The following is a 230,686-nucleotide window of genomic DNA, read 5'->3' on the forward strand; positions in this document are numbered from 1 at the left end:
TGATGCCACGGTCGTTGGGGGCGTAGCACCTGGGAACCGGATCGCCGGTGGACTCGGCGAGCACCATGGCGCGGTGCGCGTCTTCGTCGGCCTGGTCGAAGCGGCCCGCCACCGTGTGTACATGAGTGAGCATGATGTGGGCGCGGCCCTCGGCCCAGGTGTCGCCCACGGTCACCGCCGCCCGGCAGACGGCAGTGGCGGCCCGCTCGTAGCGCAGCGAGTGGGTACCGGAGTCGGCCAGGTCCTTGGCCGCGATCAGCAGGTCGGTCGCGCGGCGTAGCGTGTCGCCGCCGACCGACTGCTCCACACAGGACAGCAGGCAGTCGGCCTCGGCGAACAGCCAGTCCAGCGCCGTGGCACGGCTGTCGAAAGCCAGTCCGGTGTACTCGGTGGCGGCCAGGTGTTCCACAGTGCGGTCGCCGGGACGCTCCAGCGCGAACACACCCGCCGCCGTGGCCAGATAGAAGTCCAGCAGCCGGGACCGTGCGGCGGCCCGGTTGGAGGCGGGGTCCTCGTCGCGTTCGGCGCAGGTGCGCGCGTAGAGGCGGACCAGGTCGTGGTAGCGGTAGCGGCCGGGGGCGGCCGATTCCAGCAGGGAGGTGTCGACCAGGGACTCCAGCAGGTCCTCGGTCTCCTCCGGGGTGCGCTCCAGCATGGCGGCCGCGGCCTGCACGGAGATGTCGGGGCCGTCGGCCAGGCCCAGCAGGCGGAAGGCGCGGGCCTGTTCCGCCTCCAGTTGGCCGTAGCCCAGTTCGAAGGTGGCCTTGACCGCCTGGTCGCCGGCCTGGAGCTCGTCCAGCCGGCGGCGTTCGTCGGCGAGCCGGCAGGCCAGGAAGGAGACCGTCCAGGTGCGGCGGGCGGCCAGGCGGGAGGCGGCGATGCGGATGGCCAGGGGCAGGAAGCCGCAGGCCGCGACGACGTCCATGACGGCCTCGCGCTCGGCGCTCACCCGTTCGGCGCCGACGATCCTGGTGAACAGGGTCATGGCCTCCTCGGGGCTCATGACGTCCAGGTCCACCAGGTGGGCGCCGGCCAGGTCCACCATCCGCACCCGGCTGGTGATCAGCGCGGCGCAGCCCTCGGTGCCGGGCAGCAGAGGGCGCACCTGGGCGGCGTCGCGGGCGTTGTCCAGCAGGGTCAGGATGCGGCGGCCGGCCAGCGTCGAGCGGTAGAGCGAGGCCCGTTCCTCCACCCCGTCGGGGATCGCGGAGTCCTGGATGCCCAGGGCCCGCAGGAACGCGCCCAGGACCGCCTCCGGTTCGGCCGGGGCCGGTCCCGCCCCCTGGAGGTCGATGTAGAGCTGTCCGTCGGGGAAGCGGTCGCGGGCGGCGTGGGCGATGTGCACGGCCAGGGTGGTCTTGCCCACTCCGCCGATGCCCGCGACCGCCGACACCGCCATGACCCGGCTCTCGGCGGCGACGAGCTGGTCGCCCAGCTCCGCCACGAAAGCCGTCCGACCGGTGAAGTCCGGCACGGTCGCCGGGAGTTGCGCGGGCCGTACGAAGGTCGCCGTGCCCGGTGGGGCGGCCTCCTCGACGGGCTGCGCCAGTTCCTCGTCGGCCCGCAGGATGCGCTGCTGGAGTTCGGCCAGTTCCGGGCGGGGGTCCACGCCCAGTTCCTCGGCGAGCAGTCGCCGGGTGTCGGCGTAGACGGCCAGGGCCTCGGCCTGGCGGCCGCTGCGGTACAGCGCCAGCATCAGCAGTTCGCGCAGCCGCTCGCGCAGCGGGTGCTCGGCGGTCAGGGCGGTCAGCTCGCTGACCGCCTCGGCGTGGGAGCCGAGCTGGAGGTCGAGGTCGAGGCGGTGCTCCAGCAGGGACAGCCGCCACTCCTCCAGCCGGGTCCGCTGGTTCTCCGCGTACGGCCCGGGGACGTGGGCCAGGGGCTCGCCGTCCCACTGCGCCAGCGCCGCGGCGTACAGCTCGCGCGCCCGGTGGCGGTCTCCTCCGGAGACCGCCTTCTCCGCCTCCAGGGCGTGGGCGGCGGCCGTGTCCGCGTCGATCCCGGTGTCGGGGCCCAGCCGGATCGCGTAGCCGCCGGACTCGCTGATCAGGGCCTCGGCGCCGAGCACCTTGCGCAGCCGGGAGGCGTAGGTGCGCAGCGCGGCCAGGGCGCGCTGCGGCGGCTCCTCGCCCCACAGCGCGTCCACCAGTTCCTGCGCGGTGGCCGTCTGCCCGCGGCGCAGCAGCAGGGCGGCGAGCAGGGCGCGCTGCTGGGGCGAGCCGACGCCGACCGGCTCGCCGTCCCGCCAGGCACGTACCGGTCCGAGCACGGCGAAACGCAGCCGGTGACGACCGTTGTCCGGCTGCTGCAGTCGTTCGCGCCCGGTGTGCCCCTCGCCGTCCATGGTGCCCCCTGCGAAGTGTGACGACCCGCAGCGCACAGTGTGCCTTGTCAAGGGTCGGTACGTCAGCCGTGCCCCTGTCTCTCCTCACAGTCACCGCAAACCCGCGACGGAACCGACAGTTGATGGACCGGCAGATGGCGAGATGTCCGGTGGTGAAGCAACAGGACTGTTTATCAAGGGAGTTGCCGGTAATGCCACTTCGCCTTCTCAGCGCGCCTCCAGCCACAGCGGATTGGTCATCGCAGCCATCGGCCCCGGCAGCCCTCCGCCGCCTCCCTGGGCGGGGTGGCGCACCTCGGCGCGTACGTACGCGGCCAGTGAGGCGGTGGTGTGCCAGAGAACCGTGCCCGAGCCCGAGGCGGGCAGACGCTCCGAGCGCATCTCGCCCTGGTCGGTCAGCAGCCGCACCGTGCCGTCCGGCACCCCCGACACCTCCAGCCGCACCGCCACCGCGGCGTCCGGCGCGACGCGCAGCCGCTCGCCGATCCCGGCGTGCTCGCCGCGCGGGCCCGTGGCGGACAACTCCAGACCGATCCCCGAGGACTCCGCCAGCCAGCTCCGGCCCGCCCGTATGCCCTCCAGCACGGCCGCGCGCGACAGGTCCTCGGCGCGGACGACCGTCTGCGGCAGGCCGACGGCCTGCGGCTCGCGGTGGGCGTCGCTGTTGCCCATCGCCGGTATCCACCGCCGGCGCCCTTCCCCGCCTTCCCGGCGGCAGGACTCCAGCAGCATGTTGTCCCAGGCGGCCAGGGCCGCTTCGTCGTCGGCCGTCCACGGCCCGTTCCAGACCTCCACCGCGTCCGCGCCCGCGTAGCCGAACTTCCACTGGCAGCCCACGAAGGGGCAGTTGGGGTGCGCCGGGACGACCAGCCCGCCCGCCCGGTGGATCCTGCGCACGTACCGCTCGTACGCGTCGTCGCGGGCCCGGTAGCGCCAGTCGACGAAGGTGCCCGGATCGACGCCGAGCGCCAGGTAGTGGCCGTTGCGGGTGGTCACCTCCTCGCCGCACAGGATCAGCAGGTCATCCCCCCACAGACCCTCCCAGGCGCCGTGCCCGGAGGTGGTGTTGTGCTCGGTGGTGGCGATGAAGTCCAGCCCGGCGGCCCGCGCCGCCGCCGCGACCTCGGCCGGGGTGCGCCGCCCGTCGGAGTGCACGGTGTGCAGATGGCAGTCGCCCCGGTACCAGGCGCGCCCCCGCCCCCTCGCGCGCTCCGGCGGATACGCGGGCCTGAGGGGGCGCCCCTGCTCCCCGTACCGCAGGGTGACGGTGACCTCGTACTCCATGCCCTGCGGGGCGACGGTGTACGGCCCCAGGACCACATGCCAGGTGCCCGGCCGCACCGGGCCGGCCAGATATCCCGGTGTCGCCCGCTCGGCGCTGATGGCGAACTCCGTGCGGAAGCCGCCCGACCAGCCCCGGAAGCCGCGCCCGCCCGCGGCCGTGCCGCGCTCGTCGAAGATGCCGATGTCCAGGGCGTTGCCCGGCGTGCCGGAGGGCACGGCCGGCTTGTCGTAGGAGTACGAGACGGCCAGCTCCCGCACCCCGCGCGGCACCTCCACGGGCAGGTGGACGAAGTCCGGTGCGCCGTTGGGCAGGTGGCCGCGGACCGTTCTGCTCTCCTCGCCGCCCCCGCTCCTCTCCGCCCGCTCCTCCGCGTGCGCGAAGCTCACGCCCTGGAGCGTGAGCGCGCTCGCCGCCCCCGCGGCGGCGGACAGCCTCAGTACGTCGCGCCGGTCCATGACGGCCCCCGTCCTGTCGCCTCCGATGTGGTGCCGGTCACTTTTCCATGAGCGGGTGACGGACGGGAGAAGACCTGTGGATAACCCGGCCGACACCGTGTGACGGCGGGCCGCGGCGGCGGGGCCGGCGGCGGGAGGGATGTGTGAGGGACATCCCTTCCCCGCCTCCCGGCCGGTGCCGGGGGCGCTCGTATGCTCGCTTCCATGACTTCGTCGAGCGGGCAGGCAGCACCCACCGCCAACGCCATGCGGCGCGCCCTGCGGCGGGCCCGTGACGGGGTCGCGCTGGACGCGGCCGAGGCCGCCGTGCTGCTCCAGGCGCGCGGGGAGGACCTGGCCGACCTGACGGCGTCCGCCGCCCGGGTACGGGACGCGGGCCTGGAGGCGGCCGGCCGTCCCGGGGTGATCACCTACTCGCGCAAGGTCTTCATCCCGCTCACCCGGCTGTGCCGGGACCGCTGCCACTACTGCACCTTCGTCACCGTGCCGGGGAAGCTGCGCCGCGAGGGGCACGACGCGTACCTCTCCCCGGACGAGGTGCTGGACATCGCCCGCCGGGGAGCGGCGATGGGCTGCAAGGAGGCGCTGTTCACCCTCGGCGACCGGCCCGAGGACCGCTGGCTCGAGGCCCGCCAGTGGCTGGACGCGCACGGCTACGACGACACCCTCGCCTATGTGCGCGCCATGGCGATCCGGGTGCTGGAGGAGACCGGCCTGCTGCCGCACCTCAACCCCGGGGTGCTGACGTGGACGGACTTCCAGCGCCTCAAGCCCGTCGCCCCGTCCATGGGCATGATGCTGGAGACCACATCCACCCGGCTGTGGTCCGAGCCCGGCGGCCCCCACCACGGCTCGCCCGACAAGGAGCCGGCCGTCCGGCTGCGGGTGCTGGAGGACGCGGGGCGCTCGTCCGTCCCCTTCACCACCGGCATCCTCATCGGCATCGGCGAGACGTACGCCGAGCGCGCCGAGTCGCTGTTCGCCGTCCGCCGCGTCCAGCGGGCGTACCAGGGCGTCCAGGAAGTCATCGTGCAGAACTTCCGTGCCAAGCCCGGCACCGCCATGCGCGGCATGCCCGACGCCGAACTGGAGGAACTGGCCGCAGCCGTGGCCGTGGCACGCCACGTCCTCGGTCCCGCCGCCCGCATCCAGGCCCCGCCGAACCTCGTCGACGCCGAGTACGCGCTGCTGATCGGCGCCGGGATCGACGACTGGGGCGGCGTCTCCCCGCTCACCCCCGACCACGTCAACCCCGAACGCCCCTGGCCCCAGATCGACGAACTCGCCGGGCACACCCGCGCAGCCGGCTTCGAACTGCGCGAACGCCTCACCGTCTACCCGGAGTTCGTCCGCCGCGGCGAGCCCTGGCTCGACCCCAGGCTGCTGCCCCACGTGACCGCCCTGGCCGACCCGGACACGGGCCTGGCCCGCGAGGACGCCGTCGTCACCGGCCGCCCCTGGCAGGAGCCCGACGAGGCGTTCACCGCCGTCTCCGCCGGCCGCACCGACCTGCACCGCACCATCGACACCACCGGCCGCACCGCCGACCGCCGCGCGGACTTCGACGAGGTCTACGGCGACTGGGAGGCGCTGCGCGAGAGCGCCGCGCCCGGCATGGCGCCGGAGCGGATCGACGCCGACGTGCGCGCCGCCCTGGCCACCGCCGCCGACGACCCCACCCGCCTCACCGACGACCAGGCCCTCGCGCTGCTCCACGCCGACGGGCCGGCCCTGGACGCGGTGTGCCGCATCGCGGACGACGTGCGCCGCGACACCGTCGGCGACGACGTGACGTACATCGTCACGCGCAACGTCAACTTCACCAACGTCTGCTACACCGGCTGCCGCTTCTGCGCCTTCGCCCAGCGCCGCACCGACGCCGACGCCTACACCCTCTCCCTGGACCAGATCGCCGACCGGGCGGCGCAGGCGTGGGAGGTCGGCGCGGTCGAGGTCTGCATGCAGGGCGGCATCCACCCGGACCTGCCCGGCACCGCGTACTTCGACATCGTGCGGGCGGTCAGGGAGCGCGTACCGGGCATCCACGTGCACGCCTTCTCGCCCATGGAGGTCGTCAACGGCGCCACCCGCACCGGCATGCCGATCCGGGACTGGCTGGCGGCGGCGAAGGAGGCCGGGCTCGGCTCCGTCCCCGGCACGGCCGCGGAGATCCTGGACGACGAGGTGCGCTGGATCCTCACCAAGGGCAAGCTGCCGGCCGCCACCTGGGTCGAGGTGGTCACCACCGCGCACGAGCTGGGCCTGCCGTCGTCCTCGACGATGATGTACGGGCACGTGGACCGGCCCCGGCACTGGCTGGGCCACCTGCGTCTGCTGGCGGAGGTCCAGCAGCGCACCGGCGGCTTCACCGAGTTCGTCACGCTGCCGTTCGTCCACACCAACGCCCCGGTCTACCTGGCCGGGATCGCCCGTCCCGGGCCGACGGTCCGCGACAACCGCGCGGTGACGGCCATGGCCCGCCTGCTGCTGCACCCGCACATCACCAACATCCAGACCAGCTGGGTCAAGCTGGGCGCCGAGGGCGCGGCCGAGATGCTGCGCTCGGGCGCCAACGACCTGGGCGGCACGCTGATGGAGGAGACCATCTCCCGGATGGCCGGCTCCTCCTACGGTTCGTACAAATCCGTCCGGGAGCTGGTTGCCATCGCCGAGGCCGCCGGACGCCCGGCCCGCCCCCGCACCACGACCTACGGCGAGGTCCCCGAGGAGCGCGTACGGGCCGCCGAGGCGTCCGGCGGGCGCCTCCCGGAGCTGCTGCCGGTACTGGAGGACTGAGCCCGCCCGGGGACCGGTCTCCACGGGCCCGGACGGGCGCGGGGCGACTTCCGGCCGTCTTCCCGGGATCTCCGGCCCCCGTCCACCTCCGTGCCGCCTCCGCCTCCCCGGGGTCGATTACAGTGCGGTTCGAAACCGGCGGGCCGGGCGGTGGGGTCGGCACGGAAGGCGCGGGAGCCGGCGGGAACGGGACACGGGAACGGACGCGAGCGGACGAGAGCCGAGGGGCGAACGGGAGGGACGGCACGGTGACCGCGACACCTGGCGGTGGCATCTGGGGCCGCACCGAGCAGCAGGACTTCCGCAGCCGGGTGCGCGGCTGCCTGCTCGGCGGCGCGATCGGCGACGCGCTCGGCGCGGGCGTCGAGTTCGACTCGCTCGACGCCATCCGGGCCGCCCACGGCCCCCAGGGAGTGACGGACTACGTGCCCGCCTACGGGCGGCGCGGCGCCGTCACCGACGACACGCAGATGACCCTGTTCACCGTCGACGGCCTCATCCGCGCCCATGTCCGGCGCGACACCGGGGCCTGGCACCCGCCGACCGACGTGCACGCCGCCTATCTGCGCTGGGCCGCCACCCAGCGCGACTGGGGGCCCGACGAGCGCCGCACCGAGGACGGCTGGCTGGCCCGCCAGGAGTGGCTGTACTCACAGCGCGCGCCCGGCCGCGCCTGTCTGACCGGGCTCGCCGACAGCCGGATGGGCACGCTCGACGCCCCCAAGAACCCCGACTCCAAGGGCTGCGGCACCGTCATGCGATCCGCGCCCTTCGGACTGCTCGTCGGCTGGGAGCCGCAGCTCGTCTTCCAGCTCGCCGCCGAGTGCGCCGCCCAGACCCACGGCCACCCCACCGGGTATCTGGCGGCGGGGGCCTTCGCCGTCATCGTCCACGCCGTCGCCCGGGGCGAGAGCCTGGACGCCGCGGTGCAGCGGTCCCTGGCCCACCTGGCGGCCCACCCCGGCCACGAGGAGACCACGGACGCCCTCAAGCACGCGCTCGGAGCCGTGCGCCAGGGGCTGCCGACCGCGGAGCGCGTGGAGTCGCTGGGGGAGGGCTGGACGGCGGAGGAGGCGCTGGCGATGGGCGTGTACTGCGCGCTGGTGGCCGAGGACGTGCGCCACGGCCTGCTGCTGGCGGTCAACCACGGCGGCGACTCCGACTCCACCGGATCGGTCTGCGGCAACCTGCTGGGCGTGATGCACGGGGAGACCGCCCTGCCGCCGAACTGGGTCGCCGAACTGGAGGGCCGCGCCACCATCCTGGAGCTGGCCGACGACTTCGCCATGGAGATGACCCAGGGGCCCGCCCTCCACAGTCCCGCCACTCCGGCCGGCTCGCCGGGCTGGCTGACCCGCTACCCGCGCACCTGACGGGGCCGGGCCCCGCGTACGGAACCGGGCCCGCTCACGAGGGCTTACGGGGGCTCACGGAGGCTTACGGGGCCCGGAAGCGCCGAACCCCCTCGGCCGGGACGGCGAACCAGTCGAGAGGGCTTCGGCCGCGGTGCCGCTCGGCACCGCGAGACGCCGCGAGTCACCGCGGGACACGGCGCCACCGTGGTCCGGTGCGCGGCGTGCGGTGCGTGGTGTCGCGGCGTGCGGGAGCGGTCAGCGCCGGGCGAGCGCGCCCCGGCCGAGGGCTCCCACGAACGCCGTCCACGAGCCGGGGACGAAGTCCAGCGACGGCCCCTGCGGGACCTTGGAGTCGCGCACGGCGACCGCCTGCGGCTCGGCGGACCGCACCTCCACGCACGCCCCGTTCCCGGCGGAGTGGCTGGACTTGGTCCACCTGTCGGTCATGCCCTGTCGGATTGCCATGTCTTCTCCGTTTTCTCCCAGACGGTGAAAATCGCCGGTTGGGCCCGGCGTGCGGCAGACGGTACCCCTGAACAGGGGCCGCCAATAACGCCGTTCACTCGACCGGATGGCATATTCCAGACAGCTCTTCACATCGACACGCCGCCAGGTGTAGCTTGCTGCGCCGCCGTTCGCCACCGCGTGCCGCTTGCCGCGTGCCGCGTGTGCGCCACCGGCGCCGGTCTCAGCCCCGGGTGTACTCCTTGGCGATGTCCTCGACGAACTCCCGTGTCTGCTCGACGTTGAGGGCCTGCGCCCGCAGGTGCTCGTACATCACGCTGTAGCTGTGCACGTCGCCGGCCTTCTCCAGGTAGAGGTCGCTGGTGACGCCCTCCAGATAGACCACCGTCGAGTCCGCCGCGTCCGGGAACTCCAGGATGGCGTACTGGCCGTTGAGCCCGGGGTGCGCGCCCATGGCGAAGGGCAGCACCTGCACCGTCACATGGGGCAGCCGGGAGAGTTCGAGCAGGTGCTCCAACTGGTCCCGCATGATCTGCCTCCCGCCCACCGTCCGGCGCAGCGCGGCCTCGTCGATCACCGCCCACAGGCGCAGCGGACTCTTCCGGTCGTGGATGCGCTCCTGCCGGCGCAGCCGCACCTTCACGCGCTTCTCCACGTCCTCCGCCGACGCCTCGGGCAGCGCGCCCGCGACGACGGCCTCCGCGTACTGGGGGGTCTGCAGCAGCCCCGGCATGACCTGCGGCTCGTACACGCGCAGGGACGCCGCGTCCGTCTCCAGGCCGATGTACACGCTGTACGGGATGTCGCCGAACGCGTGCCACCAGCCCTGCTGTCTGGACTCCTTGGCCATCTGCATCAGCGAGTCGACTATCCGCGGGTCGTCGACCTCGTAGACCCCGCACAGATCGCGGACGTCGCGCTGGCTGATGCTGCGGCGGCCGTTCTCCAGCCGGCTGATCTTGGACTGGGAGACCAGCAGCCGGTCGGCGACCTCCTCGGCCGTCATGCCCCTCTGCTCACGGAGCCGGCGCAGCTCCTGGCCCAGCCGGCGCCGCCTGACGGTGGGATTGACACTGGATGCCACGGTGCGCACACCTCCGCTTACGCCAATAAGACCGCTCCTGGAGCAGATTGCCACCAACGGCCGTGTTCGCGCTGGAAAACCGCCACACAGGGTGCACGCACGCACGCGCGGGGTGGCGGCCCGTGCTCCGTGGTCGGAGTACGGACCGCCACCCCGCGCTTCGCGGCTGACGGAACGGATTCGGCCGAATCGGGAGATCCGCCGGGTGTCCGCCGGTGGGGGTGCGGCGGGGTCAGTGGGCGCCCGCGCGGGCCATCCCGCCCCGCCGTGCCTGCCCGGTGAGCGGCTGCGGCGCGGCGGCCCGTGCCGCCGTCCGGCCGCCGCCCGGTCCGCCCGGCCCGCCCGCACCCCTGCCGGGGGCGGCGCGCCGGGGCTGCGCGGCCACGCCGTTCTGCACGTCCATCACGGCGTGCGCGACGAGACCGCCCATCGGGTCGTGCCTGATCAGATCCCTCAGCCGGGAGCGGGATGACCGCCCCTCGTTGCCGGGGTAGAGGTGCTTGCCGAGGCCGACCGCGTGGGCCAGCGCGGCGAGTGCGGCGGTCCGCGGGTCCGGCGGTACGCCGGTGCGGATCGCGTTGTCGAGCCGGGCCCTGATCTCCCGGCTCACCGCCGTGTCCGTCGCCTGGTAGCGAGTCGTCGGCAGCACCCCGCACATCTGGCTGGATACGGCATGAACCATGCCGCAGCGCTCCAGGTGTGTGAGATAGGTTTGGCGCAGCCCGAGTCTGGGCCCGCCGATCCAGTGGACCGCGCGGACGGGGCTGCCGCGCCTGCGCAGCAGCTCCAGCGCGGAGTCCAGGGTTGGATCTCCGGTCGGCCGTGGCAGCACCACGGCTATGCGATCCCCGTCAGGGGCTATCCGTCCTGCGAGAGCCAGCTCCACGAGCTGGGCCCCGGCCAGGCCGAGGTCGAGCGACTGCGGCTGCGCCGTGGTACCCGTGGCCGGGTCCAGGGCCAGCAGCAGAAGCTCCTCCGGAATTGTTCTGCGGCTCCTGCCCATCCATGCCTCCCCGCGTGGATGCATGACAGGGTGACCCCTCTCACAGAGGTCTGTCGAGAGTGCCTGGGCGCTTTGTCATGGAACCAGTAGGTATGTCGTTACCGTCTGGCAATTTAGCGGGCCCTCGCGGCCGCGAAACAGGGCCGGAGTGCCGGGCGAGGACCGGCGTTCAGGACACTGTTTACTGATACGACGAGTGGTGAGCACCAAGCGGGAGGCATAGGTGGCGGGCAAGTCCCCCGACAGTTCGGAACGGCAGACTTCGTTGGGGGAGACGACCGGAGAGGCCGGAACGGTTCCCGATCAGACGCGCGATCCCCGTGTGGCGCTGTACGAGGCGCCCCGGGACGAGGCGACGGCCGGCGGCGGGAAGCCCTCGCCGAACGGTGACGGCCCGGCGGCAACGGCCGGGAAGACGGCCGGCGGGGCGGCCGGAGAGGCCGAAACCGCCGAGGAGGCGGCCGGCGGCGCCGAGGAGGCGGGCGGCGGCGCCGAGCCCGCCGGGGGCACCGGGACCGGGAACGCCGAGGACGGTGCCGAGGCCGAGGACGGTGCCGAGGCCGAGGCCGAGGAACCGGAGGAGGCCGGGAAACCGGGGACCACCGACGGGGACGAGCCCGCCGGCGGGGACTCCGGGGAGCCCGGGGCCGAGCCGGTGGACCGGGCGACGGCGGTCTTCCGCGTCCCCGAGGACAAGGCCGGGAGCGAGACCGAAGCCGGCGAGGACGGCGAGGAGGGCGGAGCCGGTAAGACCGGTGAGGACGGCGGGACCGAAGCGGAGTCCGGCGGAAGCGGGCCCTCCCAGGACACCGGCGCCGACACCGACACCGATGCCGGTGCCGGTACCGGTGCCGATGGCGTCGACGGCACCGGTGACGCCGAGCCCGACGGGGATGGCGCCACCGCGGTGGCGGAGGAGCCCGGGGCCGAGCCGGTGGACCGGGTGACGGCGGTCTTCCGTGCTCCCGGGAGCACGGCCGAGGCCGACAGGACCGACGGGGACGACAGGACCGACGGGGACGGTGAGGACGCGGGGACCGGACGGCCGGTCGACCAGCCCACCGCGATGTTCCGGGTACGTCCGGGGAGCACCCCGGGGGAACCGGGTTCGAAGGACCGGGAGAAGACCGGAGCCCCGGAGAAGACCGGAGCCCCGGAGAAGACCGGAGCCCCGGAGAAGACCGGAGCCCCGGAGAAGACCGGAGCCCCGGAGAAGGCCGGGGAGCCGGAGGAGAGCGAGGTCGAGCGGACGAGCCGCTTCGTGCCGCTGCGGTCCGCCGACGCTCCCCGTGTGCCCCCGGCCGTGGTGCCGCCCGAGCAGCCGCCGCACACGCCGGGCCCCGAGCTGCCGGAGGCCGAGCGGACGAAGCAGCAGCCGCTGCCGCCGCACAAGCCGCTGGAACTGCTGGCCGAGCTGACGAACAAGCCCGCCCCGCCCGAGACCCCGCTGCGGGTCGCCCTGCGGCGGATCAAGATCTGGTCGCCGCTGGTCCTGCTGCTGGTGATCGTTCTGGCGGTCGCGCAGCTCATGCGTCCGCTGCCCGCCCCCGAGCTGGTGCTCACCGCCTCCGCCACCCACACCTTCGAGGGCGACAGGCCCGCCCTGGACTGGCCGTCCGAGGGCCAGGCCGTACTGGAGGTGGAGGGGCTCGGGTCCCTCGGCTCGTACGGCGAGGAGGAACCGGTGCCGATAGCGAGCGTGGCGAAGGTGATGACCGCCTACGTCATCCTGCGCGACCATCCGCTCAAGGCGGGCGAGGAGGGCCCGAAGATACCGGTCGACGCGCAGGCCGAGAAGGACGCGGGTCTCAGTGCCCAGGGCGAGTCGACCGTCGAGGTCGAGGAGGGCGAGGAGATAACCCTCAACGAGGCCCTCCACGCCCTGATGATCGCTTCCGCCAACAATGTGGCGCGGTTGCTGGCCCGCTGGGACTCGGGCGGTTCGGAGAAGGCGTTCGTGGAGAAGATGAACGCCGCCGCCGAGGAGCTCGGGATGGAGAACACCACCTACACCGACGCCAGCGGGCTGCGCAAGGACACCGTCAGCACGGCCGCCGACCAGGTGAAACTCGGCAAGAAGGTGATGGACTACGAGGCGTTCCGGGAGATCGTCAAGAAGCCCTCGTACGAGGACCGCAACGGCGTCTCCCACCGCAACTGGAACGGACTCGTCCCTTACAACAACTCGGTCGGCATCAAGACCGGTACGACCACCGCCGCCGGCGGCAACCTGCTGTTCGCGGGGGAGAAGGAGGTCGGCGGCACCACGCAGCTGATCGTCGGCGCGATGATGGGGCAGCACAAGCCGCCGATCATCGACACGGTGATCGCCGAGAGCCGCGATCTGCTGGTCTCCGCGCAGGAGGTCCTGAAGTCGGAGAAGATCGTGGCCAAGGGCGACGTGGTGGGTTACGTGGACGACGGACTCGGCGGCCGCACGCCGCTGGTCGCGACCGAGGACGTCTCGGCGGTCGGCTGGTCCGGTCTGAAGGTGGAGCTGGCGCTGACCGACGGCGGCAAGGGCGTGCCGCACACGGCGGCCCCCGGTGAAACCGTCGGCACCCTCACCGTCGGCAGCGGGCCGGGGCAGGTGAAGGTCCCGGTGGCCGTCCAGGACGAACTGGCCGAACCGGGCGCGGGGAAGCGGCTCACCCGCATCCTGTGACGTACGGGCCGCGGGGCCCGTACGCGGCGCGGTACGGACGGCAGGCGCCGTCCGTACCGCGCCCCGCGCGTTTGCGGCGGCCGCGGGCCGTCCGGGTCCGCCGTTACGCAGACGTGTCCACCGGGCGGCACATGGCCGGGCCCGCGGCGGTAATCAGTAGGGCCATGGCGAAGACGTGGTGGGCCGTCGCGCGGGGCGTGGCCAAGGAGTTCCTCGACGACGAGATCCCGGACCGGGCGGCGACCCTCACGTACTACGGCGTGCTGTCGATCTTCCCGGCCCTGCTGTTGCTCGTCTCGCTGCTCGGCGCGGTCGGCGAGACGGCGACGGAGTACATCCTGGAGAACCTCCAGCGGCTCGCTCCCGGCCCGGCCCGCGAGATCCTGAGCGAGACGGTGGGCGAGATCCAGCGCAGCAGCGGTGGCGGCTTCCTGGCGGCCGTCAGCCTGCTGGGCGCGGTGTGGGCCTCCTCCGGCTACGTCGCGGCGTTCATCCGCGCGGCCAACCGCGTCCTGGACATCCCCGAGGGCCGCCCGGTGTGGAAGCTCACGCCGCTGCGGATCGGCGTGACGCTCGTCCTGATGGTGCTGCTCGCGGTGAGCGCGGTGATCGTGGTCTTCACCGGCGGGCTGGCCGAGCAGGCCGGGAAGGCCGTCGGTATGGGCGAGCAGGCGCTGCTGGTGTGGTCGGTCGCCAAGTGGCCGGTGCTGGTGATGCTGGTGGCGGCGATGATCAGCATTCTGTACTGGTCGGCTCCCAACGCCCGGCTGCGGGGCCTGCGCATGGCGCCGGGCAGCGTGGTGGCCGTGCTGCTGTGGCTGGCCGTCTCGGCGGGCTTCGCGCTCTACACGGCGAACTTCGGCTCGTACAACAAGACGTACGGCACCCTCGCCGGCGTCGTGGTCTTCCTGGTCTGGCTGTGGCTGTCGAACCTGGCCATCCTGCTCGGCCTGGAGCTGGACGCCGAACTGGCCCGCCGGCGGGCTTACGCGGACGGGCTGCCGAAGGGGGAGGAGCCGTACGTGGAGCCGCGCGACACCGCCAAGTGGCCGCGTTCGCTGCGGCTGCGGCTCAGGCGGCGCAGGATGGAGCGGCGCGGGAGCGGGCCGCGTGGGAGCGAGCCGCGCGGAGGGGACGCGCCCGCCCGCACCGGTCCGGACCGGGAGCCGAGCCCGGACCGGGACCGGGACCGGCCCCCGGGCCCGGACGCCTCATGCGGCCATTCGCTCGACAAGGCGGCGGACTGAGGCCGGCGTCCGCGGGTCGTGGCGCAGCGGGTACCGCCGCCGCTGCACCTGCCGCCGCCGCAGCACCACGGCGGCCACGACGAGGGCGAGCACGGCCCCGCCCGCCGCGGCCAGCGGCACGGCGTTGCGCCGGCCCGCCCGTACGGCGCCCGCCGCCTTGCGCTGGGCCAGGGCCTTGACGTCGGCCCTGGCCGCCAGTTCCTCGATGGTGTCGCCGAGCTCCCGGCGCGTGCGGTCGATCCGCTCGCGCAGCTCGGCGGGGGTCTCCGGGTCGGAGGGGATGCCCGGGGTATTCGGGAACTCCGTCTGCCTGGTGTCCCTCGAAACGCTCATCGCCGTACCCTTCCCCTGATCTCGTCCAGGTCGTCGTGCACGCCCCGCAGCGCCCGCTCGGGCTTGGCGGGCGCCGCCCTGCGCATCTGCTGCCGCCCGAGGGCCGCCAGCACCCCGGCGACGAGGAACAGCAGTGCCATGATCACCAGGGCGGACAGCCAGACCGGCCACACCACGGACAGACCGGCGATCGCGGCCGTCACACCGGCGCCCACCGCGTAGAGCGCGACCACCCCGGCGCCGCCGAGCATGCCGCCGCCCATCCCGGCCCGCTTGCCCTTCTCGGCCATCTCCATCTTGGCGAGCTGCAGCTCCTCCTTCATGAGCTGCGACATCTGCGCGGTGGCCCGTGCCACCAGTTCGCCGACGGAGTGCTCCTCCCCGGGCCCGTGCCCGTGTTTGTGTCCGTCCATCCGCTGCATCGTGCTCATCGTCGCGCTCCCCTCATGGGTCAGCACTCCGAGTACCTCCGCTCACCGCCCGCTAACCCGGTCTCACCCGTTCGTCAGCGGGCGGAGGGCGGACGCTACAGCCGCTTGGCGCTGCGCAGCGCCTTGGCGTAGTAGCCGTTGCCGTCGAGCCGGGAGGTGCCGCCCTTGTCGCCGATGGTCGGCCCGTTGACCTCCTCCCTGCTGGAGATGAAGATCTTGTGGCCGTCGGTGTCGTGCCCGAGGTAGATGCCGACGTGGTCCAGGCGCTCCTTGGTGCGGGCGTCCAGCCAGAAGAACACCAGATCGCCCGGCTGGAGGACGTCGATGGAGGCCGGCCTGCTGTACTGCGGCGCCTTCCCGGTGAGGGGGATGACGTCCGTGCCCAGGTCGGAGCGGGCCATGCCGTTGGCGGTGCGGGGCAGGCCGTCGCCCTTGGCGTCGAGGGCGCGCAGGGGGTAGCGGGCGCGGTACCCGAAGACGGTGCGGATGAAGCCGGAGCAGTCCATCGCCCGGTACCGGGCGGTCTCCGGCTGGATCGTGGTGCCGTCCCGGAAGGTGTAGGGGATACCGAGGTAGTCGTAGAAGTCGGACTGCTCCAGCCGGTAGTCGGCGCCCTCCGCGCCATCGGGGTTGATCGGGCCGAAGTCGGCGTCGCCCGCGTAGGGGACGCCCTCGTCGTCCTTCTTCACCGGGGCCTGGTCGACGTACTGGAAGGCCATCGCGAAGAGGTCGTCCTCCTCGCTGCCGAAGTACTCCCCGAACCAGTCCTTGAACCACTTCTCCTTCTCGGCGCCCTTCTTCCAGTGCTCCGGCATCAGCCTCACCCAGTTCTCGGTGACGACCCGGGAGGTGGTGTTGGCGGGCTCGGTGAAGGTGCGGCTGGGACCGGTGAGGGTGGCGGTGCGGGAACCGTCGGTGAAGGTGGCCAGCACCTGCCCGCTCTCGTCCCGCAGGACCGAGCGGTCGGGGTTCTTCAGCCGCTCCCAGGTCTGCCGGCCGGTCTGCTGGGCGGCGCCCGACTTCACCAGGGGGGTGTCGGTGACGGCCTGGACGGCCGGGGCCTTGGCCTGCTCCTCCTTGCGGAGTTCCACGGTCAGGTACGCGCTGCCCGCCAGCAGGGCGAGGATCGTCGTGGCGTGCAGGACGGGACGGGACCCGCGCTTGGTCTTGGCACTCATCAGGTCAACTCCGGTCGGGGGTCAGACGGACGGCATGACGCCGAGCAGGATTCCTGCGGTGAGGACGACGTAGGTGGCCAGGGTCACCGTGCCGGTGGACAGGACGGTGGCCCCCTTCGGCTGGCGTACCAGCTGATAGGCGATCAGGCCGGGCACGATGAAACCGAGCGTCTGGTTGCTGTACATCAGCGGGAACTGCTGCTGCAGCACGATGACCAGGGTCGCCTGGAGGGTCACGCCGGTCAGGACGACGGCGGAGAACAGCCGCTTGCCGTAGAGGATCACCACGCGCTGCATGAGCAGGGTGGAGACGTAGGTCAGGACTGTGACGCCGACGACCATCGCCGCGCGCTGGAGGTCCTCCACCAGGGTCAGGGCGAGCCAGCCGGGGGTGATCATCCCGCCCGGGGAGAGGTTGGTCGTCAGGTAGCAGACCAGCGAGAACAGCAGGCCCAGGGCGATGCCGATCGCGGCGATCTCGGGGGTGAGGACGGCGGGGATCAACGGGACTCTCCAGGACTGTGCTGTTCTTCGGGGTGGGGGGTCTGCCGGGTGTGCGACGGACGCTCGAACCAGGAACTCTGCTGCTGCGGCACGTACGGGACGGCCCCGGGCACCGGAGCCGGACCGGTGTCCCGCGGCCGGTCCGGTTCGGGCTCCGGTACGGGTTCGGGAGCCGGTTCGGGCGCCGGCGCGGCTTCGGGTCCGGGTTCGGGCGCGGGGGAGGCGGGCCGCTCGATGACGCGGAGCTGCTGCGTCTGCTCCGCCCGCTGGTACCGGGCCTCGTACGCGTCCGGGTAGGCCAGGTACGGGTCGAGGTGGGGCGCGTACGGCTCCGGGGCGTGCGGCGCCGCGTCGTCCGGGCCGCTGTCCGGCTCCTCGTCGGGCGGCAGCTCGGCGAGGTGCTCCAGCAGTACCTCACCCTGCCCGTGGATGTTGCCGATGGCGACCAGCGACGAGTCCGCGCCCAGATGCCCGAGCAGCTCGGCCATGAACTCCTCGGGGTCGCGGCGGTCGCCGCCCAGGTCCACCGCACGGGGCCGCCACTCGGCGGGGATCGCGTCCAGGGCGCTCTTGGTGGGGTTTCCGATCAGGAACACCTTCTCCGGCTCCAGGTCCGGGATCAGGTTGCCCATCTGGCCGTTGCGCTCCACCCGGTCGGGACGGCAGTTGATCACCACGTTCAGGGGCCGGTGGATCGCACCCAGGTCGAGCAGCTGGTTGATGTTCATCAGCGTGGACTCGGGGTCGTTCGCCGCGAAGACGTTGGCGAACCGCAGCCGCCCGCCGTCGGGGATGCGGTACCGCTCGACGGAGAGCACGCCCGGGTCCGGCGGCGCGTCGTACATGCCCTGGAGCGCGGTCTGCCTGTCCACGCCGAGGAGTTCGGCCACGGCCAGGGCGATGGCCACGTTCTCCTTGAAGGTGAACCAGCTGAAGCCGCGCAGCTCCTCGTCCGTGACGGTCTCGGGGTCGGCGTAGACCAGTTTGCAGTCCCGCGCGTCCGCCTCCTCCTGGAGGATGGCGAAGCGCTCCTTCTCGGCGGTCACGCAGACGCCGCCCTCGGGCATGGAGCGCGACAGCGATCGCGCCACGTCGTCGAGGGTCGGCCCCATCTCGGCGAGGTGGTCCTCGCGCACGTTGCACAGCACGCCGATGGTGGAGCGGATCAGCTTCGACTGGTTGATCTCCTGCAGAGCCGGCATGACGGCCATGCACTCGATCACCAGGGCGTCCGGGTCGTAGGCGGCGGCCCGCCGGACGATGCCGATCTGCTCCACCACGTTGGCGATGCCGAACTTGCGGTAGACCGGCTCCTCGGTGGCGTCCGGGTGGATGAACCGGGCCGCGGTGCCGGTGGTCTTGGCGACGGTGGTGAGCCCGCCGCCGCGCAGCGCGCCCGCGCACAGCCGGGTGATGGAGCTCTTGCCGCGGATGCCGTTGACCAGCACCCGGGTGGGGATGTGCTCCAGGTTGGCGAAGTGCCGCCGCTGTTCGACGATGCCCGCCACCAGCAGGACGGCACCGCACGTCACCAGGACGGCGTAGAGGAAGAGCACGGGTGATCAGTTCCTTCCCACCGGGCTCGGCGCGGCCGCGCCGTCCCGTCTGCGCTGCTCCTGCAGGGTCTGCCGGATCAGCTCCAGGCTGCGTACGACGGCGCCGACCTCGTCGTGGTGGCGCGGATAGAGGACGGTGCGGTGGTCCCCGTCGGCCAGGGCCTCCGCCTGGCGGGCCAGTTCGCGCAGCGGGCGCCCCACCACGATGTGGAGCCAGCCCAGGCAGGCGGCGGCCGCGGTCAGGCCGAGCAGGCCTGCCAGGACGGTGCGGTTCTGGAAGGTGTACTCGGGGATGTCCAGCCCGGCGGCCGACTGCCAGCTCACCACCGTCCAGCCGAGCGGCTTGGCCGCGCCCCCGCCGACGAACGGGGCCGCGGCGGCCATCTGGGTGCCGTCCTCGTCCCGGTACAGGACGCTGCTGGGGCGCGGGCTCATGCCCACCTGCTGGTTGGTGCCCTCCACGAGGGCGTCCAGCCGCTGGGACGGGAGCCGCTGGAAGGCCCGGTAGCCGGTGTTCCCGCCGATCACCCGGCGCTCGGCGTCCACCACCCGGACCTCGCCCAGACCGGGCCGCTTGAGCAGTGAGTTGAGGAAGTCGATCCGGAACTCGCCCACCACGGCGGCGCCCTCGCGGCCGGGCACCTCGGCGTAGCCGGTGACGACGGGCTCCTTGCCGCCCTCGCCGAGCACGGTGATCGCCTCGGCGGCGGGTCCCTCGCCGGCCGGGTGCCGGGGCTCCTCGCCGGCGCGGGCGAGGATCCGCCCGTCGGCGTCGAGGACGTACAGCGACCGGTAGCGCAGGTGCTCCCTGGAGGTCCGCTCCAGAACCTCCGTCATGTCCTCGGCCGCCGTGCGGTCGCCGATCAGGGAGGCCACCGACACCAGGTCGGCGTGACCCTCGTTGAGGGCGCGCCGGACCCGGTCGGTCAGGGTGTCGGTGCGCTCCCGCTGGTCGTTGACGAGCTGCTGGGGGATGACGGCGGCGGAGTCGGCCCGGTTGAGCAGCAGGACCATCGGGGCGGACCACAGCAGCAGCAGGACCGCGCAGACCGACAGCAGGGCGCGGATGCCGAACCGCCCGGCGGCGCGGCCCGGCGGGGGCGCGGAGTCCGAGCCCCCGTGGCCTCCGTTCAGCAACTGGAGCCGCAGCCGCTCCAGGGCGCGGCCGATCCGGGCGGTCTCCCCGAACCTGGGCACGGTCACCGGCCGGTGCACGTCCCCGCGGGTGAGCCGGCGGCTCTCCAGGAAGAGCCGGAGCAGGGGCCGCTGCACGGCTCCCAGCAGCAGTGCCACCGCCAGGGCCCCGATGACCAGCAGTGCGCCCGCGGCGATCAGCCCGAAGACCGTGTCGACGGTGCGCGTGGGGTCCTCGGCGACGCCGACCATGGAGACCACGGTCAGGCCGAGCCCGGTGGCGATGGTGCTCTCGCCGGGCCGGGGGGCGGTGAGAGTGGCGTAGCCGGCCACGAAGCGCTCACCCAGGTACCGGTCGCCGGTCATGCTCCCGCTGACGCCGAGGAAGCCGCCGGCGCCGGGTTCCTTGGTCTTCAGGGGGTGCCGGTCGGCCTTCTCGGCGGCGGCCTTAGAGAACGCCGCGAGCTGCTTCCTGGAGTGCTTGACCTCCTCGCGCTGGAGGTCGGTGAGGACCTGCTCCGGCTCGGGGATGCCGTCGCTGCTGAGGATCGCGCCCGTCGAGTCGAGGACGGCGATGGCGCGGAACTTGCCGAGGCTGATGCCGGGGAACTTCAGGCTGCTGGAGGCGATCAGCAGCTGCTGGGGCTGCCCTTCCCAGGACAGCAGGGTCAGGGAGAGCAGCCTGGTCTCGCCGTTCTCCAGCCGGACCATGCGGGGGGCCAGGCCGTTCTCCTCGGCGAGCTTCCCGCGGTCGATCGCGGTGAGCGGCAGGGTCTCGCCACGGGCGGCCAGCAGCTTGCCCGACTCGATCTCGATGATCGCCGTACCGCGCCACTTCTGGTAGACGCTGCCGATCTTGTCGAGGACGGCGTCGGGTGTGACCGGCTCGCCGGCGTTGAAGAGGGCGGCCGCCCGGTTGAGGTCCGTGACGCTCTCGTCCAGGGAGGCGCGCAGTGCGATGGCGCCGTCTTCGGCGAAGTGCTGCTGGGACGTCAGCACGGCCTCGGAGACGGTGTCCTGCCCCACCCGGCCGAGGCTGACGGCGGTGACTCCGGCCACGGAGAGCAGCAGGGCCGCAAGGATCGCGATGGGCGGCCGTATACCGCCGAGCAGTGACATATCAGCTCTTCGGCGGACCTTTTGCCGCCGCTTCGACTGCGAAGCGGCCACGACGGGCGCTCCTCTCCTGGGGATTAAGGGGATGGGTGTGCCACGCCGAAAGAGAGCGTCGTGATGCACCGACCGCATACGACTCACGTGCCAGCCGTAAGGTTGTACGAGTTTTGGAAGTGTGATCCACCCGCCTCGGGTGGCGGCGCGGGGAGTCGGTCAGTCCGGAAGGCCCCGCAGGGGCCGGAGACCGTCCTCGGCGGCGCCCCGGTTGAGCATGGTGCCCTTGGTGCGTTCGAAGGCGAGCCGGTAGCGGGAGCGCTGCTGGCCGGTCAGCCCGTCCCCGTCCCGCAGGGCCGCGGCCACGTCCACCAGGCGGTGGTCGGAGACCTGTTCCTCCCCCTCGGCTCCCCCGGCCCCCTCGGCCGCGGCGCCGGAGTCCTCCTCCGCGTCCGGCGGGATGTCCACGAGGGTGGGAACGTAGCGGGCCGCCACGTCCCACTCCTCACCCCGCTGCGTGAACTCGAACCAGCCGATGACGCCCTCCTCGGTGAGGCCGGTCGGGACGTCGTGCCGGGCGAGCTGGTTGCCGAGTCCGTAGGCGATCCAGGTGCCGTTCACCTTCTCCATCGGCTGGACGACGTGCGCGTGGTGGCCGATCACCAGGTCGATGCCGGTCTCCTCGGCGATCCGGCGGCCCAGCTTCAGCTGCGAGGTGCTGGGGTCGGGCTGGTGCTCGCGTCCCCAGTGGATGCTGAGGATCACCACGTCGGCCCCCGCCGAGCGGGCCGCGCGCTCCGCGGCGGCGATCCCCTTGAAGGAGGTCTGGTTGGTGATCCAGGGCATGTCCTTCGGTATCTCCCGGCCGTTGAAGCCGAACGCGAACGACAGCTGGGCCACCTTGACGCCCTTGACGTCGACGATCAGCGGCTTCTCGGCCTCCTCGCGGCTGCGGGCCGAACCGGTGTGTCTCACCCCGGCCGCGTCGAGGGCGTCCAGGGTCCGCTTCACGCCCGCCGGGCCGTGGTCGAGGGTGTGGTTCGAGGCGGTCGAGCAGGTGTCGTAACCCACCTCGCGGATCGCCGTGGTGATCTGAGGGGGGACGAGGAAGTCCGGGTAGCTCTGGAAGGGTCCCTTCGGCGTGCCCACGACCGGCTCCATGTGGCAGATCGCCAGGTCGGCCTTGCTGATCACCGGTTTGATCCCCGCCATGACCGGGTCGAAGTCCAGGCCCGCCACGCCCTTGCCCGTCGCCTTGGCGTCCTCGGCGGCCTGGTCCACGAGCTGGGTGTGGATCAGGATGTCCCCGGCGGCGGCGACGCTGAACGACCGGCCTCCCGCCGCCGGCTTGCCGTCGTCCTCCCCGTCGGCGCCGCACGCGGTGAGGGCGCTCGCGGCGAGTGCGAGGAGGAGGGGGAGGTGGTGGGCGCGCGGGCGGCCGGGGCGTCGTATCACGCCGGTATTTTTATCTCACGATGAACGCCTTTTCCGCCAAGAAGATAACGATCCTGACAACCGTGCTGGTCATGGCCGTGTTGGCGGGAGGCGTGACGATCGCCACGCTGGCGCGGCAGCCGCATGCTCCGGCCGTACCGGAGGGCCGGGAGACCCGGGTCGACCTGGAGCGGCGCGTCACCTCGTTCACCGCCGCGTTCGGCCCGCACGGCGGTTACCGGCCACCGGCGCGCGACGAGCGGAGAGCGGTGGCCGACGGCGTCGGGCTGCTCCTGGACGGGCGGCGGGAGGAGGCCGTACGGCGGCTGTCGTCCGTCGGCTACGGCCTGCTCACCCTGACCGACCGGGTCACCGGCAGGAGGTTCGCCGAGGTCGCCGAGGCCGGCGGCGGTACCGGCCGGGGATGGGGCCGGGTCTACCTCGACCTGGACAGCCCGCCCCGCTGGTCCGTCCAGGTCCCCCACCCCGTTGCCGACCGGGACACCGAGAGGTTCGGGGTCGCCGTTCTGCGCGGAACACCCGGAGGCGTCCTGGTCCTAGCGGGCGCGCACCGCAGGGCGGGCCGGGGGAACGAGGCGGACGTCGCCCACCGCAGCGACACCGTCTTCCACGTGGTCTGCGGCGAACTGGTCGAGCGGGGCATGCCCGCCGTCCAGGCCCACGGCTTCGCCGACGACTCCGCGCCGGGGTACGACGCGATCGTCTCGACCGGCAGGGGCGAGGACGGGCGCGACGAGGCCCGCGAGCTGACCCGCGTGCTGCGGGACGGAGGGTTCGAGGTGTGCCGGGCCTGGGCCCGCCGGTGCCCGCTGGAGGGACGCACCAACCGCCAGGGGCGGCGGGCCGCCGTCGAGGAGGTCCCCTTCCTGCACCTGGAGCTCAGCCGGAGCGTCCGCGATGACGAGGAGCTCAGGACGCGTACGGCCGAGGCCGTGGCGGCGACGGCGGCCGGCTGGAGGTGACGGCGGGTCCCGCAGAAGGGCCTCGGCGCTTCGGCGGCGAAGACGTCCTCCGGGCGGTGGAGCAGGGCGCGGCCCTGCCGCCCGGCCGGCCGCCGGTGAGCACCGCCGCCCCGGCGGCGGTGGACGGGGGCACGGAAAGGAACGGACCGGACACGTGGAGTCGCTACGCTCGTAGCGCATGGCACCTGACGGCCCAGGGGCCGAACCGCCCCCGTACGGAACGGAGTTCGCCCATGGCCCAGATCCCCCGACCCGCCCGCGCGGCGGACCGGTCCCACGCCGTGGTGATCGGCGCCGGCCTCGCGGGGCTGACGGCGGCCCGCGCGCTCGCCGACGCCTACGACCGGGTGACGGTGCTCGACCGGGACACGCTTCCCGCCGACCCGGCCCCCCGCCGCGGCGTACCGCAGAGCCGGCAGCTCCACGTACTGCTCGCCCGCGGCGCGCAGGCGCTGGAGGAGCTGTTCCCCGGATTCCTGGAGGAGCTGCTCGCGGCGGGGGCCACCCGCGCGGACACCCAGGGCGAGGCCCACTGGTACCTCGACGGCCACCTCCTGCGTCCGGCGCCCTCCGGGGTCATCTCGTACGGCGCGAGCCGGCCGCAGGTGGAGCACCACGTGCGCGCGCGTGTCGAGGCGCTCCCCGGCGTCGTGGTCAGGGAGCGGGTGGAGGTGCTGGGCCCGGTCACCACGCCCGACCGCGGCCGGGCCACCGGAGTCCGGGTGCGCCAGCGCGCCGACGGGGCGGGGGAGGAGACGGTGCCCGCCGATCTGGTCGTCGACGCCTCGGGCCGGGGCTCGCGGGCCCCGGCCTGGCTGGAGGAGCTGGGATACCCCCGGCCGCGGCAGACGCGGGTACGCGCCGACGTCGTCTACGTCACCCGCCACTTCCGGCGCGAGCCCCACCACCTCGGCGGCCGGAGCGGCGTCGCGCTGGTGCCCTTCCCCGGACTGCCGCGCGGCGGGGCCATCGTCTCGGAGCGGGAGGACCGGTTCGCGGTCGTCCTCTTCGGTCTGCTGGGCGAGGAACCGCCGGCCGACGAGGCGGGCATGCTGGCCTACGCCGAGACCCTGCCCGGACCGGACGTGGCCGAGGTGCTGCGCACGGCCGAGCCGCTGAACGAGCCGGTGAGGATGCGCTATCCGGCCAGCGCGCGCCACCACTACGAGAAGCTGGACCGCCACCTCGGCGGCTTCCTCGTCACCGGCGACGCCCTGTGCAGCTTCAACCCGACCTACGGGCAGGGCATGACGGCGGCGGCCCAGCAGGCGATCGTGCTGCGCTCGCTCCTCGCCCGGGACCGGGACCGGGACGCCGGCGGCCTGCCCCGGCGCTTCTTCCGCGCCGCCGCCAGGGTCGTCGACACCCCGTGGCTGCTGGCGGCCGGCGGCGACCTGCGCTTTCCCGAGGCGGAGGGGAGGCGCGGCCCGGCCGACGGGCTGCTGGACCGGTACCTCACCCGCTACCGCGCGGCGGCCTCCGTCGACCCCGTACTGGGCCGGACGTTCCTGGCGGTGGCCCACATGCTCCAGCCGCCCGCCCGGCTGATGTCCCCCGGCCACGTGCTCCGCGTGCTGCGCGCGTCGGGGAGGGCCGGCGGGCCGGTGCGCACGGAGTCGTAAAGAAGTCGTGTACGCGACAAGAAAGGCGTGCACGGGTCTTGCCCGGATCCGGTGACCGGTCAGTAACCTGCGATCCCCCCCCACGGCGCAACCGCTCCTCATCCCCCGTCCCCCCGCACCCACTCGAGGTCGAAGTGAAGAAGAAGTCACTGGCCGTCGCGGCAACCGCGGCATCCGTGCTCGCGCTCACCCTCCAGGCCCCGGCCGCGGCGGCCGCGGTGTCCCCCTCCGCCTACGGCCCCGGCAGCAACCCGATCCTCTTCGTCCACGGCTGGAACAGCAGCGGATCCACGTGGAACACCATGGCCGAACGCTTCCGCGCCGACGGCTGGCCCGCCGGCCACCTGAGGCAGTGGAGCTACAACACCAGTCAGTCCAACGCCACCACCGCGCAGCAGCTCGCCACCGAGGTGGACCGGCTGCTCGCCGCCACCGGGGCGAGCAAGGTCGACGTGATCACCCACTCCATGGGCGGCCTCTCCTCGCGCTACTACGCCAAGAACCTCGGCGGCGCGGCGAAGATCGACGCCTGGGTCTCCCTCGGCGGCCCCAACCACGGCACCGACACGGCCAACTGGTGCTTCCAGACCTCCTGCTCCGAGATGCGCATCGGGTCGGCCTTCCTGAACTCCCTCAACTCAGGTGACGAAACGCCCGGTTCGGCGCGCTACTCCACCTGGTGGTCGCCCTGCGACACCGTCATCAACCCCGACAGCAGCGTCGCCCTGTCGGGTGCGGTCAACACCAGGACCGCCTGCCTGTCGCACTCCGGACTCCTGAGCGACGCCACGGTCTACGGCCAGGTCCGGGACACGGTCGACAGCTGACCCCGTCCGGACGTCCCCGGCCCGTCCGGCCGGGGACGTCTCCGTGGCGGCCCGGCCGCTGTACGGTGCCCGCCATGCCCCTCCCGCCGGACCCCGTACCGCCCCGTCCCCCGTCACCGCCGGCGCCCTCTTCGCGTACACCGTCCAACCGGCCCTACGCAGGCCGCCGTTGACGGACGAGGCTTCCTTCGCCGGGGAGAGCCGCAGAACCGGCGGACCGGCGAACGCCGTCCGCACCGACCGCGCGACGGGCCCCGGGGGTTGCCGCAGGTGCCGGAGGCGAGCGGCGCGCTGCTGACCGCCGTGGTGCGCACCACGCCCTCGCAGGACCGGACGTACCCACCGACCCCTGGCCCGTCCTGCTGTGGTGCACCGGGCGCGCGGACCCGCCCGGGTACCGCGGCCCCCGGAGCGGAGGGTGGTACCACGGTCACGCGTCCGCGATCCTGTACCCCCGTCCTTCGACGGGAGCCGATGCGGAAACCGAAGGCCGTCATCGCAGCAGGCCGGCCGGTGGTGTTACAAATCCCTGGGGGCCTTGGCGCCGTACGGTGCCAAGGCCCCCGGACGCATTCCCCGATCAGAGGTGCAGATGACCGCGGACACACCGCTCGGCCGAATCGATGACGACGACTACCCCGCCTACACCATGGGGCGAGCAGCGGAGATGCTCGGCACCACGCCCGCCTTCCTGCGGGCCCTCGGTGAAGCCCGGCTGATCACGCCCCTGCGTTCCGAGGGCGGCCACCGCCGCTACTCCCGCTACCAGCTGCGCATCGCCGCCCGCGCCCGTGAACTGGTCGACCAGGGCACCCCCATCGAGGCGGCCTGCCGCATCGTCATCCTGGAGGACCAGCTGGAAGAGGCCAGGCGCATCAACGACGAACTGCGACGCGGGGACGCCGGGGCCGGTCACGAAGCGGACGCCTGATCCGTCGAACACGGAGTCGCCGGCGACCGGCCCCGACCCGGCGCCCTCCACCGGCGTCCGCCGACCGCGGGCATGGCCCCGGGCCGCCGGTGCCGCATCGCGTGCTCGGCCCCGGCCACGGTGGCCGGCGGGGTCAGGGGGCCTGTGAGACCAGTGGGTTCGACGGGGCCGGCGGCGAGGCGAAGGACCCGCCGTCCGAGACATCGCGCAGACGAATCCGGTCCGTGTACCCGGAGCCGTTCCGCACAGCGGTGAGCCGGGCCCGGGTGACCAGGCCGGTGCGCCTGCCGTCCCCGTCGCAGACGACGAGGTGACCCGTGCGGGCGGCGGCCATGACGGACAGCGCCACCTCGACGGTCATGTCGTCCCAGACCTGGGGCCCGGCCGTGTCCATGGCCTCGGCAGCCGTCCTGTGCGCGGATTCGGTGCTCGTCGCCGAACGGGAATGGATCCGGACCGGTGTCAAAAGGTGCCTCCTGGAGACGGGGGAGAGATCGGGGTCGGCCTTCTGGCCGGGGCGGTTCTAGGCGGCCGTGCCGGAGGCGGGCCGCCGCGCGGGCGCGCGCCGGGCCGCCGGGACCGGGCGGCGCCGGCCGCGCGAGGCACCGCCGCGTCCGGGGCGTTCGGCCGCCGGCGCGGTGACGACGACCGGGATGCCGGAGGGGGCCTGGGCACCGGTGATGCGGTGCAGCGCCTCCGCCCCGGCACGGACCTGGGCGGTCTGCGGGGCGATGCCGGCCGTTGCCATGAGACGGGTCACGGCGCGGCGCTGGTCCGGGGTGACCAGGGTGACGACGCTGCCGGACTCGCCCGCGCGGGCCGTGCGGCCACCGCGGTGGAGGTAGTCCTTGTGGTCGTTCGGAGGATCGACGTTGACGACGAGGTCGATGCCGTCGACGTGGATGCCGCGGGCGGCGACGTTGGTCGCCACCAGCACGCTGACGTGTCCGTTCTTGAACTGCGTCAGCGTACGGGTGCGCTGCGGCTGCGACTTGCCCCCGTGCAGGGCGGCGGCCCGCACCCCGCTGTTCAGAAGGTGCCCGGTGAGGCGGTCGACGGCGTGCTTGGTGTCCAGGAACATGATCACACGGCCGTCGCGCGCGGCGATCTCGGTGATGGCCGCGCTCTTGTCGGCGCCGTGGACGTGGAGCACGTGGTGCTCCATCGTCGTGACCGCGCCGGCCGACGGGTCGACGGAGTGCACGACGGGGTCGCTCAGATAGCGGCGTACGAGCAGATCGACGTTGCGGTCGAGGGTGGCGGAGAACAGCATCCGCTGGCCGTCGGGGCGCACCTGGTCGAGCAGCTCGGTGACCTGCGGCATGAAGCCCATGTCGGCCATCTGGTCCGCCTCGTCGAGGACGGTGACGGCGACCTGGTCCAGCCGGCAGTCGCCGCGTCCGACGAGGTCCTTGAGGCGTCCGGGGGTGGCGACGACGACCTCGACGCCGCCGCGCAGCGCGCCGGCCTGTCTGCCGATCGGCATTCCTCCCACGACCGTGGCCAGTCGCAGCCTCACCGAACGGGCGTACGGCGTGAGCGCGTCGGTGACCTGCTGGGCCAGCTCACGCGTCGGTACCAGGATCAGCCCCAGCGGCTGCCGGGCCTCGGCGCGCCGTCCGGCCGTACGGGCCAGGAGGGCCAGCCCGAAGGCGAGGGTCTTGCCGGAACCGGTGCGCCCCCGGCCCAGGACGTCGCGGCCGGCCAGGGAGTTCGGCAGCGTCGCGGCCTGGATCGGAAACGGTACGGTCACGCCCTGCGAACCGAGCGCGGCCAGCAGCCCCGCGGGCATGTCGAGCTCGGCGAAGTCCGCCGCGGCGGGCAGTGCCGGGGTGACCGTCTCAGGGAGGGCGAACTCGCCCTGGAGCGCGGCGGGGCGGCGGCCGTGGCCGCTGGAACGGACCGGCCCACCGGAGCGGCTCGGAGACGACGAGCCGAACCGGCCGCCGTCCCTCCGCGGGGCGGCACCGCCGCTCCGAGCGCGGGCGAAGCGGTCGTTCGTGCGTGTGCGGTTCATGCGGAACCTTCCTCGACACGGCGCATGTCAGGGAATTCTCGCTGCGGTGAACGGCATGGAGAATCGCAAGAGCAGGCCGAATGGAAACAGAATTTGATTATGCGCTGCGGTGTGCTCGAAAGGGCGTGCGCCGGCTCTTTCGAAAGGCATCCGGTGGCGTGTACCCACCGGTTCTCCGCAGTCGCACCGAAGGCGAGGAGCTGCGGAGAGCGCGTACAGCCGGGGCCCGCACCCCGAAGGATGCGGGCCCCGGCTGCGATGCGCGCGTCGGCGTCAGGCGATGACGATGTTCTCGGCCGTCGGGCCCTTCTGCCCCTGCGCGATGTCGAAGCTCACCTTCTGGCCTTCGAGCAGCTCACGGAAGCCCTGGGCGGAGATGTTCGAGTAGTGGGCGAACACGTCCGCGCCGCCGCCGTCCTGCTGGATGAAGCCGAAGCCCTTTTCCGCGTTGAACCACTTGACGGTGCCAGTAGTCATGTCTTTTCTCCTTCGGGGCAGTGAGTCGGCGGCCGCACTGCGCAGACGCCGTGTCGCCGCGATGATCACCCCGCCCGGAAAAAGACCGGAGCCAAAAAGCACTTCCAGTGACGCAGAAGCCGACTGGGAGGGCCTGGAACTCGGGAACCACAACTGCAACTGGAATCGACAGTAGCACGTTGCGGCGGTCCGTGCGGGTTGAGCTATTTCTTTCTGCTCGTTGCCGCAGGGAAACTGGCCGCGCGTTTCGCGGAAATCTCATGCGGCGGGAACAGATATGGTCGTGAAATCCAAGCGCGGCTGTACCCGGCTGTACCCGGCGGTGCCGCCGGGTACAGCCGGGTACAGCAGTTCCGCTCGCCATGGGGCGGGGAAGGTGCGCGGCAGCGCGTTGACGGGTGCGGCGGTGCGCGGCCGGCTCGTCCTCCGCGGGCGTCTCATGGCAGCTCCCCGCCCTCTGAGCGCACGGCACGTGTGCCACATGTGTGCCGCGAACTCGGAGGCCCTTCCGTCGGCTGGACGGAAGGGCCTCTGACCTGGTGCCGCTCTGTGCCCCCGGCAGGATTCGAACCTGCGACACCCGCTTTAGGAGAGCGGTGCTCTATCCCCTGAGCTACGAAGGCGGACGCAGGACAGGTTAGCGGATGAGTGCGGGGCGTGCCGAACGTGTTGGGCGGAAGTCAGTACGTCAGGCCGTGTCCGAAGGGGTAGAGGGTGCCGGTGGAGCCGAGGTCCGGGACGGCGACCGGGAGCCTGCCGGCGGGGGAGAGGTCGCCGTAGACGGCGCGGACGGCGGCCCGGAGGGAGGGGGCGCCGTAGGAGTAGGTGGCCAGGTAGGCCGGGACGCCGGGGAAGCGGCGGATGTCGTACGGGTTGCGGACGGCGACGGCGACGACCGGCGTGCCGGTGTCCATCAGGGCCTGGACCAGCCTCGCCTGGGCGGCGCCCTTCTCGGAGCCCGCCGCGGCCGCGTTGACGGAGACGATCACCAGGCCGTGGCCCGCCGCCGCTTCGGCCGCCTTCGTGATGCGGTCCGCGGAGGGGATCGCGCCCGTCTCCAGCACGGTGGCGCTCTGGCCGGGCCGCTCGGCGACGGCGTCGGCGAGGGACCGGGTGGTGCCCACCCCCCAGCCGGTCACCAGGACAGAGCGGGCGCCGGAGGAGAGGGGCAGGAGGGAGCCCTCGTTCCTGACCAGGGTGACCGTGCGGTCGGTGATGGCCTGGGCATCGGTCCTGTGGCGCTCGGCGCCGACGGTGCGTACGGCGCGCTGCTCGTCCACGTACGGGTACCGGAAGAGGTCCCGGCGGAGCTTGTGCGCCAGGATCCGCTCGACCGAGGCGTCCAGACGGGAGACGGGGATCTCCCCGCTGCGCACGGCCTCCAGGACGGCGCTGTAGGCGGTGTCCAGCTTCGGCGCCAGGACGAGCTGGTCGCAGCCGGCCCTGAGGGCCTGGACCGGTGCCACGTCCGGCGGGAACTGGCCCGAGGCGCCCTGCATGTCCAGGGCGTCGGTGACGATCAGGCCCTCGAAACCCAGCTCCTCGCGCAGCAGCCCGGTGATGATCGGCTGCGACATGGTGGCCGGGACGCCCGACGGGTCCAGGGCGGGGACGACGATGTGGGCCGTCATGATCGTGTCGACCCCGCGCGCGATGGCGGCCCGGAAGGGCGGCAGGTCGATGCTCTCCAGTTCCTCGCGGGTGTGGTCGATCCGCGGGAGGCCGGTGTGGCTGTCGGTGTCGGTGTCGCCGTGCCCGGGGAAGTGCTTGGCGGCCGAGGCGACCCGGCCGCGGTGGTAGCCGCTCACGGAGGCGTCGACCAGGGAGGCGCACAGGGCGGGGTCGGAGCCGAAGGAGCGGACGCCGATGACCGGGTTCTCGGGGTTGACGTTGACGTCGGCGACCGGGGCGTAGTTCTGGTTGACGCCCATCGCCGCCAGCTCCAGGCCGATGATCTCGGCCGAGCGCCGGGTGTCGGCGGCGGACCGGCCCGCCGCCAGCGCCATGTTCCCGGGCAGGAGGGTGGCGGGGTCGGTGAGGCGGTAGACGACGCTGCCGCCCTCCTGGTCGATGGAGACCAGCAGCGGCACGCGGGCGCCCGCACGGCCCGCGGCCCGCTGGAGGCCGTTGGACAGACGGGCGGTCTGGAGCGGGTCGCGGACGTTGTCGGGGCCGCGGCGGGCGTCGAAGTAGATGACCCCGCCCGGCCGGTACTTGGCGATGACCTCGGCGGGGGTGTCCACGCCGTACAGGGTGCGGTTGCCCGCGGAGACCGTGTCGGCGGCCTGCCCGTAGACCTCGACGACGAAGAGCTGCCCGACCTTGTCCTCCAGGGACATGCGGCGGACCAGGGCCCGGGCCCGGGCACGCGCGCGGTCGGTGCCGGCGGCCGACCCCGCGGCCGCCCCGGTGTCCGCGTTCGCCGGGGAGGAAAGGGCGGCGGAGGCGGTCAGCGCCGCGGTGACACCGAACAGGCCGGTGGCGAGGGCTTGTCTGCGGCTGGGAGTCGCGGGCTGCTGCATCGGGTCTCTCCTCACATGGGCGGACGGAGCGGGTGGGGCCGGTGGTGCGCGTGCGGAAGGGACGGCATGTGGGGGGCGGATGCCGGAGCCGTGGCGGCCACATCGTTCCAGCGCGTCGGGCCCGCGGCCAGAGGGGTGCGGGACTGTCAGTGGTCGGGCCATTGGCGGAGGTACGTGGGAGGCGCGGAAGGAGGGCCCGGGACGGACGGTCCGGGGACTGAGCCGGGAGGGTGGAGTCGGGAGGGCGGTTTCGGGCGGGGCGGTTCGGGCGGGCTCACTGGGATTGTGGCCGTGGCGGCCGGGGCCGGGCGCGGCGACGCGCGGCGGGGGCGCGGCACGGTGGTCCCGGAGGGTGACGCGGGACGCGTCCGCCGCGGCCGGGACCGCGGGTGCGCGCCGGACGCCTCGGCGGCGCCTCAGCGGCCCAGCGGCTTCTCGTACCAGGCCACGTCCCAGTACCGGCCGAACTTCCGGCCGACCTCGCCGTACGTGCCGATGTGGCGGAAGCCGAGGCGGACGTGGAGGCGTACGGAGGGCTCGTTGGGCTGGGCTATGCCCGCGTAGGCGCGGTGGACGTCCTCGCCGCCGAGGGCGTCGAAGAGGTGCTCGTACAGCAGGGTGCCGACACCCCGCCCGCACGCGTCGGGGGCCAGGTAGACGCTGACCTCGACCGAGGTGGAGTAGGCGGGCTTGGGGCGGAACGGACTGCTGGTGGCGTAGCCCAGGACGCGGTTCGATTCGGCGCCGAGGGCAACCAGAAGACGGTGGGGGCCGTCCTTGGGGTGGGAGAGCAGCCAGGGACGCCTGGCATCGACGGTGAGGGGTTCGACGTCGAATGTGACGGGGGTCTCGCGGACGTAGTGGTTGTAGATGTCCGTCAGATCCGGAAGATCGCCTTCCTCGCCCGCTCTGACCTGGACTTCTCCGCGCTCCGTCATGGCCGGCCCTCTCTGTGTGGCGGCGCAGAATACCGCAAGATCCGGAAAAACGATGCGCGCCGTGGGAATTCTGTCCGGATTGAAGTCGTTGATTCCATCGGAACGGGCACCCGAACCAGGAGACGCCGGGTGGCTGGACCGCCACCGACCAGTTGTAGACCACGACTCGCAAGGGAGTACGCATGGCAACCCGTGCCGTCGCCCGTCGTCAGGCCGATCCCAACGGCGCTGACGAGGCACGACCTGTACGTACCTCGTCGGCAGGGGATGTAGCGGACCGGGACCTGGTCGGCATGTACCTCGACGAGATCGCCCGCACCCCGCTGCTGGACGCGGCGAAGGAGGTCGAGCTCTCGCTCGCCATCGAGGCGGGCGTGTACGCCCGGCAGATCCTCGACGGCGAGGTCGAGCCCGTCTCGGAGGACTCGCCGGGCGCGACCGCGACCCGCGAGGAACTGGAGGCCGTGGCCGCCGAAGGCGAGCGCGCCAAGGACGTCTTCATCCGCTCCAACCTGCGCCTGGTCGTCGCCGTCGCGCGGCGCTACCCCCGCAGCGGTCTGCCGCTGCTGGACCTGATCCAGGAGGGGAACGCGGGCCTGGTGCGGGCGGTGGAGAAGTTCGACTACCGCAAGGGCTTCAAGTTCTCCACGTACGCGACGTGGTGGATCCGGCAGGCCATCACGCGGTCGATCGCCGACCAGTCGCGCACCATCCGCCTCCCCGTCCACCTGGTCGAGGAACTGGGCCGGATCCGGCGTGTGCAGCGGGAGTTCAACCGCGAGCACGGCCGCGACCCCGAGCCCGCCGAGATCGCCGAGGAGCTGGGCTCCACGGCCGAGCGCATCACGGACGTGCTGGACTGGGCGCGCGACCCGGTCAGCCTGAACATGTCCGTGGACGACGAGGGTGAGACGCAGTTCGGCGATCTGCTGGAGGACACCTCCGCGACCTCTCCCGAGGACTCCGTGCTCGTGATGCTGCGGCGCGAGGAACTGGAGGACATGATCGGTCGGCTCGACGACCGGACCGCCTCCATCATCCGGGCGCGCTACGGCATCGAGGACGGGCGCGAGCGCACGCTGACCGAGGTCGGCAAGCAGCACGGCCTGACGAGGGAACGCATCCGCCAGATCGAGAAGCACGCCCTGCTCGAACTGAAGAAGATGGCCCATGACACGGGCTTCGACGCTGCGGCGTGACGGCGTCCGGCGCGGTGGAGTGCACCGCGCCGCGACGGAGCACAACCGAAGACGACCCCTGGACAGGGACCCCGGCGCACTCCCCCCCAGCGCCGGGGTCCCGCTGTGTCCGGAGCCCGCTGTGTCCGGAGCCCGGCGTGGTGGGGCGGTGGCGGTGGGGCGGCGTGGCGAGGCGACGCCGGGGAACGGAGCCGTACCGGTTCAGGGGCGGCGGTAGAGGTCGCGGTACGCCGGGAACACCCCGCCCGGGCCGTCCACGCCCTCCGCGGCCCGTACCGCTTTGACCACCGCCCGGGTCAGAGTGTCGGCCCCGGCCGCCAGCACGTCGTTGACCTCCTCCGCCTCCAGCCGGCGTGCCCCGGTGGACAGGGCGAAGACGGTGTCCCCGTCGGTGAGCAGATGAACCGGGCGGACCGCGCGGGCCAGCCCGTCGTGGGAGGTGCCCGCCAGCTTCTGCGCCTGGGCGGGGGTGAGCTGCGCGTCGGTGGCCACCACGGCCAGCGTGGTGTTGAGCGGCGGCCGTACGGAGGCGGCCGAACGGCGCTCCGACTCCTGCTGGGCGGCGGCCAGGGACCGCAGCGCCTCGGCGTGCTCGGCTTCGGAGGGGAAGACCGGGCGCTTGCCGTACAGCTCGCCGTAGAGCACTCCGGTGGCCGGGTCCAGAGTCGAGCCCACCGCGTTGACCACGGCCAGCGCACCCACCGTGGTGCCCGAGGGCAGGACCGTGCTCGCGGTGCCCACTCCGCCCTTGAGCCCGCCCGCCACAGCCCCCGCACCGGCTCCGACGTTGCCCTGGGGGACCGGCTCGCCGACGCTCGTACGGGCGGCCGCCCCGGCCGCCTCCCGGCCGAGCGCCGCGTCGGGACGGGCCCGCCAGGAGCCGCCCCGGCCCAGGTCGAAGAGACATGCGGCCGGAACCACGGGTACCACCTGGTCCGGCTCCGGGCCCACGGGGAAGCCCCTGCCGCGCTCCTCCAGCCAGGCCGTCACCCCGCAGGCGGCGTCCAGCCCGAAGGCACTGCCCCCGGTCAGCACCACGGCGTCGACGCGCTCCACCAGGTTGCGCGGGTCCAGGGCGTCGGTCTCCCGGGTGCCGGGCCCGCCGCCCCGCACGTCCACGGCGGCGGTCGCCCCGCCCTCCGGGGCGAGGACCACGGTCGTGCCCGTCAGCCAGCCGTCGCCGATCCGCTGTGCGTGGCCGACCCGCAGGCCCTGGACATCCGTCAGTGCGTCGTTGACCCTCGAGGCGTTCATGAGGCCATGATCCTCCTCACTGGCACGGGCCGGGACCGCCGTACTCTGGAGGGATGAGCACCCCCGCCACCCCCGGCCACGGCGCCGCGCCCCGCGACCCGGCCTCCGCGCTGGACTTCTCCGACCCGCTGAGCCGGCCCTCGGCCGACGACACCGACCGCGGCTGGGGCGAGCGCCCGGAGGCGGGCGGCGACGGCGGTGCTGCCGATCTGGCCCGCTTCCTGGACGAGAAGCCACCGCACCATCTGTGAGGCGATCCGGGGAACGCCCGGGTCAGGCCTTCCCGGAGGGGCCCCCGGACGTATCCCCGGACGCACCGGACGGCCCCTCGGTGCCCGGCCGGACGACGCCGCCCCCGGAGGCGCTGCGCTGTGCCGCCAGAAGGGCGGCGTCCGGGCCGCCGTTGCCGTCGCGCTGGGCCAGCAGCGCGTCGCGGATCTCGGTGAGCAGCTCCACCTCGGTCTTCTGGGCCGGAGTCGCGGCCGCTTCCGCGGCCTCCTCGGCGCTCAGCGCGTCCAGCCGCTCCTTGAACTTGTTCATCGGCACGATCATCAGGAAGTAGACGACCGCGGCGGTGATCAGGAAGGTCAGGGCGGCGCTCAGCACCGAGCCCCACTTGATCGCGATACCGCTGACGGCCGCACCGGTCGCCGCATCGAACTCGCACGGGCTCTGGATGCAGGACTGGTAGCGGTCGAGGTCCTTGGGACCGATGGAGCCCACCACCGGGTTGATGACACCCTCCACCACCGAGTTCACGATCTTGGTGAAGGCCGCCCCGATGACGACGGCAACGGCCAGGTCGACCACGTTGCCCCGCATCAGGAATGACCTGAACCCGGCCAGGACGCCCTGCTTCTCGCTCAACGGACTGCCTCTCCTCCGCGCACGTGCTCCGGCCTCCGCCGGGTGAACGCAGCACACGCTGCACGAAATCCGCGCGGACTGTCCAGTCCGGTCCCCGGCGGGCGGTGGTCAGCACAGTGTCACCGCCAGACGGGAGTGCGCCGCCGCTCCGGCGAGCCGGGCGGCCGTCGGCCGGGGCACCGAGAGCACCACCAGCGCCCCCTCCCGGCCGCCGGAGCCCGCCTCCGTGCCGGAGGCGGGCTCCGGCACGGCCGCCACCGGCACGTTCCGGGCGATGGTCCGCGCGCGATCCACCGGGCCGGCGCCCGGGGCGGCGGCGGGTGTGGCCAGCACGTCCACCCTGTCCCCGGGGCGCAGCAGTCGTACCGCCTCCGCGTCGGGGATCCGCACCGGGGCGTCCACCGTCGTGCCGTCCTCCCCGCCGTCCGGGGACGCGGGCGGGGCCGGACCCGCCGGTGCTTCTCCGGCCGCGGGCCGGGCCGCCGGGAGTGCGCGGTGCCCGTCTCCATCCGCGTCCCCGCCCGCGTCCCCGGGCGCTCCCCACAGGGCCGCGCCCGCGGAGACGACGGCCAGCAGCAGCGCCACCGCCCGGAACCACCGGCCCGCCGCGCGGAGGGGGCCGAGGGGGCCCCGCCCGGCGCGCACCGGCTCGAACTCCGGCACGGGGCCGGCGGCCGGAGGGCATGAGGGCGGAGGAAGGGGGTGGGGCGTGGAGGGGGAGGGGGAGGGGGACGGAGGGGGCGCGGACTGGAGGGACGAAGAGGACATCGGGGTCACCGCCTTGTGCTGGGAGCACCCCGACGATGTCCGGTCCCGCGGGAATCCGCCGGGCCCTGTGGACCACCCACCGGTTGTGGACAACTCGCTCACCCACACGAGGCACAGGAACCGCACGAGCCGCACCCGTTCCCTGCGTCGCTCCGTGCCGTCCCCACCGCCCGCCGCTCCCGCGGCGCCACCGGCCGGCTCCTGGAGAACCCCCTAGGGAAGCTCGATCCCCAGGTCCAGCCCGTCCAGCGCCGTCGCGCAGGCGCAGTCCCGCTCCGCCGGCAGCCCGGCCACCGTGTCGAAGAGCACTTCGCGCAGCCTTCCGACGTTCTGCGCGAAGACCTGGAGCACCTCCTCGTGCGAGACGCCCTCGCCGGTCCCGGCGCCGGCGTCCAGGTCGGTGACCAGCGCCATCGAGGAGTAGCACAGGCCCAGTTCGCGGGCGAGGACCGCCTCGGGGTGCCCGGTCATCCCGACGACCGACCAGCCCTGCGCCGCGTGCCAGCGCGACTCCGCGCGGGTCGAGAAGCGCGGCCCCTCGATCACCACCATGGTGCCGCCGTCCACCGGCTCCCAGCCGCGCCCGCGCGCGGCCGCGACGGCCGCCGCCCGGCCCGTCTCGCAGTAGGGGTCGGCGAAGGACAGGTGCACCACGTTCGGCACCGAGCCGTCGGGCAGCGCCTCGCCGTCGTAGTAGGTCTGGACGCGCGACTTGGTGCGGTCCACGAGCTGGTCCGGCACCAACAGCGTGCCGGGCCCGTACTCGGGCCGCAGACCGCCCACCGCGCACGGCCCCAGCACCCGCCGTACGCCGACCGAGCGCAGGGCCCACAGGTTGGCCCGGTAGTTGATGCGGTGCGGGGGCAGATGGTGCTTGCGGCCGTGCCGGGGCAGGAAGGCCACCCGGCGCCCGGCGATCTCGCCGATGAAGAGGGAGTCGCTGGGCTCGCCGTACGGCGTGTCCACCGCGACCTCCAACACGTCGTCCAGGAACGAGTAGAACCCGGATCCGCCGATGACGCCTGTCTCCGCCTGTGCGCTCATGGCCGAACACACTAGCCCCCGACGCCGCGGCCCCGTCGCGGTGCGCACCGCGACGGGGCCGGGAAAGGCGGGTTCCGGCTCCGGGCCGGAGGGCGGGACCGGGTCAGGCCGCCGAGGAGCCGGCCTTGGACGACGAGCCGCCGGACGAGCCCGAGCTCTTCTCGGAGGAAGAGGAGGCCGACGAAGACGACGACGCCGCAGACGAAGACGACGAAGACGGGCTGCCGGACGAGGAGCCGCGGCTGTCGTTCCGGTAGAAGCCGGAGCCCTTGAAGACGATGCCGACCGCGGAGAACACCTTCTTCAGGCGGCCCTTGCAGCTCGGGCACTCGGTGAGTGCGTCGTCGGTGAACTTCTGAACCGCTTCCAGGCCCTCGCCGCACTCGGTGCACTGGTACTGATAGGTCGGCACTTGCTCCTCCTGGCACTCTTCCCTGTGGAGTGCTAACGACGCACCATGGTGCAGTATTCCGGCGGCTTAGTCCACCGGGAGCGGCGGACGGTGACCCTCGCCACGCCCCGGGGCCCCTTCCCCGTCCTCCCTCCGGCGCCCTCCGTCACCCGGTTCGCGGGCCCTTCCCGTCGCCCGGTCGCCGGTCGCCCGGCCGCCCGTCGCCGGCCTTCCCGTCGTCCGTCTGCCCGTCCCCCTCCTGTCCGCCGTCCGGCTTCAGCCATCCGCGCAGTGCCGCCACCGTCACCAGCGCCAGCGCCGTGGCGGCCAGCGGCACCGTGAATCCGGCGCTCGCCCCGAAGCCGTCCGTCAACTGCCCGGCGGCCGACGCGGCGACGGCCTGCCCCAGCGCCACCGCACCGGCCATCCAGGTGAACGCCTCGGTGCGCACACCCGCCGGAACCAGCCGCTCCACCAGGGTGAAGCCGGTGATCAGACTCGGCGCGATGCCCATGCCGGTCAGCAGCCCGAGGACGGCCAGCAGCGGGACCACGTCCACCGCCCACAGGGGCGCGGTGGTCAGCGTCAGCAGCGCGTACGCCGCCAGCAGTCGGCGCTGCGGGGCCGAGCGCCAGGTCAGGGCGCCGAAGACGAGACCGGCGAGCATGTTGCCCGCGGCGAAGATCCCGTACAGCACGCCGTTGAGGCCCGGCCGTCCGATGGAGTCGGTGAAGGCGGCCATCGACACCTGCATCCCGCCGAAGACCGCGCCGATGCCCAGGAAGGCGACGATCAGCACCCGTACGCCCGGCACCGACAGCGCCGAGGCGTGCGGCGCGCCGTCCGCTCCCCGGGCGCGGCGGTGGGCGGGGGGCGCGGTACGGCGCTGGGCCGCGAAGAGCAGTCCGCCGACGATGGTCAGGGCCGCCTCGGCGGCCAGTCCGGCGGCCGGGTGCACCCCGGTGCACAGGGCGGTGGCCAGGACCGGGCCGATGACGAAGGTGAGCTCGTCGGTGACCGACTCGAACGCCGCCGCCGTCGACAGCAGCCGGGCCCCGCCCGGCCCGCCCGGCGGGCCCGATCCGTCCGGTGAGCCCGGCCCGCCCCTGAGCAGGTGCGCCCAGCGGGCCCGCACCATCGGGCCGACCTGCGGCACCGAGGCGCCGGCCGGCACGGCCGCCAGCAGCAGTGCCCACAGCGGCGCCCGGGACAGTGCCAGGGCCGCCAGTACGCCCACGGCCGCGGCGTGCAGCAGCACCCCGGGCACCAGGACCGCGCGCTGGCCGAAGCGGTCGGCGAGCCGGCCGCTGCGGGGTGCGAACAGGGCCATCGACACGCCGGTCACGGCGGAGACGGCGCCCGCCGTGCCGAACGATCCGGTGGTGTCCTCGACCAGCAGCACGATGCCGAGCGTCAGCATCGCGAAGGGCTGGCGGGCCAGGAAGCCGGGCAGCAGGAACGTCCACGCACCGGGCGTGCGCAGCAGGTCCCGGTAGCCGGGCTTCCGGTTCGTGACGGGAGTGACCGCGGTGGCCACGGCCGTACCTTTCTGCCGCCTGGTAGCGCGCCGCGGGCCGTACGGCGCGCGGTGTCGCGGTACGGCGGGGGCACGCCGAAGGCCGTCCTCTCGCACGGACCGCGGCGTGTGGTCGGCCGGGCGGCCGTGCCGGCCCTGCATCAGGCGGGGTCGAAACTCCGGTAGCTCCGAAAGTCGGACAAACGTACGGCCTCAGGGTAGCCGATCACCCCGCAGACCCGGCCGCGCCCCGCCCGTGCCTCCCCGCCCTCGTTCCGCCGCCCCTCACCGCCCCGCCCGTGCCCCCGTTCCCGCCCTCCTCAGTCCTCCCGCAGCGCCGAGCTGCCCGCCGTCCCCAGCCAGCCCGCCAGCTTGCCGCCCCGGCCCACGGCCATCAGCCGCCGCTCGGCGGCGTCCCGCACCGCGTCGGTGGCGACCACCAGCAGTTCGTCGCCGTGCCGCAGGACGGTCGACGGCGAGGGCACGAAACTGCTGCCCTCCCGCACGACCAGGGTGACCGCCGCGCCTTTCGGCAGCCGCAGCTCGGCCACCTCCACGCCCTGCATGCGCGAGCCGTCGGGGATGGAGACCGCGATCAGATGCCCGCGCAGCCGCTCCAGCGGGGCCGACTCGATGTCAAGGTCCTGGGTGCCGTCGGTCTTGTCCAGCCCGAGCCGGCGGGCGACCCAGGGCAGGGTCGGCCCCTGGAGCAGGGTGAAGACCACGACCAGCACGAAGACGATGTTGAAGATCCGCCGGCTGTCCTCCACCTGGTCGACCATGGGGATCGTCGCCAGGATGATCGGCACCGCGCCGCGCAGCCCCGCCCACGACATCAGCGTCTGCTCCCGCCACGGGAGCCGGAAGGGCAGGGTGCACAGCACCACGGACACCGGCCGCGCCACCAGCGTCAGCGCCAGTCCGACCGCCAGCGCGGCCCAGAAGTCGCGCAGCAGCTCCGAGGGGGTCGCCAGCAGACCGAGCAGCACGAACAGGCCGATCTGCGCGATCCACGCCATGCCGTCGGCGAACCCCCGGGTGGCCGGGCGGTGCGGCAGCCTGGAGTTGCCGAGGACGACCGCGCTGACGTAGACCGCCAGGAACCCGCTGCCCTGCGCCAGTGCGCCCCCGGCGTACGCCAGCACGCACAGCGCCATCACCGCGATCGGGTACAGGCCGGATGCGGGCAGCGCGACCTGCCGCAGTCCGTACTCGCCCAGCTTGCCGACGGCCAGTCCCACCGCGAGCCCGATGGCCAGCTGCAGCGCGATCTGCCCGATCAGGACGTACCACGACTCCATCGGGCCGGCCGAGGCGAAGGCGACGACCAGGATCACCACCGGCGCGTCGTTGAACCCGGACTCCGCCTCCAGCATCCCCGTCAGGCGGGGCGGCAGCGGCATCTTGCGCAGCACGGAGAAGACCGCCGCGGCGTCCGTCGAGGAGACGACCGCCCCCATGATCAGCGCCGGCCGCCAGTCCAGCCCCACCAGGTAGTGGGCCCCCGCGGCGGTGACGCCCACGCTGATCGCGACGCCCGCGGTCGCCAGTACGGCCGCGGCGGGCATCGCCGGGCGGATCTGGCGCCACTTGGTGCCCAGACCGCCCTCGGCGAGGATCACCACGAGCGCCGCGTAGCCCAGCACCTGGGTCAGTTCGGCGTTGTCGAACTCGACCCCGAGCCCGTCCTGCCCGATGACGAGTCCGATGCCGAGGTAGATCAGGAGGCTGGGGAGCCCCGTGCGGGAGGAGAGCCGGACGGCCGCGACTGCGACGAGCAGCACGAGCGCGGAGACCAGCATGAGTTCGTTGAGGCGGTCGACAGTCAGAAGCCGGTCCTTCCGTGGGCATGCGGAGACGGCGGCCGGGACCCGGCCGCCGGGAAGTCATTTCATTGCCTAACAATTTACCATCGCTTGAACCTTCGGCTCCCGATGCGCAGACTCCCTGCCGACCGGTGACCCGGCTCGTCCTATGGTTGCTCCAGCACCTCTGGTCCCACCCTGCCCTCGAAGGACAGCGATGCCCGCCAAGAAGACCCCGCGACGCGCCCGCCTTCTCGTGATCGCAGTCGTGCTGCTGCTCGTGGCGGGCGTCGGCTACGGCGCCTACTGGAGCGTCGGCACCGTCCGCGCGTCCTTCCCCCAGACGACCGGCTCGGTACAGCTCGACGGCCTCTCCGCCCCGGTCACCGTCAAACGCGACGAGTACGGCATACCCCAGCTCTACGCCGACAGCGCCGAGGACCTCTTCCGCGCCCAGGGCTACGTCCACGCCCAGGACCGCTTCTGGGAGATGGACGTACGGCGGCACCTGACGGCCGGCCGGCTGTCGGAGATGTTCGGCGAGAGCCAGGTCGAGACCGACGCCTTCCTGCGCACCCTGGGCTGGCGGAAGGTGGCGCAGGAGGAGTACGACACCAAGCTGTCGGAGACGACCAAGAAGTACCTGCTGGCCTACGCCGAGGGCGTCAACGCCTACCTGGGCGGCCGCAGCGGCGCGGAACTCTCCCTGGAGTACGCGGCCCTCGGATTCGTCAGCGACTACAAGCCGCACAAGTGGTCGCCGGTGGACTCCGTCGCCTGGCTCAAGGCCATGGCCTGGGACCTGCGCGGCAACATGCAGGACGAGATAGACCGGGCCCTGCTCTCCAGCCGCCTGACGAACAAGCAGATCGAGGCGCTCTACCCGGACTACCCCTACGACCGGAACAAGCCGATCGTCCGGGACGGCGCCGTCAGCGCCCTCGACGGCGCCTACGACCCGAAGGGCACCGCTCCGCAGGACGGGGGCACCGCGCAGAACGGCGCCGCGGATCCCGGCACCGCGGACCCGGGCACCCCGGATCCCGGCACAGCCGTCCCCGGCGGGGCCGCCTCCCCCGACGGCGCCGCCCAGGACGCCCCGGCGGACCAGACCGGTCAGGGCGTGCAGACCCAACTCGCGGCCCTGGCCGCCTCCCTCGACTCCATCCCGGCCCTCCTCGGCCCCAGCGGCGACGGCATCGGCTCCAACTCCTGGGTCGTCTCCGGCGAGTACACGACCACCGGCAAGCCGCTGCTCGCCAACGACCCGCACCTGGCCCCGCAGCTCCCCTCCCTCTGGTACCAGATGGGCCTGCACTGCAACTCGGTCGGCGAGGCCTGCCCCTTCGACGTCGCGGGCTTCACCTTCTCCGGCATGCCCGGCGTGATAATCGGCCACAACCAGGACATCTCCTGGGGCTTCACCAACCTCGGCGCCGACGTCACCGACCTGTACCTGGAGAAGATCGAGAACGGGACGTACCTCTACGACGGCAAGAAGATCCCGTACGACACCCGCGAGGAGGTCATCAAGGTCGCGGGCGGCGAGGACCGCAGGATCACCGTCCGCTCCACCCACCACGGCCCCCTCGTCTCCGACCGCAGCGGCGAGCTGGCCGGCGTCGGCGACCACGCCCCCGTCGGCGACGTCGCCCCCGACCGCGGCAAGGGCTACGCCGTCGCGCTGCGCTGGACGGCTCTGGAGCCCTCCAGAACGATGGACGCGGTCTTCGAGCTGAACGCCGCCGGCGACTTCGAGGGGTTCCGCAAGGCGGCCCGGAAGTTCGCCGTCCCCTCCCAGAACCTGGTCTACGCCGACACCGAGGGCAACATCGGCTACCAGGCGCCCGGCCGCATCCCGGTCCGCGCCGAGGGCCACGACGGCCGCTACCCGGCGCCCGGCTGGGACTCGGACTACGAGTGGAAGAGCTACATACCGCAGGAGGCCCTGCCCTGGGAGTACAACCCGGAGCGCGGCTACATCGTCACCGCCAACCAGGCCGTGATCGACGCCGGGAAGTACCCCTACCCGCTCACCGAGGACTGGGGCTACGGCGCGCGCAGCCAGCGGATCGACGACCTCATCCAGTCCAAGATCAAGGACGGCGGCAAGGTCTCCACGGACGACATGCGCACCATGCAGCTGGACAACAGCAGCGAGATAGCCAAGATCCTGGTGCCCTACCTGCTGAAGATCGACGTCAAGGACCCCTACGTCCGCCAGGCGCAGGAACTCCTGGAGGGCTGGGACTACACCCAGGACGCCGACTCCGCGCCCGCCGCCTACTTCAACGGCGTGTGGCGCAACCTCCTCAAGCTCGGCTTCGGCAACAAGCTCCCCAAGGAGGTCCGCGTCAAGGGCGAGTGCCTGCGGGTCCGCCCGGCCGACGAGTCCGGGCCCATCGAGGACCTGAGCGGCAACCCGCGCACCGTCCGCGAGTGCGGCACCCGCGCCCCGGAGTCCGCGCAGCCCGACGGCGGCGACCGCTGGTACGAGGTCGTGCGCACGCTGCTGGACGAGCCCGACAGCGGCTGGTGGACCCCCGGCAGCCGCTTCGAGGAGGGCGAGGGCGACCGCGACGCGCTGCTGGCCCGCGCCATGAAGGACGCCCGCTGGGAGCTGACCACCAAGCTCGGCAAGGACATCGAGACCTGGAGCTGGGGCCGTCTGCACCGGCTGATGCTCCAGAACCAGACCCTGGGCACCGAGGGTCCCGGCTTCGTCCAGCACCTGCTCAACCGCGGCCCCTGGGACCTCGGCGGCGGCGAGGCGGCGGTCAACGCCACCGGCTGGAACGCGGCGGGCGGCTACGAGGTGGTCTGGGTGCCGTCGATGCGGATGGTGGTCAACCTGGCCGACCTCGACGAGTCGAGCTGGATCAACCTCGCCGGCGCCTCCGGTCACGCCTACCACTCCAACTACGTGGACCAGACGGACATCTGGGCCGAGGGCGGGCAACTGGACTGGGCGTTCAGCCCGGACGCCGTCGAGGACGCCACCGAGGACACCATGGCCCTCACTCCGTGACCCCGCGGCGCCGTGACCGCGGCGCCGCCACCAGCGGCCCGGCCGGCCGAGCCCACCGCCCGGACCCCGCCGCGAGCCCCGCGCCCGCCGGTCTCACGCCGTGAAGCGGTGCACCCCCTCGGGGGTCACCGCGGCGTGCACCGGACGGTCGTGGGGCTCCGCCGGCACCCGGCGCAGGTACTCGCCCGAGTGCAGCAGCACCACCAGCGCCGGGGCGGCCCCGGACGCCTCGATCCGGGCCAGCACCCGGTCGTAGCTGCCCCCGCCGCGCCCCAGGCGCATCCCGCGCCGGTCCACCGCCAGGCCCGGCAGCAGCACGACCTCGGCCCCGGTCACGGCCTGCGGCCCGAGCCGCGGACCGGTGGGCTCCAGCAGCCCCCGGCGGGCGGGGGAGAGGAACTCGGCGCCCTCGTACGCGGCCCAGTCCAGGTCGTCGTCCGGCAGCAGCACCGGAAGCAGCACGCGTACGCCGCGCCAGTGCAGTTCGTCCACCAGCGCGCGGGTGTCGGGCTCGCGCCCCACCGAGACGTACGCGGCGACGGTGCGCGCCCCGGCCAGTTCGGGCAGTTCCAGGGCGTGCCGGGCGAGCGCACCGGCGACCCGGTGGACGCCGTCCTCCGGCAGATGGGCCCGCGCCGCCAGAAGGGCGCGCCGCAGTGCCCGCTTCTCGGCGGCCACCGTCCCCGGCGCCGTTTCCGCCGCCGTCCCCGGTGCCGCCCGCGTACCCCGGTGTGCTCCGGTGGTTCCGTCGTCCTTCACGCCGTGTTCATCTCCCCGGCTCGATTACGCCAGTCCCTCGCCATGGCAGGCGCATTATCATCCTGATGGCGCGCCAGCGCGGCCCCAAGCGCCGGGACGACTCCCCGTGAACCGCAACGGACCAGTCAGACGTGCGCTTTACGTCACAAACCAACGGCTATGGTGCAGACATGACTACCTCGCGTACACGGCGGATCACCAAGGCCGTCATCCCGGCCGCCGGGCTCGGCACCCGCTTCCTTCCGGCGACGAAGGCCACCCCGAAGGAGATGCTGCCGGTCGTCGACAAGCCCGCGATCCAGTACGTGGTGGAGGAGGCCGTCACCGCCGGCCTCCCCGACGTCCTGATGGTCACCGGCCGCAACAAGCGCCCGCTGGAGGACCACTTCGACCGCAACTACGAGCTGGAGGAGGTGCTGCGCAGCAAGGGCGACGAGACCAAGCTCACCCGCGTCCAGGAGTCCACCGACCTGGCCACCATCCACTACGTGCGCCAGGGCGACCCCAGGGGCCTGGGCCACGCGGTGCTGTGCGCCGCCCCGCACGTCGGCGACCAGCCCTTCGCCGTCCTCCTCGGCGACGACCTCATCGACGCGCGCGACCCGCTGCTGTCGAGGATGATCGAGGTCCAGGAGACCTACGGCGGCAGCGTCGTGGCGCTGCTGGAGGTCGACCCGGACAGCATCCACCTCTACGGCTGCGCCGTCGCCGAGCCCACCGGCGACGACGACGTCGTGCGCGTGTCGGACCTGGTGGAGAAGCCGTCCTCCGAGGACGCCCCCAGCAACCTGGCCGTCATCGGCCGCTACGTCCTGGACCCGGCCGTCTTCGAGGTGCTGCGCAAGACTGAGCCCGGCCGCGGCGGCGAGATCCAGCTCACCGACGCCCTCCAGACCCTCGCCGCCGACCCGTCCATCGGAGGCCCGGTCCACGGTGTGGTATTCAAGGGCCGCCGCTACGACACCGGCGACCGCGGGGACTACCTCCGCGCCATCGTCAGGCTGGCGAGCGAGCGCGAGGACCTGGGCCCGGACTTCCGCGCCTGGCTGCGAGACTTCGTCAAAGAGGAGCTGTAGGCACTTGAGCCGTACCTGGTCCGTCGACGAGCACCTGGCCGACGTCCTGCGGTCGGTGGGCCCGCTGGAGCCCATCGAGCTGCACCTGCTCGACGCCCAGGGCTGCGTGCTCACCGAGGACGTCCTGGTGCCCGTCTCCCTGCCGCCCTTCGACAACAGCTCCATGGACGGCTACGCGGTGCGCGTCGCCGACGTGGAGAAGGCGAGCGAGGACGACCCGGCGGTGCTGGAGGTCGTCGGCGACGTCGTGGCGGGCGCCGGCCGGCTGCCCGAGGTCGGCCCCGGCCGGGCCGCCCGCGTGATGACCGGCGCACCGCTGCCGCCCGGCGCCGAGGCCGTCGTCCCCGTGGAGTGGACCGACGGCGGCACCGGCGGCGGCCGGGCCGACGCCATGGCCGCCCACAGCGCCGACCCGTCCGGCGCGGCCGGCGAGGTCCGCGTCCACCGCCCGGTGACGGCGCGGCAGTACGTGCGGGGCAAGGGCGGCGACGTACGCGCCGGCTCCGTGGCCCTGGAGGCAGGCACCGTCCTGGGCCCGGCGCAGATCGGCCTGCTGGCCGCCGTCGGCTGCGGCACCGTCACCGTACGGCCGCGCCCGCGCGTGGTGGTGCTCTCCACCGGCAGCGAACTGGTCCGCCCCGGCGCGCCGTTGGGACCCGGCCAGATCCACGACTCCAACAGCTTCGCCCTGACCGCCGCCGCCCGCGACGCCGGCGCCATCGCCTACCGCGTCGGCGCGGTCGCCGACGACGCCGCCACCCTGCGCACCGTCATCGAGGACCAGCTCGCCCGGGCCGACGCCATCGTCACCAGCGGCGGCGTAAGCGTCGGCGCGTACGACGTGGTCAAGGAGGCGCTCACCGGCCTGGAGGGCACCGTGCTGGGCGGCGCCGAGCCGCAGGGCGACGGGGGCGCCGAGGAGGACGGGGACGGTGAGGGCGGCGGGGACGCCGAGGAGTCCGGGGCCCCCGAGGGCGCCACCGGCACCGACGGCACGCCGCGGGCCCCCGGCGCGCACCGCGCGGGCCGGCCCCCCGCCCGCGTGGAGTTCCGCCGCCTGGCCATGCAGCCCGGCAAGCCGCAGGGCTTCGGCCTGGTCGGCCCCGACCGGATCCCGCTGTTCGCCCTCCCCGGCAACCCGGTCAGCTCCTACGTCTCCTTCGAACTGTTCGTCCGCCCCGCCCTGCGCGCCCTGATGGGTCTGGAACCCGTCACCCGGCGCACGGTCACCGCCCGCCTGGAGTGCGAGGAGCCGATCGCCTCTCCGGAGGGCAAGCGCCAGTTCCTGCGCGGCCGGTACCGGCCCCCGGCCGCCGGGGAGGAACACGGCACGGTCCGCCCGGTGGGCGGCCCCGGTTCCCATCTGCTGGGCTCCCTGGCCCGCGCCGACGCGCTGGTCGTCGTACCCGAGCGGACCACGGAGGTCGCCCGGGGCGACGAACTGGAGGTCGTGCTCCTGGACTGAGGCGGCGGTGCCCGCGCCGCGGCGGGTACCGTTGTCGTCCGGAGCGGACCGACGCGGGAGAGCGATGAGCAGCGCGCGACAGGGGAGTCCAACGGACGGGGCCGCCGGCCTCACCCACATCGACGAGGCGGGCGCGGCCCGGATGGTCGACGTCTCGGCCAAGGACGTCACCGCCCGCACGGCGCGCGCCACCGGCCGCGTACGCGTCTCCCCCAGGGTGGTGGAACTGCTGCGCGGCGAGGGCGTGCCCAAGGGCGACGCGCTCTCGGTCGCCCGTATCGCCGGGATCATGGGCGCCAAGCGCACCCCCGACCTCGTACCGCTGTGCCACCCGCTGGCGCTGTCCGGGGTGAAGGTCGACCTCGCCGTCGCCGACGACGCGGTGGAGATCGCGGCCACGGTGCGCACCACCGACCGCACGGGTGTGGAGATGGAGGCGCTGACGGCCGTGTCGGTCGCGGCGCTGACGGTCGTCGACATGGTCAAGGCCGTCGACAAGGGGGCCGTCATCACGGACGTGCGGGTGGAGGAGAAGACCGGGGGAGCCTCCGGGGACTGGAGCCGCGGCCGATGACCGAGTCCGCACCCGCTTCCGGGCCCGTGCCCGTGGGCCGCCGAGCCCTGGCCGTCACCGTCTCCAACCGCGCCGCCGCGGGCGTCTACTCCGACACCACCGGCCCGCTGCTGGCCGAGGCCCTGCGCGCGCTGGGCTTCGCCACCGACGGCCCGCGGGTCGTCCCCGACGGCGAGCCCGTCCAGGACGTACTGCGCGAGGCCGTGGCCGACGGCTACGCCGTGGTGCTCACCACCGGCGGCACCGGCATCTCGCCCACCGACCGCACCCCGGAGATGACCCGGGCCGTGCTCGACCACGAGGTCCCCGGCATCCCCGAGGCCATCCGCGCCGCCGGGAGGCCCAAGGTGCCCACCGCAGCCCTCTCGCGCGGCGTCGCGGGCGTCGCCGGCCGCACCCTGATCGTCAACCTCCCCGGCTCCACCGGAGGCGTACGCGACGGCCTGGCCGTCCTGGAGCCCCTACTGCCGCACGCCGTGGACCAGATCCACGGCGGCGACCACCCCAGGAAGGACGCACCCCACTGAACGCACCCTGGCCGGTCGAGCTGACGGACGGTGACATCACCCTCCGCCCCATAAGGCTGCGCGACCACCGCGTCTGGCGCGAGGTGAACCAGCGCAACCGCGACTGGCTGCGCCCCTGGGAGGCCACCGTCCCGCCCGCCCTGCCCGGCCGCCTGCCGCCGCGCCGCCCGACGTACCGGCAGATGGTCCGGCACCTGCGGACGGAGGCGCAGGCGGGCCGGATGCTGCCCTTCGTGATCGAGTACCGCGGGCGGCTGGTCGGCCAGCTCACCGTCGCGGGCATCACCTGGGGCTCGATGTGCTCGGGCCACATCGGTTACTGGGTGGACCGGGAAGTGGCCGGACGCGGTGTGGTGCCGACTTCCGTCGCGCTCGCCGTGGACCACTGCTTCCGCACCGTCGGACTGCACCGTATCGAGGTCTGCATCCGCCCGGAGAACGGGCCGAGCCGGCGGGTGGTGGAGAAACTCGGATTCCGCGAGGAAGGACTGCGGCCGCGTTATCTGCACATCGACGGAGCCTGGCGCGACCACCTGGTCTACGCGCTGACCACGGAGGACGTCCCCGAGGGCCTGCTGAACCGCTGGCACCGGCGCTCTCTTCCCGGAGCCTCGCAGAAATAAAATAAACGTTCGATATTGCCTGAGGGTAAGACACCCTACAGTCATCGGACGGACACATTCGCGGAGGCAGGCCGCCGTAATCACGAAAAACGGTTGAGATATCAGCCGGATCGTGCGACACACCGCGCCAATTGGCGTATCACCTTCGCGAAACCCCTCTACCGTGTGGTGGGTGAGCAGCAGCGGCCTCATCTACGCAGTCATCGTCGGGGCCTGGGCCGCCTACCTGGTGCCGATGTGGCTCCGCCGGCAGGACGAACTCAACGAGGCTCGTCCGACGGAGCGCTTCGGCACCGCCATCCGGCTGCTGTCCGGCCGGGCGGGCATGGAGCGCCGGTACGCCAGGAACCTCAAGGAGGGGTCCGGGGACGGCGGCCCCGCCGACGGTGACGACCAGGGTGCCCCGGGCGTCGACGTCCGGGCCCTCGCCGACCCCGTGACCGAGCACATCACGGTCCCCGGCCCCGCGACGGTCGCGCGCGCCGAGGCCCCCACCGAGGTGCGCCGCCCCCGGCAGGACCGGCCGGGCCGGCCTGTCCAGGCGAACCAGCCGAACCAGTCGGGCCAGGGGCAGAAGGGCCGGGCCAAACTCCTCGCCCGCCGCCGGCGCACCACGATGGTGCTCTTCCTCGCCTTCACCCTCGGCGCGATCGTCGCGGCGGTCGGCGGCATCGCGTTCCTGTGGGCCCCGGCCATCCCGGCCGGGCTGCTGAGCGCCTACATCGCCCATATGCGCGCCCAGGAGAGGCGCCGCTTCGAGTTCGTGATGGACCGGCGCCACGCCGAGGCCGCCGCCCGCCACCTGCGCGAGCGCCGTGCGGAGCGGGCCGCCGACCGTGCGGAGCGGGCCGACCGCGCCGCCGGCGGCCGCACCGCCACCGGCCGGGGCGCCTCCGGCCGTACCCGGGAACCGGCCCCCGAGCCCGCCTCCGACCCCGAGGCGGACGAGCGGCGAGCCCTGGTGGAGCAGACCGACCACGCCGAGTGGGTGGACGCCCAGCGCCGCGAGCGCACCCCCGCACCGGTGGAGAGCGGCTGGGAGCCCACCCCCGTACCGCTGCCCACGTACGTCAACGCCCCCGTCGCCCCGCGCACCGCCCGGAGCGTGGACCTGGAGGCCCCGGACGCCTGGAGCTCCGCCCGCTCCACCACGGCCTCCTCCGAGCCCGTCCGGCCCTCCGCCCCGTCCTCCTCGCACTCGTCCTCGCCGCGCCACCGCACCCCGCTCTTCGACCAGTACGCGGACGAGGACCGCCCCCGCGCGGCCAACGAGTGACCCGGCCCGCCCCGGGTGCCCCCGGCTGCCCGCCCGCCGTGACCAGCGCGGTAACGGATTTCCGCGCACGGGCATGGGGATGCTAGGGTTTCACCCGTTGCAAGGGCCTGTAGCGCAGTCCGGTAGCGCACCTCGTTCGCATCGAGGGGGTCAGGGGTTCAAATCCCCTCAGGTCCACACCGCAGCACGAAGCCCCTCCCGGGAACCGGGAGGGGCTTCTTCGTTCTCCGCGTTCACCGCCCGCAGGGTTGGGTGTTCGAGCCGCGATGACGGCTCCGGGTCCTCGGTGTTCCCGCCCGACGGCAGCGTGGGGGTGTCCGCGCGCCTCTGCGTCACGGAGTCCCCGGAAGGCGGGGCCGCGGCGCGGCGACCCGGGGCCGGGTCGTGTCAGGCGCAGTTCGGGCCGCAGCCGCACCCGTCCGCGTCGGCCGGGCCGGGGGCCGCCGCGGTGGGGAGGGAGGGGGCGCAGCAGTTCTCGCCCCGCCAGGCCTCGCGGCCCTCCTTGACCGCGACGGCGACGATGACCAGGGCGGCGACGGGGTCGGCCCAGGACCAGCCGAGGGCTGCGTTGAGGAGCAGGCCCACCAGCAGGACGGCCGAGAGGTAGGTGCACAGCAGGGTCTGTTTGGAGTCGGCCACCGCGGAGGCCGAGCCGAGTTCGCGTCCGGCCTTGCGCTGGGCGAAGGAGAGGAACGGCATGATCGCCAGGGACAGGGCGGCCAGCACCACTCCGGGTACGGAGGGTTCGGCCTCACCGGCGCCGGTGAGCGCCCGGACCGCGTCGACGGTGACGTAGGCGGCGAGCGCGAAGAAGGAGACCGCGATGATGCGCAGGGTCCTCTTCTCCCTGGCTTCGCGCACCCGGTGGTCGCGGGCGGAGAACTGCCAGGCGACCGCCGCGGCGGAGGAGACCTCGACGGCGGAGTCCAGGCCGAAGCCGATCAGCGCGGCGGAGGAGGCCAGCGTCCCGGCCGTGATCGCGACGATCGCCTCGACGACGTTGTACGCGATGGTCACGGCGACCAGGAGCCGTATGCGACGGGCGAGGGCGTCGCGCCGGGGGGAAGGCCCCAGGGATACGGCGGTCATCGGCAGCACCCCTCCTCGTCGGCCTCGGCGCAGGTGCGGTCGCTCTCCACCGCCACCACCGCGGTGCGCAGGTCGTCCAGCGCGTGACCGAGGCGCTCGTCGGCCAGCTCGTAGCGGGTGCGGCGTCCGTCCGGCACGGTCACGACCAGGCCGCAGTCGCGCAGGCACGCCAGGTGGTTCGACAGCCGGGTGCGGGAGATCCCGAGGGAGTCGGCGAGGTCGGAGGGGTAGGCCGGGGCTTGCCGCAGGGCGAGCAGGAGCCGGCAGCGGATTGGGTCGGCGAGCGCGCGGCCGAACCGGGCCAGCACCTCGATGTCGGAGGCGACGGTCAACACGCCATGACAGTACACGGAACCTTGAATTCAGTGAAGCGTGAACCCTCGGCCGGGGTGAGGTGCCGCCCGGCCGAACAGGCTCCGGTGTCCCGTCCGGCGTCCGGCGCCTCAGGTGTCCCAGCGGACGAGGGAGAGTTGCGGGCCGCCGGCGAGGTAGCTGCGGAGGGCGCCTGCGGTGGAGGGGACGAAGTTCCCGGGGATGGCGTCGGTGGGGGTCCAGCGGACCTGGGAATGCTTGTCCGGTTCGCGGTTCTCGGGCTCGCCGGACCACTCGTGGACGGCGAAGACGACGGTGAGGTAGCCGTTCGGGGACTCGGCGCCCCAGGCCCCGTGGACGACGTGGGCCAGGCGCAGGTGCTCGGCCTTCACGATCAGGCCGGTCTCCTCGCGGAGTTCGCGTACGGCGGTCCCGGTGACGGGTTCGCCGGGGTCGCTCTTGCCGGTGGGCAGGTCCCACATCCCCCGCGCGAACCTGGCCCGCGGGCCGCGCTGGAGGAGGACGACGCGGTCGGCGGCCCGGTCGTGGACGATGACGGCCGCGGCCAGCAGGGTCATCGATTCGAGCGCGGGCGGGGAAGCGGTGCGGGTCTCGTGCTCGGGCTGTGCCACGGTCGTCCCTTCGGCGGTCGGGCTCCCGAGCATGTCAGGCCGGACGGCCCGGCGGCCGGGATTCCGCCGGGGCGGTCAGCAGGTCGAGGGCGTCTCGCAGGCCGCGGGGGCGGGCGACGCCCGGAAGGCGCAGCCCCCGCCAGCCCGGCCCGGCGACCAGTACGGCGGGACGCACCCGGGCGCCGCGCACGCCCCAGGCGGTGGCGCGCACCCGGCGCACCAGGGCGGGATCGGCCGTACGGCGGGTCTGGGACCACAGGACGACGGCGGACGGCCCGGTGCGGCGTACGGCCTCCTCCATCGCCCCGGCCGGGACGGAGGCGCCGAACATCCGGACGGCGACGCCGTGTTCGGCCAGTGCGGCGGCCAGGACCTCCAGCGGGAGGGTGTGGGTCTCGTCGGGCGCGCAGGCCAGCAGCACCGGGGCGGAGTGCCCGGGGGGCGCGGGGCGCGGCCGGGCCGCCACACGGCGCAGGGCCGAGGAGATGTGCCAGGACAGCAGGTGCTCCACCTCCACGTAGCGCTCACCGGAGGTGACCCACTTGCGGCCCGCCGCCCGCAGGGTGGGCATGATCACCTCCTCCCAGGCGCCGGCCACACCGTGCGCGGCGATCGCCCGGTCCAGCAGGTCGTCGAGGGCGGGGGCGTCCAGGCGTACGGCCGCGCGGGCCAGGCCCCGGCACTCCCGGCTCACGCCGCCGCCCACGGGGAGGGTGTTGCCGCCCCCCGCGCGGGCCGGTGCGGAGGGTGGTCCGGCGGATTCGTCGGTTTCGGCGGGGGGTGCGGCTTCGGCGGACGGCGCGGGTTCGTCGGATGGTGCGGGTTCCGCCGGAACGGGCCGCGCGGACGCGGGGGAGGAGGGCCCGGGCGAGGCGGCGGTGCGCGCCCGGCGGGCGGCCTCCGCCGGGGGCACGCCGGAGGCGGTCAGACGGCACATGGCCTCCAGCACCGCGATGTCCCGCGGCGACCACCGCCGGTGACGGCCGTCCTCCCGGACGCTCGGCCCCAGCCCGTACCGCCGGTCCCACGAGCGCAGGGTGGTGGGCGCGACGCCCAGCCGCCGGGCGACGGCGCCGGTGCTGAGTCCCGCCTGCCCGGGCGTGGGTTCCGGAGGGTCCGCCATGCGTCCAGAGTAGTCGATGCAGAAACGATGCAACTTGCCGTCACCCGTCATGCGCTCCACCGTGGCACTACCGAAGCGCACCCCGCGCCCGGTGGGAGGAGCGAAGCCATGACGCCTGCGACGGTCCAGGTGGCGGCCCCTCGTCCGGAGACGTTCGCGCAGCCGCGTCGGCCGGCCCCCGCCGGTGCGGCAGCGGCCGAGGAGGAGGTGGCCCGGGCGCTGGTGCGCGGCGAGGAGTGGGCGCTGGCCCGAACTCTTCGAACGCTGGGGCACGCTCGTCCACACCCTGTCCGCCCGCGTCCTGGGCGACACCCAGGACGCGGAGGACGTCACCCAGCAGGTCTTCCTGGCCGCCTGGAGCGGCCGGGGCACCTACCGGCCCGAGCGCGGCTCGCTGCCGGGCTGGCTCGTCGGCATCACCCGCCGGGTGACGGCCGACGCGCTGGCCGTCCGCGCCCGGCGCCGCGAGCCGGCCGCGGCGGGCTCCACGTTCCCACCCGCCGCGGCCGGACCCCAGCCGGACGAGGTCCTGGACCGCCTCCTGGTCGCCCGTGCGCTGGCCGGACTGCCCGCCGTCCAGCGCCGGGTGCTCTTCCTGGCCTTCTACGAGGACCTCACCCACACCGAGATAGCCCGCCGCACCGGCCTGCCCCTGGGCACGGTCAAGGCGCACGCCCGCAGGGGGCTGCTGCGGCTGCGCCGGCGGATGGAGGCCCTCCGGTACGCCCCGTGACCCTCCGTGAACTCCCGCGAGGAGGCGGTGAACCGTGAGAATCCGCGGCGAACTGCCCATGGACCACCGGCCGGCCGGTGTCCACCGCTACGGCGCGGCCGTCAGCGGCGTCGTCCTGCCGGCCTTCGGAATCCTCGGATCCGCCAACCGGCTCGACTTCTTCGGCACCACCGGCTCCGAGTCGGCGGGACTGTCCGGCAACGGCCTGCCGAGCCCGGTCTCCGTGACCGCCGGGGCACTCCTGGTGACCGGAGCGGTCGCCGGCGGCGACTTCGCCTCCACGCCCAACATGGCGGTCGGCGCGCTGTTCGTCCTCAGCGGCTTCGTCAGCCCGGCCCTGCTGGAGACGCCGGCCGACATCCTGGCGTTCCGCATGCCCGGCGCCGTCTTCGGCTTCCTCATGGGCCTGGCGATCCTCGCATTCGGGATGTGCGGGCGGATAAGTGGCGGGCTGCCACACGACAACCCATACTGGCTCAGGCGCCACCCCGAACAGGCCGCCGCCGAGGAGGAGCGCAGGCACCGCCCGGCAGCGGCGGGGATCGGCGCGGCGGGCCGCACTCCCGAGGCTCTCGGAGCGCGGGGGAACGGCCCGAACCGGCCCGCTCTGAACCGTGACAGCAACCGTGGAAGCGCCCGCGGAAGGGCGTAGCGGCAAGCCGACCGACCCCCCCCACAGCAGGCGACGGGGAATCAATCCGCGAAATCCGCCGCCAACCGCATCCGAAAGGGCCGGCCGTCCGGAAGAGAGGGTGAAGTCCCGCATCCGAGCGGGGCTCCCACGAAGGGAAATCCCGATGATGAACTCGTGCAGCAGGAAGATCGTCTCCGTCACCGCCGGTGCGTGCGCGCTGTCCCTGGCCGTGGCCGTACCCGCCTCCGCGGACGCCCACGAGCAGGGCGGGAAGGCATCGGTCTCGGTGTTCCACGGCGTTCCCGGCCTCACCGTGGACGTCTACGCCAACGGAAACGAACTGCTCCCCGACTTCGAGCCCGGCACCCTGACCGAGCCTCAGTCCCTGGACCCGGGCACCTACGACATCGAGGTCTTCGCGGACGGCGAGGGTCCCGACGGCGATCCCGCCATCCAGAAGAGCGTCGAGGTACCGGCCGGCGCGAACGCCACGCTCGCCGCGCACCTGAACGCGGAAGGCGCCCCCGTGCTCACCGCCTTCGTCAACGACACCTCCAAGGTCCCGGCCGGGCAGTCCCGGCTGACCGTCCGCCACGTGGCCGCCGCTCCCGCCGTGGACGTCCGCGCGGGCGGGGAACCGGTCATCGAGGGCCTGACCAACCCCAACGAGAAGTCGCTGGAGGTGCCCGCCGGCACGGTCAGCGCCGACGTGGTCCTCGCCGGCACCGAGACGGTGGCCATCGGCCCCGCCGACCTGGAGCTGGCCGAGGGCGCCAACACCGTCGTCTACGCCTGGGGCAGCGCCGAGGACGGGAACCTCGCGCTGAAGACGCAGACGATCAGCGGCATGGCCTCCGCGCCGGGCGGCGTGGACGCCGGTGAGAGCGGCGCGATGGCCGCGGACAACGAGTCCGCCACCGCCTGGCTCGCCTGGGGCACCGCGGGCGCCGTCGCGGTCGCCGGCCTGCTGGCCGCCCGTCGCCGCTACGCCCGGGACGACTGACGGCCATGCGTGCCCCCATCAGGGGCGGGCGGCCCACCGCGGCGGCCGTCACGGCCGCCGCGGTGGTCGCCGCCGTCCTGGCGGCGCTGCTGGCCTGGTCCCTGCGGCCGTCCGGGGCCGCGGAGCCGCAGGGCTTCGGCGAACGGCCGCGGGACCAGGAGCCCGCGGCCGGTGCGCAGTTCGAGGTCCACGACAGCGAGGCGGACGGCGCGGGGAAGGCGTCCGCGGCTCCCGCGCCCGAGCCGACGGCGCTGAGCATCCCCCGGCTCTCCCTGGACGCCCGCGTCCGGGGCGTCGGGGTCGAGGACGACGGCACGGTGGAGGTCCCCGGGAACGCCGGGCAGGCCGGCTGGTACCGCTACGGCCCGGCGCCGGGCGCCCCGGCCGGATCCGCCGTCATCGTCGGCCACGTCGACGACCGCACCGGCGATCTGGGCGCCTTCGCCAAGCTGTACGGCGTCCGCGAGGGCGACGACGTCACCGTCGAGCGGGAGGACGCCCCGCCGCTGCGGTACGAGGTGACGGCCAGTGAGGTGGTCGGCAAGGACGCGCTCCCGGAGGAGGTGTTCCGGCGTGACGGCCGCCCGGTGCTGACCCTGGTCACCTGCGCGCCCCCGTACGACCCCGGACGCGGCGGCTACCAGAGGAACCTGCTGGTCTACGCCGTCCCGGCCGGGAGCTGAGGCCGGGGGCCGGGACTGGGGCCGGGACCGGGGACCGAGGCGGGACCGAGACCGTGCGGGGCGGCGGGCGCGGTACGGTCCGCCGGGAGGGTCGCGGCGGAAGGCGGCGAGGCAGCAGGGCGAGAGGGCGAGGAGGACGGCGTGGACCACTGCGACCCCGTGCTGCTGGCCGCACTCGCCTTCCGCGAGGCCTCCGAGCAGGAGAGCCGTGCCGCCGAACGCCATCTGGGGCACTGCGCCGCCTGCCGCGAGGAGCTGAGGGCCCTGCGGGAACTGGCGGACACCGCCCGCCGCGCCGCCCCCGCCGACCGCGTGCCCGTACGGCCGCCCCCGCGCGTGTGGGAGGCCATCGCGGCCGAACTCGCCGCCGAGCGGCGGGACGGCGGGCGCGACGGCAGGGGGAACGGCACGGGGAGCGGCGGGGGAGGCCGCCCGCGGTGACGCCGGTCAGCCGGCGGGGATCAGCGTGAGGTAGGCCATCCCCAGCACACCCCGGTAGTGCAGCCAGGCGGACCGGTGCCTCTCCACCCGCTCCCCGACCCCGGCGGCCGACGGGTGGTCGCCGTGGCTCGCCAGCCACTCCTCTGCGTCGGCCAGGTAACCCGACTCGAACTCCTCCCACTCGTCCTCGTTCGCCGTCTCGATCCACTCGACCCGGAACCCGGCGCCCACGGCGGCGTCCAACAGGCCCGCCAGGGAGAGGTGGTCCGAGGCGGAGGCCCCCGGCCACATGCCCGAGAGCTCCGCGGCGGTGGGGGTGCGCTGCCAGAAGCCCTCGCCCAGCAGGACGCGCCCGCCCGGGGAGACCAGCCCGCGAAGCCCCGCGAGAGCGGGGACGGTGTGGTGGGGCGGCTCGGCCGAGGTGAGGGCGTGGCTCGCCCCGAGGCACAGGACGAGGTCGGCGGGGCCGCGCGCGCTGTGCTCGGCGGACTCCCGGACGAACTCCACCCGGTCGGCCAGGCCGCGCGCCCTCGCGCTCCGGCGGCCGCGCTCCAGGTCCTCGGCGCAGACGTCCAGGCCCGTGCCCGTGGCGCCGGGCACTGCTTCGAGTACGCGCAGCGTCATCTCGCCCCAGCCGCACCCGATGTCCAGGACGGTGGCGGGGCGGTTGCGGGCGAGGCGTCCCGCGATGCGGTCCGCCCGCGACCCGGAGAGGGGCCCGTGGAAGGTGAGACGGGTCAGGCGGGGCGGTGCGTCGGCGTCGGTCACGCCGGGAACGCTAGCGACGCGGACGGCGGCGGGACAGCGAATATCCGGAAGGCGCCGGACACCCGGGAAGGCGGGGACGGTGGCGTGCGGCGGCGAGGGGGCGGCGCCCCGGCCGTACACGCGCCCCGCCCCGCCCCACCCCGGCCCCCGCCCCGCCCCGCCCGCCCGTCAGCCGGCCGGTACGCCGACCGGGCCGTCGGCGGGTAGGCGCTCCACGACGCCGGCGAGCGCCTCGGCGTCGGCCGCGTCGAGCCCGACGCCGAAGACGTCCCCCAGCACCTCGGGCACCTCGCGCGGCTTCAACTCCCGCGTCCGGCGCGAGCCGTCCGCGCGGGCGGTGGTCACCCAGGTCGCGCCGTACAGCGCCTGGCGGACGTCCGGGCCGGTGCGCTGGACGACCGGGCGCCGGACGAACGGCGAGCGGGGATGGGTGGAGACGTAGTGGTTGCCCACCACCCAGTCGATCGCGTACTGCGGGTTAAGGGTGAAGGCGTGCAGGTCGGACCAGTCCTCCCCGGCCCCGCGCCGCTCGTGGAGCGTCCACTCCTCGGCCTCCGCGGTCACGCCCAGGGGCGTGGCGGTGCGCTCCAGCCGGAACTCCCAGCCGCCGGCGGAGGTCCGTGCGCCGTCGGCCAGTTCGAGCGGTTCCAGCGGGCTGCCGCCGAAACCGACGTCGCAGATCCACACCCGCCCGGTCTCCGCGGTCTCGGCCGTCTCCACGCGCAGGACGGCATGGGTGGCGGGGCGTACGCGGCCCGAGCCCATGCCCACGCGGGAGGACAGGCCGCCGACGCCGAAGCCCAGCCGCTCCAGGGCGGCGGCGAAGAGCCGGGCGTGCTCGAAGCAGTAGCCGCCGCGCGCCCGGCGCACGATCTTGTCCTGGAGGGCGGGCAGGTCGAGCGGGACCGGCCGGCCCAGGACGATCTCCAGGTTCTCGAAGGGGACGCCCAGCACGTGCGCGCGGTGCAGGGCGCGCAGGGTCGCCTCGGTCGGGGAGCGGTCCCCGGTGTGGCCGATCCGGGCCAGGTAGGCATCCAGGTCCAGCTCCGCGCCGTCCCAGCCCCGGTCCGCGCCGGGTCCGCCCGTGCTCTCCGCGTCCGCCATGGCCGTACGTCCTCCCCGTCGGTGTTCCGTCCGTGCCGGCCGGTGGGAACCGGCCGGTGGAAACGAACCTAGAACCTCAAGCGGGCTTGAGGTCAAGTGGCGGCAGGGGACGGCGGCCCGGCGGCTCAGCGCAGCGGCTTGGCGTAGCAGCGGCTGTTGGGCTCGTGGCGGTAGACCCCGAACTTCTCGGTGGGCGAGTAGCCGCTCGACTCGTACAGCGCCATCGCCTCCGGCTGCTTGGTACCGGTCTCCAGCACCATCCGCAGCCGTCCCGCCTGCCGCGCGTCCTCCTCCAGCAGGGCCAGGATGCGGCGGGACAGGCCCTGGCGCCGCGCCTCGCGGATCACGAACATCCGCTTGAGCTCGGCGTCGCCGTCGCGGTAGTTCTCCCCGTTCTCGTCCATCGCCCGCCAGCCGCCGGTGGCGACGGGCCGGTCCCGCTCGTCGTACGCGATCAGGAACAGACCGCTGGGCGGCGAGAACATCCCGGGGGCCAGCGGTGTGACGTCGCCCTCACCGCCGTAGCGCTCGGCGTACTCCAACTGCACCAGATCGGTGAGCTTCGCGGCGTCGGGATGGTCGTAGGGGACGGGCGTGATGCGCATGCCCGCATCGTAAGGTGCCGGGGTGCTGACGATTTCGACGGTCAATGTGAACGGGCTGCGCGCAGCCGCGAAGAAGGGCTACACCCAGTGGCTGGCCGCCACCGACGCGGATGTGGTCTGCCTGCAGGAGGTGCGCGCCGAGCCGGGCCAACTCCCCGGCGAGGTACGCGATCCGGAGGGCTGGCACGCGGTGTACGCCCCCGCCGCGGCCAAGGGGCGCGCGGGCGTGGCGGTGCTCACCCGGCGTGCGCCGGAGGAGGTGCGGGTGGGGTTCGGGGTGAGCGAGTTCACGGACTCCGGCCGCTATCTGGAGGTGGACCTGCCGGGCCTGACCGTCGCCAGCCTCTACCTGCCCTCGGGCGAGGCCGGCACCGAGCGGCAGGAGGAGAAGGAGCGCTTCATGGAAGCCTTCCTGCCCTACCTCGCCGCACTGCGCGAGCGCGCCGCCGCGGCCGGCCGCGAGGTCCTGGTCTGCGGCGACTGGAACATCGCCCACCGGGAGGCCGACCTGAAGAACTGGAAGGCCAACGGGAAGAACTCCGGCTTCCTGCCCGAGGAGCGCGCCTGGCTCGGCCGGGTCTTCGACGAGGCCGGCTACGCCGACGTCGTCCGCCGCCTCCACCCCGACCAGGACGGGCCGTACAGCTGGTGGTCCTACCGGGGCCGCGCCTTCGACAACGACGCGGGATGGAGGATCGACTACCACGTCGCCACCGAGCCGCTGGCGCAGCGGGCGGTGAAGGCGTACGTGGAGCGCGCGGCCGACCACGCGGGCCGGTGGAGCGACCACGCGCCGGTGACGGTCGTCTACGCGCCCTGACGGCCCGGGACGCCGTCCCCGTCCCCTCCGCCGCCCTCGCCGCTCCCGCCCGGCAGGAGCGTGGTGGCCAGACGGCGGGCCTCCGCCAGGAGGGGGCCCAGCACCGCCAGCCCCTCGGGGACCGCGGCGGCGTTCCGGGGGAGCTCGGCGCGGAGCCGGTCCTGCTCGGCGCGGACCTCCCCGACGGCCTCGCGCAGTTCGCGGCGGGCGGTCCCCGGGTCGTCGCCGGTGACCGTGCGCCCGTAGGCGTCCAGGGCGGCGGCCACCTGCCGGAGGAAACCGGCGTACGGGCGGGTGACCTCGTGGCCGGGGCGGGGCACCTCGTCGCTCTCGTCGGCCGCCTCCAGCAGGGTCCTGGTCAGGGCGACCAGGCGCTCGGCGACGTCCTCGAGCGTGGGCAGCGTCTCCTCGTACACCGCCGCCAGCCGCGCCGCCTCGGCGCGGCGGCGGCTCTCGGGGTTGAGGCGGAGGCTCTCGCGGCTCCAGCCGATCGAGGACTCCACGCCGCGGATCAGCCGGGGGAGGCGGCAGGCCCGGTCGTACCAGGTGCGGATGCGGTCGTACTCCCAGGGCTCGTCCAGGCCCTCCGCGACCTCGGTCACGATCTCCCGCGCCTCGCGGACGGCGGAGTCCACCGCGTCGCGCGCGCTGCGCAGATGGACGGGCGGCAGGACCAGCGCGTTGACGCCGACGCCGACGGCGGTGCCGAGGAGGGCGGCCAGGACGCGGGAGAGGGCCGAGTCGAGCGTGGCCTCGCCGGGGACGAGGGTGAACAGGGCGGCCGTGGAGGCGTAGATGCCCTGGGTGCCGAAGCGGGGCCAGTTGCCCAGCAGGGTGGTGACGGGCAGGACGAGGACCATCACCAGCACCGGATGGCCGAGGGGGATGACCAGGGCCGCGGCGAGCACCGTGCCGACGGTGATCGCCATCGTCTGCTGGAGCCCCTGCCACACCGAGCGGTAGACGGTCGACTGCACCAGGACCACCGCCACCCAGGGCGCCATCAGGGCGAAGGCGTCGGGCAGCAGCCAGGCGGCGGCCAGCCAGGCCAGGACGGCGGCGAGCGCGGCCTTGAGGGACTGGACGACCGCGTCGCGCTCCCGGCCCGGCCCCTGCAGGGCACGGCGCAGGGAGCGGGCGCCCCAGGCGGCCTCGGCCCGCACCGCGCGCACGGTACGGGTCGTGGGGGAGGGGCGGTCGGACTGCGTCGTGGAGGCGGACTGTGCTTGCACCATCGAGGTACGGGTTGCCGTGCGGGCGGCGGCCATACATGCATGCACGGCGCTTCGCGGGGACGGCGCCGTGAACGGGCCGCGGGCCGGCCGCCGGCCGGCCCGGTCAGCCGCCGCGGCCCTGCGGCTCCCCGTCCTCCGGCCCTCCGGGTCCCCCGTCCGGTCCCCGCCGCTCCTGCCGTCCCGCCCCCGTCTCCCCCTCCGGGCCGTCCGGACGCGACCAGCTCTCCAGTTCCGCGCGGACGCGGCGGTCCATGGCCAGTGCCAGCTCGACGTCGACCACCTGCTTGGCCAGCGGGCGCAGCCGGTCCATCACCTCGGACAGGCGCCGCAGATCCTCCGGGGAGAGTTCGCGGACGTCGGTGAACAGGCGGGCGCGGACGAGGTTGGTGAACAGGTCGGCGACGGCGTCGGCGTGCTCGCGCACCACGCGGCCGGCCTCCAGCACGGCCTCCAGCGGGATGCCCTCGCCCACCAGGGCGGTGGACGCGTCGAGCAGGCGGCGGCTTACGTGGACGACCTCGTCGCCGTCGACGGCGACGTAGCCCAGCTCCAGGGCGGCGGCGAGGTTCTCGGAGGTGACCTCGCCGGGGAAGTGCGCGGCCAGGTCCTCGGGGGTGAGGCGGACGGGGGTCTCCTCCGACCAGGGCGAGACCAGGGTGCTCTCCAGGCCGAGCAGTTCGGCCGCGCCGCCCGCGTCCCGGCCCTTCTCGAAGGCGTCGATCAGGTCGGCGATCCCGCCGAGGGTGTGGCCGCGGGCCAGCAGCGCGGAGATCGTCCGCAGCCGGTTGAGGTGGTGCTCGTTGTACCAGGCGATACGGCCCTCGCGGCGCGGCGGCGGGAGGAGTCTGCGCTCGCGGTAGAACCGCAGGGTGCGCACGGTGATGCCGGCGGCCCTGGCGAGTTCGGCCGTGCGGTACTCGGCGGGCGGGGCCGTGCCGTCTCCTTCCGGTCCGGCCTGTGCGTGTGCCGCGCCGTCCGCCCGTCCGCTGTCCGCCGATGATCTGTCCGCCACACCGGAGAGCCTATGCGGCAGCGGTGGCCGGATGTCCGAACCAGGGGTGCAACCGGCGGTAACTTTCCTTCGCCGCACCCCTACCCATCGGTATGTTCCTGCTCTACCCTCCAACCATGCCAGTGATTACTGGCGTGTTTCATGTGTGAGGAAACACCGGAGTCGGGAGGCGGCATGGCCGGACACGAACACGTACGGGTGGCGGTGATCGGATCGGGGTTCGGCGGCCTGGGCGCCGCCGTACGACTGCGCCGCGCGGGCGTCACGGACTTCGTCGTACTGGAGCGCCGCGACTCCGTGGGCGGCACCTGGCGCGACAACAGCTACCCCGGGTGCGCCTGCGACGTGCCCTCCCACCTCTACTCGTTCTCGTTCGCGCCCAACCCCGACTGGCCGCGGAACTTCTCCGGGCAGGAGCACATCCGCGCCTACCTGGAGAAGGTCGCCGACACCTTCGGGCTGCGCCCGCACATCCGCTTCGGCTCGGAGGTGCTGAGCGCCCGCTGGGACACCGAGGCGCTGCACTGGGAGATCGAGACCGGCCGCGGGACCCTGACCGCCGACATGCTCGTCTCGGCCACCGGTCCCCTCTCCGACCCCAAGATCCCCGACATCCCCGGCCTGGACGGCTTCACCGGCAAGGTCTTCCACTCCGCCCGGTGGGACCACGACTACGACCTGCGCGGCAAGCGCGTCGCCGTGATCGGCACCGGCGCGTCCGCCATCCAGATCGTCCCCTCGATCCAGCCGCTGGTGGACAGGCTCACCCTCTTCCAGCGCACCCCGCCGTGGGTCATGCCGCGCATGGACCGCGAGATCAGCAGGGCCGAGCGCTGGCTGCACACCAAGGTGCCCCCCACGCGCGCGCTGCGCCGCCGGATGCTCTGGCTGATCAGGGAGCTCCAGGTCGGCGCCTTCACCAAGCACCCCGCGCAGCTCGGCCTGGTGGAGAAGCTGGCCAGGCACCACATGACCAAGGTCGTCAAGGACCCGGTGCTGCGCGCCAAGCTCACCCCCGGCTACCGCATCGGCTGCAAGCGCATCCTGCTGTCCAACACCTACTACCCGGCGCTGGTCGAGCCCAATGTGGACGTGGTCGCCTCCGGTCTGAGGGAGGTGCGCGGCAACACCCTGGTGGCCGCCGACGGCACCGAGGCCGAGGTGGACGCGGTCGTCTTCGGCACCGGCTTCCACGTCACCGACATGCCGATCGCTCGGCGCATCACCGGCGCGGACGGCATCACACTGGCCGAGGCGTGGAAGGACGGCATGGAGGCGCTGCGCGGCTCCACGGCCGCGGGCTTCCCCAACTTCATGACCGTCATCGGTCCCAACACCGGCCTCGGCAACAGCTCGATGATCCTCATCATCGAGGCGCAGCTGAACTACATGGTCGACTACCTCAGGCAGTTGGGGACGCTCACCGCCGGATCGGCCGGCCGGGCCGCGCTCGACGCCCGCCCCGAGGCGGTGCGCTCGTGGACCGACCACGTCCAGCGGCGGATGGCGCGCACCGTGTGGAACACCGGCGGCTGCGACAGCTGGTACCTGGACGCGAACGGCCGCAACACCACCGTGTGGCCGGGCACGACCGGCGAGTTCGCGAAGGTGACCAGGCGCGTGGACCTGGCCGAGTACGAGGTGCTGCGGGCCCCGGCCCGCGCCGGACAGCGGAAGGCGGAGGCGACCCGATGAGCCGTGGACCCCGTACGGCGGGCGGCGCGTACGCCCCGCCCGCCCCGCGCCGCGAACTGACCGTCACCTCCGCCGACGGCTCCCGGCTGCACGTCGAGGAGCACGGGCGCGAGGACGGGCCCACGGTCGTCCTGGTGCACGGCTGGACCTGCTCGACCGCCTTCTGGGGCCCCGTGGTCCGGCGGCTGGCCGACGAGCACCGGGTGTTCGTCTACGACCAGCGCGGCCACGGCCGCTCCCCGGCCGCCGGCCCCGGCGGCCACAGCACCGACGCCCTCGCCGACGACCTGTGCGCCGTCCTGGACGCCGCCGGGTCCCGGGCGGTCGTCGCCGGGCACTCCATGGGCGGCATGACGGTCATGGCCGCCGCCGGGCGCCCGCAGGTGCGCGAGCGCGTCGCCGCCGCGCTGCTGTGCAACACCGGCAGTTCCCGGCTGCTGCACGAGTCCACCGTCGCGCCGCTGAGAGCGGGCAGGCTGCGCTACCGGATCCAGAAGGCGGTCCTCGGCTCCAGCCTGCCGCTGGGGCCGGTGACGCCGCTGGGCATGCGCGTCCTGCGGTACGCCACGATGGGACCCGGCGCGACGAAGGAGCAGATGGAGGCGTGCGCCCGGATCGTGCACGCCTGCCCGCGCGCCGTACGCGCCTCCTGGGCCCGGAAGGTCCTGGCCGTGCTGGACCTGGACGCCAAGCTCGCCTCCCTGGACCTGCCCGTCGGCGTCATCGCCGGCGAGAAGGACCGGCTCACCCCGCCGGTGCTCTCCCGCCGCCTCGCCGAGGCGCTGCCGAACTGCACCGGCCTGACCGAACTGCCCGGCCTGGGGCACATGACGCCCCTGGAGGACCCCGACGCCGTCGCCGGCGAAGTGGCCGCACTGGTGCGCGACCACCTGGCGGGCGGCGTACGGCGGGAAGCCGCACAGCGGAGGACACCGCCGGCCGGGGCGCCGGCCGGGAAGGAGAGCGCGTAATGGCACGCAGGGACCTCCGGGGCCAGGTAGCGGTGGTGACGGGCGCGGCCCGGGGCGTGGGCGAACTCCTCGCCCGCAGGCTGGCGGCGCGCGGCGCACGGCTCGCGCTGGTCGGGCTGGAGCCGGACGAGCTGAAGAAGGTCGCCGAGTCGCTGCCGACGGACTCCGCGCACTGGCACGCCGACGTCACCGACCACGCGGCCATGTCCCGCGCGGCCCGCGAGGTGCGCGAGCGCTTCGGCGCGGTGGACATCGTCGTCGCCAACGCCGGGGTGGCCACCGGCGGCCCCTTCACCGACTCCGACGAGACCGCCTGGCGCCGGGTCGTCGAGGTCAACCTGCTGGGCAGCGCCACCACCGCCCGCGCCTTCCTGCCCGCCCTGATCGAGTCGCGCGGCTACCTGCTCCAGATCGCCTCGCTCGCCGCGATCACCCCGGCCCCGATGATGACGGCCTACTGCACGTCCAAGTCGGGTGTGGAGGCCTTCGCCCACAGCCTGCGCGCGGAGGTCGGCCACCAGGGCGTGCGCGTCGGCGTCGGCTACCTGAGCTGGACCGACACCGACATGGTGCGCGGCGCCGACCAGGACGAGGTGCTGCGCGACCTGCGGGCCCGGCTGCCCTGGCCGAGCAACAAGACGTACCCGCTGGGTCCGGCCGTGGACCGGATCGTCGCGGGCATCGAGCGGCGCTCGTTCCACGTCTACGGGCAGTGGTGGCTGCGCGGCATGCAGTCGGTCCGCGGCTACCTGCCGGGGATCATCGGCCGGGTCGGGCAGCGCGAGATGAGGCACTTCGCCCCCCGTCTGGCCGCCTCCGGCGGCCCCCGCGGACTGGTCGGCGCGGGCGGCGCGGCGGACGAGAAGGAGCGCACCGAGGGCTGAGCGGGCCCTCCCCGCCCGGGGTCCGGCGCGGTGGCACGGCCACCGCGCCGGACCCCGTCTCACGTGCCCGCCGGGCCCCCGGCGTCGCGGACGCCCTCGTACGCGCCGAACACGTGCACCACGAGCCCGGTCTCGCCGGGGGCGGCCGGCACGTGCAGGGTCTCGTAGTCCAGGGTGAGCAGCCCGGCCGTCGGGTGCCGCAGCCGTTTGCGCCCGGCCGCGCACATCACGACCTCGCCGGTGGCCCAGATCCGCCGGAAGTCGGCGCTGCGGGCGGACAGTCCGGCCAGGAGCGCGGCGAGTTCCCCGTCGTCGGGGTAGCGGCCCGTGGCGACCCGCAACTGGCCCACGGCCTCCGCCGCCCTGTCCTCCCAGTCGGGGAAGACGGTCCGGGAGGCGGGGTCGAGGAAGAGGTACCGGGCCTGGTTCCGGTCGCGGCGGCCGGGGTCGTCCAGGCCGCCGATCAGTTCGGCGCCCAGCTCGTTCCAGGCCACCACGTCGGTGCGGTGGTTCGTCACGAAGGCCGGCAGGCGGCCCATGGAGTCCAGGATCCGACGCAGCAGCGGGCTGACCCTGGCCCTGGGCGCGGGGCCGCGCCCGGCGCCGACCAGGGTGTCGAGGTGTCTGCGCTCGGCCGTGTCCAGGCCCAGCGCCCCGGCGAGCGCGTCGAGCACCTCGGGGGACGGCCGGGTGGCCCGGCCCTGTTCGAGGCGCACGTAGTAGTCCACGCTGATCCCGGCGAGCCGGGCCAGCTCCTCACGGCGCAGCCCGCGCACCCGCCGCCGGCGGCCGCCGGGGAGGCCCACCTGCTCCGGTGTGACGCGCCCCCGGCGGGCGCGCAGGAAGGAGCCGAGCGCCCGCCGGGCGTCGCCTATCCCGTCGATTCCGCCGATCCCGCCTGTTCCGCCGACGTCTTCGGTCCTGCCGGTCCCGTCGATGAGGTTCCCGCCGTCCATGCGGCCCAGTATGGGTGGCCCTCGCGGTACCAGGACCGCCGTTCCGCCGGTCGAACCGGGTACTGGCCGCCCGGACGCGCCCGGGGGAACGTGGCGGCATGACCCAAGCCGTACCGAAGCAGTCCAGGAAGATCCTCGTCGTCAGCGCCCACCCCGACCCCCGCTCGCTCACCGCGTCCCTGACCGCCTTCGCGGCCGGGCACCTGCGCGAGGCGGGGCACGAGGTGCGGGTGTCCGACCTCCACGCGATGAAGTGGAAGGCGGTGGTGGACGCCGACGACTTCCCCGACCGCCCCGCGGACCGGCGGCTGGACCTGCTGACCGCCGCGGAGGAGGCCGTCCGGACGGGGCGGCTGTCGCCGGACGTCGCCGCGGAGCAGGAGAAGGTGCGCTGGTCGGACGCGGTGGTCCTGCAGTTCCCGCTGTGGTGGTTCTCGGTGCCGGCGATCCTGAAGGGCTGGATGGACCGGGTGTTCGTCCGCGGGTTCGCCCACGGCCCGGGACTCCCACCGCCCTACGGCGAGGGGGCTCTGGCGGGGCGGCGGGCGCTGATGTCGGTGACGGCCGGCGCCCGGGAGCCGTCCTTCTCCGACCGGGGCGTCCACGGGAGGCTGGCGGACCTCCTCCACCCGTTCCAGCACGGCCTGTTCTGGTTCACCGGCATCGCGCCGCTCGAACCCTTCGCGGTGTACGACGCGAACGTCCTGCCCGGGGACCGGTTCGAGGCGGCGAAGCGGGAGTACGGGCGGCGGCTCGACCAGCTCTTCACCGACGAGCCGGTCCCGTACCGGTCGCTCACCGGCGGAGACTACGACCACGACATGCGGCTGCTGCCGGGCGCGGAGGCGCCGGGGACGAGCGGCCTGGACCTGCACGTCCGTCCGCGCGGCTGAACGTCCGGGTCCGGCGGGCACCCGCCCGCCGGACCCGGACGCGAACGGCTGTCCGCGTGACTAGGCGTTCGGCCTGTCCTCCTCGTCCCACTCCGCAGGGCTGTCCTCGTGGGGGTGGAGCTTCCAGTCCTCCTGCTCGCGATCGCGGGTCTCCGGCCGCCGGGAGCGGTCACCGCCCTCGCGGGAGCCGCCCCCCTCGCGGGAGCCGCCCCCCTCGCGGGAGCCGCCCCGCGCCGTCTGGCGCCGGTCCCTGATCTCGTCGAAGTCGTCCGAGTGCTTGTCCGACTTGCCCATGCGCACTCCCGGAAGTCGTCGGGACGATCGGGTCACCACCAGGCTGGCACGCCCGCGGGCACCCCGCACATCGAGCGGTTCACGGCCGCGGCGGAAGCGGGGGACGGCTGCGGTCGGGGACGTCGTCATAGCCGGGCGGGGCGGCGGCCGGGTGGCGTTCCAGCAGGTCCAGCGCGGTGCGCACCGCCGTCTCCAGCATCGGGTGGTGGTCCTCGGCCCAGTCCGTCGGGGTGCGCAGCACCTCGATGTCGGGCTCCACGCCGTGGTTCTCCACCGACCACTTGTACTCGTCGAACCACGCCGCGTTCATCGGCACCGTGATGACCGTGCCGTCGCCGAGCCGGTGGCGCCCGGTCATGCCGACCACCCCGCCCCAGGTGCGGGCGCCGACCACCGGGCCGATGCCCAGCAGCCGGAACGCGGCCGTGATCATGTCCCCGTCGGAGGCGGTGGCCTCGTCGGCCAGGGCCACTATCGGGCCGCGCGGGGCGTTGGACGCGTAGCTGACCGGCCGGGCGTGGCGCACCAGATCCCAGCCGAGGATGGTACGGGTCAGCGCCTCGACGACCAGTTCGCTGATGTGGCCGCCCGCGTTGCCGCGCACGTCCACGATCAGCGCGGGCCGGGAGACCTCCATGCGCAGATCGCGGTTGAACTGCGCCCAGCCGGAACCGCCCATGTCGGGGATGTGCAGATAGCCGCACCGGCCGTCGCTGAGCCTGCGCACCACCGCGCGCCGCCGGCTCACCCAGTCCTGGTAGCGCAGCGGGCGCTCGTCGATGAGGGGGACGACGGCGACGCGGCGGGGGCGGTGCGGGACGGCGTCCGGGCCGTCGCCGGGCTCGGTGGTGAGGAAGGCCAGCTCGACGGTGGTGCCGCCGGCCGCCGCCAGCAGCGGGAACGGTCCGGCGTCCGGGTCCACCGGGCGGCCGTCGACATGGGTGAGCACCGAGCCCTCGCGGATGCCGGAACCGGCCAGCGGTGAGCGGGCCCGGGAGTCGGAGGAGTCGCCGGGCAGGATGCGCTCCACCCGCCAGCGGCCCTCTCCGTCGAGGGCGAAGTCGGCGCCCAGCAGCCCGATCGGCCGCTGGTAGTGGGCCGGGCCCTCGTTGCGCCGGGCCGGGGAGACGTAGGCGTGGGAGGTGCCCAGCTCGCCCACCGTCTCGCGCAGCAGGTCGGCGAACTCGTCCGGGGAGGCCACCCGTTCGACCAGCGGGCGGTACTGGTCCAGGATCGCGTCCCAGTCCACGCCGGACATGCCCGGGTCCCAGAAGTACGACCGCATGATCCGGCCCGCCTCGTCGAACGCCTGCCGCCACTCGGCGCGCGGATCGGCGTCGTGCAGGATGCGGCGCAGGTCGAGGTGGGTGGTGGAGTCGGCGTCGGCGTGCTCGTTTGCGGGGACGGCCCGCAGGTCGCCGTCGTCGTTGACCACCAGGCGGGTGCCGTCGCCGCTGACCGCGAACCAGTCGATGTCGCTGGTCAGTTCGGTGCGCTTGGCCTTGACCAGGTCGAAGTGCTCCAGGGTGGGGCGGCCGGAGGTGTCGGCCGGGTTGGCGAAGGTCTCGCCCAGCGCCCCGGAGATCGGCCAGCGCAGCCAGACCAGTCCGCCGCCGCTGACCGGATGGAGCGAGGAGTACTTCGAGGCCGCCACGGGGAAGGGCGTGACGCGGCTGGCCAGCCCCTCGGCCTCCACCAGCACCGTCCCCTCCTCCCCGGCCGCCTCGCCGAGGGCGTCCGGGTCCAGGCCGCCGGCCGCCGGGCGGCCCTCGGGGGAGAGGGCGAACGGCGAGGGCGTGGCCGACGACAGCGGCACCAGGTACGGGCGGCAGCCCAGCGGGAAGGACAGGTCGCCGGTGTGCACGTCGTACACAGGGTCGAAACCGCGCCAGGAGAGGAAGGCGAGATAGCGGCCGTCGCGGGTGAAGACGGGCTGCTCGTCCTCGAAGCGGCCCTCGGTGACGTCCAGGATGGTGCGGTCGGACAGGCGGGCGATCCGGATGCGGGTGAGCGCGCCGTCGGTGCCGGGGTGGGCCCAGGCCAGCCACTGGGAGTCGGGGGAGAAGGCGAGGTGGCGGACGGGGCCGTTGACGGAGCGGACCAGCTCGGCGACACCGGCGGCCGCGCCCCCGGCGCCACCGCTCCCGGCGTCCCCGCCCCCGCCCCCGCTCCCGTCCCCGGCGTCCACCAGCAGCAGCCGCCCGTCGTGCGAGGCGACGGCCAGGGTGGCGCCGTCCGGCGAGGCGACCAGCTCGTGCACCCGCCCCAGCCGTCCCGCGGCGAGCCGCGCCGGCTCGCGGGCGCCGGTGGCCCGCGGCAGGTCGGAGACCTCCACGGCGTCCTCGCCCTCGGCGTCGGTGACGTAGGCGATCCGGCCGGTCGAGCCGAGCATCTCCGGCAGCCGCACCCGCACCCCCGGGGTGTCGGCGATCACCCGTGCCGGGCCGTCGCGGTGGGTGAGCCAGTACAGGCTGCCGCGCACCCCCACCGCGCTGGCGCGCCCGGTGGTGTCCACGGCCAGGGAGTTCACATGGCCCGCGGCCGAGACCTGGTAGACGCGGCGCCCGGCGCGCGGCCCCGCCAGCCGCACCGGCAGCCGGCGCGGCTTCGCGCGCGGCGAGAAGTCGTCCACCAGCCACAGCTCGCCCGCGCACTGGTACACCACGCGCTCGCCGTCGGTGGAGGCGTGGCGGGCGTAGAAGTCGGCGTGGTCGGTGTGGCGGCGCAGGTCGGTGCCGTCGGGCAGGCAGGAGTAGAGGTTGCCCACCCCCTCGTGGTCGGAGAGGAAAGCGATCCGGCCGCCGACGATCATCGGGCAGTCCAGATGCCCGTACAGCTCCGGGACCAGACGCTCGCCCTCCAGCCACAGCCGTCCCATCGCGCCGCCGCGGTATCGCTTCCAGGAGGCCGGCTCGTGGGGCGGGGTGCCGGTCAGCAGCAGGGTGCGCCGCTCGCCGCCGAGATCGGCGACGGCGAGGTTCGACACCGGGCCCCAGGGCAGCTTCTCGCCCGGACCGCCGCCGGGCGGCAGCCGGTAGGCCCAGGCGAAGTGCGAGAACGGCTGGCCGTGCGAGGCCACGGCCAGGATGTCCCCCTCGGGCGTCCAGCCGCAGACCTGGGTGTCCACCGCGCCCCAGTACGTCAGTTGCCGCGACGGCCCGCCGTCGACCGGCGTCAGGTGCACCTCGGGGTCCAGGCTGCGCCAGTTCGTGTACGCGATGTGGCTGCCGTCGGGGGAGAAGCGCGGGTGCCCGATGCGGGTGCGGTCCACCGTCAGGCGCCAGGCGCGCGGTGGTTCGTCGGCCCCGGGCGCGAGCGGGGCGATCCACAGATCGTCCTCGGCGGTGAAGCAGAGCAGGTCGCCGCTGAGGTGCGGAAACCTGAGGTACGCCCCGGAGGGGTCCGGGGAGGGGGGAACGGAGGTGTCTGGGGATCCGGAGGTCGCGGTCATCCCTCCCATGGTCGGCAGCCGGGCGGCGGGCGGCAACTCCTGGGAGCGGCGCGGCGGTCGGCGCTGCGGATCTCACCCGCGGGAGCGGACTGCGCCGCGCGGCGGCGGGGCCGGGAGACGGCGCCGGCGGGCATGCGCGCGGGCGGGCGGTTCGGTCCCTGCCGCGTCCGCGGGGGTCTTCCGGAGGGGCTTGCGGGTTCTGCCGCGGGACCCTGCGGGCCGTGCGCGGCTCCTGCGCGGTCTGCTGTGTCCTGCGGTTGTGTCCTGCGGTCCTGCCGCGTCCTGCGGCTTGCGTTCCGGCCGTTTCCCGGCGCCTGCTTGCCGAAGCGCCGGACGCGCGGCCGCCGCCTCAGCCCAGCAGGGAGGTCAGCCCGCGGTCCAGGTCCAGCTCCAGGTGCTCGGAGCCGCCGGGCACCATGCCGTACGTGCCGTGCAGGAAGCGCAGCAGACCGGTGGTGTCGAACTCGATCACCGCGACCCCCTCCGGAGCGCGCAGCTCGATGACCGTCCGCTCGGGTCCGGACGGCCGGATGTGCACGTCCCCGAGACCGACCGCGGCCCGCAGCCCCTCCTCCAGCAGTTCGCGGGAGAACACCCAGACGACCTCCTGCCCGTCCAGGGAGACGTCGGAGGGGAACACCAGACTGACGGCGAAGGGGTCGTGGCGGTCGTAGCGCAGCCCGACGGTCACCTCCCGGGTGACCGAGGGGACGGTGATCAGACGTGCCTGGACGCTGTGGTCGACGACTGCGCGCATGGGGTGCTCCTTTTCCGGGGGGCCTTTTCTCCTACGACCCCGTCAGAGCGTTTTCATGACGGCATACCGCAGGTAATGGGTGTGGGTTCTGCAACAGTTCCGTGAAGGTCCGACATTGATGGCGTCTTCCCTCGGACCGGGCAAGTATCCCGATCCACCGGCAACCGGACGGGTTGGAAACGCTGGGTCTTCGCAACCGTCGCACTCGGTGACGCCTGCCCGTCGCGCCCCTCGGTACCCACCCGCCGGCGACAGAGGCGCTCTTGCGAAGAGGTTGCAACTACTCCTTACCGTCGGGGTGTGGAGCCGCCCCGGCTCTCCGCGCCCTCCGGCCGCGGTGCGGCGGGACCGCGGCGGGACCGCGGCGGCCGTGGAAGCCCGAGAAGCGGAGTCCTGCCATGCACGTGCCCGACGGATTTCTCAACGCCCCGGTCTCGGTGGCCACCGGTGCCGTCGCCGCGGCCGCCGTTGCGGTCAGCCTGCGCGGCGCGCGCCGCGAACTGGCGGGCACCGCCGCGTACCACGGAGCGGAGCGCACCGCGCCGCTGGCCGGCCTCGTGGCGGCCTTCGTCTTCGCCGTGCAGATGCTCAACTTCCCCGTGGGCGCGGGCACCAGCGGCCATCTGATGGGCGGGGCGCTGGCGGCGATACTCGTCGGCCCCTGCACCGGGGTGCTCGCCCTCTCCGTCGTCCTGCTGATGCAGGCACTGCTCTTCGCCGACGGCGGTCTCACCGCACTGGGCACCAACATCACCCTGATCGGCATCGTCACCGTCGTCGTCTCCTACGCCGTCTTCCGCGCCCTGGTACGGGTCCTGCCGCGCCGCCGCGGCTCGGTCACCGCCGCCGCCTTCGTCTCCGCCCTGCTCTCCGTACCGGCCGCCGCCGCCGTCTTCACCGGCCTGTACGCACTCGGCGGCACCGCCGAGGTCCCCCTGGGCAAGGTCCTCACCGCGATGCTCGGCGTCCACACCCTGATCGGCGTCGGCGAGGCGCTCATCACCACCGCCACCGTCGGCGCCGTCCTGGCCGTACGCCCGGACCTGGTGTACGCCGCCCGCTCCCTCGCCCGCCCCCTCGTCCTGCGCAGCGGCCCGGTCGCCACCCCCGGCTCGGGCCCCGCCCCGCGAGCCACCGCCGTCACCCCCACCGACTCCGCATCCACCGACTCCGCCACCGCCGGGCCCGCCCCGGCCCCCGCGCCCGCCGCGCGCCCCGCCTCCACCCGGAAGGTCTGGGCGGGCGGACTGGCCGCCACCCTCCTGTGCGCCGGCGTCGTCAGCTTCTACGCCTCCGCCGCCCCCGACGGCCTGGAGAAGGTCGCCGGCGAGTACGGCATCTCCTCCCAGGAGGAGCACGGGCTGGCCGGCTCCCCGCTCGCCGACTACGGCGTGGCGTCCATCGCCGACGAGCGCCTCTCCGGCGGGCTCGCCGGGCTCATCGGCGTCGGCACGACGCTGGCCGCGGGCGCAGGGGTCCTCGTCGCCGTACGCCGCCGCGGAAACGCCGGAGCGGCCGGCGCACCGGCCGGGGAAGGGAGCGACGGCCGCGCGGAGGACGGTGCCGGCCGCACCCCCGCCGGAAACGCCTGAGATGGGCTCCGGACACGCCCACCGGCTCTACCGCCACGGGCGCTCGCCCGTGCACCGCCTCCCCGCCCACCCCAAGATCGCGGCCGTTCTCGCCTTCGTCCTCGTCGTCGTCGCCACCCCGCGCGAGGCGATGTGGGCCTTCGGCGCCTACGCGCTGCTGCTGGCCGCCGTCGCAGCGCTCTCCCGCGTCCCCGCCCGCCACCTGCTGACGCGCATGCTGATCGAGGTGCCCTTCGTCGCCTTCGCGGTGCTGATGCCCTTCGTCGCGGAGGGCCCGCGCGTGGAGGCGCTGGGCATGCCGCTGAGCGAGCCCGGCCTGTGGGGCGCCTGGAACGTCCTGGCCAAGGGCACCCTCGGTGTCGCCGCCTCCGTCCTGCTGGCCTCCACCACCGAACTGCGCGAGATCCTCCTGGGCCTCCAGCGGCTGCGCATGCCCCCGCTGCTGGTGCAGATCGCCTCCTTCATGCTCCGCTACGGGGACGTGATCACCGACGAGATGCGCCGTATGCGCCTGGCCCGCGTCTCCCGCGGCTTCACCGCCCGCGGCGTGCGGCAGTGGGGCGTGCTCGCCAAGACCGCCGGGGCGCTGTTCATCCGCGCCTACGAGCGCGGCGAGCGCGTCCACCTGGCCATGCTCAGCCGCGGCTACACCGGCACCATGCCCACCGCCGACGAGACGGCCGCCACCCGCGCCCAGTGGTCGTCCGCCGCCGCCCTCCCGCTCGCCGCGCTCGCGGTCTGCCTGATGGGATGGTGGACACCATGACAGCAGCCGACGACCCGCGGGACGAGCCCGCCGCGCCCCCCTCCCTGGAGGTCCGCGGCCTCGCCTACGCCTACCCCGACGGCCACCAGGCCCTCTTCGGCGTCGACCTCACGGTGGCGCGCGGCGAGCGCGTCGCGCTGCTCGGGCCGAACGGCGCCGGCAAGACCACCCTCGTGCTCCACCTCAACGGCATCCTCACCGGCGGCGCGGGAAGCGTCACCGTGGCCGGACTGCGCGTGGACCCGGCGGACAGGGGCGCCCTGGCCGAGATCCGCCGCCGCGTCGGCATCGTCTTCCAGGACCCGGACGACCAGCTGTTCATGCCCACCGTCCGCGAGGACGTCGCCTTCGGCCCCGCCAACGCCGGGCTGCGCGGCGCCGAACTGGCGGCCCGGGTGCACGAGGCGCTGGCCCTGGTGGGGATGGAGGAGTACGCCGACCGCCCCCCGCACCACCTCTCCTTCGGCCAGCGGCGCCGGGTGGCGGTGGCCACCGTGCTGGCCATGCGGCCGGAGATCCTCGTCCTGGACGAGCCGTCCTCCAACCTCGACCCCGCCTCCCGCCGCGAACTGGCCGACATCCTGCGGTCGCTGGACGTCACCGTGCTCATGGTCACCCACGACCTGCCCTACGCCCTGGAGCTGTGCCCCCGCTCGGTCGTCCTCGGCGAAGGCGTCATCGCCGCCGACGGCCCCACCCGGGACCTGCTGTGCGACGAGGCGCTGATGCGCGCCCACCGCCTGGAGCTGCCCTTCGGATTCGACCCCCGGTCGGTGACGCTGCCGCACGCGTAGCACCATGTACGCGGCACACATCGGTGCACACATCGGCACACGCATCACCTTTCGACCGGCGGGAGCACGAAGACAGTGGTGGACGTCCAGGGCACGGTGGCGGACGGCTACGAGCCGGTCCGTGACGCCTTCCGCGCCAACCTGACCGAACGCGGCGACCGGGGCGCGGCCGTGGCCGTCTACCGGGACGGGCACAAGGTCGTCGACCTGTGGGGCGGCCTGGCCGACCCCCACGGGCGGGAGCCCTGGGCCGAGGACACCGCCCAGGTCGTCCGCTCGGTCACCAAGGGCCCGGCCGCCGCCGTGCCGCACCTGCTGCACCAGCGCGGACGCCTGGACCTGGACGCGCCGGTGGGCACCTACTGGCCGGAGTTCAAGGCCGCGGGCAAGGAACGCGTACCGGTGCGCCACCTGCTCACCCACCGCGCCGGGCTGCCCGCCCTGGACACCCCGCTGACCCCGCGGCAGGCGCTCGACGGCGTCTCCGGCCCGTGCGCCGTCGCGGCGCAGGCGCCCGCCTGGGAGCCGGGCACCGCGCACGGCTACCACGCGCAGACCTACAGCTGGCTGCTGGGCGAGCTGGTGCTGCGGGTCACCGGGCGGAGCCTGGGCCGCTGGTTCGCCGAGGAGATAGCCGCACCGCTCGGCCTCGACCTGTGGATCGGACTGCCCGCGGACCAGGCGCACCGGGTGGGCCGGATCGCAGAGGTGGACGCCCCGCCCGCGCCCGCCTCCGCCGGGCTGCGGGTGCGCCCCAAGCGCGAGGTCGCCGACGCCTGGCGCGATCCGCGCTCCCTCACCCGCCGGGCCTTCGGCGCCATCGACCCGCAGCCCGACGAGAACGACCCCGCCTACCCGGCCGCCGAGCTCGCCGCCTCCTCCGGCGTGGCCACCGCCCGCTCCCTGGCCCGCTTCTACGCGGCGCTCATCGGCGACCTCGGCGACGGCACCCGCCGGCTGTACGCCCCCGCCACCCTCACCCAGGCGCGTACCGAGGAGTCGGCCGGACCCGACCGCGTCCTGCTGGTCGCCACCCGCTTCGGCCTGGGCTACATGCTGCACGGGCCGTCCTCGCCGATGCTGGGCCCCGGCTCCTTCGGCCACCCCGGACGCGGCGGCTCGCTGGCCTTCGCCGACCCCGAGACGGGACTGGCCTTCGCCTACGTCACCAACTCCCTCCAGAAGTCGGTCACCTCCGACCCGCGCGCCCAGGCCCTCGTACGCGCGCTGAGGAAAGCGGCGGCGGACGGGGACAGATGACCGGCCCGGGATCTACGCTGGCCCGATGCAGCGGGTCGAGGGACGTCTGACGGGTTACGCGGCGCTGGTCACGGGCGCGGGGCGGGGCATCGGCGCGGCGGTCTGCCGGCGGCTGGCCGCCGAGGGCGCCCGGGTGCTGGTCACCGACATCGACGGCGAGAGCGCCGAGCGCACGGCCCGGGAGGTGGCCGAGGCGGGCGGGCAGGCCTGCCACACCGTCTGCGACGTGGGCGACGACGACTCGGTGCGGGCGGCCGTCGGACATGCCGTGGAGCGGTTCGGCGGCCTGGACGTCCTGGTCAGCAACGCCTACGGCATCCACGCCGAGCCCCCGCTCTTCGAGGACCTCTCGGAGGCGGAGTGGCAGCGCGGTCTGGACCTCACCCTCACCGGCGCCTTCCGCTGCGCCCGCGCCGCCCTGCCCCATCTGGCCGCGGCCCCGGACCGGCGCGGGGCCGTCGTCTGCGTCGGCTCCGTCAACGGCGAGCGCGACTTCGGCGGGCACGCCTACAGCGCCGCCAAGGCGGGGCTGGCCTCACTGACCCGCACCCTGGCCGGGCACGCCGCCCCGCGGGGGGTGCGGGTCAACCTGGTCGCGCCGGGGACGGTGGCCACCCAGGCGTGGGAGGGGCGCGACGGGCTGCTGGAGCGCGCGGCCCGCGAGTATCCGCTGGGCCGGGTGGGCCGCCCCGAGGACATCGCGGCGGCCGTCGCCTTCCTCGCGTCGGCCGACGCTTCCTGGATCACCGGTCTGACCCTTCCCGTGGACGGCGGGCTGCTGATCTCCAACCTCGGGCTGCGCCGCGCGCTCAACGGGGAGGAGGAGTCCGGCTGACCGGACGCTCCCCGCGGTCCGGAAACACCGGTGTCCCGGCCGTGTTGACGCAGCGGAGGCGTTGCGGTGTTCAGCCCGCCGGGCGGACCACCGTGGCGCCCGGCGCCGGGCTCGTGGCGGTGTGGGCGGTGCGGCAGACGCCCGAGGCGCGCAGCGCGAAGGCGACGTCCGACGCCGCCGCGGCGTCCTCGGCCAGGAAGGCGCAGGTCGGACCGGAGCCGGAGACCAGCGCGGCCAGCGCGCCCGCCTCCGTGCCCACCGACAGGGTGTCGTCCAGGGACGGCAGCAGGGAGACGGCTGCGGGCTGGAGGTCGTTGGACAGGTGCTCGGCGAGCAGGGCGGCGTCCCCGGCGCGCAGCGCGGCCAGCAGCGCGGGGGACGCCTCGGGCGCGGGCACGGCGTCGGCGCCCGCGCCGCCGCCGCGCGCCTCGCGCAGCCGGTCGCACTCGCGGTAGACGGCCGGGGTGGACAGCCCGCCGGCGGCGACGGCGAACACCCAGTGGAAGGCGCCGCCCACCTCCAGCGGCGTCAGCAGCTCGCCCCGGCCCCGGCCCAGCGCCGCACCGCCGACCAGCGAGAAGGGCACATCGGAGCCCAACTCCGCGCAGATCTCCAGCATTTCCTCGCGCGAGGCGCCCGTGCCCCACAGCGCGTCGCAGGCCAGCAGCGCGCCCGCCGCGTCCGCGCTGCCGCCGGCCATGCCGCCGGCGACGGGGATCTCCTTGTTGATGTGCAGATGGACGTCCGGCACGATGCCGTACCGCGCGGCGAGCGCGTCGGCGGCGCGGACGGCCAGGTTGGTGCGGTCCAGCGGCACCTGGTCGGTGTCGGGCCCGGAGCAGGTGACGCGCGGGCCCTCGCCGGGTGCGGTGGCGGTGGCGGTGACCTCGTCGTACAGGCCGACGGCGAGGAAGACGTTGGCCAGGTCGTGGAAGCCGTCCGGCCGCAGCCCGCCCACCGCGAGCTGCACGTTGACCTTGGCCGGTACGCGTACGGTGACCGGCGCGGCGGTACGGGCGGTGCCCGTGCCGGCCGTCTCTGCGGTGCTCATGCGCTGGTGGTGCCCTTCCGCTCCGCGATGGCCGCGAAGTCCTCGATCGTCAACGACTCCCCCCGGGCGCGGGGGTCGACCCCCGCGGCCGTCAGCGCCGCCTCGGCCGCCGCGGCCGAACCCGCCCAGCCCGCCAGCGCCGCCCGCAGCGTCTTGCGGCGCTGGGCGAAGGCGGCGTCCACCACGGCGAAGACCTCCCGCCGGGTGGCGCCGGTGCGCGGCGGGTCGCGCCGGACCAGCGACACCAGCCCGGAGTCCACGTTGGGCGCGGGCCAGAAGACGTTGCGCCCGATGGCCCCGGCCCGCCGCACCTCCGCGTACCAGGCGGCCTTCACCGACGGCACCCCGTAGACCTTCGAGCCCGGTTCGGCCGCGAGCCGGTCGGCGACCTCGGCCTGGACCATCACCAGGCCGTGCTCGATGGACGGGAACGTCGCCAGCATGTGCAGCAGGACGGGCACGGCGACGTTGTAGGGAAGGTTGGCGACCAGCGCGGTGGGCTCCGGGCCCGGCAGCTCCGCGATGCGCATCGCGTCGTGGTGGACGAGCGTGAAGCGGTCGGCCCGGCCGGGCAGCCGGGCGGCGACGGTCGCGGGCAGCGCCGCCGCCAGCACGTCGTCGATCTCCACCGCCGTCACCCAGGCGGCCTCCTGGAGCAGCGCCAGCGTCAGCGACCCCAGCCCCGGGCCGACCTCGACCACCACGTCCTTCGGGCCCACCCGCGCGGTCCGCACGATCCGGCGGACGGTGTTGGCGTCGATGACGAAGTTCTGGCCGCGCTGCTTGGTGGGGCGCACCCCCAGCGCGGCGGCCAGCTCGCGGACGTCGGCGGGGCCGAGGAGGACGTCGGCGCCGGAACCGGTGTCGGCGCCGGGGGACGGGGGAGGGGAGGGGGCTGAGCTCACCGGTGCAGTTTACGGCCGCACACCGGCCAGGGACTCGCGCCCTTCTGCACGTACAGCTTCTTCGCCCGGTAGGTCTGCTCGGCCGGGGGAGCGTCCTGCGGACGGCCCTTCCCGCCCAGGCCGCGCCAGGTGCGGGTGTCGAACTGGTAGAGCCCGCCGTGGCCGCCGGGGCCCACCGCGTCCGGCCGGCCGCCGGACTCGCAGCGGGCCAGGGCCCCCCAGTCCAGGCCGTCGGCGCCGCGCACCGAGGAGGGCGGCTCGGCGGTGCCCACGCGCACGATCCGCGGCCTGGGCGCGCGCACCACCACCGTCCCGGTGTGCCGGGGCCGCTGCCGCACCCCGTTGACCGTGCGCACCTCGTAGGTGAGCCGGCGCAGCCCCGGCACGCCCGTCTGCTCCACCACCTCGGTGCCGCGGAACAGAGTCGGGTCCCCTCGCCGCTCGGTGGTGTACGGGACGGGCTCGTCGCGCACCTGCTCGGTCTCGGTGATGCGCAGCACGGTGACGGCCTGGCCGTCGCGCGGGAAGGAGTCCAGGGCCACCGAGGCGCGGTCCGCGCCGCGCAGTTCGACGCCCGCGTCGGCCAGCGCCCCGCGCACGGTCGCGGCGCTGGTGCGCACGGTGTGCTCGCGGCCGTCGGCGAGGACGGTCACGCTCCGCTCGGTCCACACGGTCAGCGCCAGGCCGCCGCGCCCGATGCGCCGGTCACGGGGCACCGACACGCGCGCCCCCTCCGGGCGCACCCCGAGCCCGCGCAGCGCCGCCTCCACGGTGGCGGCCGTGGTCCACACCCGCCGGGGACGCCCGTCGAGGGTGAGGGTCAGCGGGCGGCCGTAGCGGACGGTGACGCTGTCACCGTGGGAGAGGGGCTCGCCGGGGGCGGGCGAGACGGCGTCGTGCGCGCCGACGGACACGCCCTCGTCGGCCAGGAGTTCGGAGACGTCGTCGGCGAAGGTGTGGAGGGTGCGCGGCCCGTCCTCGCCCTCCACCGACAGGCTGACGGCCTTGTCGTCCACGACGAAGGCGCAGGTGCCGCCCGCCAGGAAGGCGACGACGAGGGCCTGCGGCAGCAGGCGGCGCAGGGCCTCGGGGCGCTGGGCGGCCTTCCGCTCCCGCGCGGCCCGCCGGGCGGCGGCCCGGCCGCCGGTGGGGCCGCCGGCCGCCTCGCGTGCGGTGTCGCACGCGGTATCGCCGCCTGGGCCGCCGGCGGACTGCCGGGGCAGCCACAGGGCGGGGTCGGCCGGTGCTGCGGGGGCGGGGCCGAAGGCTCCGGGGTGTCCGGGGAACTCCCGGTGTGCGGGGGCCTCCGGGAGCGGTGGAGCCTCGGGCGGCCCGTACGCGCCGTGCTCCCCGTACGCGCCGTACCCGTCGTACGTGCCGTACCCGTCGTACGGCGCGCCGTGGAACTCGTACGAGGGCCGGTAGGTGTCGTACGGGTCCCGCTCGTGCTCCGGCCCGCCGTGCCCCTGGGCGTGGTACTCCCACGGGCTCCACGGCTCCCACGGCCGGTGCGGCGGCGGCGCGGAGGGGTACGCGTACTCGTACTGCTGGATCCCCTGCGGATGGCTCACGACGTACTCCCAAGCGGTCCTGGTGGCGGGCCGGGACCCTAGCGGAGCATCGGTCACTCTCCCAAGTCGTACGACTACCCGAAGTTGCGAAAAGCGGGCCGCCGCGCCGCGCGCGCCCACCGCCGCGCGCCCGTCAGTAGCCGAACGCGCGGGCCGTGTTGGCCGCGACGTGCTCCGCGAGCGTGTCCTCGTCCAGCCCCTTCACCTCGGCCATCGCGCGCAGCGTGTACGGGATCATGTACGGCGCGTTGGGGCGCCCGCGGTAGGGGGCCGGAGTCAGGAACGGCGCGTCGGTCTCCACCAGCAGCAGCTCCGGCGGGGCGGCGGCCAGCGCCTCGCGCAGCGGCCGCGCGTTCTTGAAGGTGACGTTGCCGGCGAAGGACATGAACCAGCCCTTCGCGGCGCACACCTCGGCCATCGCGGCGTCGCCGGAGAAGCAGTGGAAGACCGTCCGCTCGGGGGCGCCCTCCTCCTCCAGGACGCGCAGCACGTCCTCGTGGGCGTCCCGGTCGTGGATCACCAGGGCCTTGTCCAGCCGCTTGGCCATCTCGATGTGGCGGCGGAAGGAGTACCGCTGGGCCTCCCGCCCCTCCTCGCCCGTCCGGAAGTGGTCCAGGCCGGTCTCTCCGACGGCCAGCACCTCCGGCCGCGCGGCCAGCCCGTCGATCTCCTCCAGGGCGGCGTCCAGCGCCTCGCGCCCCCCGCCCGTCTCCAGCCGCGGCGCCTCGTTGGGGTGCAGGGCGACGGCGGCCCACACCGCGTCGTGCTCGGCGGCCACCCGCGCCGACCAGCGGGAGCGCTCCAGGTCGCAGCCGACCTGCACCAGGGTCGTCACGCCCACCTCGGCGGCCGCCGCGACGGTCCGGCCGACCGTGGCGTCCTGCATGTCGATGTGGGTGTGCGAGTCGGCGACCGGCACGTTCAGCGGTACTGGCGGCGGCGCGGGCTCCACGGCCCCGCCGGCCTGCTTCGCGGGCCTCGCGGCCTTCGCGGACTTCTCCATGCCCGCGATCCTAGGCCGCCCGCCGGCCCGGGCCGTCGGCCGCCCGTGCGGCGGGGTCCGGCGGCCCGCGCGGGCGTCACTCCTGCGGCAGGGCGTGCTCCGTCGTGTACACCTGCCCCGCCCGTATGATCCGCACCACGTGCGATTCGCAGTTCGGGCAGACCGGGCGCGTCAGCGGCGACGGCACCCGCCCGCCGTCCACCGGATCGTGGTAGGTGACGAAGGGCCGTCCGTCGAGGTCGGTGTGGTGCCGTATCTCGTACGCGCGTTCCCAGCCGTGGCCGCAGTGCATACAGGCGAAGGAGTACTCCTCGTGGCCGGTCGTGTCCCTGGGGTCCATGGGAACCTCCTCCCGGTTCTCCTTCCTACCAGTGGACTCCTTCCCGGCCCGGAATGCACGGGCAGGCCCGCCGCTTTCCGCCCGGGGGCCGCGCCGGCGCCCTCCGAGCCCCGGGCCCCGCCCGCCGTCCGGCCCTCTCAGGCCGTCTCCGCGTTCTTCGCCGCGACCACCGCGTCGAACACCTCCCGCTTGGGCAGCCCCGCCTCGCGCGCCACCTCCGCGATGGCCTCCTTGCGGCGCTCGCCGGCGGCCTCGCGCACCGCCACCCGGCGCACCAGCTCGGCGGCGTCCACCGTGCCGGGCGCCTCGGCGGGCGCGCCCTCGACGACGACGGTGATCTCGCCCCGCACGCCCTCCTCGGCCCAGGCGGCCAGTTCGCCCAGCGTGCCGCGCCGCACCTCCTCGTAGGTCTTGGTCAGCTCCCGGCACACCGCGGCCCGGCGGTCGGCGCCGAAGGCCTGGGCCATGGCGGCCAGCGCGGCGGCCAGCCGGTGCGGGGCCTCGAAGTAGACCAGCGTGCGGCGCTCCCCGGCCGCCTCGCGAAGCCGCGCCAGCCGCTCGCCCGTCTTGCGCGGCAGGAAGCCCTCGAAGCAGAACCGGTCCACCGGCAGTCCCGACAGCGCCAGCGCGGTGAGCACGGCGGACGGCCCGGGCACGGCCGTGACCCTGATCCCGCGTTCGACGGCGGCGGCCACCAGCCGGTAGCCGGGATCGGAGACCGACGGCATCCCCGCGTCCGTGACCAGCAGCACCCGGGAGCCCTCCGACAGCGCGTCGGCCAGCTCCGGCGTCCGCGCGGCCTCGTTGCCCTCGAAGTACGACACCACCCGGCCGGAGATCCGCACCCCCAGCGCCTGGGTGAGGCGCCGCAGCCGCCGGGTGTCCTCGGCGGCGACGATGTCGGCCCCCTCCAGCTCGGCCGCGAGCCGGGGCGGTGCGTCGGCGGTGTCGCCGATGGGTGTGCCTGCCAGTACGAGTGTTCCGCTCACCCCGCCATCCTCGCAGCTCCGGCGGGGACCGGGGACGGCGCGGCGCCGCCCGGCCACCGGTGCGCGGCGCCGCGCCGGAGGGCCGTTCCCTACGATGGCCCGCGTGACCAGTGACACCGCGACTCAGGCCCGGCACGGGGAGCCCGTCGGGGAGCAGACCCCGTCGTGGCGCGGGCGGCTGCGGCGCTACGGATACGCACCGCCGCCCCGGGCGGGTGCGCGGGAGCGGCTGGTGCCGCCGTACCCGGAGCCCGGCCGCGGCCGGGTGTGGGGACTGTTCGGACTGGACGGGGACGACGCGCGGCTGCTGGGCCGCTGGACGGCGTGGGGCGGCCCGGTCCTCGTCGCGCTCCTCGCCGGCCTCCTGCGCTTCTGGAACCTCGGCTCGCCGCACGCGGTGATATTCGACGAGACGTACTACGCCAAGGACGCCTGGGCGCTGTACCGGCTCGGCTACGAGGGCACCTGGCCCGACGGCGCCAACGACACCATCCTCGACAACCCCGCGGCGGCCCCGCTCAGTGAGGCCGCCTCGTACGTGGTGCACCCGCCCGTGGGCAAGTGGATCATCGCCCTGGGCGAGGCGGCGTTCGGTCTCACGCCGTTCGGCTGGCGCTTCATGGTGGCGGTGCTCGGCACGCTGTCGGTGCTGATGGTCTGCCGCATCGGACGCCGGCTGTTCCGCTCCACGGCCCTGGGCTGCCTGGCGGGCCTCCTGCTGGCCGTGGACGGGCTGCACCTGGTGATGAGCCGCACCGCGCTGCTCGACCTGGTGCTGATGTTCTTCGTGCTGGCGGCCTTCGGCTGCCTGCTGATCGACCGCGACCACGCCCGCGCCCGGCTGGCCGCGGCCCTGCCGCCGGACGGGCGGCCCGACGCGGGCGTCGGCGACCGGCTGGGCCTGGGCGCGCGCCCCTGGCGCCTGGCCGCCGGGCTCTGCCTGGGGCTGGCCTGCGCCACCAAGTGGAGCGGCCTGTACGTCCTGATCGCCTTCGGGATCCTGACGGTCCTGTGGGACGCGGCCTCCCGGCGCACCGCCGGGGCCCGGCGCCCCCGCCTGTCGATGCTGCGCCGGGACGCCGCCCCGGCCTTCCTCTCCGTGGTGCCGGTCGCCGTCGCCGCCTACGTGGCCTCCTGGGCCGGCTGGTTCGCGAGCCGGGACGGCTACTTCCGCACCTGGGCGGAGGGCCGCCGGGGACTGTCGCCGGAGTCGCTGCCCATCCCCTTCACGGGGCTGGAACTGTCCCTGCCCCAGTTCGACATGACCTGGGTCCCGGCCCCGCTGCGCAGCCTGTGGCACTACGAGAGCGAGGTCTACAGCTTCCACGTGGGGCTGACCTCCGAGCACACCTACCAGTCCCACCCCTGGAGCTGGCTGGTGGCCGCCCGCCCGGTGTCGTACTTCTACGAGTCCTCCGACAGGGGCGAGAACGGCTGCACGGCGGAGGGCGGCTGCGCCCGCGAGGTGCTCGCCCTGGGCACTCCGCTGCTGTGGTGGGCGGCCTGCTTCGCGCTGCTGTACTGCCTGTACCGCTGGGCGCTGCGGCGCGACTGGCGCGCGGGCGCGATCCTGTGCGGGGTGGCGGCGGGCTGGCTGCCGTGGTTCCTGTACCAGGAGCGCACGATCTTCTACTTCTACGCGGTCGTCTTCGTGCCGTTCCTGTGCCTGGCGCTGGCGATGGCGATCGGGGCGGTCCTCGGGCCGCCCGGCTGCGCCGAGCGGCGGCGGGCGGTGGGCGCGGTGGGCGCGGGTGTGCTCGTGCTGCTGATCGTGTGGAACTTCGTCTACTTCCACCCGCTCTACACCGGGGTGCAGATCCCCAAGGACGCCTGGCAGTCCCGCATGTGGCTGGACACCTGGATCTGATCCCGGCCTTCCGGGGGGCGCGGGCCCCGCGGATCCCGGGAAAAGCGGCGCCGCCCGCCGGTGAGACCGGCGGGCGGCGTTCTGAGACGTTCCGACGCGAGGCGCCGGTCGCTTCAGTGCTTCTTGTTGTAGTTCTTGTTGTCGAGCTCCTGCTCGCCCTCCTGCTTCTGGCCCTGCTTGGTCTCCTGGCCCTGGCCCTGACCCTGGGCCTGCTCCTGCTTCGGAGCGACGTAGATGTCGGACTCCTTCTCGACCTTCACGATCTTCTTGACGTGGACCTCCTCCTTGGAGTTCCGCGAGCAGTCGAGGTTGTTGATGTCGCTCGACAGGATCGGGATGTTGATGACCTCGAGGTTCGGGCAGGGCAGGATCTGCGCGTTGTTCTCGAACTTGGCCTCACCGGCGTGGGCGCTGGCGGCCCCACCCGCGAGGGCCATGGCGGCGGCGAAAGAAACGACGAGCGTCTTCTTCAGCATCATGCTGTCTTGTCTCCTTGACGAGAGAAGGAAGGTTCCGATGTCCCCGGCCGCCGCCGAGCGGCCGGATAACCGGTTTCCGGATTGCGGCCGGAGTTCGGCCGGCTCACCGGAAAGGCGGGAGTTGCCCCCACGTCGGCGACATTAACCCACCGAATCCCCGACTGCGCGCTTCTGCGTTTCTGCGTGTCCTGCGGAAAGCGGCGCCGGATCGTCGCCGATCGGCTTACTACCTGGGCTTATGCGCCGCCACTGCGCCAAGCGGGTGTTGTTTCGCGCTATATACCGTGAGCGTGTCATGGAAAGGCGAAAGGCCGCCCCGGTGCGCCGGGGCGGCCTTTCGGAGTGCTGTACCGGTGGTCCGGCCGGCTCCTCAGTGCTTGAAGGACTCGTAGGAGGAGACCTTCTTCGACTCCACGTAGGTGACCGAGCAGTCGAGGTTGTTGATGTCCGCCGACGCGATCGGCACGTTCAGCAGCTCCAGGTTGACGCAGGGGAGGATCTGCGCGTTGTTCCGGAACTTCGGGCCGTCTCCGGCGTGGGAGACGCCGGTTCCGCCGATCACCAGGGCGGCGGCGGAAAGCGCGACGGCGGCGGTCCGCTTCATCTTCATGGCATGTACCTCCAATGTACGAAGCCGCTTCACGGGCTTGCGTGCGTAATGCTAGGAACTGGTGAGCCGAGTACACCGTAAGCCGTGCCGCGTGCCGCGCGACTCTTTTCTGCTCCATACGTGTCACGGGCCCGCGCCGCCGGCTGCGGCGCGGGCCCGTGACGGTAATTGCCGGAAGGAGGATCGGCCTTCTGCTTCGCAGTGACAACGACGGTGAGGGGCGATGGTTGTGCTTCCGGAAGAGTGAAAGAAGCGGTGCCGCGTGCATGAGTGGGTAATCGGAGCCTCTTTCCGTCATTCATCTTCTGAAAAACACACTAATCATTCCCGTGGTGGAGGGGAAAGCCGCGCGGCCGTTTCGCGGAGCCCCGCCGGGCTCCGGCCCGGCCGCCTGGCCCCGGTCCGCGCCGCCCGTGTGCTCTAGGGTTCTTCGCACAGGTCCCCGGCGGTGCCGGTCCGGGGCAGGGGTGGAGATTCGGGAGACTCATGCGTGACGGTCGGAAGGTGGCGGTGATCGGAGCGGTCTTCACCGCCGTGGTCGGAGCCGCCGGGTTCGGGGCGTACACCCTGATCGGCGACAGCGGCGCGGCCGGCGGCGAGGGCAGGCAGGACGTGGCCTTCTCCGACGGCCGGGCCGGTGAACCGGCGGTCGAGACGGGCCCGCCCTCACCGGAGGAGGTCCGCGAGACCGCCGGAAGGTTCCTGAGGGCGTGGCAGGAGGGGAAGGCCGACGAGGCCGCCGCGCTGACCGACGAAGAGGCCGCGGCCGCCGAGGCCCTGACCGGCTTCCGCAAGGACGTCCGGGCCTCGGGCGTGCGCCTGGAACCGGGCGCCGCCGCGGGCGCCGACGTCCCGTTCACGGTGACGGCCGAGGTGGAGTACGACAAGGAGGAGAAGCCCGCCACCTGGACGTACGAGTCGGAGCTGACGGTCGTACGGGACGACCGGAGCGGCGAGCCCGTCGTCGACTGGGAGGCGTCCGTCCTCCACCCCGCGCTCACCGGCGGCCAGAAGCTGGAGACCGCCGAGGCCGGGGCCCCGCCCATCAAGGCCCTGGACCGCAACGGCGCCGAGCTGACGGCCGAGGCGCACCCCGAACTGGCCGCGATCCTGGCCGACCTGCGCAAGCGCTTCGGCGACAGGACCGACGGGAAGCCCGGTTACGAGACCCGGATCGTCGACGCCGCCGGCAAGGAGGTCAAGACCCTCAAGCGGCTCAGCAAGGGCACCCCGGGCGAGCTGAGGACCACGCTGGACGCCAAGGTGCAGAAGGCCGCCGTCCAGGCCATCGCGGGCAAGCCCAAGGCATCGGTCGTCGCGCTGAAGGCCGGCACCGGCGAGATCCTGGCCGTCGCCAACACCCCGGCGGACGGCTTCAACACCGCCTTCAAGGGCTCCCTCGCCCCCGGCTCCACGATGAAGGTCGTCACCGCCTCGATGCTCATCGAGAAGGGCCTGGCCTCCAGCGCCGGGCAGCACCCCTGCCCGAAGTACTTCACGCACGGCGGCTGGAGGTTCCAGAACCTCGACAAGTTCGAGATCAACGGCGGCACCTTCGCCCAGTCGTTCGCCGCCTCCTGCAACACCGCCTTCATCAGCCAGGCCGGCGAGCTGTCGGACGACGACCTCACCAAGCACGCCCGCGACGTCTTCGGCATCGGGCTGAACTGGCAGGTCGGCACCGCCACCTTCGACGGCTCGGTGCCCGTGCAGTCCGACGCGCAGATGGCCGCCTCGCTGATCGGGCAGGGCGGGGTCCGGGCGAACCCGCTGGTCATGGCCTCGGTGTCGGCGACGGTGAAGAGCGGCGTCTTCCGCCAGCCGTACATCGTCTCGCCCGAGGTGGACGGCCGCACCCTGGCCAGGGCCCCGCGCACCCTCTCCCCGGCCGTCTCCCAGGAACTGCGCTCGCTGATGCGGCTGACGGCCACCAGCGGCTCGGCGGCCGAGGCGATGGCCGGCGCCACCGGCGACTTCGGGGCCAAGACGGGTTCGGCCGAGGTGGACGGCCAGAAGAAGCCCAACGCCTGGTTCACCGCCTACCGGGGCGACATCGCCGCGGCGGCGGTCGTCCCGGCCTCCGGCCACGGCGGCAAGAACGCGGGCCCGGTCGTCCGCCAGGTGCTCGACTCCGTCGGCTGACCCCGCCCCCCGGGGGCGGCCCCCGGACCCCGTACGGCCCGCGCGAGACGGCATCGCGCGGGCCGTACCCGCTGTGCGGAGGAGGCCGGCGCCGGCGCGGTGCGGCGAACGGGCGGAGCGAAGGCGTACGCGGGAGCGGGAGCGCCTCGGCCCGGCCGGGCGCGCCCCACCGGGATCGCGCTGCGTGAACTCTCTGTGACGAACATCTCCCCGTAGCCTTTGCGGAACGATACGGTACGGCCCCGAAACGTAAGACCGACGCCGCGAGAGAAGACGGCTTCGGAAGAAGGGGGGACCCGTGCCCACTGACTACGCGTGCCAGGCGGCGGCCGAGCAGGCCGCCCGCGGCATCGCGCCCGTACGGGCGCTTCTGCTGCCGGCCCAGCGATCCGCCCCGGCGCAGCAGGAGGAGGTCTCGGTCGTCATCCGGTCGTTCCTGGGGCCCGACGCGGCCGGCAGGCCGCCCGCGCCCGACAACTCCGCGCCGAGCGTCGAGCCCGTCAGCGCTCCCGTGGGCGCCGCGGTCCTGCTGAGCTTCCTCGACGGGCTGCGGGCGGACCTGAGCGGTGCGCTGGTCGACTGGTACTCCTCGATCCCCGCACAGCTCCCCGTGACGCTCGGCGCACCGGGCGCGGAGTCGCCGGGGCAGAGCCCGGCGCGGCTGCCCAACGGCTGGCAGTCCCTGGCCGACCTGCAGAGCAACGCCCAGGACGTGCTGACCGTCCTGGCGAGCCGGCCGCGCGACGGACAGCAGGTCGGCCCCGCCGAGCTGAGCTGGCGGCTGGCCCTGCTGGAGGACGTGTTCTCCGGGGCGCTGCGCCGGATGGGCATTCCGGACCAGCCGGCGGCGGACTGCGCCGCCGAGCTGACGGTCGCCACCGGCTCGCTGTTCGGCCTCAACCGGCCGACCCCGCGCTCGGCCCCGGCCCAGCACAGCCCGTCGTACTGAGCCGGAGGCCGGAAGGGCGGTCCCGGGCGCGGGCGGCGGGCCCTCGCCGACCCGGGCCGTGAGCGCCGCCGCCCGCGCCCGCCGGGGCGTCCGCGGTGGTGCGGGGCCCCTGGCGGACGGCGCGGTCGCCCGGGGCGGGCATGAGCGAGTGCGCCCGGACGGCGACTAGGCTGAGAGGCTGACCAGCCCACCCGAAGACCACACCAGCCCGGCGTGCCGGGCAGCGGGAGCCCCATGGCCACGAACCTCGTCAATCTGGAAGCCGTCGGCAAGGTGTACGGCACCCGTGCGCTGCTCGACGGCGTCTCCCTCGGCGTCAGCGAGGGAGACCGGATCGGCGTCGTCGGGCGCAACGGCGACGGCAAGACCACCCTCGTCCGCATCCTGGCGAAGCTGGAGCCCGCCGACGACGGCCGGGTCACCCACGCCGGCGGGCTGCGGCTGGGAGTGCTCACCCAGCACGACTCGCTCGACCCGGCCGCCACCGTCCGGCACGAGGTCATCGGCGACATGGCCGACCACGAGTGGGCCGGGAACGCCCGCGTCCGCGACATCCTCACCGGACTCTTCGGCGGCCTGGACCTGCCCGGTTTCCCGCAGGGCCTGGACACCGTCATCGGCCCGCTGTCCGGCGGCGAGCGGCGGCGCATCGCGCTGGCGAAGCTGCTCATCGCCGAGCAGGACCTGATCGTGCTGGACGAGCCCACCAACCACCTCGACGTCGAGGGCATCGCCTGGCTCGCCGGGCATCTGCGCGCCCGGCGCTCGGCGCTGGTCTGCGTCACCCACGACCGCTGGTTCCTGGACCAGGTGTGCACGCGGATGTGGGACGTGCAGCGCGGCACCGTCCACGAGTACGAGGGCGGCTACAGCGACTACGTCTTCGCCCGCGCCGAGCGCGAGCGCATCGCGGCCACCGAGGAGGCCAAGCGGCAGAACCTGGTCCGCAAGGAGCTGGCCTGGCTGCGGCGCGGCGCCCCCGCCCGCACCAGCAAGCCCCGCTTCCGGGTCGAGGCCGCCAACGAGCTGATCGCCGACGTGCCGCCGCCGCGCGACAGCGCCGAGCTGATGAAGTTCGCCAACTCCCGGCTGGGCAGGACCGTCATGGACCTGGAGGACGTGACCGTCCAGGCCGGGCCCAAGGTGCTGCTCAAGCACCTGACCTGGCAGCTCGGCCCCGGCGACCGGATCGGCCTGGCCGGTGTCAACGGCGCCGGCAAGACCTCGCTGCTGCGCGCGATGGCGGACGCGGCGTACAGCGGCGGCGAGAAGCAGCCGGCGGCCGGCCGGATCAAGGTGGGCAGGACGGTGCGGCTGGCCTACCTCTCCCAGGAGGTCGCCGAACTCGACCCCGCCTGGCGTGTGCTGGAGGCCGTGGAGCGGGTGCGCTCGCGCGTGGACCTGGGCAAGGGGCGCGAGATGAGCGCCTCCCAGCTGTGCGAGCGCTTCGGCTTCGGCAAGGAGAAGCAGTGGACGCCCGTCGGAGACCTCTCCGGCGGCGAGCGCCGCAGGCTCCAGCTGCTGCGGCTGCTGATGGACGAGCCGAACGTGCTGTTCCTGGACGAGCCGACCAACGACCTGGACATCGAGACCCTGACCCAGCTGGAGGACCTGCTCGACGGCTGGCCCGGCTCGCTGGTCGTCATCTCCCACGACCGCTACTTCATCGAGCGGACCACGGACCGGGTGTACGCGCTGCTGGGCGACGGCACGCTGCGGATGCTGCCGCGCGGACTGGACGAGTACCTGGAGCGCCGCGAGCGGCTGCGCCGGGCCACCACCGCGCCCGGCGCCCCGGCCCCGGGGACGGCCACCGCGGCCACCGCCCCGGCGGGGCAGGCCGGTTCCGCCGGTTCCGTCAAGCCCGCCGCTCTCTCGCGGGCGGCGCAGAAGGAGCTGCAGCGCATCGAGCGCAGGCTGGAGCGGATCGAGGAGCGCCAGGCGGCGCTGCACGCAGAGATGGCCGAGCACGCCACCGATTTCGGGAAGGTCGCCGGGCTCGACGCCGAATTGCGCGAACTGGCCGGTGAGCGCGACGAGTTGGAGACGCGCTGGCTGGAACTGGCCGAAGGGGACTGACCGGGGGGCGGCGGAGGCGGCGGGGAACGGCCGGAGGCGGCCGCGCCGGACGGGTAACGGCGAGGTCGCGGGCCGGTCTCACCTGGTGGCCCGGAACGGGAACCGGGGGCGGCTTTCCGGGTGTCCGGTGATAGAAAGAATTCTCTTCCGACCGTCGGCGCCAAGGGCCGACAACAGCCGAGAAGTGGCGGGCCATGTCCGATTCGCTCTGCCCCACGGGGGGCGAGGGGCTGGGCAGTCGGTCCGCGCGTGAATGAGGAAACCCATGTCGCAGCCGCCTCCGCCACCAAGTCAGCCGCCGTCCGGCGGTTTCGGTCCGCCCCCGGAGCAGCCGGACGATCGACCGGAGCAGCCGGAGCAGCCGGAGCAGCCGGAGCAGCCGGAGCGGTCGGAACAGCCGGAGCAGCCGGAGAAGGCCGAGCGGGAACAGCCTCCGCAGGTTCCGCTGTCCAAGTCGCCGCAGCCTCCGGCGGATCCGCCGGGGCAGCCGCCGCAGGCGCCCGCGGGCCCGCAGACGCCTCCGGGCCCGCCGTCGTACGGCTATCCGCAGCAGCCCGGCCAGCCCGGCCAGCCCGGCCAGCCCGGTCAGTTCGGTCAGTTCGGCGGGCCGGAACAGCCGGGCCGGCCGGGTCAGTTCGGCCAGGCGCCGCAGTTCCCGCCCGGCCAGCCCCAGGCGTACGGCTATCCGCAGCAGCCCGGCCAGATGCCCCAGGCTCCGTACGGCCAGGCCCCCGCGTACGGGCAGCCTCCGGCGTACGGCCAGCCCCAGGCGTACGGCTATCCGCAGCAGCCCGGATACGGCCAGTACCCGACGCAGCCCATGTACGGCGGCGGTGCGCAGCCGCCCGGCGGCGGCAACGGCGGCAGCAAGAACGCCAAGGTCCTGGCCGTCGTCGCCGCGGTCGTCGCGGTCCTGCTCGTCGCGGGCGGCGGTGTCTGGTTCCTGACCAAGGACGACGGCGGCACCGAGGCCAAGAAGGGCGACAAGGGCACCACCCAGGGCACCGACGGAGGCTCGGGCGGTTCCGGTGATTCCGGCGGTTCCGGTGGCTCCGGCGGCGAGAAGGGCCTGATCGACGCCGAGCTCGCCTGGACGGTCGACCCGCCCAAGGTGGACAAGCAGGACATCATCGCGGAAGCGCCCGGCACGTGGTTCGTCGGCGGGAACATCGTCAAGGCCACGACGAGTTCCACCACGGCCTACGACATGAAGACCGGCAAGGTGGCGTGGTCCATCGACATGCCCCGTCCGAAGGACTGCACCGCCGCCTTCGAGATGTCCGAGGACCGGACCGTGGTCCAGTACGGCCGGCGCTGCGAGTTCGTCATGGGCATCGACCTGGCCGCGGGCAAGAAGCTGTGGAACAAGGAGCTGCCGTCCAAGCGCGACAGTTCCTCGGAGTTCAGCTACACGGAGATGGCGGTCAGCGGCGACATCGCCGCGGCGGCCTGGATCGGCAACGCCGTCGGTTACGACCTGTCGACCGGCAAGGAGCTGTGGCAGCAGGAGGAGGGCTCCGACTGCAAGGACCGCGGCTACTCCGGAGGCGCCCAGCTCGTCGCCAAGCTGGAGTGCGGCTTCGGCGGCTCGCAGAAGGTCCAGGGAGTGGGCCCGGGCGGCAAGAAGAAGTGGGAGTGGGACGTTCCCGACGGCATCAAGGTCCTCAAGGTCCTGTCCACCGACCCCCTCGTCCTCGGGGTCAACGCCGGCGGCGAGTCCAGCATCGACATCACGGACGTGATGGTCCTCTCGGACAGCGGCAAGCTCCAGGACAAGATCTCCATCGACAAGGACCGCCACGAGCTGGGCTGCCGGGGCATCACGCTCAGCAACTGCCCCGGCACGGTGGTGGACGGCGAGACCATGTACATCTCCTCGAAGCCGCACCAGGGCGGCGACCACGGGCAGACCAGCGAGATCATCGCCTTCGACCTCACCACCGGGAAGTCGAAGTGGCTGGGGGAGCCGACCGCGGGCGGCCGGATCGTCCCGGTCACCGTGGAGGACGGCTCGCTGCTCGCCTACGAGCTCCCCGGCTACGACAAGCCGGGGCAGGTCGTCACGCTCGACCCGAAGACCGGCAAGCCGTCCCCGCGGATGAAGCTGCCGGAGAGCGGTGTGAAGCAGGAGTACGACATGGCCACCGGATCCGATGTGCACCCGTTCTGGAAGGACGGCCACTTCTTCCTGGTGAACCACAGGTTCTACGCCACCGCCGGCCTGAGCGACCTGGCGATAGCCGCCTACAACTGAGGTTCCGCGGCCGCCCCCGGCCTCCCGCGGCGGACCGCCGCCACCGCAGCGGCCCCGCGCCCCTCCACAGGAGGGGCGCGGGGCCGCTCGCTTGGGTCCGCGGGAGTTCCCGCCGGTTCTTGCCGGAAGGGACGCGGGATGCCGGGGGAGCGTGTAGCTTCCGGGGGCAAGACGGAGCCGGGCGGCTCGAAGTGCCGTACGGGGGCCCGGTCCGGCCCCGGGACGGGGCCGACGGAACGACAGGGGTGTGGATGACCGTGCGGCTCATGGTGGTCGACGACCACCGTCTGCACGCCGAGGCGCTCGCCTCGGCGCTGAGGTTGCGCGGGCACCGGGTGCTCGCCGCCGCCGCGCCGGCCGCGGGGGCGGCGGAGCTGGTGGTCAGCAGGGCCCCCGAGGTGTGCCTGTGGGGCACGGCGTCGCCCGCCGAGCCCGGAACGTTCGATCCCGTGGCGAGGATCAGGCGGGAACGGCCGCAGACCGCCGTGGTGGTGCTGGGCCCGGTGCCCAGTCCGCGGGGGATCGCGGCGGCGTTCGCGGCGGGGGCGTCCGGCTACATACGGCACGACGAGCGGATCGAGGGCGTCGAGCGCGGCATGGTCAGGGCGCGGGCCGGGGAGGCGGCGGTGGCGCCGCAGCTGCTGCGGGGCGCCTTCGCGGAACTGCTCAACCCGAGGACCGAGCCGGACGACGAGGGCGCCAGACTGCTGCGGATGCTCACCCCGCGCGAGGCCGAGGTGCTGGTGCGGGTGGCCGAGGGGGAGGACACCCGGACGATCGCGGTGGGCATGGGGATCGCGCCCAGCACGGCCCGCACCCATGTGCAGCGGGTGCTGATGAAGCTCGGGGTCGGTTCGCGGCTGGAGGCGGCGGCGCTGGCGGCCCGCACCGGGCTGCTGGACCGGGCGGCCGGGGCGCGGGACGGGGATCTGCGCAGGAGCACTGACAGAGGCACTGACAGAGGCACTGACAGGGATACGGACAGGGGTACGGACAGGGGCGTGGGGCCGGGCTGACGCGCCGGCCCCACGCCCCTGTCCGTACGGCGGGAGGCGCGTGTCACTCCCCGGCGGACGGTACGGCTCCCGGGCCGCCGTCGCCGGCCTCCCGCCGCGGCGGCGGCGGGACCGTGGGGCTCAGCCGCAGCCAGAGCAGGAACAGCAGCCCCAGCACCAGCATCGACAGCCCGGCCCAGAGGTTGATGTTGATGTCCTGGGCCTTGGCCAGGTCGGCGTCGGAGACGAAGATGCCCGCCGCGGTGACCAGGACGCCGTAGACCACGAAGAGCAGGCCGATGACACGGCGGATGTCGAACAGCCGGGCGGCGCTGGCCGAGCGCTCCTCCAGTTCGCGTTCCTCCTCCCGCCAGTCCGGCTCCGGGTCGCCCTTGCCGACGCCGGGGACACCGGGGTCGGCGGGGTCGGAGGGACCGCGGGAGCCCGAGGGGCCGCGGTACTCGTGGGCGCCGTGCGGACCGCCTGCGCCGTTGTTGCCGTTCTCGCCGTTGCCGTCGTTCGTCACGGTGGATCACATCCTTCGCTGTGCGGTGCGCGGGGCGCTCAGAAGGAGAAGGGGATGTAGCAGAGGGCGGCGAGGATGATCGCCCCCCAGCCCAGCAGCGCGGGCCTGCGGTACCAGGCCTCGTCGCCCGCGGCCGGGGGCTCGGCCAGACCGGGGGAGCGGGTGCCGTACACCAGGCCGGCCAGCCGCTCGACGGGCTTGGGCCTGGTCAGAGGGGTGAGGACCACGACGACGAGCGTGCCCACGACGAAGGCGACGATGGCGGAGACGAAGTTGGCGCCCTGGTCGGTGGGGATGTCGACCAGCCCGCCCCGGTAGAACCAGAAGTAGTTGACCATCGCCGCGACCGTGCCCGCCAGCAGCCCCCAGAAACCGGCCGCGGCCGTCATCCGCTTCCAGAACATGCCGATGATGAAGACGGTGAACAGCGGCACGTTGAAGAAGGAGAACAGCGTCTGCAGGTAGTTCATGATGTTGCTGAACGTCGCCGCGATGAACGCCGTCCCCATGCCCAGCAGCACGCCGATCGCGGTGACCACGCGCGCGGTGAGCACGTAGTACGAGTCCGGGCGGCCCTTGACCAGGTAGGGCCGCCAGATGTCGTTGGTGAAGACGGTGTTGAAGGCCGAGACGTTGGCGGCCATGCCGGCCATGAAGGCGGCGAGCAGACCGGTCACCGCGACGCCCAGCACGCCGTTGGGCAGCAGGTCCCGCATCAGCAGGGGGACCGCCTGGTTGTACTCCAGGCCGCTGCCCGGACCGATGTCCGGTGCCACCACCAGCGCGACCAGACCGGGGATGACGACGATCGCCGGGATGAAGATCTTGGGGAAGGCGGCGATCAGCGGGGTGCGCTGGGCGGCGGAGAGGTTCTTGGCGGACAGGGCGCGCTGGACCTCGGCGAAGTTGGTCGTCCAGTAGCCGAAGCTGAGGGCGAAGCCGAGGCCGAGCACGATGGTGAGCCAGTTGGCGCCCAGCGGGTTGTCCGAGCCGATGCCGGTCCCGCCCCAGGCGGAGACGAAGTTCTCGCCCTGCGAGGCGGTGAGCGAATCGCGCAGCCCGCTCCAGCCGCCCACCCGGGTCAGTGCGAGGACGGTCAGCGGGATCAGGCCGGCCAGGATCACGAAGAACTGCACGACCTCGTTGTAGATGGCCGAGGACAGACCGCCCAGGGTGATGTAGAGCAGTACGAACAGGCCCGAGACCACGATGGACACCCACTGCGGCCAGCCCAGCAGCGCCTCCAGCACGATGGCCAGCGCGTAGAGGTTGACACCCGCGATCAGCACCGAGGCCGCCGAGAACAGGATGCCGCTGAGCAGGTGGGACGAGGGCCCGAAGCGGTGCAGCAGGAACTCGGGGACCGAGCGCACCCGGGACCCGTAGTAGAAGGGCATCATCACCAGGCCGAGGAAGACCATGGCCGGGATGGCGCCCACCCAGTACCAGTGCACGGTGTAGACGCCGTACTGCGCGCCGTTGGCCGCCATGCCCAGGATCTCCAGGGCGCCGAGGTTCGCCGCGATGAAGGCGAGGCCGGTCACCCAGGCGGGCAGTGAGCGGCCGGAGAGGAAGAAGTCCAGGCTGGTCTTGATGCTGCGCCGGGCAGCGAACCCGACTCCCAGGATGACGAGGAAATAGACGGCCAGGATCGTGTAGTCCAGGGCGTTCGTGGGGAGCCGGAGATCCTGGGCCAATTGGTACGACGGCATGAGCAGGTCGCCTCCATGGCGTGACGGGGCCTTCTGTGGGGGTGGTCCCTTGACGTCAATGTTCACTCATGGTTTTTTATGTTCGATTATGTTTGGGTCGTAGTATAGGGAGACCCCAGGTGAAAAAGACCTCGACCCGCCTCGCCGACGGTCGCGAACTCGTGTACTACGACGTTCACGACGATCACGGCGCCGCGGAACGCGACGCGGTGGACCGGCGCCCCCTGGACGCCGTCGCCACGGCCTCGGAGATCCGGCACGACCCCCTGCTCGGCGAGTGGGTCGCGGTCACGGCGCACCGCCAGGCCCGCACGTACCACCCGCCGGCCGACGAGTGTCCGCTCTGCCCCTCCCGGGACGGGCGCATGACGGAGATCCCGGCCGAGGACTACGAGGTGGCCGTCTTCGAGAACCGCTTCCCCTCGCTGGCCGGCCCCCCGGGCCCGGCCGCCGCGGAGGACGCCGCCGGCCTCTTCCTGCGGGCCCCGGGCGCCGGGCGCTGCGAGGTGGTGTGCTTCACCTCCGACCACGAGGCGTCCTTCGCCGACCTCACCGAGGAGCGGGCCGCCCTGGTCCTGGACGCCTGGACCGACCGCACCGCCGAGTTGTCGGCGCTGCCGGGCGTGCGCCAGGTGTTCTGCTTCGAGAACCGGGGCCGGGAGATCGGCGTCACCCTCGGCCACCCCCACGGCCAGATCTACGCCTACCCCTTCGTCACCCCGCGCACCGGGCGGATGCTGCGCTCGGCCGCCGCCCACCGGGAACGCACCGGCGGCAACCTCTTCGACGACGTCGTGGCCGCCGAGCGCGCCGACGGGCGGCGCGTGGTGCTGGAGACCGGCCACTGGACCGCTTTCGTGCCGCACGCCGCGCGCTGGCCGTACGAGGTGCACCTGTACCCCAGGCGGCGGGTGCCGGACATGACGGAGCTCCGGGCGGACGCCCGGGCCGAGTTCCCCGGCGTCTACCTGGAGCTGCTGCGGCGCTTCGACCGGATCTTCGGCCCCGGCGAGCCGCCCACGCCGTACATCTCCGGCTGGCACCAGGCGCCGCTGGGCCCGGACGGGGGCAGGGACTGGGCCGGACGGGCGGACTTCGCCCTCCATCTGGAACTCTTCACGATCCGCCGCACGTCCGGGAAGCTGAAGTACCTGGCGGGCTCGGAGTCCGGCATGGGGGTCTTCGTCAACGACGTGCCGCCCGAGACGGCGGCGCAGCGACTGCGGGAGGTGGCGAGCCGGTGAGCGGCACGTATCTGGTGACCGGCGGGGCCGGCTACGTCGGGAGCGTCGTCGCGGCGCACCTGCTGGAGGCGGGACACCGGGTGACGGTGGTGGACGACCTGTCCACCGGCTTCCGCGCGGGCGTGCCGGCGGGAGCGGACTTCGTCCGGGGACGCATCCAGGACGCCGCCGACTGGCTGGACCCTTCCTACGACGCCGTGCTGCACTTCGCGGCCAGCTCCCAGGTCGGCGAGTCCGTCGCCCACCCCGAGAAGTACTGGCGCAACAACGTCGGCGGCACGATGGCGCTGCTGGACGCGATGCGCGGGGCCGGTGTGCGCACCCTGGTCTTCTCCTCCACCGCCGCCACCTACGGCGAGCCCGAGGAGGTCCCCATCCGCGAGGACGCCCCCACCGCCCCCACCAACCCCTACGGCGCCTCCAAGCTCGCCGTCGACCACATGATCGCCGGCGAGTGCGCGGCCCACGGCCTGGCCGCCGTCTCGCTGCGCTACTTCAACGTGGCCGGCGCGTACCGCAGCGCGCACGGCGCCCTCGGCGAGCGGCACGACCCCGAGTCGCACCTCATCCCGCTGGTGCTCCAGGTCGCGCTCGGGCAGCGGGAGGCGATCTCCGTCTACGGCGACGACTACCCCACCCCCGACGGCACCTGCGTACGCGACTACATCCACGTCGCCGACCTCGCCGAGGCCCATCTGCTGGCGCTGGACGCCGCGGAGCCCGGGGAGCACCTGGTGTGCAACCTGGGCAACGGCAGCGGCTTCTCCGTCCGCGAGGTGATCCGCACGGTCCGCGAGGTCACCGGCCACCCCGTGCCCGAGAGGACGGCGCCGCGCCGCGGAGGCGACCCGGCGTTCCTGGTCGCCTCGGCGGACCGGGCCAGGCAGCGGCTGGGCTGGCGGCCCTCGCGCACCGATCTGAAGGACATCGTCGCCGACGCCTGGGCCTTCGCCCGGGGCAGGGCGCTGGACTCCGCCGGCGGCGGCGAGGGGAGCGGAACGTGAACGGGCCCCTGGGCCCCGAGGCCGGGGCGGAGGCGGAGGCGCTGAACGCGGCGCAGACGGCGGAGGCGGCCGAAGGCTTCCGCGCGGTCCACGGCGGTGAGCCCACCGGGATCTGGGCCGCGCCGGGCCGCGTCAACCTCATCGGCGAGCACACCGACTACAACGACGGCTTCGTCATGCCGCTCGCCCTGCCGCACACCATCCGGGTGGCGGCGGCCCGCCGCGACGACGGAGTGCTGGGCCTCCACTCGGCCGACGTGTCGGGCGGCACGGTGCGCCTGCCGGCCGAGAAGCTCGCGCCCGGCACGGCCGACGGCTGGGCCGCGTACCCGGCCGGCGTGGTGTGGGCACTGCGCGAGGCCGGCCTGCTGTCCGGCCGGGAGGGAGGCGCCGACCTCTACATCCGCAGCGATGTGCCCACCGGCGCGGGCCTGTCCTCATCGGCCGCCCTGGAGGTCGCCACGGCGGTGGCCCTGAACGACCTGTACGGCCTGGGGCTGGCCCCCGAGCGGATCGCCCGGCTCTGCCAGCGGGCCGAGAACGAGTTCGTCGGCGTCCCCTGCGGGATCATGGACCAGATGGCGTCGGCCTGCTGCACGGCCGGGCACGCCCTCCACCTCGACACCCGGGACCTGGCCGCCCGCCAGGTCCCGTTCGACCTGGCCGCCGCGGGCCTGCGGCTGCTGGTGGTGGACACCCGCGTCAAGCACGCGCTGGGCGACGGCGAGTACGCCCGGCGCCGGGCGGGCTGCGAGGAGGCCGCGGCGGCCCTGGGGGTCGCGGCCCTGCGCGACGTCCCGTACGGGGAGCTGGACGCGGCGCTGGCCGGGCTGGCCGATCCGGCGCTGCGGCCGCTGGTGCGCCACGTGGTCACCGAGAACCGGCGGGTGGAGGAGGTCGTCGGCCTCCTCGACGCGGGCGACCCCCGCTCGATCGGCCCGGTCCTGACCGCCGGGCACGCCTCGCTGCGCGACGACTTCGCCGTCTCCTGCCCCGAGCTGGACCTGGTGGTGGAGACGGCGAACGCGGCGGGCGCGCTGGGCGCCCGGATGACCGGCGGCGGCTTCGGCGGCTCCGCGGTCGTCCTGGTGGAGGCGGCCGGGGCGGAGGAGGTCGGCGCGGAGGTCGCCGACGCCTTCGACGCCGCGGGCCACCCGGCCCCGCGGCTGTTCGAGGCGGTGCCCTCGGCGGGAGCACGCCGGCTGGAAGGCTGAGAGCGCCCGGCCGGCGGACCGGGTGCGCGCGGGCGGTGCGCGGGCGGTGCGCGGGCGGTGTGCGGGCGGTGTGCGGAGCGGTGACCGGTGCGGTGCGCGGCCCGGTGGATGGCGCGGTGATCGATGTGATGATCGCAATGTGTCGGAAGCGATCGGTCCGTGCCACGCCGGACACCGCCGACCGTGCACGTCCGGTCGCCGCGGACCGTGCCGGCGGTCGGTTTCCGCCAATCCGCCTCGGCGGCCCCACCCCGGCCGTACGCTGATGGACGGCACCGGCCGCCGGGGGCCGGTGCGCATCAGGGGGCGGCACACGCCGGATGCGGCGCACGGAGGCCGGGTACGAGCAGGGCACGGTGGCGGCCGTGCGGCCCGTCCGGTCCCCGCACCGGGCGCCGCGCCCGAACGCGGGTGGGCCTTTCGGCGGCAGGGGGTGTGCGTGCAACGTATCCGGGTTCTCGTGGTGGACGACCACCGCATATTCGCCGAGTCGCTCGCCGCGGCACTCGCAGTGGAGCAGGACGTGGAGGTGGCCGCGGCCGGCAGCGGCCCCGCGGCGCTGCGCGCCCTGGAACGGGCGGCGGCCGACGGCCGCCGCTTCGACGTCCTGCTGATCGACGCCGATCTGGGGGGCGCTCCCCCGGACGCCGGCGAGGCGCCGGTGCCGGACCCGGCCACCGCCGACGCGCCGGCCGCGGCCGGCGGCATCGCCCTGGTCTCGCGGGTGCACGGCGACCACCCCGAGGTCCGCACCGTGGTGCTCGCCGAGCGCGACGACCCGCGCCGCGCGGCGGCCGCGCTCCAGGCGGGGGCGTCGGGCTGGGTCGCCAAGGACTGCTCGCTCTCCCGGCTGCTCCAGGTGGTCCGGGGGGTGCTGCGCGGTGAGACGCACCTGCCGCCCGCCCTGCTGACCGGGGTGCTGCGCGAGCTGACCGCGACGCGCCGGCACCGCACCGAGAGCGAGCGGCTGGTGGAGTCGCTGACCCCGCGCGAGCACGAGGTGCTGCGCTGCATGGTGGCCGGGCTGGGCCGCAAGGCGGTCGCCGAGCGGCTCTACCTCTCCCCGCACACCGTCCGCACCCACATGCAGAACGTGCTGGGCAAGCTGGGGGTGCACTCCACGCTGGCCGCGGTCGCGCTGGCCCGCAAGGCGGGCGTCGGCCCGGTGGACCTGGAGCACGTGACGACGTAGTCCCGCCCGCGCCGGGTCCGTGGCGCGGATCCGTCAGGGGATGTTGTCGAACGGTGCGGTGAGCTGCCGCAGCAGTCCGGCCAGTTCGGCCCGCCGGCTGGAGGGGAGCTCGGCGAGGATGGCCCGCTCCTGCTCCAGCAGCCCGGCCAGGGCCCGGTCGGCCCGGTCGCGCCCGGCCTCCGTCAGCCGGACCAGTACGCCGCGCCGGTCGCTGGGGTCGGGCAGCCGCTCCACCAGCCCCTTCTTCGCCAGCCGGTCGATGCGGTTGGTCATGGTGCCGGAGGTGACCAGGGTCTGGGTCAGCAGCTGGCCGGGGGAGAGCTGGTACGGGGCGCCGGCGCGGCGCAGCGCGGTCAGCACGTCGAACTCCCAGGGCTCCAGCCCGTGCTCGGCGAAGGCGATGCGGCGGGCCCGGTCGAGGTGGCGGGCGAGCCTGCTGACCCGGCTGAGCACCTCCAGGGGCTCCACATCGAGATCGGGGCGCTCGCGGCGCCACGCTGCCACCAGTCGGTCGACCTCGTCCTCCATACGGACAGTGTAGTAGTTCTGTCGATGTGAAGTCTCTTGATGTCAAGAGAGCGGGAGGGGTCTCCCGGGGCGCACCGCCACCGCCCCGGCCGGGTTCAGCTGCGGCGGTGGCCTATCAGGCGCGGCTTGGGCTCCAGGCCGTCCAGTCCGTGCCAGGCGAGGTTCACCAGGTGGGCGGCCACCTCGGGCTTGTCGGGCTTGCGGGCGTTCAGCCACCACTGGCCGGTCAGGGCCACCATGCCCACCAGGGCCTGCGCGTACAGCGGCGCCAGCTTCGGGTCGAAGCCGCGCGCCTTGAACTCCAGGCCCAGGATGTCCTCCACCTGGGTGGCGATGTCGCTGATCAGCGAGGCGAAGTTGCCCGTCGACTGGGCCACCGGCGAGTCCCGCACCAGGATGCGGAACCCGTCGGTGTACTGCTCGATGTAGTCCAGCAGCGCGAACGCAGCCTGCTCCAGCAGCTCGCGCGGATGACCACCGGTCAGTGCCCCCGTCACCATGTCCAGCAGCCGCCGCATCTCCCGGTCGACCACGACCGCGTACAGCCCCTCCTTGCCGCCGAAGTGCTCGTAGACCACCGGCTTGGAGACCCCGGCCTTCGCCGCGATCTCCTCCACCGACGTGCCTTCGAAGCCGCGTTCGGCGAAGAGCGCGCGACCGATGTCCAGCAGTTGCTCGCGGCGCTCCTTCCCCGTCATCCGGCGGCGGGTCCGCCGGGTGGAGCCTGAGTGCCTGCCCTTGGTACTGCCGTCGTCGGTCGCCACTCCTCCATCATGCCGCTTCGGCGGCCTCCTCCCGGCGGCGGGCGTCGATCCGCTTCCTCGACGGCCAGCGCACGTCGTACGCCCAGCCGGCCTTCTCGAACCAGCGGATCAGCCGGGCGCTGGAGTCGATCTGCCCCTTCAGCACGCCGTGCCGGGCGCAGGTCGGATCCGCGTGGTGCAGGTTGTGCCAGGACTCCCCGCAGGAGAGCACCGCCAGCCACCACACGTTGCCCGAGCGGTCACGCGACTTGAACGGGCGCTTGCCCACCGCGTGGCAGATGGAGTTGATCGACCAGGTGACGTGGTGCAGCAGCGCCACCCGCACCAGGGAGCCCCAGAAGAAGGCGGTCAGCGCGCCCTGCCAGCTCATCGTGACCAGCCCGCCGATCACCGGCGGAATGGCCAGCGACACGACCGTCCACAGCACGAACTGGCGGGAGATGCGGCGGATCACCGGGTCCTTGACCAGATCCGGGGCGTACTTGTGCTGCGGCGTCTGCTCCTCGTCGAACATCCAGCCCACATGGGCCCACCACAGGCCCTTGAGCAGGGCGGGGACGGTATCGCCGTAGCGCCAGGGGGAGTGCGGGTCGCCCTCGGCGTCGGAGTACTTGTGGTGCTTGCGGTGGTCGGCGACCCACCGCACCAGCGGGCCCTCCACGGCCATCGACCCGGCGACGGCCAGCGCGACGCGCAGGGGCTTCTTCGCCTTGAAGGCGCCGTGGGTGAAGTAGCGGTGGAAGCCGATGGTGATGCCGTGGCAGCCCAGGAAGTACATGCCGACCAGCAGCCCGAGGTCCAGCCAGCTCACCCCCCAGCCCCAGGCGAGCGGAACCGCGGCCACCAGGGCGATGAAGGGGACGGTGATGAACAGCAGCAGGGTGATCTGCTCGACGGAACGGCGCTGCTCGCCGCCGAGCGTGGCCGAGGGGAGCGGTCCCCCGGACGCCGGGGCGGATTTCGTCGTGTCTTCGGAGTTCTCGGAGTTCGTGCGAAGCACGTCCGGACTGATCGTCATAAATTGCTCTCGTTTGAAGCTTGGGGGACGGGGTCGCGTTACTTACGGTTCCGTAACCTACGCAATCGTAAGTATGGCAGTCGTGAGTGTGGGGGCAAGAGGGCCGCATGGTGGACTGGATGATCCACGCGCTCCCGGAGCGGCCTATCCTGGGGGTCGTCGGACAACGCGGTCCGTGACCTGCCAGAAGCATCGCCGCAAGGAGCCGCACCTGTGAGCAGTGCCGACACCTCCCCGAACCCGGTTGGCAAGAACCCTTCCCCGGCCGCGGAGGTTTCCACGGCGGGCCGTCCGAGTACCCCGGACGCCCGGAATGAACCCAGCGCCCCGGAAGCCCCGCTGGAGGCCTCCGCCGAGGCCCGTGCCGAGACCAGCGCGGCCCTGCGGGCCGACATCCGCCGGCTGGGCGATCTCCTCGGCGAGACGCTCGTCCGCCAGGAGGGCGCCGAGCTGCTGGAGCTCGTCGAACGCGTACGCGCCCTGACCAGGACCGACGGCGAGGCCGCCGCCGCCCTGCTCAGCCGCACCGACCTCGCGACGGCCACCAAGCTCGTGAGGGCCTTCTCGACCTACTTCCACCTCGCCAACATCACCGAGCAGGTTCACCGCGGCCGCGAACTGCGCGCCAGGCGGGCCGCCGAGGGCGGGAACCTCGCCCGCACCGCGGACATGCTCAAGGACGCCGACCCCGCCCACCTGCGGGAGACCGCGGCGAACCTCGGCGTGCGCCCGGTCTTCACCGCCCACCCCACCGAGGCCGCCCGCCGGTCGGTGCTCACCAAGCTCCGCAAGGTCGCCGAGCTGCTGGAGAACACCGACCCCAACGAGCGCCGCCGCACCGACCTGCGGCTCGCCGAGAACATCGACCTGATCTGGCAGACCGACGAGCTGCGCGTGGCCCGCCCCGAGCCGGCCGACGAGGCGCGCAACGCCGTCTACTACCTCGACGAACTGCACCGCGACGCCGTCGGCGACGTCCTGGAGGACCTCGCCGCCGAGCTGGAGCGCGCCGGAGCCCCGCTCCCGCCTGCCTCCCGCCCGCTGACCTTCGGCACCTGGATCGGCGGCGACCGCGACGGCAACCCCAACGTCACCCCCGCCGTCACCTGGGAGGTGCTGCTGCTCCAGCACGAGCACGGCATCACCGACGCCCTGGAGCACATCGACGAGCTGCGCGCCGCCCTGTCCAACTCCATCCGCATCAGCGGCGCCACCGAGGAACTGCGGGACTCCCTGAAGCGCGACCTCGAACTCCTGCCGGAGATCAGCCCCCGCTACAAGCGGCTCAACGCCGAGGAGCCCTACCGGCTCAAGATCACCTGCATCCGGCAGAAGCTGCTCAACACCCGTGAGCGCCTGGCCGGGGACGACCCGCACGTGCCCGGCCGCGACTACCTGGGCACCGGCGAACTCCTGGCCGACCTGGAGCTGGTCCAGAACTCCCTGCGCGAGCACCGCGGCTCGCTGATCGCCGACGGCCAGCTGGAGCGCGTGATGCGCACCCTGGGCGCCTTCGGCCTCCAGCTGGCCACCATGGACGTGCGCGAGCACGCCGACGCGCACCACCACGCCCTCGGGCAGCTCTTCGACCGCCTCGGCGAGGAGTCCTGGCGCTACGCCGACATGCCGCGCGACTACCGGCGGCGGCTGCTCGCCAAGGAACTGCGCTCCCGCCGTCCGCTGGCCCCGCAGCCCGCGCCGCTGGACGCCGCCGGGGCCAAGACCTTCGGCGTCTTCGAGACCGTCCGCAAGGCGCTGGACACCTTCGGCCCCGAGGTCATCGAGTCCTACATCATCTCCATGTGCCAGGGCGCCGACGACGTCTTCGCCGTCGCCGTCCTCGCGCGCGAGGCGGGCCTGATCGACCTGCACGCCGGCTGGGCCCGCATCGGCGTCGTGCCGCTGCTGGAGACCACCGACGAGCTGCGCATCGCCGACGAGCTGCTGGACTCGATGCTCTCCGACCCCTCCTACCGGCGTCTGGTCGCCCTGCGCGGCGACGTCCAGGAGGTCATGCTCGGCTACTCCGACTCCTCCAAGTTCGGCGGCATCACCACCTCCCAGTGGGAGATCCACCGGGCCCAGCGGCGGCTGCGCGACGTCGCCCACCGCCACGGGGTGCGGCTGCGCCTGTTCCACGGCCGCGGCGGCACCGTCGGCCGCGGCGGCGGCCCCACCCACGACGCGATCCTCGCCCAGCCCTGGGGCACCCTGGAGGGCGAGATCAAGGTCACCGAGCAGGGCGAGGTCATCTCCGACAAGTACCTCATCCCCTCCCTGGCCCGGGAGAACCTGGAGCAGACGGTGGCCGCCACCCTCCAGGCGTCCGCCCTGCACACCGCGCCCCGCCAGTCCGACGAGGCGCTGGCCCGCTGGGACGCGGCGATGGACACCGTCTCCGAGGCCGCACACAGCGCCTACCGCGCGCTGGTGGAGAACCCGGACCTGCCCGCGTACTTCTTCGCCTCCACCCCCGTGGACCAGCTCGCCGACCTCTACCTCGGCTCCCGCCCCTCGCGCCGCCCCGACTCCGGCGCCGGCCTGGACGGACTGCGGGCGATCCCGTGGGTGTTCGGCTGGACGCAGTCGCGGCAGATCGTGCCCGGCTGGTTCGGCGTCGGAACCGGGCTGAAGGCCGCGCGCGAGGCCGGGCTCGACAGCGTGCTGGACGAGGCCTACGAGCGCTGGCACTTCTTCCGCAACTTCCTGTCCAACGTCGAGATGACGCTGGCCAAGACGGACCTGCGGACCGCCCGGCTCTACGTGGAGACGCTGGTGCCGCAGGAGCTGCGGCACATCTTCGCCACCATCGAGGCCGAGCACGAGCTGACGGTGCGCGAGGTGCTGCGGATCACCGGTGAGCGGGAACTGCTGGACGCGCAGCCGGTGCTCAAGCAGACCTTCGCCATCCGCGACGCCTACCTGGACCCGATCTCCTACCTCCAGGTCACGCTCCTGGCCCGGCAGCGCGAGGCCGCCGAGCGCGGCGAGGAGCCCGATCCGCTGCTGAGCCGCGCCCTGCTGCTGACGGTCAACGGCGTCGCCGCGGGCCTGCGCAACACCGGCTGACGCGTGCGCCGGCCCCGGCGGTTGCCCGCCGGGGCCGGCGCACGCGAGCGGACACGCGAACGGCGATGGGCCCCTCTCCCACCCGGGAGAGGGGCCCATCGCCTTGTCCGCGGCCGTGCGCTGTGCCCGTTGCGCCCGGTGCCGTGACCACGGCCCGGCACCGGGCCCTCGGGAATCAGCCCTGGGCGGCCTTGCGGCGGCGCATCACCAGGTACGAGCCCGCGCCCAGCAGCGCCGCGGCGGCCGCCGCGAGCGCGGCGACGGGGGCCTCGGAACCGGTCTCGGCCAGGTTGCCGCCGTCGCCCGTCGAAGCGCCCGGCTCCTCGCCGCCCGCGGCGCCCTCGGTGGCCTCACCGGTCGAGCCCTCGGTGGTGGAGCCTTCGCCGGTGGAACCCTCGGTGCCGCCGGTGGTCTCCTCGCCGCCCGCGGCGCCCTCGGTGGTCTCACCGGAGGTGCCTTCGGTGGTCTCGCCGTTGGTGCCCTCGGAGGTGCCCTCGGTGCTGCCGCCGGTGGTCTCCTCCGAGCCGCCGGTGGTGCCCTCGGTGGTCTCACCGGTGGAGCCGCCCGAGGTCTCGCCCGGGGTGTCGGGGTCCTCGCAGTCGGTCCAGAAGACCTTGTGCTTGGCCCGGCCGTTCTCGCCCTCGAAGTTCCACTCCAGCTTGTAGTGGCCGTTGGGGAGGGTCATGTCGTCGGTACGGCCGTGCCCGTCGCCGTCGAGGGTGATGCTGCCTTCCTCGGCGAGCTTCCTGCCGGTGGGCGGGTGCTGGTAGATCTTCCAGGTGACTTCCTGGACGGCGTCGAAGCCGAATGCGTCGAGGTAGAACTCGCAGACCTTCGGCTCGTTCTTGCGGAACTCCTCGCCGGTCTTGCTGTCGTGGATCTTCACGGTGCCGTTGTCACCGTTGCCGCCCTTGGTTGCGGGCGAGATGGCGTGCGAGGTGGGGGCCAGGAGCAGACAGGCCGCTGCGGCCGCCGTCACCACAGACGCCGAAGAGAGAATGCGCATGAAGTACCACCTTCGGTGGCGGGGGACATCTTGGACGTGTGGGGAATGAGGGGGGTGGGCGTAGCCTTTCCCGCCGTACGGAACCGGTCAAGCGCGATGCGCCACCTCTGATCCCATGTGTCACGCTTGTCCCGGAAGACCTCGTGTAACAATCAGGTCAATCTCAAGATCAAAAAGATTGAACCGGAGAGACACCGGAAGACGCTGCTCACAGCAGCGCGAACGCCGCCCCCATCAGCGCGAGCCCCGACAGCCCCGCCCCCCACGCGGTGCGCCGCATGCCCAGACCGCCCGCGATCACCGGCGAGGCCAGCACCAGCGCGCCCGCCAGCGGCAGCCACGCGTACAGCACACCGGCGGTACCGGTGCGCACCACCTCGGCCCCGCCCGGCCCGTCCGATCCCTCCCGGCCGGGCCACAGCGCCACCGGGAGCCGCTCACCGGCCTCGTACGACACCGGCGCCTCGACGGCGACCCCCGCCCGCGCGCCCCCGCCGCCGCCCTCCGGCGCGAACGGCCCCGTGCACGTCCACCCCTCGCACTCGGCGACGGTCATCGTGCCGCGCACCGCGCCGCGGTCGGCCACCGCCTGCCGCGTCCCGTCGAGGGAGATCCACACACCGGCCATCAGCAGCACCGCCGCGACCGCGCCCATCAGCGCCGCCCTCGCCAGCAGCAGCAGGCCGTACGCGCTCTCGCCGGCCCGGCGCACCCGGCTGCGCCCGGCGGAGGTGCCCAGGAACCCAGGAGACATGGCGGGATCCTGGGGCACCGGGAAGCGGACGGTCAACCTCCATGCGCCCCCCGGCGTGCGCCCCGGGACTCCACGGCTCGGGCGCGGCTCGGTGGGGCCCGGGCGCGGCTCAGGAGTTGTACGTGCCCTGCGCCCGCTCCAGGCCGTCCACCACCAGGCACTCCACGGCGTCCGCGGCCCGGTCCACGAAGTAGTCGAGCTCCTTGCGCTCGGTGGAGGAGAAGTCCTTCAGCACGAAGTCGGCCACCGGCATCCGGCCCGGCGGGCGGCCGATGCCGAAGCGCACCCGGTGGTAGCCGGGACCGAGTGACTTGGTGATCGACTTCAGCCCGTTGTGGCCGTTGTCGCCGCCGCCCTTCTTCAGCCGCAGCGTCCCGTAGTCGATGTCCAGCTCGTCGTGGATCACGACCAGACGCTCCGCGGGCACCTTGTAGAAGTCGCGCAGCGCGGTGACGGGGCCGCCCGAGAGGTTCATGTACGACATCGGCTTGGCCAGCACCACCCGGCGGCCACCGGCGCCCGGAGCGCCCAGCCGGCCCTCCAGCACCTGGGCCCGGGAGCGGTGCGTCCTGAACTTCCCCCCGATCCGCCCGGCCAGCAGGTCGGCGACCATGAACCCCACGTTGTGCCGGTTCGCCGCGTACTCCGGACCGGGGTTGCCCAGGCCCACCACCAGCCAGGGGGCGTCGGCGTCGCTCATCGTCGTCCTCTCCTACAGCGGACCTACAGGGGGAAGAACCACGGCCGCCGGCCCGCGCCCACGGCGCGGGCCGGCGGCCGGAGAAAGGGGGTGAGCCCGCAGGTCACTCCGCGGCGGTCTCGCCCTCGGCGGCCTCGCCCTCCGCGGGCGCCTCGGCCTGCGCGGCCAGCACGTTGAGGACGACGGTGTCCTCCTCGACGGCCAGCGAGGAGCCCTTGGGCAGCGGGATGTCCTTGGCAAGGACGGAGTCGCCGGCGGTCAGACCCTCGATGGAGACGGTCACGGCCTCCGGGATGTGGGTGGCCTCGGCCTCGACCGGCAGCGTGTTCAGCACGTGCTCCAGCAGGTTCGCACCCGGGGCCAGCTCGCCCTCGGTGTGGACCGGGATCTCCACGGTGACCTGCTCGCCGCGCTTGACGACCAGCAGGTCGATGTGGACCAGGAAGCCGCGGATGGCCTCGCGCTGCACGGCCTTGGGGATCACCAGCTCCTGGCGGCCCTCGACGTCCAGCGTGATCAGCACGTTCGAGGTCTTCAGGGCCATCATCAGGTCGTAGCCGGGAAGGGCCACGTGGACCGGCTCGGTGCCGTGCCCGTAGATGACACCGGGAACCTTGTTCTCGCGGCGGAGCCTGCGGGAGGCACCCTTGCCGAACTCCTTGCGGACCTCGGCGGAGATCTTGACGTCAGCCATGACGCACTCCTCGTCTCTCAAGTCGGTTCTGTGGCGGTTGCCAGAGCTACTCGGCCACGACTGACCTGCTGCGAAGAGCGCGTCGATAACGGATCACCGTGCCACCGCGGGCACGGCTCCCTCGCCGAGCAACTCCACGAGTCTACCGCCCCGCGAAAGCGGCAGCGGACACGGCGGGGGCGCCGCACCGGGCACGTACCCGGGTACGGCGCCCCCGCCGAACCGTTACGCCTGCTCGTCGAAGAGGCTCGTCACCGAGCCGTCCTCGAACACCTCGCGCACCGCGCGGGCGATCGTCGGCGCCATCGACAGCACCTTGATCTTGTCGACGTCCACCTCGCTCGGCGTCGGCAGGGTGTTGGTGAAGATGAACTCGCTCACCTTGGAGTTCTTCAGCCGGTCCGCCGCCGGGCCGGACAGCACACCGTGCGTGGCCGCCACGATCACGTCCTCGGCGCCGTTGGCGAACAGCGCGTCCGCCGCGGCGCAGATCGTGCCGCCGGTGTCGACCATGTCGTCCACCAGCACGCACACCCGGCCCCGCACGTCGCCGACGACCTCGTGGACGGTCACCTGGTTCGCCACGTCCGGGTCGCGGCGCTTGTGCACGATCGCCAGCGGCGCGCCCAGCCGGTCGCACCAGCGGTCGGCGACCCGCACCCGGCCCGCGTCCGGCGAGACCACCGTCAGCTTGGAGCGGTCCACCTTGCCGCCCACGTAGTCCGTCAGCACCGGAAGCGCGAACAGGTGGTCCACCGGACCGTCGAAGAAGCCCTGGATCTGGTCGGTGTGCAGATCGACGGTGAGGATCCGGTCCGCGCCGGCCGTCTTGAGCAGATCGGCGATCAGCCGCGCCGAGATCGGCTCACGGCCGCGGTGCTTCTTGTCCTGCCGCGCGTAGCCGTAGAACGGCACGATCACGGTGACGCTCCGGGCCGAGGCCCGCTTGAGCGCGTCCACCATGATCAGCTGCTCCATGATCCACTTGTTGATCGGAGCGGTGTGGCTCTGCATCAGGAAGCAGTCGGCACCACGGGCGGACTCCTGGAAGCGCACGTAGATCTCGCCGTTGGCGAAGTCGAACGCCTTCGTCGGGACCACGCTGACACCGAGATGCCCCGCGACCTCCTCCGCCAGACTGGGGTGGGCGCGGCCGGAGAAGAACATCATTTTCTTCTGGCCGGTCGTCTTGATCCCGGTCACAACACAATCTCCTTGCGAGCATCGATTCGTCGGGGCGCACCACGGTGTGCGCTTCTCACGGTACGCCCTGGTCGGGGCGCCTCTGCCGGGTCATCCCCCGGTCACGGGGCCGTCGCCGCTCTCCTCCGCGGCGGCCTGGGCCGCCCGCGCGGCCGCGCTCCCGGGGCGCTTACGGGCCACCCAGCCCGCGATGTTGCGCTGCTGGCCGCGCGCGACGGCCAGCGAACCGGGCGGCACATCCTTGGTGATCACGGACCCGGCGGCGGTGTACGCCCCGTCCCCGACCGTGACGGGAGCCACAAACATGTTGTCCGACCCCGTCCGGCAGTGCGAGCCGATCGTGGTGTGGTGCTTGTTCACCCCGTCGTAGTTCACGAACACGCTCGCGGCGCCGATGTTCGAGTGCTCGCCGATCGTGGCGTCGCCCACGTACGACAGATGCGGCACCTTCGTGCCCTCGCCCACCTCGGCGTTCTTCATCTCCACATACGTGCCGGCCTTCGACCCCGGTCCCAGCCGCGTCCCGGGCCGCAGGTACGCGTACGGGCCCACCGAAGCGCCGGGGCCGATCTCCGCCGAGTCCGTCACCGCGTTGGACACCACCGCGCCCTCGCCGACGACGGTGTCCGCCAGCCGGCAGTTCGGCCCGACCTCGCAGCCCGCGCCCAGACGCGTGGACCCCAGCAGCTGCGTACCCGGATGCACCAGCGCGTCCGGCTCGTACGTCACCGTCACGTCCAGCCACGTCGTCGCCGGGTCCACCACCGTCACCCCGGCCAGCATCGCCCGCCGGAGCAGCCGCTCGTTCAGCAGCCTGCGCGCCTCGGCGAGTTGCACCCGGTTGTTGATGCCGACGATCTCCCGGTGGTCGCCCGCCACACAGGCGCCCACCCGGTGCCCCTGGGCGCGCAGGATCCCCAGCACGTCGGTCAGGTACTCCTCGCCCTGGCTGTTGTCCGTGCCGATCCGGCCCAGCGCCTCGGCCAGCAGCCGCCCGTCGAACGCGAAGACCCCCGAGTTGATCTCCCGGACCGCCCGCTGCTCCTCGGTGGCGTCCTTGTGCTCCACGATCGCCGTCACCGCGCCGTCCTCGGAGCGCACGATCCGCCCGTAACCGGTCGCGTCCGGCACCTCGGCCGACAGCACCGTCACCGCGTTGCCCTGCTCGGCGTGCGACGCGACCAGGTCCGACAGCGTCTCGCCGGTCAGCAGCGGGGTGTCGCCGCAGGTGACCACCACCGTCCCCGCGGGCCGCACCCCGTCGGCCGCCAGCGCCTGGAGCGCCGTGCGCACCGCGTGCCCGGTGCCCCGCTGCTCGGCCTGCACCGCCGTGCGCACCTTCGCGTCCAGCGCCGCCAGATGCTCGGTGACCTGCTCGCGGCCGTGGCCGACGACCACCACCAGCTCCTCGGGATCCAGCTCACGGGAGGCCGCCACCACATGACCCACGAGCGACCGCCCGCAGATGTCGTGCAGGACCTTGGGCCTGGCGGACTTCATGCGGGTGCCCTCACCCGCTGCGAGGACGACGACGGCTGCCGGGCGGTTGGCGCTCACGGGTGTGCCCTTCGGCTTCGGGACGGAACTTCGGACGTCTTGTGGACGGATGGCGGGGCGGGCTGCCGGACCGACACGGAACCCACCCGGGGGACCACCCCCGCGCACCCGGCGGCCACCGCCGGTTCACGGGAGGGACCGCGGCGAAACCGCGCGGGAAGGTGTGGTGTCATCCGCAGGATACCGGGGGGACCCGGTCATTCCGCCGGTGCCCCCTGGCCCGGCACCGTCACGCCACCCGTACCGCCGGGGCCGTCCGTACCGCCGCGTCCGCTCGTTCCCTCGGCACCGCCCGCACCGCCCGCACCGCCCGCACCGCCCGCACCGCCTGTGCCGCCTGCGCCTTCCGGGACGTCCACACCGCCCGGACCACGCCCGGTGATCGCCGCCAGACTCGCGCGCACATGCGCCATGTGCTGCCGCACCGCCTCCCGCCGCTGCTCGTGCGCACGCACGATCCGCTCCGTCTCCCGCTCCAGGCGCTCCTGCCGCAGCCGCGCCCCCGCCAGCAGCTCCGCCGCCCGCTCCTCGGCCTCCGCCTGGAGCCGCCGCGCGTCCTCCTCCGCCCCGGCGGCCTCCCGCCGCGCCCGCTCCAGAACAGCCTCGCCCCGCGCGGACAGCTCGGCGACCCGCTCCGCCACCGCCGACTCGCGCCCGGCCAGCTCCGCCTCCCGCTCCTCGGCCTCCTCCGCCTGCTTCCTCTCCTGCGCCAGCAGCAGCGCCTCGCACCGCTCGGCCATCTCCCGCAGCTCGCGCTCGCCCGCGCCCCGCAGCTCGTCGGCCTCCGCGCGCGCCTGTGCCCGCAGCTCCCCGGCGCGCTCCCGCGCCCGCCCGAGCAGCGCCTCCGCCTCCGCGTCCGCCTCCGCCCGCGCCCGGACCGCACCGCCGTGCGCCGCCTCCCGCCGCGCCCGGCCCTCCTCCTGGGCCCGCTCCAGCACCCGGCGCGACTCCTCCCGCGCCCGCGCCCGCAACTCCCCGGCCTCGGCCTCCGCCTCGGACAGGATCAGCAGGGCCCGCTCACCCAGCGCCTCGAACGTCTGCGGAGGCAGCGCGGCGACCACCCCGCGCAGCCGGTCCGCCTCCGCCTCCAGCTCCCCGGCCAGCACCCCCAGCCGGGTCAGGCGCTCCCGCGCCTCCTCCAGATCCCCGTACAACCCGCTGGTGAAGCGGTCGACCTGCTCGGGCCGGTAACCGCGGCCCCGTACGACGGCGAAACCGTGAGGCGACCTGGACACAGACGACGCAGACATCGTGAACCCCAACCTCGACACAATCCGGCGGATATCCCACCCAGCATGCGCCATGGGACCCCGTGCGCCGCAACCGACACAAACCCCGCGAACACCCACGGAAGCGTGATCCTCCCGGCGCGCCCCCTCGGCCGGAGGAACAGCCGCGCCCGGCCCCGCTCGGCGGAGACCGGGCACGGACACACCGGGAACGGCCGGGCGCGACGGCTAGAGCAGCCCGTCCCACATCTGCTCGAGCAGCACCGACCACCAGTTCTCCGGGCCGGCCAGCGCCGCCGGATCCAGACACGCCAGCATCCCCTGGAAGTCCACCGTCCAGCGGCCCGCCTGCTCCGGCGTCAGCCCGTACCGCAGCCGCCACATCCGGCCCAGCAGCGCCAGACACCGCACGAACTCCGGCAGACCGCTGTTGACGAACTGCACCGCGGCCGGTCCGCCCCCCGCCGGAGCCTCCAGCGGCACCGCCACGATGTGCGCCGTGCCGTACTGCACGCACAGCTGGCGCCCGTAGTCGTTGCCCATCACCAGGTACGAGGCCGCGTCCGCCGCGGACAGCACCCCGCGCTCCTGCGCCAGCTCCGCCAGCGTCGGCACCGGACGCCCGGGCTGCGCCTGCGCCCAGAAGAACGGACCGAACTCCACCGGCAGACCCGCCCACATCAGCGTCTGCGCCACCACGTCCGGAACCCCCTGACGGGAGACCGCACGCTGGTCGAAACGGAACACCGCTTGCGGGCCGAACGCCTGCGCCAGCTCCTGCGCCACACCCTCCGGCCCGGCCGGCGGCGCAGGCTGGAGCAGGTGCGGCGGCGGCAGCGGCACCCGGACCGGCGCCGGACGCGCCGGGCCGTCGGCCACCTGGTGCAACTCGCCCTGGTGCTCTATCAGATGACGCACACCCTGCTGGCGGGAGGCCACATCGCGCCCGTACGGCGCGGTGTGGCTGATCCGCACCTGCGGCCAGGACTCCCGCACCATCCGCGCGCAGTAGCCACCGGGAACGTCGCAGCACTCCAGCTCCGTGTGCAGCTCCAGCACCTGCTGCGGCGGAACGTTCATCGCCCGCAGCTCGTGCAGGATCTGCCACTCCGGATGCGGAGTGCCCGGCGCCGAACGGCGGATCAGCTGCTGCTCGGAACCGTCCGGCGCGCGGTAGCGCAGCACCGCCATGTAACCGGGCCCGACCATCGGCACACCGGAGGGCTGCTGCGGATAGCCGTACGCCGGCGCACCGGGAGGAATCCCCGGTCCGCCCGGCACCCCGGGCGCACCCGGCGGGGTCCCGGGACCGCCGGAGCCCGCCAGCATCGTCGCCGCGTGGTGCACCCCGCCGCCCGGGACGCCCGGCGCAGGGGTGCCCGGAGCGCCCGGCGGCGGGGGAGTGCCGGCACCCCCCTGGGACGCCACCTCCTCCGCCGACACCAACTGCGTCGGCGCATAGGCCGCACCACCGGAGGAACCCCCCGGCGAAGCCGCCCCCGCACCCCCCGGACGAGCCCCGGGCACCCCCGGCGCACCGGGCGGCGGCGGCACGGACGACCCACCGCCGCGCTTCGCCGCACGGCCCGTGGCGACGTCCCCCGGCATCCCCGGTGCGCCGGGCGGCTGCGGAGCACCCGGCGGGGGCGGAGCGCCGGTGCCGCCCGCCGACGGATCGGCCAGCATCGTCGCCGCGTGGTGCACCCCGCCCGGCGGAGTCCGCGGCGGCACGTCCTGGTCCCGCCCCTGCGGCGGCCGGCCCGGGTCCTGCGCGGCGGCCTGCGGGTCCTGCGGACCGCCGACCGCCGGAGCCACCGCCGTCCTCGGCAGCGCACCGCTCTCCGGCAGCAGCGCCGTCCTCGCCTCCGCACTCGCCCCGGACGCCGGACCCGGCCCGCCGTCCTCGTCGTCACTCCCGCTGATCGGCGGCGCGAACACCGTCATCGGCGGCCGCACCGACGCCACATCGCCCCCGCTGCCGCTGGTGTCCGCCGCGTCCCACGGCGAACCGGAACCGGAAGCCGCCGCCGGAGGAGGCGCGGGAGCGGACGTGGACACCGGGGCGGACCCGGGCGCCGGCGACACCGAACCGCCCGACGAACGGCCCGAACCGTCCGACCCCCCCGGGCCGGAGGCCTCACGGCGGCCCGGGATCCCCAACTGGTCCGCCGCCTCCTGCAACCACTCCGGGGGCGTCAGCAGGAACGACGTCGCCTCCAGATCCACCCGCTGCGGCGGAGCCGCGGGCACCGGCGCGGCCGACGTCCCGTACTCCTCCTCGTACCGCCGGATCACCTCACCCACCGGCAAAGCCGGCCACAGCGTCGACTCGCCGCTGTCCCGCGCGATCACCAGCCGCTGCCGGCCACCGCCCGACGACGGACCGTCGGAGCCGGGGGCACCGCCCGGGCTCCCCGAGCCCAGGGGGCCCTCCGCCCACGCCACGAAACCCAGATCGAACTCCCGCACCCGCACCTCACGGTGCTGATACGCCGGAACGCCGCCGTTGATCCAGCGCTCCGCACGCTCCTGCGCCTGCGCGAACGTCACCATCGAGCCTCACCCCTCCACCGGAACGGCACGCGCGAACCCGCCGTCCACCATCAGGCCGGCCACGGTCTCCAACTCCGGCGGATTGCCCGCCAGCCGCAGCAGGAAGTCGTCGAAATCCGCACCGCACGGCAGCAGAAGCTCCGCCACCCGCTCCTGCACCGTCAACCCGTCCCGGTCCCGCGCGTCGTCGTACGCGCAGAACCACACCGACCCCGGCGCCTCACCGCGCACCTTCACCGCGACGATCCCGCCCTGCACGAAGGCCACGGCCAGGTAGTCCTTCGTCAGGTGGTCGCGCAGGCACTTGTTCACGTACACCAGATCGTTGACCGCCGCCTCCTCGCGCACCGTGAAGAACGGCTGATCCACCAGCAGCCCCGACTCCGCGTCCAGCGCCACCCCCGCCGGCGCGCAACCACCCGCCGCCTTCAGGAACGACCGGTACGCCTCCGGCAGCCGGTACCCCAGGGCCTCCTCCACATCCAGCACCTGCTCCTCGGACACCGCCACACCGTGCGGCACCTCGAAGTGCACCGGACGCGTCTCCTGCAACGGCCGCGTCCCCCGCTTCCCGTGATCCACCACAGCCGTCGCCAGACCACCGTGGTGCCGCAGCAGCGCCTTCACCTCCACCGGCACCAACTCCAGCCGGCGGCCGCCCGCCACGTGATGCCACGTCCAGCCGTGCGGAGTCGCCACCGGCGGCAACTCCGCCCACAACTCGTGACCCTCCGCGTGCAGCGCCGCGTTCGCCGACACGTAGTCCGTCAGCCGCAACTCGTCCGCACCGAAACCCTCCGGCGGCTCCGCGATCTCCACCGCCGCACGCGCGAACGGCGAGAAATCCGGATAACCCCGCTCGTCCACCCGCACACCGCCCGGATACCGGGCGGCCCGCACCGGATCCGGAAAACGCACGACCTGCCCGGCATAGGCCGCATTCGGCGGCGCGGACCCCTCCCCGGGAAGAGAACCGGGAGAAACCCCCGACCCAGGCCTACCTGTCGTCATGGCGGTGCCCCCTGCTGGCAACTGGCTCACGGGCGCCGATGGGCGCTGACGAGCACAGCCTATGCGCTACCCCCGCCACCGGTCCCGCCCCGCCCGAGCACCCCGCCACACCCACGGCGGCCACCCCGGCGATCAACACGCCACCCCGGCACGGCACACTCGCACCACGGCCCCACCGGGCCGGGACACGCCCCACGACATGCCCCGAAACCGACCCCGCTTTCCCAAAAGCCCGGGCGTTTGGCACTCTGAACCAACGCCATCGGGGGGATGCGCGGGGAGGAAACCCAACCATGCACGCCACACAACACAACACCGCCGAACACCCCGGAGACCCCCGCATCGGCTGGGGCGCACCCGACGACACCACCCCCGTCCCGCGCCACCGCCGCGACGGCATCATGCCCACCGTCGCCGCAGCCCTCTCCGTACGCGGCCGGACCCTCACCTGCACCGCCGGCAAGGCCGACGACCCCCCGGCCCTCCACCCCCTCGTCCAGGACTACCTCGACACCCTCACCACCCCGCAACGCGAACGCCACACCGGACGCTGCCCCGAAGCCGTCCTCATCTCCCGCCACCTCACCACCACCGAAGCCACCCGCGGCAAACGCGCCAGCCGCAAGCCCCTCAGCACCGGCGAAGCCCGCAAAGCCCTCAAGGGCGCCAAGATCACCACCCGCCGCATCCGCGAGGACGGCGACCCCGCGCACGGCACCTACGCACCCCCCTGCCGATCCTGCACAGCCCTCCTCGCACACTTCGGCGTACGCCCCGTCGACCCCGCAGGAGAACGGTGAACACCCCCATCCCGCACCCCCGCGACACCACCACCCGCTTCCCCGTCCCCGTCGACGCCGCCCTCCGCAACGCCGGCTGGACACCCGGACGCCACCACATCGCACAAGCCGAGATCTGGGCCGACACCCTCCGGGCACACCGCTCACCCACCGGACACCAGCACGCCGTCTTCCCCGCCGCCGTCGAAGCCTGGGCCGAATTCGGCGGACTCCACATCGTGGGCACCGAACCCGGCCGCCACATCGCCCCCACCGCCGTCCGCATCGACCCCCTGTACGGCCTCCACTGGCCCCGCACCCTCAACGACCTCGGACGCGCACTCGACACCGCCATCGCACCCCTCGGCGAAGAGGACAACGGCAACGCCCTGCTCGCCATCGACGAACAAGGCCGCGTCTACAGCATCGACCACACCGGCGACTGGTACCTCGGCCCCACCTTCGACGCCGCCCTCACCACCCTCGTCACCGGCACCAACCCCAAACGCCTCACCCGTGATCCGGAATGACCGCCGACACGCGGAAACCCCCCGCCTCCGTCGGCCCCGACACGAACCCCCCACCCAGCGCCGCCACCCGCTCACGCATCCCCACCAGGCCGTTGCCCCCACTGGGCAGCCCCGCCCCCCGCACACCCTCCGCCGGCGCCTCGTTCTCCACCAGCACCGCCACCTCACCCGCGCGACGCGCCAGCCGCACCCGCGTACGCGCACCGGCGGCATGCTTGTGCACGTTCGTCAACGCCTCCTGAACCACCCGGTACGCCGTCTGCTCCACCCGCCGCGCATACGAACGCACCTCCCCCTCCACCGACAGCTCCACCGGCATCCCCGCCGCCCGCGACTGCCCCACCAGCGCGTCCAGCTCACGCAGACACGGCCCACCGGACTCCTCCGAGCCCCCCGCCGGACCCGCCGGACCCCGCACCACGGCCGCCGCGGCCACCTCCGCGACCTCCGCCACCCGGGCCAGCGGACGCTCCGACTCCGCAGACCCCGCGGACTTCCCCTCATGCGCCCGCAGCACACCCAGCATCGTCCGCAACTCCGTCAGCGCCTGCCGCCCCATGTCCCCGATCAACGCCGCGTTCCGCGACGCCTTCTCCGGGTCCTTCCGCGCCACCGCCTGCAGCGCCGCCGCATGCACCACCATCAGACTCACCCGGTGCGCCACCACATCGTGCATCTCCCGCGCGATCCGCGTCCGCTCCTCGTTGCGCGCCCACTCCGCACGCTCCTCCGCACGATCCGCCAGCAGCGACAACTCGCGCTCCAGACCGTCCGCGCGCTCCCGCAGGCTCTCCACCAGCCGCCGCCGCGCCCCCGCGTACAACCCCAGCAGCACCGGCGGCGCCGTCACCCCCAGCGACATCAGCACCGACACCAGGGGGACGAACCACGCCGGCGGGTCATAGCCGTAGTCGTCCCGTCCCACGTTCCGCTGGAGCTCCATGGCCGAGACGACCAACGTCCCCAGCCCCTGCATACCGGCCAGCAGACCGATGATCCGCCGCGGCACCTCCGACGCCGCCAGCGTGTACAGCCCCACCGTCCCCAGCAGGAAGCCCATCTGCGCCGGCGTGACCGCGATCGCCACCAGCACCACCGCGATCGGCCACCGGCGCCGCAGCACCAGAGCCAACCCCGCCAGCGCACCCAGCGCCACCGACAACCCCACCGGAACGCCCGCGTCACGCGCGAACGGAACCCCCTGCGCCGCACACTCCGCACCCGACGCCAGTGCGAGCCCCACGTCCAGCACCGCACTCCGACGCCGTGTCCACCACAACGGCCCCCGAGGCGCATCACCCTGGTCACGGGCTCCGACGCTTTCCCCCGTCTCGGTCATACCGCCCAGCCTACGACCGCCCGCCAGCGGTTTTCGGGGCGGCTCCGCCCGCGGAAAACCGTGTGCGTGCCGGTATGCGCGGTGATGAAAAAGCCACTTTTCACCCGAACCGCTGAATCATCCGGATTTCCGAACCGTGCACGCCTTTACGGGGCCAGGCCGGCGTCACGGTTCGAGCCAGGACGACGTTGAAGAAACACAGCCCGAAGACTTCCCGCAAGAACGCGGGAGGGGAGCACCGGGGTGTCTGGCCGTTCGCGTCCGGCGCGGTGCCGGCCTTTACCGTCGCATCGAGGGCTGGTGGTACGGCATAGTGGTGGAGGCCAGTCGGCGGTCCGAGCGAGCGTCCGGTTTGGCCTGAGTTGCCATCCCCTGTGGTGTAATCGGCAGCACAGTGGTTTTTGGTGCCACTTGTCCAGGTTCGAGTCCTGGCGGGGGAGCTCAAAGCCCGAGCGAAGGGCCCCGACCCACCGGTCGGGGCCCTTCGCCGTATACGCGAGCGGCCCGTCGGCCCCGCGCCGGGTTGAGGTTGACGTAGGGGTAAAGGGCATCGTCGGGGCCGGTTCCCCTAGGGGGTGGCACCCCCTTCCTCCTACCCGCGGTTCGTCCCCTGGCAGGACGAGGGCGGGCGGATCGCTCCCTAGGCTGCTTGATGCAGGGGGTGCCGCACCGGTGGGGGTGGTGCTGGCCCCCGTACGGATACGGCACCGCGCACCATCGCGGCGCCCGCCCGTGCGCGGCAGGCTCTTCGCGTAATCCAGACCCAGATCCAGTCAGTTCAGTGCCGGCCGGCGCCGAGGGCTTCGGGGAGGCCCCGGCCCGGCGCGGTCGATGGCAGTCGATATAGGAGACATACCGTGACAACGGCTGTAGTGAATCCCAGGACCGGGGGCAGTGGAGGAAGTACGGCCGTTGCCGCGCGGGCGCGGCAGGTCGTCAAGGCGTACGGCGCCGGCGAGACGCGGGTGGTGGCGCTGGACCGGGTGGACGTGGACATCGCGCGGGGGGCGTTCACCGCGATCATGGGCCCGTCGGGCTCGGGCAAGTCGACGCTGATGCACTGCCTGGCGGGGCTGGACTCGGTGTCGTCGGGGCAGGTGTGGATCGGCGAGACCGAGATCACGGGCCTGAAGGAGAAGAAGCTCACCCGGCTGCGCCGGGACAAGATCGGTTTCATCTTCCAGGCGTTCAACCTGCTGCCCACCCTGACGGCGCTGGAGAACATCACGCTGCCCATGGACATCGCGGGCCGCAGGCCCGAGCGGGAGTGGCTGGACCGCGTGGTGGAGACGGTCGGCCTGTCGGGCCGGCTGAGGCACCGCCCCAACCAGCTCTCCGGCGGCCAGCAGCAGCGCGTGGCCGTCGCCCGCGCCCTGGCCGCCCGGCCGGAGATCATCTTCGGTGACGAGCCGACCGGCAACCTCGACTCGCGTGCGGGCGCGGAGGTGCTCGGCTTCCTGCGGCGTTCGGTGGACGAGCTGGGTCAGACGATCGTGATGGTGACGCACGACCCGGTGGCGGCGGGGTACGCGGATCGGGTGCTGTATCTGGCGGACGGGCGCATCGTGGACGAGATGCTGCGGCCGACGGCGGAGGCTGTGCTGGACCGGATGAAGGCGTTCGACACGTTCGGGCGGGTGTCATGACCGTTCTGAGGACTTCGCTGCGCAATTTCGTGGCGCACAAGGGCCGGATGCTGCTGAGCGGTGTCGCGGTGGTGCTGTCGGTGGCGTTCGTGTGCGGGACGCTGGTGTTCACGGACACGATGAACACGACGTTCGACCGGCTGTTCTCGCAGACGGCGGCGGACGTGACGGTCTCGGCGAAGGACGCGGAGAGCGACGGGCAGCCGGGTACGGGGCGGCCTGTGACGGTGCCGGGTTCGCTGCTGGAGGAGCTTGAGGGGGTCGAGGGGGTCTCCTCGGTCTCGGGCGGTGCGTACAGCACGAGTGTGACGGTGGTGAACGCCGACAACGAGAACATGGGGTCGTCGACGGGTGCGCCGACGATCGCGAGCAACTGGACCGAGATCGACGAGAAGTCGATGGAGGTCACCGAGGGCCGGCTGCCGCGTGGCGCGGGTGAGGTGATGGTTGACGCGGACACGGCCAAGAAGCACGGTCTGGAGCCGGGGGAGGAGCTGCGCACGATCTCGGCGCTGGGTGACTTCCGGGCGGAGATCGTGGGTGTGGCGGCGTTCAGGTCGACGAATCCGGGCGCGACGGTGGTGTACTTCGACACCGACACGGTGCAGGAGAGGCTGCTGGGGGACTCGGACGCCTACACGGACGTGTATGTGATGGCGGCCGGGGATGTGAGCGACGAGGAGCTGAAGGAGCGTGTCGTCGCGGCGCTGGGTTCGGGGGAGTACGAGGTCCGGACCCAGGAGGAGTACGCGGCGGAGGGCAAGGACGAGATCGGGTCCTTCCTCGATGTGATCAAGTACGCGCTGCTGGGTTTCGCGGGGATCGCGCTGCTGGTGGGTGTGTTCCTGATCGTGAACACGTTCTCGATGCTGGTGGCGCAGCGGACGCGTGAGATCGGCCTGATGCGGGCGATCGGTTCGAGCCGTCGGCAGGTGAACCGTTCGGTGCTGGTGGAGGCCGTGCTGCTGGGCGTGCTGGGCTCGGTGGTGGGCGTGGCCGCCGGTGTGGGCCTGGCCGTGGGGCTGATGGAGCTCATGGGCCTGGTGGGCATGAACCTGAGCACGGACGATCTGACGCTGCGGTGGGTCACGCCGGTGGTCGGTGTGGTGCTGGGTGTCGTGGTGACGGTGCTGGCGGCGTACCTTCCGGCGCGGCGCGCGGGCCGGGTGTCGCCGATGGCGGCGTTGCGGGACGACGGTCTGCCGGCGGCGGGGAGCCGGGTGGGCCGGGTCCGTTCGGGTGTGGGCCTGGTGCTGACGCTGGCCGGTGCGGGTGCGCTGGTGGTGGCGGCGGGGTCGGACGACGCGGCGGGCGGGTCGCTGTTCCTGGCCGCGGGCGTGGTGCTGACGCTGGTGGGTTTCGTGCTGGTCGGTCCGCTGCTGGCGGGCGGTGTGGTGCGGGTGCTGGGCGCGGTGGTGCTGCGGGTGTTCGGCCCGGTGGGGCGGATGGCGGAGCGGAACGCGCTGCGCAATCCGCGTCGTACGGGGGCGACGGGTGCGGCGCTGATGATCGGGCTGGCGCTGGTGGCGTCGTTGTCGGTGGTGGGCGCGTCGCTGGTGGCGTCGGCCGGCGACGAGCTGGACCGGTCGGTGGGCGCGGATTTCATCCTGCAGTCGAGCGCGGGGCAGCCGGTGGTGCCCGAGGCCGTGGAGCGGGTGCGCGGTACGGAGGGTGTGGAGCATGTCACCGAGTACCGGTGGCTGGAGGCGCGGCTGACGGGTCCGGACGGCGAGACGGTGAAGGAGTCGGTGACGGCTGCTTCCGCGACGTATGCCGAGGATCTGCGGGTGGAGACGGTGGCGGGTGAGCTGCCGGCGGCGTACGAGCGGGATTCGATGTCGGTGCCGGAGGACTTCGCGAAGGCGCACGGTGTGGAGGTCGGCGACCGGGTCGAGGTGGATTTCGCGGCCGGTGGTACGGCGGAGCTGACGGTGCGGGCGATCACGGCGGCGGACACGAGTGTGGACCGGGGCGCGATGTACCTGAGCACGGCGACGGCCGAGCGGTATGTGCCCGAGGACCGGATGCCGCTGAACATGATGCTGTTCGCGAAGGCGGAGGAGGGGCAGGAGGACGCGGCGTACGCGGCTCTGAAGAAGGAGCTGGAGCCGTTCCCGCAGTACGAGGTCCGTAACCAGGCGGACTACAAGGAGCTGCTGGAGGACCAGGTGGGGCAGTTGCTCAACATGGTCTACGGGCTGCTGGCGCTGGCGATCGTGGTGGCGGTGCTGGGTGTGGTGAACACGTTGGCGCTGTCGGTGGTGGAGCGGACGCGTGAGATCGGTCTGATGCGGGCGATCGGGCTGTCGCGGCGGCAGTTGCGGCGGATGATCCGGCTGGAGTCGGTGGTGATCGCGTTGTTCGGTGCGCTGCTGGGTCTGGGCCTGGGCCTGGGCTGGGGTGTGGCGGCGCAGCGGCTGCTGGCGCTGGAGGGGCTGAAGGTGCTCCAGGTGCCGTGGCCGACGATCGCGGGGGTGTTCGTGGGGGCCGCCGTGGTGGGTCTGGTGGCGGCTTTGGTGCCGGCGTTCCGGGCGGGCCGGATGAATGTGCTGAACGCGATCGCCACGGAGTAGCGGGCGGGCCCGGCGGGGCTCGTGGGGTCTGTGCTGCGGCCCGGTCGCGGTGGGTGCGGTGTGCGCCTGCCGGGGCCGGGCCGCGGTGCTGTGCGGGTGGCGGACCGGCGGTGGGCGGGTGGCCGACGGGCGGTGGACGGGTGGCGGACGGGTGGCGGAGGGGCGACGCGGGGGGCGCCGGCCGTCGTAGGCTGGGACCCCCGGCCCGCTCGGCGTGTCGGGTTGTTCGTGTTGTCCGGGGCGCCGGTGTGCGTGCCCTTGTTGTCCAGCCTCTGGGATGGAACGTCTCGATGAGTCTCACCGGTCTTCTTGATGCGGTCGTGGTGGATCCGGCGCTGGCGGAGGCGGTACGGGCCGCTGCCGACGGCCGTCGGCGCGAGGTGGATCTGGTGGGTCCGCCGGCTGCGCGGCCGTTCGCGGTGGCGGCGCTGGCGCGGTCGTCGGGGCGGCCGGTGCTGGCGGTGACGGCGACGGGGCGTGAGGCGGAGGACCTGGCGTCGGCGCTGCGGTCGCTGATGCCGCCCGGCCGGGAGGACGCGGTGGTGGAGTACCCGGCTTGGGAGACGCTGCCGCACGAGCGGCTCTCGCCCCGGTCGGACACGGTGGGACGCCGGCTGGCGGTGCTGCGCAGGCTGGCGCATCCGAGTGCGGACGATCCGGCGGCGGGGCCGGTGAGTGTGGTGGTGGCTCCGGTGCGGTCGGTGCTGCAGCCGCAGGTGAAGGGTCTGGGGGATCTGGAGCCGGTGGGCCTGCGCGCGGGGCAGCAGGTGGAACTGGACGCGGTGGTGGACGCGCTGGGGGCGGCGGCGTACACGCGGGTGGAGCTGGTGGAGAAGCGGGGGGAGTTCGCGGTCCGGGGCGGGATCCTGGACGTGTTCCCGCCGACGGAGGAACATCCGCTGCGGGTGGAGTTCTGGGGGGACGAGGTCGAGGAGATCCGTTACTTCAAGGTGGCCGACCAGCGGTCGCTGGAGGTGGCGGAGCACGGGTTGTGGGCGCCGCCGTGCCGCGAGCTGCTGCTGACGGAGCAGGTGCGGGCGCGGGCGGCGGAGCTGGCGCGGGCGCATCCGGAGCTGGGCGAGCTGCTGGGGAGGATCGCCGAGGGCATCGCGGTGGAGGGGATGGAGTCCCTGGCGCCGGTGCTGGTGGACGACATGGAGCTGCTGCTGGACGTGCTGCCGTCGGGGAGCATGGTGGTGGTGTGCGATCCGGAGCGGGTGCGTACGCGGGCGGCGGATCTGGTGGCGACCAGCCAGGAGTTCCTGCAGGCGTCGTGGGCGGCCTCCGCGGGCGGGGGAGAGGCGCCGATCGATGTGGGCGCGGCGTCGCTGTGGGGGATCGCGGACGTCCGGGAGCGGGCGCGTGAGCTGGGGATGCCGTGGTGGTCGGTGAGCCCGTTCGCCATGGGTTCGGCGGACGCGGCGGACGCGGGGCCGGGGGCCGACTCGCTGACGCTGGGGATGCGGGCTCCGGAGAGTTACCGGGGGGACACGGCGCGGGCGCTGGCGGACACCAAGGGGTGGCTGGCGGACGGCTGGCGGTGCGTGTTCCTGACGGAGGGGCACGGTCCGGCGGCGCGCACGGTGGAGGTGCTGGGGAGCGAGGGGATCGCGGCGCGGCTGGAGCCGGAGCTGGGGGAGATCTCCCCGTCGGTGGTGCACGTGTCGTGCGGGACGCTGGAGAACGGGTTCGTCGACCCGGGTCTGAGGCTGGCGGTGCTGACGGAGACGGATCTGTCGGGCCAGAAGTCGGCGAGCCGGGATCTGGGGCGGATGCCGGCGCGGCGGCGCAAGACGATCGATCCGCTGACCTTGCAGCCGGGTGACTACATCGTGCACGAGCAGCACGGTGTGGGCCGGTACGTGGAGATGGTGCAGCGCACGGTGCAGGGGGCGACGCGCGAGTACCTGCTGGTGGAGTACGCGCCGGCGAAGCGGGGGCAGCCGGGGGACCGGCTGTTCGTGCCGACGGACCAGCTGGAGCTGATCACCAAGTACGTGGGCGGTGAGCAGCCGTCGCTGCACCGGCTGGGGGGCGCGGACTGGACGAAGACGAAGGCGCGGGCGAAGAAGGCGGTCAAGGAGATCGCCGCGGACCTGATCAGGCTGTACTCGGCGCGGATGGCCGCTCCCGGGCACGCCTTCGGCGCGGACACCCCGTGGCAGCGGGAGCTGGAGGACGCGTTCCCGTACATGGAGACGCCCGATCAGCTGACGACGATCGCCGAGGTGAAGGAGGACATGGAGAAGTCGGTTCCGATGGACCGGCTGATCTGCGGCGACGTCGGTTACGGCAAGACGGAGATCGCGGTGCGGGCGGCGTTCAAGGCTGTGCAGGACGGCAAGCAGGTGGCCGTGCTGGTGCCGACGACTCTGCTGGTGCAGCAGCACTTCGGGACGTTCTCGGAGCGGTACGCGCAGTTCCCGGTGAAGGTGCGGGCGCTGTCGCGGTTCCAGTCGGACGCGGAGGCGAAGGCGGTTCTGGAGGGGCTGCGGGACGGTTCGGTGGACGTGGTGATCGGCACGCACCGGCTGTTCTCGTCGGAGACGAGGTTCAAGGACCTGGGCCTGGTGATCGTCGACGAGGAGCAGCGTTTCGGTGTGGAGCACAAGGAGCAGCTGAAGAAGCTGCGGGCGAACGTGGACGTGCTGACGATGTCGGCCACGCCGATCCCGCGGACGCTGGAGATGGCGGTCACCGGCATCCGGGAGATGTCGACGATCACCACGCCACCGGAGGAGCGGCATCCGGTGCTGACGTTCGTCGGCCCGTACGAGGAGCGGCAGATCGGTGCGGCGATCCGGCGTGAGCTGCTGCGCGAGGGCCAGGTGTTCTACATCCACAACCGGGTGGAGTCGATCGACCGGGCGGCGGCGCGGCTGCGGCAGATCGTTCCCGAGGCGCGGATCGCCACGGCGCACGGGCAGATGTCGGAGACGGCCCTGGAGCGGGTGGTGGTGGACTTCTGGGAGAAGAAGTTCGACGTGCTGGTCTCCACGACGATCGTGGAGTCGGGCATCGACATCTCCAACGCCAACACGCTGATCGTGGAGCGGGGCGACATGTTCGGCCTGTCCCAGCTGCACCAGTTGCGCGGCCGGGTGGGGCGCGGCCGGGAGCGGGGGTACGCGTACTTCCTGTATCCGCCGGAGAAGCCGCTGACGGAGACGGCGCACGAGCGGCTGGCGACGATCGCGCAGCACACGGAGATGGGCGCGGGCATGTACGTGGCGATGAAGGACCTGGAGATCCGCGGGGCGGGCAATCTGCTGGGCGGGGAGCAGTCGGGTCATATCGCGGGGGTCGGTTTCGACCTGTACGTGCGGATGGTGGGGGAGGCGGTGGCCGACTACCGGGCGGCGCTGGAGTCCGGCGGCTCCGGGGGCGTGGCGGAGGAGGCGCCGCTGGAGGTGCGGATCGAGCTTCCGGTGGACGCGCACGTGCCCCACGACTACGCGCCGGGGGAGCGGTTGCGGCTGCAGGCGTACCGGGCGATCGCGTCGGCGAACTCGGAGGAGGACATCGCCGCGGTGCGCGAGGAGCTGACCGACCGCTACGGTCCGCTGCCGGAACCGGTGGAGAACCTGCTGCTGGTGGCGGGGCTGCGGATGCTGGCGCGTTCCTTCGGGGTCGCCGACATCACGCTGCAGGGTTCGAACGTGCGGTTCGCGCCGGTGGAGCTGCGGGAGTCGCAGGAGCTGCGGCTGAAGCGGCTGTATCCGCGGTCGGTGGTGAAGGCGGCGGCCGGGCAGGTGCTGGTGCCGCGTCCGACGACGGCGCGGATCGGTGGGAAGCCGGTGGTGGGGCGCGAACTGCTGGCGTGGACCGGGGAGTTCCTGACCACGGTGCTGGGCTGATGCGAGGGCCGCTCCGGGAGCCGATCCGGAAGCCGGTCCTGGGAGCGTTCCCGTAGTCGGTGACCTGCGAGGACCGGCCCGGTTCGCCGGGCCGGCCGGAACGTAGGATCGGGTGCCATGGAGCAGCGAGTACTGGGCAGGACGGGCCGCGAGGTGTCCGTCGTGGGACTGGGCACCTGGCAGCTGGGTGCCGACTGGGGGCAGGTGCGCGAGGAGGACGCGCTGGCGGTGCTGGACGCCGCGGTGGAGTCCGGGGTGACGTTCCTCGACACCGCCGACGTGTACGGGGACGGCCGCAGCGAGCGGCTGATCGGCCGCTTCCTGGCGGAGCGGCCGGGCGCGGACGTGTTCGTGGCGACGAAGATGGGACGCCGGGTGGAGCAGCTGCCCGGCAACTACAACCTGGCCAACTTCCGGGCCTGGACGGACCGGTCCCGCACGAACCTGGGCGTGGAGACCCTGGACCTGGTCCAGCTGCACTGCCCGCCGTCCGAGGTGTACTCCTCCGACGAGGTGTTCGACGCGCTGGACACCCTGGTGGCGGAGAAGCGGATCGCGGCGTACGCGGTGAGCGTGGAGACGTGCGCGCAGGCGCTGGAGGCGATCGCGCGGCCGGGCACGGCGAGCGTGCAGATCATCTTGAACCCGTTCCGGCTCAAGCCGCTGGAGGAGGTCCTTCCGGCGGCGGCCGAGGCGGGGGTGGGCATCATCGCGCGGGTGCCGCTGGCGTCGGGCCTGCTGTCGGGCCGCTACACCCGCGAGACGGTGTTCTCGCCGGACGACCACCGCAGCTTCAACCGGCACGGCGAGGCGTTCGACCAGGGCGAGACGTTCTCGGGTGTGGATTACGAGACGGGCCTGGCGGCGGCGGCGGAGTTCGCCGAGCTGGCGCCGGAGGGGGTGACGCCGGCGCAGGCGGCGCTGCGGTGGGTGATCCAGCAGCCGGGGGTGACCTCGGTGATCCCCGGTGCGCGCAGTGTCGGGCAGGCGCGGGCGAACGCCGCGGCGGCGCAGCTGCCGCCGCTGCCTCAGCGGACGCTGGAGGCGATCGCGGCCCTGTACGACCGCAGGATCCGCGCGCAGGTGCACCACCGCTGGTAGGGGTGCCCGCGCGGCAGGCGGGCGGCGGGGCCGGTCGAAGTGGATGGCGACCGGCCCCGCCGTCTTCTCCCCTCCTTCTTCACGCCATCGGCACCTTCCCTCCCTTTCCGCGCCTTGTGTGCCCGGTTGCCCCGTATGGGGGAATGTCCGCCGCCGCCCTCGGGTAGCCGGAAGGACTCGTGAGGAACCGGCACGAGGGAGTCATCCAAGTGAGTCAGGCGAACGTCTTCGTCATCGGACTGGACGAGGAGAACATCAGGACGCTGCGCGCGGTGCCGCACGCGGTGGAGTACCGCTTCCACCCCCTGCTGAGCGTCGAGGAACTCCAGCACGGCGAGATCCCGGTGGCCGAGCTGCTGGAGAAGGCGCAGAAGCAGCTGGACGCGTTCGACGGCGGCATCGACGCCATCGTCGGCTACTGGGACTTCCCCGTCAGCACGCTGGTGCCGATCCTGGCCGAGCGCTACGGGACGCGCGCCACCAGCCTGGAGTCGGTGGTCAAGTGCGAGCACAAGTACTGGAGCCGGCTGGAGCAGCAGAAGGTCATCGACGAGCACCCGCGTTTCGCGCTGGTGGACCTGGAGGGCGAGCCCCGCCCGCCCGAGGGGCTGCGCTTCCCGATGTGGCTGAAACCGGTGAAGTCCTACTCCTCGGAGCTGGCCTTCGGGGTGAAGGACGAGGAGGAGTTCGCGGCGGCGGTGGCCGAGATCCGCGAGGGCATCACCCGCATCGGCCGGCCCTTCGAGTTCGTGATGCGGCGCCTCCAGCTGCCGCCGGAGGTGGCCGAGGCCGGCGGGCAGGCCTGCCTGGCCGAGGAGTCGCTCAAGGGCGTCCAGGCCGCCGTGGAGGGCTATGTGTACGACGGCGAGGTGACCGTCTACGGCGTGCTGGACTCGATCAACTACCCCGACACCCCCTGCTTCCTGCGCCACCAGTACCCCGCATCGCTGCCCGAGCCGGTGCAGCTGCGGCTGCGGGACGTCTCCCGGCGGGTGATCGAGCAGATCGGCATGGACTGGGCCACCTTCAGCATCGAGTACTTCTACGACGCGGCCACCGGCGGGATCAGCCTGCTGGAGATCAACCCGCGCCACTCGCAGTCCCACGCCGAGCTGTTCGAGTACGTCGACGGCGTACCCAACCACCACGCCATGCTCAGCCTGGCGATGGGGCGCGACCCCGGCCTGCCCTACCGCGAGGGCCCCTACGAGGTGGCGGCCAAGTGGTACCACCGCCAGTTCGCCGACGGGCTGGTGACGCGCGTGCCGACGGCCGAGGAGATCGAGCGCGTGGAGCGCGAGGTGCCCGGCGTGCGGGTCACCGTCAAGCCGCGGGAGGGGCAGCGGCTGTCGGACATGCCCGGCCAGGACAGCTACAGCTTCGAGCTGGCGCACATCTTCGTCGGTGCCGACAGCGAGGAGGAGATGCGGGCGAAGTACGACCGCTGCCTGGCGATGCTGCCGTTCGAGTTCGCCGAGGAGAGCGACCGGGAGAGCGGCCGGGGCGGCGACCGGGAGAACGACCGCGAGTCCGAGCAGGCCGCCTGAGCCGGGCGGGGAGAGGAGGTGGTCCGGCCGTGCGCCATGTGACCAGCCTGCCGTACGCGATCAGGGAAGAGGAGCACGTGTGGATCCCGGTCTCCGACGGGACCCGTCTGGCGGCCCGGATCTGGCGCCCGGTCTCCTCCGACGGGGAGCCGGTGCCCGCGGTGCTGGAGTACATCCCGTACCGCAGGCGCGATCTGACCTCGGTGCGCGACTCCGTCCACCACCCCTACATCGCGGGCCACGGCTACGCCTGCGTGCGGGTGGACATCCGCGGCACCGGCGAGTCCGAGGGGGTGCTGCGCGACGAGTACCTGGAGGTGGAGCAGACCGACGCCGAGGACGTGCTGGCCTGGCTCGCCGAGCAGCCCTGGTGCGACGGCCGCACCGGGATGATGGGCATCTCCTGGGGCGCCTTCGCCGCCCTCCAGGTCGCCGCCCGCCGCCCGCCGAGCCTGGGGGCGATCGTCATCTCCTCCTTCACCGACGACCGGTACGCCGACGACATGCACTACATGGGCGGCTGCCTGCTGTCGGACAACCTGGCCGAGGCGGGCACGATGTTCGCCTACGGCACCTGCCCGCCGGATCCGGCGCTGGTGGGCGAGCGGTGGCGCGGGATGTGGCTGGAGCGGCTGGAGAACACCCGGCCGTGGGCACTGGAGTGGCTGCGCCACCAGCGGCGCGACGACTACTGGCGGCACGCCTCGGTCTGCGAGGACTACTCGGCTGTGAACGTGCCGGTGCTGGCCTCCAGCGGCTGGGCGGACGGCTACTCCAACGCCGTCACACGCCTGCTGGAGAACCTGGACGTGCCCCGCAAGGGCCTGATCGGGCCGTGGTCGCACAAGTACCCCCACCTGGGGCAGCCCGGCCCGGCCATCGGCTACCTCCAGGAGGTGGTGCGCTGGTGGGACCACTGGCTCAAGGGCGCCGACAACGGGGTGATGGACGGGCCGATGCTGCACGCCTGGATGCAGGAGAGCGTGCCGCCGTCGACGTCGTACGAGGAGCGGCCCGGCCGCTGGGTCGGCGAGCCGTCCTGGCCGTCGCCGCACATCACCCCCACCGAGCTTCCGCTGGGCGCGCACCGCCTCCACCGGCCGGGGGAGAAGCCGCAGGAGACGGAGCTGACGGTGCAGTCGCCGCTGTCGGTGGGCCAGTTCGCCGGGAAGTGGGCCTCCTACAACGCGCCGCCGGACCTCCCCTACGACCAGCGCGAGGAGGACGGCGGTTCGATGGTCTTCGACACCGAGCCGCTGGCCGAGCGGGTGGAGATCCTGGGCGCGCCAAGCGTGGAGCTGGAGCTGTCGGTGAGCGAGCCGGTGGCGATGGTCGCCGCCCGCCTGTCCGACGTGGCCCCCGACGGCCGTGCCACCCGCGTCACCTACGGGCTGCTCAACCTCACCCGCCTGGACGGCCACGAGGCGGAGCCCGAGCCGCTTCGGCCCGGCCGCCGCTACCGGGCGACGGTGCAGCTCAACGGTGTGGCGCAGGTCTTCCCGCCGGGCCACCGCATCCGGCTGTCGCTGTCGACCTCGTACTGGCCGCTGGCCTGGCCGCCGCCGCGCCCGGCGCTGCTGAGCGTGTACGCGCCCGGCAGCTCCCTGAGGCTGCCGGTGCGCCCGGTCGCGGAGTCCGACGAGGTGGCCGGGGAGCCGTTCGGCGAGCCCGAGGGCGCCGAGCCGATCCGCACCCGCCAGATCGAGCCGCCCGAGCAGCGCTGGGAGGTCTCCCGGAACCTGGTGGACTACGGGTCGGCGCTGGAGATCGTCAAGGACGGCGGGACGGTCCACTTCGAGGACATCGACCTGGACGTGCACCGCCGTGCCTACGAGCGCTACGACTCGGTGGCCGACGACTTCACCTCGGTCCGCGGCGAGTCGGAGTGGACGATGGAGTTCTCGCGCGGCGACTGGAACGTGCGGACGGTGACCCGCACGGTGCTGAGCTGCACCGAGGAGGAGTTCGTGGTCGACGCCACCCTCGACGGGTACGAGGGGGAGCGCCGGGTGTTCTCCCGCACCTGGAACGAGACGCTGCCCCGCGACCACGTCTGAACGGCTCCCCCTCCTCCGGGCCGGGGCTCCTCCCGGGCCGGAGGCCGGCCGCGGCGCCGCCGCGGCCGGGGTGCGGCCGGGCATCGGAACGGTATCGGCCCCGCGAACACCGGACCGCACCGTCCGCAGCGGTGTATACCCTTCGCACCGAACGACGTCGCAACAGGGAGTCTGAGCGCTGATGTACGGCCCGGCCGCCACCCCGCCCCCAGCCCCGTCCCGCCGCGGGCCGGGATTCGGGGGCATCGCGCTGCGACTGTTCTTCGCGTCGTTCCCGGTGTGGTCGGTGGGGCTGCTGGCCTGGGTCCCGTCGCTGCGCTTCGCGGTCATCCGCAGGAGACCGCTGGACTGGGCCGTCTTCGCGGTGAGCGTGGTGCTGACCGTCGTCTACGTGGTGCTGCTGGTCAACGTCCCCGCGAGCGAGCCGGGCGAGGAGGGCATGGCCCAGTTCTGGGCGGGCCTGTACATAGTCCTGCTCATCGGCGGCTCCGTGGCCCACGCCGTCCTCGGCGACCGCTTCCTGCGCGACCCCGCACCGTACCGGGCGGCCGCACCCCTGCCGGGCGGCCCCCGCACCCCCCACCACCCCGCCCCGCCAACACCCGGGTTCCCCGGGCTCGCCGACGCGCCCACCGCCTACGGCCACCCCCGGCCCGGCCCGGCCGTCCCGCCGCCCGCCCGGCCCCCGGCGTACGGCCACCCCCAGCCCCGGCAGTCCCCGCCCGTACAGCCGCCGCAGTCGCCGCGCATGCGCCAGGTCGCCTCCGAACTGGACGAACTCGGCGAGCTGCTGCGCAAGCGCGACGGACACCGCGGGCACGGGGACCGGCAGGACGGCGGCGACGGGCGGCACGGCCGGTGAACGGACGCCTGATCTCCGGCCGTTACGAGCTGACCGAGCCGCTGGGCCGGGGCGCCATGGGGCAGGTCTGGGGCGGCCACGACCTCGGTCTGGGCGGCCGCCGGATCGCCGTGAAGCTGATGCACTCCGGGCAGGTCGCCTCCCTGTCCGGCGGTACGGACCCCGAGGAGCTTCGCGAGCGCTTCGAGCGCGAGTGCCGCGTCACCGCCCAGATCGACCACCCCGGCCTGGTCTCCGTCCACGACGCGGGCCGGGACGGCGACGAGCTGTACCTGGTGATGCAGCGGCTGGAGGGCAGCGACCTGCGCGACCACCTCGCCGAGCGGGAGCCCTACCCGCCGCAGTGGGCCGTGGCCGTCGTCGCCCAGATGTGCTCGGCCCTGGCGGCGGTGCACGCCGTCGGCATCGTCCACCGCGACCTCAAGCCCGGCAACGTCATCGTGCGGCCCGACGGCCGGGTGGTCATCCTCGACCTCGGCATCGCGGCCGTGCGGTCGGCCGGGGACACCACCCGGCTGACCCGCACCGGCTCCCTCATCGGCACCCCCGTCTACATGGCGCCCGAGCAGGCCATGGGCGGCAGCCCCGTCGGCCCCCGCGCCGACCTGTACGCGCTGGGTGTGCTGCTGTACGAACTCCTCACCGGTCAGGTCCCCTTCGACGCCCCGGAACCGACCGGGCTGCTGTACAAGAAGCTCCACCACACGCCCCCGCGGGTGCGCGAGCTGCGCCCGGAGGCGCCCGCCGAGCTGGACGCGCTGGTGTGGCGGCTGCTGGACAAGGAGCCCGCGGGGCGGCCCGAGGACGCCCACGAGGTGTACGCCGCCCTCGCGCCGCTGCTGCCCCGGCCCGGGCAGGGCGGCCCCGCCCTGCCGCTGGACCCCACCCGCCCGTTCCGCGAGCCCATGGCCCCCTGGCCGCCGCGCGGCCGGGCGCCGGGTGCGGCCACGGGTCCGGGCCCGGTGCCCACGGTGGTCGTGCAGTCCTCCGCGTTCCCGCCCGGCCGCGGTGCCGGGTCCCCGCCCGGCTTCGGTCCGCCCCCGCCGCCGGCCGATCTGAGCACCACCCTGGAGGAGGTCCGCACCCTGCTCTCCTCCGGCCACTACACGCGCGTCGCCGATCTCCTCGGCCACGCCCTCCCGGCCGCCGTCGCCGAGCACGGGGCGCACTCGCCCGTCGTCCGCACCCTGCGCAAGCAGTACGCGGCGGTGCTGCTGGACACCGGCCAGTACGCGCGGGCGCTGCCGGAGATCAGCCGGCTCGCCCAGGAGTACACCGCCGAACGCGGCCCGCACGACCCGGTGGTGGTCCAGCTTCGCCAGGACGAGGCGCTGTGCCTGGAGCGGCTCGGCCACTGACCGGCCGCTGACCTCGCTGACCGGGCACCGGCCGGGAGCCTGCCGGAACCGTCCCGGCGGCCCTCCCGCGGCCCTCCTGACGGCGCGTCGGACTGCTCTTCGGAAGGCCATCCACCGAGCGTACGTTCAGAGTTCACCCGGGCGTCCCCTCGGCGGCATCCGGCGTGACCGGCGTGTGGCTACCCTCGGCCTGCGGGGCCGGCAGCCGTGGACGGTGGGGGTCCGGCCCGCCGCCCTGTCCGCAGCGTCTGGAAACCACGTGCCGAAGCTCTCAGTGATCGTCCCCTTCCACAACGTCCAGGAGTACGCGCAGGACACCCTGCGCAGCCTCGCGGCCAACGCGCGGCCGGGGACGGAGTTCATCCTGGTCGACGACTGCTCCACGGACGCCACCGCGGAGATCCTCGACCGGGCCGTGACCGGTCTGCCGCGCGCCCGGCTGGTGCGGCACGAGGAGAACCGGGGGATCGCCCAGGCCCGCAACACCGGCATCGAGGCCGCCGAGGGCGAGTATCTGACCTTCCTCGACGGCGACGACTGGTACGCGCCCGGGTACCTGCGCGATCTGCTCCACGCCGTCGAGGAGCTGGACTGCGACTTCGTGCGCACCGACCACGTGCAGTCCACCGGCCGCGACCGGGTCGTCAAGCGGGCCCCGGCGCGGCGGCGGGACGCGGTGCTGAGCACGCGGGACGCCATCGCGCCGGCCGAGATGGAGACGATGGTGGACTACCCCTTCGTCTGGGCCGGGATCTACCGCCGCGGCCTGTTCGAGACCGGCGGCGACGGCCTGGGCATGCGCTTCACCACCCATCTGCGCACCGCCGAGGACCGCGTCTTCATGTGGCAGCTCCATCTGCGGGCGAAGACGTTCGCGACGGTCGGACTGCTCGGCGTCTTCTACCGGCGCGGGGTCACCACCTCGCTGACCCAGATCCGCGACGCCCGGCAACTGGACTTCATACCGGCCCACGACCTGATCCTGGCCGAGGTCGCCGCCGACCGCGAGGCCGATCGCTTCCTGCCCAAGATCGTGCGGACCTACTGCGCCATGATCGCCTTCCACGCGGCGAACGCCCAACGCTACGAGCCCGCGGCCGCGCGGCGGCTGAAGCACGAGTCGGCGGCGGCGCTGCGCCGGATGCCGGGCGAGGTGCTGGAGCGGACCCTGACGTCGATGGACCACGAGCGCGCCAGGACGCTGCGGCGGCTGCTGGGCGGCACGGCACGGAAGGCGGCCTGACATGGCTGGCACCACGGGGACCACAGGCACCACGGGAGCCATGGGGACCACCGGCACCACCGGCACCACCGGCATCGGGGACACCTCCGGGGGCGGCGCGCGCACCCGCGTCCAGGTCTTCGAGGTCTCCACCCTCTACGGCGCCGCCACGCTCGCCGCCGCCCTGGACGCGGGCCTGTTCGGGCCGCGGCACCGGACGCTGCGCGTCCTGCTGGTCTCCAACAACGCCGAGGTGCCCGAGACCGCCTCCCGGCTGGACGGCATGCGCGGCTGGCACCGGCTGACCGCCCGCTTCGACCGGGTGGTCGACTGGAACGACGCCATCCGCCCCCACCACCCCAGCACCTGGAGCCCGGCGGGCAACGACTGCCCGCTGTGGGAGCGGATGTTCCGCGCGAGCTGGGACCTGGGCGACGGGCCGATGGACCTCGTCGTGGAGTCCGTGCACGTCAGCCCGGCGAAGGCGCTGGCCGCGATCTTCGCGAGCGCCTCCGTCCACGTCTACGCCGACGGCCTGATGAGCTACGGCCCCACTCGCGAGAAGCTGCCGCAGACCCTGGCCTGCCGCATCCAGCGGCTGCTCCACCTCGATCTGGTGCCCGGCCTGACACCGCTGCTGCTGACCGAGTACGGGGTGCCGTCCGAGCTGGTGCCGAACGAGGTCTTCCGCTCCGTCCTGGACGAACTCGACGACGCCGCCGGGGACGACGGCCTGGACGCCGAACTCGACCCGGACGGCGAGGGCCTGCCCACCGCCGTACTGCTGGGCCAGTACCTGGCGGCGCTGGGCATCCTCACCGTGGACGAGGAGGAGGCGCTGCACGAGCGGATGCTGCGCGGCGCGGCCGCGGCCGGGCACCGCGCGGTCCTCTTCAAGCCCCACCCGACCGCGCCCGCCCGCTACTCCAGGGTGCTGGACAAGGCGGCCGCGGACACCGGCGTACGGCTGGTGGTGCCCGAGCGGCCGATGCTGGCCGAGACCGTCTTCCGGCGGTGCCGCCCGAAGCTGGTCGTGGGCTGCTTCTCCACCGCGCTGCTCACCGCCTCCGCCCTGTACGGCGTGCCCGTGGCCCGGGTGGGCACCGGGCCGCTGCTGGACCGGCTGACGCCGTACCAGAACAGCAACCGCGTCCCGCTGACCCTCGTCGACGCCCTCGTGCCCGACCTGGAGGGCGCGGGGGAGGGGCCGCGCGGCGAGGTGGTCACCGAGTCCGGGGAGGCGGTGCGGCGGGTCGAGCCGCTGGTGCGGGCCGTCGGGTACTGCATGCAGGCCGAGCGCTACCCCGCCCTGCGCGCCGAGGCCGAGGCGTGGCTGACCGCCCATCTGGACGACACCACGGCCCGCTACTTCAAGCGGCGCCGCCTGACCGCGCTCGGCCTGCCCGGCGGGCTCACACCCGGTCTGGTGCGCCGCCTGCCGGGCAGCGACCACGCGCTGCGCGCCGCGCGCCGGGTCAAGCGGGCGGCGGCCGCCCGCACCCGCGGGAAGTGAGCGGGCCCGGCACCCGGAGCACCCGGGCCGGGCCCGAACCGCACCCGAACAGGACCGTGGACCACGCGCTGTGAGCCGGCACGGGGCTGGGCCGGAACCCCGCCGGGGTTCCGGCCCAGCCCCGTGGACCCGTGCCGGCTAGCCCAGGTACCTGCGGAGCCCCAGCCGCCCCCACAGCAGGCTCGCGCCGAACGACACCGCGACCGTGGCGACCAGCAGCACCGCGAACAGCGGCCCCGCCACCGCACCCGGCACGTCCGCGGAGACCAGCGGCTCCACGATCGCCGAGATCACCATCACGTGCACCATGTAGGCGCCCAGCGCCGCCCCCGCCAGCTTCGACAGCAGCGGGACCCAGCGCTCCGGCACCCGCACCCGGGTCACCATGAGCAGCACGCAGCCGGTCATCACGGCGACCAGGAGGTGCGCGTTGGGGATCACGTAGTGGACGCGGGTGTGGTACCAGAGCACCCCGGCCGCCGTCAGCGCCATCGGCACCGCCCACACCCACCGGCGTCCCGCCAGGCGGCCCAGGGCCCCGGCCGGCAGGGCGAACAGCATCGCGCCGCCCAGCGCGTACGCCACCTGGTAGACGCCGAAGCCCCAGCCGAAGCGCGGCAGGTCCCAGCCGGTCCACCGCTCCAGGTCACCCATGAGGGAGGGCGCCGACGCGAGCACCAGCAGCACCGCGCCCAGGCCCCACGGCCGCTTCCCGGCCCGTACGAGCACCACGAAGGCCAGGGCGGCGATCAGCGGGATGTAGGCGTACATGAACCACAGGTGGTACGCGGGCCGCACCGACCCGAACACGGCCTCCAGCGCGAGCCGCGACACCGGCCCGTCGTTGGTGCCCCACGCCCGGCCCCACAGCAGGTAGAGGGCCGTCCAGACGAACAGCGGCACCGAGTTGCGCACGATCCGCTGCCACATGCGGCGGCCGTCGCGCGGCGGTGCGCCGACCAGTACCGCCCACCCGGCGATGGCGAAGTACATCGGCACCGCGAACGGGTTGAACGCCTCCACGATGTGCCCGGTCCAGTAGGCGCCGGGTCCGTTCGCCTCCTGCCGGTCGACCGCGGCGATGAACACGCCGCCGATGTGGCCCAGCATCACCGCGACCGAGCAGATCAGCCGCATCAGGTCGATGTCGTGCCGGTGCTCGCGGGGCGCGGGCGCGGGCGCCGGCGCGGAGACGGGGGCGGGGGCGGGAACGGAGGAGGACGGGCGGGCGGCGGGCGCCGGGACTCCGGGGAGGGGCGCGTCCCGCGCGAGGTCGCTCTGCCCGGAGCCCGCACCGGCGTCGGGGCCGCGCTCCGGGGTCTGCACGGCTGTTTCGTTGGACACGGAGGCCACTCTCGGGCACCCGGGTGTACGGAGTGGTAACGACGGGCGAACACTGCCGGAGCCGCCCCCCGCCCCGCCCCGGGCCGCACCCCGTCCCGCCGCCCGCCCCGGAGCCGGGTGGGCGGCGCATCCCCGCGGCCGTCGGTTCGTTTGCCGAAACAGTGCCGAAACGGTGGTGGGAGTCACGCCGACTGCCTAGCATCGATCATCGCCGGGACGGCATTGCACAGGTGTTCCCAGCACCGTCCACACCATCCGTTCCACAGCCGCACTCAGGAGGCTCAATGTTCCGCCGCAGGACCTCGCTCTCCCTCTCAGCCGCGGCGGCGGTGCTCGTCGCGGCGCCGCTGCTGACCGCGTGCGGCAGCGAAGCCCACCCGGGCGCGGCGGCCGTCGTCGGTGGTGAGCGGATCACGATGGGGCAGGTGCAGTCGCAGGTGCGGGCCGTACGGGCCGCGCAGAACGAGTCGGACCGCAGCGCCGAGCTGGTCAGGAACACCGAGCAGCTCACCCGCGGCACGGTCAGCTCCCTGGTCTTCGAGCGGGTGCTGGAGCGGGCCGCCGAGGACGCCGGGGTGACGGTCAACCGCGCTGAGATCCAGCGGGCGCGCGAGGAGGCCGAGCGCAACGTGGGCGGCCCCGAGGAGCTGGAGGCGATGATGCTCCAGCAGCGGGCCGTGGCACCCGACGAGATCGACCGGGCGGTGCGCTCCCAGCTGCTGGTCCAGAAGCTGGCGGAGAAGCTGGGCGCCAACCTCCAGACCCCGCAGGGGCAGCAGGAGATCACGCAGGCGCTGGCGGAGGCGTCCGAGGAGCTGGACGTGACCGTCAACCCGCGCTTCGGCGCCTGGGACGACAAGCAGATCACCCTGGCCGACACCAAGGAGCCGTGGATCAGGAACGTCTCCAGCCCGGATCCGCAGCAGCCCGCCTGACGGCCGGTCCCCGGCCCGGCCCGCCGGTCCTCGCCGACGATTCCGCCACTGTTCACCCGGAAGCCGACGCGGCGTCACACACGCCGCGCGGCGGTCGGGCACTGTTCGGCCTCCCGCCGCCGAACAGTGGAGAGACATGAGGACGAAGAGGCCCGGGGCCGCGCCGCGGGCGTGGCCGGGGATCCCGCGCCTGCGGCCGGGCGCCGCGCGCGAGACCGAGGCGCGCGCCGCGCTCACCGGATGCGTCCGCGCCTGCGCGGACCGGCTCGCCGAACTCACCGGGCCGTCCACCGGGCCGGGCGGACGGCCGGACGCGGGGCGCACCCGCCTGGTCGCCGCGCTCGGCGCCCTGATCGCCGCGCACACCGTCCGCGGCGCGGCCGCCGGGCGCTCCTCGGGCCCGGCCGTGGACAAGGAGTCCTTCGACGCCCTGCTGCGCGCCGGTGACGCGGCTCTCGACGCGGCGGGGTGCCCGGCGGGGGAGACGGCCGGGCGCGCCGCGGCGGACGCCCGCGACCTCCGGCTCGCCCTCCTCCTGGCCGACGCCGCCCTGACCGTCCGCCGCAACTCCAGGGCCGCCTGGCTGCTGCGCGCCCGCGCCCTGGAGGGGCTCGGACGCGGCGCCGAGGCCGCCGAGGCGTACGAGCGCCACCTGGCCCTGTCCGAGCCGGGCCCGGGCGCCCGGGCCGCCGCCGCCCGCCTGGCCGCGCTCACCGAGCGGCGGGAGTGCCTGGCCGGCGCCCTGCGGCTGTTCCCCGCCGACGACTGCCCCGAGGCCCGCGCCTTCGCCGAAGCGGCCGGAGGCGGCCTGCCCGCGTCCGAGGTCCGCGCCGCCTTCACCGCCTACATGGACCACCGCCTGCGCGAGCGAGGCGCGGCCGACCCCGCTGTACGGGACCTCGCCGCGCTGTACGCCGCTTACTGCCGGCTGGCCGAGCGGGACCGGATGCCCGATCCCCTCCTCGGCGGCGGCAGCGGCAGGGGCGGGAGCGGGGGCGACGGGGAGCCGCTCGCGGTCGGCGACCTGCGCAACGCCGTGGCGGGCCGGACGGTGTGCCTGGTGGCGAACACCCCGCGACTCGCCGACCACGTGCCGGACGCCGGGATCGACGCCTACGACCTCGTCGTCCGCTGCGACGCCTTCCCCCTGGACGTCCCCGGCGCGGGGGAGCGCACCGACATCCACGCCCTCTCCCACCGCACCACCGCGCGCCTGGACCACCGGGTCGGCATCCGGCTGGTGTTCGGCGATCCGGCCGACGAGTGGCTGCGCGCGGTACGGCGGCTGGTCCCCGGTGCGCAGCGCCGCGTCGGCGACGCCTCGCTCCGCCACCCGGTGACCGATCCGGCGCTGATCGGCGAGAGCGCCGCGGAACCCGGCCCGACCACCGCCTTCACGATGCTGCGGCTGCTGGACTTCCTGGGCGTCTGCCAGGCCGTGGACCTGATCGGCTTCGACCTGCCGGGCCCCGGCCGGCTGCGCCCCGCCGAACGCGCCTGGGTCGAGACCCGGGCCGAGGACAGCACCCCGACGAGGATCTCCCTGCGATGACCGCCTCTCCCGCGCCCCCGCCCGCCGCCGGCACCGAAGCAGGCGCCGCCACCGGCACCGCCGACGCCACCGACACCGCCGCCCTGACCGGCAGGCGCCGTATCGCCTTCGCCTGCCACGCCGACGAGGACACCCTCCCCGGCCTGCTGACCCTGCTGCGCAGCCTGGCGCTGACCAACCCCCGCGTCTGCGAGGACTTCCTCCTCCTCCACCCCGGACTGCCCGACTCCGCCCTGGACGCCGCCCGGCGCCTGCACCCCCGGATCGTCGCCCGCGGGACGCGGCGCGGGCGCTGGGAGGCACTGCGGGCGCACGAGTACGACACCGTGATCGTGCTGGGCCCGGACATGGTGGTGCTGGGGGACATCGGCCCCCTCCTGCGGCTGCGCCACGGCGTGGGCGCGGTCCCGCAGCTGCCCATGCCCTCCGGCGAGCCCCGCGTGCAGGCGGACGAGGGCCTGCTGGTCCTCCAGCGGGAGTGGCTCGCCGACTCCACCCGCGCCCGGCTGGCCGGCGACGGCGTACCCGGATGCGTCGTGCCCCTCGACGGCCGTCACGACCTCCCCGTCCGGCGCCTGCACGGCGGCCTGCCCGTCCCCGAGGGAACGGTGATCCTGCGGTTCGGCGGTGCGGAAGGCACCGGCACCGGGCACGGGGAGGAGCACGGCCCCGCCGAGCGCGCCCGCGCCCGCTACGAGATGGCCGACGACGACTTCCGCACCGCCTACTGCTCCCTCCCCGGCCCCAAGCACCCCGCTCTCCTCACCCATCTCGCCCGCCCCCTGCTGGAGCGCGGCGCCACCGTCGACCTGGCCCGCGCGCTCGCCCTCGTCCACACCGAGGAGGGCCGCTACCGCGAGGCCGTCGAGGTGCTGCTGTCGGTCACCCCCAGGGCCGACCAGCCGCGCTTCCACGAGACGCTGGGCAGCGCGCTGATGGCCGAGTCCCGCCACGCCGAGGCCGAGACCCATCTGCTGCTGGCCACCGCCTCGCCCGCGGTCGCTCCGAAGGCGTTCAGCCGGCTCGCGCGGCTGGCGTGGCTGCGCGGCGACGACGACGCGGCCCGTGCGTACGCCCGCGAGGGGCTCGACGCCGAGCCCGTCAACCGCACCTGCCGCGACCTGGCCCTGCTGCCGGGCGAGCCCGCCCCCGACGTCCCCGCCGACGGGCAGCTCGCGCACGTGGCGCTGTTCGCCTCCGGCCAGGAGAACGCGGGCGACAAGGTGCTCCCCGAGGCCGTACGGCTGTGCTTCGGCACCGACACCGGACCGCGCCGCTGGCTGCCGGTACCGGTACACCGCCTCTTCGACGAGGTGGCCCTGGAGCGCGTGAACGCCCGCCGCGCCCTGGTCGTCGGCGGCGGCGGACTCTTCCTCCCCGACACCTGGCCCAACGGCAACAGCGCCTGGCAGTGGAACGTCCCCGACGCGATGCTGGAGCGGATCACCGTGCCGCTGGCGGTCCTCGCGGTCGGCTACAACGTCTTCGACGGCCAGGCGTACCGCCGCACCCGGTTCACCGAGAGCCTGCGGACCCTGGTGGAGAAGTCGGCGTTCTTCGGCCTGCGCAACCACGGCTCGGTCGAACGCGTCCGGGCGCTGCTGCCCCCCTCCCTGCGCGAGAAGGTGCGCTACCAGCCGTGCCCCACCACCGTGCTGCGCAGGCTCTCGCCCGGCTGGACCGACCCCGTGCGGCGCGACGACACCGTGCTGATCAACTGCGCGTACGACCGCGCGGGCCTGCGCTTCGGCCACGACTACGGCCACTTCCTGGCCGAGACGGCCGCCGCGGTGCGCGAACTGGGCAAGCGCGCGGAGGTGCGGTACGCGCCCCACACGCCCGCCGATGAGCGGTTCGTGCACGACCTGCGCCGGGAGCACGGCATCGCGCTGCCCGTCGAGCCGCTCTACGACCTGCCCAACGCCGAGATCTACGAGCGATTCCGCCGCACCCGCCTGGTCATCGGGATGCGCGGGCACGCCGGGATGATCCCCTTCGGCTGCGGCACCCCGGTCCTCAGCCTGATCTCGCACCCCAAGCTGGCGTACTTCCTGGCCGACATCGACCGCCCCGAGTGGGGGCTGTCCGTGCACGACCGGGAACTGGGCGCGAAGCTGGCCGAGCGGGCCGCGGCGCTGCTGGACGACCACGACGCGGCGGTGGCCGACGTCCTGGGGCGGCAGCGGCTGCTGTGGGAGACCACCCGCGCCAACCTCGCCGAGCTGGAGCGGTGCCTGGGCGTCCCCGTGGAGGCCGCCGGTCTCACCGACCCCGGCCCGCCGGTCCCCGCACGGTGACCGGCGCCGATCGGTTACGTTCGGGGCGTGAACCCCTCCAGCGCCGCACCCGCCCCGGCCACCGGCCGCATCGTCCTGCTCACCACCAGCCACCGCGTCGCGCCCGGACTGCTGTCCTGGCCCGCCTGGCAGGCGCTGCGCACGGCCGACCGCGTCCTGTGCCCGGACCCCGGCCACCCGCAGCTGCCGTACGTCCGGGAGGCGGGCGTCGGGGTGGAGATCGCCCGGCCCACCGCCCGTGAGCTGGTGGACGCCTGCACGGGCGCGGACGGAGCCGACGGCGCCCGGGAGGCGGGCGCCGGCCGGACGGTTGTGGTCCTCGCCGGCGCCGAGGGCGAACCGCGCCTGACCGACGGGCTGGCCCGCCTGGCCGGCTCCGGCCGCGAGGCGATGCCCGAACTGGAGCTGCTGCCCGGCTCCTACGACCTGCCCGGCGCCCGCCTGCTGGACCTGGTGCAGGTCATGGACCGCATCCGCGCCGAGTGCCCCTGGAGCGGCACCCGCACCAGCGAGGACCTGGTGAAGTACGGCATCGAGGAGGCGTACGAGCTGGTCGAGGCCATCGAGGAGGGCGACCGCGAGGCCCTGCGCGAGGAGCTGGGCGACGTGCTGCTCCAGGTGGTCTTCCACGCCCGCATCGCCCAGGACGACCCCGACGAGCCGTTCTCCGTCGACGACGTGGCGGCCACGATCGTGGAGAAGCTGGTGCACCGCCACCCCCACGTCTTCGGCGACGAGACCGCGAGCACGCCGGAGGAGGTCAAGGCCCACTGGCTGCGCACCAAGGCGGTCGAGAAGCGGCGCGAGTCGGTCACCGAGGGCATCCCGCTGGGCCAGCCCGCCCTCGCCCTGGCCGCGAAGCTGGCGGGCCGGGCCCGCACCGCGGGCGTCGACGCCCTCCCGGCGGGCGAGGGCGTCGGTTACGAGCTGCTGGCCCTGGCCGCCAGGGCCGAGACCGAGGGCACCGACCCCGAGACGGCCCTGCGGGCGGCGGCCCGCACCTACCGGGACGCCATACGTGCGGCCGAGAGCGCCCTCAGGGCGGGCACAGCGGCCCCGGGCGCCGGAGACCGGCAGGAGTGACCCGGGCCGAGTGACCGGGCCGCACGGGGGTACGCGAAGGCCATGAACGGCATCTACGCAGCGGATCACATCCCACTGGCCGCTTCCGATCTGACGATCGGCATCGGCCCCCTCATCGCGGGAATCGTGGTGGCGACCCTGCTGGTCCTGGCCGTGGTGTACGGGCTGCGCCTGCTCAAGCGCGGCGACGAGGGGGTCTCCACCCCGACCGAATGCCCGGACGAGCCGATCGTCTACGAGGACGGCGTCCGCGACGACGAGGCGCTGCCCCGCGACGGCCGGCGCCGGCTCCCGCACGAGCTCCAGGAGCACGAGGACACCCACCCCGCCGACCCGAACAAGCGCCCCACCTGGAGTCCCGGCAGCAGCGGCGGCTTCGGCTCCGGCGGTCCCGGCCACACCTGATCCGGCCGCACCCGGTCCGGTCGGCGCCCGGCCCGGCCGGACCGTTGACGCGCGCCCGGAGGGCCGCCGGACTGTGCCCCCATGACCACCCCTGTGACGATCTTCGCGACGGCCCTGGAGCGCGGCGCGCGCCGCACCCGCCGTGCGGCGGCCCGGCTCGCCCGCCCCGACGGGCACGGCCGGGGCGCGCTGGTCGCCTTCGGCGCGCTCGCGGCGGCCGACCTGCTGGCCACCGCCCGGCGCCCGCGCGGCGCCGCCCGCGCGGGCAAGCCACTGCTGATGCCGGCGCTGGCCGCCCACGCACTGCGCCGCCGCGAGACGGCGGACGCCCCCGTGCCGGGGACCCTGCTGGCCGGGCTGGCCTGCGCCACGGCCGGTGACGCCGCGCTGCTCGCGGACGAGTACGAGCCGGCCTTCCTCCTGGGCATGGCCGCATTCCTGGGCACCCAGGTCAGCTACACGGCCGGTTACCTGCGCCAGGGTGCGCTGAAGGGGCTGCGCCGCCGCCCCTGGATCGCGGCCGCCGGCCTGGCCGGCTGGGCGGCGGCCAACGCCGCCGTCGCCCCGGGGCTGGACAAGCGGCTGCGCGCGCCGGTGGCGGGCTACAGCCTCGCCCTGACGGCCATGGCCGTCGCCGCCCTGGGCACCGGCGCCCGCGCGGGCACGGGCGCGCTGGCCTTCCTCGGCTCGGACCTGCTGATCGGCCTCCAGGCCGCCGGGCACGTCTTTCCCGGCCAGGAGGTGGCGATCATGGCGGGCTACCTCTTCGGCCAGTACCTGATCACCACCGGCTGGCCCGTCACGCCGGTGTGACCGGTGTGACCGTTGGGGAAGGCGGGGGAGCGCCGCCTTCCGCGTCCGGTGCGGCCGGTGCGTCCGACGTACCGCGCGTACCGCAGGGCCCCGGGCGGCCCGGTGCTCGTCCTCGGCGCCCCCGCCCGGTCGTCGTTCGTCACGGCGGTCCGGGCGGGCCGCCGCAGCCGCTCCCGGGACGTACGCGGCCCCTGCCGCCTCCCGGGAGGCGGCAGGGGCCGCGCCGTGCCCCGCGTGCCGTGCGCGTCCGGCTCAGCGCCGCTCCAGCTCGTCGCGGAAGTCCCGCTCGCACTGCTGCTCCTCGGCCGTGCTGTCGGCGTTCCGCAGGCACTCGTCCAGGTTGCCGAACTCCTCGGAGTTCAGGAACGACACCCCGGCGGCGATGACGGCGACGGACGCCACCAGTGCGATGGCGCCCGCGATGGCGCCGATCAGGGCCATCGCGCCGTTGGTCGCCTCGCCCTTCTTGACGCGGCGGTAGCCGATGACGCCCAGCACGATGGCCGCGATGCCCAGCAGCACACCGCCGATGAGGGTCCAGAACAGCAGCAGGCCGATCACGCCGACCACGAGGGCGGCGATGCCCAGCCCGTTGCGGGGCGGCCCCCCGGCCGGTCCCGGGGTGCCGGGGTAGCCCTGCGGTGAGGAGTACGAAGCCACTGCGGCGTCCTTTCGGTCGGGTGAGCGGAGGGGTGAACGGGCCGCTTCCGCGGTGGGCTCCCACTTCCTCCGCCCGCACGGGGCGCCGGTACGGGGACCCGCTCTCCCGCGCTCGATCGGGAACTTTTCAACAGGGTTGTGTGCAAAGCGCGTTGATCGAGGAACCGGCTTCCCGGCGGTGACTTCCGCAAACGGACCCCGGGCCGGGCCCGGCCCACGCCGCACCCCGCTCCCCTCCCCCTCCTCCCGGGGGCTCCTCCTTCCGCCGCTCACCGCCGGTCACGGAAGAACAGGATCAGCAGCACCGTGACCGCGCCGAGGACCAGCACGAGTACGAGCGTGGACGGCACGTCCGCGGGCGGCTGGTACCTGCCGGCGGCGGGGTGCGGCACCGGCCTCACCTCCTTCCACCCGTGGCGACGTACAGGACGACCGCGAGCGAGGCGAGGAAGACCGCCAGGACGGCCCACTCGCAGCCCCGGGGCACGTGGAGCGCCCCCGAGGTGATCGCGTACAGCAGCATCCCGTCCTCCCGCCTTCCGCTCGCCGGCCGCTTGTGGACGGAGTGCCCGCACGGGCGGTGCGCAGAGGGGCCGGTTCAGGACATTCACGCGCGGCGTCGGCGGCGCGCCGTGCGCGGGCGCGCGCACGGCCGAAACCCTCCTTCCGGAGCTCCGCGCTCAGCCACCGGCCGCCCGCAGCGGTGGAAAAACCGCTTCCGCCGGGCCGCAGGCGGGGACGATGACAGCGAGGGACCGGGTCGGAGGGGGAGGCGATGACGGCGACGGTGGGCGCACTGCTGCGGACCATGCTCGCGCTGGCCCTGCTGGGGGGCTTCTACGCGGTGTCGTGGGCGCTGGTGCTGGGTTACGCGGTCCTGTCGGCCGGTGTGCTGTGGGTGCTGCTGGTCGACGGCACCCGCATGACCTCGCCGGCACCGCTGTACGCCGTCGCCTTCGGTCTGCCGGCCGTGCTGGCGGTGCTGCGCGGGCTGTTCTCCGGCGGGCGGGCCCCGGCCGCCCGCGAGGGCCGGGCGGTCACCCGGCGGCAGGCCCCCGAGCTGTGGGAGACGGTCACCGGCCTGGCGCGCGCGGCCGGCGCGCCCGAGCCGACCGAGATCCGGCTGACGCTGGAGGCCAACGCCTCCGTCAGCGAGGACACCCGCTTCGGCGCCGGGGTGACCGCCCGGCGCATGGAGATCGGCGTACCGCTGCTGGCGGGGCTGAGCGGGGACGAGCTGCGGGCGGTCCTCTGCCACGAACTGGGCCACTACGCGCGCCGGGACACCCGGTTCGCGGCCACCGCCTACCGGGGCTCGGCCGCCCTGCGCACGGCGCGCACCGGCATCGCCGAGGCGGCGGGGGGCAACGCCTTGGTGGCGCTCTACTCGGGCTTCCAGGACCGGGCGCTGGCGGTGTACGCGTGGCTGTTCGACGCCGTCACCTTCGGCGTGCGGCGGCGCCAGGAGCTCCGGGCGGACGCGGCCGCCGCGGCCGTCGTGGGACGGGAGGCCACGGCGTCCGCCCTGACCGCCGTCCACGCCGTCGGCGCGGCCTGGGCCGACTACCGGACCCGGCTGCTGGACCCCATGGCCGGGCGCGGGCTGACGCCCGACGACCCGCTGCGCCCCTTCGCCGAGATGCTGGCCGACCCCGGCTACGCCCGGGCGCTCGGGGAGTGGCGGCGCAGGATGCCGGAGCCGCCCCGCTCCCGGCTGGACTCCCACCCGCCGCTGAGCCGCCGCCTGGCCGCCCTCGCCCACGACCGGGGCGCCCTCGCCCGCGGACGGGCCGCCCCGCCCGCTCCGGGGACGGGACGGGCGGCGGAGGCGTACGCCCGGCTCCCCGACGGGGTGTGGGGCTCCCTGCTGCGCCCGCTCCTGCCGCCGTCGGGGCCCCGCGGGCTAGGGCAGCCGTGGCGGGAGTGGCTGGACGACGCGGCCGAGGCGCAGATGGTGCAGGCCGTCGAGGACCTGCGCGGTCCCCTCGCCCGGCTCTCCCGGCCGGGCGTCCCGCCGGAGCCCACCGTCGACGCCGTCCTGGGGCTGCTGGAGGCCGGGCGCGGCGCCGAGCTGGCCGAGGCGCTGCACGACACGGGCTGGGGCACGGACCAGTGGGGCCTGCCGGGATCACCGGAGCAGGCGCTCGGGACCCTGGTGGGCCAGGGGCTGGTGGGCGCCGGGCGGGCGGGGTGGAGCCTGCGCTGGACGGCGCCCAGCGCCCTGGTCGTCTACGACGACGAGGCCCGGGAGGCGGTGGAGCTGGCGCGGTCGGCGGCGGCCGGCCCCGGCGCCGCCTCCCTGCTGCGCACCCGCCTCGTCCTGTGCGGCGTCAACACCGCGGCGCCGCTGGACCGCACCGGCCCGATGGCCCGCCCGCCCGGCGGGCCCGCCCCCGCCGGCGGAACCGGCGCCGGCGGAACCGGCGCCGGCGGGTCCGGCGGGCGGGGCGGCAGGCGGAACGGCAGGGCGGCGGGGCTGGCTGCCGCGGTGGCGGTCACGGCGGTGTTCACCTGGAACCTGGTCACCGGCGACGACGTGACGGAGCAGCCCTCCGGGCCCGGCACACCGGTCAACCCCCTCTCCCCGCCTTCCTCCCCGTACCCGCCGCAGCCGCCGCTCCCGACCGGTGTGCCGCCGGTCCCCGCGCCCCTTCCGACGGGGACGGCGGTGGAGTGCGGGCCGGGGGAGATCCGCCTGGCGGGCGACTGCGTGCCGATCGGCGACCTCGTCGCCACCCCGGTCCCCGCCGTCACACCGGATCCCGGCGCCGCACTCCGGTCGCCGCGGTGAGCGGGCCGCCGGGCTCGTACGGAAGGAGCCGGGGCCGGGGCCGGGACAGGGGCCGGAACCGGAGCCGCCCGGCCCGGCCGGGCGGCCGGTGGCGGCTCCCTAGCATGGGTGCCATGGTCAAGCGTCCGGCCGAGGCCGAGGAAACCCAGGGGACACCTGCACCGGGTCCGGCCCGGGCACCGTGGCTGGTCGTGCTCGCCGCGTGCGCGGGGCAGTTCCTCGTCGTGCTCGACGTCTCGGTCGTCAACGTGGCGCTGCCGTCCATGCGCACCGGGCTGCGGATGGACGCCGAGCAGCTCCAGTGGGTGGTCAACACCTACACGCTGACCTTCGCCGGGTTCATGCTGCTCGGCGGGCGGGCCGGCGACCTCTTCGGGCGCAAGCGCGTGTTCCTGGCCGGGCTCGGCCTGTTCACCGCCGCCAGCCTCGCCGGCGGTCTCGCGCAGGAGCCCTGGCAACTGCTGGCCGCGCGGGCCGTGCAGGGGACGGGGGCCGCCGTCCTCGCCCCGTCCACCCTGACCCTGCTCACCACCTCCGTCCCGGAGGGGCCGGCCCGCGCCCGGGCCATCGGCACCTGGACGGCGGTGGGTGCCGGGGGCGGCGCGGCGGGCGGGTTCGTCGGCGGTGTGCTCACCGAGGCGCTGTCCTGGCGCTGGGTGCTGCTGGTCAACGTGCCCATCGGCGTGCTCGTTCTGCTCGCGGTGGCGCTCCGGCTGTCGGCGGACCACCCGGCCGGAGGCGCCCGCCGCCTCGACGTGCCCGGCGCGGTGCTGGTCACCGGTGGTCTCGGCGCGGTGGCCTACGGCATCGTGCAGACGGAGGCGGCAGGCTGGGCGGAGCCGGTCACGCTCGTGCCCCTGCTGGGCGGCCTGGCGCTGCTGGGGGTGTTCGTCGCGGTCGAGTCCAGGTCCGGGGCGCCGCTGATGCCGCTGCGCCTGTTCCGGCTGCCGTCGGTGTCGGCCGCCAACGCCGCGATGTTCGTGTGCGGCGCGGCGCTGGTCTCCTCCTGGTACTTCATGTCGCTGTACATGCAGAACGTGCTGCTCTACACGCCCCTCCAGGCGGGCCTGGGGTTCCTGCCGCACTCGCTCGGCGTCGTCGCCGGATCCAAGCTCGCGCCCCGGCTGATGCACCGGATCGGGGCCCGTAACACCGCGCTGACGGGCGTGGCCCTGGCGGCGTGCGGCTTCCTGTGGTTCAGCTCGGTCATGGCCGCCGACGGCGGCTACGCGGCCACGGTGATGGGGCCGGGGATCACCACGATGCTCGGCACCGGGCTGCTGGCCACCCCGCTGGCCTCCCTGGCCACCTCCGGCGCCCCGCACCGGGACGCGGGCGTGGTCTCGGCGATGGTGAACACCTCCCGCACCATGGGCGGCTCCCTGGGGCTGGCGGTGCTCTCCACCGTCGCGGCCTCCCGGATCACCGGCGACGCCCCGGACGCCCTCGCCCCCGGTTACGCCCTGGCCTTCCGCACCGGCGCGGTGGTCCTGGGGTGCTGTCTGCTGCTGGTCGCGCTGACGCTGCCGGGGGAGGGCCGCCGCGTCCGGTGAGGCGGCGGGCGACCGGGCCCCCTCCGCCGGACGTACGGGGGCCGCGTTAGCGTCGGAGGCGTGGACCACGAGAACGCCGGCGCCGACCGCACCCCGCCCATGCCCGCCCTGTTCTCGCACGAGTTCGCCACCGACCCCTACCCCGCGTACGCCTGGCTGCGCGAGCACGCGCCCGTGCACCGCACCGTGCTGCCCAGCGGGGTGGAGGCGTGGCTGGTGACGCGGTACGCGGACGCGCGCGAGACGCTGGCCGACCCGCGGCTGAGCAAGAACCCCGTCCACCACAGCGAGGCCGCGCACGGCAAGGGGAAGGTGGGGATCCCGGGCGAGCGCAGCGCCAACCTGATGACGCACCTGCTCAACATCGACCCGCCCGACCACACCCGGCTGCGGCGGCTGGTGTCCAAGGCGTTCACCCCGCGCCGGGTGGCGGCCTTCGAACCGCGCGTACGGGAGCTGGCCGACCGGCTCATCGACGGCTTCGCGGAGCGCGGCGGCGCCGACCTCATCCACGAGTTCGCGTTCCCGCTGCCGATCTACGCCATCTGCGACATGCTCGGCGTCCCGGCCGAGGACCAGGACGACTTCCGCGACTGGGCGGGCATGATGCTGCGTCACGGCGGCGGCCCGCGCGGCGGGGTGGGCCGGGCGGTGAAGCGGATGCGCGCGTACCTGGCGGACCTGATCCACCGCAAGCGCGGCGACCTGGGCGACGACCTGATCTCCGGCCTGATCCGGGCGAGCGACCACGGTGAGCACCTGACGGAGAACGAGGCCGCGGCGATGGCGTTCATCCTGCTGTTCGCCGGTTTCGAGACCACCGTCAACCTCATCGGCAACGGCACCTACGCGCTGCTGCGCCATCCAGGGCAGCGGCGGCTGTTCCAGGAGGCGTCGGCGGCGGGCGACACCGGGCTGCTGCAGACGGCGGTGGAGGAACTGCTGCGCTACGACGGGCCGGTGGAGCTGGCGACCTGGCGGTTCGCCACCGAGCCGGTGGAGATCGGCGGACAGCGGATCGCCACCGGCGATCCGGTGCTGGTGGTGCTGGCCGCCGCCGACCGCGACCCGTCGAGGTTCGCCGACCCGGACACCCTGGACCTCACGCGCGGTGACAATCCTCACCTCGGATACGGCCACGGCATCCACTACTGCCTGGGGGCGCCGCTGGCGCGGCTGGAGGGGCGGGTCGCCCTCACGGCCCTGCTGGGACGCCTCCCCGACCTGCGGCTCGCGGCGGAACCTGCCGATTTGCGCTGGCGGGGCGGCCTCATCATGCGAGGGCTGCGCGAACTGCCGGTGGAGTTCGAGCCGGTGCGCGGGTGACGCACAGTCACGTACGTGATCCGTGCGTGATCTGCGAGACACTGACTTGTGATGATCGGCCCGGTGACGCTACGTTCAGCCGTCAACCGCTCAACCTTGCCGTCTGTCCACGCACGAGAGGCTCCGCACATGCTTTCCGGGAACGGTAGACACCGCCGCCCCCGCCAGGCTCCCGCCATCTTCGTCACGGCAGGAGTGACCGGCGCGGGGTTCGCCATCCCCCTGCTGGGGGCGGCGGGCGCGCAGGCGGCAGACCTCGACACCTGGGACCGGGTCGCGCAGTGCGAGAGCGGCGGCCTGTGGAGCGCCGACACCGGCAACGGCTACTACGGCGGCCTCCAGCTCACCCAGGAGATCTGGGAGCAGTACGGCGGTACGTCGTACGCCAAGCGCCCCGACCTCGCCAGCCGCAGCCAGCAGATCGCGGTGGCCGAGAAGATCCTCGCCGACCAGGGGCCGGAGGCCTGGCCCTCATGCGGCGTCAACGCCGGGCTGCGCCACGACACCACCGGCGAGGCCCCGGCCATCGACCCGGGCAACCTCCTGCCGGAGGAGGACGCGCGGGACGGCGGGAGCGGTGGGAACGGCGGGGGCCTCCTGGACGGCGTCCTGCCGGGCGGCGACGCGGCGGAGGAGGACTCCCCGGCCGCCGGCGGGGGCGGGTCCGGCGGCGCGGAGGACGGCGCCGAGGGCGAGCGGAAGGCCCCGAAGGACGGCGGTGCGGAGGACGGTGCCCAGGACGAGGGCGCGAAGGGCGGCGGCGCGGAGGACGGCGCCGAGGGCGACGGTGCGGAGGACGGCGCCCGCGCCGGGGCGGGGGAGGGCACCGGAAAGCACCGCGGCGAGCGCGACCCGCGCGAACTGGATCTGGAGCGCGGGGCGGAGAGCCGGGCGCCGGAGGGCCGGGAGACCGCCGGCGACGGACGCTCCGAGGAGGCCGCCGACCGCTCCGCCCGCGCCGAGCGCCCCGCGCTGGCGGGCACCGTGAGCGGCCTGGGCTCCCGCGGGAGGGACGAGGGCTATCTCGTGCGCCCCGGGGACTCGCTCGTGACGATCGCCCAGGAGCACGGCGTGCCGGGCGGCTGGAGCGGGCTGTACGAGAGCAACAAGGACGTCGTGGGCGAGGATCCGGACCTGATCCTGCCGGGGCAGGAGCTCTCTCTCGGATGAGTGCGGACGGCCCTGCGGGATGACCCTCCCGGGCGACTGCGGCGTGTCGTTCCTGTCCGGCCTAATGCTCCTCATCTGACCTGCGGGTTCCATCCGTGCGGGCGTCAGAAAGGGTGAATCGCCGGTTTCTGACATGCTTTGAGACGGATGTACCGGTGTGCTTACCGTCGTGTCGCTCGCACCGCGAGTGCCACCGACCGCAGCGCCGAATCCTGCCGGCGGCCGGTGGGCAGTCGTCGCGTCAGCGCCGATGGCAGGAGCGGGGGAACCAGGTAGGCGCCGCCCAGGACCGCAGGGTCCGAAGCGGCTTGGGGTGAAGTCGCCCGGGGCTCCGCGCCCCGGACGGCCGGGCTTGCTCACTGCCCGAACCCGACAGCTCACCTCGCAGGCGTCGGTGAGATAAGGGACGTCCATGCTGTTCACCGGCAAGGGGCACGACAGCCGCACCGCCAGAGCCGTCCGCGCGGCCGCGCTGACGGGCGCCGCGGGCGCCGCCATCGCCGTTCCGGTGGCGGGCGCGCCGGGCGCCTCGGCCGCCTCCGTCGACACCTGGGAGCGGGTGGCCCAGTGCGAGTCCGGCGGCGACTGGTCCATCAACACCGGCAACGGCTACTACGGCGGGCTGCAGTTCTCCCAGTCCAGCTGGGAGGCCGCCGGCGGCACCCGGTACGCGCCGCGCGCCGACCTGGCCACCAGGGAGCAGCAGATCGCCGTGGCCGAGCGGCTGCTGGCCATGCAGGGGCCGCGCGCCTGGGCCTGCGCCGAGAAGGGCGGCCTCACCGCCGACGGGCCCGCGGCCGAGGTGGACCCGGGCGGCGGCCGTTCCGTCGGCCCCGGCACCGGGCGGACGTACTCCGAGTCGCAGAACCGCTCCCGCCCGCAGTCGCAGAACCAGTCGCAGAAGCAGTCCCAGGAGCAGTCGCAGGAGCAGTCCCGTTCGCTGTCGCAGGGCGCCTCCGAGCGGGCGGACGGCCACCGGGACGGCGCCGAGTCCGGCTACACGGTCAAGTCCGGCGACACGCTGCGCGCCATCGCCGCCGCCCACGGCACCACCTGGCAGCAGATCCACCAGGACAACGCCGACGTCATCGGCGACGACCCCAACCTGATCTTCCCCGGCCAGCAGCTCCGGGTCTGATCCCCTGCTGTGCCCGCCCCGGCGCCGCCCCGTCACCCGGCGGCGCCATCCCGGTGCGGTGTGTCACCTCCCTTGGCGGAGGGCGCGCCGCACCGGGTTTATTCAATTTGGAAACAAAGCGCTCTCACCCTCTCTGATCTGCGATTTCATCCTCCGTTCCGCCGTATGGCACGGGCTGTCGGCGAGGTGGCGTGCGCGGGCCGGATAGGCTCAGGGCACTGAGACCCGACACACACGCCCGACACACACGAAGGAGACCCTCGTGCCGTCCATCGACGTCGTAGTGGCCCGCGAGATCCTCGACTCGCGAGGCAACCCCACGGTCGAGGTCGAGGTCGGCCTCGACGACGGCAGCACCGGCCGTGCAGCCGTTCCGTCCGGCGCCTCCACGGGCGCCTTCGAGGCCCTTGAGCTGCGTGACGGAGACAAGAGCCGCTACGGCGGCAAGGGCGTCGAGAAGGCCGTCCTCGCCGTCATCGAGCAGATCGGCCCGGAGCTGGTCGGATACGACGCCACCGAGCAGCGCCTGATCGACCAGGCGATGTTCGACCTGGACGCCACCCCGGACAAGTCCTCCCTCGGCGCCAACGCCATCCTCGGCGTCTCGCTGGCCGTCGCCCACGCCGCCTCCGAGGCGTCCGACCTGCCGCTGTTCCGCTACCTCGGCGGCCCGAACGCGCACCTGCTGCCGGTGCCGATGATGAACATCCTCAACGGCGGATCGCACGCCGACTCCAACGTGGACATCCAGGAGTTCATGATCGCGCCGATCGGCGCCGAGTCCTTCTCCGAGGCCCTGCGCTGGGGCACCGAGGTCTACCACACCCTCAAGAAGGTGCTGAAGGAGCGCAACCTCTCCACCGGGCTGGGCGACGAGGGCGGCTTCGCCCCCAACCTCGGCTCCAACCGCGAGGCGCTCGACCTCATCCTGGAGGCGATCAAGCAGGCCGGCTACACCCCCGGCCAGGACATCGCCCTCGCCCTGGACGTCGCCGCCTCCGAGTTCCACAAGGACGGCCGTTACGTCTTCGAGGGCCAGGAGCGCACCGCCGCCCAGATGACCGACTACTACGCCGAGCTGGTCGAGGCGTACCCGCTGGTCTCCATCGAGGACCCGCTGTTCGAGGACGACTGGGACGGCTGGAAGACCATCACCGAGCGCCTGGGCGACAAGGTCCAGCTCGTCGGTGACGACCTGTTCGTCACCAACCCCGAGCGCCTGGCCCGCGGCATCGAGGAGGGCGCCGCCAACGCCCTGCTGGTCAAGGTCAACCAGATCGGCTCCCTGACCGAGACGCTGGACGCCGTCGAGCTGGCCCAGCGCAACGGCTTCAAGTGCATGATGTCCCACCGCTCCGGCGAGACGGAGGACGTCACCATCGCCGACCTGGCCGTCGCCACCAACTGCGGCCAGATCAAGACCGGCGCCCCGGCCCGCTCCGAGCGCGTCGCCAAGTACAACCAGCTGCTGCGCATCGAGGAGATCCTCGACGACGCCGCGGTGTACGCCGGACGCTCGGCGTTCCCGCGCTTCCGCTCCGCGGACCGATGAGCACAGCCGCTCCGCGGACCGGTGAGCACGGCCGGTCCGCGGACCGGTGAGCACGGCCGCGGGAAGCGGCCCCGCCGTCACCGCGTCCCCGCCGCCGTCCCGTACGGTGGCGGGGACGCGGCGGCATGCGGCGGCCCACCGCGGCGGCACGGCGACGACAGGGCAGCAGGGGAGGCGAGGTGGCCGCGGAACGGGACAGGTTCTCCACCGCGACCAGGCTCAGGGCACTGGGCACACAGGCGGCCGAGCGCGTCTACCGCGCCCAGAACCGCCGGATGCGCGCCCCCCGCCGCAGCCGGCTGACCGGCCGCGCCGCACTGCTCGTCCTGGTCCTGTGCTCGCTCGTGGTCGCCCTGGCCTACCCCATGCGGCAGTACGTCTCGCAGCGTGCGGAGATCGAGGAGCAGCGGCGCCTGGTCGAGGAACTGCGCGGCCGGGTCGAGGAGAAGCGCGATCTGAAGGCCCGCTGGAAGGACCCGGCCTACGTGGAGCGGATGATCCGCGAGCACCTGCTCTACGTGCGCCCCGGCGAGACCGGCTACATCCTCCCGCGCGGCACGGCCGACCGTACCGGCGAGGGCGCCTCCCGCTCCCGCCGCACCGCCGAGCCCGGCCCCACCGAACAGGCCTGGTACCGGCACCTGTGGGACGGAGTGGACGCGGCGGACGCCTCCGGCGCCGCCGGGCAGCGCCCCTGAGCGGTCCGGAAGCGGCCCGGACCCCGACCGCCCCGCCGGGCCCCCGCGCCCGGCCCCGACACCCCTGAGGCATCCTGGCCACATGGAAACGCCCCCGCCCCGTACCGAGCCCACCGCGCCGACCGAAGCCGACGTCGAGGCATTCCAGCAGCAGCTCGGCCGTCCGCCGCGCGGTCTGCGCGCCATCGCGCACCGCTGCCCCTGCGGGCAGCCCGACGTGGTGGAGACCGCGCCGCGGCTGGAGGACGGCACGCCCTTCCCGACCACGTACTACCTCACCTGCCCGCGCGCGGCCTCCGCGATCGGCACCCTGGAGGCCGAGGGCGTGATGAAGGAGATGACCGAGCGGCTGCGCACCGACCCGGAGCTGGCCGCCGCGTACCGCCGGGCGCACGAGGACTACATCGCGCGCCGCGACGCCATCGAGGTGCTGGAGGGCTTCCCCAGCGCGGGCGGGATGCCCGACCGCGTCAAGTGCCTGCACGTCCTGGTCGCCCACTCGCTGGCCGCGGGTCCGGGCGTCAACCCGCTGGGCGACGAGGCGATCGCCATGCTCCCGGAGTGGTGGAGCAAGGGGCCGTGCGTGAGCGCGGCCGGGGACGGCAGGGGCGGCGAGGACAGCGGGGAGGGTGCGCGGTGACGGGGACGGCGAACGGCACGACGGCCGGCGCGGCGGCCGGCACGACGGTCAGGGTCGCGGCCGTCGACTGCGGCACGAACTCCATCCGCCTGCTCGTCGCCGACATCGACCCGGCCACCGGCGAACTGACCGACCTCGACCGCCGGATGACCATCGTCCGCCTCGGCCAGGGCGTGGACCGCACCGGGCGGCTGGCCCCCGAGGCGCTGGAGCGCACCTTCGCGGCCTGCCGCGAGTACGCCGAGGTGATCCGCGGACACGGCGTCACCCCCGGGCGCACCCGCTTCATCGCCACATCCGCCTCGCGCGACGCCGAGAACCGGGACGACTTCGTGCGCGGCGTCGTGGACATCCTGGGCGTCGAACCCGAGGTGATCACCGGCGACCAGGAGGCCGCGTTCTCCTTCACCGGCGCCACCAGGGAGCTGGCGGGCGCGGAGCACCTGCCGGGGCCGTACCTGGTGGTGGACATCGGCGGCGGCTCCACGGAGTTCGTGGTCGGCGAGGACGGGGTGCGGGCCGCCCGCAGCGTGGACGTCGGCTGCGTCCGGCTGACCGAGCGCCATCTGCTGCGCGACGGCACGATCACCGATCCTCCCTCGAAGGCGCAGATCGCCGCGATGAGGGCGGACGCCGAGGCCGCACTGGACCTGGTGGAGGAGACCGTCCCGCTGGCCGGGGCGCGGACGCTGGTGGGACTGGCCGGCTCGGTCACCACCGTCGCCGCCGTCGCGCTGGGACTGTCCGAGTACGACCCGTCGGCCATCCACCACTCCCGGATCGGCGCGGAGAAGGTCGCGGAGGTCACCGCGCGCCTGCTGGCCGCCACCCACGACGAGCGCGCCGCCATCCCCGTGATGCACCCGGGCAGGGTGGACGTGATCGGCGCGGGCGCCCTCGTCCTCCAGACGGTCATGGAGCGCACCGGGGCCGAGGAGGTCGTGGTCAGCGAGCACGACATCCTCGACGGCATCGCCCACTCCCGCGCCACGCGCTGACCCGGGGTCCGGCCCGCGGTGACGCGGCCGGGGCCTTCGGGGCCGCGGCGGCCCCGGTGAGCCCCGGCTCCCACGGATTCCGGCGGACGCCGCGCCGGCCGGTGGCCCGGAGCCGCCGCCGTGCCGCCGCAGTGAACCGGAGCGCGTGCTTCACGGGGACGGCCGGTTCCCGGGTCGGGCCCTCGTCCGGCGCGGCTCGGAGGGCCGCCGGCCCACCCGGACCCCGGGCTCGGCGCCGACGACGGTGCGCCCTGCCCGGCCCTCGCCGGGCAGGGCGCACCCCGCGGCCGGCAGGATCGGCAGCAGCGCGAGACGGCGCGTCAGGTCCCCTCCCCGTCGGTGGAAACACCATGTCAGACGCGCGGGGCCGACGGAGCGGGCCGTTCCCGCGCACCCCCGCGAAGGCACGATCGGGGCGTCTCGGAAGACCCCGGCGGGAAAGTTCGTGAACTTCTTCACAAGGAAAAGCGCGCGAGCAGGCCATGTTACCTGTCGGTAGTGGCGAATCCGGGCCTCCCTGACCCGGAAGGGATGGTTCCGGAGGTGCCGGAGTATCGGGTCCCTCCGGGGCGGCGGCGGTTCCGCTCGGATCCACCGGAGAGCGATTGCGCAGCTCACAGGGGGTGGTGAACGTGTCGTGAGGTGCGCCGGTTCCCGGTTCCGGGTGTGGTTCCGGTCACGGGTCGGCGGAGTGTAGCAGAAGCGGGTGGGGTGCTTGTGAAGACCCTCACGAGGGTCCCCCCTGACGGCAGTGGATACTCGAAGGCATGAGCACCACGGAGCGTCCGCGAATCCTCGTAGTGGGTGGCGGGTACGTCGGTCTGTACGCAGCGCGCCGCATCCTGAAGAAGATGCGGTACGGCGAGGCGACCGTCACCGTCGTCGACCCGCGCTCGTACATGACGTACCAGCCCTTCCTGCCGGAGGCAGCCGCCGGGTCCATCTCCCCGCGCCACGTCGTCGTCCCGCTGCGGCGCGTGCTCCCCAAGGCGGAGGTCCTCACCGGCCGCGTCACCACCATCGACCAGGACCGCAAGGTCGCCGTGATCTCGCCGCTGGTCGGCGACTCCTACGAGCTGCCCTTCGACTACCTGGTGGTCGCGCTCGGCGCGGTCTCCCGCACCTTCCCGATCCCCGGCCTGGCCGAGAACGGCATCGGCATGAAGGGCATCGAGGAGGCGATCGGCCTGCGCAACCACGTCCTGGAGCAGCTCGACAAGGCCGACTCCACGAACGACGAGGCCGTCCGCCGACGGGCGCTGACCTTCGTCTTCGTCGGCGGTGGCTTCGCCGGAGCCGAGACCATCGGCGAGGTCGAGGACATGGCGCGCGACGCGGCCAAGTACTACACGAACGTCCGCCGCGAGGACATGCGCTTCATCCTCGTCGACGCCGCGGACAAGATCCTCCCCGAGGTCGGCCCCGAACTCGGCAAGTGGGGTCTGGAGCACCTCCAGAAGCGCGGCGTGGAGGTCTACCTGTCCACGTCCATGGAGTCCTGCGTCGACGGCCACGTGGTGCTCAAGAACGGCCTCGAGGTGGACTCCGACACCATCGTGTGGACCGCCGGCGTCAAGCCGAACCCGGCGCTGACCCGCTTCGGCCTGCCGCTGGGCCCGCGCGGCCACGTGGACACCGAGGCGACGCTCCAGGTCAAGGGCTCCGACTACATCTGGGCCGCGGGCGACAATGCCCAGGTCCCGGACCTCGTCGGCCGCGACGCGGGCAACGAGAACGCCTGGTGCCCGCCGAACGCCCAGCACGCGCTGCGCCAGGCCAAGGTGCTCGGCGACAACGTGGTGTCGGGCATGCGGGGCTTCCCGCAGGCCGAGTACCGCCACGCCAACAAGGGCGCGGTGGCCGGTCTCGGCCTCCACAAGGGCGTCGCGATGATCGCCCTGGGCAAGCGGGTCAAGCTGAAGCTCAAGGGCCGGCTCGCCTGGTACATGCACCGCGGCTACCACGGCCTGGCGGTGCCGACCTGGAACCGCAAGATCCGGGTCTTCGCGGACTGGACGCTCGCGATGTTCCTCAAGCGCGAGGTCGTCTCCCTCGGCGCCGTGGAGAACCCGCGCGAGGAGTTCTACGAGGCCGCCGCCCCGGTCTCGGCCGCCGCTCGGGAGTCCCGGCCCAAGGCCAAGGCCTCCTGACCGGACGCCGGACACCGGCGCACGCGGCACACCGCAGGGGCGCCCGCCCCCTCCCGCACACGGAGGGGCCGGGCGCCCCTCGGCTTTCCCGCCCCCGCGCGGGTGCCCGTCCGGGGGTGCGGCGGCTCCCGGACGGCGCGTGCTCCGGCCGGACACCCGGACCACCGGACCACCGCGCCCGGGGAACCGCCGCATCCGCGGGCCGGCCCGCGGGATCGGTCCTGCGCGCAAGCGGAAAGGGCCCGGACCGCCGAGCGGCCCGGACCCCGGGGCCCCGTGTGCGCCGCCGTGCGGCGGCGCACCCGTCACTCGGTCTTGATGGACTCCAGCATGTCCATCCGCGCGGCCCGCCGCGCCGGCCACAGCGCGGCCAGCACGCCCACCAGCGCCGCCAGCGCCAGGAAGACGCCCATCCGCTCCCAGGGCAGCACCAGTTCGTAGGTGGACATCGACGAGGAGATCAGCTCCCCCGCCGCCCAGCCGAAGAAGACGCCCAGGCCGACGCCGAGCACCCCGCCGAACAGCGAGATCACCAGCGACTCCAGCCGGACCATCCGCTTGGTGCCGCGCCTGTCCAGGCCGATCGCCCGCAGCATCCCGATCTCCTGCGACCGCTCGAAGACCGACATGGCCAGGGTGTTGACCACCCCGAGCACCGCGACCACCACGGCCATGGCCAGCAGTCCGTAGAGCATGTTCAGCATCAGGGTGAACATCTGGGCGATGGACTCCGAGACGTCCTCGCGGTCCTGGACGAGGATCGCGGGGTTGTCGCCGAGGGCCTTCTCCAGCGAGGACTTGACCGAGTCGCTCGCGCCGCCCGCGGTGCCCACCATCACCTGCATGCTGGTGATCTGCTCCAGGTGCGGGTCGAGCACGGCGGTGTCGAGCATGATGCCGCGCATCATCTCGTTGGCCCGGTAGACGCCCGAGACGGTCAGCTCGCCGCGCTCGCCGTCCTCGTAGAGCACCTCGAGGACCGAACCGGTCCGCCAGCCGTGCTCCTTGGCGGTGGCGGTGTCCACCACCGCGCCGCCGTCGGCCAGCCCCTCGAACGAGCCCTGGGTGAAGTCGAGTTCGACCAGCTCGCCGAACGCCTCGCCGTTGACGCCGGTGAGGTACTCGTACTCGCCGTCGATCCGCGAGGGGGAGTTGCGCATCGGGCTGAGTGCCGTGACCCCGTCCGTCCCGGCCAGCGTCCGCTCGACCTCGGGCGACAGCGGCAGGAAGTTGGCCATGGAGACGATGTAGTCGGCCCGCAGGGCGTCCGAGGCCATCTTGTCGATGCCCTTCTGGACGCTGCCGGCGATCACGGTCATCCCCGTGATCAGGGTGAGGCCGATCATCAGCGCGGCGGCGGTGGCGGCGGTACGGCGCGGGTTGCGCACGGCGTTGAGCCGCGCCAGCTTCCCGGAGACGCCGAAGACGCGCAGTACGGGCGCCGCGACGGCGATCACCGGACGGGACAGCAGCGGGGTCAGCACGAACACCCCGATCACCAGCAGCCCGGCGCCCAGCGCCATCGGGACCTTGCCGTCGTCCATGCCGGTGGCGGCCAGGACGAGGGCCGCGCCGGGACCGGCCAGCAGCGCGCCGACGGTGTTGCGCACGACCAGGCCGCGTGTGGTGGAGGGCGCGTGCACGCTGCCCATCGCGGCGACCGGCGGGACCTTCGCGGCGCGGCGGGCGGGCAGCCAGGCCGCGACCACGGTGACCACGATGCCGACGACCAGCGAGGCGGCGACCGCGACCGGGGTGACCACCAGCGGGCCGTCCGGCACGGTGAGGCCGAGGGAGCCCATCAGCGAGCGGAGCCCGGCGCCGATCCCGATGCCGGCCAGCAGACCGACCCCGGCGGCGACCGTGCCGACCACCGCTGCCTCCACCAGCACCGAACGGGTCACCTGCCGGCGGCTCGCGCCGACCGCGCGCAGCAGCGCCAACTCCCTGGTGCGCTGGGCCACCAGCATGGTGAAGGTGTTGGCGATGATGAAGACGCCCACGAACAGCGCGATCCCGGCGAAGACCAGCAGGACGGTGCGCATGCCCTCCATCTGGGACTCGATCATCTCCGCCTGCTCGTCGGCGAGCTTCTGCCCGGTGACGGCCTCGGCCTGCCGCGGCAGCACCTCCCGGACCCGCTCGAGCAGCTCCTGCTGCGTCACGCCGTCGGAGGCGGTCAGCACGATCTCGCTGTACCGGCCGGGCCGGGAGAACAGCTCCTGGGCGGTGGCGGTGTCGAACAGCACCAGGGTGCCGCCGGCGGCGACGCTGCCGTCGTCGGTGTCGAAGACGCCGGTGACCTTCTCCTCGCGCACCGGGCCGTTGACGGACAGCCGCACGGTGTCGCCGACTCCGTAGCCGGTGCGCTCGGCGGTCGCCGAGTCCAGGGCGACCTCGCCGGCGCGCTGCGGGGCGCGGCCCTCGCGCAGGTCGTAGCGGGGGTCCCCGCCACGGCCGCCTCCGCCGCAGTCCTCGCCGCCGTCGTAGTTGCCGCCGAGTGTGGACCAGCCCTCGCCGACCAGCCCCCCGTCCTTGTCGGCCAGGGCGGCGAAGCCGGAGACGGCCCCGGTGGCGCGCTCGACGCCGGGCACCTCCCGCACCTTCTCCAGCACCTCCCGGGGCAGGTCGGGCGCGGCACCGGGGGCGGTATCGGGTCCGTCGGCGGAATGGTCGGGGCGGACGGCCACGTCGACGGCCTCGAAGCCCTTGGCGGAGCTCCTCGCGAAGGCCTCGGAGAGGGTGGCGGTGAAGACCAGGGTGCCGGCGACGAACGCCACGCCGAGCATGACGGCGAGCGTGGTCATCAGCAGTCTGGCCTTGTGCGCGAGCACGTTGCGCAGGGCGGTACGGAACATGGGGTCTCGTGATCCTGGGATAGGTGTGGCGGCGCTGCGGGCGGGGGCGTTCCGGGCGGGGCCGGCCGGTCAGCTGGTGCGGCCCCGGGCGTCGAACGCCTTCATGCGGTCGAGGACGCTCTCGGCGGTGGGGTCGTCCATGTCGTCGACGATCCGGCCGTCGGCGAGGAAGACGACCCGGTCCGCGTACGAGGCGGCCACCGGGTCGTGGGTCACCATGACCACGGTCTGGCCCAGCTCCCGCACCGAGTTGCGCAGGAAGCCGAGCACCTCCGCGCCCGCACGCGAGTCGAGGTTGCCGGTCGGCTCGTCACCGAAGATGATCTCCGGCCGGGCGGCCAGGGCGCGGGCGACGGCCACGCGCTGCTGCTGGCCGCCGGAGAGCTGGTTGGGGCGGTGCCTCAGCCGGCCCGACAGGCCGACCGTCTCCACCACGCGGTCCAGCCACTCCCGCTCGGGCCTGCGGCCCGCGATGTCCATGGGCAGCGTGATGTTCTCCAGCGCCGTCAGGGTGGGCAGCAGGTTGAACGCCTGGAAGATGAAACCGATCTTGTCCCGGCGCAGCCGGGTGAGCTTCTTCTCCTTCAGGGAGGACAGCTCGGTCTCGCCGATCCAGGCCGAGCCGGAGGAGAAGGAGTCCAGGCCGGCCATGCAGTGCATCAGCGTCGACTTGCCCGAGCCCGACGGGCCCATGATCGCGGTGAACGCCCCCCGCCGGAAGTCCACGGTGACGGAGTCCAGGGCCACCACCTTCGTCTCGCCCTGGCCGTAGACCTTGGTCAGGTCCACGGCGCGGGCGGCCGCGGCGCCGGCGGGGGCGGAGGGCGCGGAGAGGGCGTCGGACGGGGTGCTGGTGGTCACGGGAAGGGGCTCCTGTCACAGCGGCTTGACGGGGACCCCTCCATCGTCCGTGCGAAACCGGCCACCGGCGTCCACCCCCGAACCGGTCTCGGAGGGAGCCTTCGGGGGGACCGGAGCGGCCCGGGTCATCCCTGAGGAGGAGAGGGCACCCTGATGCCTACCCGTGGCTGGGCAGCGACTTTCCGTCATTCCTGGCGGCGGCGCGGGGGCGCGTGATCCTCTTTGAAGAGGGGCGCGCGCCGCTGATGCTGCATCAGTTGCCAATAAAATCAGACAACCTGGGGCCGGAAGCCCGTTGTCCGTACGAGCGCCGCCGATAGGCTCGTTGAGCGTCCAGGGGAGGGCCGTAGCCAGCCGTGCGGTCCATGAGCCGGTGCCCGGATGGTGGAATGCAGACACGACGAGCTTAAACCTCGTTGGCCTACAGGCCGTGCCGGTTCGAATCCGGCTCCGGGCACACCGGACTCCTCGCGGCCCCCTCGCAGGGGCGTCGCCGGCACCGTTCGCCGTCCCGGCCCAGGGGACGATCCGGCGCCGATGCCCGCCGGCGGGCGGCGCGCTCTCGACGCGTTGCCGGTGACGGCGCAGACGAGCCCGGTGCGGTGAAGGCACCCGCCCGGGTTCCGGGAGCGAGGCGCCTTCGTCGTGGCCCGGGCGAATCGGCTGCGGGTGAGCCGCCGGGAAGGTCCGGGGACCGGCCCCAGGTGTCGCAGGCCGCCCCCACGTGCCCCTGCCCGGCCCCCGTGCCGCCGGGAGAGTGACGGTGAGTGTCCGCCCCGGTCCTCCCGCCGTTGTCAGGGAGTACGCGCAGTCCAGCACGGAGGGCACGGAGATGCGGGAGCCGAGTGGCGGGCAGACCCTGACGGTGGGCGTGGTGGCGGCGCGTTCCGGGCGGCTGGCGAACCTGGGGGACCCACTGGCGTTCGCCGTGTCCCTGCTGGAGCCGAGGCTGACCCGGATCCGCAACGGCTCGCGGGAGTACCCGGTGCGCCTGGTGAGCCGGGACAGCCGTTCCACGGCCGACGGCGCACGGCAGGCGGTGCGCGAACTGGTGCGGGACGAGGGGGCGCGGATCGTCCTCACACTCGCCGGCACGGAGGTGCTGCCGGCCGCCGCCGACGCCTGCGAGGAGGCGGGTGTGCCCTGCGTGTCGAGCACCTTTCCGTGGCAGGTCTACTACTACGGGCGCGGCGCGCGGGAGAGCGCGCCGTTCCGCTGGACGTACCACTTCTGCTGGGGGCTGGACGACATCGCCGAGGTCTTCGCGGACCTGTGGGAGCAGGCCGGCGGTCCCGGGCGGTCCGTGGGGTGCCTGTGGAACGACGGTCCGCAGGGCACGTGGTCGCGGCACGCGGAGCGGGGTTTCGCCCCGGCCGCCCGCGCGCGCGGGCACCGGCTGGTGGACCCGGACGGCTACACCGAACCGGCCGCCGACCTCTCCGGCCACGTCAGGGCGTTCGCCGAGGCGGACGCCGACATCGTGACGAGCGCGGCCACCGCCCGGGACCTGGCCCTGTTCCGCGCCCTGGCCGCCGGGCAGGGCGGCACACCCCGGCTGATCACGTGCTCGCGCTGGCTCGCCTATCCGCCGTCGACCACCGGCGGCGGCGGCCGGCCCGCACAGGCGGACGTCGCCACCCTGGTCTACTGGACGCCCGCGCACCCGTACCGTTCCTCACTCGACGGCATGACCGCCGCCGAGCTGGCCGAGGCGTACGAGCAGGCCACGGGCAGGCAGTGGCTCCAGCCGCTCGGCCTCGCCTACGCGTTGTTCGAGGTCGCCGCGCACGCCCTGCGGACCGCCGCCGACCCCACCGAGCCGGCGGCGGTCGCCGCGGCGGTCGGCCGGACCCGCCTGGAGACCGTCGCCGGGCCGCTGGACTGGACGGCCGGGCCCGTGCCGAACGTCGCCACCGTGCGGCTGGCGGGCGGGCAGTGGCAGCGGGGCGCCCGTCACGACTACGAGTTGGCGGTCGTGTCCAACCGGCGTGTCGAGGGGCTGCCCGTCGACGCCGATCTGGCGCCTCTGCGGTGATCGCCCGGGGCGGCGCCGTGCCGCCGCCCCGGGCGGCCGTGGGCGGCCCGGGGCGGCGGGGTGGGGCGAGTCCGTGCCGGTGGCGCGGATCAGCGGCAGCAGGAGTCCGGGCAGCAGGCGTGGACCCTGACGTCGTCGATGACGGGCCCGTAGGGGCCGCCGACGGTGCTGGCGAACGCGAGGGTCGTGGTGCCGTTGTTGGCGACGAAGGTGAACTGCCGTGTCACGTAGCCCATGTCGGCCCGTGTCCTGCCGGTGACGTCGAAGGAGAAGTCCTGGAAGTTCTGCCCGTCGACGAGGGCCCGGCCCGTCCTCAGCAGTGAGGGGTTGCCCTCCGGGTTGCCGGCGAGGGAGTACGTCACCGTGTACGTCCTGCCCGGGGTGGTGGTGAAGGTCTGGGCCACGGTTCCCGCGGTGGTGGCGTTGAGGTCGACGGACTGGTCGCCCTCGGCGGCCTGCCAGAACCCGGCGCCGATCAGGTCCACGGCCCCGGAGGTGACCCTCCACGGGCCGACGGGCTGACCGCTCCCGATGGTCCGGAACGTGTTCGCCCCGACCGCCGGGTACTCGAAGCTGCCGCCGTCGAACCTGCTGACGGCGATGGTCGGCTCGGACCGCTGCCCCGTCTCGCCGGGGCCGTGGGACGGTGCGGCCACCGCGGTACCGGTGCCGGCGAGAAGACAGGCCGCGACGGACACGGCGATGTGGGTGCGTACGGACAGCATGAACTCCTCCGAAGGAAAAGGGGGTGGGAGCCTGCACTGCCTTGCACGGTCCAATCTCCTCCCGCGGCGGACGGGTGCCAAGACCCGGCCCCCGGCGCGCGGAGGTGTGGGGGCGGGCCCGCTGACCTGCGCACTCCGGCCGCCCGGGGCACAGGACCCCCGGCGCCGCCGGCCCACCGTCCGCACGGCTCCCGCGCCGGTGGCCCGGCGCCCGCGGCCGCGCCCGCCGGGTGCGGCCGGGGCGCGCGGACCCGCCCTGCGGCCCGGTTCCGCCGCGCGGGCGAGGCCCGGACGGGGGAGTCCGGGCAGTGGCCGGGGCAGGCGTACGGCGGCTCCTGGCGGGGCATCACAGGCGCGACGGCGGGTACCGGAACAATCACGACTCCTTCCGTCGTTCTTGCGAGTGCACTACCGTGCGGTCTTTGCTAAAGCATTACCCTTGAGGAAGGGCCGCGTGGTGCGGCCATGGAGGAGTGAGATGAGGAGCAGCAACCCGGTCTTCTCGCGACGGGGATTCAGCCGAGACAACGGCTACGCCGGTTTCAACGCCACGCAGCAGCCGCAGGCCGGGAACCCGTACGCCGCCAACCCGTACGCGACCGGCCCCCAGCCCACCAACCCCTACGCCCAGCAGCCCCAGACGGCCGGCCAGCCGGGCTTCCCGCCGGCCGCCCCGCCGCAGGCCGGCCGGATGACGATGGACGACGTCGTCGCCCGTACGTCGATGACGGTGGGTCTGGTCGTCGCCATGGCGGCTGTGGCGTGGATCACGGACCTGTCGCTCGGCCTGGCCCTGGGCGCGATGCTGATCGCGCTGGTCCTGGGCCTGGTGCAGTCCTTCAAGCGCAAGGCGTCGCCCCCGCTGATCCTGGCCTACGCGGCCTTCGAGGGCCTGTTCCTCGGGGCCATCAGCAACTACGTCGACAGCTACATCGCCAACGGGGCGGCGATGCAGGCGGTGCTGGGCACCATGGCGGTCTTCGCCGCCGTGCTGTTCATGTACAAGGCCCGCATCATCCGCGTCACGCAGCGCTTCTACCGCTTCGTGATGGCCGCGGCCATCGGCTTCGTCCTGCTGATGGGCATCAACCTGCTGTTCGCCGTCTTCGGCGGCGGTGACGGCCTCGGCTTCCGCAGCGGCGGTCTGGGCATCCTGTTCGGCGTCATCGGCATCGTGCTCGGTGCCGCCTTCCTCGCCCTGGACTTCAAGCAGGTCGAGGACGGCGTCGCCTACGGCGCCCCCCGCGAGGAGTCCTGGCTGGCCGCCTTCGGTCTGACCCTGACCCTGGTCTGGATCTACCTGGAGTTCCTGCGGCTGATCGCCATCCTGCAGAGCAGCGACTGATCCGGCTGTCCGGACTCCGGCCCCCGGGCCGGACCGGACGGGATCCGTGAGGAGCCCCGGGGCGTTCGCGCCCCGGGGCTCCTCCTGTCCGTCCCGTGCGCTCCGCCCGTTGGCGGCGGGGCGCACGGGACGCATAGGGTTGCGCCGTGCTCGACGTGACCCCCCTGCTGACCGCCGTGGACCGCTTCGCCGACCGGCTGCGGGCCATGCCGCAGAGCGCCCTGGCCCGGGGGGCGGCGGCCGAGGGGCTCGGACTGGCCAGGGAGTTGGCCGACCGCGCCCAGCGCCTGGAGTTCCCCGGCCGCGCCCCGCACGGACTGCCCGACGCGGGCCTCTTCGCCGTCGGGGACCAACTCGCGGTGGCCGGGCACGATCTGGCGGAGGCGCTGCGGGAGGCCGGCGAGCGGGCCGGGGCCGGGCCCCGGGAGCTGGCCGAGGCCGTGGCGCTGGTGGAGGCCGCCGAGTCCGCGGCGCTCAGAGCGAGGCGATGACCCGGTCGGCCAGGACGTAGACGCTCTCCCCGCCGCACGCGAAGGTGAGGGCGTACGAACCGGAGACGCCCGAGCCGCCCAGCAGCACCGGCTCGACGCCCTCGCGCACCGCGGCGGCGAGCCGCTCGGCGGTCTCGCGGTGGCCGGGCGTCATGCAGACGGTGGTGCCGTCGGCGAAGACGTAGACGTCCAGCGTGCCCAGCGGGCCGGGCCGTACGTCGGCCAGCGGTGTGCGGCGCTCGGCCAGTTCCGCCAGCCGCAGGCGGGTGGACTCGTGGTCGCCGGCGGTCCCGGTGGCGCCGTCGGACTCCTCGGCGCCGCCGGAGCCCCCGGACTCCTCCAGGCCGTCGGGACCGGTCGCGGGCCCGGGGACGACGGGATCGCCGTTCAGGTCGTAGCCGGGGTGCGAGGGGTGGCGGCGGCGGGCCGCGGCCAGCTCCGCGGAGTCGGCGCCGGGCCCCTTCCCCCCGGCTGAGTGCCCGGAGTGCCCGGAGCTCCCGGGGTTGCCGGACTCCCCGGCTTCCTCGGAACCGGGTGCGGCGGGCCGCCGGACGTTCGCCCCGGACCCGGCCCCCTCCCGGTCCGTCTGGCGCGGTACGAAGGCCTCGCCCTCCTGCGTACCGCCGTCCAGGGCGCGTTCCAGCAGGGCGTCGAGCAGTGCCGGGTCGAGGTCGGCGCCCTCGTACTCCGCGCCGCGCCCCTCCGGCAGGAGGCTCTCGGCCCGGTTGTCGCGGGCCTCCTGGGCGGCCCAGAAGGCGCGGGCCTCGGCCAGCTCGCGCTCGCGCTCCTCGGCGAGGGCGGCGGCGACGGCGGACCGGATCTCCTCGGCGTCCGGGGACGTACGCGCCGGGGGGACGGAGGCGCGCGCCAGGGTCCCGCGCGCCTCGGCCGCGGCGAGCTGCACCCGCAGCTCGTTGAGCCGGCGGCGCAGGCCCAGGGCGGTGTGCAGGGCGGCGGCGCCCAGCGCCACGGCGACGGCGGCGGCCAGCAGCAGGATGAGGGATATGGCGCTCACTGACGTACTCCCGGTTGGAACTCCGATCCCTGAATTCCTATCGCAGCCGGAGGGGAATCTCCTGTCGAGCGGTGCGCCGGGCACCGCCAAAAGGGCGTGCGCGGACCTCCGTGCGGACCAATGGAACCCCTGTGAGCAGGGAAGACGGCGAGCCCCCAGGACATAGATCACATCCTGGGGGCTCTTCGGTCTCACCGGTGCATCGACGGCGCGCCGACGGTGGGTCAGATCACATCGCGCGCCGGTCCGGTGTGGCGCGGACCACACGGGCGGCGGAGCCGCGACCGGGGTCGTACGTACGTCCGGGGCCGGTTCAGCTCAGGCGCTCGATGACCATGGCCATGCCCTGGCCGCCGCCGACGCACATCGTCTCCAGGCCGAACTGCTTGTCGTGCCACTGGAGGGAGTTGATCAGCGTGGTGGTGATGCGGGCGCCGGTCATGCCGAAGGGGTGGCCGACGGCGATGGCGCCGCCGTTGACGTTGAGCTTGTCCACGTCGATGCCGAGGTCCCGGTAGGAGGGGATCACCTGGGCGGCGAACGCCTCGTTGATCTCCACCAGGTCGATGTCGTCGATGGTCATGCCGGCCAGCTTCAGCGCCCTCTTCGACGCCTCGACCGGGCCCAGGCCCATGATCTCGGGGGACAGGCCGGAGACGCCGGTGGAGACGATCCGGGCCAGCGGGGTGATGCCCAGCTCGCGCGCCTTGGTGTCGGACATGATCACCAGCGCGGCGGCGCCGTCGTTGAGCGGGCAGCAGTTGCCCGCGGTGACCAGGCCGTCGGGGCGGAAGACGGGCTTGAGTCCCTGCACGCCCTCCAGGGTCACGCCCGCGCGCGGGCCGTCGTCCTTGGAGACGACCGTGCCGTCGGGCAGCGTGACCGGCGTGATCTCGCGCTCCCAGAAGCCGGCGGCGATGGCCTTCTCGGCGAGGTTCTGCGAGCGCACGCCGAACTCGTCCATGTCCTGCCGGGTGACGCCCTTGAGGCGGGCGAGGTTCTCGGCGGTCTGGCCCATGGCGATGTAGACGTCGGGCAGCTCGCCGTCCTCGCGCGGGTCGTGCCAGCCCTCGCCGCCGGTCTCGGCGCGGGCCGCGGTGCGCGCCTCGGCGTCGGCGAAGATCGGGTTGTGGGTGCCGGGCATGCCGTCGGAGGTGCCGTTGACCGAGCGGGAGACCGTCTCGACGCCGGCCGAGACGAACACGTCGCCCTCGCCCGCCTTGATGGCGTGCATGGCCATGCGGGTGGTCTGCAGCGAGGACGAGCAGTAGCGGGTGATGGTGCAGCCCGGCAGGTGGTCCATCCCCATCTGGACGGCGACGACGCGGCCGAGGTTGTGGCCCTGCTCGCCGCCGGGCAGGCCGCAGCCCAGCATCAGGTCGTCGATCTCGGTCGGGTCCAGCTGCGGCACCTTGTCCAGCGCGGCCTTGACGATGCCGGCGGTCAGGTCGTCCGGGCGGACGTCTTTGAGCGAGCCCTTGAAGGCGCGTCCGATCGGCGAACGGGCTGCTGAGACGATCACGGCTTCGGGCATCACGGCTCCAGGGAACGAGGGCGGAGGGCTGTGGATGCTTGGAAACTACCGTTCCGTAAGGCGGCGGTCACGACTCGCCACGTGTGATCCGGACCTCTTTTCTAAGCGCTTGCTCAGTTCCGCCCGTCCGCCGTGCCGCCCAGGACCGTCCGGGACCGTTCTGCGCCCTCCTGCGCCCTCCTGTGCCGTCCTGTGCCGTCCTGTGCCGCTCGGGGCCGCATGGCCGTACGGCAGGGCGCGCGGCGGGACCCGCCCGGCCCTCAGGGGAGCGGCGTCCGGGCGTCCCCGCCTCCGGCGCCCGCGGGCTCGGGCGTCCCGGGCCGTTCGGCCACCGCGATCACACCGGCCGCCGGCAGCCGCCTGCGGCGGCGGCGCCTCAGCAGCGCCAGGGGGCCGCGCGTCCCCGAGACCTCCGTACCGCCCTCTCCGGCCGCCGCGACCGCCGCGGCCTCGACGGGGAGGGCTTCCTCGGCGGGGAGGGCCTCCGCGCGGCGCGCGGCGCCGGGGTCGTCGGCATAACCGGGGACGCCGGGACGCTCGTCCTCCTCGGGCCACAGGCCCAGTGCGGCGCAGAGCGTGGGCAGGAAGGCCATGGCGGCGGTCGCGTAGCCCTCCGCCGAGGGGTGGTAGTTGTCGGGACCGAACAGCTCGCGCGGGTTCGCCTCGAACTCCGGGCCGAGCAGATCGCCCAGCGAGACGGTCCGGCCGCCCCGCTCCACCACCGCGACCGTCTGGGCCGCCGCGAGCCGGCGGCTCATCCGGCGGGCCACCCAGCGCAGCGGCTGGGCGACCGGCTCGACCGTGCCCAGGTCCGGGCAGGTGCCCACCACCACCTCGGACCCGGCCGCCCGCAGCCGCGCCACCGCGTCCGAGAGCAGCCGCACCGAGACGGCGGGCGGTACGCGGTGGGTGACGTCGTTCGCGCCGATCATGACGACGCACACGTCGGGAGCGCCGTCGCCGTCGATGCCGCCGTTCTCCAGCAGCCGCGACACCTGGCGGTCCAGGTCGTCCGAGCACGCCCCCGACAGCGCCACGTTGCGCAGCCGCACCGGCCGCTCCGCCACCGCGGCCAGGCCCGCGGCCAGCAGCGCGCCCGGGGTCTGCCTCGGCCGGTGGACGCCCTGCCCGGCGGCGGTGGAGTCGCCGAGCAGCGCCAGCCGCAGCGGTGCGGCCTGCGCGCCCGGTCCGAGGGCGGCGACGGCCGTGCCGTACACCCCGTCCGCCACCGGCGGCACGTCGTCCGAGCCGCCCACCCGGCGCCGCGCCAGCCGCACCTCGGCCATCAGCAGGCCGACGGCCGCCCCGCCGAGCAGCCCGGCCCCTCCGCCGCCGTACGCCGCGGCGGTCGCGATCCTGCGCGCCACTCTCGCCCCGGACACCGGTCCGGGCACAGCCCTCGCCATCGGGCCCTCCGTTCCGCCGCGCCCCCGCAGCCTTCTCGCGCCCCGTACGCGCGCCCCGTACGCTCGGCGCGCGGCCTGTGCGGCACCCGCACGTCACTATGGGTGTCATGCCCAGTACAGGACGCTGCGCAACGCGCGTCAACGGGACTCCGGCGTCCCCCTAGGCTGGCTGTACGGGCAGGCGACGGCGACTGCCCCCGAGTGCGGAGAACCAGGTGCAGTATCACGAGTCGATGATCGAGCTTGTCGGCAACACCCCGCTGGTCAAGCTGAACAACGTGGCGGCGGGGATCCGGGCCACCGTTCTGGCCAAGGTCGAGTACTTCAACCCGGGCGGCTCGGTGAAGGACCGGATCGCGGTCCGGATGATCGAGGCCGCCGAACGCTCCGGCGAGCTGAAGCCGGGCGGCGTCATCGTCGAGCCCACCTCGGGCAACACCGGGGTCGGGCTGGCGATCGTGGCCCAGCAGAAGGGCTACCGCTGCATCTTCGTCTGCCCGGACAAGGTGTCCACGGACAAGATCAACACACTGCGCGCGTACGGCGCCGAGGTCGTGGTCTGCCCCACCGCGGTCGACCCCGAGCACCCGGACTCCTACTACAACGTCTCCGACCGGCTGGTGCGCGAGACGCCGGGCGCCTGGAAGCCGGACCAGTACAGCAACCCGAACAACCCGCGCTCCCACTACGAGACCACCGGTCCCGAGCTGTGGGAGCAGACGGACGGCAGGATCACCCACTTCGTGGCCGGCATCGGCACCGGCGGCACCATCAGCGGCACCGGCCGCTACCTCAAGGAGGTCTCCGGCGGGAAGGTGCGGATCGTCGGCGCCGACCCGGAGGGCTCGGTGTACTCCGGCGGTTCGGGACGCCCCTATCTGGTGGAGGGCGTCGGCGAGGACTTCTGGCCCAGCGCCTACGACCGCGAGGTGACGGACGAGATCGTCGCCGTCTCCGACAAGGACTCCTTCCGGATGACGCGGCGGCTGGCCCGCGAGGAGGGCCTGCTGGTCGGCGGCTCCTGCGGCATGGCAGTGGTCGCGGCACTGCGCGTGGCCGAGCGCCTCGGGGAGGACGACACGGTCGTCGTCCTGCTGCCGGACGGCGGGCGCGGCTACCTCTCGAAGATCTTCAACGACGAGTGGATGGCGGACTACGGCTTCCTGGAGGAGGGCGAGCCCACCCAGGCCCGCGTCGGCGACGTACTGCGCCGCAAGGACGGCGGGCTGCCCTCGCTGGTCCACATGCACCCCGAGGAGACGGTCGGCGAGGCCGTCGAGGTGCTGCGCGAGTACGGCGTCTCGCAGATGCCCGTGGTCAAGCCCGGCGCCGGGCACCCGGACGTGATGGCGGCCGAGGTCGTCGGCTCGATCGTCGAACGCGACCTGCTGGACGCGCTGTTCACCGGACGCGCGAAGCTGGAGGACCCGCTGGAGGCCCATATGAGCGCACCGCTGCCGCAGGTCGGCTCGGGCGAGCCGGTCGCCGACCTGATGGCGGTGCTGGAGGGGGCCGACGCCGCGATCGTGCTGGTGGAGGGCAAGCCGACCGGGGTGGTCAGCCGCCAGGACCTGCTGGCCTTCCTCGCCCGGAGCAGTGGGGCCGGAAGCGGCGGGACGGAGTAGGTACCAGGCCGTCACGGTCTGGAAAAACGCGCTTAACACCCGTCGGGCACTGTGGTGTCCAACGGCGCGGAGGAGCACGGAGCGGCTCCCGGACTCCTCCCGGCGCCCGGGACGCGGGCCCGATCCGGCCGCGCGTCCTCGCGGGGACCGCCGTCGTCCCGCCCCTGGTGTCCGCACCGGGGTGCGGCGGTCCCCGCGCGACTCCCCGGCGCGGGCCCCGCACGCAGGACGCGCGAGCCCTCGGCGCGGCCCCCTCCGGCGGCGGGCGTGTCGGCGGGCGTGCGAGCCCGTCTCGCGGCCCGGCCCGGCCCACCGTCCCCGGGCCGGGCTCTCCGCCTGTGCGCGCCCCGGTGGGCCGGGCCGATACCGGCCGATACTGAATAGGCTTATGCGGAGCAGGAAGACCCTGAAGAGGGTCGGCGGGGCAGAGGGGCGGAGGGGCAGGTGGGCACGGTGAGCGGTGCGGGCGCGCGGCTGCTGAGGATGTTCGAGGGGCACCGGCTGACCCCCACCCAGCGGCGGATCGCCCACTGCATGGTGCGGCGCGCGGACGACGCCCCGTTCCTGTCCAGCGTGGAGCTGGCGGAGCTGGCCGGCGTCAGCCAGCCGTCGGTGACCCGCTTCGCCGTGGCACTGGGCTTCGACGGCTATCCGGCGCTGCGCAGACATCTGCGCGAAGCCCTCCCCGGGCCCTCGGAGGGTGGTGCCCCCGGTGCGGGAGCGGGCGGGGCGGACGGCGGCGGCACGGCGGGCAACGCGTACCAGCAGGCCGTGCACGCCGAGATCGAGAACCTGCGGCAGCTGGCCGCGCAGCTGGCCGACCCCGCCCCCGTCGCCGAGGCCGGGGGCCTGCTGGCCGCCTCGCGCCCGCTGCCCGTCCTGGGGCTGCGGGCCGCCGCCGCGCAGGCCCGCGGCTTCGCGTACTTCGCCGCCAAGGTGCACCCGGACGTACGGCTGCTGGACGAGGGCGGCTCGATGCTGGACGACCGCCTCGACGCCGCGGTGCGGGCCGGGGCGAGCGCGCTGCTGTGCTTCGCGCTGCCGCGCCACCCGCGCGAGACGGTGGCGGCGCTGGAGCACGCCCGGGAGGCCGGGCTGCGGATCGTCACCGTCGCCGACAGCGTCTTCGCGCCCGTCGCCCGCCCGGGCGACCTGCTGCTGCCCGCCGCCGTCGGGACCGCGCTGTCCTTCGACACCGCCTGCTCGCCCATGATGCTGGGACGGGTGCTGCTGGAGGCGATGTGCGACGAACTGCCCGACGCGCAGGCCCGGCTGGAGGACTTCGACGTGCGCGCCGCCCGGCGGGGCCTGTTCGCCGACTGACCGGCGCGGCCGGATGCCGGACACCGGACGGGGTTCGGGCGGGATCGGGCGGGGTCCGCCGTTCTCTCAGGCGAATCTCATCATCCCTCAGTACGCTTTCGCACCGAGCGAGCCGTCACGCGGTGACGCGGTGGCGGCACACGGCCGAACGGAGACCGGCACCGAAGAGGACGAGGAGGGCTGCCGTGGGACGGGGAGCGTACGCGCTGGCGAGGGTCGCGGTGTACACGCGGACGGCGGGCACCGCACTGTGGTGGACCGGAGCGGCGGCCGCGGGCGCCGGCCTGGCAGTACCGGGACTGACCGGGCGGCGCATCGGGATCCTGGGCGGGGCCGCGCTCTTCCTCGTGGCCGCCGTGGCGGCCTTCCTGGCACGCCGCCGCCGCTGCACCGGGCTGCTCAAGGCGTCGACCGCGGCGGGCAAGTGGGTGGTGCTCCACGACCGCGCGGTGACCGTGCGCGCCTGGCTGCGCAGGCGCCGCTGGTGGCTGGCCGCCGCCTTCCTGGCCGCCGTGGCCTCGTCCTTGGCCGCTCCGGCCGCCGGCGGCATGCTGCTGGCCGGGGCCGGCGCGGGCCTGTGGGCCAAGGCGGTGTGGCTGGGCCGCTGGGAGCGGCGCAACGAGAAGCTGCTGTGGGTGCGCCCGGAGTGGGCGGACGGGCGCAGCCCGTCCCGCAAGGACGTGCGCGGCTGGATGACCACCGGCCCGCTGGCCGGGGACGCCGCGCCGGGCGGCGCCCGCCGCCGGTCCCCGGCGCCGGGGGCGGCCCGGGAGCGCCGCCCCCGGGCGCGGGTCACGGCCGCGGCGCGGTGAGCGCGTCGCGCTGAGCCCCGCCGGACGCGGCGACGAGGTCGTCGAGGGTCTGGGGCGGACGTACGGTCGCGAAGCACACGCCGTCGCCGTCGCTGCCGTCCGCCCCGACCGCCGCGGCGCTCGCGGTGTCCCCGAGGGTGAAGCCGTACACGCCCGGCCTGGGCAGGCTGTTGTAGTCGAACGGGGTGGAGAAGTAGTACGCCCCCGTGTCCAGCAGTGCCACCAGGTCGCCGGACGCCAGTTCCGGCAGTTCCCGGCCGCGCGCCACGAGGTCGCCGGCGAAGCAGCAGGGCCCGGCGACGTCCTGCACCACGGGCGCGCCCCGCTTGGGCCGGCCCAGCCCGTCGTAGGCGGCGATCCGCAGCGGCCACGCCTCGGGTGCGAAGACCGTCCGCACGGCGACCTGGGCGCCCGCGTGGGTGACCGCTATCGGGCGGCCCCCGGAGCTCTTGGCGTACTCCACCCGGGCCAGCACCAGCCCGCACTTTGCCAGCACCGACCGTCCGAACTCGGTGACCAGCCCGTAGCGCCCGTCGAACAGGCCTGGGACGGTGTCGCGCAGCAGCCGGGCGTACTCGGCGAAGGTCGGGGAGACCTCCTCGGAGCCGAAGTTGACCGGGAGGCCGCCGCCGATGTCGAGCGTGTCGATCCGCCGTTCCCCGGCGGCCCGGTTGATCTCCTCGGCCAGTTCGTAGGTGGCGGCCACGCCCGCGGCCATCTTCTCCAGCGGCATGCCCTGGGAGCCGACGTGGCAGTGCAGCCGGGTGATCCAGGGGCGCTCCGCACAGGCGCGTACGACGAACTCGCGCGCCCCTTCGTCCTGGAGGGCGAACCCGAACTTCGAGGTGGCCGTCGCGGTGCTCATCGCGCCGATGCTGCCGCCGCCGAGCTGCGGGTTGACGCGCAGGCCGACAGGCGAGGCGGACCGGCCGCCGGGGAGGGAGGGCAGGGCGCCGGGGGCCATCAGGGCGTCCAGGCGCTCCAGCTCCTGGCGGTTGTCCGCGTTGAGCGCGATGCCCAGTTCCAGGGCCTCGCGCAGTTCGCCGGCGGTCTTGGCGGGGGAGTCCAGGACGATGCGCTCCGGTCCGACCCCGGCGGCCCGGGCCAGGGCCAGCTCGCCGGGGCTGGCGACCTCGCAGCCCAGCCCGCAGTCGGCGAGCAGCCGCAGCACGGGGACCAGGGAGGAGGCCTTCACCGCGAAGGAGTGCAGCACGGGCTGGCCGGGGGCGGTCACCTCGTCGAAGGCGGCGTGCAGGGCCGCGGCCGTCTCCCGTACGGACGCCACGTCCAGCAGGGCCGCGACCGGGTGCTCGTCGGAGAGCAGCCCGCGGGCGACGGCGGCCCGTACGGCGGCGTCGCGGCGGGCCACGGCCGCGACGGCCCGCGGACTTTCGGAGGTCCCGGAGGCGCCCGGGACTTCGGGGGGCTCCGAGGCCCTGGGGGACTCCGGCGGAACGGCGGCATGGTGCGTGTAAGCCATGCGCACAAGACAAACACGGCCGGAGCAGGCGGACGACACCACCCGTTGACTAGTTCTATTCAGCGAATAGAGTTGATGTAGTAACCAATTCAATTCCGGAGGCAGGGGACCATGGCAGACCTCTCAGAGCCCTCAGGGCCGCGAACCGTACGGGCCCCGCGCGGCTCCGGGCTGACCGCCCGGGGCTGGCAGCAGGAGGCCGCCCTGCGGATGCTGCGGAACAACCTCGACCCCGAGGTCGCCGAGCACCCCGAGAAGCTCGTCGTCTACGGCGGCACCGGCAAGGCCGCCCGCGACTGGCGCTCCTTCGACGCCATGGTCCGCACCCTCACCACCCTGGGACCGGACGAGACGATGCTCGTCCAGTCGGGCCGCCCGGTCGGCGTGCTGACCACCCACGAGTGGGCGCCGCGCGTGCTGATCGCCAACTCCAACCTGGTGGGCGACTGGGCCAACTGGGAGGAGTTCCGCCGCCTGGAGGCGCTCGGGCTCACCATGTACGGCCAGATGACGGCCGGCTCGTGGATCTACATCGGCACCCAGGGCATCCTCCAGGGCACCTACGAGACCTTCGCCGCCGTCGCCGCCAAGCGCTTCGGCGGCTCGCTGGCCGGGACGATCACCCTCACCGCCGGACTCGGCGGCATGGGCGGCGCCCAGCCGCTGGCGGTCACCATGAACGGCGGCGTCGTCATCTGCGTCGACTGCGACCCGCGGGCCATCGAGCGGCGCATCGGGCACCGCTACCTCGACGTGCGCGCCGACTCCCTCGACCACGCCCTGCGGCTCGCCACCGAGGCCCGCGACGCCCGGCGCCCGCTGTCGATCGGGGTGCTGGGCAACGCCGCCGACACGGTGCCGCGCCTGCTGGCCATGGGCGCGCCGGTCGACATCGTCACCGACCAGACCTCCGCCCACGATCCGCTGGCCTACCTGCCGCTGGGCGTCGACTTCGCGGACATGGCCTCCTACGCCGCCGAGAAGCCCGCCGACTTCACCGCGCGGGCACGGGAGTCGATGGCCCGCCACGTGGAGGCGATGGTCGGCTTCCAGGACGCCGGAGCCGAGGTCTTCGACTACGGCAACTCCATCCGCGGTGAAGCACAACTGGCCGGATACGACAGGGCGTTCGCCTTCCCCGGCTTCGTGCCCGCCTACATCCGGCCGCTGTTCTGCGAGGGCAGGGGGCCCTTCCGCTGGGCCGCGCTCTCGGGCGACCCCAAGGACATCGCCGCCACCGACCGCGCCGTACTCGACCTCTTCCCCGAGAACGAGTCCCTGGCCCGCTGGATCCGGATGGCAGGGGAGCGGGTGCACTTCCAGGGCCTGCCCGCCCGCATCTGCTGGCTCGGCTACGGGGAGCGCGACCGGGCCGGGGAGCGCTTCAACGACATGGTGGCCTCCGGCGAGATCTCCGCCCCCCTGGCCATCGGCCGCGACCACCTGGACTGCGGCTCGGTGGCCTCGCCGTACCGCGAGACCGAGGCCATGCTCGACGGCTCCGACGCCATCGCCGACTGGCCGCTGCTCAACGCCATGGTCAACGTGGCGTCCGGAGCCTCCTGGGTCTCCATCCACCACGGCGGCGGCGTCGGGATGGGGCGCTCGATCCACGCCGGGCAGGTCACCGTCGCCGACGGCACGCCGCTGGCCGGGGAGAAGATCCGCCGGGTGCTCACCAACGACCCGGGCACGGGCGTCATCCGCCATGTGGACGCCGGGTACGAGCGCGCGGAGGAGGTCGCCGCGGAGCGCGGGGTGCGCGTCCCGATGCGCGAGGACGGCGAGGACGGCGCGGTCGGCGGCGAACCCGGCGGCGAACCCGGCGGCGGATCCGGGAGCGCCCGGTGAGGCCGGGCGCCTCCTTCCACGAGATGTGGCGGGAGCTGCTGCCCGTCGGACGGTCGGCGGCCACCGGCGGCTACCGGCGCCACGCCTGGACCGGCGCGGACGCCGAGTGCCGGGCGTGGTTCCGCGAGCAGGCCGAGGCACGCGGCCTGGCGTACGAGACGGACCGCAACGGCAACCAGTGGGCCTGGCTGGAGGGCTCCGACGGTGCTGCCGGGGACGCCGTGGTGACCGGCTCGCACCTGGACTCCGTGCCCGACGGCGGCGCCTTCGACGGGCCGCTGGGCGTGGTGTCGGCCTTCGCGGCCCTCGACGAGCTGCACGGCAGGGGCGTACACCCGGCCCGGCCGCTGGCGGTGGTCAACTTCGCCGACGAGGAGGGCGCCCGCTTCGGCCTCGCCTGCGTCGGCTCCCGGCTGGCCGCCGGACAGCTCACCGCCGAGCAGGCCCGGGAGCTGCGCGACGACTCCGGCGTCTCGCTGCCGCAGGCCATGGAGCGCGCCGGGCACGACCCCGACGCCATCGGGCCCGACCCCGAACGGCTCGCCCGTATCGGCGCGTTCGTCGAGCTCCACATCGAGCAGGGCCGCAACCTCGCCGCGGACGGCGCGGACGGGGCACCCGCCGGCGGGCGCGCGGTGGGCGTCGCCTCCGCGATCTGGCCGCACGGCCGCTGGCGGTTCGACTTCCACGGCGAGGCCAACCACGCCGGGACCACCCGCCTGGAGGACCGCCGCGACCCGATGCTCACCTACGCCAACACCGTTCTGGCCGCCCGGAAGAAGGCACGGCTGGCCGGGGCGCTGGCCACCTTCGGCAAGGTCGCCGTCGAGCCGAACGGAGTCAACGCCATCGCCTCCCTGGTGCGCGGCTGGCTGGACTCCCGCGCGCCCGACGAGGCGACCCTGGCCGCCGTCGTCGCCGAGATCGAGCGCTCGGCCGCCGAGCGCGGCGTGCGCGACGGGGTGCGGGTGGCCGTCACCCGGGAGTCAGCCACGCCCGTGGTGGAGTTCGCCCACGGGCTGCGCGACCGCATCGCGGCCCGGCTCGGCGGCGCGCCGGTGCTGCCCACCGGCGCGGGGCACGACGCGGGCATCCTCTCCGCCGAGATCCCCACCGCCATGCTCTTCGTGCGCAACCCCACCGGTGTCTCGCACTCGCCCGCCGAGTCGGCCGAGGAGGACGACTGCGTCGCCGGGGTGCGGGCACTGGCCGACGTGCTGGAGGACCTGGCGTGCCCGTGACCTCCCGCTCCCCGGCCCCCGAGCCGTCTGCCCCCGAGCCACAGGCCACCGGCTCGCCGGCCCCCGCCCCGTCGGCCCCCGGTTCACCGCCCCCCGGGGCCGTGTACTGGGCCGAGTACGCCTGGATCGGCGGCACCGTCGAGCCCGGCACGGTGATCGAGACGGCCGGCGGCCGGATCGCCGCCGTACGCACCGGGGTGCCCGCCCCGCCGCCCGGCGCCGAACCGCTGCGCGGCCTGACCATCCCCGGCCTGGCCAACGCGCACTCCCACGCCTTCCACCGCGCCCTGCGCGGCACCGCGCAGATCGGCTCCGGCACGTTCTGGACGTGGCGGCAGGTGATGTACTCCGTCGCCGACCGCCTCACCCCCGAGAGCTACTTCGCCCTGGCCCGGGCCGTCTACGCCGAGATGGCGCTGGCCGGCATCACGGCCGTCGGCGAGTTCCACTACCTGCACCACGCCCCCGGCGGCACCCCCTACGAGGACCCCAACGCCATGGGGCACGCCCTGATGGCGGCCGCCGCCGAAGCCGGCGTCCGCATCACCCTCCTGGACACCTGCTACCTGGCCTCCGGCCTCCTCTCCGCCCGCCGGGGCGGCGCCCTGGACCGCCACCAGCTCCGCTTCGGCGACGGCAGCGCCGCCGCCTGGGCCGAGCGGGCCGCGGCCCTGCGGCCGCCGGGCGACCACGCCCGCGTGGGCGCCGCGATCCACTCGGTGCGCGCCGTGCCCGCCGCCGAACTGGGCGCCGTCGCCGACTGGGCCCGGGAACGGGACGCGCCCCTGCACGTCCACCTCTCCGAGCAGCCCGCCGAGAACGACGCCTGCCTGGCCGTCCACGGCCGCACCCCCACCCGGCTGCTGGCCGACCACGGCGTGCTCGGCCCCCGCACCACCGCCGTCCACGCCACCCACCTCACCGACGCCGACATCGCCCTCCTGGGCGACTCCGGCACCCGGGTGTGCATGTGCCCCACCACCGAACGCGACCTCGCCGACGGCATCGGCCCGGCCGCCGCCCTGATGCGGGCGGGCTCGCCGCTGTGCCTGGGCAGCGACAGCCACGCCGTGATCGACCTGCTGGAGGAGGCCCGCGCCATGGAACTGGACGAGCGGCTGCGCACCCGCGCCCGCGGCCACTGGACGGCGTCCCAACTGCTGCGCTCCGCCACGGAGTTCGGCCAGGCGGCGATCGGCTGGCCGGAGGCGGGACGGCTGGAGGCCGGCCGGTTCGCCGACTTCGCCACCGTCGCCCTGGACACGGTGCGCACAGCCGGGCCGCCGCCCCGGCTGGGGGCGGAGACGGCCGTGTTCGCCGCCACCGCGGCGGACGTACGCCACACGGTCGTCGGTGGTCGCCATGTGGTGCGCGACGGGGTACACCGGAGCGTGCCGGACGTCCCCGCGGCCCTGGCGGAAGCCATCCAGCAAGGAGCAGCCCGCTGATGAGCACCCCGACCACCCCCCTCGACGCCACCACCAGCACCCTCGTCACCCGCATCGCCACCCTGGTCACCAACGACCACCACTCCTCCGAAGCCGCCGAGGACACCCCGCTCGGCCTGATCCGGGACGCGGCCGTCGTCATCGAGGGCGACCGCATCGCCTGGGTCGGTACGGAAGGCGAAGCACCCGCCACCGACAGCCGCGTCGACGCGGGCGGCCGGGCGATGATCCCCGGCTTCGTCGACTCCCACTCCCATCTGCTCTTCGGCGGCGACCGCACCGAGGAGTTCGGCGCGCGCATGTCCGGCCGCCCCTACTCCGCCGGCGGCATCCGCACCACCGTCGAGGCCACCCGCAGGACCAGCGACGAGCAGCTCGCCGCGAACCTGGCCCGCCACGTCCGGGAGGCGCTGCGGCAGGGCACCACCACCCTGGAGACCAAGTCCGGCTACGGCCTCACCACCGAGGACGAGGCGCGTGCCCTGCGCATCGCCGACGACCACGTGGACGAGGTCACCTACCTCGGCGCCCATGTGGTGCCCCCGGAGTACGCCGGCGACCCGGACGGCTACGTCGACCTCGTCACCGGCCCCATGCTGGCCGCCTGCGCCCGCTACGCCCGCTGGGTGGACGTCTTCTGCGAGCGGGGCGCCTTCGACGGCGACCAGGCCCGCGCCGTCCTCACCGCCGGGATCGCCCACGGCCTGGTCCCGCGCGTCCACGCGGGCCAGCTCGGGCCCGGGCCCGGCGTGCGGCTCGCCGTGGAGCTGGACGCCGCCTCCGCCGACCACTGCACCCACCTCACGGACGCCGACGTGGACGCCCTCGCCGGCAGCCGCACGGTCGCCACGCTGCTGCCCGGCTGCGAGTTCTCCACCCGCTCGCCCTACCCCGACGCCCGGCGCCTGCTGGACGCCGGCGTCACCGTCGCACTGTCCACCGACTGCAACCCGGGATCGTCGTACACCAGCTCCATGCCCTTCTGCGTCGCGGTCGCCGTCCGCGAGATGGGCATGACGCCCGACGAGGCGGTCTGGTCCGCGACCGCGGGCGGAGCCGCGGCCCTGCGCCGCATCGACATCGGCCGGATCACCCCCGGCGCCCGCGCCGATCTGGTGCTCCTGGACGCGCCCTCGCACGTCCACCTGGCCTACCGGCCCGGCGTACCGCTGGTCGCGGCGGTCTGGCAGCGCGGTACGCGCGTGCTGTGAACGGGCGGTCCGCACCCCCGTACGGGTCCGCACGCCGAGGGGCCCGTACGGGGATGTGATCCCCGTACGGGCCCCGGAGGCCCCTCGAAGGTCAAGGGCGGGTCAAAAGACCGGAAGAGTGATTCCCGTCGGCCATAAGAGTGATGGAACGGGGCATCCGTCCGGTCGGACGGGAGTGGGTCACTCCTCGACCAGCAGCCCCTTGCGGAGCCTGCCCAGCGTCCGCGAGAGCAGCCGGGACACGTGCATCTGGGAGATGCCCAGTTCCTCGCCGATCTCGGACTGGGTCATGTTCGCCACGAAGCGGAGGGAGAGGATTCTGCGATCACGCGGCGAGAGCTCGGCGATCAGCGGCTTGAGGGACTCCACGTACTCGATTCCCTCCAGCCCGTGGTCCTCGTAGCCGATGCGGTCGGCGAGCGCGCCCTCGGTCTCGTCCTCGTCGGGCTGGGCGTCGAGGGAGCTGGCGGTGTACGCGTTGCTCGCGGCCATGCCCTCGACCACCTCCTCCCGGCTCAGACCCAGACGGTCGGCCAGTTCGCCTACGGTCGGGGAGCGGTCGAGCTGCTGGGCGAGCTCGTCACCGGCCTTGGCCAGGTCCAGACGGAGTTCCTGGAGACGCCTGGGAACGCGGACGGACCAGGACGTGTCGCGGAAGAAGCGCTTGATCTCGCCCACGATCGTCGGCATGGCGAAGGTCGGGAACTCGACCCCGCGGCCGATCTCGAACCGGTCGATCGCCTTGATCAGGCCGATGGTGCCGACCTGGACGATGTCCTCCATGGGTTCGCTGCGGGAACGGAACCGGGCGGCGGCGAACTTCACCAGCGCGAGGTTCAGCTCGACCAGGGTGTTGCGGACGTACGCGTACTCGTGCGTGCCCTCCCGCAGCGTCTCCAGACGCTCGAAGAGGGTCTTGGACAGGGCTCGCGCGTCCAGCGGCCCCACCTCGTCGTACGGCGGGATGTCGGGCAGGCCGAGCAGACCGGACAGGCTCTCCGCCTGCTCCGGGCCGACCTCCGGGAACCCGCTCCCGAACTGCTCGGGCGGGACGACCGACGACGTGATGGGCGATCCGTCGAGCCGGGGTGACATGGTGCCTCCATCGTTATCGGCATATGGCTGCCGAAGCCGTTCCTGCACTGCGGGTGCGGCGCCTCCAAGCCGACGTGTTTTAGTGGTCCCTCCTACGCCTACCTGCTCCCGAGGGAGGATGGCAAGTGCTGGTTGCCCGAATATGCCCCAATGTGCTGGTTGTGCGGCTACCGGTTGCGGCTGTAAGGGCGTAGGGTTCGAACGTCCATCTCCGGACGGCAGTGATCGGTTACTGGGAATGTTGAAGGGGTGTACATGGACCGCGGGGTGCCCGGCAGCACCAGCCACCGGGGTCGACTGACGGTCGACGTACAGCGCCACGGCGCGAGTCTGGTGGTGACGCCTGACGGCGAGCTCGACCACCACACCGCCGATCTGCTGCGAGAACCGCTGGAGCGCTCGCTGGAGGACGGCGAGAAGCTCCTCGTCGTGGACTGCTCGAAGCTGGAGTTCTGCGACTCCACCGGGCTCAACGTCCTCCTGGGCGCCAGGCTGAAGGCCGAGGCGGCCGGAGGCGGGATCCATCTGGCCGGAATGCGCCCGGTCGTCGCGAGGGTGTTCGAGATCACAGGGGCCGACGGCGTGTTCGCCCTGCACGAGAGCCTGGCCGACGCGCTGAAGGAGACCGCGCAGTCCTGATGGCGCGGCTTCAGCGGTTCGGTCCCGGTGGCGCGGTCCCGGGCGTGCGAGCGCGCCGGCCGTGCGGACCGCCCGCGTACCGGCCCGTGACCAGAGTGTTACGCCCGGAGTCCGATTCCGTCCCGACAGATGGGTGTTCTCCCGCCCCCGCAGGGCAGGAGACTCCCTGGAATCCCTCCGAAACAGTTGTTCGCAGACCAGGCGAAGACCGACGAACTGGTCAACCGGTGAGGTGAAGCACTGATGAGCACCACCCGGCCGCAACCGGCGGGCGACCGCGGCCCGGAGCCGGAGGGCACCGCCGCGACCGCAGCCGCACCGGTCGGTCAGGTGCGCGAGATGCGCCAGGTACGACGGCTGCGGCTCATGGGGGCGAGCGGTGCGGTCCCCCGTGCTCGTGACTTCACCCGTCAGGCGCTTCACGACTGGGGTTGGCTGCCCGCGGCCGGCCCCGAGCAGCGCGCCGCCGCCGAAGACGCCCTGCTCGTGGTCTCCGAGCTGGTGACGAACGCCTGCCTGCACGCCGACGGGCCCGAGGAGGTGCGCATAGGCTGCGGTCCCAAACTGCTGAGGATCGAGGTGGCCGACCGCGGCGCCGGCCTCCCCTCGCCCCGTACCCCGCACCGCCCCGGGCGGCCCGGCGGGCACGGCATGTTCATCGTCCAGCGGCTCTGCCTGGACTGGGGCGTGGTGCGCCATCCGGACGGTACGGCCGGGAAGACGGTCTGGGCCGAACTGGCAGGGCCGGACGCGGACTGAGCGTCCGGCCGTCCCCCCCCGCCGGCCCTCGCCGGAAGTACGATCCCCACCGCCGGGTCCCGCTCGGGGCTCGGCGCACTCGTGCCCGGGCACGCCCGGCGCAGTGCGGACCGCGAACGACCAGGGGTGGGCACACGGACGGGACGGCGGCTGCCGTACGGAGACGGACCGGCCTGCCGGCCGCGGCGCTCGCGCTGGTGCCGGCGGTGACGGCCTGCGGCGGTGGCGGCGGTGGAGGCGGCTCCCGGGAAGCCGGCGGAGCAGGACCCTCCCCGTCCTCCGCGGCGGAGGAGGCGGACGGGTCCGCCGCGCGGAAGGCCGGACGCGAACGGCTGGAGGCCGCAGCCTTCGAGGCGGGCGGCACGGCGGCCTCCTACCAGGTCTCCCCCGACGACCCGGGCCCGGTGCCGGACGACCTGATGCCGGCCCAGTGGAAGGCGTTCGAGAAGGCCGGGGCCTGACCCCGCCCCGGGCCCCGGGCCGCTCCGCGCGCAAAGCCGGCGAGCCGGGTCCCGGTCCCGCGCAGGACCGGGACCCGGCTCGCTCCGTACGGTGCGCCGGGCTCCGGGAGCGTTACCTCACGCCGCCCATCAGGGCCCGGATCCGTTTCCCCGCCGTCATGAAGGCGAAGCCCGCGGCCACGGCGACCAGACCCCACATGGTGTAGTACGCCGCGTCGCCCATCGGCTCGTTGAGCTGAGTCGCCCAGCCGTTGAGGGCGTTGCCGGTGGCGGTGGCGAGGAACCACAGGCCCATGATCTGGCCGACGAACTGCTTCGGGGCCAGCTTCGTCGACAGCGACAGGCCCACCGGGGACAGGCACAGCTCGCCGAGGGTCTGCAGCAGGTAGACGCTCAGCAGCCAGAAGACGGTGACCTTGCCGGTCTCGCTGTTCGCCGCGGCGGCGCCCGCCAGGCCCATCAGGCCGAAGGAACCGCCGACGAGGAGCATCGCCAGGGCGAACTTCATCGGGGCGCTGGGCTCGCTGCCGCGCTTGGCCAGCCACACCCACAGGGTCGCGAAGGCCGGCGCCAGGACGATGATCATGACCGGGTTGACCGACTGGAACCAGGAGGCCGGGAACTCCCAGCCGCCGATCATGCGGTCGGTGTCGTTGTTCGCGAAGATCGTCAGCAGCGAACCGGACTGGTCGTAGATCATCCAGAACAGCACGGCGGTGACGAAGAACCACACGAACGCCTTGACGCGCGGGCGGTCCTGCTCGGTCAGCTCCGGGTTCCGGTACATCGAGGCGAAGTACAGGATGGGTACGACGACGCCGAGGACGGCCAGGAAGTTGACGATGTGCTCGATGTCGTACGTGCCCAGCGCCAGGTCCACCAGCAGCGCCGCCGCGGCCAGGCCGGTCCACAGCGCGACCTTGCGCAGCACCGAGCGCTTCTCCTCCGGCGTGGCCGGGGTGCCGGGGTGGCGGCCCACGTCGCCGAGGTGGCGGCCGCCCAGGACGTACTGGACCACGGCCAGCGTCATGCCGACGCCGGCGACGGCGAAGCCCAGGTGCCAGTCGACGTTCTCGCCGAGGTAGCCGACCACCAGCGGCGCGAACATGGCGCCGATGTTGATCGACATGTAGAAGATCGTGAAGCCGGCGTCGCGGCGGGCGCTGGACTGGCCCTCGTAGAGGCCGCCGACCATCGCGGAGATGTTCGGCTTGAGCAGGCCGGTGCCGACCGCGATCAGGCCGAGTCCGACGAAGAACGCCACATCGGACGGGATCGCCAGCGTGTAGTGGCCCAGCGCGATGACGATGCCGCCGACCAGGACCGCCTTGCGTGCGCCCCACAGGCGGTCGGCGACCCAGCCGCCGGGCATGGCGGCCATGTAGACGACGGCGTTGTAGACGCCGTAGATCGCCGCGGCGAGGGCCTCACGGCCCGCGAGGGGGCCTTCGAGTACGCCCGCGATCAGGTAGAGGACGAGGATGGCGCGCATTCCGTACCAGGAGAAGCGCTCCCACATCTCCGTCATGAAGAGTGTGGCCAGACCGCGGGGGTGGCCGAAGAAGGTCTTGCCGGTGGTGCCGGCGGAGTCCTTCGTCAGGCTGGACGCCATGGTGGTGGTTCCTTGCTCGGTCAGGACGCGCGCGATGTGGTGCGCACGCGCCCGGGCGGGTGGTCGGCCCCGGCTTCGCGCCCCCGTGCGCGCGTGCCCGTTCCCGGCCGACGGTTCCTGCGGCGCCGCCGCGCGTCCGGACCCTGCGGGTCACGGACGGACCGGCTTCCGGGACGGCCCCTGCGTACGGATGTGTACGGGAGCTCCTCGACGGCGGGCCCCGGCGCCTGACCGCGCCGGAGGCAGCCGGTCCCGGACGGCGCCTCGGTCAGGGTACGCCACCGTCCACCGCGCACCCGGCGACCGGCGGGCGCCGAGAGGCGCATGTCACACGCCCTCCCGGGAACCGGACGGGCGCCGCCCGGTTCCCCGCGGGCCTGCGGGAGCCGCCGCCGCGAGGTCTACCATCGGGCCATGACCCGAGTACTGCTCGCCGAGGATGACGCCTCCATCTCGGAGCCGCTGGCCCGAGCCCTGCGCCGCGAAGGGTACGAGGTCGAGGTGCGCGAGGACGGACCCGGCGCGCTCGACGCAGGCCAGCACGGCGACATCGACCTGGTCGTGCTCGACCTCGGTCTGCCCGGCATGGACGGACTGGAGGTCTGCCGCCGGCTGCGCAACGAGGGGCACACCTTCCCCGTCCTGGTGCTGACCGCGCGCGCCGACGAGGTGGACACCGTCGTCGGCCTGGACGCGGGCGCCGACGACTACGTCACCAAGCCGTTCCGGCTGGCCGAGCTGCTCGCCCGGGTGCGGGCCCTGCTGCGGCGGGGCGCCGTCGAGCCCGCGCAGCCCGCCGCCACCCACGGTGTGCGCATCGACGTCGAGTCGCACCGGGCGTGGATGGGGGACGAGGAGCTCCAGCTCACGGCGAAGGAGTTCGACCTGCTGCGGGTGCTGGTGCGCGACGCAGGCCGCGTCGTCACCCGCGACCAGCTGATGCGGGAGGTCTGGGACACCACCTGGTGGTCGTCGACGAAGACCCTCGACATGCACATCTCCTGGCTGCGCAAGAAGCTCGGCGACGACGCGGCCAACCCCCGCTACATCGCCACGGTGCGCGGCGTCGGCTTCCGCTTCGAGAAGGACTGACGGCCGACGGGCCCCGCACCGGCCCGCCGGAGAGCACCGCGGGCCCCCGAAGACCGCGGAAGGCACCAGAGAACCCCCGAAGACCGCAAGACCGCCGAAGACCACCGCAAGACCCCGAAGGGCCGGCGCCGCCATGCGCAGACGTCTGATCAACTCCACGCTGGCCGTGGTCCTCGTCGTGATCGCGGTCTTCGGGGTCTCCCTGGTGATCGTCGAGACCCGCACCATCGAGGAGAGCGCCCACGAGAGCGTCCGTTCCGACGCCGCACGGCTGGCCTCGGTCGTCGAGAGCCGCCTGGTCGCCGAGGAGAGCGTGACCGCCGCCTCCATGCGCTCCCAGGTCCCCCAGGACCGCCACGTCCGCATCGAGCTGCCCGGGCAGCCCCCCATCGAGCTGGGCGAGCGCCCCGGCGAGGGGGCCATCGAGGGCAGGGCCGCCGAGCCGGGCGGCGTCACCGTCACCGTCAGGCAGGACGACGACCGGGTCCGTGAGGAGGTGGGCCGGACCCTGCTGATCATCCTGGCGGTGGCGCTGCTGGCGGTGATAGCGGCGGTGCTGCTGGCCGTACAGCAGGCCCGCCGCGTCGCGGCCCCCCTCACCGACCTCGCCGAGACCGCCGAGCGCCTCGGCTCCGGCGATCCCCGCCCGCGCCACCGGCGCTACGGCGTGCCCGAGCTGGACCGGGTGGCGGACGTGCTGGACGCCAGCGCCGAGCGGATCGCCAGGATGCTCACCGCCGAGCGGCGGCTGGCCGCGGACGCCTCCCACCAGCTCCGCACCCCCCTGACCGCGCTGTCCATGCGGCTGGAGGAGATCGTCGCGGCGGCCGACGCCATCGAGGCCGCCGCCACCGGCACCGCCGGCGCCAGCGGCGACGCAGGCACCGGAAGCACCACCGGTACCACCGGGACAGCCGCCACCGACAGGGCGGCCGCCTCCACCATCCGGGAGGAGGCGCTGGTCGGACTCGCACAGGTGGAGCGGCTGACCGACGTGGTGCAGCGGCTGCTGACGAACTCGCGCGACCCCCGCTCGGGCTCCGCCGTGGGCTTCGACCTGGACGAGGTGGTCAAGCAGCAGATCGAGGAGTGGCGCCCGGCGTACCGCAAGGCGGGCCGGGCCATCGTCCGCTCCGGCCGCCAGGGACTGCGGGCGGTGGGCACGCCGGGGGCGGTGGCCCAGGTGCTGGCCACGCTCATTGAGAACGCGCTGATGCACGGTGGCGGCGCGGTCGCGCTGCGTACCCGGATCGCCGGGAACCAGGTGGTGGTCGAGGTGACGGACGAGGGGCCCGGCGTCGATCCGGAGCTGGGGGCGCGGGTGTTCGAGCGCACTGTCAGCGGGCACAACTCCACGGGCCTGGGGCTGGCCGTCGCCCGCGACCTGGCGGAGGCCGACGGGGGACGCCTGGAGCTACTTCAGCAGCGCCCGCCGGTCTTCGCTCTCTTCCTCAGCCGCGAGGCCGACGATCCGCCGGCGGGGAATTGAAGCGGCCCGCGCGCCGGACTCCCCGCGCGCCCGCGAGGCCCCGCGGAAGACCCAGGTGCGGTACGCCCAGAAGCGGAAGACCGTGGCGATGCCGAGGCCGACGAAGTTCTTGGCGACGTTGTCGGCCAGCGGCGAGGTGAGGCCCAGGCCGTAGTGCGAGATGGCCAGCGCACCGTTCTCGATCACCAGGCCGATGCCGCTGAACAGCATGAACAGACCGGCCTCGCGGTGCATCCGGCGCTTGTCGGCGTGCCGGTAGGTCCAGTAGCGGTTGCCCAGGTAGTTGGTCCCGATGGCGACCGCGGTCGCCATCACTCCCGAGCGCACCGGCGCCAGGCCCAGGCCGTGGATGCAGAGGTTGAAGACGGCCACGTTGACGAGGAAGCCGAGGGCCCCCACCGTGCCGAACTTGGCCAGCTCGCGCCGTAGCCGCAGCAGCCTGGAGCGCAGTGCGCGCCGTTCACCCATAGTGACCCACTCGCCCCGTTCTCTCGGCTCTCGCGCGGCCCTGCGGGGCCCGCCGTCGCGTCCTGGTCCGCCATGCTAGTCACGGCCCCGTACCGCGCCGGGTACCCGCCGTCCGGCCGATAGGCTACGGACGTGACATTTCCTGTGATCGGCATGGTCGGCGGCGGGCAGCTCGCGCGGATGACGCATGAGGCGGGCATCCCCCTCGGCATCAGGTTCAGGCTGCTCAGCGACACCCCCCAGGACTCCGCGGCCCAGGTGGTCCGCGACGTCGTCGTCGGCGACTACCGCGATCTGGACACCCTGCGCGACTTCGCCCGCGGCTGCGACGTGATCACGTTCGACCACGAGCACGTGCCCACCGAGCACCTGCGCGTCCTGGAGGCGGAGGGCATCCCGGTGCGGCCCGGGCCCGACGCGCTGGTGCACGCGCAGGACAAGGGCGTGATGCGGGCGCGGCTGAGCGGGATCGGCATCCCCTGTCCCCGGCACCGGATCGTGGCGGACCCGGCCGACGTCACGCGGTTCGCGCGGGAAGGAGCCGCGCGGGAGGGAGCCGCGCGGGAAGGAGCCGCGGGGGAGGGGACGGCGCGGGAAGAGGGCTGGCCGGTCGTCCTCAAGACCGTCCGCGGCGGCTACGACGGCAAGGGCGTGTGGGTGGTGTCCTCCGAGGCCGAGGCCGCCGAGCCGTTCCGGGCGGGCGTGCCGGTGCTGGCCGAGGAGAAGGTGGACTACGTCCGCGAGCTGGCGGCCAACGTGGTGCGCTCCCCGCACGGCCAGGCCGTGGCCTACCCGGTGGTGGAGTCGATCCAGGTGGGCGGCGTGTGCGACACGGTGATCGCCCCGGCTCCCGGCCTGTCGCCGGAGCTGTCGGCCCACGCCCAGGAGACGGCGCTGACGATCGCGAAGGAGCTGGGTGTGATCGGGCACCTGGCGGTGGAGCTGTTCGAGACCCGCGACGGCCGCGTCCTGGTCAACGAGCTGGCCATGCGTCCGCACAACAGCGGCCACTGGACCCAGGACGGCGCGGTCACCTCCCAGTTCGCCAACCACCTGCGGGCCGTGCTCGACCTGCCGCTGGGCGACCCGCGCCCCCGTGCGCCCTGGACGGTGATGGCCAACGTGCTCGGCGGCGACTACCCCGACATGTACCAGGGCTATCTGCACTGCATGGCCCGCGATCCGCGGCTGAAGATCCACATGTACGGCAAGGACGTGAAGCCCGGCCGCAAGGTCGGCCACGTCAACACCTACGGCGACGACCTGGCGGACGTACGCGAGCGCGCCGCCCACGCCGCCGCCTATCTGCGAGGGACCATCACCGAATGAGCAACGCCCCCAGCCCCGCATCCGCCCCCGCCGTGGGGATCGTCATGGGATCCGACTCGGACTGGCCGGTCATGGAGGCCGCGGCCGAGGCCCTGGACGAGTTCGAGGTCCCCTACGAGGTCGACGTCGTCTCCGCCCACCGCATGCCGCACGAGATGATCGCCTACGGCGACGAGGCGGCCGGACGCGGGCTGAAGGCGGTCATCGCCGGCGCCGGGGGAGCGGCCCACCTGCCGGGCATGCTCGCCTCCGTCACCCCGCTGCCGGTGATCGGCGTCCCCGTGCCGCTGCGGCACCTGGACGGCATGGACTCCCTGCTGTCCATCGTCCAGATGCCCGCCGGGGTCCCGGTCGCCACGGTCTCGGTCGGCGGCGCGCGCAACGCCGGCCTGCTGGCGGTCCGCATCCTGGCGGCCCACGACGAGGAGCTGCGCGAGCGCATGGAGCGGTTCCAGGCGGAGCTGAAGGACCAGGCGAGGGAGAAGGGCCGACGGCTGCGGAGCAAGGTCGCCGCGGGCGGCGCCGGCTTCGGCTTCGGGGGCAGGTGAGATGGGTCACTCCGCCGAGCTGCTGGCACGGGCCAGGGCGCTGCTGGAGGCCCATCCCGTCGCCGACGGCCACAACGACCTGCCGTGGGCGCTGCGCGAGCAGGTCGCGTACGACCTGGACCGGCGCGACATCGCCGGGGACCAGTCGGCCCATCTGCACACCGACATCCCGCGGTTGCGCGCGGGCGGGGTGGGGGCGCAGTTCTGGTCGGTCTACGTGCGCACCGACCTGACCGGTGACGCCGCGGTCAGCGCCTGCCTGGAGCAGATCGACGTGGTGCGGCGGCTGGCCGACCGCCACCCGGCCGACCTCAGGCCCGCCTTCACCGCCGACGACATGGAGGCGGCCCGCGCCGAGGGCCGCATCGCCTCCCTGATGGGCGCCGAGGGCGGCCACTCCATCAACAACTCCCTGGCCACGCTGCGCGCCCTGTACCGGCTGGGTGTGCGCTACATGACACTCACCCACAACGACACCATCGACTGGGCCGACTCGGCCACCGACACCCCGCGCCACGACGGCCTGACCCGCTTCGGCGAGGAGGTCGTGCGGGAGATGAACCGGCTGGGGATGCTGGTGGACCTCTCCCATGTGGCGCCCGCCACCATGCGCGACGCCCTGCGCGTGACGACGGCGCCGGTGGTCTTCTCGCACTCCTCGGCCCGCGCGGTGTGCGACCACCCGCGCAACATCCCCGACGACGTGCTGGAGCGGCTTCCGGTCAACGGCGGTGTGGCGATGGCCACATTCGTGCCGAAGTTCGTGCTGCCCGCCGCCGTCGCCTGGACCGAGGCCGCCGACGAGAACATGCGCGCCCACGGCCTTCACCCCCTGGACGGCAGCGAGAGGGGCCTGGCGGTCCAGCGCGCGTACGAGGAGGCCAACCCGCGCCCGGTCGCCACGGCGGCGACGGTCGCCGACCACCTGGACCACATGCGCGAGGTCGCGGGCATCGACCACATCGGCATCGGCGGCGACTTCGACGGCACGGCCTTCACCCCGTCCGATCTGAGCGATGTGTCCGGATACCCGCACCTGGTGGCCGAGTTGCTGGACCGCCGCTGGTCCGAGGCCGATCTGGCCAAGCTCACCTGGAAGAACGCGGTGCGCGTGCTGCGCGACGCGGAGGCGGTCGCCCGCCACGAGCGGACCAGGCGCGGCCCGTCGATCGCCACCATCGGACAGCTCGACGGATAGCTCCTTGACCTCCTCGTGACCCAACTCACGAGCCGGCCCTCCCCGGTACGTCGCTCTGCGTGCCGGAGGAGGGCCTTCTGCGTCATCGCTCCTGGCAGTGGGGAGAAGTGACAGCTCGTCAGAGCCGGGGTCCGCCACTCTTCGGGAAGTGAACGCAGCAGACGGTGACGATCTGACGATCATCAAAGCCTTCGAAACGGGCGTCCTGTGACCCATCGGCTTGTATCGGCGGAAACGATGTGTCTACCGTTCTGGCCGTGCCGTACGAATGTGCGGCGGCCCGCTGTCGAACGCCGAATCCTGTCAACGGCGGCGGGCTGGACCATCCACACCACCCGATGACAGGAGCGGGGGACCCAAGGTAAGTCGCCGTCCCGGGCCCATACGGGACGGCTTGGGGTGAAGCCATGCCGCGCCACGCGCCGCGGCACACATGGCCGGGCAACTCCAGCCCGAACCCGACAGCTCACCTCGCAGGCGTAGGAGAAGGAGCACACCTATGTCCGCACGCGGACGTCACCGTCGTATGCGCAACAGCCGTCTCACCCGCCTGTCGCTCGCCATCTCCGTGGGCGGCGCCGGCATGGCCCTTCCCCTGATCGCCGCCGGCGGAGCCAACGCGGCCTCCGTCGAGACCTGGGACAAGGTCGCCCAGTGCGAGAGCACGGGCAACTGGAGCATCAACACCGGCAACGGTTTCTACGGCGGCCTGCAGTTCACGCAGAGCACCTGGGCCGCCTTCGGCGGTACCCAGTACGCGCCGCGCGCCGACCTCGCCACCAAGGACCAGCAGATCGCCGTCGCCGAGAAGGTGCTGGCGGGGCAGGGCCCGGGCGCCTGGCCCGTGTGCTCGGTCAAGGCCGGCCTGACCAAGGGCGGTCCCGCCCCGGCCGTCTCCCCCGACGGCCGGAGCAACCCCACCGAGCAGAAGGAGCAGGCCCCGGCCGCTCCGAAGGCCGAGGCCAAGCCCGAGGTCAAGGCCGAGGCCAAGCCCGAGGTCAAGGCCGAGGCCAAGCCCGAGGCCGAGCCGAAGCAGCAGAAGAGCCAGGCCGCGCCGCAGCGCGCGGACCGCGGCGAGCGCGCCCACAGCCACGACCACGGCGCCGGCGAGGGCGCCTCCTACGAGGTCGTCGGCGGCGACACCCTCTTCAAGATCGCCGCGGCCCAGGGCGTCCAGGGCGGCTGGGAGCGCATCTACGAGGACAACCGCCAGGTCATCGGCGACAACCCGAACCTGATCTTCCCGGGCCAGGAGCTCACCCTGGGCGGCGCCGCCACCCAGCAGAAGGCCGCGGCCAAGCCCGAGGCCAAGCCGGCCCCGAAGGCCGAGAAGACCGAGAAGGCGGCGCCCAAGGTCGAGAAGACCGAGAAGGCCGAGGCCGTGCAGCAGTCGGCCGAGCGTGCCGACCGCAGCGACCGCGGTGCGGTCACCGGCTACACCGCCCCGGTGAACGCCGCTCCGTCCGGCTCCTACAAGGCCTCCGGTGCCCGTTGGTCCAACGGCCACACCGGTGAGGACTTCGCCGCCGCCTCCGGCACCCCGGTGAAGGCCGTCACCAGCGGCACCGTGGTCTCCGCCGGCTGGGGCGGGGCCTACGGCAACCAGGTCGTCATCCGTCACAACGACGGCCGGTACAGCCAGTACGGCCACCTGTCCTCGCTGTCGGTCAGCGCCGGCCAGACGGTCAACACCGGCCAGCAGATCGGCGCCGTCGGCTCCACCGGCAACAGCACCGGTCCGCACCTGCACTTCGAGATCCGTACCGCCCCCGGTTACGGCTCGGACATCGACCCGCTGGCCTACCTGCGGGCCAACGGCGTCAGCATCTGAGGGTCCTGACCCTCACCGGCCCGGTCGCCCGAGTCCGGAGCCGGCCGAGAGGCGGGCGGGGCAGGGGTGTGCGAACACCCCCGCCCCGCCCGCCTCTTCTCCGTTCCCTCACCCCGGCGCCCTGCCCCATCGCGCACTGACGGGCGGCCGGCTCACTCCACGCAGAGGCAGAAGGGGTGCCCGGCCGGGTCCCGGTAGACGCGGAAGTCGCGCTCGCCCCCGTCTCCCTGGAGGAGTTCGGCCCCCAGTTCCAGCGCCTCCCGCTCGGCCGCGTCCAACTCCCCGCGGGGCACGTAGAAGTCGAGGTGGAACTGCTGCGAACGCTCGGCGCTCGGCCACTGCGGCGGCACGTATCCGCGCGCCTCCTGGAAGGCGAACGTCCGGCCCTTCAGGGCGCCCGAGTCGAACGTCACCTCCACCCACCTGCCCTCGCCCTCGACCTTCCCGCCCAGCATCCGTGCGTAGAAGTCGGCGAGCTTCCCCGGTTCAGGGCAGTCCAGTACGACGACGTCCCGCAGCGTGGTGATGGCCATGGTGCTCTTCCCTCCTGTGCCGTGGATCACTTCTCCGTCACTCGCTCTGTTACCTGTTGGCGGCTTCAAGCGGTAACGAGTTACCCCATGATGGCGTTCTGTCGGTAACGGGGCAAGGCCGGTAACGTGGCAGGTGTGGAACGACCCGAGGAGCGGGATCCCACGCCGCCGGGACTCCGCCTGGTGAGGGATCTGATCAACACCCTGGACGTGGAGACGGACGCCGACGCCCTCGCCACCGCGGACGGCCTCGCAGCACTCGTGCACGAACACGGGTTGACCGGACCGCCGCCGACCAAACGGGACCTTCCGGACGTCATCCGGCTGCGCGAGGGCCTGCGCGCCGCATGCCTGGCCCACACCGGCGCGCGCATGCCGAAGGAGACGGCGGACCGGCTGGCCGCACTGCTGGAGGACGCGCCCCTGGTCCTCACCCTGGACGAGGAGGGCGCGGCGGCGCTCCGCCCCGCCGGGGCGCGCACCGCGGCGGCGGCGCTCACCGCGGCCGTGGCCGCCGCCGTCTCCGCCGCGGCGGCCGACGGCACCTGGTCCCGCCTGAAGGTGTGCGAGGCGCACGACTGCCGCTGGGCGTACTACGACAGGAGCCCGGCGGGCCGCAGGCGCTGGTGCACCATGGCCGTCTGCGGCAGCCGGGCGAAGATGCGGACGTACCGCGCACGGCGGTCGTCCGGGGACTGAGCGCTCCCGGCGGGCCCCCGCGGACGGGAAGCACGCAGGCGGGGAGCGGGCCCTACGCCGTCGGCCGGCCCAGCGCGCGGAAGGACCAGCCCGCCTTGCGCCACAGGGCCGGATCGAGGGTGTTGCGGCCGTCCAGGATGCGCTTGTGCGCCACGGTCTGGCCCAGCGCCTCCGGGTCGAGCTCCCTGAACTCGCGCCACTCCGTCAGATGCAGCACCACGTCCGCCCCGCGCACCGCCTCCGGCACGCTGTCCGCGTAGCCCAGGGTGGGGAAGACCCGCCGGGCGTTCTCCATGCCCTTGGGGTCGTAGACCGTCACCTGCCCGCCCTGCAGGTGGATCTGGCCCGCGACGTTCAGCGCCGGCGAGTCCCTTACGTCGTCGGAGTCCGGCTTGAAGGTCGCCCCCAGCACCGCCACGCGCTGCCCCAGGAACGTGCCGCCGACCGTCTCGCGGGCCAGCTCCACCATGTGGGAGCGGCGGCGCATGTTGATCGAGTCCACCTCGCGCAGGAACGTCAGCGCCTGGTCGGCGCCCAGCTCGCCCGCCCGCGCCATGAACGCGCGGATGTCCTTGGGCAGGCAGCCGCCGCCGAAACCGATCCCGGCGCGCAGGAACTTCCGCCCGATCCGGTCGTCGTACCCGATGGCCTCCGCCAGCTTCACCACGTCGCCGCCGGCCGCCTCGCAGACCTCGGCCATGGCGTTGATGAACGAGATCTTGGTGGCCAGGAAGGAGTTCGCGGCGGTCTTCACCAGCTCCGCCGTCGGGAAGTCGGCGACGACGAACGGCGAGCCCTCGGCCACCGGCTTCGCGTACACCTCGCGCAGCAGCTCCTCCGCGCGCGCCGAGCGCACCCCCACCACGATGCGGTCCGGGCGCAGGGTGTCCTCCACGGCGAAGCCCTCGCGCAGGAACTCCGGGTTCCAGGCCAGCTCCGCCGCGTCGCCCGCCGGGGCCAGCTCCGCCAGCCGCCTCGCCAGCCGGTCCGCGCTGCCCACCGGCACCGTGGACTTGCCCACCACCAGCGCCGGCCGCGACAGGTGCGGGGCCAGGGAGTCCAGCGCGCTGTCCACGTAGGACATGTCGCACGCGTACTCGCCCTGCTTCTGGGGGGTGTTCACGCAGATGAAGTGGACGTCCCCGAACGCGCCCACCTCCTCCCAGGAGGTGGTGAAGCGCAGCCGCCCGGTCGAGCCCGCCACTCCGGCGACATGGCGGCGCAGCAGTTCCTCCAGGCCCGGCTCGTAGAACGGCACCCGCCCCGCGGACAGCGTCTCGACCTTCTCCGGCACCACGTCCAGGCCCAGCACCTCGAAGCCCAGCTCGGCCATGGCGGCGGCGTGCGTCGCGCCGAGGTAGCCGGTGCCGATCACGGTGATTCTGAGGGCCATGGACTGCTCCTGGGACGCGGGCGAGGTGCTGCCCGTGAGCATATCCGGCCGCTGCCGGGGCGGGCGGGGGCCGAGGGGGGAGCCCGAGGGGCCGGTGTCGGCAAACTCATGTATCCGTGGAGACGGCGGACCACTAGAATTGTGTTACTTAACGGTAGTTAGCAGCAGCGCACCCAGGGAGTGAGACACCGTGGCGGGATCGACCGACTTCGACCTCTACCGTCCGTCGGAGGAGCACGAGATGCTCCGCGAATCGGTGCGCTCGCTCGCCGAGGCGAAGATCGCGCCCTTCGCCGCCGAGGTGGACGAGCAGGGCCGCTTCCCGCAGGAGGCCCTGGACGCGCTGGTCGCCAACGACCTGCACGCCATCCACGTGCCCGAGTCCTACGGCGGCGCGGGCGCCGACGCGCTCGCCACCGTCATCGTGATCGAGGAGGTCGCCCGCGTCTGCGCCTCGTCCTCCCTGATCCCGGCCGTCAACAAGCTCGGCTCCCTCCCGGTGGTCCTGTCCGGCTCCGAGGAGCTGAAGAGCAGGTACCTCGCGCCCCTGGCCAAGGGCGACGCGATGTTCTCCTACTGCCTCTCCGAGCCGGACGCCGGCTCGGACGCCGCGGGCATGAAGACCCGCGCCGTGCGCGACGGCGACTCCTGGGTCCTCAACGGCGTCAAGCGCTGGATCACCAACGCCGGCGTCAGCGAGTACTACACCGTGATGGCCGTCACCGACCCCGAGAAGCGATCCAAGGGCATCTCGGCCTTCGTGGTGGAGAAGGGCGACGAGGGCGTCTCCTTCGGCGCTCCGGAGAAGAAGCTCGGCATCAAGGGCTCCCCGACCCGCGAGGTCTACTTCGACAACGTCCGCATCCCCGCCGACCGCATGATCGGCGAGGAGGGCACCGGCTTCGCCACCGCGATGAAGACCCTGGACCACACCCGCATCACCATCGCGGCCCAGGCCCTCGGCATCGCCCAGGGCGCGCTGGACTACGCCAAGGGCTACGTCGCCGAGCGCAAGCAGTTCGGCAAGCCGATCGGCGACTTCCAGGGCGTGCAGTTCATGCTCGCCGACATGGCGATGAAGCTGGAGGCCGCCCGCCAGCTCACCTACGCCGCCGCCGCCCGCTCCGAGCGCGTCACCCTCGGCGCCGACGGCAAGGCGGAGGGCCTGACCTTCTACGGCGCCGCCGCCAAGTGCTACGCCTCCGACGCCGCCATGGAGATCACCACGGACGCCGTCCAGCTCCTCGGCGGCTACGGCTACACCCGCGACTACCCGGTCGAGCGCATGATGCGCGATGCCAAGATCACCCAGATCTACGAGGGCACCAACCAGGTCCAGCGCATCGTGATGGCCCGCAACCTGCCGTAGGACGCCGTTCCCACCGCACGGAACCGCACGGCACCGCACGGAACCGCACGGCACCGCACGGAACCGCACCGCAGCACGGCGGCGGCTCAGGGGCACCCCTTCGGGGGTGCCCCTGTCGTTTCCCCCCCACCGCTCCCGCCCCTTCCGGACCCGGGAACGCGTGTGGGCCCCGGACCGGGCGGTCCGGGGCCCACACGTTCACATGGCCATGGTGGCGGTGTTCCCCGCGCGGGCGGGTTTCAGTCGGCCCTGACCGTGACCTTCTCGCCGTTCTTCAGCTGCCCGACGAGCTGCTTGACCCTGGTCATGTCCCACTTGAGCGAGCCCTGCGGTGCGGAGCCCGCTATCGGCATGTTCATCGAGGCGCCCTCGCCGCCCGAGACGCCCTTCATGGCCCAGAACATCGAGGCGAGGTCGAACAGGCCCATGTCCTCGTCCACGATCAGGGTGTCCAGACCCGCGCCCAGCGTCGGGTAGAGCCTGAAGGGGTTGATGATCGTGGAGGGGGTAGCGGCCTGGTTCGCCAGGGCGGAGAGGAACTTCTGCTGGTTCTTGGTGCGTTCCAGGTCGCTGCCGGCCTCGTAGCGGTTGCGGACGAAGGCCAGGGCCTGGGCGCCGTCGAGGGTCTGTCGGCCCTTCTTGAAGTCGGCGCCGGAGTTCTTGTCCTTGATGTCGCGGGGGATGTCCATCTCCACGCCGCCCAGGGCGTCCACGATGGAGGCGAAGCCGCCGAAGCCGATCTCCGCGTAGTGGTCTATGTGCAGGCCGGTGTTGTACTCGACGGTGCGGACCAGCAGGGTGGCGCCGTCCATGGAGTAGGCGGCGTTGAGCTTGCGCGCGCCGGGGGAGGGGAAGGTCTTGCCGCTCTCGGAGCCCTTGAACTCCGGGATGGTGACCCAGGAGTCGCGGGGCAGGGAGATCATCGTGTTCCCCTCGGGGCCCACATGCAGGATGATCATTGAGTCGGTGCGCTTGCCCTCCGCCGAACCGGTGCGGAGTTTCTTCCTGTCCTCGTCCGACAGGCCTTCGCGGCTGTCGGAGCCGACTATGAGGTACGTGGTGCCCTCGCCCTTCTCGGGCCGGTCCATGACCGCACTCAGGTCGACCTCCCGGCGCAGCTTGGAGTCGGCCCAGAAGTACGTGCCGACCGACCACACCAGCAGCACGACGAGCAGTGTGACGAGCCCCGTCTTGAACCGGCGGCCCCAGTCCGGCGCCGGTCTCGCACCGCCGTAGCCGGGTGCGGCGGGCTCGCCCGGGCTTCCGCCCGCGTAACCCGAACCGGCGTAGACCTGGCCCGTGTTGTAGCCGGAGTCGTAGCTCGCGTGGCCTCCGTAACCGTAGCCGCCGCCGGGGTCGTTGCCGGGTCCGGTCGTCGGTACGGCGCGGTTGGGAACCGGGCGCGGGCCGACGCCGCCGCTGTTGGGCCAGTCAGTCATGGGAGGCAGTGTGCCCTCTCGGACCGTGTGCGCCATAGACAGGGGGGCGGAACAGGAGCGCGGCTGTTGCAGAGCTGATGCATTGCGGGGGCGGGCGGGTCCGGCGGGGAGCGCACGGGATCACACCGGGCCACCCGGTTCCGCCCGGGACGGGCGGCTTAGGGTGGAAGCATGACCACTCAGGCCCAGGCCACCCAGCACGAACTGCCGGGCAAGCCCACAGCGGCGTCCCGCACCACCCTGTCCCACATCATGACGGGGAACGACACCAACCTCCTCGGCACCGTCCACGGCGGTGTGATCATGAAACTGGTCGACGACGCGGCGGGCGCGGTCGCCGGCCGGCACTCGGGAGGTCCGGCGGTCACGGCGTCGATGGACGAGATGGTCTTCCTGGAGCCGGTCCGGGTGGGCGATCTGGTGCATGTGAAGGCCCAGGTGAACTGGACCGGACGGTCCTCGATGGAGGTCGGCGTGCGGGTGCTGGCCGAGCGCTGGAACGAGTCCACGCCCGCCACCCAGGTCGCCTCCGCCTACCTGGTGTTCACCGCGGTCGACGAGAACGGCCGGCCGAGGCCCGTACCGCCGGTGGTCCCCGAGTCCGAGCGCGACAAGCGGCGCTGGCAGGAGGCGCAGATCCGGCGTACGCACCGGCTCGCCAGGCGCCGCGCCATCAAGGAACTGCGCGACCGGCGGGCGGCCGAGGGCGTGACGGAGGACTGAGGGCCGCCGCCCCGGGGCCGCCGGCGCGTACGAACCGGCCCCGCGGTCACGGGCAGACGACCTCGTCGCCCGTGACCGCCCTTCCGTCGGTGCCCCCGTCCTCCGGGCGCGCGGGCTCCTCCGCGTTCTCCGCCTCCGGCGCCGGGCTCGCGGAGGACTCGGGGGCGTGGCGCACCCGCAGCACCCCGCGGTGGTCGGTGCCCAGCACGACCTCCATCACCCGCCCCTGCCCCCTGACCTCCTCCAGCTCCGCGCCGGGCAGCGCGGCGGCCAGGGCGCGCGCCGAGCGGTCCCATTCGGGATCGTGGCGGATGACCGTCCGCCGTACGTCCTGCCTCTTCGCGCCGCGCGGGGTGCCGGTGGTGTCGAAACCGGTGGCGCGCAGTTCGCGGTCCACCCGCGCCCCGAGGGCGGCGACCGGTGTGCCGTTCTCGACCTGCACCCGGATCTTCCCCGGGGCCACCCGGACCGGAAGAGGGCCGGACGGACGCGGCGCGCTCCGCCGCTCCGCCGCTCCGGGCTCCTCGTCCAGGTTCTTGCCGCCGTGCCCGGCCGCGTGTCCCGTGCCGCGCCCCGTGCCCGCCGCGGTGCCGGACGACAGCGGCCGGTCCTGGCGCAGCGCCGCGAACAGCTTCCCGGCCTTCTCCTCGTCCCAGGTCACGGTCGAGCCGATGCCGGGCACGCTGTGGTCGGGGTCGTCCAGGGGCACCGAGGCGAACTCGGAGGACGCCACCGTGAAGCCGCGCATCGCCCGTCCCAGGGTCAGCAGCTCGCGGGCGCCGAAGTCCCGGTCGGCGCGCACCGATCCCAGGAGCGCCGAGGCGACCCGGTTGAGCCGGGCGGGGTTCGTCAGCACCTCGCTCCCGGTCACCTCGTCGATCACGGAGGCCAGGAAGCGCTGCTGGCGTTTGATGCGGCCGAGGTCGCCCTCGGCGTCGACGTGCCGGGCGCGGACGTACTGCAGGGCGCGGCCGCCGTCGAGCCGGGTGGTGCCGGCCGGCAGGTCGAGGCCGCTGCGGCTGTCGGTCAGCGGCCGGGTGGTGCACACCGGGACGCCGCCCAGGGCGTCGACGGTCCGCATGAAACTGGTGAAGTCGACCTCCAGGTAGTGGTCGACGCGCACCCCCGTCATCTTCTCGACCGTGCGTACGGTCAGGTGCGGGCCGCCCAGCGAGTAGGCGGCGTTGATCTTCCCGATGCGGCCGGCGCGGAGTTCGCCGGTCGCGGGATCGGTGTGCTCGGGGAACTCGGCGTACGAGTCGCGGGGGATGCTCACCACGCTGGCCCGGTCGCGGTCGGCGGACAGGTGCACCAGCATGAGCGTGTCGGTGCAGTTGCACGGGGTCCCGCCCAGGGAGTACCGCCGCCGCTCCTCCTCGGTGACGGTGTCGCGTCCGTCGGTGCCGACGACCAGGAAGTTGAGGCCGTCGCCGTTCTGGGGGCGGTGGCTGAGCCCGTGGAAGGGGTCCACCCGCTTCAGCCGGCCGTCCAGCCCGGAGACCAGCGCGTGGCCGATGCCGCCGGCCATGAGCACCATCACCGAGACGGCGGTGGCCGCCCGGGCGCCCCAGCGGGACAGACCCCGCCGCTTCGGCCGGGGACGGGCGTGGCGACCGCGCTGACGGGACCGTGCGGGCATCGGGGAAGCACCTCCGTGGCGGTGGGGGCCAGGAAGCGGCCAACATAGGCCCATACGATCTACGGACCGCCGGTCCCACGCCGCCCGCCGTCCGCGGCCACCCGGCTGCCGTGCGAGCGGGTCACCCGATCGCGGTACCGTGACCCGGTGAGCTCTCCTGTCGAACCCACCTCCCCGGCCGCGGCGCCGCCCGCGGTCTCCGTGATCATGCCGGTGCTCAACGAGGAGCGGTATCTGCGCAGCTCCGTGCGGCACATCCTGGAGCAGGACTACGCCGGCGAGCTGGAGGTCGTGATCGCGCTCGGTCCCTCCGAGGACCGTACCGACTCCATCGCCGCCGAGCTGGTCCGCGAGGATCCGAGGGTGCGCACCGTGCCCAACCCCACCGGCCGCACCCCCGCCGGTCTCAACGCGGCCATCGCCGCCTCCCGCCACCCGGTCGTGGTGCGGGTGGACGGGCACGGGATGCTCTCGCCGAACTACATCGCCACCGCCGTGCGGCTGCTGGAGGAGACCGGCGCGGCCAACGTCGGCGGCATCATGCACGCCGAGGGCGAGAACGACTGGGAGAAGGCCGTGGCCGCCGCCATGACCTCCAGGATCGGAGTGGGCAACGCGGCCTTCCACACCGGCGGCCAGGCGGGCGAGGCCGAGACGGTCTACCTGGGCGTCTTCCGCCGCGAGGTGCTGGAGCGGCAGGGCGGTTACAACGAGGAGTTCATCCGGGCACAGGACTGGGAGCTGAACTTCCGCATCCGCCAGGACGGCGGGCTGATCTGGTTCTCGCCGGAGCTGCTGGTCTCCTACCGCCCCCGCCCGAACGTCCGCGCGCTGGCCAAGCAGTACCGCAACTACGGCCGCTGGCGGCACGTGGTGGCCCGCTACCACTCGGGCTCGATCAACCTGCGCTACCTGGCGCCGCCGGCGGCCGTGCTCGCCGTCGGAGCGGGCCTGGTGGCGGGCGCGCTGGTCACACCGTGGGCCCTGGCCGTCCCCGGCGGCTACCTGGCGGCCATCACCGTGGGATCGGTCCCGGCGGGCAAGGGGCTGCCGCTCGGGGCGCGGGTGCGCATCCCGCTGGCACTGGCCACCATGCACATGTCCTGGGGCTGGGGCTTTCTGACGAGCCCCCGGAAACTGGCGGAGAAGGTGAAGGCCGCCCGCCGGGAGCCGGTGACGGCCGGCGGCTGACCCGGTTTCCCCGCGGGCCGCGCCCCGGAGCGCCCGGAGCCCCGTTCTCCGAGGGCTCCGGGCGCTCCGGGGCTCCGCCCGGCCCCGGCCGCTTCGCCGGGGCGCCGGATCACCAGGTGTGGGCGGGGTTGACGTTCATGCACTTCTCCTCGTCGCCGTTGAGAGCGTTCGCGCTCTCGGGGGCCCCGCGCTCGTCGTCCTCCTCGGCCTCGGGCTGCCCGGGGTAGGCGTTCCCCTCCCGCCAGTCGGCGCCGATCACCAGGGTGATCCGCTCGACTCCGGCGGACTGGCGCACGGACCGCTCGGGCAGGCCCAGGGCCCTGGCCACGGCCAGGGCGTCACCGTGCAGGTCCTCGCTCGGGTACGACACGGTGGTGTCGGCCTGCGGCGCCTCCTCCGGGTCGGTCCCGGCCTGGACGAAGCCCAGCCGCCGCAACTCCTCGGCGATGACCCCGGCACGGCCGTTGACCGGGCCGAGGGTGACGGTGCGGGTGCCGTTGCGGACATCCACCGGGATCTCGCCGGCCGGAGCGGCGGGGTCGGAGGTCTTCTTCGGCTTCTTCGGCTTGTCGTCCCTGCCGTCGAGGGCGATGTCGTCCCGGATGAGGGAGAAGACCTTCTCGGCGTCGCCGGGCTTGGGCACCACGTAGCTGCCGCCGTCGGAGTACTCCCACGGCATGGTGACCATGGTGATCCGCTCGGTGGGGACCTGCTTGAGCTCGTTGGCCAGGTCGTAGAGGTCCTTGACGCCCTCGATGCCCTCGTCGACGGTGAGCGCGTTGGTCGCGGCCTCGGCGAGCGACCTGAGCTTGCCCGGGTCGGTGAGCTTGGTGCCCGCCTTGAGTTGGCGCACCATCGAGTTCATGTACATGTGCTGGGCCCGGGCCCGGCCGATGTCGCTGCCGTCCCCGAAACCGTGCCGGGTGCGCAGCCACTGCAGGGCCTTCTCGCCGGTGACGGTGGTGGTCCCCTTCTTCATGCGCAGGCCCGAACGCCGGTCGTGGACGTTGGCGTCCACGCAGACCGGGACACCGCCCACCGCGTCGGCCATGTCCACCACGCCCGCGAAGTCGATCATCATGAAGTGGTCGACGGGGATGCCGGTCAGCTCCATCCAGGTGGCGACCGTGCAGCCCGGTCCGCCGTGCTGGAGGCTGGAGTTGATCTTGTCGGTGGTCTGCGGGTGCTGTGAACCGTCCTCGGGGTCGGTGCACTCGGGGATGATCACCTTGGTGTCCCGGGGGATGCTGAGCACCGAGATGCTGTCGCGGTCGGCCGAGAGGTGCAGCAGCATCTGGACGTCGGCGAGCGGCTTGCGCCCCACATCGTCCCGGGAACCGCCGAGTTCGAGGTTCCGCTCGGAGTTACGGCTGTCGGAGCCCAGCAGCAGGATGTTGAGGGGGGTGCGGCCCTCCGCGTTCTGCCGGTGCTTCAACTGGCTGTCGCCGAGGGTGAGGGGCTTCTTGGTGAGGTTGCCGTTGAGGTGCTCGTAGTAGAGGTAACCGGCGCCCGCCGTGCCAAGCACCAGTGCGGAGAGGGAGAGCGCCGTCCAGCGAAGCACCCGCCCGCCGCGGCCCGTCCGCTGCTTCGGGCCGCCGGCGCGGCGGCCTCCGCCGGACGCGGGTGCCGCGTCCCCGGGGTGGCCGGCCTCGCCCTCCCCGCTCCTCCCGGACCGCACGGACTCCACGGCCCCCTCCGGCTCCCCGGAATCGCCCGGCTCGTCGTACATGCTGTCGTTCCAGCCGAAGTCCTCCGGCCTGGGGGCGCGTTCGTGTGCGCCCCTCCCCCCTGTGGTGCGCTGCCCCAACGGGCCCTCTCCCTACGACTCGGCCCGTGCGCGGAAGCGGCGCGCGGGAATCACTTGGCGCATATCTTCTTGTCGGCTTCCACGTTCCCGAGGTCCTCCGGAGCCTTCGCCGGGGCGGCGATGGGGATGCCGGCGCCCTTGAAGTCGGCGCCCAGCGTCAGGGTCATCGGTGCGAGCGGTTCGGCGTCCTCGGTGCCCTGCTTCAGGGCGGAGGCGGGCAGGCCCATGAGATCCGCGAGCTTGCGGGCCTGGTCGGCCTGGTTGGGCCCGTACTCCAGTGTCGTCCTGTCGAGCTGCTCGGGCGCGTTGCCGCCGTTGCTGGACTTCAGCACGTTCTGGGTGTTCTGCAGCCAGGTGAGCGTCGTCTGCGCGGCCCCGGCGATCTCCCCGCCGTTGAGGACCTCCACGCGTACGTCGGAGGCCGCGGCCCGCTCGCCCTTGAGCAGCGCCTCCTGCTCCTTCTTGGCCTTGTCCTTGGCGGCCTTCTCCTTCTTCTTCACCTCGGTGAAGGAGACGTCCTCCCGCAGCATCGCGAAGACCTGCGGGGCCTTGGTGGGGTCGGGCACGACCGTCGCCTTGATCCTCTCCGCGGGATTGTCGATCACCGGGAGCGTCAGGAAGGAGATGTTCTTGGTCTTGATGCTGCTGAGCTCCTTGCCCAGGTCGCTCAGCCTCTTGATGGTGCCTATGCCGGTGTCGACGGTGAGCGCCTTGGTGGCCGCGTCCGCCAGGTCCCACAGTTTGCCCGGGTCGGTGAGGGTGTCGTTCGACTTGAACTGGCGGATCATCGAACTCAGGAACTGCTGCTGGACCTTGATGCGGTCCAGGTCGCCGCTGTTTCCGAAGCTCTTGCGGGTGCGGACGAAGGCCAGGGCCTGCTCGCCCTCGACGACGCTCTCGCCGGCGGGGAGTTTCAGCTTGGAGTCGGGGTCGTCGACCGGTTTCTCCAGGCAGACCGGGACACCGCCGACCGCGGTGGTCAGCGTCTTGACGGCGTTGAAGTCCGCCATCATGAAGTGGTGTATGTCCAGCCCCGTCAGTTCGCTGACGGTGCGCATGGTGCAGCCCGGGTCCCGGCCCGCCTGGCCGAGGCTGGTGTTGAACCGGACGTCCTGCTCACCCGGGACGATCTTGGTGCTGCCGTCCTCCTGCTTGGTCGGGCAGTCGGGGATGTCGGTCTTCAGATCCCGGGGGATGCTCATCACGGTCGCGTTGGTGCGGTCCGCCGAGACGTGGAAGAGGAACGTGGTGTCGGCGTGGCCGGGGCTGTTCTTGTCGCCGTAGCCCTCGTTGCCCTTGCCGGTGCGCTTGTCGGTGCCGATCAGCAGGATGTTGAGCGGGCCGTCGCTGCCGAAGCCGCCCTCGGCGGCGTCACCGACGTCGACGGTGTCGATGTTGCCGTTGAAGTGCTCGTAGGCGAGGTAGACGGCGACCGAGGTGCCGGTGACCAGGAAGGCCGTCACGCCTCCCGTCCACAGCAGCGCCTTCTTCTTCGCCGACTTCTTCGGCCTGGCCTTGCGCCGTGATGCCGCCCGGCCGCCCGCGGCCTGGCGTGCGGCCGCGCGTCCGCCCGCCTGGCGCGCCGCCGCCCGCCCGGCCGGTTTCCCGCCGTCCGCCGCGCCGCCTCTCGCGCCGTCCTTGGCAACGTCCTTGGCAACGTCCTTGGGCGTACCGCCGCCCTCCGGACGCCTTCTGCGCTGCCGGGGCACCTCGCCGCGCGGCGGGGCCGACCGGCGGCCGGCGCGGGACGCGGGCTCACCGGACGGCGAGGACGGGCGCTGGGAGGGTGACGGTCGCGCAGCGGGGGCCGTCGGTCGCAGCTTGTAGTCGCCCGTCTCCGGGTCGAACACCCACTGGTCTGCGGGGTCGATGTCCCCCGCTCGCCCACGGCTTTGCGCGTCCACGGTCGCCTGAATCCTCCGTCGTGCCACGCAGCGCCTTCCATGTCAGGCATCAAGGCGCTCGGTCGGTCTCCAGTGGTGCGCAGCGGCCACGGGCGAGCGCACCGGATTGCTCACACTATCTGCCGCGGCCCGTTGTCAAGCACCCCCGCAGGCAGGTTACTTTCTTCCTCAAACAGACATTCCATTCCAATCCCCAGGGGCGATCCCTGTGCTGTTTCTCTCGCGCTCTCCCGCCTCCGCGCTCATCCGCACAGGCTTCCGGCGGACGGCGGACCGGACGGCGGACCGGTGGGCGGAGTGCTCGGTTCCCGCGCTCCGGCCCCGGGGGCGGACGCGGGGACCCCGGCCCCGGCGGACGGCGCGGTGGAGGGCTCCGCGGAGGAGTCCCCGGAAGGCTGCCCGCCGGGTTCCCCGCCGCCCTCCGCCGGCACCGGCCGGTCGTCGCGCAGCGCCGCGAACAGCAGGTCCGCGTCCGGCTGCACCAGCTCGTCGCGGTTGGGGTCGTAGGTGTACGGCTGCCGGGGCACGGTCATGAACCGCACCCGCTCCCCGGGCATGTCGCGGACACCGCTCACCAGGTCGTAGAGCTCGGAGAGGGAGTCCAGCCCGGGATCGGCCGTGAGCGACGACGTCACCGCGTCCAGCACCCGGTAGAGCTCGGCTGGGTCGGTCAGGAGCCCGTCGTCGCGCACCTGGCGCAGCAGGGTGGAGAGGAACTCCTGCTGCCGCTCCATCCGCTGGGTGTCGCTGCCGTCGCCGATGCCCTTGCGGGCGCGTACGTAGCCGAGGGCCTGCTCGCCGTCGAGCCTCTGGGGCCCGGCGTCCAGGACGAGGTGCGCCTCGGGGTCGTTCACGGGCTCCGCCAGGCACACCTCGACGCCGCCGACCGCGTCCACCAGGTTCTCGAAACCGGTGAAGTCCACGATCAGGTGGTGGTCCACGCGGATGCCGGTCAGGTTCTCGACCGTGCGGATCGTGCAGGCCGCCCCGCCCCTCTCGTAGGCCCAGTTGAACTGCGCGAACAGGGGCCGGGTGGCCGTGCCGTCCGGCCCGGAGCACTCGGGTATGTCCACCATCAGGTCACGCGGTATCGACACCCCGGTGGCACTGGAGCGGTCGGCCGACAGGTGGAGCAGGATGGTGGTGTCGGAGCGCTGGGTGCCGCTGTCCCGCCCGTACCTGCCGTTGTCGCCGCTGCGGTCGTCGGAACCGATGAGCAGGATGTTCTTCGCCTTGTGCACGACGGCCGCGGGGCGCTCCCGGTCGAAGCGCCGCAACTGGTCGGCGGCCTCCACGTCGGTGCGGATGTTGCCGTCGAGCCTGCTGTAGAGGACCCAGGCCGCGCCGCCCGCCGCGAGCACGGCGAGCGACGCGCCCAGCGCGGCCCAGCGCAGCCACCGGCGGCGGGGCCGGGGCGGTCGGAGGGGGAGGCCGGTCTGCTGCGCGTCCTCGGGTTCGGTCACGTATGCGTTCATCCCTCAGCGGTCGGCGGCGGGTGCGCGTACAGCCGTGCGGTCGCCGGTCTTCTGTACAGACACCCGAGAGGGGTCCGTGGTTGTACCGGCGGGAGAGAAAACACCCGCGTGACCGGAGGCCGGGAGGATGTGTTCGGTTGTGGGGTGAATGTCGGGGTGGGGCGGGCGGCCCGCCGACGGTGGGTCAGTCGGCCGTGTGGGTGATGCGCTCGCTCCGCACGCGCTCCTCCAGTCCCGCCGCGTCCAGGCGGTCCAGGTGGCGGCAGAGCACGACCGAGCCCCCGGCGGCCAGGGGGGCGAACAGCCCGGCGCAGACCCCCTCCCAGGTGCCGTACGGCAGCCCCGACAGCAGTCGCGCACCGGGGCCGAGCCCCCGCGCTCCGGCGTCGGCGCGGGCGCGTTCGACGACCTGCGCCCCGGTCAGCTCCTCGCCGCCGACGACCAGCGCGGGCGCGTCCGGGTCGACGGGGGAGAAGGGGGCGAAGTGGTCGCCCTGGCCCGGCACCTCGACGGCGTAGTCGGTGAAGCCCTCAGGCGGCCGGGGGAAGCGGCCGCCCAGGGGGCGCAGGCTGAGTGCGATGCGCTCGCCGGTGCAGGCGCGGGCCGCCTCCAGGGTCTCCGGGCCGCTGACGACGAGGTCGGCGGCCGCGGCGAGGGAGGATGCCGAGCCGGTGTCGGCGGTGTCGGCGGGCAGTTCGGCGACGACTCCGGTGGAGGAGCAGGCCAGCAGCCAGACCGCGGTCTGCCAGTGTGCGGGCAGCAGCAGCGCGAGGCGGTCGCCGGGCTCGGCGGACAGTTCGCCCTGCAGGAGGTTGGCCGTCTTCGCCACCCAATTGGCGAGGGTGGCGGCGGAGAGTTCGACGCGCTCGCCTGTGGCGTCGTCGTAGAAGGTCACCAGCGGGCGGGCGGCGTCCGCGGCGAGCGCGGATCGCAGCAGGTCGGCAGGGGTGCGATCGGTGGTGTTCATCGGCGCCAGAGTACGCGGGCCGCCGCCCGGGGGCGCCGGAACGGGGCGCTTCCGGTGTCCGGTGAGGACGACTCAGGGCGACCGGGCGTCAGCTCCCCGTTAGACAGCCATACCCCCTGTGTCCAATATCGGATTTATGCGTGCATTCATTGCGTCATCGATCGGCGTCGCGTGCGCAGCGGCCGCGGTGCTGCCGCTGACCGCGCCCGACGGCCTGGCGAACAGCGCCTCCGCGGCCCCCGCACCCGCTCCCGCGACCGTGGCGGCCCCCCGGCTGCCGGGCAGCACCCAGTCGCTGCCGCTCGTGCCCCTCACCCCGCCGCCCACGACCGCCCCGCCCGGCTCCTCCGACTCGGTGTCCCTCGGTCTCCCGGCCCGCGAGGTCGAACCCTTCGCGCTGCTCGGAGTGGTCTGGGACGACCCGGAGGAGGAACTGCACGGCCGGATCCAGGTGCGCACCAAGTCCGCGGCCACCGGCAAGTGGTCGCCCTGGCAGGAGTTGGAGGCCCACGCGGACCGGCCCGACCCCGACTCGGCCGAGTCCCGCGGCGACAAGGTGCGCGGAGCCACGGCGCCGCTGTGGGTCGGCGACTCCAACGGAGTACAGGCCCGTGTCCTGCCGGAGGAGCCGGAGGCGGACGCCTCCGGAGCGCACCGGCTGCCGGAGGGGCTGCGCCTGGACCTGGTCCACCCCGGCGACGACCCCGCCGCCGAGGCCGGGAAGAACCCCGCCGGTGAGGCGAACTCCGCGCTCGCCCCGCCCGAAGCCCTGGAGATCCCGGCCCTGGACCGGCAGGGAACCCGCGAGGACCTGCTCGCGGTGCGAGCCCCCGAACAGGACGGCCAGGACGGCCAGGACGGCCAGGACAGTCAGGACGGCCAGGACGGCCAGGACGGCCAGAGCGGTCAGTTGAGGGCCGTGGCGGACGCCCCCATCGGCCCCCGGCCCGGCATCGTCACCCGCAAGGGGTGGGGAGCCGACGAGCGGCTGCGCGGACCGTTCCTCTACACCAGAACGGTCAAGGTGGCCTTCGTCCACCACACGGCGATGAGCAACAACTACTCGTGCGGCCAGTCCGCCGCCATCATCCGGGGCATCTACCGCTACCACGTCCAGAGCAACGGCTGGCGGGACGTCGGCTACAACTTCTTCGTCGACAAGTGCGGAAAGATCTACGAGGGCCGCGCCGGCGGCGTGGCCAACCCGGTGATGGGCGCCCACACCTACGGCTTCAACCACGACAGCACCGGCATCGCCGTCCTCGGCTCGTACGACAGCACCAACCCCTCCGGGGCCGCGGTGGACGCCGTCTCCAAGCTCGTCGCCTGGAAGCTGGGCCTGCACGGCGTCGACCCGCGCGGCACCGCCTCCATGAAGTCCGGCGGCGGCAAGTACCGCAAGGGGGCCACGGTCAGGCTCCGCACCGTCTCCGGGCACCGGGACGGCTACGTCACCGACTGCCCGGGCGACCGGCTCTACGCCAAGCTGGGCACCATCCGGGCCACCGCGGCCCGGCTGCAGGGCAGGTAGGGGCCGGTCCCGCCGTACGCGCCGCCGGCGCAGTCCCGGGCCGGCGGCCCGCCGTGCCGGGGACCGTGCCGGCCGCGCCGCCTACACTGGCCCGGCCACCAGGCACGGTCCCCAGCAGGAAGCAGAGAAGAACCGGTGACAGAAGCGATCCTCCTCGTCGGGGGCAGGGGAACCCGGCTGCGGCCGCTGACGGTCCACACCCCCAAGCCCATGGTCCCGGCGGCGGGAGTCCCTTTCCTCACCCACCAGTTGGCCCGTGCCCGCGCGGCCGGGGTCGAGCACGTCGTACTCGCCACCTCCTACCTGGCCGAGGTCTTCGAGCCGTACTTCGGCGACGGCTCGGGCCTGGGGCTCCACCTGGAGTACGTCACCGAGGAGGAGCCGCTGGGCACCGGCGGGGCCATCCGCAACGTCGCCTCCCGGCTCCACTCCGGCCCCGGCGACCCGGTGCTGGTCTTCAACGGCGACATCCTCACCGGCCTCGACATCCGCGCCCTGGTGGAGACCCACACCTCCTCCGGCGCCGACGTCTCCCTCCACCTGACGAAGGTGGCGGACCCGCGCGCCTTCGGCCTGGTCCCCACCGACGCCGACGGCCGGGTCACCGCCTTCCTGGAGAAGCCGCAGACCCCCGAGGAGATCGTCACCGACCAGATCAACGCGGGCGCGTACGTCTTCGACCGGTCCGTGATCGACGCCATCCCCGCCGGCCGCCCGGTCTCCGTCGAGCGCGAGACCTTCCCCGGGCTGCTCGCCGAAGGCGCCCACCTGCAGGGCATGGTCGACTCGACCTACTGGCTCGACCTGGGCACCCCGCAGGCCTTCGTCCGAGGTTCGGCCGATCTGGTGCTCGGCCACGCACCCTCCCCGGCCGTGCCCGGCCCCCGCGGTGAGCGACTGGTGCTGGACGGGGCGGAGGTGGCCCCCGGCGCCAGACTGACCGGCGGTACGGCGGTCGGCGCGGGCGCGGTGATCGGCGAGGGGGCCCGGGTGCACGGCAGCACGGTGCTGGACGGCGCGGTCGTCGGGCCGGGCGCCGTGGTGCGCGACTCGCTCGTCGGCACTGGGGCGCGCATAGGGGCGCGTACGGTGTTGGAGGGCGCGGTCATCGGAGACGGTGCGGTCGTCGGCGAGGACAACGAACTGCGCGACGGCATCCGGGTGTGGTGCGGCGCCCGCCTGGAGGCGGGCTCGGTCCGCTTCTCGTCCGACTGCTGACCCGGAGCGCCGAACCGTGACCGACCCCGACCCCGAGTCCGGCCCCGAACCCGGCTCCGCCCCCGCCGTCCGCCGCTGGACCCCGCCGCAGCCGTTCGGGCCGCACGACCTGCGCCGCAATCTGCGGGTGCTCCAGCGCGGCCCGTGCGATCCCGCCTACCGGGCGGTCGGGAGCGCGGTCTGGCGGGCCACCCGCACCCCCCTGGGCCCGGCCACGCTGTGCGTCACGCCTGACGCGGGCGCGGGCGAGGTGGTGGCCGAGGCGTGGGGGCCGGGCGCCGAGTGGGTCCTCGACCACCTCCCGGCGCTGCTCGGCGCGGACGACGACCCGTCGGCCTTCGTCCCCCGCCACCGGATCGTGGCCGAGGCGCACCGCCGCCATCCCGGTCTGCGCCTGGTGCGCACCGGACTGGTGCTGGAGTCGCTGATCCCCTCGATCCTGGAGCAGAAGGTCACCACGGACGAGGCGTACCGCGCCTGGCGGCTGCTGCTGCGCCGGTACGGCGAGCCCGCGCCGGGCCCGGCCGGACGGCTTCCCGAGCGGATGTACGTGATGCCCGGGCCGCGCGCCTGGGCGCTGATCCCCTCCTGGGAGTGGCACCGGGCCGGGGTGGACAACAAGCGCTCCTCGACGATCCTGCGCGCGGTGGCGCGCGCCCGGCGCATGGAGGAGGCCGCTCGCATGGACCCGGCCGCGGCGGTGACCCGGCTGACGGCGATCCCCGGCATCGGCCCCTGGACGGCGGCCGAGACGCTCCAGCGCACCAACGGCGCGGCGGACGCGGTGACGGTCGGGGACCTGCACCTGCCGGGGATCGTGGTCTACGCGCTCACCGGCGCACGCGACGGTGACGACGCGCGGATGCTGGAACTGCTCGCCCCCTACGCGGGCCAGCGCCACCGCGCAACCCGGCTGATCCTGGCCACCGGCCGCACCCCGCCCCGCCGCGCGCCGCGCTTCCCGCGCGGCGACATCGCACGCCTCTGACCGCTCTGACCGCCTCCGCCTCCGCGGCCGTGCCTCCGGTGGTGCCGCCCGGCACCGGGCCCGTCAGCGGACGACCGTGAAGTCCCCGGCCCGCCGCGGCGGGCGTGCCTTCGGCGGGGCGGCGGCCCGGCCCACGGCCACCGCGCCCATCGGGTCCCAGCCGCCGGGCAGGTCCAGCACCTCGCGCACCACGTCGCGGCAGAACATGGTGGACGACACCCACGCCGATCCCAGACCCTCGCCCGCCAGGGCCACCAGCAGGTTCTGCACCCCGGCCCCGGCCGCGACCACGAACATCTCGCGCTCGGCGGCCGAGCGCCGCGCGTCCGGATAGTCGTGCGCCCCCTCGGTCACCAGGCACGGCACCACCAGATACGGCGCGTTCCGCAGTACGTCCCCGCGCCGGATCCGCTTCGCGATGCTCTCCTCGCTCTTCCCGTCCGCGCGCAGATCGGCGATCCACGCCTCCCGCATGGCGTCCAGCAGCCGGGTGCGCGAGGCGGCCGACTCCAGCAGGACGAAGCGCCACGGCGTCGTGTGGTGCGGCGCCGGGGCCGTGACCGCCGCGGCCACCGCCCGCCGCACCGCCGCGCCGTCCACCGGCTCGCCGGTGAACTCCCGCACGGTGCGCCGCAGTGTCACAGCCTCCCGTACGGCCTCGGAGGCGCCCAGGCGGAACATGTCGTCGGCCGCCGCGCGGACCAGCGCCCGCGCTCCGGTGTCCCCGGTCCCGCCGCCGCTCTCCCCGCCCTCGCCGCCGGTCTCCCCGGGGGAGTCCCACAGCACGTGCTGCGGCAGGCCCCGCACCACCGCGACCGGCAGCCCGTCGGCCTTGCCCTTCACCAGCTCCCCGGCCCCGGCCAGTTCGTCGCCGACGGCCGTGACGGTCACGCCCAGCGGGTTGCCGTACATGTCCGTGCCGCCGCGCAGGTCCTCGAGGACCCGGACCCCGGCGGCGCCGATCGCGACATCGGTCTGCCCCACGCGCCACGGCCGCCCGAAGGTGTCGGTGACCACGACCCCGACCGTCACGCCCAGCAGCTCCCGCAGGCCCTCGCGGATCCGGCGCGCGGAGGCGTCCGGGTCCTCGGGCAGCAGCAGCACCGTCCCGGCGGGGGTGTTGGAGGCGTCCACCCCGGCCGCAGCCATCACGAAGCCGTGCCGGCTCTCGACGATCCGCGCCGGCCCGCGCCGGGCGACCACCCGTACGGTCTCGGCGTCGATCGCGGCCTCCCGGTCGGCGGCCTCGACCACCCGCCCCTCGGCCTTGCTGACGATCTTCGACGTCACCACCAGCACGTCGCCGTGGGCCAGACCGGGCAGACCCGGGGCGGTGGCCGCGTCCGCGATCAGCTTCACCAGGTCGTCGCCCGGCCGCACCTCGGGTATCCCGGGCAGCGCCCACACCCGGTACGCCGGAAGCGCCTCCGCGCCGGTCACATCCGCACCTCCTCGGCGAGGCCGAGCGCCTCGCGCGCCATCCGAGCGGTGGCCCCGACGTCCGTCATCAGCAGCGGCACGGCCCGGCAGCGGATGCCCGCCGCCTCGACCTCGGCCACGGCGCCGGAGTCCGCGGTGTCCACCAGCCAGCCGTCCAGCAGCCCGGACCCGTAGTGCCCGGCCACCGCCGCGGCCGTGGTCTCCACACCGATGGCGGCCAGCATCCTGTCGGCCATCCCGCGCACCGGGGCGCCCCCGATGACGGGGGACAGGCCCACCACCGGCACCCCGGCGTCGGCGATCGCCTCGCGGATGCCGGGCACGGCGAGGATGGTGCCGATGCTGACCACGGGGTTGGACGGCGGGAAGAGGACCACGTCCGCCTCCGAGAGGGCCTCCAGCACGCCCGGAGCCGGCTTGGCCTGCTCGGCGCCCACCGGGATCACCGCCTGTGCGGGCACCGACGCCCGCAGCCGCACCCAGTACTCCTGGAAGTGCACGGCCTTGCGGCCGCCGTCCTCGGCCTCGATCACCACATGGGTCTCGACCCGGTCGTCGGTCATCGGCAGCAGCCGCACCCCCGGCCGCCAGCGCGCGCACAGCGCCTCGGTGACGGCGCTGAGCGGATAGCCCGCGCCGATCATCTGGGTGCGGACGATGTGGGTGGCGAAGTCGCGGTCGCCCAGGCCGAACCAGTCGGGGCCGACGCCGTACGCCGCCAGTTCCTCCTTCACGGTGAAGGTCTCGTCCGCGCGGCCCCAGCCCTGCTCCTCGTGGATGCCGCCCCCCAGGGTGTACATCACGGTGTCGAGGTCCGGGCAGACCTTGAGGCCGAAGAGGTGGATGTCGTCACCGGTGTTGCCGACGACCGTGATCTCGGCGTCGGGTGCGGCCTCCTTCAGTCCACGCAGGAAGCGGGCACCACCGATGCCCCCGGCCAGAACCACAATGCGCTGCATGCCGACAGTCTCTCAGCCCGGGACCGCCCTGTCGGGACGGGGCGTCAGCCCGGCAGCGGGCTGCTGGGCACCCCCGCTCCCCCCTCCGCCGGGGCGCACGAGACGGCGTGCGGGACGGCGTGCGGGGGGTGCATCGGCATCTCGGTGAGGCCGGGGAAGTAGACGTGCAGGCTGACGGCCGGCTCCAGGGCGTCGTTGACGACCTCGTGGACGTAGCCGGGTGCGAAGACCCGCTGCGCACCGGCGCCCAGTACGCGGCCCCCGCTCGCGCTCCGCTCGGTCAGCTCGCCGCCGAGGACGGTGAGGATGCCGGAGGAGGGGCCGTGGCCGTGCGGTCCGCTGCCCTGGCCCGGCACCCAGCTCAGCAGCCAGACCTCGTAGCCGGGCCCGGTGCGCAGCCGGTGGTACCAGCGGGTGGTGGCGTCGTACCGCACCAGCGGGGCCCACGCGGTGCGGTCGGCGGCGATCGTACGGGCCAGGCCGGCGAAACCGGCGACGGTGGAGGGGTGTTCGGGGGCGGGCGGCAGGAGGTGGGGGATGGCGAGCGGGTCGCCGGCGATCTGGACGTCGCTGTTCACGGTGAGGGGTTCCTCCGGGGCGGTCGGGACGGAGAGGGCGGGAGAGGGCGGGAGAGTGCAGAGCCCTGGGAGAGGAGGCGCGGGAGCCGTGGAGGGGAGGCACGGGAGGCGGAGGGGACGAAGGCGGAGGATGACGGCGGAAGGGATGGCCTTCCACACGGCCGGCCGCCGACGGTCTCGGCGGCCCGGTACGCCTCGGTGACCTCAGAGCCTGGGGAGCCTCGGAACCTCGACCCAGGACCTCAACGGCGACAACAGCGACAGCAGGCCCGGGCAGCGCGAAGGGCCCCGCGGTGGCGGGCCGGGCTGAACGAGCGGATCGCTGGCATGACACCAAGGAGAACGGGTACCTCGTCTCGCTGTCAACCGGCCGTCAACCGGACGGCCCGTTTGGCAGCCGTGTTTCACCACTTCCGGTTGTCGGGGTCGGCGAAAGGTTTATGCGCGTCGGGAGCGGACAAGTGGCGCAACATCCGCACGCACGAACGTCGTTGTGGATCTGTGATCAGAGTGTGATCGGGATCGCTTCGGAGCGTGGAGGGCAACGCGGCCGGGGCCGGGCGCGTCCTTCCGGACGGGAGGGTCGGTTGGGCGGGATGTCCGATCCGCCTGTCGTGGTTTGTGGTGATTTAAACACTTAATGCAAGGGTTTGGTTCCGCAGAGTGAATAACGGACCCAATAGCAGATCTCGGCTTGACTCGCGTGGATGTACACACTTGTAATTTCACTCGTGTCGTTCGGCCGGGATCGATAACGACAGCATCACGGGGACGTAAAGACAGACGAGGGGCGCGCATGACCGAGCTGTTCGAACAACTGCTGGTCGAAGAGGTGGACGAGGAGCTCGGCTGGCAGGAGCGCGCGTTGTGCGCCCAGACTGACCCCGAGTCCTTCTTTCCGGAGAAGGGCGGTTCCACCAGAGAGGCCAAGAAGGTCTGCCTCGCCTGCGAGGTCCGCTCCGAGTGCCTCGAGTACGCCCTCGCCAACGACGAGCGATTCGGCATCTGGGGCGGGCTGTCGGAGCGCGAGCGCCGCCGCCTGAAGAAGGCGGCCGTCTGACGGACCGGCTTCGCCCGTCCCCGCCCTCCCGAACGTCCGCGCGACATCCCGGCCGTGCGACCGCCTGGCGAAGCGCCAGGACGACCGGCGGACGAAACGGCACAGGACACCGCACGGACCACAGAGCAACCCCGTCCGCCCCCGCGCGCCGCGCGGGGGCGGACCGCTGCGCGGGCGCCGGTACCCAGGACCCCGGACGCCGGGACGCGTTCAGCCATTAGTGTGGGGGGCCGTCCACGACGCGGCCGCCGAGCGCACGGCACCCGCGTCCAGCACACTTCCAGCAGTCCGACGCAGCAGCCTTCCGGGGGGCGACCCCCGGACCCCGGCCGGAGGGCCCCTACCCCGATGTCCGTGCACAGCCACCCGGCGGCCCAGTACGAGGCGGCCACAGCAGCGTTCGTCTCCCCGCGGCCCGAGGCCGACCCCGGCGGGCCGCCGGAGTTCCCCAAGCACGTCGTCACCGCCGTGCTCGTCTCCCACGACGGCGAGCGCTGGCTGCCCGAAGTCCTGGCCGGGATCACCGGCCAGGAGCGGCCGGTGCAGGACGTGATCGCCGCCGACACCGGCAGCGCCGACGACTCCGCGCGGCTGGTCTCCGAGGCGATCGGTTCCGACCGCGTACTGCACCTCGCCCGTCGCACCGGCTTCGGCGCGGCGGTCGGCGAGGCGGCCCGCACCGCGCCCGTCCTCGGCCCCGACGACCTGGCATACCTCAGGCGGCCCAGCGGCTGGGACCCGGTCACCCGGACCTGGCGCGACGACGCCTACGACATGCCCGAACTGCCCTACGGCGAACCCGTCCAGTGGCTGTGGCTGCTGCACGACGACTGCGCGCCCGCGCCGGACGCCCTCGCCGAACTGCTCCGCGTCGCCGACGCCGACGAGACGGCCGCCGTCGTCGGCCCCAAGCTGCGCAGCTGGTACAACCGCCGGCAGCTGCTGGAGGTCGGCGTCTCCATCGCCGACAGCGGCCGCCGCTGGACCGGCCTGGACCGGCGGGAGCAGGACCAGGGCCAGTACGACCAGGTGCGGCAGGTGCTGTCCGTCTCCACCGCCGGCATGCTCATACGCCGCGACGTCTTCGAGCGGCTCGGCGGCTTCGACCGCTACCTGCCGCTGATGCGCGATGACGTGGACCTGTGCTGGCGGGTCCAGGCCGCCGGGTACCGGGTGCTCGTCGCGCCCGACGCCGTCGTCCGGCACGCCGAGGCGTCCTCCCGGGAGAGGCGGCCCATCGACTGCGTCGGGCGCTCGGTCGCCGGTCCGCACCGCGTGGACAAGGCGGGCGCGGTCTACACACTGCTCGTCAACACCCCCGGGAAGAAGCTGCCCTGGGTCCTGCTGCGGCTGGTCCTCGGCACCCTGCTGAGGATGCTCGCCTATCTGGTCGGCAAGGTGCCCGGACAGGCGCTCGACGAGTTCAGAGGGCTCATGGGCACCCTCCTGCGCCCCGAGCGCATCCTCGCCGCCCGGCGCAGGCGCGGCAGACCCGCGGTCGCGCACTCGGAGCTGCGCCCCCTCTTCCCGCCCCCGGGCGCGACCGTACGCGCCACCGCCGAGCAGGTGGCGGGCAGCCTCGCCCGGCGCTCCGACTCCGACGTCTCCTCCGGCGCGCGGCACGGCGCCGTCGAGACCGGGCCCGGCGACGACGACGCCGACTTCCTGGAGGTCGAGCAGTTCGCGCGGCTGAAGCGGATCGCCCGCAAGCCGGCGCCCGTGCTCTTCGCCGTGCTCCTCCTCGCCTCCCTGGCGGCCTGCCGCGACCTGCTGGGCGGCGGGGCGCTGGCCGGCGGCGCACTGCTGCCCGCGCCCGGTTCCGCCGCCGACCTGTGGGCGCGCCACCTGGAGGTCTGGCAGCCGGTCGGCACCGGCGTCGCCGAGTCCGCACCGCCGTATCTGGCGGTCCTCGCCACGCTCGCCACCGTCTTCCTCGGCAGCACCGGGTTCACCCTCACCCTGCTGCTGGTCTGCTCGGTGCCGCTGGCGGGGCTCACCGCCTACTTCGCCTCCCGGCCGCTGGTCGGCTCCCGGCTGCTGCGCGCCTGGGGCGCGGTCGCCTACGCGTTCCTGCCCGCCGTCACCGGGGCCCTGGCGGGCGGCCGGCTCGGCACCGCCGTGCTCGCGATCGTCCTGCCGCTGATGGCCCGGGCCGCGGTCGCGGCCTCGGGGCTGCGGACGGCCGGGGACGCCCGGCCGGGCTGGCGCCCCGTGTGGGCCCTGGCCCTGCTGCTCACCCTCACCACCGCCTTCACCCCCGTCGTCTGGCCGGTCACCGCCGTACTCGCGCTGGCCGTACTGGCCCTGAGGGTGCGGCAGCGCGCTCACGCGGGGGCCTACGCGGTCCGCACCGCCGTGCTGCTCGCGGTGCCGATGGTGCTGCTGGCGCCGTGGTCGGCGGGGCTGCTGACCAGCCCCTCGGCCTTCCTGCGCGAGGCGGGGCTGCCGTACGGCGAGGGCAGCGCCTCCGCCGCCGGCCTGCTGACCCTCGACCCCGGCGGGCCCGGAACGGTGGGCGGGATGCTCTTCGCGGGTGTGGTGCTCGCCGCCCTCGCCGCGCTGCTGCGCTCCGAGCGGCGCACCGCGATCCTGGCCGCCTGGACCACCGCCCTGACCGGTCTGCTCTTCGCCGCGCTCACCGGCGGATCCGGCTGGGCCGGGCCCGCGACCCTCGTCTACGGGCTGGGCCTGCTGGCCGCGGCCGTGCTCGGCGCCGAGGGCGCGCGCGGCCGGGTCGCGGCCCAGAGCTTCGGCTGGCGGCAGCCGGTCGCGGCCCTCATCGGCCTCGCGGCCGCCGTGGCGCCCCTGGTGACCGCCGCCGTCTGGATGGCGGGCGGTGCCGACGGGCCGCTGTCGCGGCGCAGCCCGGTGCAGGTCCCGGCGTTCGTCGCCGAGGAGAGCGGCACCCGGGACCGGCCGCGCACCCTCGTCCTGGACGGCGAGACCGGCGCCGGGAAGGCCGGGGACGCCGGGAACACCGCGTCCTCCGCGGCGGCCCGGGTCTCGTACACCCTCGTCCGCGGTTCCGGCGCCCGGCTGGGCGACGGCGACACGGCCCGCGAGGCCGGGGGCGACCGGCGGCTGGACGAGATCGTCGCCAACCTGGTCGCGGGATCCGGCGCCGACCAGGCCGAGCAGCTCAGCGGCTACGCCGTCCGCTACGTCCTGGTGCGCGACGGCGCGCCCCGCGAGATGAGCGGGGTGCTGGACGCGACACCGGGCCTGTCCCGGCTCAGCCAGGAGGACGGCAGCGCGCTGTGGCGGGTGGACGCCCAGGTCGCCCGGATCACCATCGTCCCCCCGGAGGGGAAGGGCGGCGCGGCGGCCGAGCCGGTGACCGTGGGGGCCGGGCCGGTCGAGGCGCGCGCCGGCGTTCCCGCCGGGCCCGCCGGGCGGGTGCTGCGGATCGCCGATGCCGCCGACCCCGGCTGGCGGGCCACGCTGGACGGGCGCCCGCTCAAGCCCGTCACCGTGGACGGCTGGGCGCAGGGTTTCGAACTGCCCGCCGAGGGCGGCCGGCTGGAGCTGGTCCACGAGACCCCCGCGGCGCACACCGCATGGGTGTGGGCGCAGGGCTTCCTGATGCTGGTGGTGCTGGTCATGGCGCTGCCGGGGCGCCGCCGCGAGATCGACGACGACCTGCCCGAGGCGGCCGAGGCGGTACCGGCCCAGCCGGTGGAGGGCGAGGGCCGGCGGGCCCGCAGGCTGCGCGCGGCGCAGGAGACGGCGGACGGCCCGCCGCCGCTGACCGAACCCGAACCCGAACCCGAACCGGCACCGGAACCGGAACCCGGACCCCAGCCCCCGTACGCGCCGCAGCAGCAGGGCTGGGACGGCTGGGACGGGCAGCGGTACGCAGGCCAGGGCGACCCGTACGCACAGCAGGGCGGGCAGCCCCGGCCCCCGTACGACGGCGGCGCCTACGACGGCGCTTACGGCGGCGGGACCTACGACGGCACCTACGGCGACACCTACGGCGGCGGCGCGTACGGCGGCGGCTACGGCGCCCAGGACGGCACGACGTACGGCGACAGGAGCGACCGCGCATGAACCGCACCATCCACTCCCTGATCGGCGTGGTCGCCGCGCTGGCCGCCGTCACCGGCGTCGCGTCGCTGACCGCCCCCTCCGACGAGCCCGCCGCCGGCCCCGCCGCCGCCCGGCTCCCCGTGGAACGCTCCACACTGGTGTGCCCGCAGCCGGCCTCCTCGGAGGTGGGCGAGACCACGTACACGGCCTACACGCCCGAGGGCGGCGCCGAGCGGAAGGGGACCGCGGGCAGCGGGGCCGGGCTGCTGCCGGCCGGGGGCACCCTGGAAGGCGGCGGCCGCGGCGGCGAGGACGGGGGGAAGACCGACGAGCCCGACCCCGTCGTCCCCCTGGAGAAGCCCGGCGTCCCGGTCACCGCCGAGGCGGACAGCAGCGGCTCGCCCGCACTGACCGGCTCGGCAGACGGAAGCCTCGCCCCCGGCTGGACGGTCCAGCAGACCACCCTCGTCACCGCGGGCACCGGCCGCGGGCTGCTGGGCGTCTCCTGCACGGCGCCCGGCACCGAGTTCTGGTTCCCCGGCGCGAGCACCGCGAAGTCGCGCCACGACTACATCCACCTCACCAACCCCGACGACGCCCCGGCCGTGGTCGACCTGGAGCTGTACGGCAAGGACGGCTCGGTGAAGACCGAGAGCGGCGAGGGCCTCAACGTCCCCGGCCGCTCCACGGTCCCCGTGCTGCTCTCCACGCTCTCGCGCGAGCCGGTCACCAACGTGGTCCTGCACGTGGTGGCGCGCAGCGGCCGGATCGGGGCCCAGGTGCAGTCGCTCGACGAGAAGCTCGGCGGCGACTGGCTGCCGGCCTCCGCCGACTCCCGGGGCTCCCTGGTCCTGCCCGGTATCCCGGCCGACGCCACCGCAGTACGCCTGGTCGTCTTCGCGCCCGGTGAGAAGGACGCGGACCTGAAGGTGCGGCTGGCCACCCCCACCGGCGCCATCACCCCCGCGGGCCAGGAGACCCTCCACGTCAGGAGCGGTACGACCACCGCCGTGGACCTCGGCGACGTGACCAGGGGCGAACCGGGTTCGCTGATCCTCTCCCCGGCCGAGGAGGGCGGCGGCGCCCGGGTCGTGGCGGCGCTGCGCGTGCTGCGCGGCGAGGGAGCGCGGCAGGAGACGGCGTTCATCCCCGCCACCGAGCCCGTCCGGGAGCGGGCGTCCGCGGCCGGAAGCGACGCCGGGGCGAGGAACGGCGAGGACGGCGGTACGGTCCTGTCGCTGGTGGCGCCGGAGAAGGCCGCGAAGGTGCGGGTGACGGCGTCGGCGGGCAGCGGTGGCGGCGAACCGGTCAGCAAGACGTTCGACCTCAAGGCCGGCACCACGACGGCCGTCGACGATCTGCGGCCGGAGGGGGCGAAGGGGCGCTACGCGCTCACCGTCGAACGGCTGTCGGGCGGGACGGTGTACGCGGCCCGGACGCTGTCGCTGGTGGACGACGGCATCCCGATGTTCACCGTGCAGACGCTCCCGGACGACCGGGGGACGGTGGCGGTGCCGCGGGCCGGGCAGGACCTGTCGGTGCTCGTCGACTGAGCGGGTGTACGGCGGGCCGGGCCCGGCGGGCGTCCTCGGGACGCCCGCCGGGCCCGGCCCGCCTCAGTCCTGCCCGTAGCGCGGGTCGATCGACTCCGGCGCCAGTCCGAGGAGTCCGGCGACCTGCTCGACGACCACCTCGTGGACGAGCAGCGCCCGGTCGTCGCGCGTCCTGGCGCGCAGCTCGATGGGCCGCCGGTAGACGACGATGCGGTCGGGGCGGCCGTCCCGCGCGGCCGCGTACCGGCCGAGCGGCACGCTGTCCGGGCCGTCGAGCCAGCCGTCGACCCAGTCGCCGGGCCCGCCGTCCCCCGGCGCGGCGGGCGGTACCTCCTGCACCACGAACTCCACCCCGGACAACTGCGGCCACTGTCTCTCCAGCCGGTCCGCGGAGTCGCGCACCAGGTCGTCGAAGACGTCGGCGCGGCTCATGGCGAGCGGCACCTGGGGCGGCGCGATGGGGCCGCGCATGCCGCGTCCATGGCGATCCCGGCGACGCGGTCGCGGATCGGGCCGGCGGGGCGGTACGGGGTTGTTCATCACCTTGAGAGTAGCCGCCCGGAGGGGGCCTGAGAGCAGGGATGACGCGGCCCCGCCGTCCCGTGCCGCCGTCCCACGGCGCCGTACAGCGGCCTCGCGCCGTCCCGCGCGCCGTCCCACGCTCCTCGGAGCACGGGACGGCGTCCACCACCGGTTGTCGGAGAGCGACCGGTTCCGTTTTTCCGCGGTGCCGTTTCGGACAACTCTCCGATCGATGATCGCTCCTCGATGACGGAATCCGAACGAAGGGGTAACGGCGCCTATGTCAGGCTTCCGCCCCGCCGCCAACCGGACTTTTCCGGCCCGTGCCAGGTCAGCCGGTCCGCCGCCGCGGCGCGGGAACCCGGCGGGCCGGCACGACACAACAGGGTGACCTCCCGGAGAGTCGTCGCGGCCCGCTCAAGAGTGCGGTACCGTCCAACATCGTGAGCCCTGTACGTCGCTGTTCGCGCACCGCGTGCGGCCGCCCTGCCGTGGCGACGCTGACGTACGTCTACGCGGACTCGACGGCCGTCCTCGGCCCCCTCGCGACCTATGCCGAGCCCCACTGCTACGACCTGTGCTCGGAGCACTCGGAACGGCTGACCGCCCCGCGCGGCTGGGAGGTCGTCCGCCTCGCCGTGGACGCGGGTCCCGCCCGTCCCAGCGGTGACGACCTCGAAGCCCTGGCCAACGCCGTCCGCGAGGCCGCCCGCACCCCGCAGCGCAGGAAGCCCGCCCCCACCGAGCAGCCCGGCTCCGGCGGCGTGCGCGAGACGGATCTGATGGAGGTGGCTCGACGTGGCCACCTGCGGGTACTGCGTTCCCCCGAGAACTGATCGCCCCGTTACATTTGGGGCGTCGCCAGATACTCCAGAAGGGGTGGACCGTGCCTGACCTGTCACACATCGTGAAGGCGTACGACGTACGTGGTGTGGTGCCCGACCAGTGGGACGAATCCCTCGCCGAGCTGTTCGGCGCGGCGTTCGCGACGGTCACGGGCGCGAGCGCGATCGTGGTCGGACACGACATGCGCCCCTCCTCGCCGGGCCTGTCGCGGGCCTTCGCCCGGGGCGCGGCCGCCCGCGGCGCCGACGTCACCGAGATCGGCCTGTGCTCCACCGACCAGCTCTACTTCGCCAGCGGCCGGCTCGACCTGCCCGGCGCGATGTTCACCGCCAGCCACAACCCCGCCCGGTACAACGGCATCAAGATGTGCCGGGCCGGCGCCGCCCCCGTCGGCCAGGACACCGGCCTGGCCGACATCCGCGCGCTGGTGGAGGAGTGGGCCGCCACCGGGGCCCCCGAGCCGGTGGAGAAGCCGGGGACGATCACGCAGCAGGACGTGCTGGCCGACTACGCCGCCCATCTGCGCTCACTGGTCGACCTCACCGGGATCCGCCCGCTGAAGGCCGTCGTCGACGCGGGCAACGGCATGGGCGGCCACACCGTCCCCACCGTCCTCGACGGCCTGCCGGTCGAGCTGGACGCGATGTACTTCGAACTCGACGGCACCTTCCCCAACCACGAGGCCAACCCGCTGGATCCGGCCAACATCGTCGACCTCCAGGCCCGGGTGCGGGAGACCGGCGCCGACATCGGCCTGGCCTTCGACGGCGACGCCGACCGGTGCTTCGTCGTGGACGAGCGGGGCGAGCCCGTCCCGCCCTCGGCGATCACCGCCCTGGTCGCGGAGCGCGAGCTGGCCAAGCACCCCGGCTCCACCGTGATCCACAACTGCATCACCTCCTGGTCCGTCCCCGAGGTCGTCAAGGAGGCGGGCGGCACCCCGCTGCGCACCCGGGTGGGCCACTCCTTCATCAAGGAGGAGATGGCGCGCACCGGCGCGGTCTTCGGCGGCGAGCACTCGGCGCACTACTACTTCCGCGACTTCTGGAACGCCGACACCGGCATGCTCGCCGCCCTCCACGTCCTGGCCGCGCTCGGCGGACAGCAGGGCACCCTGTCGGAACTGGTCGCCCGCTACGACCGCTACGCGGCCTCCGGCGAGATCAACAGCACCGTCGACGACCAGGCGGGACGCGCCGCCGCGGTGAGGGCCGCCTACGAAGGGCGAGAGGGCCTGACGCTGGACGAGCTGGACGGCCTGACGGTCACGGCGTCCGACTGGTGGTTCAACCTCCGCCCCTCCAACACCGAGCCGCTGCTGCGCCTGAACGTCGAGGCGCGCGACGCGGAGACGGCCGCCCGGGTCCGCGACGAGGTACTGGCGATCGTCCGCTCCTGACGGGCCGGACCGGCGAGCACCGCACGGCGGCGCCGGGACCGGCCACCGGTCCCGGCACCGCCCCGCCGCCCGCCGCGCGCTCACCGGACCACGGACGCCCCGCCGTCCGCCACGGCACCGTGCCGCGGCACCCGCCGACGGGGAGCGGTCTCCCGGCGGTACGCTGACCGCACGACAGCACCACGGAACAGCACCGCATCCGCCCCGAAGGGACGCACCCCATGCCGCTCGAAGCCGGTCTCCTGGAGATCCTCGCCTGCCCGGCGTGCCACTCCCCCCTCCGCGAGGAAGGCGACGAACTGGTCTGCGACGGCAGCGAGTGCAAGCTGGCGTACCCCGTCCGGGACGGCATCCCCGTCCTCCTGGTCGACGAGGCACGCCGTCCCGCCTGAGCACGACCGCCCCCGGCGACCGGAGAGGCCGCACATGCTGGACGAGACACTGCTCGACGCCCCCGACGCCCTGGCCGGAGCCGACACCCACGGCCTGCTGCGCGGAGCCGCCGCCTCCGGCGCCCGCGCCCGTACGGCCCTGCGGCACGCCACCGAGGCGGGACTTACCGAACTGCGTCCCGACGGCCGCCCCCGCGCCATCCTCGTCGCGGGCACCGGACCGGCCGTCTCCTGCGTCGCCGACCTCCTCGCGGCCTTCGGCAACGGGGCCGTCCCCGTCACGCGGCTCCACCCCGCGGGCTCCCTCCCCGACCCCGGCGCGCTGCGCTGGACGCTGCCGGGCTGGGCCGGTCCGCTGGACCTGCTGCTGCTCGCCACCCCGGACGGCCACGAGGGCGGCCTGACCGAGCTCGCCGAGCAGGCGTACCGCCGGGGCTGCACCGTCGTCTCCGTCAGCCCCGCCCCCGCCCCGCTGGCCGAGGCGACCATCCAGGCCCGCGGCCTGGCCGTACCGCTGGCCGAGGCACCCGGGGAGCACTACGAGGGCCCCGACCCGCGCGACGCCTACGAGCGGCAGACCCCGGCCCCGCCCGCCGCCCCCGGCGTCCTGTGGGCGCTGCTCACCCCGCTCCTCGCCCTGGCCGACCGGCTCGGCCTGGCCGCCGCCGGCCCCGAGGAGCTCGCCGCGCTCGCCGACCGCCTCGACCGGGTCGCCGAGCGGTGCGGCCCCGCCGCCGCCACCTACGGCAACCCCGCCAAGACCCTGGCCGCGGAACTCTCCGACGCGCTGCCGCTGCTGTGGAGCGAGGGCACCGTCGCGACCGCCGCCGCCCGCCACTTCGCCACCACCCTCACCTCGCTCGTCGGCCGCCCGGCGCTGGCCGCCCTCCTGCCGGAGGCGCTCACCACACACGGTGCCCTGCTGACCGGCTCCTTCGCGGGCGCGGAGGACACCGACGACTTCTTCCGGGACAGGGTGGAGGAGCCCGAGGCGATGCGCGCCCGGATCGTCCTGCTGCGCGAGGGCCCCCCGGCGGCCCACTCCGCCGCCGTCGCCGCCCGCGACCTGGCGTACGGGCACGGCACCCCGGTCAGCGAACTGGAGCCGGCCGAGGGCAGCACCCCTCTGGAGGCCACCGCCGAACTGCTGGCCACCGTGGACTTCGCCGCCGTCTACCTGGCGCTCGCCGGCGGCGAGCGGCGCTGACAGGGACGCCCGGCCCGGGGCGCCGGGTTCGCGGGGCGCCGGGCCTGGGACCTGCGGGCCCAAGACGCCCGAGCGCCGGAGCAGTTCAGAGCCGTCAAGAGCCGTCAGAGCCCGGACGACGAGGTCCGGGCC

At 73.9% G+C, this 230,686-nt stretch carries 191 protein-coding genes, 4 tRNA genes, 1 pseudogene and 2 riboswitches (1 of these 198 running past the window's edge); of the genes and pseudogenes, 108 read left to right on the plus strand and 88 right to left on the minus strand.

What is annotated here, in order from left to right; translation table 11 throughout:
* On the minus strand, positions 1–2,344 hold the 5' portion of the coding sequence (locus QPK52_RS15925; RefSeq protein WP_410538157.1) for a BTAD domain-containing putative transcriptional regulator. Its footprint begins 608 nt before the window's first position; 2,344 of the gene's 2,952 nt are visible here — the first part of the coding sequence; it begins with the start codon at positions 2,342–2,344; the stop codon falls past the left edge of the window.
* A 207-nt stretch (positions 2,345–2,551) separates the two neighbouring features.
* Positions 2,552–4,084, minus strand: coding sequence for a CehA/McbA family metallohydrolase (locus QPK52_RS15930; protein ID WP_410538158.1), 1,533 nt, complete (start codon positions 4,082–4,084; stop codon positions 2,552–2,554).
* A 204-nt stretch (positions 4,085–4,288) separates the two neighbouring features.
* Here QPK52_RS15930 and QPK52_RS15935 point away from each other — a divergent pair, with 204 nt between their 5' ends.
* Together QPK52_RS15935 and QPK52_RS15940 are read left to right on the plus strand one after the other, a co-directional pair.
* Complete coding sequence (locus QPK52_RS15935; protein WP_410538159.1) at positions 4,289–6,880, plus strand: bifunctional FO biosynthesis protein CofGH; 2,592 nt, start codon at positions 4,289–4,291, stop codon at positions 6,878–6,880.
* A 248-nt stretch (positions 6,881–7,128) separates the two neighbouring features.
* Entirely contained in the window at positions 7,129–8,253 is a 1,125-nt protein-coding gene (locus tag QPK52_RS15940) for an ADP-ribosylglycohydrolase family protein (RefSeq protein WP_410538161.1), read from the plus strand.
* Between the two features lie 237 nt (positions 8,254–8,490).
* Here the strand turns inward: QPK52_RS15940 and QPK52_RS15945 are convergent, their stop codons facing one another.
* The 3 genes from QPK52_RS15945 to QPK52_RS15955 form a co-directional block, all read right to left on the minus strand.
* On the minus strand, positions 8,491–8,700 hold the full coding sequence (locus tag QPK52_RS15945; RefSeq protein WP_093659086.1) for a DUF397 domain-containing protein: 210 nt from the start codon (positions 8,698–8,700) through the stop codon (positions 8,491–8,493).
* Positions 8,701–8,923: 223 nt separating this feature from the next.
* Positions 8,924–9,784 (minus strand): helix-turn-helix domain-containing protein, encoded by an 861-nt coding sequence (locus QPK52_RS15950; RefSeq protein ID WP_410538162.1) that lies wholly within the window; start codon positions 9,782–9,784, stop codon positions 8,924–8,926.
* A gap of 232 nt (positions 9,785–10,016) precedes the next feature.
* Positions 10,017–10,787 (minus strand): GOLPH3/VPS74 family protein, encoded by a 771-nt coding sequence (locus QPK52_RS15955; RefSeq protein ID WP_410538163.1) that lies wholly within the window; start codon positions 10,785–10,787, stop codon positions 10,017–10,019.
* Positions 10,788–11,109: 322 nt separating this feature from the next.
* Between QPK52_RS15955 and QPK52_RS15960 the strand changes: the two genes are divergently transcribed.
* Positions 11,110–13,452: a serine hydrolase gene (locus QPK52_RS15960; protein WP_410538164.1), complete on the plus strand. Its 2,343-nt coding sequence runs from the start codon at positions 11,110–11,112 to the stop codon at positions 13,450–13,452.
* A 164-nt stretch (positions 13,453–13,616) separates the two neighbouring features.
* The gene (locus QPK52_RS15965; protein WP_410538165.1) at positions 13,617–14,699 is read left to right on the plus strand and encodes a YihY/virulence factor BrkB family protein; all 1,083 of its coding nucleotides are present in this window, start codon (positions 13,617–13,619) and stop codon (positions 14,697–14,699) included.
* Here the strand turns inward: QPK52_RS15965 and QPK52_RS15970 are convergent.
* The 7 genes from QPK52_RS15970 to QPK52_RS16000 all read right to left on the minus strand — a co-directional run bounded on the left by QPK52_RS15970 (position 14,664) and on the right by QPK52_RS16000 (position 22,400).
* Entirely contained in the window at positions 14,664–15,032 is a 369-nt protein-coding gene (locus QPK52_RS15970) for a DUF3618 domain-containing protein (RefSeq protein ID WP_410538166.1), read from the minus strand. The two genes, QPK52_RS15965 and QPK52_RS15970, sit on opposite strands and share 36 nt — an antisense overlap.
* The gene (locus tag QPK52_RS15975) at positions 15,029–15,463 is read right to left on the minus strand and encodes a phage holin family protein (protein WP_410538167.1); all 435 of its coding nucleotides are present in this window, start codon (positions 15,461–15,463) and stop codon (positions 15,029–15,031) included. Before QPK52_RS15975 ends, QPK52_RS15970 begins: the two co-directional genes overlap by 4 nt.
* 95 nt (positions 15,464–15,558) lie before the next feature.
* The gene (locus QPK52_RS15980; RefSeq protein ID WP_410538168.1) at positions 15,559–16,641 is read right to left on the minus strand and encodes a C40 family peptidase; all 1,083 of its coding nucleotides are present in this window, start codon (positions 16,639–16,641) and stop codon (positions 15,559–15,561) included.
* A gap of 21 nt (positions 16,642–16,662) precedes the next feature.
* Positions 16,663–17,145, minus strand: coding sequence for a poly-gamma-glutamate biosynthesis protein PgsC/CapC (locus QPK52_RS15985; protein WP_410538170.1), 483 nt, complete (start codon positions 17,143–17,145; stop codon positions 16,663–16,665).
* Positions 17,142–18,701, minus strand: coding sequence for a poly-gamma-glutamate synthase PgsB (gene pgsB, locus QPK52_RS15990; RefSeq protein ID WP_410538171.1), 1,560 nt, complete (start codon positions 18,699–18,701; stop codon positions 17,142–17,144). Before pgsB ends, QPK52_RS15985 begins: the two co-directional genes overlap by 4 nt.
* A 6-nt stretch (positions 18,702–18,707) precedes the next feature.
* On the minus strand, positions 18,708–20,954 hold the full coding sequence (locus QPK52_RS15995; protein WP_410538172.1) for a HAMP domain-containing protein: 2,247 nt from the start codon (positions 20,952–20,954) through the stop codon (positions 18,708–18,710).
* A 210-nt stretch (positions 20,955–21,164) separates the two neighbouring features.
* Entirely contained in the window at positions 21,165–22,400 is a 1,236-nt protein-coding gene (locus QPK52_RS16000) for a CapA family protein (protein ID WP_410538173.1), read from the minus strand.
* A 20-nt stretch (positions 22,401–22,420) separates the two neighbouring features.
* Between QPK52_RS16000 and QPK52_RS16005 the strand changes: the two genes are divergently transcribed.
* The 4 genes from QPK52_RS16005 (at position 22,421) to QPK52_RS16020 (ending at position 26,742) form a co-directional block, all read left to right on the plus strand.
* Positions 22,421–23,362 (plus strand): hypothetical protein, encoded by a 942-nt coding sequence (locus tag QPK52_RS16005; RefSeq protein ID WP_410538174.1) that lies wholly within the window; start codon positions 22,421–22,423, stop codon positions 23,360–23,362.
* 233 nt (positions 23,363–23,595) lie between these two features.
* Positions 23,596–24,984 carry an FAD-dependent oxidoreductase gene (locus tag QPK52_RS16010; RefSeq protein WP_410538175.1) on the plus strand — a complete coding sequence of 463 codons (1,389 nt, stop codon included), beginning with the start codon at positions 23,596–23,598 and terminating at the stop codon, positions 24,982–24,984.
* Between the two features lie 134 nt (positions 24,985–25,118).
* Positions 25,119–25,811 carry an esterase/lipase family protein gene (locus QPK52_RS16015; protein ID WP_410538177.1) on the plus strand — a complete coding sequence of 231 codons (693 nt, stop codon included), beginning with the start codon at positions 25,119–25,121 and terminating at the stop codon, positions 25,809–25,811.
* 592 nt (positions 25,812–26,403) lie between these two features.
* Positions 26,404–26,742 carry a MerR family transcriptional regulator gene (locus QPK52_RS16020; protein WP_410538178.1) on the plus strand — a complete coding sequence of 113 codons (339 nt, stop codon included), beginning with the start codon at positions 26,404–26,406 and terminating at the stop codon, positions 26,740–26,742.
* Positions 26,743–26,875: 133 nt separating this feature from the next.
* Here the strand turns inward: QPK52_RS16020 and QPK52_RS16025 are convergent, their stop codons facing one another.
* From QPK52_RS16025 to QPK52_RS16050, 6 genes are all read right to left on the minus strand, one after another.
* Complete coding sequence (locus QPK52_RS16025; RefSeq protein ID WP_410538179.1) at positions 26,876–27,136, minus strand: CBS domain-containing protein; 261 nt, start codon at positions 27,134–27,136, stop codon at positions 26,876–26,878.
* A gap of 129 nt (positions 27,137–27,265) precedes the next feature.
* On the minus strand, positions 27,266–28,759 hold the full coding sequence (locus tag QPK52_RS16030; RefSeq protein ID WP_410538180.1) for a DEAD/DEAH box helicase: 1,494 nt from the start codon (positions 28,757–28,759) through the stop codon (positions 27,266–27,268).
* A gap of 273 nt (positions 28,760–29,032) precedes the next feature.
* Positions 29,033–29,236, minus strand: a complete 204-nt coding sequence (locus QPK52_RS16035; RefSeq protein ID WP_093659107.1) for a cold-shock protein — start codon at positions 29,234–29,236, stop codon at positions 29,033–29,035.
* Positions 29,237–29,786: 550 nt separating this feature from the next.
* A tRNA-Arg gene (locus QPK52_RS16040) sits at positions 29,787–29,859 on the minus strand.
* Positions 29,860–29,916: 57 nt separating this feature from the next.
* Positions 29,917–31,758 (minus strand): glycoside hydrolase family 3 protein, encoded by a 1,842-nt coding sequence (locus tag QPK52_RS16045; protein WP_410538181.1) that lies wholly within the window; start codon positions 31,756–31,758, stop codon positions 29,917–29,919.
* 416 nt (positions 31,759–32,174) lie between these two features.
* Positions 32,175–32,696: a GNAT family N-acetyltransferase gene (locus QPK52_RS16050; protein ID WP_410538182.1), complete on the minus strand. Its 522-nt coding sequence runs from the start codon at positions 32,694–32,696 to the stop codon at positions 32,175–32,177.
* A gap of 182 nt (positions 32,697–32,878) precedes the next feature.
* Here QPK52_RS16050 and QPK52_RS16055 point away from each other — a divergent pair, with 182 nt between their 5' ends.
* Positions 32,879–33,895, plus strand: a complete 1,017-nt coding sequence (locus QPK52_RS16055) for an RNA polymerase sigma factor RpoD/SigA (RefSeq protein WP_410538183.1) — start codon at positions 32,879–32,881, stop codon at positions 33,893–33,895.
* A gap of 201 nt (positions 33,896–34,096) precedes the next feature.
* Here the strand turns inward: QPK52_RS16055 and QPK52_RS16060 are convergent, their stop codons facing one another.
* Positions 34,097–35,149: a P1 family peptidase gene (locus QPK52_RS16060; RefSeq protein ID WP_410538184.1), complete on the minus strand. Its 1,053-nt coding sequence runs from the start codon at positions 35,147–35,149 to the stop codon at positions 34,097–34,099.
* A 53-nt stretch (positions 35,150–35,202) separates the two neighbouring features.
* Between QPK52_RS16060 and QPK52_RS16065 the strand changes: the two genes are divergently transcribed.
* Positions 35,203–35,400, plus strand: coding sequence for a hypothetical protein (locus QPK52_RS16065; RefSeq protein ID WP_410538185.1), 198 nt, complete (start codon positions 35,203–35,205; stop codon positions 35,398–35,400).
* A 22-nt stretch (positions 35,401–35,422) separates the two neighbouring features.
* Here QPK52_RS16065 and mscL read toward each other — a convergent pair whose 3' ends face one another.
* The 6 genes from mscL to QPK52_RS16095 all read right to left on the minus strand — a co-directional run bounded on the left by mscL (position 35,423) and on the right by QPK52_RS16095 (position 41,537).
* Positions 35,423–36,016, minus strand: coding sequence for a large conductance mechanosensitive channel protein MscL (gene mscL / locus QPK52_RS16070; RefSeq protein ID WP_410538186.1), 594 nt, complete (start codon positions 36,014–36,016; stop codon positions 35,423–35,425).
* A 108-nt stretch (positions 36,017–36,124) separates the two neighbouring features.
* Positions 36,125–36,679 carry an RcpC/CpaB family pilus assembly protein gene (locus tag QPK52_RS16075; protein WP_410538187.1) on the minus strand — a complete coding sequence of 185 codons (555 nt, stop codon included), beginning with the start codon at positions 36,677–36,679 and terminating at the stop codon, positions 36,125–36,127.
* A 318-nt stretch (positions 36,680–36,997) separates the two neighbouring features.
* Positions 36,998–37,828 carry an S-methyl-5'-thioadenosine phosphorylase gene (locus tag QPK52_RS16080; RefSeq protein ID WP_410538188.1) on the minus strand — a complete coding sequence of 277 codons (831 nt, stop codon included), beginning with the start codon at positions 37,826–37,828 and terminating at the stop codon, positions 36,998–37,000.
* 103 nt (positions 37,829–37,931) lie between these two features.
* The gene (locus QPK52_RS16085) at positions 37,932–38,240 is read right to left on the minus strand and encodes an FmdB family zinc ribbon protein (protein ID WP_410538189.1); all 309 of its coding nucleotides are present in this window, start codon (positions 38,238–38,240) and stop codon (positions 37,932–37,934) included.
* 145 nt (positions 38,241–38,385) lie between these two features.
* Entirely contained in the window at positions 38,386–39,756 is a 1,371-nt protein-coding gene (locus QPK52_RS16090; RefSeq protein WP_410538190.1) for an MFS transporter, read from the minus strand.
* A 299-nt stretch (positions 39,757–40,055) separates the two neighbouring features.
* On the minus strand, positions 40,056–41,537 hold the full coding sequence (locus QPK52_RS16095) for a potassium/proton antiporter (protein WP_410538191.1): 1,482 nt from the start codon (positions 41,535–41,537) through the stop codon (positions 40,056–40,058).
* Positions 41,538–41,757: 220 nt separating this feature from the next.
* Between QPK52_RS16095 and QPK52_RS16100 the strand changes: the two genes are divergently transcribed.
* Positions 41,758–44,568: a penicillin acylase family protein gene (locus tag QPK52_RS16100; RefSeq protein WP_410538192.1), complete on the plus strand. Its 2,811-nt coding sequence runs from the start codon at positions 41,758–41,760 to the stop codon at positions 44,566–44,568.
* Positions 44,569–44,661: 93 nt separating this feature from the next.
* Here the strand turns inward: QPK52_RS16100 and QPK52_RS16105 are convergent, their stop codons facing one another.
* Positions 44,662–45,246 carry a 5-formyltetrahydrofolate cyclo-ligase gene (locus QPK52_RS16105; RefSeq protein WP_410540351.1) on the minus strand — a complete coding sequence of 195 codons (585 nt, stop codon included), beginning with the start codon at positions 45,244–45,246 and terminating at the stop codon, positions 44,662–44,664.
* A 251-nt stretch (positions 45,247–45,497) separates the two neighbouring features.
* On the opposite strand from QPK52_RS16105, the gene galU reads away from it, so the two are divergent.
* From galU to QPK52_RS16140, 7 genes are all read left to right on the plus strand, one after another.
* Positions 45,498–46,403, plus strand: coding sequence for a UTP--glucose-1-phosphate uridylyltransferase GalU (gene galU, locus QPK52_RS16110; protein ID WP_410538193.1), 906 nt, complete (start codon positions 45,498–45,500; stop codon positions 46,401–46,403).
* 4 nt (positions 46,404–46,407) lie between these two features.
* The gene (gene glp, locus QPK52_RS16115; protein ID WP_410538194.1) at positions 46,408–47,868 is read left to right on the plus strand and encodes a gephyrin-like molybdotransferase Glp; all 1,461 of its coding nucleotides are present in this window, start codon (positions 46,408–46,410) and stop codon (positions 47,866–47,868) included.
* A gap of 64 nt (positions 47,869–47,932) precedes the next feature.
* A complete protein-coding gene (moaC, locus tag QPK52_RS16120) occupies positions 47,933–48,442 on the plus strand; it encodes a cyclic pyranopterin monophosphate synthase MoaC (protein ID WP_093660779.1) in 510 nt (169 codons plus the stop codon).
* Positions 48,439–48,969 carry a molybdenum cofactor biosynthesis protein B gene (locus QPK52_RS16125; protein ID WP_410538195.1) on the plus strand — a complete coding sequence of 177 codons (531 nt, stop codon included), beginning with the start codon at positions 48,439–48,441 and terminating at the stop codon, positions 48,967–48,969. Before moaC ends, QPK52_RS16125 begins: the two co-directional genes overlap by 4 nt.
* The gene (locus QPK52_RS16130; protein WP_410540352.1) at positions 48,966–49,592 is read left to right on the plus strand and encodes a GNAT family N-acetyltransferase; all 627 of its coding nucleotides are present in this window, start codon (positions 48,966–48,968) and stop codon (positions 49,590–49,592) included. The genes QPK52_RS16125 and QPK52_RS16130 overlap by 4 nt, the downstream gene beginning before the upstream one ends.
* Before the next feature lie 172 nt (positions 49,593–49,764).
* A complete protein-coding gene (locus tag QPK52_RS16135; protein WP_410538196.1) occupies positions 49,765–50,868 on the plus strand; it encodes a hypothetical protein in 1,104 nt (367 codons plus the stop codon).
* A 103-nt stretch (positions 50,869–50,971) separates the two neighbouring features.
* Positions 50,972–51,045, plus strand: a tRNA-Ala gene (locus QPK52_RS16140).
* Between the two features lie 210 nt (positions 51,046–51,255).
* Here the strand turns inward: QPK52_RS16140 and QPK52_RS16145 are convergent.
* The 4 genes from QPK52_RS16145 to QPK52_RS16160 all read right to left on the minus strand — a co-directional run bounded on the left by QPK52_RS16145 (position 51,256) and on the right by QPK52_RS16160 (position 54,024).
* Positions 51,256–51,957: a cation transporter gene (locus tag QPK52_RS16145; protein WP_410538197.1), complete on the minus strand. Its 702-nt coding sequence runs from the start codon at positions 51,955–51,957 to the stop codon at positions 51,256–51,258.
* Positions 51,954–52,292: an ArsR/SmtB family transcription factor gene (locus QPK52_RS16150; RefSeq protein WP_410538199.1), complete on the minus strand. Its 339-nt coding sequence runs from the start codon at positions 52,290–52,292 to the stop codon at positions 51,954–51,956. The genes QPK52_RS16145 and QPK52_RS16150 overlap by 4 nt, the downstream gene beginning before the upstream one ends.
* Before the next feature lie 108 nt (positions 52,293–52,400).
* Positions 52,401–52,934: an NUDIX domain-containing protein gene (locus tag QPK52_RS16155; protein WP_410538200.1), complete on the minus strand. Its 534-nt coding sequence runs from the start codon at positions 52,932–52,934 to the stop codon at positions 52,401–52,403.
* 1 nt (position 52,935) lies between these two features.
* Entirely contained in the window at positions 52,936–54,024 is a 1,089-nt protein-coding gene (locus QPK52_RS16160; protein WP_410538201.1) for a MerR family transcriptional regulator, read from the minus strand.
* Between the two features lie 184 nt (positions 54,025–54,208).
* Here QPK52_RS16160 and QPK52_RS16165 point away from each other — a divergent pair, with 184 nt between their 5' ends.
* From QPK52_RS16165 to QPK52_RS16185, 5 genes are all read left to right on the plus strand, one after another.
* Positions 54,209–54,757, plus strand: coding sequence for a sigma-70 family RNA polymerase sigma factor (locus QPK52_RS16165; protein WP_410538202.1), 549 nt, complete (start codon positions 54,209–54,211; stop codon positions 54,755–54,757).
* 34 nt (positions 54,758–54,791) lie between these two features.
* Positions 54,792–55,409: a DUF4383 domain-containing protein gene (locus QPK52_RS16170; protein WP_410538203.1), complete on the plus strand. Its 618-nt coding sequence runs from the start codon at positions 54,792–54,794 to the stop codon at positions 55,407–55,409.
* Positions 55,410–55,554: 145 nt separating this feature from the next.
* Positions 55,555–56,394 carry a DUF4397 domain-containing protein gene (locus tag QPK52_RS16175; RefSeq protein ID WP_410538205.1) on the plus strand — a complete coding sequence of 280 codons (840 nt, stop codon included), beginning with the start codon at positions 55,555–55,557 and terminating at the stop codon, positions 56,392–56,394.
* 5 nt (positions 56,395–56,399) lie between these two features.
* Positions 56,400–57,077 (plus strand): class F sortase, encoded by a 678-nt coding sequence (locus QPK52_RS16180; protein ID WP_410538206.1) that lies wholly within the window; start codon positions 56,400–56,402, stop codon positions 57,075–57,077.
* Positions 57,078–57,218: 141 nt separating this feature from the next.
* Positions 57,219–57,518, plus strand: a complete 300-nt coding sequence (locus QPK52_RS16185) for a hypothetical protein (protein ID WP_410538207.1) — start codon at positions 57,219–57,221, stop codon at positions 57,516–57,518.
* Between the two features lie 6 nt (positions 57,519–57,524).
* On the opposite strand, the gene QPK52_RS16190 is transcribed toward QPK52_RS16185, so the two are convergent.
* The 3 genes from QPK52_RS16190 to QPK52_RS16200 all read right to left on the minus strand — a co-directional run bounded on the left by QPK52_RS16190 (position 57,525) and on the right by QPK52_RS16200 (position 59,995).
* Positions 57,525–58,286: an SAM-dependent methyltransferase gene (locus QPK52_RS16190; protein WP_410538208.1), complete on the minus strand. Its 762-nt coding sequence runs from the start codon at positions 58,284–58,286 to the stop codon at positions 57,525–57,527.
* A 168-nt stretch (positions 58,287–58,454) separates the two neighbouring features.
* The gene (locus QPK52_RS16195; RefSeq protein WP_410538209.1) at positions 58,455–59,390 is read right to left on the minus strand and encodes an arylamine N-acetyltransferase family protein; all 936 of its coding nucleotides are present in this window, start codon (positions 59,388–59,390) and stop codon (positions 58,455–58,457) included.
* A 125-nt stretch (positions 59,391–59,515) separates the two neighbouring features.
* Positions 59,516–59,995: a GNAT family N-acetyltransferase gene (locus QPK52_RS16200; protein WP_410538210.1), complete on the minus strand. Its 480-nt coding sequence runs from the start codon at positions 59,993–59,995 to the stop codon at positions 59,516–59,518.
* 22 nt (positions 59,996–60,017) lie between these two features.
* Here QPK52_RS16200 and QPK52_RS16205 point away from each other — a divergent pair, with 22 nt between their 5' ends.
* Positions 60,018–60,815 carry an exodeoxyribonuclease III gene (locus QPK52_RS16205; protein ID WP_410538211.1) on the plus strand — a complete coding sequence of 266 codons (798 nt, stop codon included), beginning with the start codon at positions 60,018–60,020 and terminating at the stop codon, positions 60,813–60,815.
* Here QPK52_RS16205 and QPK52_RS16210 read toward each other — a convergent pair.
* On the minus strand, positions 60,803–62,050 hold the full coding sequence (locus tag QPK52_RS16210; protein ID WP_410538212.1) for an FUSC family protein: 1,248 nt from the start codon (positions 62,048–62,050) through the stop codon (positions 60,803–60,805). The genes QPK52_RS16205 and QPK52_RS16210 overlap by 13 nt on opposite strands.
* 103 nt (positions 62,051–62,153) lie before the next feature.
* The gene (locus QPK52_RS16215) at positions 62,154–63,062 is read right to left on the minus strand and encodes a MerR family transcriptional regulator (RefSeq protein ID WP_410538213.1); all 909 of its coding nucleotides are present in this window, start codon (positions 63,060–63,062) and stop codon (positions 62,154–62,156) included.
* Positions 63,063–63,236: 174 nt separating this feature from the next.
* Between QPK52_RS16215 and QPK52_RS16220 the strand changes: the two genes are divergently transcribed.
* The 3 genes from QPK52_RS16220 to QPK52_RS16230 are packed head-to-tail and all read left to right on the plus strand — an operon-like array spanning position 63,237 to position 66,612.
* Positions 63,237–64,757 (plus strand): flavin-containing monooxygenase, encoded by a 1,521-nt coding sequence (locus tag QPK52_RS16220; RefSeq protein ID WP_410538214.1) that lies wholly within the window; start codon positions 63,237–63,239, stop codon positions 64,755–64,757.
* A complete protein-coding gene (locus QPK52_RS16225; RefSeq protein WP_410538215.1) occupies positions 64,754–65,728 on the plus strand; it encodes an alpha/beta fold hydrolase in 975 nt (324 codons plus the stop codon). The genes QPK52_RS16220 and QPK52_RS16225 overlap by 4 nt, the downstream gene beginning before the upstream one ends.
* Positions 65,728–66,612 (plus strand): SDR family oxidoreductase, encoded by an 885-nt coding sequence (locus QPK52_RS16230; RefSeq protein ID WP_410538216.1) that lies wholly within the window; start codon positions 65,728–65,730, stop codon positions 66,610–66,612. The genes QPK52_RS16225 and QPK52_RS16230 overlap by 1 nt, the downstream gene beginning before the upstream one ends.
* Before the next feature lie 59 nt (positions 66,613–66,671).
* Here the strand turns inward: QPK52_RS16230 and QPK52_RS16235 are convergent, their stop codons facing one another.
* Positions 66,672–67,568 (minus strand): helix-turn-helix domain-containing protein, encoded by an 897-nt coding sequence (locus tag QPK52_RS16235; protein WP_410538217.1) that lies wholly within the window; start codon positions 67,566–67,568, stop codon positions 66,672–66,674.
* 98 nt (positions 67,569–67,666) lie between these two features.
* Here QPK52_RS16235 and QPK52_RS16240 point away from each other — a divergent pair, with 98 nt between their 5' ends.
* Positions 67,667–68,461: an NAD(P)H-dependent oxidoreductase gene (locus QPK52_RS16240; RefSeq protein ID WP_410538218.1), complete on the plus strand. Its 795-nt coding sequence runs from the start codon at positions 67,667–67,669 to the stop codon at positions 68,459–68,461.
* 60 nt (positions 68,462–68,521) lie between these two features.
* On the opposite strand, the gene QPK52_RS16245 is transcribed toward QPK52_RS16240, so the two are convergent.
* The 3 genes from QPK52_RS16245 to QPK52_RS16255 all read right to left on the minus strand — a co-directional run bounded on the left by QPK52_RS16245 (position 68,522) and on the right by QPK52_RS16255 (position 72,963).
* Positions 68,522–68,755, minus strand: a complete 234-nt coding sequence (locus tag QPK52_RS16245; RefSeq protein ID WP_410538219.1) for a hypothetical protein — start codon at positions 68,753–68,755, stop codon at positions 68,522–68,524.
* Between the two features lie 79 nt (positions 68,756–68,834).
* Positions 68,835–72,206: a S41 family peptidase gene (locus QPK52_RS16250; RefSeq protein WP_410538220.1), complete on the minus strand. Its 3,372-nt coding sequence runs from the start codon at positions 72,204–72,206 to the stop codon at positions 68,835–68,837.
* Between the two features lie 349 nt (positions 72,207–72,555).
* Positions 72,556–72,963, minus strand: coding sequence for an SsgA family sporulation/cell division regulator (locus QPK52_RS16255; RefSeq protein WP_410538221.1), 408 nt, complete (start codon positions 72,961–72,963; stop codon positions 72,556–72,558).
* A gap of 398 nt (positions 72,964–73,361) precedes the next feature.
* On the opposite strand from QPK52_RS16255, the gene QPK52_RS16260 reads away from it, so the two are divergent.
* The 5 genes from QPK52_RS16260 to QPK52_RS16280 all read left to right on the plus strand — a co-directional run bounded on the left by QPK52_RS16260 (position 73,362) and on the right by QPK52_RS16280 (position 78,210).
* Positions 73,362–74,555: an energy-coupling factor ABC transporter permease gene (locus QPK52_RS16260; RefSeq protein ID WP_410538222.1), complete on the plus strand. Its 1,194-nt coding sequence runs from the start codon at positions 73,362–73,364 to the stop codon at positions 74,553–74,555.
* A gap of 1 nt (position 74,556) precedes the next feature.
* Complete coding sequence (gene cbiQ, locus QPK52_RS16265; RefSeq protein ID WP_410538223.1) at positions 74,557–75,321, plus strand: cobalt ECF transporter T component CbiQ; 765 nt, start codon at positions 74,557–74,559, stop codon at positions 75,319–75,321.
* Positions 75,318–76,115, plus strand: coding sequence for an energy-coupling factor ABC transporter ATP-binding protein (locus QPK52_RS16270; RefSeq protein WP_410538224.1), 798 nt, complete (start codon positions 75,318–75,320; stop codon positions 76,113–76,115). The genes cbiQ and QPK52_RS16270 overlap by 4 nt, the downstream gene beginning before the upstream one ends.
* 75 nt (positions 76,116–76,190) lie before the next feature.
* Entirely contained in the window at positions 76,191–77,375 is a 1,185-nt protein-coding gene (locus tag QPK52_RS16275; RefSeq protein WP_410538225.1) for a serine hydrolase domain-containing protein, read from the plus strand.
* A gap of 25 nt (positions 77,376–77,400) precedes the next feature.
* Positions 77,401–78,210, plus strand: a complete 810-nt coding sequence (locus QPK52_RS16280) for an SDR family NAD(P)-dependent oxidoreductase (RefSeq protein WP_410538226.1) — start codon at positions 77,401–77,403, stop codon at positions 78,208–78,210.
* 70 nt (positions 78,211–78,280) lie between these two features.
* Here QPK52_RS16280 and QPK52_RS16285 read toward each other — a convergent pair whose 3' ends face one another.
* The 6 genes from QPK52_RS16285 to rsmI form a co-directional block, all read right to left on the minus strand.
* Entirely contained in the window at positions 78,281–79,261 is a 981-nt protein-coding gene (locus QPK52_RS16285; RefSeq protein WP_410538227.1) for a 4-(cytidine 5'-diphospho)-2-C-methyl-D-erythritol kinase, read from the minus strand.
* Positions 79,258–80,166, minus strand: a complete 909-nt coding sequence (gene rsmA, locus QPK52_RS16290; protein ID WP_410538228.1) for a 16S rRNA (adenine(1518)-N(6)/adenine(1519)-N(6))-dimethyltransferase RsmA — start codon at positions 80,164–80,166, stop codon at positions 79,258–79,260. The genes QPK52_RS16285 and rsmA overlap by 4 nt, the downstream gene beginning before the upstream one ends.
* Positions 80,163–81,737 carry a ubiquitin-like domain-containing protein gene (locus QPK52_RS16295; RefSeq protein WP_410538229.1) on the minus strand — a complete coding sequence of 525 codons (1,575 nt, stop codon included), beginning with the start codon at positions 81,735–81,737 and terminating at the stop codon, positions 80,163–80,165. The genes rsmA and QPK52_RS16295 overlap by 4 nt, the downstream gene beginning before the upstream one ends.
* Positions 81,738–81,870: 133 nt before the next feature.
* Positions 81,871–82,740 (minus strand): TatD family hydrolase, encoded by an 870-nt coding sequence (locus QPK52_RS16300; protein WP_410538230.1) that lies wholly within the window; start codon positions 82,738–82,740, stop codon positions 81,871–81,873.
* Between the two features lie 76 nt (positions 82,741–82,816).
* A complete protein-coding gene (locus QPK52_RS16305) occupies positions 82,817–83,080 on the minus strand; it encodes a hypothetical protein (RefSeq protein WP_410538231.1) in 264 nt (87 codons plus the stop codon).
* A gap of 137 nt (positions 83,081–83,217) precedes the next feature.
* Entirely contained in the window at positions 83,218–84,069 is an 852-nt protein-coding gene (gene rsmI, locus QPK52_RS16310; protein WP_410538232.1) for a 16S rRNA (cytidine(1402)-2'-O)-methyltransferase, read from the minus strand.
* Between the two features lie 94 nt (positions 84,070–84,163).
* Between rsmI and QPK52_RS16315 the strand changes: the two genes are divergently transcribed.
* Complete coding sequence (locus tag QPK52_RS16315; RefSeq protein ID WP_410538233.1) at positions 84,164–85,936, plus strand: dolichyl-phosphate-mannose--protein mannosyltransferase; 1,773 nt, start codon at positions 84,164–84,166, stop codon at positions 85,934–85,936.
* Between the two features lie 113 nt (positions 85,937–86,049).
* Here the strand turns inward: QPK52_RS16315 and QPK52_RS16320 are convergent, their stop codons facing one another.
* Positions 86,050–86,415, minus strand: coding sequence for a hypothetical protein (locus QPK52_RS16320; RefSeq protein WP_410538235.1), 366 nt, complete (start codon positions 86,413–86,415; stop codon positions 86,050–86,052).
* 370 nt (positions 86,416–86,785) lie between these two features.
* A complete protein-coding gene (locus QPK52_RS16325) occupies positions 86,786–87,025 on the minus strand; it encodes a hypothetical protein (RefSeq protein ID WP_410538236.1) in 240 nt (79 codons plus the stop codon).
* Between the two features lie 486 nt (positions 87,026–87,511).
* Here QPK52_RS16325 and QPK52_RS16330 point away from each other — a divergent pair, with 486 nt between their 5' ends.
* From QPK52_RS16330 to QPK52_RS16350, 5 genes are all read left to right on the plus strand, one after another.
* Positions 87,512–89,167: a penicillin-binding transpeptidase domain-containing protein gene (locus QPK52_RS16330; protein WP_410538237.1), complete on the plus strand. Its 1,656-nt coding sequence runs from the start codon at positions 87,512–87,514 to the stop codon at positions 89,165–89,167.
* Positions 89,168–89,465: 298 nt separating this feature from the next.
* The gene (locus QPK52_RS16335) at positions 89,466–90,116 is read left to right on the plus strand and encodes a hypothetical protein (RefSeq protein ID WP_410538238.1); all 651 of its coding nucleotides are present in this window, start codon (positions 89,466–89,468) and stop codon (positions 90,114–90,116) included.
* A gap of 234 nt (positions 90,117–90,350) precedes the next feature.
* Positions 90,351–92,195 (plus strand): ABC-F family ATP-binding cassette domain-containing protein, encoded by a 1,845-nt coding sequence (locus tag QPK52_RS16340; RefSeq protein WP_410538239.1) that lies wholly within the window; start codon positions 90,351–90,353, stop codon positions 92,193–92,195.
* A 265-nt stretch (positions 92,196–92,460) separates the two neighbouring features.
* On the plus strand, positions 92,461–94,449 hold the full coding sequence (locus QPK52_RS16345) for a PQQ-binding-like beta-propeller repeat protein (RefSeq protein ID WP_410538240.1): 1,989 nt from the start codon (positions 92,461–92,463) through the stop codon (positions 94,447–94,449).
* 251 nt (positions 94,450–94,700) lie between these two features.
* Positions 94,701–95,465 (plus strand): LuxR C-terminal-related transcriptional regulator, encoded by a 765-nt coding sequence (locus QPK52_RS16350; protein WP_410538241.1) that lies wholly within the window; start codon positions 94,701–94,703, stop codon positions 95,463–95,465.
* Between the two features lie 43 nt (positions 95,466–95,508).
* On the opposite strand, the gene QPK52_RS16355 is transcribed toward QPK52_RS16350, so the two are convergent.
* Together QPK52_RS16355 and QPK52_RS16360 are read right to left on the minus strand one after the other, a co-directional pair.
* Complete coding sequence (locus QPK52_RS16355) at positions 95,509–95,796, minus strand: hypothetical protein (RefSeq protein ID WP_410540353.1); 288 nt, start codon at positions 95,794–95,796, stop codon at positions 95,509–95,511.
* A gap of 212 nt (positions 95,797–96,008) precedes the next feature.
* Complete coding sequence (locus QPK52_RS16360) at positions 96,009–97,682, minus strand: sodium:solute symporter family protein (protein ID WP_410538242.1); 1,674 nt, start codon at positions 97,680–97,682, stop codon at positions 96,009–96,011.
* A 119-nt stretch (positions 97,683–97,801) separates the two neighbouring features.
* Between QPK52_RS16360 and galT the strand changes: the two genes are divergently transcribed.
* The 4 genes from galT (at position 97,802) to QPK52_RS16380 (ending at position 102,336) form a co-directional block, all read left to right on the plus strand.
* On the plus strand, positions 97,802–98,926 hold the full coding sequence (gene galT / locus QPK52_RS16365; protein WP_410538243.1) for a galactose-1-phosphate uridylyltransferase: 1,125 nt from the start codon (positions 97,802–97,804) through the stop codon (positions 98,924–98,926).
* On the plus strand, positions 98,923–99,930 hold the full coding sequence (galE, locus tag QPK52_RS16370) for a UDP-glucose 4-epimerase GalE (RefSeq protein WP_410538244.1): 1,008 nt from the start codon (positions 98,923–98,925) through the stop codon (positions 99,928–99,930). The genes galT and galE overlap by 4 nt, the downstream gene beginning before the upstream one ends.
* A gap of 8 nt (positions 99,931–99,938) precedes the next feature.
* The gene (galK, locus tag QPK52_RS16375; protein WP_410540354.1) at positions 99,939–101,144 is read left to right on the plus strand and encodes a galactokinase; all 1,206 of its coding nucleotides are present in this window, start codon (positions 99,939–99,941) and stop codon (positions 101,142–101,144) included.
* 439 nt (positions 101,145–101,583) lie between these two features.
* On the plus strand, positions 101,584–102,336 hold the full coding sequence (locus tag QPK52_RS16380; protein ID WP_410538245.1) for a DNA-binding response regulator: 753 nt from the start codon (positions 101,584–101,586) through the stop codon (positions 102,334–102,336).
* 33 nt (positions 102,337–102,369) lie between these two features.
* On the opposite strand, the gene QPK52_RS16385 is transcribed toward QPK52_RS16380, so the two are convergent.
* The 3 genes from QPK52_RS16385 to QPK52_RS16395 all read right to left on the minus strand — a co-directional run bounded on the left by QPK52_RS16385 (position 102,370) and on the right by QPK52_RS16395 (position 104,646).
* Positions 102,370–102,864, minus strand: a complete 495-nt coding sequence (locus tag QPK52_RS16385) for a MarR family winged helix-turn-helix transcriptional regulator (RefSeq protein ID WP_093660868.1) — start codon at positions 102,862–102,864, stop codon at positions 102,370–102,372.
* Between the two features lie 95 nt (positions 102,865–102,959).
* Positions 102,960–103,628, minus strand: coding sequence for a TetR family transcriptional regulator (locus QPK52_RS16390; RefSeq protein WP_410538246.1), 669 nt, complete (start codon positions 103,626–103,628; stop codon positions 102,960–102,962).
* 7 nt (positions 103,629–103,635) lie between these two features.
* Positions 103,636–104,646 carry an acyl-CoA desaturase gene (locus QPK52_RS16395; protein ID WP_410538247.1) on the minus strand — a complete coding sequence of 337 codons (1,011 nt, stop codon included), beginning with the start codon at positions 104,644–104,646 and terminating at the stop codon, positions 103,636–103,638.
* Positions 104,647–104,985: 339 nt separating this feature from the next.
* Between QPK52_RS16395 and ppc the strand changes: the two genes are divergently transcribed.
* Positions 104,986–107,715, plus strand: a complete 2,730-nt coding sequence (gene ppc / locus QPK52_RS16400) for a phosphoenolpyruvate carboxylase (protein ID WP_410540355.1) — start codon at positions 104,986–104,988, stop codon at positions 107,713–107,715.
* Between the two features lie 175 nt (positions 107,716–107,890).
* Here ppc and QPK52_RS16405 read toward each other — a convergent pair whose 3' ends face one another.
* From QPK52_RS16405 to QPK52_RS16445, 9 genes are all read right to left on the minus strand, one after another.
* Complete coding sequence (locus QPK52_RS16405; RefSeq protein ID WP_410538248.1) at positions 107,891–108,721, minus strand: LPXTG cell wall anchor domain-containing protein; 831 nt, start codon at positions 108,719–108,721, stop codon at positions 107,891–107,893.
* A gap of 208 nt (positions 108,722–108,929) precedes the next feature.
* Positions 108,930–109,475, minus strand: coding sequence for a hypothetical protein (locus tag QPK52_RS16410; protein WP_410538249.1), 546 nt, complete (start codon positions 109,473–109,475; stop codon positions 108,930–108,932).
* Between the two features lie 109 nt (positions 109,476–109,584).
* Complete coding sequence (pth, locus tag QPK52_RS16415) at positions 109,585–110,175, minus strand: aminoacyl-tRNA hydrolase (RefSeq protein WP_410538250.1); 591 nt, start codon at positions 110,173–110,175, stop codon at positions 109,585–109,587.
* A gap of 103 nt (positions 110,176–110,278) precedes the next feature.
* Positions 110,279–110,869: a 50S ribosomal protein L25/general stress protein Ctc gene (locus QPK52_RS16420; RefSeq protein WP_410538251.1), complete on the minus strand. Its 591-nt coding sequence runs from the start codon at positions 110,867–110,869 to the stop codon at positions 110,279–110,281.
* 225 nt (positions 110,870–111,094) lie between these two features.
* On the minus strand, positions 111,095–112,072 hold the full coding sequence (locus QPK52_RS16425; RefSeq protein ID WP_410538252.1) for a ribose-phosphate diphosphokinase: 978 nt from the start codon (positions 112,070–112,072) through the stop codon (positions 111,095–111,097).
* A gap of 90 nt (positions 112,073–112,162) precedes the next feature.
* A complete protein-coding gene (glmU, locus tag QPK52_RS16430; RefSeq protein WP_410538253.1) occupies positions 112,163–113,629 on the minus strand; it encodes a bifunctional UDP-N-acetylglucosamine diphosphorylase/glucosamine-1-phosphate N-acetyltransferase GlmU in 1,467 nt (488 codons plus the stop codon).
* 197 nt (positions 113,630–113,826) lie between these two features.
* On the minus strand, positions 113,827–114,864 hold the full coding sequence (locus QPK52_RS16435) for a cellulose-binding protein (RefSeq protein WP_410538254.1): 1,038 nt from the start codon (positions 114,862–114,864) through the stop codon (positions 113,827–113,829).
* A 222-nt stretch (positions 114,865–115,086) separates the two neighbouring features.
* A complete protein-coding gene (locus QPK52_RS16440; protein ID WP_410538255.1) occupies positions 115,087–117,411 on the minus strand; it encodes an SUKH-4 family immunity protein in 2,325 nt (774 codons plus the stop codon).
* 6 nt (positions 117,412–117,417) lie between these two features.
* On the minus strand, positions 117,418–118,422 hold the full coding sequence (locus tag QPK52_RS16445; RefSeq protein WP_410538256.1) for an SMI1/KNR4 family protein: 1,005 nt from the start codon (positions 118,420–118,422) through the stop codon (positions 117,418–117,420).
* Positions 118,423–118,715: 293 nt separating this feature from the next.
* On the opposite strand from QPK52_RS16445, the gene QPK52_RS16450 reads away from it, so the two are divergent.
* Positions 118,716–119,222 carry a YwqJ-related putative deaminase gene (locus QPK52_RS16450; protein WP_410538257.1) on the plus strand — a complete coding sequence of 169 codons (507 nt, stop codon included), beginning with the start codon at positions 118,716–118,718 and terminating at the stop codon, positions 119,220–119,222.
* Positions 119,219–119,731 (plus strand): SUKH-3 domain-containing protein, encoded by a 513-nt coding sequence (locus QPK52_RS16455; protein WP_410538258.1) that lies wholly within the window; start codon positions 119,219–119,221, stop codon positions 119,729–119,731. Before QPK52_RS16450 ends, QPK52_RS16455 begins: the two co-directional genes overlap by 4 nt.
* Here QPK52_RS16455 and QPK52_RS16460 read toward each other — a convergent pair.
* On the minus strand, positions 119,712–121,070 hold the full coding sequence (locus tag QPK52_RS16460; protein WP_410538259.1) for a sensor histidine kinase: 1,359 nt from the start codon (positions 121,068–121,070) through the stop codon (positions 119,712–119,714). The two genes, QPK52_RS16455 and QPK52_RS16460, sit on opposite strands and share 20 nt — an antisense overlap.
* A 179-nt stretch (positions 121,071–121,249) precedes the next feature.
* Here QPK52_RS16460 and QPK52_RS16465 point away from each other — a divergent pair.
* The 12 genes and pseudogenes from QPK52_RS16465 to QPK52_RS16520 all read left to right on the plus strand — a co-directional run.
* Positions 121,250–121,431: pseudogene (locus QPK52_RS16465) on the plus strand (hypothetical protein); the annotation flags it as partial.
* Between the two features lie 7 nt (positions 121,432–121,438).
* A tRNA-Gln gene (locus QPK52_RS16470) sits at positions 121,439–121,510 on the plus strand.
* Between the two features lie 417 nt (positions 121,511–121,927).
* Positions 121,928–122,716: an ABC transporter ATP-binding protein gene (locus tag QPK52_RS16475; RefSeq protein WP_410538260.1), complete on the plus strand. Its 789-nt coding sequence runs from the start codon at positions 121,928–121,930 to the stop codon at positions 122,714–122,716.
* Entirely contained in the window at positions 122,713–125,289 is a 2,577-nt protein-coding gene (locus QPK52_RS16480) for an ABC transporter permease (RefSeq protein WP_410538261.1), read from the plus strand. The genes QPK52_RS16475 and QPK52_RS16480 overlap by 4 nt, the downstream gene beginning before the upstream one ends.
* Positions 125,290–125,579: 290 nt before the next feature.
* Complete coding sequence (gene mfd / locus QPK52_RS16485) at positions 125,580–129,146, plus strand: transcription-repair coupling factor (RefSeq protein WP_410538262.1); 3,567 nt, start codon at positions 125,580–125,582, stop codon at positions 129,144–129,146.
* Positions 129,147–129,263: 117 nt separating this feature from the next.
* Positions 129,264–130,247: an aldo/keto reductase gene (locus QPK52_RS16490; protein ID WP_410538263.1), complete on the plus strand. Its 984-nt coding sequence runs from the start codon at positions 129,264–129,266 to the stop codon at positions 130,245–130,247.
* Between the two features lie 209 nt (positions 130,248–130,456).
* The gene (locus QPK52_RS16495; protein ID WP_410538264.1) at positions 130,457–131,794 is read left to right on the plus strand and encodes an acetyl-CoA carboxylase biotin carboxylase subunit family protein; all 1,338 of its coding nucleotides are present in this window, start codon (positions 130,457–130,459) and stop codon (positions 131,792–131,794) included.
* A gap of 29 nt (positions 131,795–131,823) precedes the next feature.
* Positions 131,824–133,851 (plus strand): CocE/NonD family hydrolase, encoded by a 2,028-nt coding sequence (locus QPK52_RS16500; protein ID WP_410538265.1) that lies wholly within the window; start codon positions 131,824–131,826, stop codon positions 133,849–133,851.
* Positions 133,852–134,032: 181 nt separating this feature from the next.
* Positions 134,033–134,713 (plus strand): hypothetical protein, encoded by a 681-nt coding sequence (locus QPK52_RS16505; protein ID WP_410538266.1) that lies wholly within the window; start codon positions 134,033–134,035, stop codon positions 134,711–134,713.
* Positions 134,710–136,071 (plus strand): serine/threonine-protein kinase, encoded by a 1,362-nt coding sequence (locus tag QPK52_RS16510; protein WP_410538267.1) that lies wholly within the window; start codon positions 134,710–134,712, stop codon positions 136,069–136,071. The genes QPK52_RS16505 and QPK52_RS16510 overlap by 4 nt, the downstream gene beginning before the upstream one ends.
* Before the next feature lie 259 nt (positions 136,072–136,330).
* Positions 136,331–137,314, plus strand: a complete 984-nt coding sequence (locus tag QPK52_RS16515; RefSeq protein ID WP_410538268.1) for a glycosyltransferase family 2 protein — start codon at positions 136,331–136,333, stop codon at positions 137,312–137,314.
* A 1-nt stretch (position 137,315) separates the two neighbouring features.
* Entirely contained in the window at positions 137,316–138,806 is a 1,491-nt protein-coding gene (locus QPK52_RS16520; protein WP_410538269.1) for a polysialyltransferase family glycosyltransferase, read from the plus strand.
* Positions 138,807–138,944: 138 nt separating this feature from the next.
* Here QPK52_RS16520 and QPK52_RS16525 read toward each other — a convergent pair whose 3' ends face one another.
* Positions 138,945–140,150 carry an acyltransferase gene (locus QPK52_RS16525; RefSeq protein WP_410538270.1) on the minus strand — a complete coding sequence of 402 codons (1,206 nt, stop codon included), beginning with the start codon at positions 140,148–140,150 and terminating at the stop codon, positions 138,945–138,947.
* Between the two features lie 284 nt (positions 140,151–140,434).
* Here QPK52_RS16525 and QPK52_RS16530 point away from each other — a divergent pair, with 284 nt between their 5' ends.
* The 6 genes from QPK52_RS16530 (at position 140,435) to QPK52_RS16555 (ending at position 147,235) form a co-directional block, all read left to right on the plus strand.
* Positions 140,435–141,085, plus strand: coding sequence for a SurA N-terminal domain-containing protein (locus QPK52_RS16530; RefSeq protein WP_410538271.1), 651 nt, complete (start codon positions 140,435–140,437; stop codon positions 141,083–141,085).
* A 136-nt stretch (positions 141,086–141,221) separates the two neighbouring features.
* Positions 141,222–142,637, plus strand: a complete 1,416-nt coding sequence (locus QPK52_RS16535) for a hypothetical protein (protein WP_410538272.1) — start codon at positions 141,222–141,224, stop codon at positions 142,635–142,637.
* A complete protein-coding gene (locus QPK52_RS16540; RefSeq protein ID WP_410538273.1) occupies positions 142,634–144,934 on the plus strand; it encodes a polysaccharide pyruvyl transferase family protein in 2,301 nt (766 codons plus the stop codon). The genes QPK52_RS16535 and QPK52_RS16540 overlap by 4 nt, the downstream gene beginning before the upstream one ends.
* 27 nt (positions 144,935–144,961) lie before the next feature.
* Entirely contained in the window at positions 144,962–146,017 is a 1,056-nt protein-coding gene (locus tag QPK52_RS16545; protein ID WP_410538274.1) for a nucleoside triphosphate pyrophosphohydrolase, read from the plus strand.
* A 42-nt stretch (positions 146,018–146,059) separates the two neighbouring features.
* Positions 146,060–146,422, plus strand: a complete 363-nt coding sequence (locus QPK52_RS16550; protein WP_093660920.1) for a DUF6479 family protein — start codon at positions 146,060–146,062, stop codon at positions 146,420–146,422.
* An 81-nt stretch (positions 146,423–146,503) separates the two neighbouring features.
* Positions 146,504–147,235: a lysoplasmalogenase gene (locus QPK52_RS16555; RefSeq protein WP_410538275.1), complete on the plus strand. Its 732-nt coding sequence runs from the start codon at positions 146,504–146,506 to the stop codon at positions 147,233–147,235.
* A gap of 252 nt (positions 147,236–147,487) precedes the next feature.
* Here QPK52_RS16555 and QPK52_RS16560 read toward each other — a convergent pair whose 3' ends face one another.
* The 3 genes from QPK52_RS16560 to QPK52_RS16570 all read right to left on the minus strand — a co-directional run bounded on the left by QPK52_RS16560 (position 147,488) and on the right by QPK52_RS16570 (position 148,418).
* Positions 147,488–147,895, minus strand: coding sequence for a DUF4190 domain-containing protein (locus QPK52_RS16560; RefSeq protein WP_410538276.1), 408 nt, complete (start codon positions 147,893–147,895; stop codon positions 147,488–147,490).
* 269 nt (positions 147,896–148,164) lie between these two features.
* Positions 148,165–148,287, minus strand: coding sequence for a hypothetical protein (locus tag QPK52_RS16565; RefSeq protein ID WP_410538277.1), 123 nt, complete (start codon positions 148,285–148,287; stop codon positions 148,165–148,167).
* Between the two features lie 5 nt (positions 148,288–148,292).
* The gene (locus QPK52_RS16570; RefSeq protein ID WP_410538278.1) at positions 148,293–148,418 is read right to left on the minus strand and encodes a hypothetical protein; all 126 of its coding nucleotides are present in this window, start codon (positions 148,416–148,418) and stop codon (positions 148,293–148,295) included.
* Between the two features lie 252 nt (positions 148,419–148,670).
* Here QPK52_RS16570 and QPK52_RS16575 point away from each other — a divergent pair, with 252 nt between their 5' ends.
* The 10 genes from QPK52_RS16575 (at position 148,671) to QPK52_RS16620 (ending at position 161,911) form a co-directional block, all read left to right on the plus strand.
* Positions 148,671–150,686: a M48 family metalloprotease gene (locus QPK52_RS16575; RefSeq protein WP_410538279.1), complete on the plus strand. Its 2,016-nt coding sequence runs from the start codon at positions 148,671–148,673 to the stop codon at positions 150,684–150,686.
* A gap of 113 nt (positions 150,687–150,799) precedes the next feature.
* The gene (locus QPK52_RS16580) at positions 150,800–152,239 is read left to right on the plus strand and encodes an MFS transporter (protein ID WP_410538280.1); all 1,440 of its coding nucleotides are present in this window, start codon (positions 150,800–150,802) and stop codon (positions 152,237–152,239) included.
* Between the two features lie 99 nt (positions 152,240–152,338).
* Positions 152,339–153,565: a cytochrome P450 family protein gene (locus QPK52_RS16585; RefSeq protein ID WP_410540356.1), complete on the plus strand. Its 1,227-nt coding sequence runs from the start codon at positions 152,339–152,341 to the stop codon at positions 153,563–153,565.
* A 129-nt stretch (positions 153,566–153,694) separates the two neighbouring features.
* On the plus strand, positions 153,695–154,735 hold the full coding sequence (locus QPK52_RS16590; protein WP_410538281.1) for a transglycosylase family protein: 1,041 nt from the start codon (positions 153,695–153,697) through the stop codon (positions 154,733–154,735).
* Between the two features lie 235 nt (positions 154,736–154,970).
* Positions 154,971–155,141, plus strand: a riboswitch (cyclic di-AMP (ydaO/yuaA leader).
* Positions 155,142–155,147: 6 nt separating this feature from the next.
* Entirely contained in the window at positions 155,148–155,873 is a 726-nt protein-coding gene (locus QPK52_RS16595; RefSeq protein ID WP_093660930.1) for a transglycosylase family protein, read from the plus strand.
* Positions 155,874–156,135: 262 nt separating this feature from the next.
* Positions 156,136–157,425, plus strand: a complete 1,290-nt coding sequence (eno, locus tag QPK52_RS16600) for a phosphopyruvate hydratase (protein WP_410538283.1) — start codon at positions 156,136–156,138, stop codon at positions 157,423–157,425.
* Positions 157,426–157,604: 179 nt separating this feature from the next.
* Positions 157,605–158,123, plus strand: coding sequence for an FtsB family cell division protein (locus tag QPK52_RS16605; RefSeq protein ID WP_410538284.1), 519 nt, complete (start codon positions 157,605–157,607; stop codon positions 158,121–158,123).
* Between the two features lie 82 nt (positions 158,124–158,205).
* Complete coding sequence (locus QPK52_RS16610) at positions 158,206–158,763, plus strand: DUF501 domain-containing protein (protein ID WP_410538285.1); 558 nt, start codon at positions 158,206–158,208, stop codon at positions 158,761–158,763.
* The gene (locus tag QPK52_RS16615; protein ID WP_410538286.1) at positions 158,760–159,761 is read left to right on the plus strand and encodes an exopolyphosphatase; all 1,002 of its coding nucleotides are present in this window, start codon (positions 158,760–158,762) and stop codon (positions 159,759–159,761) included. The genes QPK52_RS16610 and QPK52_RS16615 overlap by 4 nt, the downstream gene beginning before the upstream one ends.
* A 767-nt stretch (positions 159,762–160,528) precedes the next feature.
* Positions 160,529–161,911, plus strand: a complete 1,383-nt coding sequence (locus tag QPK52_RS16620) for an NAD(P)/FAD-dependent oxidoreductase (protein WP_410538287.1) — start codon at positions 160,529–160,531, stop codon at positions 161,909–161,911.
* Positions 161,912–162,216: 305 nt separating this feature from the next.
* Here the strand turns inward: QPK52_RS16620 and QPK52_RS16625 are convergent, their stop codons facing one another.
* Together QPK52_RS16625 and QPK52_RS16630 are read right to left on the minus strand one after the other, a co-directional pair.
* Positions 162,217–164,769 carry an ABC transporter permease gene (locus QPK52_RS16625; protein ID WP_410538288.1) on the minus strand — a complete coding sequence of 851 codons (2,553 nt, stop codon included), beginning with the start codon at positions 164,767–164,769 and terminating at the stop codon, positions 162,217–162,219.
* Between the two features lie 69 nt (positions 164,770–164,838).
* Positions 164,839–165,630 carry an ABC transporter ATP-binding protein gene (locus tag QPK52_RS16630; RefSeq protein ID WP_410538290.1) on the minus strand — a complete coding sequence of 264 codons (792 nt, stop codon included), beginning with the start codon at positions 165,628–165,630 and terminating at the stop codon, positions 164,839–164,841.
* Between the two features lie 375 nt (positions 165,631–166,005).
* On the opposite strand from QPK52_RS16630, the gene QPK52_RS16635 reads away from it, so the two are divergent.
* Positions 166,006–166,087 (plus strand) — tRNA-Leu (locus QPK52_RS16635).
* A gap of 375 nt (positions 166,088–166,462) precedes the next feature.
* A complete protein-coding gene (locus QPK52_RS16640) occupies positions 166,463–167,665 on the plus strand; it encodes an ABC transporter substrate-binding protein (RefSeq protein WP_410538291.1) in 1,203 nt (400 codons plus the stop codon).
* Positions 167,666–167,754: 89 nt separating this feature from the next.
* On the opposite strand, the gene QPK52_RS16645 is transcribed toward QPK52_RS16640, so the two are convergent.
* Positions 167,755–168,390, minus strand: a complete 636-nt coding sequence (locus QPK52_RS16645) for a choice-of-anchor C family protein (RefSeq protein ID WP_410538292.1) — start codon at positions 168,388–168,390, stop codon at positions 167,755–167,757.
* 478 nt (positions 168,391–168,868) lie between these two features.
* On the opposite strand from QPK52_RS16645, the gene QPK52_RS16650 reads away from it, so the two are divergent.
* Together QPK52_RS16650 and QPK52_RS16655 are read left to right on the plus strand one after the other, a co-directional pair.
* Positions 168,869–169,735: a Bax inhibitor-1/YccA family protein gene (locus QPK52_RS16650; RefSeq protein WP_410538293.1), complete on the plus strand. Its 867-nt coding sequence runs from the start codon at positions 168,869–168,871 to the stop codon at positions 169,733–169,735.
* Between the two features lie 146 nt (positions 169,736–169,881).
* Positions 169,882–170,226, plus strand: a complete 345-nt coding sequence (locus QPK52_RS16655; RefSeq protein ID WP_410538294.1) for a hypothetical protein — start codon at positions 169,882–169,884, stop codon at positions 170,224–170,226.
* Here the strand turns inward: QPK52_RS16655 and QPK52_RS16660 are convergent.
* From QPK52_RS16660 to QPK52_RS16670, 3 genes are all read right to left on the minus strand, one after another.
* A complete protein-coding gene (locus QPK52_RS16660; RefSeq protein WP_410538295.1) occupies positions 170,210–171,241 on the minus strand; it encodes a hypothetical protein in 1,032 nt (343 codons plus the stop codon). The genes QPK52_RS16655 and QPK52_RS16660 overlap by 17 nt on opposite strands.
* Before the next feature lie 313 nt (positions 171,242–171,554).
* Positions 171,555–172,775: an acetyl-CoA C-acetyltransferase gene (locus QPK52_RS16665; RefSeq protein ID WP_410538296.1), complete on the minus strand. Its 1,221-nt coding sequence runs from the start codon at positions 172,773–172,775 to the stop codon at positions 171,555–171,557.
* 260 nt (positions 172,776–173,035) lie between these two features.
* Entirely contained in the window at positions 173,036–174,181 is a 1,146-nt protein-coding gene (locus QPK52_RS16670) for an SGNH/GDSL hydrolase family protein (RefSeq protein ID WP_410538297.1), read from the minus strand.
* 215 nt (positions 174,182–174,396) lie between these two features.
* On the opposite strand from QPK52_RS16670, the gene QPK52_RS16675 reads away from it, so the two are divergent.
* The 3 genes from QPK52_RS16675 to QPK52_RS16685 all read left to right on the plus strand — a co-directional run bounded on the left by QPK52_RS16675 (position 174,397) and on the right by QPK52_RS16685 (position 177,941).
* Positions 174,397–175,806, plus strand: a complete 1,410-nt coding sequence (locus tag QPK52_RS16675) for a cystathionine beta-synthase (RefSeq protein ID WP_410538298.1) — start codon at positions 174,397–174,399, stop codon at positions 175,804–175,806.
* Between the two features lie 453 nt (positions 175,807–176,259).
* Positions 176,260–177,129: a MurR/RpiR family transcriptional regulator gene (locus QPK52_RS16680; RefSeq protein ID WP_410540357.1), complete on the plus strand. Its 870-nt coding sequence runs from the start codon at positions 176,260–176,262 to the stop codon at positions 177,127–177,129.
* A 185-nt stretch (positions 177,130–177,314) separates the two neighbouring features.
* Positions 177,315–177,941 carry a hypothetical protein gene (locus QPK52_RS16685; RefSeq protein WP_410538299.1) on the plus strand — a complete coding sequence of 209 codons (627 nt, stop codon included), beginning with the start codon at positions 177,315–177,317 and terminating at the stop codon, positions 177,939–177,941.
* On the opposite strand, the gene QPK52_RS16690 is transcribed toward QPK52_RS16685, so the two are convergent.
* Positions 177,922–179,421: a diaminopimelate decarboxylase gene (locus QPK52_RS16690; RefSeq protein ID WP_410538300.1), complete on the minus strand. Its 1,500-nt coding sequence runs from the start codon at positions 179,419–179,421 to the stop codon at positions 177,922–177,924. The genes QPK52_RS16685 and QPK52_RS16690 overlap by 20 nt on opposite strands.
* A gap of 111 nt (positions 179,422–179,532) precedes the next feature.
* Between QPK52_RS16690 and hutU the strand changes: the two genes are divergently transcribed.
* The 4 genes from hutU to hutI all read left to right on the plus strand — a co-directional run bounded on the left by hutU (position 179,533) and on the right by hutI (position 185,172).
* Positions 179,533–181,272, plus strand: a complete 1,740-nt coding sequence (gene hutU / locus QPK52_RS16695; RefSeq protein ID WP_410538301.1) for a urocanate hydratase — start codon at positions 179,533–179,535, stop codon at positions 181,270–181,272.
* 23 nt (positions 181,273–181,295) lie between these two features.
* Positions 181,296–182,513 (plus strand): allantoate amidohydrolase, encoded by a 1,218-nt coding sequence (locus QPK52_RS16700; RefSeq protein WP_410540358.1) that lies wholly within the window; start codon positions 181,296–181,298, stop codon positions 182,511–182,513.
* Between the two features lie 101 nt (positions 182,514–182,614).
* Positions 182,615–183,961 carry a formimidoylglutamate deiminase gene (locus QPK52_RS16705; protein ID WP_410540360.1) on the plus strand — a complete coding sequence of 449 codons (1,347 nt, stop codon included), beginning with the start codon at positions 182,615–182,617 and terminating at the stop codon, positions 183,959–183,961.
* Positions 183,961–185,172, plus strand: a complete 1,212-nt coding sequence (hutI, locus tag QPK52_RS16710; protein ID WP_410538302.1) for an imidazolonepropionase — start codon at positions 183,961–183,963, stop codon at positions 185,170–185,172. The genes QPK52_RS16705 and hutI overlap by 1 nt, the downstream gene beginning before the upstream one ends.
* A gap of 180 nt (positions 185,173–185,352) precedes the next feature.
* Here hutI and QPK52_RS16715 read toward each other — a convergent pair whose 3' ends face one another.
* Positions 185,353–186,267 (minus strand): RNA polymerase sigma factor SigF, encoded by a 915-nt coding sequence (locus QPK52_RS16715; protein ID WP_093660968.1) that lies wholly within the window; start codon positions 186,265–186,267, stop codon positions 185,353–185,355.
* A gap of 255 nt (positions 186,268–186,522) precedes the next feature.
* Here QPK52_RS16715 and QPK52_RS16720 point away from each other — a divergent pair, with 255 nt between their 5' ends.
* From QPK52_RS16720 to QPK52_RS16730, 3 genes are all read left to right on the plus strand, one after another.
* Positions 186,523–186,906 (plus strand): STAS domain-containing protein, encoded by a 384-nt coding sequence (locus tag QPK52_RS16720; RefSeq protein ID WP_093661090.1) that lies wholly within the window; start codon positions 186,523–186,525, stop codon positions 186,904–186,906.
* 243 nt (positions 186,907–187,149) lie between these two features.
* Positions 187,150–187,665, plus strand: coding sequence for an ATP-binding protein (locus QPK52_RS16725; RefSeq protein WP_093660970.1), 516 nt, complete (start codon positions 187,150–187,152; stop codon positions 187,663–187,665).
* 197 nt (positions 187,666–187,862) lie between these two features.
* The gene (locus QPK52_RS16730; protein WP_410538303.1) at positions 187,863–188,126 is read left to right on the plus strand and encodes a hypothetical protein; all 264 of its coding nucleotides are present in this window, start codon (positions 187,863–187,865) and stop codon (positions 188,124–188,126) included.
* Between the two features lie 112 nt (positions 188,127–188,238).
* Here QPK52_RS16730 and QPK52_RS16735 read toward each other — a convergent pair whose 3' ends face one another.
* Complete coding sequence (locus QPK52_RS16735) at positions 188,239–189,738, minus strand: peptide MFS transporter (RefSeq protein ID WP_410538304.1); 1,500 nt, start codon at positions 189,736–189,738, stop codon at positions 188,239–188,241.
* Between the two features lie 414 nt (positions 189,739–190,152).
* Here QPK52_RS16735 and QPK52_RS16740 point away from each other — a divergent pair, with 414 nt between their 5' ends.
* Positions 190,153–190,830: a response regulator transcription factor gene (locus QPK52_RS16740; protein WP_093660976.1), complete on the plus strand. Its 678-nt coding sequence runs from the start codon at positions 190,153–190,155 to the stop codon at positions 190,828–190,830.
* Between the two features lie 133 nt (positions 190,831–190,963).
* Positions 190,964–192,319, plus strand: a complete 1,356-nt coding sequence (locus tag QPK52_RS16745; RefSeq protein ID WP_410538305.1) for an ATP-binding protein — start codon at positions 190,964–190,966, stop codon at positions 192,317–192,319.
* Here the strand turns inward: QPK52_RS16745 and QPK52_RS16750 are convergent.
* The gene (locus QPK52_RS16750) at positions 192,245–192,787 is read right to left on the minus strand and encodes a GtrA family protein (RefSeq protein WP_410538306.1); all 543 of its coding nucleotides are present in this window, start codon (positions 192,785–192,787) and stop codon (positions 192,245–192,247) included. The two genes, QPK52_RS16745 and QPK52_RS16750, sit on opposite strands and share 75 nt — an antisense overlap.
* A gap of 132 nt (positions 192,788–192,919) precedes the next feature.
* On the opposite strand from QPK52_RS16750, the gene QPK52_RS16755 reads away from it, so the two are divergent.
* The 4 genes from QPK52_RS16755 to QPK52_RS16770 all read left to right on the plus strand — a co-directional run bounded on the left by QPK52_RS16755 (position 192,920) and on the right by QPK52_RS16770 (position 197,693).
* Positions 192,920–194,116, plus strand: coding sequence for a 5-(carboxyamino)imidazole ribonucleotide synthase (locus tag QPK52_RS16755; RefSeq protein WP_410538307.1), 1,197 nt, complete (start codon positions 192,920–192,922; stop codon positions 194,114–194,116).
* Positions 194,113–194,664 (plus strand): 5-(carboxyamino)imidazole ribonucleotide mutase, encoded by a 552-nt coding sequence (gene purE, locus QPK52_RS16760; protein ID WP_410538308.1) that lies wholly within the window; start codon positions 194,113–194,115, stop codon positions 194,662–194,664. Before QPK52_RS16755 ends, purE begins: the two co-directional genes overlap by 4 nt.
* Position 194,665: 1 nt before the next feature.
* A complete protein-coding gene (locus QPK52_RS16765; protein ID WP_410538309.1) occupies positions 194,666–195,862 on the plus strand; it encodes a dipeptidase in 1,197 nt (398 codons plus the stop codon).
* A gap of 281 nt (positions 195,863–196,143) precedes the next feature.
* Positions 196,144–196,357, plus strand: a riboswitch (cyclic di-AMP (ydaO/yuaA leader).
* Positions 196,358–196,361: 4 nt separating this feature from the next.
* Entirely contained in the window at positions 196,362–197,693 is a 1,332-nt protein-coding gene (locus tag QPK52_RS16770; protein ID WP_410538310.1) for a transglycosylase family protein, read from the plus strand.
* Positions 197,694–197,845: 152 nt separating this feature from the next.
* Here the strand turns inward: QPK52_RS16770 and QPK52_RS16775 are convergent, their stop codons facing one another.
* Complete coding sequence (locus QPK52_RS16775; RefSeq protein WP_410538311.1) at positions 197,846–198,226, minus strand: VOC family protein; 381 nt, start codon at positions 198,224–198,226, stop codon at positions 197,846–197,848.
* 135 nt (positions 198,227–198,361) lie between these two features.
* Between QPK52_RS16775 and QPK52_RS16780 the strand changes: the two genes are divergently transcribed.
* On the plus strand, positions 198,362–198,925 hold the full coding sequence (locus QPK52_RS16780; protein WP_410538312.1) for a CGNR zinc finger domain-containing protein: 564 nt from the start codon (positions 198,362–198,364) through the stop codon (positions 198,923–198,925).
* A gap of 52 nt (positions 198,926–198,977) precedes the next feature.
* Here the strand turns inward: QPK52_RS16780 and QPK52_RS16785 are convergent, their stop codons facing one another.
* Positions 198,978–200,318 (minus strand): UDP-glucose dehydrogenase family protein, encoded by a 1,341-nt coding sequence (locus QPK52_RS16785; protein WP_410538313.1) that lies wholly within the window; start codon positions 200,316–200,318, stop codon positions 198,978–198,980.
* 190 nt (positions 200,319–200,508) lie between these two features.
* On the opposite strand from QPK52_RS16785, the gene QPK52_RS16790 reads away from it, so the two are divergent.
* A complete protein-coding gene (locus tag QPK52_RS16790; protein WP_410538314.1) occupies positions 200,509–201,687 on the plus strand; it encodes an acyl-CoA dehydrogenase in 1,179 nt (392 codons plus the stop codon).
* A gap of 239 nt (positions 201,688–201,926) precedes the next feature.
* Here the strand turns inward: QPK52_RS16790 and QPK52_RS16795 are convergent, their stop codons facing one another.
* Positions 201,927–203,126, minus strand: coding sequence for an LCP family protein (locus tag QPK52_RS16795; protein ID WP_410538315.1), 1,200 nt, complete (start codon positions 203,124–203,126; stop codon positions 201,927–201,929).
* Between the two features lie 171 nt (positions 203,127–203,297).
* Between QPK52_RS16795 and QPK52_RS16800 the strand changes: the two genes are divergently transcribed.
* On the plus strand, positions 203,298–203,849 hold the full coding sequence (locus QPK52_RS16800; RefSeq protein ID WP_410538316.1) for an acyl-CoA thioesterase: 552 nt from the start codon (positions 203,298–203,300) through the stop codon (positions 203,847–203,849).
* Positions 203,850–203,895: 46 nt separating this feature from the next.
* On the opposite strand, the gene QPK52_RS16805 is transcribed toward QPK52_RS16800, so the two are convergent.
* Positions 203,896–205,488, minus strand: coding sequence for an LCP family protein (locus tag QPK52_RS16805; RefSeq protein ID WP_410538317.1), 1,593 nt, complete (start codon positions 205,486–205,488; stop codon positions 203,896–203,898).
* Between the two features lie 147 nt (positions 205,489–205,635).
* Between QPK52_RS16805 and QPK52_RS16810 the strand changes: the two genes are divergently transcribed.
* A complete protein-coding gene (locus tag QPK52_RS16810) occupies positions 205,636–206,679 on the plus strand; it encodes a glycosyltransferase family 2 protein (protein WP_410538318.1) in 1,044 nt (347 codons plus the stop codon).
* Between the two features lie 109 nt (positions 206,680–206,788).
* Here QPK52_RS16810 and QPK52_RS16815 read toward each other — a convergent pair whose 3' ends face one another.
* The 4 genes from QPK52_RS16815 to QPK52_RS16830 form a co-directional block, all read right to left on the minus strand.
* Positions 206,789–208,486 (minus strand): LCP family protein, encoded by a 1,698-nt coding sequence (locus QPK52_RS16815; RefSeq protein ID WP_410538319.1) that lies wholly within the window; start codon positions 208,484–208,486, stop codon positions 206,789–206,791.
* A 50-nt stretch (positions 208,487–208,536) separates the two neighbouring features.
* A complete protein-coding gene (locus tag QPK52_RS16820; RefSeq protein ID WP_410538320.1) occupies positions 208,537–210,390 on the minus strand; it encodes an LCP family protein in 1,854 nt (617 codons plus the stop codon).
* A 242-nt stretch (positions 210,391–210,632) separates the two neighbouring features.
* Entirely contained in the window at positions 210,633–211,865 is a 1,233-nt protein-coding gene (locus tag QPK52_RS16825) for an LCP family protein (RefSeq protein ID WP_410538321.1), read from the minus strand.
* A gap of 184 nt (positions 211,866–212,049) precedes the next feature.
* Complete coding sequence (locus QPK52_RS16830; protein WP_410538322.1) at positions 212,050–212,832, minus strand: TIGR03089 family protein; 783 nt, start codon at positions 212,830–212,832, stop codon at positions 212,050–212,052.
* A gap of 136 nt (positions 212,833–212,968) precedes the next feature.
* On the opposite strand from QPK52_RS16830, the gene QPK52_RS16835 reads away from it, so the two are divergent.
* From QPK52_RS16835 to QPK52_RS16845, 3 genes are all read left to right on the plus strand, one after another.
* A complete protein-coding gene (locus QPK52_RS16835) occupies positions 212,969–214,363 on the plus strand; it encodes a peptidoglycan recognition protein (RefSeq protein WP_410538323.1) in 1,395 nt (464 codons plus the stop codon).
* A 135-nt stretch (positions 214,364–214,498) separates the two neighbouring features.
* Positions 214,499–215,581, plus strand: a complete 1,083-nt coding sequence (locus QPK52_RS16840; RefSeq protein WP_410538324.1) for a sugar phosphate nucleotidyltransferase — start codon at positions 214,499–214,501, stop codon at positions 215,579–215,581.
* Between the two features lie 16 nt (positions 215,582–215,597).
* Positions 215,598–216,569, plus strand: coding sequence for a DNA-3-methyladenine glycosylase family protein (locus QPK52_RS16845; RefSeq protein ID WP_410538325.1), 972 nt, complete (start codon positions 215,598–215,600; stop codon positions 216,567–216,569).
* Between the two features lie 63 nt (positions 216,570–216,632).
* Here QPK52_RS16845 and QPK52_RS16850 read toward each other — a convergent pair whose 3' ends face one another.
* Genes QPK52_RS16850 through QPK52_RS16860 form a run of 3 tightly spaced genes read right to left on the minus strand, consistent with a single transcriptional unit; the run spans position 216,633 to position 219,546 of the window.
* A complete protein-coding gene (locus QPK52_RS16850) occupies positions 216,633–218,009 on the minus strand; it encodes a coenzyme F420-0:L-glutamate ligase (RefSeq protein ID WP_410538326.1) in 1,377 nt (458 codons plus the stop codon).
* Positions 218,006–218,968, minus strand: coding sequence for a 2-phospho-L-lactate transferase (gene cofD / locus QPK52_RS16855; RefSeq protein ID WP_410538327.1), 963 nt, complete (start codon positions 218,966–218,968; stop codon positions 218,006–218,008). The genes QPK52_RS16850 and cofD overlap by 4 nt, the downstream gene beginning before the upstream one ends.
* A 44-nt stretch (positions 218,969–219,012) precedes the next feature.
* Entirely contained in the window at positions 219,013–219,546 is a 534-nt protein-coding gene (locus tag QPK52_RS16860) for a cysteine dioxygenase (protein ID WP_410538328.1), read from the minus strand.
* 796 nt (positions 219,547–220,342) lie between these two features.
* Between QPK52_RS16860 and QPK52_RS16865 the strand changes: the two genes are divergently transcribed.
* The 3 genes from QPK52_RS16865 to QPK52_RS16875 all read left to right on the plus strand — a co-directional run bounded on the left by QPK52_RS16865 (position 220,343) and on the right by QPK52_RS16875 (position 226,188).
* On the plus strand, positions 220,343–220,606 hold the full coding sequence (locus QPK52_RS16865; protein WP_410538329.1) for a WhiB family transcriptional regulator: 264 nt from the start codon (positions 220,343–220,345) through the stop codon (positions 220,604–220,606).
* Positions 220,607–220,954: 348 nt separating this feature from the next.
* Positions 220,955–224,656 carry a glycosyltransferase gene (locus QPK52_RS16870; RefSeq protein ID WP_410538330.1) on the plus strand — a complete coding sequence of 1,234 codons (3,702 nt, stop codon included), beginning with the start codon at positions 220,955–220,957 and terminating at the stop codon, positions 224,654–224,656.
* Complete coding sequence (locus QPK52_RS16875; protein ID WP_410538331.1) at positions 224,653–226,188, plus strand: DUF5719 family protein; 1,536 nt, start codon at positions 224,653–224,655, stop codon at positions 226,186–226,188. The genes QPK52_RS16870 and QPK52_RS16875 overlap by 4 nt, the downstream gene beginning before the upstream one ends.
* A 63-nt stretch (positions 226,189–226,251) precedes the next feature.
* Here the strand turns inward: QPK52_RS16875 and QPK52_RS16880 are convergent, their stop codons facing one another.
* Positions 226,252–226,728: a metallopeptidase family protein gene (locus QPK52_RS16880; RefSeq protein WP_410538332.1), complete on the minus strand. Its 477-nt coding sequence runs from the start codon at positions 226,726–226,728 to the stop codon at positions 226,252–226,254.
* 422 nt (positions 226,729–227,150) lie between these two features.
* On the opposite strand from QPK52_RS16880, the gene QPK52_RS16885 reads away from it, so the two are divergent.
* The 4 genes from QPK52_RS16885 (at position 227,151) to QPK52_RS16900 (ending at position 230,554) form a co-directional block, all read left to right on the plus strand.
* Positions 227,151–227,546, plus strand: coding sequence for a DUF3499 domain-containing protein (locus QPK52_RS16885; protein ID WP_237880924.1), 396 nt, complete (start codon positions 227,151–227,153; stop codon positions 227,544–227,546).
* Positions 227,547–227,596: 50 nt separating this feature from the next.
* Entirely contained in the window at positions 227,597–228,955 is a 1,359-nt protein-coding gene (locus tag QPK52_RS16890) for a phosphomannomutase/phosphoglucomutase (RefSeq protein WP_410538333.1), read from the plus strand.
* A gap of 221 nt (positions 228,956–229,176) precedes the next feature.
* Positions 229,177–229,347 carry a Trm112 family protein gene (locus QPK52_RS16895; RefSeq protein ID WP_093661033.1) on the plus strand — a complete coding sequence of 57 codons (171 nt, stop codon included), beginning with the start codon at positions 229,177–229,179 and terminating at the stop codon, positions 229,345–229,347.
* A gap of 34 nt (positions 229,348–229,381) precedes the next feature.
* Positions 229,382–230,554, plus strand: coding sequence for an SIS domain-containing protein (locus QPK52_RS16900; protein WP_410538334.1), 1,173 nt, complete (start codon positions 229,382–229,384; stop codon positions 230,552–230,554).
* Positions 230,555–230,686: the final 132 nt, after the last annotated feature.

Source organism: Streptomyces sp. KL2, from assembly GCF_046529545.1.
GTDB classification, from domain to species: domain Bacteria; phylum Actinomycetota; class Actinomycetes; order Streptomycetales; family Streptomycetaceae; genus Streptomyces; species Streptomyces radiopugnans.

What these genes read in the sequence shown, in the direction of transcription:
- QPK52_RS16325 (WP_410538236.1), bottom strand. Translation starts at nt 87,025, where the DNA reads ATGAAGATGAAGCGGACCGCCGCCGTCGCGCTTTCCGCCGCCGCCCTG.
- QPK52_RS15995 (WP_410538172.1), bottom strand. Translation starts at nt 20,954, where the DNA reads ATGTCACTGCTCGGCGGTATACGGCCGCCCATCGCGATCCTTGCGGCC.
- QPK52_RS16880 (WP_410538332.1), bottom strand. Translation starts at nt 226,728, where the DNA reads ATGAACAACCCCGTACCGCCCCGCCGGCCCGATCCGCGACCGCGTCGC.
- QPK52_RS16770 (WP_410538310.1), top strand. Translation starts at nt 196,362, where the DNA reads ATGTCCGCACGCGGACGTCACCGTCGTATGCGCAACAGCCGTCTCACC.
- QPK52_RS16045 (WP_410538181.1), bottom strand. Translation starts at nt 31,758, where the DNA reads ATGCAGCAGCCCGCGACTCCCAGCCGCAGACAAGCCCTCGCCACCGGC.
- QPK52_RS16030 (WP_410538180.1), bottom strand. Translation starts at nt 28,759, where the DNA reads ATGAACCGCACACGCACGAACGACCGCTTCGCCCGCGCTCGGAGCGGC.
- QPK52_RS16625 (WP_410538288.1), bottom strand. Translation starts at nt 164,769, where the DNA reads ATGTTCCGTACCGCCCTGCGCAACGTGCTCGCGCACAAGGCCAGACTG.
- QPK52_RS16795 (WP_410538315.1), bottom strand. Translation starts at nt 203,126, where the DNA reads ATGACTGACTGGCCCAACAGCGGCGGCGTCGGCCCGCGCCCGGTTCCC.
- QPK52_RS16005 (WP_410538174.1), top strand. Translation starts at nt 22,421, where the DNA reads ATGAACGCCTTTTCCGCCAAGAAGATAACGATCCTGACAACCGTGCTG.
- QPK52_RS16155 (WP_410538200.1), bottom strand. Translation starts at nt 52,934, where the DNA reads ATGCTCGGGAGCCCGACCGCCGAAGGGACGACCGTGGCACAGCCCGAG.
- QPK52_RS16330 (WP_410538237.1), top strand. Translation starts at nt 87,512, where the DNA reads ATGCGTGACGGTCGGAAGGTGGCGGTGATCGGAGCGGTCTTCACCGCC.
- QPK52_RS16320 (WP_410538235.1), bottom strand. Translation starts at nt 86,415, where the DNA reads ATGATGCTGAAGAAGACGCTCGTCGTTTCTTTCGCCGCCGCCATGGCC.
- QPK52_RS15930 (WP_410538158.1), bottom strand. Translation starts at nt 4,084, where the DNA reads ATGGACCGGCGCGACGTACTGAGGCTGTCCGCCGCCGCGGGGGCGGCG.
- QPK52_RS16210 (WP_410538212.1), bottom strand. Translation starts at nt 62,050, where the DNA reads ATGGTGCAAGCACAGTCCGCCTCCACGACGCAGTCCGACCGCCCCTCC.
- QPK52_RS15970 (WP_410538166.1), bottom strand. Translation starts at nt 15,032, where the DNA reads ATGAGCGTTTCGAGGGACACCAGGCAGACGGAGTTCCCGAATACCCCG.
- QPK52_RS16025 (WP_410538179.1), bottom strand. Translation starts at nt 27,136, where the DNA reads ATGGACACGGCCGGGCCCCAGGTCTGGGACGACATGACCGTCGAGGTG.
- QPK52_RS16765 (WP_410538309.1), top strand. Translation starts at nt 194,666, where the DNA reads ATGGGTCACTCCGCCGAGCTGCTGGCACGGGCCAGGGCGCTGCTGGAG.
- QPK52_RS15955 (WP_410538163.1), bottom strand. Translation starts at nt 10,787, where the DNA reads ATGGGCAGGAGCCGCAGAACAATTCCGGAGGAGCTTCTGCTGCTGGCC.
- QPK52_RS16895 (WP_093661033.1), top strand. Translation starts at nt 229,177, where the DNA reads ATGCCGCTCGAAGCCGGTCTCCTGGAGATCCTCGCCTGCCCGGCGTGC.
- QPK52_RS16550 (WP_093660920.1), top strand. Translation starts at nt 146,060, where the DNA reads ATGAACGGCATCTACGCAGCGGATCACATCCCACTGGCCGCTTCCGAT.
- cofD (WP_410538327.1), bottom strand. Translation starts at nt 218,968, where the DNA reads ATGCAGCGCATTGTGGTTCTGGCCGGGGGCATCGGTGGTGCCCGCTTC.
- QPK52_RS16640 (WP_410538291.1), top strand. Translation starts at nt 166,463, where the DNA reads ATGCGGGAGCCGAGTGGCGGGCAGACCCTGACGGTGGGCGTGGTGGCG.
- QPK52_RS16100 (WP_410538192.1), top strand. Translation starts at nt 41,758, where the DNA reads ATGCCCGCCAAGAAGACCCCGCGACGCGCCCGCCTTCTCGTGATCGCA.
- QPK52_RS16065 (WP_410538185.1), top strand. Translation starts at nt 35,203, where the DNA reads ATGAGCACCCCCGCCACCCCCGGCCACGGCGCCGCGCCCCGCGACCCG.
- QPK52_RS15965 (WP_410538165.1), top strand. Translation starts at nt 13,617, where the DNA reads ATGGCGAAGACGTGGTGGGCCGTCGCGCGGGGCGTGGCCAAGGAGTTC.
- QPK52_RS16595 (WP_093660930.1), top strand. Translation starts at nt 155,148, where the DNA reads ATGCTGTTCACCGGCAAGGGGCACGACAGCCGCACCGCCAGAGCCGTC.
- QPK52_RS16175 (WP_410538205.1), top strand. Translation starts at nt 55,555, where the DNA reads ATGATGAACTCGTGCAGCAGGAAGATCGTCTCCGTCACCGCCGGTGCG.
- QPK52_RS16225 (WP_410538215.1), top strand. Translation starts at nt 64,754, where the DNA reads ATGAGCCGTGGACCCCGTACGGCGGGCGGCGCGTACGCCCCGCCCGCC.
- galU (WP_410538193.1), top strand. Translation starts at nt 45,498, where the DNA reads ATGACTACCTCGCGTACACGGCGGATCACCAAGGCCGTCATCCCGGCC.
- QPK52_RS16715 (WP_093660968.1), bottom strand. Translation starts at nt 186,267, where the DNA reads ATGTCACCCCGGCTCGACGGATCGCCCATCACGTCGTCGGTCGTCCCG.
- QPK52_RS16835 (WP_410538323.1), top strand. Translation starts at nt 212,969, where the DNA reads ATGCGTGCATTCATTGCGTCATCGATCGGCGTCGCGTGCGCAGCGGCC.
- QPK52_RS16055 (WP_410538183.1), top strand. Translation starts at nt 32,879, where the DNA reads ATGGCAACCCGTGCCGTCGCCCGTCGTCAGGCCGATCCCAACGGCGCT.
- QPK52_RS16255 (WP_410538221.1), bottom strand. Translation starts at nt 72,963, where the DNA reads ATGCGCGCAGTCGTCGACCACAGCGTCCAGGCACGTCTGATCACCGTC.
- QPK52_RS16505 (WP_410538266.1), top strand. Translation starts at nt 134,033, where the DNA reads ATGTACGGCCCGGCCGCCACCCCGCCCCCAGCCCCGTCCCGCCGCGGG.
- QPK52_RS16195 (WP_410538209.1), bottom strand. Translation starts at nt 59,390, where the DNA reads ATGGCGGACGCGGAGAGCACGGGCGGACCCGGCGCGGACCGGGGCTGG.
- hutI (WP_410538302.1), top strand. Translation starts at nt 183,961, where the DNA reads ATGAGCACCCCGACCACCCCCCTCGACGCCACCACCAGCACCCTCGTC.
- QPK52_RS16020 (WP_410538178.1), top strand. Translation starts at nt 26,404, where the DNA reads ATGACCGCGGACACACCGCTCGGCCGAATCGATGACGACGACTACCCC.
- QPK52_RS16270 (WP_410538224.1), top strand. Translation starts at nt 75,318, where the DNA reads ATGACAGCAGCCGACGACCCGCGGGACGAGCCCGCCGCGCCCCCCTCC.
- QPK52_RS16440 (WP_410538255.1), bottom strand. Translation starts at nt 117,411, where the DNA reads ATGGTGACGTTCGCGCAGGCGCAGGAGCGTGCGGAGCGCTGGATCAAC.
- QPK52_RS16450 (WP_410538257.1), top strand. Translation starts at nt 118,716, where the DNA reads ATGCACGCCACACAACACAACACCGCCGAACACCCCGGAGACCCCCGC.
- QPK52_RS16800 (WP_410538316.1), top strand. Translation starts at nt 203,298, where the DNA reads ATGACCACTCAGGCCCAGGCCACCCAGCACGAACTGCCGGGCAAGCCC.
- QPK52_RS16830 (WP_410538322.1), bottom strand. Translation starts at nt 212,832, where the DNA reads ATGAACACCACCGATCGCACCCCTGCCGACCTGCTGCGATCCGCGCTC.
- QPK52_RS16745 (WP_410538305.1), top strand. Translation starts at nt 190,964, where the DNA reads ATGCGCAGACGTCTGATCAACTCCACGCTGGCCGTGGTCCTCGTCGTG.
- QPK52_RS16875 (WP_410538331.1), top strand. Translation starts at nt 224,653, where the DNA reads ATGAACCGCACCATCCACTCCCTGATCGGCGTGGTCGCCGCGCTGGCC.
- QPK52_RS16200 (WP_410538210.1), bottom strand. Translation starts at nt 59,995, where the DNA reads ATGCGCATCACGCCCGTCCCCTACGACCATCCCGACGCCGCGAAGCTC.
- QPK52_RS16010 (WP_410538175.1), top strand. Translation starts at nt 23,596, where the DNA reads ATGGCCCAGATCCCCCGACCCGCCCGCGCGGCGGACCGGTCCCACGCC.
- hutU (WP_410538301.1), top strand. Translation starts at nt 179,533, where the DNA reads ATGGCAGACCTCTCAGAGCCCTCAGGGCCGCGAACCGTACGGGCCCCG.
- QPK52_RS16555 (WP_410538275.1), top strand. Translation starts at nt 146,504, where the DNA reads ATGACCACCCCTGTGACGATCTTCGCGACGGCCCTGGAGCGCGGCGCG.
- QPK52_RS16230 (WP_410538216.1), top strand. Translation starts at nt 65,728, where the DNA reads ATGGCACGCAGGGACCTCCGGGGCCAGGTAGCGGTGGTGACGGGCGCG.
- QPK52_RS16285 (WP_410538227.1), bottom strand. Translation starts at nt 79,261, where the DNA reads ATGAGCACCGCAGAGACGGCCGGCACGGGCACCGCCCGTACCGCCGCG.
- QPK52_RS16575 (WP_410538279.1), top strand. Translation starts at nt 148,671, where the DNA reads ATGACGGCGACGGTGGGCGCACTGCTGCGGACCATGCTCGCGCTGGCC.
- QPK52_RS16300 (WP_410538230.1), bottom strand. Translation starts at nt 82,740, where the DNA reads ATGGAGAAGTCCGCGAAGGCCGCGAGGCCCGCGAAGCAGGCCGGCGGG.
- QPK52_RS16585 (WP_410540356.1), top strand. Translation starts at nt 152,339, where the DNA reads ATGCCCGCCCTGTTCTCGCACGAGTTCGCCACCGACCCCTACCCCGCG.
- QPK52_RS16410 (WP_410538249.1), bottom strand. Translation starts at nt 109,475, where the DNA reads ATGTCTCCTGGGTTCCTGGGCACCTCCGCCGGGCGCAGCCGGGTGCGC.
- QPK52_RS16670 (WP_410538297.1), bottom strand. Translation starts at nt 174,181, where the DNA reads ATGGCGAGGGCTGTGCCCGGACCGGTGTCCGGGGCGAGAGTGGCGCGC.
- QPK52_RS16580 (WP_410538280.1), top strand. Translation starts at nt 150,800, where the DNA reads ATGGTCAAGCGTCCGGCCGAGGCCGAGGAAACCCAGGGGACACCTGCA.
- QPK52_RS16740 (WP_093660976.1), top strand. Translation starts at nt 190,153, where the DNA reads ATGACCCGAGTACTGCTCGCCGAGGATGACGCCTCCATCTCGGAGCCG.
- QPK52_RS16775 (WP_410538311.1), bottom strand. Translation starts at nt 198,226, where the DNA reads ATGGCCATCACCACGCTGCGGGACGTCGTCGTACTGGACTGCCCTGAA.
- QPK52_RS16340 (WP_410538239.1), top strand. Translation starts at nt 90,351, where the DNA reads ATGGCCACGAACCTCGTCAATCTGGAAGCCGTCGGCAAGGTGTACGGC.
- QPK52_RS16700 (WP_410540358.1), top strand. Translation starts at nt 181,296, where the DNA reads ATGTGGCGGGAGCTGCTGCCCGTCGGACGGTCGGCGGCCACCGGCGGC.
- QPK52_RS16035 (WP_093659107.1), bottom strand. Translation starts at nt 29,236, where the DNA reads ATGACTACTGGCACCGTCAAGTGGTTCAACGCGGAAAAGGGCTTCGGC.
- QPK52_RS16260 (WP_410538222.1), top strand. Translation starts at nt 73,362, where the DNA reads ATGCACGTGCCCGACGGATTTCTCAACGCCCCGGTCTCGGTGGCCACC.
- QPK52_RS16520 (WP_410538269.1), top strand. Translation starts at nt 137,316, where the DNA reads ATGGCTGGCACCACGGGGACCACAGGCACCACGGGAGCCATGGGGACC.
- QPK52_RS16095 (WP_410538191.1), bottom strand. Translation starts at nt 41,537, where the DNA reads ATGCTGGTCTCCGCGCTCGTGCTGCTCGTCGCAGTCGCGGCCGTCCGG.
- QPK52_RS15945 (WP_093659086.1), bottom strand. Translation starts at nt 8,700, where the DNA reads ATGGCAATCCGACAGGGCATGACCGACAGGTGGACCAAGTCCAGCCAC.
- QPK52_RS16645 (WP_410538292.1), bottom strand. Translation starts at nt 168,390, where the DNA reads ATGCTGTCCGTACGCACCCACATCGCCGTGTCCGTCGCGGCCTGTCTT.
- QPK52_RS16865 (WP_410538329.1), top strand. Translation starts at nt 220,343, where the DNA reads ATGACCGAGCTGTTCGAACAACTGCTGGTCGAAGAGGTGGACGAGGAG.
- QPK52_RS16080 (WP_410538188.1), bottom strand. Translation starts at nt 37,828, where the DNA reads ATGAGCGCACAGGCGGAGACAGGCGTCATCGGCGGATCCGGGTTCTAC.
- QPK52_RS16250 (WP_410538220.1), bottom strand. Translation starts at nt 72,206, where the DNA reads ATGACCGCGACCTCCGGATCCCCAGACACCTCCGTTCCCCCCTCCCCG.
- QPK52_RS16060 (WP_410538184.1), bottom strand. Translation starts at nt 35,149, where the DNA reads ATGAACGCCTCGAGGGTCAACGACGCACTGACGGATGTCCAGGGCCTG.
- QPK52_RS16360 (WP_410538242.1), bottom strand. Translation starts at nt 97,682, where the DNA reads ATGCCGTCGTACCAATTGGCCCAGGATCTCCGGCTCCCCACGAACGCC.
- QPK52_RS16445 (WP_410538256.1), bottom strand. Translation starts at nt 118,422, where the DNA reads ATGACGACAGGTAGGCCTGGGTCGGGGGTTTCTCCCGGTTCTCTTCCC.
- QPK52_RS16570 (WP_410538278.1), bottom strand. Translation starts at nt 148,418, where the DNA reads ATGCTGCTGTACGCGATCACCTCGGGGGCGCTCCACGTGCCCCGGGGC.
- QPK52_RS16620 (WP_410538287.1), top strand. Translation starts at nt 160,529, where the DNA reads ATGAGCACCACGGAGCGTCCGCGAATCCTCGTAGTGGGTGGCGGGTAC.
- QPK52_RS15975 (WP_410538167.1), bottom strand. Translation starts at nt 15,463, where the DNA reads ATGAGCACGATGCAGCGGATGGACGGACACAAACACGGGCACGGGCCC.
- QPK52_RS16180 (WP_410538206.1), top strand. Translation starts at nt 56,400, where the DNA reads ATGCGTGCCCCCATCAGGGGCGGGCGGCCCACCGCGGCGGCCGTCACG.
- QPK52_RS16395 (WP_410538247.1), bottom strand. Translation starts at nt 104,646, where the DNA reads ATGACGATCAGTCCGGACGTGCTTCGCACGAACTCCGAGAACTCCGAA.
- QPK52_RS16345 (WP_410538240.1), top strand. Translation starts at nt 92,461, where the DNA reads ATGTCGCAGCCGCCTCCGCCACCAAGTCAGCCGCCGTCCGGCGGTTTC.
- cbiQ (WP_410538223.1), top strand. Translation starts at nt 74,557, where the DNA reads ATGGGCTCCGGACACGCCCACCGGCTCTACCGCCACGGGCGCTCGCCC.
- QPK52_RS16785 (WP_410538313.1), bottom strand. Translation starts at nt 200,318, where the DNA reads ATGGCCCTCAGAATCACCGTGATCGGCACCGGCTACCTCGGCGCGACG.
- QPK52_RS16725 (WP_093660970.1), top strand. Translation starts at nt 187,150, where the DNA reads ATGAGCACCACCCGGCCGCAACCGGCGGGCGACCGCGGCCCGGAGCCG.
- QPK52_RS16385 (WP_093660868.1), bottom strand. Translation starts at nt 102,864, where the DNA reads ATGGAGGACGAGGTCGACCGACTGGTGGCAGCGTGGCGCCGCGAGCGC.
- QPK52_RS16160 (WP_410538201.1), bottom strand. Translation starts at nt 54,024, where the DNA reads ATGGCGGACCCTCCGGAACCCACGCCCGGGCAGGCGGGACTCAGCACC.
- QPK52_RS16220 (WP_410538214.1), top strand. Translation starts at nt 63,237, where the DNA reads ATGGCCGGACACGAACACGTACGGGTGGCGGTGATCGGATCGGGGTTC.
- purE (WP_410538308.1), top strand. Translation starts at nt 194,113, where the DNA reads ATGAGCAACGCCCCCAGCCCCGCATCCGCCCCCGCCGTGGGGATCGTC.
- QPK52_RS16235 (WP_410538217.1), bottom strand. Translation starts at nt 67,568, where the DNA reads ATGGACGGCGGGAACCTCATCGACGGGACCGGCAGGACCGAAGACGTC.
- QPK52_RS16490 (WP_410538263.1), top strand. Translation starts at nt 129,264, where the DNA reads ATGGAGCAGCGAGTACTGGGCAGGACGGGCCGCGAGGTGTCCGTCGTG.
- QPK52_RS16480 (WP_410538261.1), top strand. Translation starts at nt 122,713, where the DNA reads ATGACCGTTCTGAGGACTTCGCTGCGCAATTTCGTGGCGCACAAGGGC.
- QPK52_RS16315 (WP_410538233.1), top strand. Translation starts at nt 84,164, where the DNA reads ATGGCCCGCGTGACCAGTGACACCGCGACTCAGGCCCGGCACGGGGAG.
- QPK52_RS16420 (WP_410538251.1), bottom strand. Translation starts at nt 110,869, where the DNA reads ATGGCTGACGTCAAGATCTCCGCCGAGGTCCGCAAGGAGTTCGGCAAG.
- QPK52_RS16460 (WP_410538259.1), bottom strand. Translation starts at nt 121,070, where the DNA reads ATGACCGAGACGGGGGAAAGCGTCGGAGCCCGTGACCAGGGTGATGCG.
- QPK52_RS15935 (WP_410538159.1), top strand. Translation starts at nt 4,289, where the DNA reads ATGACTTCGTCGAGCGGGCAGGCAGCACCCACCGCCAACGCCATGCGG.
- QPK52_RS16540 (WP_410538273.1), top strand. Translation starts at nt 142,634, where the DNA reads ATGACCGCCTCTCCCGCGCCCCCGCCCGCCGCCGGCACCGAAGCAGGC.
- QPK52_RS16125 (WP_410538195.1), top strand. Translation starts at nt 48,439, where the DNA reads ATGACCGAGTCCGCACCCGCTTCCGGGCCCGTGCCCGTGGGCCGCCGA.
- QPK52_RS16870 (WP_410538330.1), top strand. Translation starts at nt 220,955, where the DNA reads ATGTCCGTGCACAGCCACCCGGCGGCCCAGTACGAGGCGGCCACAGCA.
- QPK52_RS16050 (WP_410538182.1), bottom strand. Translation starts at nt 32,696, where the DNA reads ATGACGGAGCGCGGAGAAGTCCAGGTCAGAGCGGGCGAGGAAGGCGAT.
- mfd (WP_410538262.1), top strand. Translation starts at nt 125,580, where the DNA reads ATGAGTCTCACCGGTCTTCTTGATGCGGTCGTGGTGGATCCGGCGCTG.
- QPK52_RS16665 (WP_410538296.1), bottom strand. Translation starts at nt 172,775, where the DNA reads ATGCCCGAAGCCGTGATCGTCTCAGCAGCCCGTTCGCCGATCGGACGC.
- QPK52_RS15980 (WP_410538168.1), bottom strand. Translation starts at nt 16,641, where the DNA reads ATGAGTGCCAAGACCAAGCGCGGGTCCCGTCCCGTCCTGCACGCCACG.
- QPK52_RS16245 (WP_410538219.1), bottom strand. Translation starts at nt 68,755, where the DNA reads ATGGGCAAGTCGGACAAGCACTCGGACGACTTCGACGAGATCAGGGAC.
- QPK52_RS16900 (WP_410538334.1), top strand. Translation starts at nt 229,382, where the DNA reads ATGCTGGACGAGACACTGCTCGACGCCCCCGACGCCCTGGCCGGAGCC.
- QPK52_RS16280 (WP_410538226.1), top strand. Translation starts at nt 77,401, where the DNA reads ATGCAGCGGGTCGAGGGACGTCTGACGGGTTACGCGGCGCTGGTCACG.
- QPK52_RS16530 (WP_410538271.1), top strand. Translation starts at nt 140,435, where the DNA reads ATGTTCCGCCGCAGGACCTCGCTCTCCCTCTCAGCCGCGGCGGCGGTG.
- QPK52_RS16590 (WP_410538281.1), top strand. Translation starts at nt 153,695, where the DNA reads ATGCTTTCCGGGAACGGTAGACACCGCCGCCCCCGCCAGGCTCCCGCC.
- moaC (WP_093660779.1), top strand. Translation starts at nt 47,933, where the DNA reads ATGAGCAGCGCGCGACAGGGGAGTCCAACGGACGGGGCCGCCGGCCTC.
- pth (WP_410538250.1), bottom strand. Translation starts at nt 110,175, where the DNA reads ATGAGCGACGCCGACGCCCCCTGGCTGGTGGTGGGCCTGGGCAACCCC.
- QPK52_RS16805 (WP_410538317.1), bottom strand. Translation starts at nt 205,488, where the DNA reads ATGCCCGCACGGTCCCGTCAGCGCGGTCGCCACGCCCGTCCCCGGCCG.
- QPK52_RS16350 (WP_410538241.1), top strand. Translation starts at nt 94,701, where the DNA reads ATGACCGTGCGGCTCATGGTGGTCGACGACCACCGTCTGCACGCCGAG.
- QPK52_RS16240 (WP_410538218.1), top strand. Translation starts at nt 67,667, where the DNA reads ATGACCCAAGCCGTACCGAAGCAGTCCAGGAAGATCCTCGTCGTCAGC.
- QPK52_RS16610 (WP_410538285.1), top strand. Translation starts at nt 158,206, where the DNA reads ATGGAAACGCCCCCGCCCCGTACCGAGCCCACCGCGCCGACCGAAGCC.
- QPK52_RS16650 (WP_410538293.1), top strand. Translation starts at nt 168,869, where the DNA reads ATGAGGAGCAGCAACCCGGTCTTCTCGCGACGGGGATTCAGCCGAGAC.
- QPK52_RS16750 (WP_410538306.1), bottom strand. Translation starts at nt 192,787, where the DNA reads ATGGGTGAACGGCGCGCACTGCGCTCCAGGCTGCTGCGGCTACGGCGC.
- QPK52_RS16405 (WP_410538248.1), bottom strand. Translation starts at nt 108,721, where the DNA reads ATGCGCATTCTCTCTTCGGCGTCTGTGGTGACGGCGGCCGCAGCGGCC.
- QPK52_RS16145 (WP_410538197.1), bottom strand. Translation starts at nt 51,957, where the DNA reads ATGACCGCCGTATCCCTGGGGCCTTCCCCCCGGCGCGACGCCCTCGCC.
- QPK52_RS16825 (WP_410538321.1), bottom strand. Translation starts at nt 211,865, where the DNA reads ATGAACGCATACGTGACCGAACCCGAGGACGCGCAGCAGACCGGCCTC.
- QPK52_RS16305 (WP_410538231.1), bottom strand. Translation starts at nt 83,080, where the DNA reads ATGGACCCCAGGGACACGACCGGCCACGAGGAGTACTCCTTCGCCTGT.
- QPK52_RS16690 (WP_410538300.1), bottom strand. Translation starts at nt 179,421, where the DNA reads ATGGCTTACACGCACCATGCCGCCGTTCCGCCGGAGTCCCCCAGGGCC.
- QPK52_RS16735 (WP_410538304.1), bottom strand. Translation starts at nt 189,738, where the DNA reads ATGGCGTCCAGCCTGACGAAGGACTCCGCCGGCACCACCGGCAAGACC.
- QPK52_RS16535 (WP_410538272.1), top strand. Translation starts at nt 141,222, where the DNA reads ATGAGGACGAAGAGGCCCGGGGCCGCGCCGCGGGCGTGGCCGGGGATC.
- QPK52_RS16720 (WP_093661090.1), top strand. Translation starts at nt 186,523, where the DNA reads ATGGACCGCGGGGTGCCCGGCAGCACCAGCCACCGGGGTCGACTGACG.